The sequence below is a fragment of the Ramlibacter sp. P4_H7 genome (assembly GCF_056400765.1).
The window spans coordinates 220,974-438,344 of sequence record NZ_JBFUKP010000001.1; the positions used below are offsets into that span (position 1 = coordinate 220,974).

The following is a 217,371-nucleotide window of genomic DNA, read 5'->3' on the forward strand; positions in this document are numbered from 1 at the left end:
GACCGCAGCCCACCTGGGCGTGGCGCTCAAGCGCTGGTGCCGCCACCATGGCCTGCTGACCGATGACGTGCAGCTCTCCGTGGAGGTGAGCGGCGCGGTCGCCGAGATCCGGCTGGAGGAGCGCAGTCCCCTGCCGGCCGAGATCCGCGAGCTGAGCCTGGCCTTCGTGCTGCGCAACATCCACGGGCTGGCCTGCTGGTACATCGACTCGCGCATCCCGCTGCAGGGCGCGGCCTTCCCGTTCCCGGCGCCGCCGCACGCCGACGCCTATGCGCACATGTTCCCGGGCCCGCTGCAGTTCGACGCGCCGCGCGCCGCCATCCGCTTCGATGCGCAGTACCTGAAGCTGCCGCTGCGGCGCGACGAGAAGGCGCTGGCGCAGATGCTGCAGCGGGCGCTGTCGATCACCGTGCTGCAGTACCGGCGCGATCGACTGCTGGTGCCGCAGGTGCGCCAGGTGCTGGCCGCGCATCCGGAGCGCAGCCACAGCGCGGACGCGCTGGCGGGAGTGCTGCACGTGTCGCCGCGCACGCTGCACCGGCAGCTCAAGGAAGAAGGCGCGAGCCTGCAGCAGCTGAAGGACGAGGTGCGGCTGGAGCGCGCCAAGGACCTGCTCTACCGCACCGACAAGCCGGTCAAGCAGGTGGCCGCCGCCGTGGGCTTCCGCAACGAGAAGAGCTTCGGCCGCGCGTTCAAGGAGTGGGTCGGCGTGACGCCGGCGGCGTTCCGCGACGCGGGCTAGGCGTCCCCCGCCAGCTTTCTGTACAGCGTGTTGCGGCTGATCCCCAGCCGGCGCGCCGCCTCCGACATGTTGCCCTCGACTTCCTGCACGCAGCGCTGGATCGCGCGCAGCGACAGGCTGCGCAGGTCTTCCGGCGGCTCCGCCTCCGCCGCAGGCGCGGCGGCGCCGCGCAGTTCCTGCGCGAAGTCGTCGCACAGGTGCTGCCAGCCGATCTGCGCTTCATGCGGCTCCAGCAGCGCGCAGGCGGTGCGCAGCACGCTGGACAGCTGCCGCAGGTTGCCCGGCCAGGCGTGGGCGCGCAGGGCCGCCAGCAGATCCGGGGCGATGCCGATCTCGCGCTGCGGCAGCAGGCGGCGCAGGTCCTGCTGCAGCAACTCCGGCAGGTCGCTGCGCGCGCGCAGCGCCGGCACCTTGAGCGTGAAGCCGTTCAGGCGGTAGAACAGGTCTTCGCGGAACTGCCCGGCCTCGATCTGCGCGCGCAGGTCGCGGTGGGTCGCGCAGATCAGCCAGAAGTCCACCGGCACCGGCTTGCCGCCGCCCAGCGGGCTCACCTGCCGGTCCTGCAGCACGCGCAGCAGCCGCGTCTGCATCGCCAGCGGCATGTCGCCGATCTCGTCGAGGAACAGCGTGCCGCCCTGCGCCTCGCGGATGCGGCCCAGCGCGCCCTCGCGAGCCGCGCCGGTGAAGGCGCCGCGCTCGTAGCCGAACAGCTCGGCCTCGATCAGCGCTTCGGGCAGCGCCGCGCAGTTGACGGCGACGAAGGCCTGGCCCCGGCGCGGGCTGCTCTCGTGCATGGCGCGCGCCAGCACTTCCTTGCCGGCGCCCGACTCGCCCTGCACCAGCAAGGGAATGCCGCTGCCGGCCAGCTTGCGTGCCCGCGCCAGCGTTGCGCGCATCGCCGCATCGCCGGTGTCCAGCGCCGCCAGCGCATCCTGCGGCAATACTTCGCTGACCGCTTCCGGCGATCGCGGGCGGTGCGCCTGCAGCGGCCTTGCCGTCTCGATGCGCGCCCAGAAGGCCTGGCCGTCACGCCCATGCACGCTGCGTGGCGCCGAAGGCGCGCGCACGAAGCAGTCGAGCAGCAGCGATAGCGGCTCCTCGATCACGTCCGCCAGCGCGGTGCGTACGAGGGCGTTCCAGGGCAGGCCGAGCATCTGCAGCGCCGTGCGGTTGGCGCCGGCCAGGCTGCCGTCCTCCCGCACCGCCAGCAGTCCTTCGGTGAGCGTGCCGATGCCCTCCGGCTGCGCGTGCAGCCGCAGCACCACGCCGGGCCAGTGGCGCGGGTCGTGCCGCGTCTCGAACAGGCGGTGCTCGATCATGCGGGCGGCCGAGCGCACCAGGCCGATGGTGTGGCGGTGGTAGCCGCGGTGATCGCCCGACACGTCCAGCACGCCCAGCACGGTGCCGGAGGGCGCGACGATGGGGGCGGCGGCGCAGGTGAGGAAGCCGTTGCGTTCCAGGTAGTGCTCGTCGCCGTGCACCACCACCGGCTGGCCGTCGGCCAGCGCGGTGCCGATCGCGTTGGTGCCGCGGTGCTGTTCGCACCAGGTGGCGCCGGGGCGCAGCGCCACGCGCTCCGCGCGGCTGAGGAAATGCAGGTCACCCAGCGCCTGCAGCACCAGGCCGTCGGCGCCGGCCAGGATGACCATGCTCTCGGTGCCTTCGGTGTGCTCGGCCAGGAACTCCATGGCGGGGCGCGCGTGCGCCACCAGTTCGCGCTGCAGTTCCATCGCGCGCGCCAGCTGGGCGCCGGAGGCATGCGGCGCGCCGGGCATGCGGCCGCTGGGCAGCAGGCCGGCCTGCCAGCTGCGCAGCCAGGACGGCGCCAGCTCCGGGCCCACCAGTTCGCGCGCCAGCTCGCCGCGCTCCATCAGCTGGCGGCGCGCGAGCCGCAGCCCGCGCGCGGCGGGACGCTCCTGCATGGCGGTGGTCCGCGTCATGGCTTGTCTCCTGTGGCGGAATATGCGGCACCGGTGTGTCCCGGTTCAGCCGGAAAAAGGGGCGACCTGTCCCGTTCTGGCACAACCGTGGCAGCCACCTGCGCCACGCCTGCACTGCAGCCACCGTAAGGCCGCTTCCTTTCTGCAGGCTTGCAGCCATTTCGCGGCCGAACCCGGCGCTGGCACCGGCCGTGCAATGCAGGAGACGGAAGCGCCCTTTGGCTGCTCCTTCGCCCATCCACTTTCCGGAGACAAGACATGCTCTATGCCAAGCCAGGCGCCGCCGGCGCCCCCGTCGCCTTCAAGAGCCGCTACGACAACTTCATCGGCGGCAAGTTCGTGCCGCCGGTGCGCGGCCAGTACTTCGACGTGATCAGCCCCATCAACGGCATGCCCTTCACGCAGGCCGCGCGGTCGACGGCCGAGGACATCGAGCGCGCGCTGGACGCCGCGCACGAGGCCGCGCCCAAGTGGGGTCGCGTGCCGGCCGGCGAGCGTGCCAACGTCCTGCTGAAGATCGCCGACCGCATCGACGCCAACCTGGAGAAGCTGGCGTACGCGGAGACCGTGGACAACGGCAAGGCGATCCGCGAGACGCTCAACGCCGACATTCCGCTGAGCTCCGACCACTTCCGCTACTTCGCCGGCTGCCTGCGCGCGCAGGAAGGCAGCCTGAGCGAGATCGACCACGACACCGTGGCCTACCACTACCACGAGCCGCTGGGCGTCGTCGGCCAGATCATTCCCTGGAACTTCCCGATCCTGATGGCGGCGTGGAAGCTGGCGCCCGCGCTGGCCGCCGGCAACTGCGTGATCCTGAAACCCGCGGAATCCACCCCCGTCTCCATCCTCGTGCTGGTGGAACTGATCGCCGACCTGCTGCCGCCCGGCGTGCTGAACGTGGTCAACGGCTACGGCAAGGAAGCGGGCATGCCGCTGGCCAGCAGCAAGCGCATCGCCAAGATCGCTTTCACCGGCTCCACCGCCACCGGCAAGGTGATCGCGCAGGCGGCGGCGGCCAACCTGATCCCGGCGACGCTGGAGCTGGGCGGCAAGTCGCCCAACATCTTCTTCGACGACGTGGTGGCGCAGGACGACGAATTCCTCGACAAGGCGATCGAGGGCCTGGTGCTGTTCGCGTTCAACCAGGGCGAGGTCTGCACCTGCCCGTCGCGCGCGCTGATCCAGGAGTCGGTGTACGAGCGCTTCATGGAGCGCGCCTTGAAGCGCGTGCAGGCGATCAAGCAGGGCAGCCCGCTGGACACCGAGTCGATGATGGGTGCGCAGGCCTCGCTGGACCAGATGAACAAGATCCAGTCCTACCTGAAGCTCGGGCGCGAGGAAGGCGCCCAGGTGCTGGCCGGCGGCGAGCGCGCCAGGCTGCCAGGCGACCTGGCCGAGGGGTACTACATCCAGCCGACGCTGTTCAAGGGCCACAACAAGATGCGGATCTTCCAGGAGGAGATCTTCGGCCCCGTGCTGGCGGTCACCACCTTCAAGGACGAGGCCGACGCGCTGCAGATCGCCAACGACACGCCATACGGCCTGGGCGCCGGCGTTTGGACGCGCGACGGCAGCCGCGCCTACCGCATGGGCCGCGCCATCCAGGCGGGACGCGTGTGGACCAACTGCTACCACGCCTACCCGGCGCACGCGGCCTTCGGCGGCTACAAGGAATCGGGCATCGGCCGCGAGACCCACAAGGTGATGCTGGACCACTACCAGCAGACCAAGAACCTGCTCGTGAGCTACAGCCCGAAGGCGCTCGGCTTCTTCTGACGCGGCCCGCGGCTCCAGCGCGGAGCGCGGGAGGACAGGCTGGTGTTAACCCCCGTCCGCGGCGGGGGCGAAGCTCCTATCCTGCACTCCCGCCACCCGCTCCCGGAGCCGTCCCATGCTGCGTCGCTCTTGTGCCTTCACCCTCGCCAGCCTCGCGGCGGCACCGTTGCTGTGGTCGGGCAACGCGCTCGCGCAGAACGAACCGCTGCGCGTCGGCTTCCTCACGGTACGCACCGGCCCGCTGGCCGCCGGCGGCCGGCAGATGGAGGAAGGCATCCAGCTGCTGCTGAAGGAACGCGGCGGCATGCTCGCCGGCCGCAAGGTGGACCTGGTCATTGCCGACACCGGCGGCAATCCGGCCGGCGCGCGCACCAAGACGCAGGAGCTGGTGGAAAAGGAGAAGGTGGCCGTCATCATCGGCCCGCTCGCCACCTTCGAGGCGCTGGCGATCGACGACTACATCCTGCAGGCCAAGGTGCCGCTGATCACGCCGACCTCCGCGGCGCAGAACGACCTGGCGCAGCAGAAGAAGAACGACTACGTGATCCACGCGGTGGGCACCGCGGCCCAGCCCACGCACGTGCTGGGCCAGTACGCGGCGAAGAAGCTGGGCATGAAGCGCGTGGCGCTGATCGCCGACGACTTCGCCTACGGCCACGAGGGCGCGGCCGGCTTCTTCAAGTCCTTCGAAGACAACGGCGGCAAGGGCGTGCAGCGCCTGTGGCCGCCCTTGAACGCCGCCGACTACGGCAACTACATCGCGCAGCTCAAGCAGAACGTCGACGGCGTGTACGCGGGCTTCGCCGGCACCAACGGCGTGCGCTTCCTGAAGCAGTACAAGGAATACCAGCTCAAACCCATCGTGCTGGGCAACCCCACGGCGGTCGACGAGGGCATTCTCAAGCTGATGGGCGACGAGGCGCTGGGCGTGTACTCGGCCAGCTGGTATTCGGCCGGCATCGCGACGCCCGACAACGAGCGCTTCGTGAAAGCGATCCAGACCGAATACAAGGCGACCCCCGGCTTCTACACCGCCGGCACTTACACCGCGGGCCTGTGGCTGGAAGCGGCACTGAAATCCATCAACGGCAAGTTCGAGGACAAGCCCGCCTTCGTGCGCGCCCTGCACACTGCGAAGCTGACCAGCGGGCCCATGGGACCGATCCGCCTCGATGAATATTCGAAGCCGGTGATGAACATCTACATCCGCAAGGTGGAGCGCAAGGACGGCCAGCTGGTGAACACCATCGTGGAGACCATCCCGGACGTGTCGCAGTTCTGGACCTACGAGCCGAAGGCCTTCCTGGCCATGCCGGCGTATTCGCGCGAGAGTCCGGCGGCGAAGAACCTGGAGTAACGCCCCGAGGCGCTACTGGCATTCGGGGCGGCAAAGCTGCGCGTGGGTGGTCCGCGGGCCCGTTGCTTTGGCGTTCGGGGCGGCAAAGCTGCGCGTGGGTGGTCCGCGGGCCCGTTGCTTTGGCGTTCAGGGCGGCAAAGCTGCGCGTGGGCGGGCTGCGGCGCGATGGCTACGGCGTTCGGCGCGCCGCTGCGCGGCACTACCGAATGCCCTGCGCTGGGCGACCCCGCGACCCCGTCAAGCCATGACTGCATCGCGGCCGTCGTGGGTCGCGGGATCACCCACCGCAGGCGCCTGTGCTTTATTCGCGCCGCAGCCCGCCCACGCGCAGCTTTGCGTCAGAGCACTGGCGCATCACCGATGGCACACCACGACCGTTCCCACAACGTCGCGCACGGCCGGGTCACGGGGCGAATAAAGCACAGGCGCCCGCGGTGGATGGTTTTGCGGCCCACACAGGCACCGATGCCACTCCGTGTTGCCCGGGCCGCAAGACCTTCCAGCGCGGGGGATTCGGTAGCGCCGCGCAGCGGCGAGCCGAACGCCGTAGCCATCGCCCCGTGACCCGGCCGTGCGCGACGTTGCACCCCCGGGCGTCGTGCGCAAGGATTTGCGCTCCCTCAAAAAAGCGGCCTGCCCCCGCGAAGGGGCAGGCCTTACACAGTGGCGGACCGCCGTCCGCCACGGGGGTGATCAAGCTCCGGCTTCGACCGTGTCGGCCGCTTGCACGCGCGTGCGGGCGGCGCGCTTCTCGCGTGTCTGCAGGAAGAACACCAGCAGCTGCCAGGCGATGAACACGCCGATCAGGCCCATCAGCGTGCCGGCGATGGGGCGCGTGAAGAAGGTGCCGAAGCTGCCGCGCGACAGCAGCAGGGCGCGGCGGAAGTTCTCCTCCAGCATCGGGCCGAGGATGAAGCCGAGCATCAGCGGGGCCGCGTCCAGTTCCAGCCGCATCATCAGGTAGCCCATCAGGCCGAAGGCGGCGGTGATGAAGATGTCGTCGACGTTGTTGTTGACGCTGTACGTGCCGATGCAGCAGAAGAACAGGATGCAGGGGAACAGCACGTTGTACGGCACCTTGAACACCGACAGCCAGTAGCGCACCAGCGGCACGTTCAGCACCAGCAGGAACACGTTGCCGACCCACATGGAGGCGACCAAGCCCCAGAACAGCTCGGGGTGGCCGGCGATCATGTTGGGGCCGGGCTGGATGCCCTTGATGATGAAGGCGGCCATCATCAGCGCCATCACCGCGTTCTCCGGGATGCCGATGGACATCAGCGGGATGAAGCTGGTGCGGGCGGCGGCCTCGTCGGCTGCGGCCTGGCCGGCCACGCCTTCGATGCAGCCGGTGCCGATCTCGTGCTTGTACTTGCTGACCTTCTTGTCGATGGCGTAGGCCGCGAACTGCGCGATGGTGGGGCCGCCGCCGGGCAGGATGCCCAGGAAGGAGCCCACCACGCTGCCGCGCAGCGCACTCGGCCAAATCCGCTTGAACTCCGCCCAGGTGGGCATCAGCTTGATCTTGCCGTTGAAGGGCGATCGCTCCTCGCCCGAGTCGATGTTCTTGGTGATCTCGGCGATGCCGAAGCAGCCCAGCGCGATGCTCACGATGCCGATGCCGTCCGCGAGGAAGGGCAGGTCCATCGTGAAGCGCTGCGTGCCGCTGTTGACGTCGGTGCCGATCTGTCCGAGCAGCACGCCGATCAGGCACATGGCCATGCCGTTGAGGAGGCTGCCGGTGGTCACGAAGCTCACGCAGACGAAGCCGACCATCATCAGCGCGCAGTAGTCGGCCGGGCCGAACAGGAACGCGACTTCGCCCAGCACAGGTGCGAGCCAAGCCAGCACGAGGATGGCGACGGTGCCGCCGATGAAGCTGGAGAAGCCCGCGGTGAACAGCGCCAGGCCGGTCTGGCCCTTGAGCGTCATCGCGTAGCCGTCGATGCAGGCCACGATGGAACTCGCGTGCGGGATCTTCATCGTGATCGCCGACACGCTGTCGCCGTACTGCGCCCCGTAGTAGATGCCGGCCAGCATGATCAGCGCGCCGGTGGTGGGGATCGAGTACGTCAGCGGCAGCAGGATCGAGATCGTCGCCAGCGGGCCCAGGCCGGGCAGCAGGCCGACGAGCGTGCCCACCGTGCAGCCGATGGCGCAGTACATCAGGTTGTGGAGCGTCAGGGCGTGCGAGAAGCCGAACGCGAGGTTGTGCAGGACGTCCATGTCAGTACAGGGGCAGGTTCATGCCGAGGAGTTTTGCGAACACCAGCGCCATGAGCACCAGCCCGATCGAGATCTTCACGTTTCGCTTCCACGAGTAGTTGGAGCCGGCCAGGGTGGCCACGAACACCATGAAGACGATGGCCACCGTCATGTTGACGAGCAAGGTCACCACCGCGAAGCCGATCAGGCTGGCCAGGATGATCCCGATGTTGCGCGGGTTCAGGCTCAGGACCTGCTTTTCCACGTAACGCGAGCGCACCACGGTGGCGACGCCGATCAGGAACAGCATGGAGCTGATCAGCACAGGGAAGAGGCCGGGGCCGGCGCGCCCGAAGTCCCCGATCGGGTACTTCAGCGCCGTCAGCCCGAAGGCCAGCGAGATGGCCATGAGGAACAGTCCTCGGGCCAGGTTACGGTCGTTCAACATGGTTCATCCGGTTGCGGCGCGCGCGGATGCGCGGCGACTCTGGATGGTCGGCGGGGGCCGCTGACCGGAAACTGACCGCGCCCCGGTGGCTTCTACTTAGGGGAAGACCACATGGGCCCGCCACCGGGCTGCGGAATGGCCGGAAACGCGATCTCGCAGACCCAGCCGCGGCCGCCCTCGCCGCTGCGCAGCGCCATGCGCGCGTTCATGAGGCGCGCGTACTGCGCGACCAGCGCCAGCCCCAGGCCGACGCCCTTGCCCAGCAACTGGCCTGCCTCGCCCTGCGTGCCGCGCGCGGCCAGCGCCACCTGCTGCTCCTGCGGCATGCCCGGCCCGTTGTCCTGCACGGACAGCAGCACCTGCCCGCCGGACTGCTCCACCGCCACGGTGATCGACGGCGAGGGGCCGGCCGCGCCGTAGCGCAGTGCGTTGTCGATCAGGTTGTTCAGGATGCCTTCCAGCAGCGTGGGCTCCGCCGCCACCCACACCGGCGCGTCGATGCCGCGCGCGCCCAGGTCCACCCCCGCCGCGTCCGCGCGGCGCAGGAAGCGCAGCACGGCCTCGCGCACCGCGGCGTCCAGCGCGATGGGCTCCAGCAGCAGCCGGCTTTCCGCCTCGGCGGCCAGCGCCACCGCCAGCAGCCGGTCGATCAGCGACGTCGCGCGGATCTCGCTCGCGGCGATGGAGGCGAGCTGCGCGCGCCACACCGCCGGGTCGTCGTGCCGCAGCCCATAGTCCGCCAGCGCGCGGATGCCCGCCAGCGGCGTGCGCATCTCGTGCGCCACGTTGCCGGCGAATTCCTTCTGCGCGCGGATGCTGCGTTCCAGCCGCTGCAGCAGCCCGTTGATGGCGGTCGCGAGCGACTGCACGTCCAGTGTCGAGGCCTCCGCCGGCAGCGGCGCCAGGTCGTGCGAGCCGCGGTCCTCCAGTGCACTGCGCAGCGTGGCGAGCGGTTGCACGTCGCGCCGGATCGAGCGGTGCAGCCAGGCCGCCAGCAGCGCCAGCAGCACGATCTGCGGCAGCAGCGAATACAGCAGCAGCTGCCGCAGCTCGGCATCGCGCGAACTGGTGGTCTCGGCCACCGTCACCTCGAAGCGCGCGGGCGTGTCGCTGCGCAGGGCCACCGCGCGCAGCAGGCGGCCCGCGAAGCCGACGTGCTCGAAGTGGAACGCGCGGTCCGCCGGGGGCGCCGGCACGCGCAGGTCCTGCTCGCCGGCGAGCAGCACGCCGTCCGGTCCGCGCACGCTGAAGTACAGGGTCTCGGCCTGGTCGAACAGCACGCGCTTGACTTCGTCCGGCGTCAGGTCCAGCTGCAGCCGGCCGCCCACCTCGTGCACGTGCGCCGCCAGCAGGTAGGCGTCGTCCAGCAGCGAGCGGTCGAAGGCGCGCTGCGCGAAGTACTGCGCCACCGCCAGCGACACCACCGTGCCGGCCAGCCAGGTGAGCGCCAGCGGCAGCAGCACCGTTCGCAGCAGGCGCCGGCCCAGGGTGGGCGGCACGGGCAGGCTCACTCCTGCGGCTCCACCAGGTAGCCGAGCCCGCGCAGCGTGCGGATCTGCGCGCCGGAGCCGGCCAGCTTCTTGCGCAGGCGCGAGATGAAGGCCTCCAGCGCGTTGTCGGGCAAGAGCTCGTCCAGGTCGGACAGCTTGGCCGACAGCTCGCGCTTGCTGCACACGCGCCCGGGCGGCGTCATCAGCTCCCACAGCACCTCGAACTCGCGCGCGGGCAGCTCCAGCAGCTGGCCCTGCAGCTCGAACTTGCGCGCCGCGCGGTCCAGCGCGAGGTGGCCGACGGCGACCCGGTCGCTGCTGCCCGCGGCCCGCCGCACCAGGGCGCGCAGCCGCGCCTCGACCTCGTCCAGGTCGAAGGGCTTGCCCAGGTAATCGTCGGCGCCGGCGTTCAAGCCGGCGATGCGCTCGTCGGTGCGGTTGCGCGCGGTGAGCACCAGCACCGGCGTGCGGTCGCCGCGCGAGCGGGCGGCGCGCAGCAGGGTCAGCCCGCTGCCCAGCCCGGCGTGCGCGCGGTCGCTGAGCGGCAGGTTCAGGTCCAGCAGCACCACGTCGAAGGCCTGCACCCGCCACAGGTGGTCGGCAAGCTCCAGCGTGGCGGCTTCGTCCACGCGGTGGCCCTCCTCGCGCAGGCGCCGCAGCATCACGTCACGCAGGACCGCATCGTCTTCGACCAGCAGGATTCGCATGGCGCGATGGTAGCGGCCCGACCTGACCGCAAGCACGCACAATGCGCTGCGTGAGCTTCCAACGCATCTACCTGGCCGGACCCGACGTGTTCCGGCCCGACGCCGCCGAGCACGGCCGCCGCGTCGTGGCGCTGTGCGCCCAACACGGCTTCGAGGCCGTGTTCCCCCTCGAAAGCGCACTGCCCACGGGGCTGCCCCCGCAGGCGCTGGCCCGCCACATCTACCAGGCCAACATCGCGCACATCGCCGCCTGCGACGCGGTGCTGGCCAACCTGGAATTCTTCCGCGGCCCGGAGCCGGACAGCGGCACCTGCTTCGAAGTGGGCTACGCGATCGCGCTGGGCAAGCCGGTGGTCGGCTACGTGCCCGAGTCCGGCAGCTTCGCCGAGCGCATCCGGCAGCGGCATCCGCACGCGGTGGGCGACGGCCTGGTCGATGCGGCGGGCTGGCAGCTGGAGGAATTCGGCCTGCCCCTGAACCTGATGCTGGGCGTGCCGTGCCGCATCGTGGTGGGCGGCCTGGGCGAGGCGCTGCAGGCCCTGCGTGCGTTAAGCTGAAAAAAGGAAGCCCCTCCCCCAACACGACGCCGACCCACGATGCAAGCCCGCCCCTCCCCGCGCTCTCCCGCCCGCAGGCAGGCCCTGCTCGCAGCGGCAGGCTGCGCGCTGGGTTTCGCGCTGCCGGCCCGCGCCCAGGCCTATCCCACGCGCCCGATCCGCATCGTGGTGCCCTTCACGCCCGGCGGCTCCAGCGACGTGCTGGCCCGCGCCATCGGCGTCGAACTCTCGCGCATGCTGCACCAGCCGGTGCTGATCGACAACGTGCCCGGCGCCGGCGGTTCGCTGGGCGCCGAGAAGGCCGCGAAGTCGGTCCCGGACGGGTACACATTGCTGATGGGACACACCGGCACGCTGGCGATCAATCCGGCCGTGTACCCCAAGCTCGGGTACGACCCGCTGCGCGAGTTCACGCCGGTGGCCTGGGTGGCGCGCGTGCCCAACGTGCTGGTGGTCAATGCGTCGGTGCACGCCCGCAACCTGCATGAACTGGTGGCGCTGGGCAAGACCAAGCCGGGCAGCCTGGCCTACGGCTCGGGCGGCAACGGCAGCGCGGCGCACACCACCATGGAGTACTTCAAGATGCAGACGGGCACGTCCTTCCTGCACATCCCTTACCGCGGCACGGCGCCCTCGGTGTCCGACCTGCTGGCCGGCCAGGTGCAGGTGCTGTTCACCGGCGTGCCGGCGCTGCTGCCGCACATCAGGGCCGGCAAGATCCGCGCGCTGGCGGTGTCCAGCGCGAAGCGACTCGCGGTGCTGCCCGACGTGCCGACCGTGGCCGAGAGCGGCCTGCCCGGCACCGCCGGTTTCGAGGCGGACCAGTGGTACGGCCTGGTCGCGCCGGCCGGCACGCCCGCCGACATCGTGGCGCTGCTGAACCAGCACGTGAACAAGGCGCTGGCTTCCGAGGAGGTGCGCGCGCGGCTCGCCGCCGAGGGCGCGGAGCCGACGCCGGCCACGCCGCAGGCCTTCGGCGCGCTGATCGCGCGCGAGATCCCGCGCTGGGACAAGGTGGTGCGCAACGCGCGCATCACCGTCGACTGACCGCCACCAGGAGAACGACGAATGAGGACACTCGCCCATGGGCTGCTGGCCGGCCTCCTGGCCCTGCTGCATGTCGCCGTCAGCGCGCAGGCGCCGGCCGGCAAGACCGAGGTGCTGTGGCTCGGGCAATCGGCCTTCCGCATCACGACGCCCGGCGGCAAGGTGATCGTGACCGATCCCTGGCTGCGGCTGAACCCGCTGACGCCGCCCGAATACAAGAACCTGGAAGCCCTGGGCAAGATCGACGTGCTGCTGGTGACGCACGGGCACTTCGACCACTTCGCCGACGCGCCTGCGCTGGCCGTGATGCACCAGGTGCCCATGCACGCGCCCGGCGACATGAACCAGACCGTCGGCCTGCTGGGCATCCTGCCCGCCAACCTGGTGCCGCGCTTCAACAAGGGCGGCACCATCACGCCCGCGCCGGGCATCAAGGTGACCGCGGTGCACGCGGAACACTCGTCCATCCTCGTGTGGAAGAACCCGGCGACCGGCAAGGACGAAGTGCATCCGGGCGGCGAGCCCGTGGGCTTCATCATCGAACTGGAGAACGGTTTCCGCATCTGGCACATGGGCGACACGGGCCTGTTCGGCGACATGCGCTTCATCGCCGAGTACTACAAGCCGGACCTGGTGCTGATGCCCATCGGCGGCCACTTCACCATGGCGCCACCGGATGCGGCGCATGCCACGCGCGAATGGATCAAGCCGCGCTTCGTGATCCCCATGCACTACGGCGCCAACCCGCTGGGCAGGGGCACGCCGGAGGAGTTCGTGCGGGCGCTGGGCGAGACACCCACCCGCGTGCTGCCACTCAAGCCCGGGGAGAAGGCGAGCTTCTGAAGAATCGACTCGCCGCGCCCATGCAGGACCTGCGCAGCCTCTCCGCGGAATTCCCCTTCGCCGGCCGCCTCGAAGCGATCTTCCTGCGCCCTGCGCGCGGCGTTCCGGCCCAGGCCGTGCAGGAAGTGCAAGCACTGGAAGGACTCGGCCTGGAAGGCGACCGCAAGGTGAGCGGCCGGCGCGGCGGCAAGCGCCAGGTGACGCTGCTGCAGGCCGAGCACCTGCCGGTGATTGCGACCCTGCTGCAACGAAACGCGATCGACGCCGCGGACCTGCGGCGCAACCTGGTGGTGTCCGGACTCAACCTGCTGGCCGCGCGCACGCTGTTCGCCGACCGGCCGCTGCACCTGCGCATCGGCGACCAGGTGGTGCTGGAAATCTCGGGCCCCTGCGAGCCCTGCTCCAAGATGGAAGAGCGCCTGGGCGCGGGCGCGTACAACGCGTTGCGCGGTCACGGCGGCGTGACGGCACGCGTGCTGCAAGGCGGCAGGCTGGCGGTGGGGGATGGGGTGCGGTGCGGGGTGGGGGTGTAGCGAGGGCGGCCGACTGCGTGGCGAAGGTGCGGCCGAAAACATTTCCTGGCGAGAACACTGGGCAGCCTGAAGCGCGAGCTCGGCAGCCTGGAGCGCATCGCTTGGTGGACGAGGGTGTCCGGCAGGAGCTCATCCTCGACGTGTTCGGCCCTCGGCGCGGCGCTCACGCGCGCAGTGCAGTGGGCATGGCCGAGCTTCCCGTCGAGATTCCCGTGGAGATCGAGAGTGAAGTCGAGCTTCTGCCGCACGCAGGAAGACTATGCTGGTGCCGCCCTCTCGCCGCTGGCCCGTGCGGGCGTTGGCCCCGCCGTCGAACCGATGGCTGTCCCTGCGGTCGAGGTGGCGCGTCCAGTCACCAAGGCACAAGGAGTCCCCATGGCAAGCTACAAAGTCGGATACCTGGTCGGAAGCCTGTCTTCCACGTCGATCAACCGCCTGCTGGCCAAGGCGCTGTCCAAGCTGGCACCGCCGGATCTGCAACTGGTCGAGATTCCGATCCGCGACCTGCCGCTCTACAGCCAGGACTACGACGCCGACTACCCGCCGGTGGCGCGCGCCTTCAAGAAGGCGATCGCCGACTGCGACGCGGTCCTGTTCGTCACGCCCGAATACAACCGCTCGATCCCCGGCGGCCTGAAGAACGCGATCGACTGGGCCAGCCGGCCCTGGGGCCAGAACTCGTTCGCGCGCAAACCTTCGGGGGTGATCGGCACCTCGCCCGGCTCCATCGGCACCGCGGTCGCACAGAGCCAGTTGCGCGGCGTGCTGTGCTTCTGCAATTCGCCGCTGATGAACAACGTCGAGGCCTACATCCACTTCAAGCCGGGCCTGATCAGCGCCGAGGGCGAGGTGTCCGACGAGGGCACGGCGGAATTCCTGCGCAACTACATGACCGAGCTGCAGTCCTTCATCGAGCGCGTGCTCACGGTGCTACCGCGCAAGCCGGCCTGAGCCCCCGCACCGGAGAAGAGCCATGATCGACAGCCAGCTTGCCCCTTACGCCGCCCTGCTGCTGCGGCTGTGCCTCGCCGCGCTCTTCTTCGCGCACGCCATGCTCAAGGTGCGCGTGTTCACCATCCCCGGCACCGTGAAGTACTTCGAGTCGCTCGGCCTGCCGGGCTGGTTCGCCTACCTCACCATCGCGGCGGAACTCGGGGGCGCGGCCTGCCTGCTGCTGGGGATCTGGCCCCGCGTGGTGGCCCTGCTGCTGGTGCCGCTGATGCTGGGGACGATCGTGACGGTGCACGGCAGGAAGGGCTGGCTGTTCAGCAACACGGACGGCGGCTGGGAGTTTCCCGCTTTCTGGGCGGCGGCGCTGTTCGTGCTGTTCCTCCTGGGGGACGGCGCCGCCGTGCTCCTGCACTCGCCCTGGCCAAGGGAAGCCTGACGCGGCGATGCCAGGTCGCCTGTCACCTGGGGTGCGCACGCGACACCTGGAAGGCGCGGTCAACCTCCTGCGCCCATACCTGGTGCAGGAAGCGCCGGATGCCGTCTAACATCCACCCACCTGGTCCGACTGCCATGCGCATCCAAGGCTCCTGTCACTGCGGCAACATCAAGTTCCGGCTCGACTGGCAGCCGGAGCCGAACGAAGTGCCGGCGCGCGCTTGCGGCTGCACGTTCTGCCAGAAGCATGGAGGGGTCTGGACTTCGTGTCCGACCGGAAGCCTTGCCGTCGAGGTGGGCGATCCTTCGCGCGTGAGCCACTACGCCTTCGGAACGAAGACCGCCACGTTCCACATCTGCGCCGTGTGCGGCGCCGTCCCCGTCGTCACCAGCGAGATCGGTGGGAAGACCTACGCCGTGGTCAACGTGAACACCTTCGAGGGCCTGGATCCTGCGCTGCTGCGGCGCGCCACTGCGAATTTCGACGGCGAAGACGAAGCCGCGCGCCTGGCGCGCCGGGCGCGCGGCTGGATCCCCAGCGTTCGGTTCGTTCAGCGCGGTGACGCCACCCCGCTTCCGGCCGATGCGGCCCCAACCTGAGATCCGCGGAACCTGCATGCCACTGGCGCCCATGCCGCACCTCGGATCTCGCCAGGCCGCAAGATTTCCTGAGCGCCTGCCGGGCGTGCTCCATTGCTTGGCAGAATCCTGCAAAGTCCGGCGGCCCGCCACGCAAACACCAGCCCTCAGAGTCCAGTTGTGCGCTTCATCGAAACGAAAATCCCCGCACCCGTCATCGCCGCCGCAGCAGGCGCAACCATGAAGTTCTATGCGACGGCATCGGGCGTGGCCATCGACGCCACGGCGCTGCGCATGGTCCTGGGGCTGGGCATCGCGCAGACAAGCGCCGTGGTGGCGGTGGCCGCCGTGACCTCGATGCTGCTCGCACGCACCACCATGAATCCGCTCGACCCCACCAAGGCCCGCAACCTGGTCACGGGAGGCGTGTTCCGGCTGTCCCGCAATCCGATGTACCTGAGCCTGCTTCTCCTGCTGGTGGCCTACGCGGTCAGGCTCGATTCGCCGGCCGTGTGGCTCGGCCCGCTGGTCTTCATCGCGTACGTCACCCGCTTCCAGATCCACCCGGAGGAAAGGGCGCTCACGGCCAAGTTCGGAGAGACCTACCTCCGGTACCGGATGCGCACGCGCCGCTGGCTCTGAGGCCTGCCGCCACGTGCACGGGGCTCCCCGCGATGCCGCCGCGTACACTGCCTCGTCATGGACAGGAACCCCAGCGTTCGGTTCTTCGACGAACAGTTCCGCCGCCAGGTTGCAGCCGGCGACCACGCGTTGAATCCTTTCGAGGCCGCCGCCCTCCCCCATCTGCACGGCGCGGTGCTGGACTACGGCTGCGGGCTGGGCAACCTGGCTGTGGAGGCCGCCCGGCGCGGCTGCAAGGTGCTCGCCCTGGATGCCAGTGCAACGGCGATCGACCATCTCCGCGAGGTCGCGGCACGCGAAGGCCTGCCCCTTCGCGCCGCCGTCGCGGACTTGCGCACGCATGCCCTCACGGAACACTTCGACGCGGTGGCGTGCATCGGCCTGCTCATGTTCTTCGACTGTCCCACCGCCCTGGCGCAGCTCTCGCACCTGCAGGCCCATGTCCGCCCCGGCGGGGTGGCGATCGTGAATGTCCTGGTGGAAGGGACGACCTTCATGGACATGTTTTCACCTGATGACTACTGTCTGTTCAAGCGGGATCAGGTGAGCGATCGGTTTGCCGGCTGGCAGCTGATCTCGGGCGAACGGCAGGAATTCGCCGCGCCGGGCGGCACGCGCAAGGTCTTCGAGACGGTGGTCGCCCGCAAACCCGATGAGGAGCGCCCCGAACGGCGCGTGACACGCAATGCAAACCCTTCCCGTCCTTGAATCGACGTTGACATGCCCTTACTGCGGCTTCGTGTCGGTCGAGGTGATGCCGACCGACGCCTGCGTGTACTTCCACCAATGCGCCGGGTGCCAGGCCATGCTGCGCCCGAAGGCCGGCGACTGTTGCGTCTTCTGCTCGTACGGGTCGGTGAAATGCCCGCCGGTGCAAGGGACAGGGTCGTCTTGCTGTCGCAAGGAGGCAGAGTGAAACTCCCGACATGAAGACCCAGTACTACACGGCGACCAGCCTCGATGGCTTCATCGCCACCGAAGACGATTCGCTGGAGTGGCTGTTTCCCCTCGGAGACATCGCCGACACCAGCTACCCCGCGTTCATCGCCCAGGTGGGCGCATTGGCCATGGGGTCGTCCACCTACGAGTGGATGCTGCGCCATGCCGCGAAGGTCGCCGCGCAGACCGGCTCCCGGTGGCCCTACACGCAGCCCGCCTGGGTGTTCACGCACCGCAAGCTGGCCGCCATCGACGGCGCCGATGTTCGCTTCGTCCAGGGTGACGTCCGGCCCGTGCATGCCGACATGGCTCAAGCCGCCGGCACCAGGAACATCTGGATCGTCGGGGGCGGCGACCTGGCCGGGCAGTTCTTCGATGCAGGCCTTCTCGATGAGGCGATCGTCCAGGTCGCGTCGGTCACGCTCGGGAAAGGCAAGCCGCTCTTTCCTCGCCGCGTCACCAGCCCGCCCTGGAAGCTGACGTCCGTGCGGCAAGTCGGCACCGGCTTTGCGGAACTGCGCTACCAGTTGCCTACGCCTGGTGCCGAAGGTGCCGCGTCATGAAGACCGCTGTTCTCGTGATCGATGTCCAGCAGGGACTCTGCGTTGGCGCACAAGCCGCACATGACTGCGCGGGGACCATCGATCGCATCAACTCGGTCACGCGTCGCGCGCGGGCGTCGGGTGTCCCGGTGGTCTTCATTCAACACGAGTCACGCAGCGGATACCTGGAGCACGGCTCTGCTGACTGGCAACTGGCAACACGCGTGCAGGCGGAGCCAACCGACTTGCGCGTCCGGAAGACGACGCCCGACGCCTTTCTGGGAACGGACCTCCTTGCGCTGCTGCAGGCGCGCGGCGTCCAGGAGCTGGTGGTCTGCGGTATGCACAGCGAATTCTGCGTGGACACGACGACGCGCAAGGCGCTCGCGCTCGGCTATCCGGTCGTGCTCATCGCCGACGGCCACACGTCGGCGGGCAACGAGGCGATTTCACCCCTGCAGGTCATCGCGCACCACAACGCCACGCTGACGAACATCTCGAGCTTCGGGCCGCGGGTGAGGACCGTGCTTGCGGACGAATTTCAGGTTGCAGCGACGTGAGGCTTCATGGAGCCGAGGCAGGGTGGGGATGTCGAATCTTCGCCGCCGTTGAAGAGCAGGAGAATCGGACTACGCGCGGAAATGTCGTGCTATAAGGCGGGCGCCGGAAGTCACGGTCCACATCATTCCCTGAAAGGGGTACGCGATGAGAACATGGAATCTCCGTCGTGTGGTGCTGCTGTCCGCCTGCCTGCTCGCGGCACCACTTGCACTGGGTCAGGGCGGAAGTGTCGAGCAACAGATCTCGGCGCTCTCCGACCAGATGATCCAGGCGAATCTCAAGGACGACACCGCCTTCTACGAGAAGTACTACGCCGAAGATGCCACGATCGTCCACGGCAACGGCAAGGTGTTCACCAAGGAACAGGAGCTCGCGGACCTCAGGTCCGGCGCCCTGAAGTACGAGTCCATCGACGTCCGCGAAAGAAAGATCCGTGTGTACGGCGACACGGTGGTCGTCAGCTTCCTGATCACGTTCAAGGGATCGCTCAGCGGACAGGCGTTTCCGCCGACCGACCTGCGCAGGACGGTGGTCTGGATCAGGCAGAACGGCAATTGGAAGGTCATCGCCTGGCAGGTGACGCGGGCGACCTAGCGACAGGCATGCTGGCGACGGCCAGCGGAGTGCGGAGGCGGACACCATGACGATCCAGTTCTTCGACGAGAGCAACGTCGCCACCCAGGCACTGCCACGCTCCGTCGCCACGCGTGCCGGTGACTTCGTCTTCGTTTCCGGCCAGGTCGCCCGGGACGACAATGGCGTCCTCGTCGAGGGCGGGATCGAAGCGCACACCCGGCAGGCGATGAAGAATGTCGCCCATGCCCTGGCATTGGCCGGATGCACGCTTGCCGACGTGGCGAAGGTCACCGTCTGGCTGCACGACGCGCGCGACTTCGGCGACTTCAATCGCGTCTACGCCGAGTTCTTTCCCGGCCCACGGCCCGCCCGTTCCACGATCCAGGCGACCAACATGGTCGGCACCAGGATCGAAATCGAAGTCATCGCGTTCAAGCCAGAGGAGAGCGATCCGGGCGTCCGGCATTCCTGGCTGTGAGCCATTGCGTGGTCGCACGGGCAGAGCCTCGGCGAACGCCGTTCAGCGCTCCGCGATGTAATGCTGCGTGGTGACGGCCTCGCCCTCACGCAGGAATTCGCGCACGCGCGCCTCCACCTCCTCGTCGGCCAGGGTCGCCCGCGCGCGCTGGTGCAGGTAGTCGGCCCACGAAGCGACGATGAAGCGCTCCACGTAGCGGGACGGATCGCCCAGGTCGCGGTACACCCGCCACAGCGTGGCGCCGTCGCGCCGCCGCGTGGCGCGCAGCTGGCCCACGGCATGCAGGAACTCCTCGGCCTCGCCGGGGCGGATGCGATAGGCCACCTCCACCGACACCGGGCCGTCCTCGGGCAGTGGCTGGTCGTGGATGGACAGGTCTTCCCACAGCGCCACCGGCGTGATCTCCTGCGCGTCGCCCATGCGCAGCGGGAACCAGCGCGCGAGCACGATGCCCGCGACGAGCACCAGCGCCGCGAGGCTGAGCGCCAGCGCCAGCCCGGCGGCCGCCGACACCGCGCCCCAGAAAGCCGAGCCGATGGCGAACGAACCGAGCGCGCTGAGCGTGTGCAGCGCCACCGCGCGCGAGCGCACCCAGGGCGGCGCGCTCGACTGCGTGGCCGTGTTGAAGGTGGCCATCACCGCCATCCAGGCCGCGCCGCCGATGGCCAGCGCCACGAACACCACGGCGGGAATGCGCACGAAGGCCGCGATCAGCATCACCGCGCCGAACACCAGGCAGCCGATGGCCACCAGCCGCTCCATGCCCAGGCGCGCGCGCAGCCTGCCCAGCACCAGCCCCGCGGCGACCGCGCCGGTGCCCAGGCAACCCATGAGGAAGCCGAAGCCGGTGGCGCCCAGCTTGAGCTGCTGCGCCGCGATGGCGGGCAGCAGCGCCCACAGGGCCGACCCCGCGCCGCTGTAGGCGACGGTGCGCAGCAACTGCGCCAGGATCACCGGCGAATGGCGCGCATAGCGCAGCCCGGCGACGGTGCCGCTCCACAGGCGCTCGGGCGGCAGCGGCGACTTCTTGTGCGCGGCGGGCGGCCAGCGCCGCACCGCCTGCATCATCACGAGCGCGCTGGCCACCGCGATGGCGAACACCCAGCCCGCGCCGAACCCGGCGAACACGAAGCCGGCGATCGAAGGGCCCAGCGCCCGCGCGCTGTTCCAAGCGATCGACATCGCGGTGATGGCCTGCGGCATGTCCTCGCGCGGCACCGTGTCCGCCACGCTGGTGTTCCAGGCCGGCGACAGCAGCGCCGTGCAGCAGCCGGCGGCGAACGTGAACAGCAGCAGGGTCGCCGGACCGGCCCACCCGAGCAGGGCGAGCAGCGACAGCACGATCACGATGCCCGACTGCACCCCCAGCGCCGTCACGATGAGCCGCCGCCGGTCCGTGGTGTCGGCCAGCACGCCCGCGGGCAGCGCGAGCAGGAACATCGGGAAGAACACCGCCGTCTGCACCAGGGCCGCCAGGAAGGACGAGCCCGTGAGTTCCACCATCAGCCACGAAGCCGCCATGACCTGCATGGCGTTGCCGGTGAAGTAGATGGCGCTGCCGGCCCACAGGCCGCGGAAGGCGGGCTGGCGCAGGGCCGACCAGAGGGAGTGGGATGCAGGTGCGGATGCGGAAGCCATCCAGGGGGATGGTGCCGGATTTTGGGGTCGCCGGGTGGCGGCCATGTCGCGCGGATGATTCATTCGCGGCGCCCGGGCCTGCCCCAGGGCTCGCTCAGTGCACGGGCGAGGGTTGCGCGGGCGAGGGTTGCACCGGTTCGCCGGGCACCGGCGCCGATTGGACGGTCTTCGGCGGCGCCTGGACGTTGGCCGGACGCTCGCCTGCCAGCTCCGCGTCGCTGACGATGTTGAAGATCCTCACCACCTTCTGCACGCCGGGGATCCTGCGTGCGAGATCGGTGGCGCGCGCCGCTTCGCGTTCCGTGACACGACCCATCAGGTACGCCGTGCTTCGATCGACGACGACCTTGAAGGCATTGACCTGCAGGTCCTTGGCATCGACGTAGGTCGCCTTGATCTTGCCGACCAGCATGAGATCGTTGAGGCGGTTGGACACCGCCGATGCCGGCATCACGGCGAGTTGATTGACGGTCGAACGCACCCCTTCCACCCGCGCCACGGCCTGCTCGACGGCGGCGCGATCGGCCTCGAGGGGAACTTCGCCGGTGATCAGGACGACGCGGTTGTAGCTGGTGACGGTGACACGGCCACGGTCACCGAGGGTGTCGTGCACACGGCTGGACGCCTTGAACTCGACGGTCTGGTCCTCGACCTGCATGCCTGAAGTGCGGCGATCGGTGTACATCGCCGTGGCGCCCATCGTCGCGCCGCTGATGAGCATCTGGGCGCAGGCCGAGAGCAGCAAGCCGGCAGCCAGGGCGACGACGAGGGTCGCACCGCGCAGGGCCAAGGGCGCGGAAGTCATGCGCTTTCCTGTTCTGGGGTGGACCGGTGAGGCTGCTATGTCGAACCCTCGGCCGCCGGCTCGAACAGCTCCACGAGATTGCCCGACGGATCTTCCAGCAGGATCTGCCGGCCGCCCGGACCCCCCACGATGTCGTTGCGAAACTTGACGTCGGCTTTGCTGAGCGCCTCGACTTCGGCTTCCAGCCCGTTGCTGCGAATGACCAGGCGATTCCATCCACCCGGCTCGGGTCGGCTGCCGCCGGGCGTCGGTTGCGACCCGCCACCCGGGCCCTTCGGCGGACTCAGCACGAGCTGCAGGTTTTCCCGCTCGAGAAGCGCGAAATAAGGGCCCGATTGCGCTGCGACATGAAAGCCAAGGTGCCTGGTGTAGAACGCGACCGCTGCGTCGACGTCATGCACAATGTATCGAACCATGAATGCATTCAGCTTCATCGATGACTCCTGTGCCGGAACACTTCGGCACGCTTTCAGTTGGAGCCGTCGGTGAAGTCGGGAGTTTCAGGCTGAGGTGGCCGCTGTGACTCATGCCGCCCGTCAGTTGCGGTCTACGTTAGGCATCAATCCTCATCCCGCGCCACTGTCCATCTGCAATGCCTACAGCGTCACGTCAATGCACTCGCGCAGTCATCCTGGCTGCCGGTGTCGCAATGGTCGCCGTCGCAATCCAGTACAAGACCGGAGGCTGGTTCTTCGTCCTTTCAGGCATGGTGTTGGCTGCGCCCATTTTGGCGATCGTTCACGTAGGGGTCCATGCCTGGTCATGCCGCGCCATCAACATGGCCGGAGCGCGAGCAGGTCGGGCGATTTCGAACCTCTTGTACGTCATAGGCTCATTGGCTCTGGTCGATGCCGACGACCACTGCAGCTACTATTCCGTCGTTGCTTTGCTTGCACCGCGAAACGCATGCATGGGGCCGCACACGACTGAACTGTTGGGTCGATACCATAATTTCCTTGTACTCGCGCTGTTGCTCGGGAGTTGGCTATTGCTTCTAGCTTTGCCCAAGCGGAGCAATGAGGCCTGACACCTCCATCGAATGGCCGACCGGAGAATCGACCTTGGACTTCAAGCTAGTGACCATGTCGTCCGTCGCCGGCCTGTTCCTCGGCATGCTGCTCTTCGCCGAGATCGGGCGGCGCATCGGCATGGCCAGGCTCAGTCGCGACCCTGAAGGCCTCGCGAAAGGGGCCTCCGCGGCGGAGGCGGCGGTGTTCGGCTTGCTGGGCCTGCTGATCGCGCTCACCTTCTCGGGAGCCGCCTCGCGCTTCGAAGACCGCCGGCACCTGATCACCTCGGAAGCCAACGCGATCGGGACCGCGTACCTTCGCCTGGACCTGCTGCCAGCCGATGCGCAGCCGGAACTCAAGAACCTGATGCGGCAGTACGTGGACGTGCGCGCCGCCACCTACCGCAACCTCGAAGACGAAGCCGCCACCGCGGCCAGCCTCGCCGAAGGCGCGGCCCTGCAGGGCCGGATCTGGGCCCAGGCCGTGGCGGCGTGCCGCAGGCCGGACGCGCCGTCGCAGGCCTTCATGCTGCTCGTGCCCGCGCTGAACGACATGATCGACATCACGACCACCCGGGTGATGGCGACGCGCAACCATCCGCCGCTGGTCATCTTCCTGCTGCTCGGCGGCCTGAGCCTGGTCGGCGCCATGCTGGTGGGATACGGCATCTCCCCCAACAAGCAGCGGACCTGGTTCCACACGGTGGTGTTCTCGATTTTCCTGGCGCTCACGGTGTACGTGATCGTCGACCTGGAGTTCCCGCGCATGGGCCTGATCCGCGTCGACGCGCACGACGCGGTGCTGACCGACCTGAGCAAGAGCATGCAGTAGGCGGAACACGCAGCCGACGCGCCACCACCGTCGCGCAAGCTGACTTCCACGCTGGTCGCCTGCGCTCGAAAATGCAGGCGGATCGGCGCAGAATTCCGAGCCCCGACGGCTCGATGCGAGCCCTCGTTGGCCCAGGAGACCGCCATGCCCAACACCTACGACCTCGCCGGCAAGCGCGCCCTCGTCACCGGCGCCGCCAAGGGCATCGGCCGTGCGATCGCCGAGCTGCTCCTGGCCAATGGCTGCGACGTCCTCATCTGGGACGCCAGTGCGGCGGACGTGCCGGGCGCGACCTCCATGCGGGTCGACATCACGCAGGCCGACCAGGTTGCGCAGGCCATCGCGAGCCTGCCGGCGGACCAACGCATCGACATCCTGGTCAACGACGCGGCCTACCTGGGACGAACGACCTCATTCATGGCGCATGCCGCGCCCGACTGGCGGCGCATCGTCGAGGTGAACCTGGTGGGAACGATGCAGGTCACGCAGGCCGTGCTGCCGGTCATGGTGCGCCAGGGCGGCGGCCGGATCGTCAACTTCGGCTCGCTCGCGGGCAAGGAAGGGCTGGCCGGCATCACGGCCTATTCCGCCGCAAGCGCGGGGATCATCGCGTTCACCAAGGCCCTCAGCCGCGAAGTGGCGCAGCACCAGATCTTCGCGAATTGCGTGGCGCCGGGCCCGATCGACACCGACATGATCCGCGACCTCGGTCCGGAGGCCGTCGCCCAGATGATCAAGGACAGTCCCGTGGGCCGCCTCGGGCAGGCGAGCGAGGTGGCGCACCTGGTCGCCTGGCTGTGCACCGAGGCGAGCCGGTTCAACACCGGCGCCGTGTTCGACATGTCGGGTGGCCGCGCGCGGTACTGAGCGCGCCTACAGGCGCGCGCCCGTCCGCGCCATCTCGCACACCGCGTCGTAGGTCCAGCCCAGCTCCTCGCCCTGCACGGGCAGCAGCGGCCCCGGCACGCTGGACATCAGGATGGGCGTGCCCGCTGCATCGTAGGCATGCGTCGCCAACGTGCGCAAGGTGCGCTGCGCGCAATCGAATTCCGCCAGCAGCACGCTGCGGCTGGCGCGCGGCGGCCGCGGGACCTGCGGCTGCAGTGCGACCACGGCCACCGGCCAACCCCACCAGCGCACCCACACCCTCACGCGCGCCTGCTCCTGGTGCAGCGAGCCCAGGTCCACTGCAATCTCGGGCGCGCCGGGCACCGGCGACCAGGACGCCGCCGTCGCCTGTCCGGCCAGCAGGCCGCAGGCGGCCACGCAGGGAAGCAGGAGCAGGTGGGACTTCATCGTCGCTGCACGCAGGTCGGACAGCTCCATGCTAGCGACAAACGCGCCCGCGCGGCCTTGCGCTGCAGCATGCTTGTCGAACGCCCGGTGCGCACCCGGCCCGCCAATGTGCACCAGAACAGTGGCTAGACTGCAGCCGTCGCCCGCCCCGGGCCGCAGGAGCCTCGCCATGCCCATCAAGCTGTTCACCAGCGGCCGCATCCGCAAGGCGGATTACGACCCCTCCACGCAGCAGCTCGACCTGCACTGGGACAACCAGTCCGTGCTCGCCTACAAGCACGTGCCGGCGGAAGTGTTCCGGCGGCTGTGCAGCGCGCCCAACCCGACGACTTACTGGGAAGACCGCATCGCGGAGGAATACCCCAAGGGCACGCCGCGCAGCACCGGCAAGACCGGCGGCGGCAAGAGCCTGGGTGACCTGTTCGGCGAGAGCGAGCCCGACTGACTCAGGGCAGCATGTCGGGCGCGTCCGGCACGGCCATGTAGCAGATCGCCCCGTCCGGATCGCACCCCAGCGGATAGACCACCTTGGGCGTCTCCGGCAGCGCGAAGTCCGGCTGCGAAGCGAAGATGCGCGAGAACAGCGCCTTCGCCTTCCCCTTCACGCCCTTGACGAAGTAGCCGTGGCCGCCGAAGTTGTTGGCCGCGTTCGAGAAGCTGATGTAGCGCACGCCGTCCCAGTGCACGAGGTCCAGGCCCGGGTCGGTGCCCAGCTTGGTCTGCAGGCCGTCGGCCACGGCCGCGCCGAACAGCACGTTGTCGCCCTTGTTGTAGGTGACGTAGGTGCGGCCCTTGGGCCGGAAGCGCGTGAGCCACTCCGAATGCGCCGCCGCCCGCACGCAGGGACACAGCAGCGCGATGTTGTGGGCCGTGCCCGCCGACTCCGTGGCGCCGTCCACCTGCAAGGCGTACTGGAACAGGTGCGCGCCCAGCGAATGGATCGCCAGCGAGAACGGCTGCGTGTTGGCGTGCAGGCGCGCCGTGCCCAGCAGCCGCAGCAGGCGGGCCAGCGCGTCCACCGAGTCCTTGGCGTTGGTCTGCGCCTGGTGGTAGCAACGGATGATGTCCTGCCCGCTGTCGCGGCGGTTGGCCGGCGTGACGCCCGCCAGCCCGCCCTCGTCCGGGCCGGACGGCAGCGTCACGCCCGGCAGGGGCGAGCCGTCCGACAGCAGGCCTTCGGAGGGCCACGAGAAGCCGATGACCTCGACGCCGGGATAGAGCTTGCGCAGGTCGTCCAGGCGCTGGAAGCAGTGGGCCGGCGGATTGGCGTTGCCGTGCACGTAGACCAGCAGCGGCTTGCCGGCGATGAACAGCGGCAGCAGCAGGTTCAGCGCGTCGACTTCGGAGACGTCGTCGTCCTGGTTCGAGAGCCTCCAGCCGGCGCCGTCGCGCGCGACCTCCGCGACCGCGATCTGCTCGCCGGCCGGCGTGAACGCGCCGCCGAAAGCGGATGCGTCGCTGCCCGGGCCCAGGATGCGATTGGTGAAGACCAGCATGGAGGACCTCCGCGGTGCTGTCCTTGCGCGCCGCCTGCCCCGCAGGCCGCTTGAGGGCGGATTGTCGGCGCGCGTGCGGCGCCGTCAATGCCGGCGCGCGGCACATCCCCTTTCAATGCGATGCGGCGCCATCGGTCAGCGCATCCAGCAGCGTCTTCTCCAGCCAGGACTGGTAACGGTCCGGCGTCCAGCCGGACTCCAGCACCAGCTTGTGGTAGATCTCGCGCGCCGTGTACAGCCACAGCAGGGTGGCGGCCACCTCCCGGGTGAGCCCCCTGCGCGCGCGGCCGGCCTTGAAGAGGGCCTGGATGCGTTCCTGCTGCATCTCGCGCCGCAGGCTCTCGAAGGCCTGCTGCACCTTGCGCAGTTCCGGCGAGAAGGCCGAGGACTTCACCAGCACGCCCAGTTCGGTGCTTTCCCCCTCGTAGACGGCGCGTGCCACCTGCGCCGTGAGCGCGATGCGCTCGACGGGATCCGTCACGCCCTCCAGCTTCTTCTGCGCGTCCTTGAAGCGCGGCCCGAACATGGCGTCCTGCAGCAGCGCGTGCAGCAGCCCCGACTTCGACTTCACGGTGGCATACACCGTGGCCTCCGACACGCCGGCCCGCTCGGCGATCTGGGCGATGGTGGTCGCGTCGATGCCCTTGCGGGTGAACAGGAACCGACCCGCATCCAGCACCCGGCCGCGCGTGCGCAAGGCCGCGTCCGAACGGCTGTCCGACTGGTAGGGTCTTTTGCCAGGGTTCGCCATATTCAATAGAGTTCGCTATATTCAATATCACGGAGGTGCCGATGAGCTTTGAAGCGTACATCACCAACATCCGGGCGAAGACCGGGAAGGAACCCCGGGACTTCTTCGACCAGGCGGTCCGCGAGGGCGTGCTGCATCCGCAGACGCGCACCATGGAATTCGTGGCCTGGCTGAAGGCCAGCTCCGGCCTCGGTCACGGCCATGCGATGGCGGTCTGGGAATTCTTCCGCCGCAACGGCTGGGTTCCTCTGGCGAGCAGCGCGGCCGCGCCCAGCCGTCCGACCGCGCGCAAGACGGCGGCGAAGAGGAGTGCCCCATGAGCGCGGGCGACCGCTCTCCGGTCTGGCGCCGCAGGATGGGGATCGCTCTGTCCGTGCTGGCGACGGCCTTCTTCCTGCTCGATGCCGTGGGCAAGCTCCTGCGCGTCGAGCCGGTGCTGCGGGGAACGCAGGAACTCGGCTGGCCGCCCACGGCCGTGGTGCCGCTGGGCATCCTGCTGCTGGTGGGCGCCCTGCTCTACGCCGTTCCCAGGACGTCGGTGATCGGCGCGATCTACCTCACCGGCTTTCTCGGCGGCGCCATCGCCACGCACTACCGCATCGGGTCGCCGCTGGCCACCCATGTGCTGTTCGGCGTCTACGTGGCGATCGTGATGTGGGCCGGGCTGGTGCTGCGCGACCCGGCGCTGTTGGCCGCGCTGCGCGGGACGCCCCGTCGCAGCGGACAGGCAAGCTGAGCACGCGCCGCGGCCGGGTAGGCCGGCGACTACAGCAAGGGCCTCCGCTCGCGCGATGCGGACCGGGCACAAGGGCGCTAGCTTGCTCGATCATCGCCCTGGAGAACCCCCATGGTCCGCACGCCAGCTGGTCCGCCCGACCGACGCGCATCCGTCATGAAGCAGGAAGCAGCAGCCTGGACGCAGGCCCTGCGCGAAGGCGCGGTGACCGGCACCTTCGCCAGCCTGCTGTCCACGCTGGCGCTGCTCGCGCTGGGCCGGCAGCAGGACGGCAGCGCGGTGGCGCCGCTCAACGCAGTGAGCCACTGGCTGTGGAACGAGGAAGCCCTGCACGCGGACCGGGCGAGCTGGCGGCACACGCTGGTGGGCTACCTCACGCAGCATGCCGCCTCGGTGCTGTGGGCCACGCTCTACGCGCGCGTCGTCGGCCAGCGAGCAGAGGCCAAGCGCCTGCCCAACGCCGTTGCCGGTGGCATCGCCCTCAGCGCAGTGGCTTATGTCGTCGACTACACCGTCACGCCGAAACGCTTGACGCCCGGGTACGAGCACCGGCTCGATGGCCGCGGCATGTTCGCGGTGTATGCGGCACTGGCGGCGGGCTTCGCGCTGGGCGCGGTGGCCCTGCAACGCGGGCGCTGATCACCGCGGCACGGGTTCGGCGGAATCGGTGCGGCGCCTCAGGCGGCCCGCAGGGTGAAGCGATCGAACTGCGCGGCGAAGGCTGCGCACTGCCCTGGTGGCATGGGCGCGCACGGTGCGCACCCACGCGCCAGCTGCAAGGCCCAGTCCCGGACGCCCAGGCTGGCGAGTTCGCCGGCCATCAACTGCAGTTCCTCCAGAGCGAACAGGCCGGGATGCCAGGTCGTGCGGCATTCGTAGCGCACGCCGCTGTGCATCACGCGCATCAGCGAAGCCTTCACGCGGCCTGCGCTGCCCCGCCCGCCGGTCACCGCATCCAGCCGATGCCACGGCGCCTTGATGTCCAGCCCCACCCAATCCAGGCGGTGCAGGACTTCCGCCAGCCGCTCCGGGTACATGCCCCCGGTGTGCAGCGCGGTCTGGAATCCCATCGCGCGCACCTCGTCCAGCGCCGCGCCCAGCGCCGGCTGCAGCGTCGGCTCGCCGCCCGAGAACACCACGCCATCGAGCAGGCCACGGCGCGTTTCGAGGAAGCGGCGGACCTCGGACCAGGACAGCGGCGTTTCCGCGTTCGGGTCCAGCAAGCCGGTGTTGTGGCAGTAGCTGCAGCGCCAGGGGCAGCCCTGCAGGAACACCACCGCCGCGAGCCGGCCGGGAAAGTCGATGCTGGTCCAGCGGGTCAGCCCGCCGATGCGCAGCCGCTCAGGGCCGTTCGGCAAAGAACTGGCGCTCGTTGTGCTCGCCCTTCTTGCCCACGTTGAAGCTGGCCACGGGGCGGTGGTAGCCCATGACGCGGGTCCAGACCTCGCAAGGCTGCCGCTCGGCGTCGGTCAGGGTGAGTGCCACCGGTTCGGCGGCGGCCAGCGCTTGGGCGGCGGCGGGGGTGCAGGCATTCATCGTGTTCTCCTCGTCGTGATGGGGATCAGGCGGCCAGCTTCATCGCCGCGCGCTTCTTCGCGAGCCGCTCCTCGTCGCACTTGGGGCAGAACGCGTGCTCGCCGTCCAGGTAGCCGTGCGTGGGGCAGATCGAGAAGGTCGGCGTGATGGTGATGTAGGGCAGGCGGAAGTTGGTCAGCGCGCGCTGCACCAGCGTGCGGCAGGCCTCGCCGCTGGACAGGCGCTCGCCCATGTACAGGTGCAGCACGGTGCCGCCGGTGTACTTCGATTGCAGCGGCTCCTGCCGCGCCATCGCCTCGAACGGATCGTCGGTGAAGCCCACCGGCAGCTGCGACGAGTTCGTGTAGTAGGGCTGCGCGTCGGTGCCGGCCTGCAGGATCTCGGGCCAGCGCTTGCGGTCCTCGCGCGCAAAGCGGTAGGTGGTGCCCTCGGCCGGCGTCGCCTCCAGGTTGTACAGGTGGCCGGTCTCCTCCTGGAAGGCGACGATGCGCTCGCGCACGTGGTCCAGCAGGCGCAGCGCGAAGGCCTCGCCCCAGGCGCTGGTGATGTCGTGCTCGCCGCCGCTGAAGTTGCGCACCATCTCGTTGATGCCGTTCACGCCCAGCGTGGAGAAGTGGTTGCGCAGCGTGCCGAGGTAGCGCTTGGTGTAGGGGAACAGGCCCTGGTCCATCAGGCGCTGGATCAGCTTGCGCTTGGTCTCCAGGCTCTGCTTGCCTAGCTCCAGCAGGCGGTCCAGCGCGGCGAACAGGCTTGGTTCTTCGCCGCGGTACAGGAAGCCCAGCCGCGCGCAGTTGACCGTCACCACGCCCAGGCTGCCGGTCTGCTCGGCGCTGCCGAACAGGCCGTTGCCGCGCTTGAGCAGCTCGCGCACGTCCAGCTGCAGCCGGCAGCACATGGAGCGCACCATGTTCGGCTCCAGCTCCGAGTTGATGAAGTTCTGGAAGTACGGCAGCCCGTACTTGGCGGTCATCTCGAACAGGCGCATCGCGTTCTCCGACTCCCAGGGGAAGTCGGGCGTGATGTTGTAGGTCGGGATCGGGAAGGTGAACACGCGGCCCTTGGCATCGCCTTCGGTCATCACCTCGATGAAGGCGCGGTTGATCATGTCCATCTCCGCGGACAGGTCACCGTAGCTGAAGGGCATCTCCTCGCCCGCGATCACCGGCACCTGCTCCTTCAGGTCGTCCGGGCAGGTCCAGTCGAAGGTGAGGTTGGTGAACGGCGTCTGCGTGCCCCAGCGCGAGGGCACGTTCAGGTTGTGCACCAGCTCCTGGATGCACTGGCGCACCTGCGGGTAGGTCATGCCGTCCTTGCGGATGAAGGGTGCCATGTAGGTGTCGAAGGAGGAGAAGGCCTGCGCCCCCGCCCACTCGTTCTGCAGCGTGCCCAGGAAGTTCACCACCTGGCCCACCGCGGAGGACATGTGCTTGGCCGGTCCCGCCTCCACCTTGCCCGGCACGCCGTTCAGGCCCTCGTGCAGCAGCGTGCGCAGCGACCAGCCGGCGCAGTAGCCCGACAGCATGTCCAGGTCGTGGATGTGCAGGTCGCCGCTGCGGTGCGCCTCGCCGATCTCCGGCGTGTACACGTGCGACAGCCAGTAGTTGGCGGTGACCTTGCCGGCGACGTTGAGGATCAGCCCGCCCAGCGAGTAGCCCTGGTTGGCGTTGGCGTTGACGCGCCAGTCCGAGCGCGACAGGTACTCGCTGACGGAGGCGTTCACGTCCACCAGCGTCTGCCGGTCGCGACGCAAGGTGGCGTGCTTTTCGCGGTAGACGATGTAGGCCCGCGCGGTCTGCAGGTGGTTGGCGGCGACCAGCGTCTGCTCCACCACGTCCTGGATCTGCTCGATCTGCGGCGCCTGGCCGTGGAAGCGGAACATCAGCACCTTGCGCACCTGAGCGGACAGCAGGGCGCCCTCGTCCGCATCGAACTCGCCGGTGGCGGCGCCGGCGCGCTGCAGCGCGCTCTCGATCTTCTTCGCATCGAAGGGCGCGCGTTCGCCGCTGCGCTTGATGACCTCGCGCGGCGCCAAGTGCGGGGACGTGTTCATGGGGCCTCCTCTTTTCGCTTCAACACACTAGATGTAGGGCCCGAAGTATCGGGACACCCCATATCTAGTGTTTGACCGCCGTCAAGCTTCGGCGCGCGCGGCCACGCGATCCGGGTTTTCACCGGACCCGGCGACGGCCGCTACACTGGCGCGGCCGTCCCATCCCGCAGTCCCTTGAAACTTTTCTACGGCTGGCGCATTTCCTTTGCCGGCGCCGCGCTCCAGTTCCTCCATTCGGCCCTGCTGGTGCAGGCCTTCGGCGCCTACGTGGCGCTGCTGTCGGAGGAAAAGGGCTGGAGCAAGACGGCGCTGTCGGGCGCGGCGGCCCTGCAATCGATCGAAGGCGCGCTGCTCGGCCCGATCCTGGGCTGGCTGGTGGACCGCTTCGGCCCGCGCGCGATGGTGCAGGCCGGCGTGGTGCTGCTGTCCATCGGCTACTTCGCGCTCGGCAACGTCAGCACCCTCGGCGACTTCTACGGCGCCATCCTGATCCTCGCGGTGGCCACCAGCCTGTGCGGCTACTTCCCGTTTTCCGTCGCGCTGGTGCACTGGTTCGAGCGGCGCCGCGCGCGCGCCCTGTCGCTCATGAGCCTGGGCCTCGCGGCCGGCGGCCTGGCCGCACCGCTGGTGGGCTGGGTGATGCAGAACCACGGCTGGCAGCGCATGGCCCTGCTGTCCGGCGCGATCCTGCTGTGCGCCGGCCTGCCGCTGGCGCGCATCGTCCGGCGCAATCCGGCCGAGATGGGCGAGACCATGGACGGCCTGCCGCCCGCGCCGCCGCCGGAGCCGACGCTGGGCGGAACGATGCCCGCGCCCGCGCGCTCCTTCACGCCGGCGCAGGCGCTGCGCACGCGCGCGTTCTGGCTGCTGGGACTGGGCCACGCGTTCGCGCTGCTGGTGGTGACGGCCGTCAACGTGCACGCCATCTCGCACATGAAGGAAGGCCTGGGCTACACGCTGCCGCAGGCCTCCTTCGTCATCACGCTGATGACGATCTCGCAGGGCTGCGGCGTGCTGCTGGGCGCGGCGATGGGCGACCGCTGGAACAAGCGATACGTGGCGGCGGTCTGCATGCTCGCACACTCGCTGGGCCTGCTGATGCTGACCTGGGCGACGGACCCGCTGATGCTGGGCGCCTTTGCCGTGCTGCACGGCGTGGCCTGGGGATTGCGCGGGCCGTTCATGCAGGCCCTGCGCGCCGACTATTTCGGGCTGGCGGCGATCGGCATGATCCTGGGCCTGTCGGCCATCATCATCTCGCTCGGGCAGGTGGCCGGCCCGCTGATCGCCGGCGCCTTCGCCGATGCGACGGGCAACTACCGCACCGGCTTCACGCTGCTGGCACTGGTCGCCGCCTCGGGCTCGGTGCTGTTCCTGCTGGCGCGCAAGCCGGCCTGAAGCTTTTCGCGCTCGCTGGGGTTCGCCTTCGGGCTCACCGCCAGCCTACGGAGCGCCGCTCACCACCAGCGGCATCCGTCGTTTGGCGAGGGGACGCGGACTCACCGGCCGCAGCGCAGCGGCGGCTTGTCGCGCAGCACCGGCAGCACTTCGCGCTCGACGCAGGCCAGCACCAGCGGCGCCGGCGTCACGCGGCGGTCGGCCTGCACCACCGCCTGCACGCGGCGGCGTCCGCTTTCCGCGGTGACCCAGTAGCGCAGCGGCGCATCGGTGAGATCGGGATTCGGCTGCGACAGCGTGACCCGCGCCTGCGGATGCTCGCCCAGCCAGTCGCGCACACGGGCGTCGCTCGTCACGAAGCCGGTGATGCGCGCTTCCTCCACCACGCGGGCTTGCTGCTGGCGCTCCCAGGTCATGCCGCTGGCATAGAGCAGCGCCGCCATCGGCACCACGATCAGCAGGATCTTGTGCTGCCGCCAGGGGTCGTGCCGGTGCTCGCGCGCGACCATGACGGCCTCGGCGAACATCAACGTCATGAAGCAGGCCGGCACCGCGCCGACCGACCACCACAGCAGCGCCGCTTGCGCCTCCGCGCCGGCGTGCGGCTGGGCCAGCACGGCATAGGCGATCAGCCCCCACAGGGGCAGCAAGCCGAGACCGCCGTACAGGAGCAAGCCCATGCGCAAAGTGTAGCCAGCGCCGGCGGCCCATGCACGCAAAGGTCCTACAGCCGGCGCGGCCCGCCCGGCCCATGCTCGGGCTGAAAACCCCAAGGGAGCTTCACATGAACACATCCAGGAAGACGCTGGTGGCGGGGCTGCTGGCCGTGATGGCCGTGGCGCCCGCTTTCGCGGACAAGGGCGGCCACGGCAAGGGCCACGACGACGACCGGGACCGCGTGGTGCGCGTCGAGCGCGACGATCACCATCGCGCCGGCGACTACGATCGCCGCGACGAGCGCGTGGTCCAGGTCGAACCCTCCCGCGCCCAGGGCTGCCCGCCCGGACTCGCGAAGAAGCACAACGGCTGCATGCCCCCGGGACAGGCCAAGAAGTACGACCGCGTGATCGTGGGCGAACGGCTGCCGGCGGGGGCGATCTACACGATCCCGCGGCCGGTGCTGTCGACGCTGCCGCCGCCCCCGCACGGCTACCGCTATGCCGTGGTGAACAACCAGGTGGTGCTGGTGTCCCGCGGCGACATCGTGGTGGACATCCTGCTCAACTTGGCCGGCTGAGCGCGCTCACCACCGCAGCAGGCGAGGCCCGGCGAGGGCGCCCAGCCCCGCCGGGATGAGCATGCCCGCGACGTACCAGGCGCCCAGGAAGGGCGCCTCCAGCTCGGGGCAGTGGAAGGCATAGGCGAACGCGCCGGCGCCGGCCGCGAACAGGCCCGCCGCCGCACCGGCCAGCGCGAGGCGCGTGGGCGCCAGCCCGCGCAGCGCCGACAGCGCGAGCGCCAGCGCCGGCAAGGCCAGCAGCGGGATCGCCAGCAAGCACTGCTTCCAAGTCTGGCCGAACAGCATGCCGGGCCGGTCGGCGGGCGCCGCATTCCACAGCACCAGCAAGCCGACGAGCGTCAGCATCGGCAGCGGCCCGAACGCGGCCAGCAGGCTGCGGCTCGTCGCCACGCCCGGGTGCCCGAGCCGCGACACCAGCAGCCAGGACGCGGCCGCGATGAAAGCCGGCACACCGGCCTTCACCCAGAACATGGGCAGGCGCATCGCCTCGGCCAGGTCGGGCCGCGGCCCCAGCGCCAGCAGCATCAGCACCAGCGCGATGGCCGGCCCCCACAGCAGCCGGTCGCGAAAGCGCCGCTGCACCGCGGCGGCATCCACCGGCCGGACATCCGCGGCCAGGGCCTCGACCAGATCGTCGGTGTTCATGTGCCGCTCCTGAATCGCTGCGCCAGCGCCTTCAGGCCGCGGTGCACCGTGACCTTCACGTTGGCTTCCGACATCCCCGTCTCGCGCGCCGTCTCGGCCACCGAGGCCCCGGCCAGCTTCATCAGGACCAGCGCGCGCCGCTGCCGCTCGGGCAGCACCTCCAGCATCTGCGCGAGGTCGCGCCGCGCTTCCGTCGCCTCGTGGTCGGAGCGGGCGAAGATGTCCAGCTCCTCGTCCAGCGGCTCGTTGAGCGCTTCGGTGCGCGAGCGTGCCCGCAGGTGGTCGATCAGCTTGTAGCGGGCAATGGTGTGCACCCAGGCGGTGAGAGGCTGGTCCGTCTGGTAGGTGTGCCGGTTGTTGTGGATCGCCAGCAGCGTCTCCTGCACCAGGTCCTCCACGTCGTCCGGCAAGGCCGTCATGCGCCGCCGCAGGAAGGCGCGCAGGTGCGCACCGAGCGCCGCCAGGAACTGCCGGTAGCAGTCGGCGTCACCGGCCAGCGCCGCCATGAACTGGCTGCGCAGGCGTTCCTCGGTGGCATTGTTGCGGGCGTGGGCATCCATGCGAAAGCGGCGGCCGGCGACCGCCACGGCAACGGGGCTGCCCATTGTGCCCGGGTGCATCAGCGCATCCAAGCCGCCCCCCGGCGCGCCAGCCAGTGATCCAGCGACACGACGCCTCCCCCGCGCGCGGCCAGCAGCAGCAGCAGGGCCGCCCAGGTGCCATGCGTCGCATAGGCGCCCGGGTAGACCAGCAGCTGGATCACCAGCGTCATCGCCAGCAGCCCCAGCGCAGCGAAGCGTGTGCCCAGGCCGAGCAGCAGCAGCACGGGCAGCGCGTGCTCGGCGGTGGCGGCCAGCACCGCGCCCAGCTCCGGCGCGATCAGCGGCAGCCGGTACTCCTCGCGGAACAGCGTCACCGCGCTGTCCGACAGCATCGGCCACCCGAGATGGAAGACGCCGCTGACGATGTCGAGCGAAAAGCCCTGCACCTTGGTCTGCCCCGAGAGCCAGAAGACCGCAGCGATGGAGAAGCGCGCCAGCAAGGCGATCGCGCTGTAGGGAATGCATTCCAGCGCTTCGCTGGCCCGCTGCAGCAGGCGGGCGATGCGCTCGCCGGCACTGCGGTGCGTGGTCGGCACGACCGGGGTGGTGGCGGTGGTCATGTGGGGTTCTCCTCGGGAAACGAGAGGGCCGACAGCGCGCCGTGCGCCAGCAGCAGGGCCAGGGTCGCGGACAGGAAGAAGCCGGGGTGCGCGGCGCCGGCGGCGGTGCAGTCGGCGAGGTCGCCGCCCGCGTGCGCCCGCTCGACGAAGGCCAGCGTGCCCGCATCGCAGCGCAGCACCCCCACGTCGAGCGCGGGCCGCACGACCAGCGCGCACTCGGGCTGCACGAGGTCGATGTCCTCCAGCGCGCCCTCGCCCTGGTGCGCGGCCCACAGCGACACCGCGGGATGCGCGGAGCGCAGCCAGCGCAGCGCCGGATGCAGCACCGGCCGCAGCGCGACCAGGTCGATCCCGGAGTGCAGCACGGCGCCCGCGCCTTGCGCCGACAGCGGCAGCGCGTCGGCGGCATGGCAGGCCTGCACGCGGGCGAATTCCAGCCGCGCAACGTCGGCCAGGTAGGGCAGCGAGCGCGCGGGCGCGAAGCCGTCGATGAAGGCCGGCAGCTCGCCGCCGTAGCGGTGCATCAGCGGCGAGCGCGGCGGCTGCGCGCGCACGAACACGGCGGCCATCGCGCGGAAGAACTCCGATCCCACCAGCGCGTGCACGACGGGGAAGGTGTCCGCCAGCGCGTCGACCAGCGAGCCGACGACGTTGTTGCGGTGGACCGAAAAGCGGCGCGTGGCGTCCGCGCCGTTCCAGGCGCGCAGGAAGGCGGGACAGGGCAGCTCCGGGTCCAGCAGCGCCGCGGCGAAAGCGGTGTTCATGTGCAGGTCTCCTCTTCGGCCGGCTGGCGGTGCGCCAGCAGCCGCTGTGCCTTCAGGACCTCGTCGCGCAGCACGGGCCAGTCGGGCACCTGGTTGTCCCATTCCAGCAGCGTTGCCACCGGGCCGGTGCGGGCGAGCACGTGCCGGTACAGCGCCCACACGGCGGCATCGACGGCGCTGCCGTGGTCGTCGATCAGCAGGGTCGCGCCGGCGCCGTCGGTGTCGCGCGCGAAGCCCGCCAGGTGGATCTCGCCGACGGGCTGCAGCGGCAGCGCATCGACGAAGGCCCGCGCATCGCCGCCGCGGTTGCTGCAGGCGACGTGCGCGTTGTTCACGTCCAGCAGCAGGCCGCAACCGGTGCGCGCCACCACTTCGGTGAGGAACTGCGCCTCGGCGATGGGAGAGCCGTCGAACTCGCAATAGCTGGCCGGGTTCTCCAGCAGCAGCCGGCAGCGCAGGTGCTCCTGCGCCTGCTGCACGTGGGCGCACACTCGTGCCAGCGTCGCGCTGTCGTAGGGCAGCGGCAGCAGGTCGTTGAAGAAGGTGCCGCCATGGCTGGACCACGCGAGGTGCTCCGAGAAGGCGGCCGGCTGGAAGCGATCGATCAATGCGGCGAGGCGGGCCAGGTGCGCGCGGTCCAGCGGCTCTTCGCCGCCGATGCCCAGCGCGACGCCGTGCAGCGACAGCGGGTACTCCGCGCGGATGCGTTCCAGGTGCTGCGGGAAGGGACCGCCGGCCACCATGTAGTTCTCCGCATGCACTTCGAAGAAGCCCAGGCGCCGGGCGTCGCGCAGCACGTGCTCGACGTGCTGCGGCTTCAGCCCCGCGCCCGCGGCCGCAGGCAGGCCCGCCGCGCGCATGTCAGCCCTTCTTCGCCATGAATTCCTTCATCTGCCCGTAACCGGTGGGCGAGGTGGAGGACATGGTCTTCTCGCAGGTGCCGCGGGGGACGTAGACCCAGGCGTTGGCCTGGTGGTCCACCTTGGACGTGCCCGCGCACGTGGTGCCGGCGCCGGCGGCGCAGTCGTTCTTGCCCTTCATCGCGACGCCGAAGCACTTGTCCTTGTCGGGCTGGGGCGCGACCGGCTGGGCGGCGGCTGACAGCGCGGTGAAGGCGGTGGCGAGGGCGAGGGCGATGGCCGCAGCGGGCCGCGCGTGGGTGGATTGGCTCATGGATGCTCCTGGTAGGGTGGTTTGGAGCAGGCCCGCTTCGGGCCCGCACCCTGCCATTCGCCGGGCCGGCGCGGAAGGTGACAGTCGCCGACGAACGGCTTCAGCGCCGGCGCCGATCAGGCGGGCGCAGCGCCGCGCGTACCCGAGTGCAGCGCCCGCGCCTTCGCGAGCAGCGTGGCGGCCCACGCGGCCAGCGCCAGCCAGAAGAAAGCGGTCGCGAGGGCGTGCAGCAAGGGCAGGTCCACCACGTTCACCAGGTGGAAGGTAGCCGCCGAGTACATGCCCAACGGGAACACCGCGCTCCAGTCGAGCGATTCGCCGCCCAGGCGATCGCGCCGCAGCAGGTAGCGCCACAGCGTCAGGGCGACCAGCAGCGGCAGCCACCAGGTGCCCGTGGCCCAGTACAGGATGGTGAAGCCCTTGAGGAAGGGCAGCAGCTCGTGCAGCAGCGGGGCCTGCGGCGCGTTGGCCACCAGCTGCGCGCCGGCGAGCGTCGAGATGGCCATCGCGCCCATGTTGATCCAGTAGGGCGGCGCCAGGTCCGACGGCGCGAAGCGGAAGAACAGCGCGCGGTAGAAGATCAGCCCGATCACCCACGTGTACAGCATGCCGGCGAACAGCCAGCTGCACAGCGCCAGGAAGTTCGCCTGCACCCGCCAGGGCTGCGCCAGGTGCCCCGACACCAGCGCCGCCACCACCGCGACCGACTGGCAGGCCACGACCGCGAGCAGCCAGGCGCCGCCCATGCCGCGCTCCAGCGGCGGCTTGTCCTCGCTGGTGATCACGGCGCCGAACACCGCGTAGGTCAGCACGAACCAGAGCGCCAGGGCCAGCAGCCCGAGCACGATCGCCGGCCACAGTGCGAGGTCCAGTGCGAGGAAGCCGCCGGCCAGCACGCCCGTTCCGGCCACGGCGGTGAAGAAGGCCGGCGCCCGCTGGTGGCTGCGCAAGTCCTCCAGCACGCGCGCGTGCTGCGCCGCGAGCCGCCACAGCGACAGCAGCGACAACGCGAGCCAGGCAAGGCCCGCGAACTCGAACAGTGCCAGGCCCAGGCGCGGCCAGCCCTGCTGGCGAGCGGCGACCGCCAGGATGCCGGTGGCCATGACGATCGCGAACGAGGGTGGAGGCAGGCGGGCGAGCGTGTGCCGCATGGCGTTCAGGCAATGCCGAAGGCGTCGCGCAGGGCCGCGCAGAAGGCCGGCGTGCCCGTCAGCGTGAGGCTCAGCGTCACGCGCGGCACGCCCGGCCCGGCGTCGTGCAGGCTGAGCCCGCCCGAGCCGTACTGCACCTGCAGCGGCACGCTCGTTTCGCGCGTGCCCTGCAGTTCGTAGTCCCAGTCGCCGCCCTCTTCCAGCGCCGCCGCGGGGCCGAAGGCACGCTCGGCCCAGTCGAGCACGCGCGCCACTTCTGCTTGCAGCGCGTGCAGCTGGGCGGGCGCGACCGAGGCCATGGCGTCGAAGCTGCCGTGCTCGTGGTCGTCGCCGCTGAAATCGAAGTCGAGGTAGTCCAGGCTCATCGGTGCGTGCTCGCTTGCGGGCGCTACGTTACACCACGCGACAGCGGCCTTCGCCCGCGCGGAATTGCTGGTACTTTGACCATGGCGGTGCGTGAGGCGCCGCACGACCGAAACATTGGGGAGCACTCATTCATGGACACCAACCTGCTCGTCACCCTGGGCATTCTGCTGCTATTGGCGATCGCCGCGGCAGCGCTGCTGATGCGCCGCAAGCGCAGCGACCACCTGGCCGACCGCTTCGGGCCCGAATACGAGCGCACCGTCGAACGCATGGGCAGCCGCGGCAAGGCCGAGGCCGACCTGGCCGCGCGCGAGAAGCGCGTGCACAAGCTGGAGATCGTTCCGCTGGCGGCGCAGGAGGCGCAGCGCTTCCGCGCGGAGTGGCAGACCCTGCAATCGCGCTTCGTCGACAGCCCGCGCACCGCGATGACCGAGGCGGACCTGCTGGTGCGCGACCTGATGACGCGGCGCGGCTACCCCGTGGCCGATTTCGAGACGCGCGCGGCCGACATCTCGGTGGACCATCCGCACGTGGTGGAGCACTACCGCGCGGCGCACGAGGTCTCGCTGCTGCACCAGCGCGGCCAGGCGGACACCGAGGCGATGCGGCAGGCGCTGGTGCACTACCGCGCGCTGTTCTCCGAGCTGCTGGAAGTGCAGCCGGAGCCGGCGCCCCGCACCGTCGTCGAAGAACGCCGCGAAACCGAACCGCGTTCGGTCAGCTTCCTGCGTCCGGAGCGCGCGATGGCGCGCGACGAAGCGCAGGACCGCGAGCGCGAGATCCAGCGCGATCGCCAGCGGCAGGGCGACATGGAACGCGACCGCCAGCGGGATCTCGAACGCGACAGGCGCGAGCGCGACCGCTGAACGCTCAGCGCGAGGGAGACTCCCGGATCGAGCAGGGGCGTGACCACGCCGCCCCTGCATCGGCAACAACTTCCCGCGGGAAACGGCCCATGGAATGAGCGAGCGGCCAGCGCGCTGCCGACGCTCTCAGTTGGGGCAGGACTCGCCTGCGCGCTCCTGGATGTACTGCGCGAGTTGCCGGCTGTCCGTCTTGTGGAACACGGCATCCGCGCCCAGCGACAGGCAATACCGGCGGATCACGTCGGTGACGAAGGCACTGAACACCACGACGACGCCGCACTGCGGTCGCAGCTTCAGTTGTCGCACGATGTTGAAGCCGTCGCCCTCCTCCAGCGTGAGGTCCACGACGGCGAGGTCCCACAGTCCAGCGTTCGACGTCGCCCACTCGATGGCTTGTGTCTCGGAACCCACGACCCCCGCGATCTCCGCATCCGCGACGGCGCAGATCAGGTCGCTCAAGGCCACCTGCATGTTGACGGCGTCCTCCACGATGAAGACCTTCATCTTGCTGGCCGCCCCACTCTTTACCGTGTTCATCGTACCGAGGTTCATATTCGATCCTGAGCCCCTCCGCAGGCTCGTGGCGAGGCCGGGTGGACTGAAGAGATTGCCTCGCATTCCCGCACGACAGCAGGCGCGATCAGGTAGGAACACGCCTACGCACGCGTCAGCCGAGGGGAAGGCGCGGGAGCAATTCACGCGGGCGGGGCCCTGCGGTGGCCCACATGCCGGTCATGCAGTACTTACCGCTTAAGGCATTCGCCGCATGGCTCTGCGCGCGACCCCGCCTCGATGCGTCCGTGGCTAGCCGGCCACCCGCTCGCTGATCAGCCTCGCCAGCTGCTGCATGTCCAGCGGCTTGACCATGTGGTGGTCGAAGCCCGCGGACTGCGCGCGCTGCAGGTCCTGCGGTTGGCCGAAGCCGGTAACCGCGACCAGGGTGCGGCCGGCGCCGCCATCCTGCGCGCGGATGCGCTGGCAGGTCTCGTAGCCGTTCAAGCCTGGCATCCCGATGTCCAGGAGCACGAGCTGCGGATCGAACTGCGCCACCGCCTCGACCGCCGAAGCGCCGTCGTTCACGCGGCGCACTTCGTGCCCCATGACCTCCAGCAGCATGGCCAGCGTTTCCGCCGCGTCGACGTTGTCGTCGGCCACCAGGATGCGCAGCGCACCGGGCGCCGCGGCAACCGGCTCCTGCACCGGCGACGGCGTGTCGCCCTGCGCCTCCACGGCGGCCACCGGCAGGCGCACCACGAACTGGGTGCCCTTGCCGGGGCCGTCGCTGGCCGCGGCGACCGTGCCGCCGTGCATCTGCACCAGCTTGCGCGTGAGCGCCAGGCCGATGCCCAGGCCGCCGCGGGCGCGGGACAGCGCGGGCTCTTCCTGCGAGAACATCTCGAACACGCTCTCCAGTCGCCCAGGGTCGATGCCGATGCCGTTGTCGCGGATCGTCACCAGCGCCATGCCGCCTTCGACCACCGCGCGCACCTCGATCTGGCCGCCGGGATCGGTGTACTTGGCCGCGTTGCTCAGCAGGTTCATGAAGGCCTGCGCCAGCCGCGGCGGATCGGCCTCCAGCATCAACCGGCCGGGCGGCTGCAGTAGCGTGAGCTTGTGGCCCGCGCCGTCGATCTGCGGCTGGATCGTCTCCACCGCTTCGGCCAGCACGGCATCGAGCGCGACCCGCTGCCTGCGCAGCTCGATGCGCCCCTGGTTGATGCGGCTGATGTCCATCAGGTCGTCGATCAGCCGGCCCATGCCCCGCACCTGGCGGTCGATCACGTCCGAGGCCCAGGTCACGTCCTGCGTGCCGGGGCCGCGCAGCTTGAGGAAGTGGATCGCGTTGCGCATGGGCGCGAGCGGGTTGCGCAGCTCGTGCGCCAGCGTCGCGAGGAATTCGTCCTTGCGGCGGGCCGCCTCCATCAGCCGCTGCTGGCTGGCGGCAAGTTCCGCGGTGCGCTCGCTGACGCGCTGGTCGAGCGAGGCGGCCAGCTCCGACAGCCGCGCCTCGGCGCGCCGCCGCTCCGCCACTTCCGCCAGCAGCAGGCGGTTGGCGCGCTCCAGCTCGCGCCCCTTCTTGTGCAGCTCGGCGAACACCGCCACCTTGGAGCGCAGCACCGCGGGGTTCACCGGCTTGTGCAGGTAGTCCACGGCGCCGCTGCCGTAGCCCGCCATCACGTGCTGGTCCTCGTTGTAGTACGCGGTCAGGAAGATGATCGGGATGCGCGCGGTCTTGCGCCGCTCCTTGACCAGCTGCGCCAGCTCGAAGCCGTTCATGCCCGGCATCTGCACGTCCAGCACCAGCAGCGCGAACTCGTCGGCCACCAGCGCCAGCAGCGCATCGTTGGCCGTGGTGGCGCGCACCAGCCGGTAGCAGGGATCGTCGAGGATGGATTCCAGGACCGAGAGGTTCCTGGGCTCGTCGTCGACGATCAGGATGTTGACGGTGTCGGGCATGGTCATGGACGGCTCAGCGGAACAGCCACACGCGCATCAGCGACAGCAGCTGGTCGGTGTTGACGGGCTTGGAGATGTAGTCGCTCGCGCCGGCCTCCAGGCACTTCTCGCGGTCGCCCTTCATCGCCTTGGCGGTCAGGGCCAGGATCGGCAAGGTGCGGAAGGCGGCGTCCTTACGGATCTCGCGCATCGTCTCGTAGCCGTCCATCTCCGGCATCATGATGTCCATCAGGACCATGTCCATGTCCGGCGAGTTCTTCAGCAGGGCGATGGCCTGGCGGCCGTTGGTGGCGCTGATGACCTCCACCTCGTGGTTCTCCAGCACGGACGTGAGCGCGAAGATGTTGCGCGCGTCGTCGTCCACCACCAGCACCTTGCGCCCGCTCAGCACCTCCGAGGAGTTGTGCAGCCGGTCCAGCATCGCCTGCTTCTCCGCAGGCAGCTGCGTCACCACCCGGTGCAGGAACAGCGCCGTCTCGTCCAGCAGCCGCTCGGGCGACTGCACGTCCTTCAGCACGATGCTCTTGGCCATGGTGTTCAGGCGGCCCTGCTCGTCGGCGCTGAGCTCCTTGCCCGTGAACACCACCACCGGCACGCGCGACAGCTGCTGCTCGCCGCGCATTTCCTCCAGCAGCTCGAAGCCGCTCATGTCCGGCAGCCGCAGGTCCAGCACCACGCAGTCGAAGGGCTGCTTCTTCATGGCGCTGAGCGCCGCCTCGCCGCTGCCCGCGGTGGCGATGTCGATGTCGTCGTAGCCCAGGAGCTCGACCACGGCATCGCGCTCGATCTCGTTGTCCTCCACCACCAGCAGGCGCTTGGTGCGCGGCTGGGTGAACTCCTTGAGCCGGTCGAACGCCGCTTCCAGGCCGGCGGTGGTGGGCTCCTTCATCAGGTAGTTGAAGGCGCCGTGCGACAGCCCATGCTGGCGCTCTTCCTCCAGCGTGACGATCTGCACCGGGATGTGGCGCAGCGCGGGGTCCATCTTCAGCTGGTTCAGCACGGTCCAGCCCAGCATGTCGGGCAGGAAGATGTCGAGCGAGACGGCCGAGGGCTGGTACTGGCGCGCCAGCGACAGGCCGATCGCGCCCTTGGTGGCGACCAGGCCCTTGAAGCCCTTGTCGCGCGCCAGCCCCAGCAGGATGCGCGCGTAGTGCGGATCGTCCTCGATCACCAGCAGCACGGGGTCGCCCGGCTGGATGGTTTCGCGGTCGTCCGCGATGTGCTCCTCGCGTGCCACCGGCAGCGTGATGACGGTGGTCTCGGCCGACTTGGCCTTGCGCGACGACACCGTGCCCAGGTCCGGGCCCGAGTAGTGCAGCGGCAGGTACAGCGTGAAGGTGCTGCCCTGGCCCGGCGTGCTGTGCAGCTTGATCTCGCCGCCCAGCAGGAAGGCGAGTTCTCGGCTGATCGCCAGGCCCAGGCCGGTGCCGCCGTACTTGCGCGAGGTGCCGGCGTCGGCCTGCTGGAAGGCCTCGAAGATCAGGCGCTGCTTGTCGGCCGGCACGCCAATGCCGGTGTCCTCCACCGCGAAGGCCACCACGTGCTGCGCCTGCGACAGCACCGGATGGTCCGCGCTCCAGCCGCCCTTGGCCAGGCCGACGCGCACCTCCACGTGGCCGTGGGCGGTGAACTTGACCGCGTTGGACAGCAGGTTCTTCAGGATCTGCTGCAGCCGCTTGGGATCGCTGTCCATCGTGCGCGGCAGGTCCTCGGTGAACTTGAGGTACAGCGGCAGGCTCTTCTGCTCCGCCACGTGGCGGAAGTTGCGGTCCAGGCTCTCGCGCAGGCCGTAGAAGGTGATCTCCTCGATGTCGACCGTCACCGTGCCGGACTCGATCTTCGACAGGTCCAGGATGTCGTTGATCAGGTTCAGCAGGTCGGAGCCGGAGGAGTTGATGTTGCGCGAGAACTCCACCTGCTTCGGGCTCAGGTTGCCCGCGCTGTTCTCGGCCAGCTGCTGCGACAGGATCAGGATGGAGTTGAGCGGCGTGCGCAGCTCGTGCGACATGTTGGCCAGGAACTCGGACTTGTACTTGGAGGTGAGCGCCAGTTCCGACGCCTTTTCCTCCAGCGCGCGCCGCGCCTGTTCCACTTCCGAGTTCTTGCGCTCCACCTCGGCGTTCTGTTCGGCCAGCAGGCGGGCCTTGGTGCCCAGTTCCTCGTTGGTCTGCTGCAGTTCGATCTGGCGCGACTGCAATTCGGCCGTGAGCTGCTGCGACTGCTTGAGCAGGCCCTCAGTGCGCATGGTCGCCTCGATGGTGTTGAACACCGCGCCGAGGCCCAGCGCCAGCTGGTCCAGGAAGTTCAGGTTGACCGCGCTGAAGGGCTGCAGCGATGCCAGCTCGATCACCGCCTTGGCCTGGTTCTCGTACAGCACCGGCAGCACGATCACGCTCAGCTTGCCGGCCTCGCCCAGGCTGGAAGCGACGCTGACGTAGTCGGCCGGCACGTCGGTCAGCAGCACGCGCCGGTTCTGCACCGCGCATTCGCCGACCAGGCCCTCGCCCAGCCGGATGGTCGGCGTCAGTTGCGTGCGCGCGCTCTGCGCATAGGTCGCCAGCACCACCAGTTCACCGTCGCTGCCGTCGGCCAGGTTGTTGTGGTAGATGCTGCCCTGGTGCGCGTTCACCAGCGGCGCCAGCTCGGACAGCAGCATCTTGCCCACGGTGTTCAGGTCGCGCTGCCCCTGCAGCATGCCGGTGAAGCGCGCCAGGTTGGTCTTGAGCCAGTCCTGCTCGCGGTTCGATTCCGTGGTCTCCCGCAGGTTGGAGATCATGGTGTTGATGTTGTCCTTGAGCTCGGACACCTCGCCCTTGGCATCCACCTGGATCGAACGCGTCAGGTCGCCCTTGGTCACCGCCGTCGCCACCTCGGCGATCGCGCGCACCTGCGTCGTGAGGTTGGCCGCCAGCAGGTTCACGTTGCCGGTCAGGTCCTTCCAGGTGCCGGCCGCGCCGGGCACGTTGGCCTGGCCGCCCAGCCGCCCGTCCACGCCCACTTCGCGCGCGACGTTGGTCACCTGGTCGGCGAAGGTTGCGAGCGTGTCGGTCATGTTGTTGATGGTGTCGGCCAGCGCCGCCACCTCGCCCTTGGCCTGCACCGTCAGGCGCTGGGTCAGGTTGCCGTTGGCCACGGCGGTCACGACCTTGACGATGCCGCGCACCTGCTCGGTGAGGTTGGACGCCATGAAGTTCACGTTGTCGGTCAGGTCCTTCCAGGTGCCGCCCACGCCGGTCACCTGCGCCTGGCCACCGAGCTTGCCTTCGGTGCCCACCTCGCGCGCGACGCGCGTCACCTCGTTGGCGAAGGAGTTGAGCTGGTCGACCATCGTGTTGATGGTGTTCTTCAGCTCCAGGATCTCGCCCTTCACGTCCACCGTGATCTTGCGGTTCAGGTCGCCCCGCGCCACGGCCGTCGTCACCTCCGCGATGTTGCGCACCTGCGAGGTCAGGTTGGCGCCCATGGTGTTCACCGAGTCGGTCAGGTCCTTCCAGGTGCCGGCCACGCCGGGCACCACGGCCTGCACGCCCAGCCGACCTTCCGTGCCGACCTCGCGCGCCACCCGCGTCACTTCCGAAGCGAAGGAGCGCAGCTGTTCCACCATCGTGTTGATGGTTTCCTTCAGCTGAAGAATTTCGCCGCGCACGTCCACCGTGATCTTCTTGGACAGGTCGCCGTTGGCCACGGCGATCGTCACTTCGGCGATGTTGCGTACCTGGTTGGTCAGGTTGGATGCCATCGAGTTGACGTTGTCGGTCAGGTCCTTCCAGGTGCCGGCGACGCCCGGCACCTGCGCCTGGCCGCCGAGCTTGCCTTCGGAGCCCACCTCGCGCGCCACCCGCGTCACTTCGGAGGCGAAGGCGGACAGCTGGTCGACCATCGTGTTGATGGTTTCCTTCAGCTGCAGGATCTCGCCCTTGACGTCCACCGTGATCTTGCGGCCCAGGTCGCCGCGCGCGATCGCCGTGGCCACGTCGGCGATGTTGCGCACCTGGCCGGTCAGGTTGTTGGCCATGGAGTTGACGTTGTCCGTCAGGTCCTTCCACGTGCCCGCCACGCCCGGCACCTGCGCCTGGCCGCCCAGCTTGCCCTCGGTGCCCACCTCGCGCGCCACCCGCGACACCTCGGCCGCGAAGGCGTTGAGCTGGTCCACCATGGTGTTGATGGTTTCCTTCAGCTCCAGGATTTCGCCGCGCACGTCGACCGTGATCTTCTTGGACAGGTCGCCGTTGGCCACCGCGATGGTCACCTCGGCGATGTTGCGCACCTGGTTGGTCAGGTTGGACGCCATCGAGTTGACGTTGTCCGTGAGGTCCTTCCAGGTGCCCGCCACGCCTTCCACCGCGGCCTGGCCGCCGAGCTTGCCCTCGGTGCCCACCTCCCGCGCCACCCGCGAGACCTCGCCGGCGAAGGAGTTCAGCTGGTCCACCATGGTGTTGATGGTTTCCTTCAGCTGCAGGATCTCGCCGCGCACGTCCACCGTGATCTTCTTGGACAGGTCGCCGCGCGCGATGGCCGTGGCCACGTCGGCGATGTTGCGCACCTGCGCCGTGAGGTTGGACGCCATGAAGTTCACGGAGTCGGTCAGGTCCTTCCAGGTGCCCGCCACGCCCGGCACCTGCGCCTGGCCGCCSAGCTTGCCTTCGGTGCCCACCTCGCGCGCCACCCGCGTCACTTCCGAGGCGAAGCCGTTCAACTGGTCCACCATGGTGTTGATGGTGTTCTTCAGCTCCAGGATCTCGCCCTTCACSTCCACGGTGATCTTGCGCGAGAGGTCGCCGCGCGCCACGGCCGTCGTCACTTCCGCGATGTTGCGCACCTGGCCCGTCAGGTTGTTGGCCATCGAGTTGACGTTGTCCGTGAGGTCCTTCCAGGTGCCGGCCACGCCACGCACCTGCGCCTGCCCGCCCAGCTTGCCCTCGGTGCCCACCTCGCGCGCGACCCGCGTCACCTCCGATGCGAAGCCGTTGAGCTGGTCCACCATGGTGTTCAGGGTGTTCTTCAGCTCCAGGATCTCGCCCTTCACGTCCACCGTGATCTTCTTGGACAGGTCGCCGTTGGCCACGGCCGTCGCCACGTCSGCGATGTTGCGGACCTGSSCGGTCAGGTTGTMGGCCATCGAGTTSACGTTGTCGGTGAGGTCCTTCCAGGTGCCCGCGACACCGGGCACCTGCGCCTGGCCACCGAGCTTGCCTTCGGTGCCCACCTCGCGCGCCACCCGCGACACCTCGCCGGCGAATCCGTTCAACTGGTCCACCATCGTGTTGATGGTGTTCTTCAGTTCCAGGATCTCGCCGCGCACGTCCACGGTGATCTTCTTGGACAGGTCGCCGCGCGCCACGGCCGTCGTCACTTCCGCGATGTTGCGCACCTGGTCGGTCAGGTTGGACGCCATCGAGTTCACGTTGTCCGTGAGGTCCTTCCAGGTRCCCGCCACGCCGGGCACCTGCGCCTGGCCACCGAGCTTGCCTTCGGTGCCGACCTCRCGCGCCACCCGCGTCACTTCCGAGGCGAAGCCGTTGAGCTGGTCSACCATGGTGTTGATGGTGTTCTTCAGTTCCAGCACCTCGCCGCGCACGTCCACCGTGATCTTGCGCGAGAGGTCGCCCTTGGCCACGGCGGTCGTCACTTCCGCGATGTTGCGCACCTGGCCGGTGAGGTTGGACGCCATGAAGTTCACGTTGTCCGTCAGGTCCTTCCAGGTGCCCGCCACGCCGGGCACCTGCGCCTGGCCACCGAGTTTGCCTTCGGTGCCCACCTCGCGCGCCACCCGCGTCACCTCGGAAGCGAAGCCGTTCAACTGGTCCACCATCGTGTTGATGGTTTCCTTCAGCGCCAGGATCTCGCCCTTCACCTCCACGGTGATCTTGGAGGACAGGTCGCCCTTGGCGATGGCGGTCGCCACGCCGGCGATGTTGCGCACCTGCGCCGTGAGGTTGGACGCCATGGAGTTGACGGAATCCGTCAGGTCCTTCCAGGTGCCCGCGATGCCCGGCACCTGCGCCTGGCCGCCCAGCTTGCCTTCGGTGCCCACCTCCTTGGCCACCCGCGTCACTTCCGACGAGAAGCCGTTGAGCTGGTCCACCATGGTGTTGATGGTCTCCTTCAGCTGCAGGATCTCGCCGCGCACGTCCACCGTGATCTTCTTGGACAGGTCGCCGCGCGCGATGGCCGTGGCCACGTCGGCGATGTTGCGCACCTGCGCCGTGAGGTTGGACGCCATGAAGTTCACGGAGTCGGTCAGGTCCTTCCAGGTGCCCGCCACGCCCGGCACCACCGCCTGGCCGCCCAGGCGGCCGTCGGTGCCCACCTCGCGCGCCACCCGCGTCACTTCCGACGCGAACGAACGCAGCTGGTCCACCATGGTGTTGGTGGCTTCCTTCAGCTGAAGAATTTCACCGCGCACGTCCACTGTGATCTTCTTGGACAGGTCGCCGTTGGCCACGGCGATCGTCACGTCGGCGATGTTGCGCACCTGCGCCGTGAGGTTGCCCGCCATCTGGTTGACGGAATCGGTCAGGTCCTTCCACACGCCCGACACGCCCTTCACCTTGGCCTGGCCCCCCAGCTTGCCCTCGGTGCCGACCTCGCGCGCCACCCGCGTCACCTCGGAGGTGAACACCGAGAGCTGCTCGATCATGGTGTTCACCAGCTTGGCCGAACGCAGGAACTCGCCCTTGAGCGGCCGGCCGTCCACCTGCAGGTCCATCGGCAGGCCCAGGTCACCCTTGGCGACGGCGCCGATGGTGCGGGCGATGTCGGTCGTGGGCCGCACCAGGTCGTCGATCAGCGTGTTGAACGAATCCACCTGCTCGGCCCAGCTGCCCACGGCCCCGGGCGCGGAGATGCGCTGCGACAGGCGCCCTTCCTTGCCCACCGTGTTGGACAGGCGCGCCGCTTCCTTGGTGATGCGGCCCGCGTTGGAGATGCTCTGGTTGAAAGCCTCGGCGATCCGCGCGTCGGTGCCCGACCACTCGGCCGGCAGGCGCACGCTGAAGTCACCCGCGGCGAACGCCATCAGCGCGGCCAGCACCTGGCGCGACCGCGCCTCGGCGGCCTCGGGCGGCAAGGTCTGGATGGGCGGGATGGTGACGTGCGGCGACGCCGTCTGCGGTACCCCTTTCTTCGCCATGCCGGCAGCCGCGCGGGCAGCGGGCTTGGTGGACTTCTTCTTCTGGGCGGGGATCACGACCTGGTCCATGGAGGCTCCGTAAGAAGAAGGTCCTCACGCCGGCGCGGACGTCCTCCTGCCCCACGGCAGCAGCGGTACGCCGGACTGAAAGGGGCGCGTGCGGGAAGACCTTCGATGCAGCGCGGCAAGTGTCTTCGTGAATGTCCGAACCCGTCGTAGGACGAAGCCGACAAGCCCGATCGCCTCCTGCCCGCAGTGATTAATTTCGCAACAGGGGCAGGCGGACCGTAAACGTGCTGCCCGCGCCGGGCCCCGCGCTGTGCGCATCGATGCGCCCGTGGTGCAGCGTCACCAGCCGCTTGACCAGCCACAGGCCGATGCCCAGCCCGCCCCGGCCCGCCTGCGTGACGTCCGTGCCCTGGGCGAACAGCTCGAACACCTGGGGCAGGACCTCCGCCGAGATGCCGCTGCCGTTGTCGCTGACGTCCACCACCACGGTGTCGCCATCGGCCTGTGCCCGCACCGCGATGCGGCCGGGCGCGGGCGTGTACTTGATCGCGTTGTGCACGAGGTTGCTGAACACCTGGGCCAGGCGCGTCAGGTCGCCCTGCACTTGCAGCTCCTCGGGCGGCAGCTCGAGCGCCAGCGTGTGGCCCGCCGCGGCCAGTGCGGGCTGGCAGGTCTCCAGCGCCTCCGAGAGCACCCGCGCGACCGTGAGCGGCTGCGGCCGCAGTTCCAGCTTGCCGCGGCTCACGCGCGACACGTCGAGCAGGTCGTCCACCAGCCGCACCATGTGCGTCAGCTGGCGGTCCATCATGTCGCGCGTGCGCGCCGCCACCGGCGGCAGCTCGCCCACCCGGCGCAGGATCTCCAGCCCCGTGCGGATCGGCGCCAGCGGGTTGCGCAGCTCGTGCGCGAGCGTGGCGATGAATTCGTCCTTGCGCCGGTCGGCCTGCACCACGTCCGTGATCTCGGTCGAGACTCCGCACACGGCGTAGATCTGCCCCGTCTCGTCGTACAGCGGGAACTTGCTGGTCCGGAACACGGCCGGCTGGCCCTGCAGCTCGCCGTGCTCCTGCACCGCGATCAGCTGCCCGGACGCGATCACCTGGCGGTCGTTGGCGCGCAGCCGCGCCGCGGCCTCGGCGCCGAACAGCTGCTCGTCGGTGATGAAGTGCGCCTGCTCCGGCGTCAGGCCGTGCAGGCGCCGCCAGGCTTCGTTGGACAGGATGTAGCGCCCCTGCAGGTCCTTGGCGTACACCAGCGCGCCCGCACCTTCGATCACCGACGTCGTGAGCTGCTGCGCGGCGCGCAACTGGCGCCCCGCGATCATTTCGCCCGTCACGTCGCGCGCGGCGCAGATGCCGCGCTCGGGCTGCAGCCGGCCGTCGATCAGGGAGAACACGATCTGCAGGCGGATGTGCAGCCAGCGCACGGTGCCGCTGGGCAGCTGCGCGCGCACGTCGATGGCGAGATGGCCGCTGCCCTGCGGGTCCAGCGCCTTGGCGATGCCCTGCAGGTAGCGCTCGCGGTCCTCGGGATGGATGCGGTCGAAGATCGCCTGGCGCGGCACCGTCATCGGGCCGTCGCCCAGCTCCAGCAGGCGCGCCAGTTCGGCCGAGATGTGGTTGAGGTTGGTGCGGTAGTCGATGTCCGCCATCACCAGGCCCGCCGCCTGGATGCCCATCTCCAGCTTCAGCTGCGTCGCCGCGCGCTGCGCGTCGGTGCGCTTGCGGTGCGTGATGTCGCGCGCGATGCCCAGCAGCCCGACGATCGTGCCGCTGGCGCCGCGCAAGGGCATCTTGCGGGTGAGCCAGTGCTTGACCGTGCCGTCGGGCAGCGGCACCGTCTCGTCGGTCTCGGTGGGCAGCCCCGTGTCCAGCACCTGGCGGTCGCTTGCCATGCGACGGCGCGCGGCGGCAGGATCGGCATCGAATTCGAGGTCCGTGCGTCCCAGCACTTCCTCCGCCGTGCGGCCGACCGCGGCCAGCGTGGCCGGGTTGGCGAAGCGGTAGCGGCCCTCCAGGTCCTTGGCGAAGATGACGTCGTCCGTCGCCTCGGCAATGGCCTTGGCCAGCAGGCCGGGATGGTCGAACAGGCTGGCGGCGGTCATGCAAGGCGGATTCTGCTGCACGGGTTCGCTGTCGAGATGGCTGGATTACCCGAAGCAAGCGCGGCCGTGTGAAGCGCCATGCGTTCATCACCGGTTCATCGAGCGCGGCGCAGACTGCCTGCAGACCCTTTGAAAGGACGTCGAGATGAAAACCAACTTCCGCACCCATGCCGCCGCCGCCGCGATGCTGCTGCTGCCGCTGGGCTCCGCTTTCGTTGCCCTGCCTGCCGCGGCGCAACATGCTGTGGCCGCCCAACCCGCGCTGCAGGCGCTGCGCGTGCAGTCCAGCGCCGGCCTCGCTCCGGGCGCCGTTCTGCGCCTGCAGCTTGTCGGCACGCCGGGCGCACGCCACGCGCACGCCGTCCTGGGCGACAGCGGCGTGCGTGTCGCGCTGCGCGAGCACGCGCCGGGTCATTACGCCGGCGCGTACACGGTGCGGCGCGGCGACCGCATCGACCCGCGGCAGGCGATCACCGCGCGCGCGAACTTCGGCGACCGCAGGCTGGCGCGCGACTTCCGCTATCCCGCCGCGATCGAGGCGCTCGCGCGGGCGCCGCGCGACGACCGCGCGCCGCAGGTGACCCAGCTCGCGCCGGCCAACGGCCAGCGCCTGGAGGAGCCGGGCCGCACCTTCATCCACGCGCGGCTGGACGACGCCGGCAGCGGCGTCGATCCCCGCTCGGTGCGGCTGGTGGTCGACGGGCTCGACGTGACGGCCGATGCCCACGTCAGCGACGACGCGATCGCCTACCGCGAACGGCTGGGCCGCGGCGAGCATCGGGCGATGCTGGTGGTGCGCGACCGCAGCGGCAACGTGAACCGCACGGCGTGGAGCTTCCGCGTGGTGTAAGCGCGCCGGCGCGGTGAACGCGCAACGGCCGCAGGGGCGCCCGGCCGACGCGGGCCCGAGGCGCGCGGGGCGGGCGCCGCGCACCCTACACTCTGCGAATGTCCGTCCCGCGCAGAGCCGCCGCTTTGCTGTTCCTGCTGTTCGCCCTGCTCGGCGCCGTGTTCCTCGTGGGACAAACGGGCAATCCCCGGGCGTCCCGGGCGGTCGCCGGCGTGCTGGAGTGGCCCGGCGCCAGCACCGAGCCGATGGCGCTGGGCGGCCAGTGGGGCTTCGCCTGGGCCCAGTTCCTGGATCCCCGCTGGGACCAGCTGCCCGCGAGCAGCTTCGCGCCGGTGCCTTCCAGCTGGAACGACCTGCCGGGCAAGCCGCGCGGGGAAAACGGCTGGGGCACCTACGTCCTGCAGGTGAACTGCCCCGCGGGCCGGTCGCTCGCGGTGGAGGCCGTGGGCCAGCGGACCGCCTCCCGCCTGTTCGTCAACGGCGTGGAGGTGGCCGCGCACGGACAACCGGGTCCCAGCCCGCAGGCCAGCCTGGCGGCCGTCCACAGCCGCATTCCCATCACCCGCGAATTCCCGTGCCCGCTGCGGCTCACGCTGCACGTGTCCAACTTCGATCACCGCGGCGGCGGCATGGTGCGGCCGATGGTGGCGGGAAGCCGCGAGGAGCTGGAGGAACGCCGCGAAGCCCAGGTGATGCAGGGAGCCGCGCTGCTCACGGCCTACCTGGTCACGGGCGGCGTCGCGCTGCTGTTCTATGTGGCGCGCCGGCGCGAGCGCGTGCCGCTGCTGTTCGGCCTGTTCTGCATCGCGATGGCGGTGTACTCGGACATGATCGGCCAGCGGCTGCTGCTGCGGCCCATCGGCGCGCAGGTGTCCTGGTTCGCCTACATGCGGGTGGAATACCTGTCGTGGATCGTGGCGATGGCGCTGTTCTTCCTCACGCTGCGCCGCCTGTTCCCGGTGGAGATCCATCGCCGCATGCTCCATGCGGTGCTGGCGGCGCTGGGCCTGGGCGTGGTGGCCACGTTGGCGCTCGCACCCGGGCAGTACTCGTACGTCGCCCTGCCCGGGCAGGCGATCGCCGTCGCCGTGGTGGCCTACATCGCGGTGGCGATGGTGCGTGCGGTGCGGCGCACCGGCGGCGATGCGCAGGTGCTGCTGGCCGGCATGGTGGCGGTGCTGGTGACGCAGGCGATGGACCTGCTGCTGATCGATGCGCCGCGCGCCGACACCAAGTTCGCGCCGATCGGCTTCGCGCTGTTCCTGCTGTCACCCGCGGTGGTGATCGCCCGTCGCATGAGCGCCGCCCTGAACGCCGAGGAACGCAGCCGCACGCTGGAGGAGAACGCGCGGCTGCGCGAGGACGTCGAGCGCATCTCCCGGCACGACATGAAGACGCCGCTGAACAGCATCCTGGGCGCGACGCGGCTGCTGGGCGAAGACCGCGGCTTTTCCAGCGACCAGCGCGAGCTGGTGGGCGTGCTGCAGCGTGCCGGCCTGCGGCTGCTGGAGATGGTCAACCTGTCGCTGGGGCTCTACAAGATGGAGACCGGCAGCTACGAATTCCGGCCGCAGGCGGTGGACCTGCGCGAGCTGGTGTCGCGCGTCCTGGTGGACCTGCACTCGCAGGCCGAGGCGCAGCAGGTGACGCTGCACTGGCCCGGCTCGTCCGGCGCCGGTCCCGTGCTGGTGCGCGCCGAGGAGCTGCTGTGCTACTCGATCATCGCCAACGTGGTGAAGAACGCGATCGAGGCCGCGGGTGCCGGCCACCAGGTGTCCGTCACGCTGTCCGCGGGCGACCCCGTGGCGCTCGCCGTGCACAACCCCGGCCAGGTGCCGCCGGAAGTCGCCGGCCGCTTCTTCGACAAGTACGTCACCGGCCGCAAGAGCGGCGGCACCGGCCTGGGCACCTACTCGGCGCGGCTGATGGCCAAGGCGCAGCTTGGCGACCTGCGCATGCACACGGGCGAGGCCGGCACGCTGGTGACGCTGACGCTGCCCGCGTTCCGCGAGGCGCTGCCGGCGCCGCGCCGCGCAGCGCCTCGCGAGGATCCGCAGTCCTGGCTGCAGGAGCTGCCGCTGCGCGACCTGCTGCTGGTGGACGACGACGAGTTCAGCCGCCTGGTCACGCGTCGCCTGTTGCCCAGCCCGCCCTTCCACGTCGAGACGGCCGCCAACGGACAGGCCGCGATCGACGCCATGCGCCGGCGCTGGCCCGACTACCTGCTGACCGACATGGAGATGCCCCTGATGGGCGGCGTGGAGACGGTGCGCTGGGTGCGGGAACACGAAATCGCTTCCGGCCGACCGCGCTGCCGCATCGTGATGATGTCGGGCAACGACGATGACAAGTCCGCGGCCAGCGCGCTGGGCGCCGGCGCCGATCGCTTCCTGGTCAAGCCCGTGACGCGGGAGCGGCTGCTGACGGCTCTGCGCGAGCTCGAACAGGAGCCCCGCGCACCGGAGATGGACAGCGCCGGCAACGAGCCGCTCGCCGCCCGCGAGCCGGTACCGGGCGGCGACCAGGTGGTCGTCAACGCCGAATGGCGCGCCGTGTTCCCGGGCTTCTTCCAGTTGCAGCAGCAGGCCGCGGAGAACATGGACCGCGCGCTCGCCGCCGGGCAGCGCGAGGAGCTGCAGTTCGTCGCGCACCGGGCCTATGGCGCCCTGGCCGCCATGGGACTGGAGTGGGCGTCGGCGCAAAGCCGCGCCGTGGAACTGAACGCGCTGGAGGGCGCGCCCGGCGAGATCGCTTCGCACATCGCGGCGCTGCGCGACCACCTGGCGCGCGTGCGGATCACCTACCGGTAGGCGAACGCGCCACTGCGGCGACCCCAGCGCCGTGGTCGCGCGGACGGCGCCGCGCAGCTGCCGGCCCGTCCTAGTTGGCCTTGCTCACCATGAAGTCGACCGCCGCCTTGACGTCGGCGTCGGGCAGCGCGGTGTTGCCCCCCTTGGGCGGCATGGCGCCCTTCTTGCCCGTGAAGCCGGCGATGGCGTGCTGGTACAGCGTGTCCTTGCCTTGCGCGACGCGCGGGCCCCAGTCCGCCTTGTCGCCCAGCTTGGGCGCGCCGGCGACGCCGGCGGCGTGGCAGACCTGGCAGGTCTGGTTGTAGACGGCCTCGCCGGAGGCACCGGCGCCCATGGCCGACGTGCTCCCTGCGCTGCCCGATGTCGACGGCGTGCTGCTGCCGGCCGCCACGGTGGTGTCGGTCGACGGCGCAGGCGACGTCGAACCCGTGGAGGCGGTGGACGGTGCCGTGGACGGCGCGGCGGACGGGGCCGGCGACGTGCTGCGGTAGGAAGACGGGCTGCTGGTCGACGACGGTGTGGTGGATGCGGTCGACCCGGTGTCGTTGGCCTTGCCGCACGCAGCCAGCGCAGCGGTGATGGCAAGCACCAGTGCAAGCTTTCTCATGGAGTTCTCTCCGCGGACGATGGGCTTGCATTCTGGATGTCTCATCCACGCGCGCTGCGTGAGACATCCCCCCGCGCCGAGGTGCGGCGGCGTCCCACGTGGAGCTGGACGTGCTCAGCGGCGCAAGGCGGCGGCGACGGCCTGCTGCACCGTGACCGCGGGCCGGCCGATCAGGCGTTCGAAGTCGGGCTGGCCGAGCTGCCCGGTGGCACCCGTGACGGCGATCATGCGTGGCTGCCGGGCAGCAGCAGGCAGATGCTGCCGCGGGCATCGACGGCGGGGTCCACGCCCATCGCGAGCGTCGAGAAGGCCGCGAGGGCGAGCAGTGAAACGACGAGATAGCGTGCCATGGTCCTGTCTTCCGCAACAACGTGGACCGGTCGTCCACCCAGGCACTGTAGGCAGTGGCGGCGGCGGGCGATGTGCGTTTGCGCACAGGACGCGGCACGCCAAAGGACAAGGCGCCGCGGATGCGGCGCCTTGTCCGGGTCCCCTCCTCAGGCCGGGGTGGCTGGTGCGTTCACTCGCGCGCGGGCGCGGCCGCGAGGTGCGTGCCGCCCTTGACGGGCTGCTCACGGCGGGCCAGGTAGACGGAGCCGCTGTCCTCGCCATTCAGCGCGCCGATGGACTCGCGCGACAGCATGAACTCGGCGACCACCTGCTGGCGGCTCAGGCCGCTGCGGAACTGCGCGAGCTGGTTGTAGTCGTCGGCCCAGGGATTGACGCCGGCCTGCCGGTACTGCTGCAGTTCCTGCATCACTTGCGCGCGCGTCAGGGTGGAGCTGAAGGGCACCGGGTCCATCGTGATGTCGTCGGCGCAGGCGACGGCACCGGTGAAGGCCAGGACGAGGGCGAGAGCGATCTTGCGGTTCATGGTGATTTCCTCTGGTCAGGTCAACTGCCCGGAGGGCGGCGCGGGACGCGCCATCCGCCGGTGATCCGCCGGGGGCGGGCCGTTCCCGCGCCACCGACGGGCGAACAATAGGCGCACCTGGCCTGGGAAAGATCTACCGTTTGGGGAGGGATGGCGCCGCGGCGCCATCCCCCGCGCGCGCATGCGATGCGCGCTTCATGTGCGAACACGCACACAGGGAAGACGGGCTTCAGGCTTCCTTGTCATGCTTGCCACTGCGGTGCAGCGCCGCGTCGGCACGGTGCAGCGCATGGCGCGTGGCCGCGGCGACCTTGTGCATCGCGTCCTTGACGTCGGCGGCGAGCTGGTGCGTCGCACTGCGCGCGCTGCTGCCTTCGGGTTCGTGCGCCGGGTGGGCGGTTGCCGCGAACGCGGGGGCGGCGGCAGCGAGCGCGGTGACGAGAGCCCATGCCTTGATGCTGTGCTTCATGCTCATTTTTCCTTCGGGATGTTCCTTCCCATCCAACGCGCCCGGCCGCGCGCGCAGTGTCGGACGCGGCCGATGGCGCATGCGCGAACGCGCGCAGCAGGAGGAACGCCATGGTCGAGCCCCGCGCCCCGACTGCGCAAGGAAGCATCGGCACCCAGGAAAATGCTGGCTCGCCGAGGCCGCGTTGCGCCTATGCTGGTTGCATGAGTCTCAGCTTCGACGTCGAACACAGGGAGGCCTATTCCGTGGTGCGCCTCCACGGCGCGCCCACGCTCGGCCAGATGCTGTCGATGATCCACCTGCTGGGGGTGGAGACGTCCGGCTGGCCCGTCAAGCGTGTGCTGTTCGATCTGCGCGGCATCCGCACGCTCACCAGCTTCACCGACCATTACGCGGTCGGCGAGGAGACCGCGCGCAAGCTGAGGCACCTGAACCGCATCGCCTCCGTGGTCGACAGCGACATGATCACGCACGCCAGCGAGAAGACCGCCCAGCGCTCGGGCGTGAACCTCATCGTCTTCACGGACGAAGACGAAGCGGTGCGCTGGCTGGCGGCCTGATCAGGCGAGCGCGGCGCGCTGCAGGCGATCCCAGGTGAACGGCATCTCGCGCAGGCGGACGCCGGTGGCGCGGGCCAGCGCATTGGCGATGGCCGCGGCGAGCGGCCCATGCGTGGGTTCGCCGGCCCCCAGCGACGGCTCCTGCGGCCGATCGAGCAGCGCGATGTCCACCGGCGGCACTTCGGAAAAGCGCAGGATCGGGTAGGCGCCCCAGTGGTCGCTGAGCACCCGCGTGCGGTCGAACTGCACGGCCTCCTTCAGGCACCAGCTGAGCGTCTGGATCGCGCCGCCCTCCAGCTGGTTGCGCACGCCGTCGGGCTGGACCACGCGTCCCACGTCCACGGCCAGCCAGACCCGGCGCACGCGGATGTCGCGCACGGCCTCGACCTGCGCGACTGCCGCGCACCACGCGCCGTTGTTCTTGTAGCGCGCGAACCCCAGGCCCAGCGCTTCGCCCTCGCGCGGGGTCCAGGTACGCCAGCCGGACATTTCCGCCACCTGCTCCAGCACCGCGCGGCTGCGCGCATCGCCCAGGTGGCGCAGCCGGAAGTCCAGCGGATCCGCGTCCAGCCCGGCGGCGATCTCGTCCAGCATCGACTCGGCGGCGAACACGTTGCAGTGCGCGCCCAGGGAACGCAGCGACGACGTGCGCAGCGGCATCGCCAGCAGCCGGTGGTTGACGATCTTCTGCTGCGGGAAGTCGTAGCAGGGCACGGCATTGCGCTCGGCGCCCGCGCCGGTCGCCACCGGCACGTTGATCGCGACCTGGCGCTGGAACCCGCGCGCCAGCAGCGGCGCCGCATGGAACACCGGCACCGCCATGCGGCCCGGGCGCAGGCTGTGCCCGTTGGACCAGAGGGTGTGCTGCCAGCCGCAGATGAGGCCGTCCGCGTCCACCTCCGCGCGAATTTCCACCGCCATCGCCGCGCCGAACGGCGCGCAGCGCAGTTCGTCCTCGCGCGTCCACAGCACCCGCACCGGCGCGCCGGGCAGCGCCTGGGCGATCACCGCGGCATCCGCGGCGGCATCGTCGGCGCCGTTGTGCCCATAGCAGCCCGGACCCGGGACGTGCGTCACGCTGATGTTCGACGCGGCCAGGCCCAGCATCAGCGCGAGATCCTTCTGCAGCGGATACACGCCCTGCGCATGCGTCCACACGTCCAGCCGCTCGCCGTCGAAGCGCGCCACGCCGCAGGACGGGCCGATGGACGCGTGCGCCAGGTAGGGACGCGCGTAGCGGGCGGCGAAGCTGCGCACGGCAGCGGATGCGGTCGCTGCCTTCTTCTCGTGGACCACGCTCGTTTCTTCCGGCTGCGCGCGCAGGAAGGCGGACAGGTCGTCCGCATCCGGCAGCGTTTCCGCTTCGTCCCAGCGCGCAGCGGACTGCAGCTTGCGCAAGGCCCGGGTCGCCTCGTGCTCCGTGCGCGCGACCACCGCGAGGAAGCTGCCGTCGCGCACGACCCGCAGCACGCCGGGCAGCGGCTCGACGGCCGCGACATCGACCTCGCGCAGGGTCGCCGCCGGCGAGGGAGGATGGGCCACCCGCGCATGCACCATGCCGGGAAGTTCCAGGTCGTGCAGGAAGGACGGCTGCCCCAGCAGCTTGCCGGGCAGGTCGATGCGGGGCACTTCCGCCTGCTCGCGCGCACGCGGCGCCTTCGGTGCGGCACGGCCGCTGGCGGCGCACTGCAGCAGTGCCTCCTGCGCCAGTTCCCAGTAGCTGGTGCGCACCGCCGGCACGCCGCGCACCCGGATTTCGCCATCTTCCACCGTGAGGTCCTGCACCGCCACCTCGAGGCGGCGGGCCGCGGCGTGCAGGTAGATGTCGCGCGCCTCGGCGCAGACCTGCCGCAGCGCGTTGCCGGAGTCCTGCACCGACAGGCTGCCGGAAGTGAAGCCTTCGTTGGGCGAGCCCTGTGTGCTCGCGGGAACCATCGCGACGCGCGCCGGCGCGACGTCGAGTTCGTCGGCGACGATCTGTGCCAGGGCCGTGGTGATGCCCTGCCCGAGCTCCACCTTGCCGCTGCGCACCTCGACGCGGCCTTCGGACCGGATCGACAGCCATTGCCCCAGCAGCGGGTTGGCCTTCAGGCTGGTGGGCAGGTCCGTCACGCCGGTGCTCCCGATGTCGCCGCGCGCAGCACGGCACGCACGATGCGGTTGTGCGCGCCGCAGCGGCACAGGTGCGCGTCGAGCGCCGCGCGCACCTGCGCTTCGCTCGGCTGCGGCGTGCGCGCCAGCAGTGCGGTGGCGCTGGCCAGGACGCCCGAGAGACAGTAGCCGCACTGGCCCGCCTGCTCCGCCAGGAAGGCCTGCTGCAGCGCGCCCATCACCCCGTCCGGCGCCAGTCCTTCCACGGTGACGATGGCCCGGTGCTGCACGGTGCCGACCGGCGTGTCGCAGGCCGGCACCGACACGCCATCCAGCAGCACGTGGCAGGCTCCGCATTCGCCGGACCCGCAACCGAAGCGCGTGCCCTTCAAGCCGCAGTCGTTGCGCAGGACGTCCAGCAACGGCGTGTTCTCGTCCGCCTGCACGGTGCGCTCGCTGCCGTTGATGCGCAAACGAAGGTTCGCGATGGCCATGAAGAAATTCCCCCGCGCGCGAAAGCCCGCAGGGGAATCATCACCGATGCCGGCGGGCGCCGGTCCGGTGCGCGCCCTTATTGACAGCTGAAGCTGTCGGCCGATTCGAGGCTGCCGCTGCCCCTGTAGGTCGCGACCTTCGGGAAGGGGCACAGGGGCCGCGTGCGGTTGGCCGCCCAGCTGGACGGCACGTCCGCGTTGACGCCGCCGGCATTGCCCGCGCCGCGGGCGCTGGCAACGATCTGCTGCGGCGCCGCCCCGCGCTCGACCCAGTTCACCAGTGGCGTGAGCATGTCGAACTGGTCGGTGGCCGGGCCGCCCGAGCAATGGTTCATGCCGGGCACGGGGTAGTAGCGGGCGAAGCGCGAGGCGTCGCCGCGGTGGAAGCTGTCCAGCGCGTTGTACCAGGCGGCCGTGTCGTCGCTGGAGAAGATCGGGTCGCTGGTGCCGTGGTACGCGAGGATCTTGCCGCCCCGGTTCTTCACGGTGGACAGGTCCGAGGGCTTCGGCGGCGTCATGAAGGACAGCGCGCTTTCCGTGTAGGTGGAGTTGGTGGCCTGGATCTTGGCGAACATGGCGTCCACGTTGCCGGTCAGCGCGAAGTTCGCGCCGTTGAAGGTCGCGGGATCTTCCGGCGGCACCTGCCAGATGAGGCCCACGGCGCCGGAATCGAGCGCGATGGGGGCCGTGAACTTCCAGAACGCCCAGTTGGGCGCGCCGATGCCGCTGTCGAACGGGAAGCTCGTATAGATCGTTTCGCCACGGCTCGTCTTCGCGCCCGCGAAGAGCTGAGCGATGGCCGACTTCTGGGCCGTGGTGAGGCAGGTACCGTCGCGCGCCCCGGTGCAGGTGGGCACGTCGTTCTGCAGGTTGAAGGCGAGCTGGCATGCCGCCTGGTTCTGCACCAGGCCGTCGCTGGCGCCGTCCAGCGCATCGCACTTGGCGAGCACCGCGTTCGACACGGTGGCGCGTTCCGCCGGCGTGAACCCGGTGGAGATGTCGGCGGGATTGCTGGCCAGACGTGCATAGGCCTGCGCGCCCGCGATGTTGGCGGTGGCCGCCAGGGGCAGCCGGTAGCCCGGGTCGCCGACCAGGAAGCCGTCGTACTGGTCGCCCAGGCGCGCGGCGGCCACCATCGTATGGCGGCCGCCGTTGGAGCAGCCGCCGAAGTAGGACCGGTCCGGCCCCTTGCCATAGGCGGCCTGGATCACGCTCTTGGCCATCGGCGTGAGCTTGGCCGCGGCCTGGTAGCCGTAGTCCAGCCGCGCCTGCGGATCGATGCCGAAGAAGGGGCCCATCGAGGCCGCGTGCCCGGCATCGGAGCTGATGACGGCGAAGCCCATGCCCAGCGCGCTGTTCAGCGGGCCGCCGCCGCCGACGGGGCCGGTGGCGGTGACGACGCTGCCGTCGATGCCGCCGTTGGCCTGGTAGAAGAAGCGGCCGTTCCAGCTGAGCGGGAGCCGGATCTCGAACCCGATCGCGTAGTTCTTGCCGTCCACCGGGCTGACGCGCGGGAACATGCTGCCCTGCACCTGGCAGTGGGCCGGCACATCGGCGCCGGCCACCTTGACCGTTCCGGCCGCGACGGCGTTCACCGCGGTGATGGTCGTGTTGGGGAACGCCACGCGCGCCGCGAGGTCGGCGCAGCCGCCCGACAGCGCGGCGCCGGTGGCGGCGGACAGTTGCGGCACCGGCGGCAGCGGTTCGCCATCGCCGCCGCCGCATCCGGCCAGGGCCAGCAGGGTCGCCGCGGCAACCGCGGCGAGGTGGGGTCGGTTCGTCATCCTGTCTCCGTTGGGGTGGTTCCGTCGCGCTGGACTATCGTTAAGTTACTTAACTATTTCAATGGCAAGCATGCGGACATACCCTATGCGCATTCTTTCCAATGGACGAGAAAAGATGTGGTAGCTGAACTAAATCGACCCATGCGGCCGATGGGCACAATCGACCCATGACGCACAAACGCAGCGCGCGCCTCGACCTCACGCCGGCCGGGCGCATGGAGGAGGCCAGTCTCCAGAAGGTGCTGGGCTACCAGCTCGCGCAGGCCGCGATCGTCACGGACGCCATCTTCTTCGAGCAGGCCGGCAAGCCCTTCAACCTGCGTCCCGTGGAGTACACGGTGTTGACCCTGATCGCCGAGAACCCGGGCGGCTCGCTGGTCCGGCTGGCGCGCGCCCTGTGCGTGACCGCGCCCAACATCTCCACGATGGTGGACAAGCTCGAGGCCAAGGGACTGATCGCGCGGCAGGCCAGCGAAGAGGACCGGCGCGCCCAGGTGCTGCACGTCACCGCCAAGGGGGCGGACCTGGTGCGCAAGGCGACGCGCAAGATCGTCGAAGCGGAGAGCGCCTTGCTGCCGCTGAGCCCGGGCGAACAGGCGATCCTCGCCGAACTGCTGCACAAGGTGGCGCTGGCGCGCACGCGCTCCGTCACTTCCGCCTGAGCCAGCGCGTCAGCGCGGCGACAGGCGCGCCGCTATACTTTGCATTCGCTCCGGGGTGCGAACGGCAGGTGCCGTGTCGCTGAGATGGATCCACCCAAACCCGTGAACTTGAACCGGTTCGTACCGGCGTAAGGAGAGCTGCATGCATCCACCCTCCCCCTTCTTCCTGCCCACGGGCCGCCCGCGATGAAGATCGCCATCGCCGGCGCCGGCCTGCTCGGGCGGCTGCTCGCCTTCCAGCTTTCGCGCGCGGGCCACGAAGTCCACGTGTTCGATCCCGCACCGCATGCCGAGGCGCGCGGCGCCGCGGGTTTCACGGCGGCCGGGATGCTGAGCCCCGTGGCCGAGCTGGAGTGCGCCGACGCGCACGTGTTCCGCCTGGGCCTGCGCAGCATGGAGCTGTGGCCGCAGCTGCTGGCGCAACTGGCGGTGCCGGTGGAGTGCCGCTTCGACGGCAGCCTGCTGCTGGCGCACCGCGGGGACGAGGGCGCGGCGCGGCGGGTGATCGATCTGCTGGAGAGCAAACTGTCGGCCGCGCAGGCCGATGGCGAAGGGCGATCTGGCGACGCCGCAAGCGCTGGGGTTCGGCTTCGCGCTCACCGCCAGCCTGCGGACCTCCACTCGCTCAGCGGAGAGCAACCCTCGGCGCCCGGCAGGGAACAGCTTCAATGGCTCAGCGGGGAACAGCTGCGGGAACTGGAGCCGTCGGTTCGGGGGCCCGCGCACGCCTGGTGCATCCCCAACGAAGGCCGCATACACACCGTGCAGGCGATGCAGGCGCTGGCCGTCTCCGCGCCGCGCGTGCTCTGGCACTGGGGCCAGGCCGTGGAGAGCGCCGACCCGGGCGGCGTGCGCGCGGGCGCCGGGACGCAGCGCTTCGACTGGGTGTTCGACGTGCGCGGCACCGGTGCGCGCCCCCAGCTGCCGGTGCGCGGCGTGCGCGGCGAGATCTTCTGGCTGCAGGCGCCGGGCCTGCAGCTCACGCGGCCGTTGCGACTGCTGCACCCGCGCCACCGCGTGTACCTGGTGCCGCGCGCGCCGGACCTGGTGGTGGTGGGCGCCAGCGAGATCGAGAGCGAGGACCGCTCGCCGGTCTCGGTGCGCAGCACGGTCGAACTGCTGGCCGCCGCGCACAGCGTGGTGCCCGAACTGGCCGAGGCGCGCATCGTCCACAGCGAAAGCAACCTGCGCCCCGCGCTGCCCGACAACCTGCCGCGGCTCGCGACCGAGCCCGGCCTGACACGCATCAACGGCCTGTTCCGCCATGGGTGGCTGATCGCCCCCGCGCTGGTGGAGCAGGCCCTGCGAGGGTTCCAGCCATGAGCACTTGCCAGATCACCCTCAACGGCGAACCGCGCGCCATCGAGCCGGCGCAGTCGCTGGCCGACCTCGTCGCCGCGCTCGGCGAACCGCCGCAGTCGCTCGCCACGGCCGTCAACGGCGAATTCGTGCCCCGCTCGGCGCGCGCGGGCGTGCAACTGCGCGATGGCGACGCCGTCTTCACTTTCCAGCCCATCACAGGAGGATGAACACCATGGGACTTCGCATCGGCGACGTCGAACTCGCGAGCCGTTTTTTCCAGGGAACCGCCGGCTATCCCTCGCCCCAGGTGCTGCAGGACGCGATCGCGGCGTCCGGCACCGAGGTCGTGACGGTGAGCCTGAAGCGCCAGCTGGCCGCGGCCGGCACGCCCAATGATTTCTACGGAATCATCCGAAAGGCGGGCGCGCGCATGCTGCCCAACACCGCGGGCTGCAAGACGGCCAAGGAAGCCGTGACGCTGGCCCACATGGCGCGCGAGCTGTTCGACACCCACTGGATCAAGCTGGAAGTGATCGGCGACGACCACACGCTGCAGCCCGATCCCTTCGAAACGGTGGAAGCGGCGCGCACGCTGGTGAAGGACGGCTTCGAGGTCTTCCCCTACTGCACCGACGACCTGGTGAGCTGCCGGCGCCTGCTCGATGCGGGCTGCCGCATCCTGATGCCCTGGGGCGCACCGATCGGCTCGGGCCAGGGCCTGCTGAACCCGACCGCGCTGCGCACGCTGCGCGCGCGCCTTCCGGATGCGCTGCTGGTGGTCGACGCCGGCATCGGTTCACCCAAGGATGCAGTGCAGGCGATGGAGCTCGGCTACGACGCGGTGCTGGTCAACACGGCGGTGTCGCACGCGCACGATCCGGTCAAGATGGCGCGCGCCTTCCGGCTCGCGGTCGAGGCGGGACGGCTGGGCTACGAAGCCGGCATCATGGCCAAACAGGACATGGCCGTGCCCAGCACGCCGGTGACGGGACAGCCCTTCGTGCTGTAAGTTCGGTGGCGATGAAGATCGCCACCTTCAACGTCAACGGGGTGAAGGGCCGGCTGCCTCGCCTGCTCGAGTGGCTGGAGGAAACCCGACCGGACGTCGCCTGCCTGCAGGAGATCAAGACCGGCGACGCGACCTTTCCGGCCCGGGCCATCGAGGACGCGGGCTACGGCGCCATCTGGCACGGCCAGCGCTCGCACCACGGCGTGGCGATCCTGGCGCGCGGCGCCGCGCCGGTGGAAGTGCGGCGCGGCCTGCCCGGCAACGACGGCGACGCCGCGTCGCGCTGGCTGGAAGCCGACATCCACGGCCTGCGCATCGTGTCGGTCTACCTGCCCAACGGCAATCCGGTGCCCAGCCCGAACTTCGACTACAAGCTGCGCTGGATGCAGCGGTTGCAGGCGCACGCGCAAACGCTGAGGGACTCCGGCCGCGACGTGATCCTGGCGGGCGACTTCAACGTGGTGCCGACCAATTTCGACATCTACAACGCCGGCAGCTGGCGCTTCGACGCCGTGCTGCAGCCGCAGACGCGCGAGCACTGGGCGCGCGTGATGGCGCAGGGATGGATCGACGCGACGCGCCAGCTGCATCCCGACGAGCGCGTCTACACCTTCTGGGTGAACGAGGCGGCATTCCGGCGCAATGCCGGCTTCCGCATGGACTTCCTGCTGCTGACGCCCTCGCTGCTGCCGCGGCTCGAAGCCACCGGCGTGGACGCGGAGCATCGCGGGCGCGAGAAGCCCAGCGACCACGCGCCGGCGTGGATCCGCCTGCGAGAAACAACGGTCGAGCGGAAAGTTCCCGCGGGAGGCAACGGGCTTTAGCGCCTCAGGGTTTTTCCGGGCATGCCGCCTGTGCGTCAGCGGGAGGATGCGCTCCCTATCGCAGCAGTCCAAGGAGGAGGGCATCATGACCCAGGCCGCCACCCCATCGCGCAACACCTCCGCGCGCAAGCGAAGAAGGCTGCTGACGGCCGCGCTGCTCGCCCTCGCCGGCGGCGTGTGCGCCACCAACTACAGCCTCTGGATCCACGGCCGCAATGGCGGCGGCGTGGTCGGCAACGATCTCGACTTCACCTACTGGGGACCCGACAGCGTCAACGCCGGGGTGAACAAGCGTTCGATCAACTGGGACGGCTACAACCGCATCTCGGTGAGCAACGGACGCATCCGCGACGCGCTGGATTGCTACTGCACAGGCAGCAATTGGTGCTACCTCGCGGCCCACAGCGCGGGCGACAACCAGATCGGCTATGCGCTGGCGCTCTACGGTGGCACGGTGCGAGAGATCAAGAATGCGTCGCCCAACTCGGCCGGGACCTGCTCCGGCAGCGGCGGCACGCAGACCGGCTGGAACATCAAGTGGGTGGGCGTGGCAGGCGGCTCCGGCGGCGGCACCGAGCTGGCGAACTACGGCGCCTGGGCCGTTTCCGATCCGCTCACCTCGGACCTGAAGACGACGACCGCGCGCGCCATGTACGACCACAACCAGACGCGCGCCAAGTGGTTCTACATGTATGCCGGCGCACGTGGCACGTCCTATTCCGCGTTGCTGCCGGGCCAGGACGACGAAGTGGTGGCCTACCATTCCGCGGGCGGAGTCGCCGGCAGCAGCGGTGGCAGCTACTGCAACCCGGCCGACTGGTTCTGCAACTACCTGTCGCTCGGCGCCGGGCCCAACGAGGGCGGCAGCACCAAGTGGAGCTACCACCACGTGAGCTTCCGCGACGACGGCGAGGCCTACGATCACCACACGCGCGGCAGCTGGGCCGGCGTGGTGTCGCGGCTGCGCGCGGACATGGAAGCGTACGCCCAGTAGCGCGCTCGCCAATCCGACGGCGAAAGACGCGCGATGCGCAAGCCTGGTTCCTGGCAGTCGCGCGTGGTTGCGGCGGCAGCGGTCCTCGCTGCCGGCATTGGCGGCTGGCACTGGCTGCTGTCGGATGCGGCCGAGCCGGCGCCGGCCGCGGCCGCACCCGCTGCTGCAGCACCGGCGCCCGCGTCGCAGGTCGCGGGCTCGGCCCCTGGCCCCTACAGTGCCGCCGGCCTGGTGGCACGCGAACAGCAACTGCGCCTGTGGTCCCAGCGCCAGGAACGCGCGGAGCAGGTCTACCGTGCCTACTACGAGGCGACCCGTTACCCGCCGACCGCGCGGCCGATCGCGGAGCATCCGGACCAGGTGCAGCCCTTCGCGCCCGTGCAGGAAGATCTGCCGATGCGCGATGCCGACGGCCGCCCGGTGCCCGGATTGCGCCTGCGCAGCACGCAGGACCGCGTGTTCGTCGCCAGCTCGGAATCCGTGCGCATGACGCTGCAGGCCTTCGACGGCAGCGGCACCGTGGTCCCGCTGCAGGTGCGCAGCGCCGCGGCCCAGACGCTGCCGGACGGCAAGGCCCTGGTGCAACTGGTGCGCGCCGACGTGCCCTTCACGGACGACGGCGCGGGCGCGGACGAGGTGGCGGGCGACGAGGTCCATTCCGGGCGGCTGACGCCGGCGACCCAGGGCTTCGCGGGCCAGGGCGGCAGCATCCGCGTGCGGGTCGACCTCCAGGCCAATGGGCAGGCCGGGACCGTGGGCTTCGACGTCATCTACGTGCCGGACGCTGCGGGCCGCTGGGCCGGCGTTCGCGAGGCGCTGGTGGATGGCGACCTGCACTTCTACCTGAAGGCGGAGGTGCCGGTGGCGGGCCGCTATGTGGCCAGTGCGCGCGTGCGCGATGCCAGCGGCGTTCCGTTCGCGCTGCTGCAGTTCAACGAGATGCTGCCAGCCGGGTCCGTGGAGTTCGACCTGGTGCTGCCCGGCCTGCTGGTGCACGACCGCCAGCCGGCTTTCCCGCTGCAGCTGGTCGACGTGGATGGGTTCCTGCTCAAGCCCGACGCCTTCCCCGACCGGGTGCCGCTGCCGCGCTTGCCGGGCGTGGTGCACCTCAGCCAGCGTTACGGTATCGATGCGTTTTCGTCGCGGCAGTGGCAGAGCGAGGAGCGAGACCGCTACCTGGCCGAATATGCGCGCGACGTGGTTCGCGCCGAAGGCGAGATCGCGCGGCTGCGGCGCTGATCAGGCCGCTGCAGCCGGCGCCGGCGGGGCTTCGCGTCCGGTCGCGTAGACCGCAACGACCTGTCCGCGCGTCCTTCAGCAGCGCGAAGCTGAAGTCCACGTAGAGCTTGCCGCCGCTCTTGTGGACGGCGCGCGTGCGCATCACGCGGCCACCGACGCGCAGTTCGCCGGTGGCGACGGCACGGGCGAATCCGGCGTCGTGCGCCGGCTTGAACCGCTCGGGCAGGATCAGGTCGAGACTGGCCCCAACGGCCTCCTCGCGCGAGTGGCCGAACAGCCGCGCCGCGGCGGCGTTCCAGCCGCGGATGACGCCGCCGGTGTCGGCGACGACAAGGGCTTCGGGCAGGCCTTCGAGCAGGCCACGCAACAGGTCGGGATCATCGAACAGGCGCATCGCCGCAGTCTCGCACAGGCCGCGTGGCGGCCCTTGGGGCGACCGCGTCCGACACACGCCGGGCAGGGTCTGCTCTAGCATCGGCGGCAGGCAAGGCACAACGCCCAGAAAGAACGCGCATGGAAGACGAGATCGCGGCCCTCCGCAGGGAGGTGCAGCACCTGATCGCGATGCACACGGCATCGTACGTGACGATCACCTCGCTGATCGCCACGCACCCGAATCCCGAGCACTTCCAGCTGCACTTGATCACGGCGCTGGAAAGCGTGCTGGGATCGGAGCGGCTCGCGAAGTGGACGGAGGAGCAGAAGCAGATCGTGCGCCGCGTGGTGGAGACTTTCCAGAACGTCCGGCCGGCGCCACCGATCGACCCGCTGAAGGCCGCGATGGGCGATCGCGATCCGCGGCAGCACTGAGGACGCAATGAAGAAGGGACCGCGCCGCGGTCCCTTTGCGCGAGCGGCGCGCGTCAGCTGGCTAGAAAAAGGGATTGCAGGTCCGTAAGAAAGTCGAAGCCGCGCTCCGTCGGTTGCACGCGCACCAGGTCGCGCCGCACCAGCCCCTTCGCTTGCGCCTCCTGCAGCGGCTTCTCGATCGCGGACAGCGGCAGGCCGGTACGGTCGCTGAAGTCCTGCAACAAGAAGCCGTCCTTCAGGCGCAGGGCATTGAGCATGAACTCGAACGGCAGCTCGCTGCGGGGAACCTCTTCGTCCTGCGCGATCGCGTTGCCGGCCAGCGCGTGCTCCATGTAGAGCTTGGGTTCGCGGTTGCGCACCTGGCGCATCACGCGGTGCGGGAAGCTGATCTTGCTGTGCGCGCCGGCGCCGATGCCCAGGTAGTCGCCGAAGCTCCAGTAGTTGAAGTTGTGCCAGCAGCGATGGCCCGGCTTCGCATAGGCCGAGACCTCGTAGCGTTCCAGGCCGGTGGCCACCGTCATCTCCGTGATGCGGTCCAGCATGGCGTACGCCAGGTCCTCCGGTGGCGTGACCGGCGGGAACTTGGCGAAGTAGGTGTTGGGTTCGATCGTCAGGTGGTAGATCGACAGGTGCGGCGGCATCAGCGCCAGCGCCTGCGTCACGTCCGCCTCCAGCTGTTCCAGCGTCTGTCCCGGCAGCGCGTACATCAGGTCGAGGTTGAAGGTTTCGAAGTTCGCCGCCGCCTCTTCCACCGCGGCGATCGCCTGCCGGCTGTCATGGACGCGGCCGAGCGCTTTCAGGTGCGCGTCGCTGAAGCTCTGCACGCCGACCGACAGGCGCGTGACGCCGGCCTGGCGGAAGGCCTTGAAGCGGTCCTTCTCGAAGGTGCCCGGGTTGGCTTCCAGCGTGATTTCGGCGTCCGCCGCCAGCTTCACGCGAGCGCGCACGTCCGACAGCAGCCGGTCGATGCCCTCCGGCGAGAACAGGCTGGGCGTGCCGCCGCCGATGAAGACGCTGTGCACTTCGCGTCCCCAGATCAGGGGCAGTGCGGCTTCGAGGTCGGCGCGCAGCGCGTCGAGGTACCGTACTTCAGGCAGCGCCGACGCCTGCCATCCGGCGCCGGGCCGCCCGCCACCGGAGGCCACCCGTTGCAGCACCGATTCCGCCGGCGGCTGGGGCGCCAGTTCGTGCGAATTGAAGTCGCAGTACGGGCACTTCTTCAGGCACCACGGCAGGTGCACGTACAGCGACAAGGGCGGCAGCGCCGGCAGTTGCAGCGTTCCGGGCCGCAGGTAGCGCTGGATCTCGTTCACAGCCAGCGCTCCCGGATCAGCTGCACCATCTGCCGGGCCGCCTGGCCGCGGTGGCTGTGGGCGTTCTTCACCTCCGACGGCAGCTCGGCGAAGGTCTTGCCGAAGGCCGGGATGAACATCACCGGATCGAAGCCGAAGCCCTGGCTGCCCTGCGGCGCCCGTGCGATCTCGCCGACCGCACGGCCGACCGCGATCAGGGGTTCGGGATCGTTCGGGCTGCGCACCGCCACCAGGGTGCTTACCAGGGCGGCGCGGCGATCCTCGATATCACGCATCTGCTCCAGCAGGGCCTTCACGTTGTGGTCGTCGCCCTTGGGATAGCCGAACTGCGTCGCGTAGAACGCGGTGTCCACGCCCGGCAGCCCATCGAAGGCATCGACGCAAAGGCCGGCGTCGTCGGCGATCGCCGGCAGCCCGGTGTGCTGGGCCGCATTGCGCGCCTTGGCCAGCGCGTTCTCCACGAAGGTGCGGTGCGGCTCCTCCGCTTCCGGCACGCCGAGCTCGCCCTGGCGCACCAGCGCGATGCCCAGCGGCGCGAACATGGCCTGCAGCTCGGCGAGCTTGCCCTTGTTGTTGGACGCCAGGACGATCCGGTCGATCACGCCTGCAGCGCCTTCTCTTGCAGGGCGACCAGTTCCGCGATGCCTTTTTCGGCCAGGCGCAGCAGCTCGTCCATTTCCTTGCGGGTGAAAGCCACGCCCTCGGCGGTGCCCTGCACCTCCACGTAGTGGCCGGCGCCGGTCATCACCACGTTCATGTCGGTGTCGCAGGCGACGTCCTCGACGTACTCCAGGTCGAGCAATTCGGTGCCCTCGACGATGCCCACCGAGATGGCGGCGACATGGCTGGTGATGGGCGATTCCCGCAGCTTGCCGTCGCGCAGCAGCTTGGCCACGGCATCCTGCGCCGCGACGAACGCGCCGGTGATGGCGGCGGTGCGGGTGCCGCCATCGGCCTGCAGGACGTCGCAGTCCAGGGTGATGGTGCGCTCGCCGAGCTTCTTCAGGTCGAACACGGCGCGCAGGCTGCGGCCGATCAACCGCTGGATCTCCTGGGTGCGGCCGCTCTGCTTGCCGCGCGCGGCCTCGCGGTCGCCGCGCGTGTGGGTGGCGCGCGGCAGCATGCCGTATTCGGCGGTCACCCAGCCCTCGCCGCTGCCGCGCTTGTGCGGCGGCACTTTTTCCTCGACGGAGGCGGTGCACAGCACGCGGGTGTCGCCGAACTCGATGAGCACGGAGCCCTCGGCATGCACGGTGAAGCCGCGGGTGATGCGCACGGGACGCAGCTGGTCGGCGGCACGCTGGCCGCTTCGGATGAATGAGGTCATGGGGGAATGATAGGCAAGCCGGCCAGGCCGGCGTGGATCCCGGGTCGAGCCCGGGACGGCAGGGAATCCGGGAAGCTTAAGCCTTCTTGGCGGCGGAGCGCCGGATGGCTTCGTTGATCTCGGCGATGGAGCGCTCGATGGCGGCATCGTCGAGGTCGTCCACCAGGGTGTCCAGCACGCCGGCCTGGATGGTGGAGGCGAACACGCCGTCGGAGATGCTGTCGGTGGAGATGCCGCGGGTGGACTCGAAGGTGTCCGGCGTCTCCCATTCCATCGCGATCACGGTCACGTTGTCGGAGTGCTCGCCGCCATTGCGCAGCGCACTTTCGACCAGGTCCGGCACCGCTTCGGCGACCGGCTTGGAGGCCATCTCGCGCACGATGTCCTCGTCGCCCAGGCTGCCCCACAGGCCGTCGGAGCACAGCAGGATCTTGTCGCCCTGCTGCAGCTGGATCGGTCCGGTGACGTCGAACACCGGCTTGGTGGGCGAGCCCAGGCAGGTGAACAGGATGTTGCGGTTGATCCGGTCCATCCGGATCACGCCCGCGTTCTGCTGCTCCAGGTAGGAATGGTCGCGGGTGCGCGTGAGCATCTCGTTGCCGCGCACGACGTACAGCCGCGAGTCGCCGCAGTGCACCCAGGTCGCGTGCGTGCCCTGCACGATGGCCGCCACCAGCGTGGTACGGGGCGTGTCCAGCATGCCCTTCTCGCTTGCGTAGCGGATGATCTGGTGGTGCGCCGCCATCAGGGAGACCGAGAGGAACTCGGTCACGTCCTTGACGATGGGGCGCGCTTCCTTCTGGTACAGCGCGGAGATGGTCTGCAGCGCCAGCTGCGCGGCGACTTCGCCTTCCGGATGGCCGCCCATGCCGTCCGCCAGCAGGAACAGGCCGGACTCGCGGGTGTAGCAATAGCCCATCCGGTCTTCGTTCTTCTCGCGACCGCCCTTGCGGCTGATCTGGAAGACGGAGAACTTCAAGTCAGCCTCCGCCGAGCCGCGTCAAGGAGGCTGAAGCCCCCTCGGGGGGCAGCGACCGCACGCAGTGCCGGAGCGTGGGGCCTCATTTCGCCTTGGCTCCGAAGCCGGTCTTCTTCATGCTCTTCTTGGTGTCGCTCACCATGTTGTCGAACTGCAGGCGCATCTTCTCGCCCACCGACAGCTTGGTGTAGCGGCGTTCACCTTCGCGGCTCAGCTCCTTCTGGAGCGCGAACACCGATTGCGGACGGGACAGCGGATCGAGCGACATGCACCATTCGACCACCTCGATCAGGTTGTCGGAGTACACCCCGCGCAGGCGGGAGAGCGCGAGCGACAGGCGGTCCTTCTCCAGTCGCTGCGGCGCATCGTTGGGAGGGTAGCCCTGCATGCAGGCATAGATGCAGGCGCCGATGGCATAGATGTCGGTCCAGGGCCCCATGGAGGAGTCGCGCCGGTACATCTCGGGTGCGGCGAATCCCGGCGTGTACATGGGGCGGATGAAGTTGCCCTCCTTGGACAGCACTTCGCGGGCGGCGCCGAAATCGATCATCACGGCGCGGTTGTCGTCGGTGATGAAGATGTTGGCCGGCTTGATGTCCAGGTGCAGCATCTTGTGCTGGTGCACGATGCGCAGGCCGCGCAGGATCTCGTCGAACAGCGAGCGGATGGTCGACTCGCGGAACACCTTCTGCTTCTTGAGTTCGCGCGCGGTGATGATGAAGTCCTGCAGGGTCGCGCCCTCCAGGTAGTTCATCACCATGTAGACGGTCTCGTTCTCGCGGAAGAAATTCAGCACGCTCACCACGGAGCTGTGCGAGATCTGGGCGAGCGAGCGGCCTTCCTCGAAGAAGCTTTTCAGGCCGAGGCGGTACAGGGACAGCTTTTCGGGCGCGACCTGCGGCAGCAGTTCACCCGGGGGGCGCGTGGCGAGCGACGAGGGCAGGTATTCCTTGATGGCGACCTGCTGGCCCTCGTTGTCGACCGCGAGATAGACGACGCCAAAGCCCCCGGAGGACAGCTTGCGCACCACACGGTAGCCACCGATCACGGTATCCGGCGGTAAGGGGGCCGGTTTGAGCTTTGACATAATTCGAAGATAGTGGGGCGCTGACGCGCCCTTCGCGCTCTCGCACTTCCCGCAACGACTTCAAACACTCCTCTGCATGCCAGTCTACAGCATGACCGGTTACGCCTCGGCACAACTGAGCCCTGGAAACGTGCCCACCGGCCACGAAGGCGGCAAGTCCGCAACACCCATGCGGCTCGGGCTCGAAATCCGGTCCGTCAACAGCCGGTTTCTTGACCTGTCCTTCCGGCTCGGGGAGGAACTGCGCTCCCATGAACCCGCGCTGCGCGAGCTGATTGCCTCGCGCATCAAGCGCGGCAAGGTGGAAGTGCGGGCCGGCGTGGAAGGCGCCGCGGGCGAGGCCGCGCGCGAGCCGACGATGGCCACGCTGCAGCGCCTCGCGGCGGTGCAGGACACGGTGAAGACCTGGATGCCCACGGCGGCCGCGCTCTCCGTGGCGGAGGTCCTGCGCCTGTCCTCGGCCGAAGGCGACAGTTCGGTGGACTGGGGCGACTCGCTGCAGGAGCTGGCGGCCAAGGTGCTCGCCGACCTGGTCTCCGCCCGCGAGCGGGAAGGCGCGCGCCTGGCCAAGATGCTGCTCGGGCACCTGGCGCAGTTGCGCGCGCTGGCCGACCAGGCCAAGCCGATGGTGCCCCAGCTGGTGGAGCAGCAGCGCCAGCGTTTCCTGGACCGGTGGAAGGAAGCCATGGCGCTGGGCGAAGGCGGCGCGACCCCGGAGGCGGCCCAGGACCGGGCGCTGACCGAGGCCACGGCGTTTGCCATCCGCATCGACGTGGCCGAGGAACTCACGCGGCTGGCCGCGCACGTCGACGAGATCGAACGCCTGATCAAGAAGGGCGGGGAGATCGGCAAGCGCCTGGACTTCCTGATCCAGGAACTGCACCGCGAGGCGAACACGCTGGGGTCCAAGTCCGCGGCGCTGGAGCTGACCAAGATCTCCGTCGACATGAAGGTCCTGATCGAGCAGATGCGCGAACAGGTCCAGAACCTGGAGTGAGCCAGGGGCCCGCGCTTGCCGGCGTGCCCTTCGGCAACGGACCGCGAAGGGCTTGAGCCCCCGGGGACGACCCGTCGCAGGCCGCGGCTTCATTACAATCCGGCATGGATTACCCCGGCAACCTCTTTGTCGTCGCCGCCCCCAGCGGCGCCGGCAAGTCCAGCCTGGTGAAGGCCTTGCTGGAGCTCGATTCCCACGTCCAGCCTTCCGTTTCGCACACCACCCGCCAGCCCCGCGGCCAGGAAAAGCACGGGCGCGAATACTTCTTCGTCTCCGAAAGCGAGTTCGACCAGATGGTGCTGGCCGACGTTTTCGTGGAATGGGCCCACGTGCACGGCCGGCGCTACGGCACCTCCAAGAAGGCGATCGAGGACCGCATCCTGCACGGCGCCGACGTGATCCTGGAGATCGACTGGCAAGGCGCGCTGCAGATCAAGCGCATCTTCACCAATGCCGTCCTGATCTTCATCCTGCCCCCCAGCTGGGAGGAACTGCGCTCGCGGCTGGAGCGGCGCGGCGAGGACGCGCCCGAAGTGATCGAAACCCGACTGCAGAATGCGGCTTCCGAACTGACCCAGGCGAAGGAATTCGACTTCGTTATAATCAACGAGTTATTTGAGCGCGCGCTTTTTGACCTCAAAGCGATCGTGCACTCCCAGCGCCTGAAGTACGTGTCCCAGCGCCGCGCCCGCGCCGACACCTTCCAGGCGCTCGGCATCTAAGCCCCCGCACCGGAGAGTTCCATGGCCCGTATCACCGTCGAAGACTGCCTCGCAAAGATCCCCAACCGCTTCCAGCTGGTGCTCGCCGCGACCTACCGCGCCCGCATGCTGAGCCAGGGCCACGCCCCCAAGATCGAGAGCAAGAACAAGCCGGGCGTCACCGCCCTGCGCGAGATCGCCGAAGGCAAGATCGGCCTGGAGATGCTCAAGAAAGTCCCGGGCTGAAGCTCGGCCGACGCTGAAAAAACGCTCCCGATGGGAGCGTTTTTCATTGGCTGCGTCCCTCGCGGGTGGGCGCGCGCTACATTAAGGGCATGAGCGCGGTGCTCCCACCGATTTCGGGCAGCGGCAAACGGCCCAGCAGCCCGATCCTCCCCTCCCCTGCCGCGGCCAACGCCGCAGCGGCCAGCTTTGCCGCGCTGACCGCCCGCCTCGACTATCTCGACCCGGCCGAAGTGGACCTCGTCCGCAAGGCCTACCGATTCGCCGACGAGTCGCACCTGGGGCAGATGCGCGCAAGCGGCGAGCCTTACATCACCCACCCGATCGCCGTGGCGGCGCAATGCGCCGAGTGGAAGCTCGACGCCCAGGCCCTGATGGCCGCCTTGCTGCACGATGCGATCGAGGATTGCGGCGTCACCAAGCCCCAGCTGATCGAGCGCTTCGGCGCGCCGGTGGCCGAACTGGTCGACGGACTCACCAAGCTCGACAAGCTGCAGTTCAATACGCGTGAGGAGAACCAGGCCGAGAGCTTCCGCAAGATGCTGCTGGCCATGGCGCGCGACGTGCGCGTGATCCTGGTGAAGCTGGCCGACCGCTCGCACAACATGCGGACGCTGGAAGACGTGCCGCGCGAGAAGTGGAACCGCATCGCCGGCGAGACGCTGGACATCTATGCGCCGATCGCCCACCGGCTGGGCCTGAACACCACCTACCGCGAACTGCAGGAGCTGTCGTTCCGCTACCTGCGGCCCTGGCGCCACGCGGTCCTGTCCAAGGCGGTGTCGCGCGCCCGCAGCCGCCGCCGCGACCTGATCCAGAAGGTGCAGCGCGACGTGGAGAACGCGTTCGACAGCGCCGGCATCCAGGTGCGCATCGCCGGGCGCGAGAAGACCCTGTACTCCATCTACCGCAAGATGGACGAGAAACACCTGTCGTTCGCGCAGGTCACGGACATCTATGGCTTCCGCGTGATCGTGCCCTCGGTCACCGAGTGCTACACCTCGCTGGGCATCCTGCACCAGCTGTACAAGCCGGTCCCGGGCAAGTTCAAGGACCACATTGCGATCCCGAAGATCAACGGCTACCAGTCGCTGCACACCACGCTGGTCGGGCCGTCCGGGGTGAACGTGGAGTTCCAGTTGCGCACCGAGGCCATGCACCTGGTCGCCGAATCGGGCGTCGCCGCGCACTGGCTGTACAAGGCGGCCGGTCCGCAGGAAGAGAGCACGGAACGCCTGGGCACCAAGTGGCTGCAGTCCCTGCTGGACATCCAGAACGAGACGCGCGACGCGGCGGAGTTCTGGGACCACGTCAAGATCGACCTGTTCCCGGACGCCGTCTACGTGTTCACGCCCAAGAGCCAGATCCTGGCGCTGCCCCGGGGCGCGACCGTGGTCGACTTCGCCTACGCCATCCACTCGGACGTGGGCGACCACACGGTGGCCGCGCGCATCAACGGCGCCCAGGTGCCGCTGCGCACGGAACTGAAGAACGGCGACGTGGTGGAAGTGGTCACGGCGCCGGTGTCCACGCCCAATCCGGCCTGGCTCGGCTTCGTTCGCACCGGCCGCGCGCGCTCGAAGATCCGTCACCATTTGAAGACCCTGGCCCATGCCGAGTCGCAGCAGCTGGGTGAAAAGCTGCTGGCGCAGGCCCTGCGCGCGGAAGGCATGGACAAGCTGCCGCCCGAGGAAGGTGCGTACCAGCAGCTGTGGGAAAAGCTGCTGCGCTTCACCGGCAACCGCAGCCGCTCCGAACTGCTGACGGACCTGGGCCTGGGCCGGCGCATCGCCGGCATCGTCGCCAAGCGCCTGATGACCCTGCTGGCCGAACAGGGCGAGAAGCCGGACGCCCTGCTGATCAGCCGCGAGCGCTTCACCGCGCACGAGAACGTGTCGCAGGGCGGCCTGACCCTGGACGGCAGCGAGAACGCTTCCGTGCAGTTCGCCACCTGCTGCCGGCCCGTGCCGGGCGATGCCATCCTGGGCTACCTGGGGCGCGGCGAGGGCCTGGTCGTGCACACCGCCGATTGCAGCGTGGCCAAGCGGCTGCAGCACAAGGATGCCGAGCGTTTCATCGGCGTGGAGTGGGCGGACGAGCCGGTGCGGTCCTTCGAGACCGGGGTGCTGGTCACGGTCGCCAATGGCAAGGGCGCGCTGGCGCGGGTGGCTGCGGCGCTGGCCAACGGCGAGGCCGACATCACGCACGTGGACATGGACGACGAACGCGCGCAGGATGCAACCGACCTGCGCTTCGTCGTTTCGGTGCGGGACCGCGCGCACCTCGAATCGGTGCTGCGCAACCTCAAGCGCACCCCCAGCGTGATGAGCGCGGTGCGGATCCGGCCCGGCAGCTAGGCCGTCGCGGGCGCCGGGTAGTCCACCTTCAGGATCTCGATGTCCTTGGGGCCGGCCGGCGTCACCAGCTTCACGACGTCCCCTTCCCGCGCTTTCAGCAGTGCCCGTGCGATCGGCGAAATCCAGCTCACCTGCCCCTGCGCGCTGTCTGCTTCGTCGATGCCGAGGATGGTGACCGTGCGTTCCACGCCGGTGTCCTCCTCCGCGTAGGTCACGGTGGCGCCGAAGAACACCTGGTCATGCCCGTGGTGCAGCGTCGGATCGGTGACCTCGGCGATCTCCAGCCGCTTGGTCAGGAAGCGGATGCGGCGGTCGATCTCGCGCAGCCGCTTCTTGCCATAGAGGTAGTCGCCGTTCTCGGAGCGGTCGCCGTTGCTGGCGGCCCAGTGCACCACTTCCACCACCTTGGGACGCTCGTCGTCGATCAGTTGCAGCAGTTCCGCGCGCAGGCGGCCATAGCCTTGCGGGGTGATGTAGTTCTTGCCGCCGGCCGGAAGCGGAGGCAGGCCGGCACCGCCGTCCTCGTCGTCCTCGGTGTCGGTTTCGCGGGTGAACGCCTTGCTCATGCGAGCAAGCATAGCGACTGGAAGCGGCGCCGTGCAGCGCCGCCGTCCTACAGGGACAAGGGTGGCCCGCCCTACCGTCGAGGCGGGTCGCACGCCGCACGATGGCCTCACCTCGAGGAAGCCGCATGCGCACCCCATCCGCCGCCCTGCCCCTGATCAACCCGACCGCCGAAGAGGCCTACTGGCGCGATGCCTTCCGGCGCGAGCCGTACTACCGCAGCGAGTTCACCTACGAGGACTACGGCCCGGCGTACCGGGTCGGCTACACCGGTCCCGTGCGCCGCAACGGCGAGTTCGAGCAGTTGGAAAGCGACCTCAAGGACGACTTCAATCGGGTGCGCGGTCGGTCCCGCCTGCGGTGGGAAGAGGCGCGGGAAGCGGCCCGCGCCGCGTGGCACCGCGCAAGCCGGAACGAACATCCGCACTGAGCACTGGATCACCGTTTATTCCGGCATTTCCCCCCTCTTTGGGGGAGACCGGCGCAGGCGCGCTGCCTAGAATGGGCCGCACCATGGGTTCGCGCCAGGCTGTCCAAGTGAACGCATTCGACCGGGCCGATCCGGCCTCGCCACGGAATCTCACCCCCCTGGTGGGGCGGCCCCTCGTGGCCTTGCTCCCCTTCATTCCATGCGGGCGCGATCCCGCGCTGCGCATGCTCGGCAACGACATCGCGGACCGGCTGCGGAACCGGCTGGCCGCCGACCCCGCCATCGGCGCCATCCTGATCAGTTCGGAATTCCTGTCCAATGCGCCGCCCCATGCGGTCGAGCTGATCTGTCGCGAACTGCGCGTGGGCCACCTGATCTCCGGCAAGTGCCACGCCACGGGCAACGAGCCGTCGCTGTACGTCGAACTGACGGACACCCGCGACTGGCACGTTCGCTGGGCCGAGTTCTACCGCTTCGGTGCCGGCGCCATGCTGGCGGAAGACGGCCAGGCCGTCGCCGCGCTGGTACGGCAACTGCGCGACGCGCTGGCCGAACGACCCTGGCGCTGAGGCTGGCGCCTCCGGGCGCTGTGCGGCGGCGGCGTCCTGTGGCAAGCGTAGCCCCTGTCCGACGCCAGGCAGTTCGGGACCCGGTCCACACTGCGGCGGTGCAGATCTGTCCTGGCCTTTCCCTGTGGACCGATGTCGCGCCGGCCAGCGCATGCGCGTGCGCGCACGCGCCGCTGGCCTGCCTGCGGCGGACATGAAGGAAGCCGAAACGCTCGCTGCGACGCCGATCGACCCGCGGGAGGCGGCCGAGTCCGCGGGCCTGGTCTACGTGAGCGACGAGGATCGCGGCCTGCGCCGCGAGCGTGCCGGTGACGACTTCCGCTACTACAAGCCGTCGGGCGACCCCCTCGAAGACGCGGCCACGCTGGAGCGCGTGCGCAAGCTGGCGATCCCGCCGGCCTGGAGCGACGTGTGGATCTGCCCCAAGGCCAATGGCCACCTGCAAGCCACGGGTCGCGATGCGCGGGGGCGCAAGCAGTACCGCTACCACCCGCAGTTCCGAGAGGTGCGCGACAGCACGAAGTACGAGCACATGCTGGAGTTCGCGCGCGCGCTGCCCGCGATCCGGGAGCGCCTGGCCGGGCACATGACGCTGCGCGGGCTGCCGCGCGAGAAGGTGCTGGCCACGGTGGTGCACCTGCTGGAGACCACGCTGATCCGCGTGGGCAACGACGATTACGCCAGGGCCAACAAGAGCTACGGACTCACCACCCTGCGCAACCCGCACGTGAAGGTGGAAGGATCGGAGCTGCGCTTCCAGTTCAAGGGCAAGAGCGGCAAGCAGTGGCGCCTGCAGGTGAAGGACCGGCGCATCGCCAAGATCATCCGCGCCTGCCAGGACCTGCCCGGCCAGCGCCTGTTCCAGTACCGGGACGAGGCCGGCGAGGTGCGCGAGGTGACCTCCGCCGACGTCAATGCCTACCTGAAGGAGATCACGGGCCGTGACATCACCGCCAAGGACTTCCGGACCTGGGCAGGCACCGTCATGGCGGCGATGGCGTTGCGCGAATTCGAGGAGTTCGACACCAAGGCGACGCAGAAGAAGAACCTCAAGGCCGCCATCGAACGCGTCGCCTCGCGCCTCGGCAACACGCCCACCATCTGCCGCAAGTGCTACATCCACCCCGAGGTGCTTAGCGCCTACGCGGAAGGACCGCTGCTGCTGCAGATGAAGGAGAGCGTGGAAGACGCGCTGCGCGACGACCTCGCGCAGCTGAAGCCGGAGGAGGCCGCCGTGCTGGCGTTGCTGGAGGCCCGGCTGAAGAGGACGCTGGCGGATGCGCTGACGGACAGCCTGGCCGCGGTGAAGCGCAAGGAGAAGGGCCGCCGCAAGGCTTGAGGCGTGGCCCCCGGATTCCCGGGCTTGACACCGCGGCCGGCGCGGGCGCAACGTGCGTGCCGTGTCGGGAAAGGAGCGCAGCATGCCTTCATCCGGTTCTGCCCTGCTCGCGCGCTGGCTGCGCGTCTTGCTCATCGGTGCCAGCCTGCTCGCCGGCTCCGCCTTCGCGCAATACCCGAACAAACCGATCCGCCTGGTGGTGCCGTTCCCGCCGGGGGGCAGCGCGGACGTGGTCGCCCGCTCGGTGGCGCAGGCGCTGGGCCAGGGCCTGGGGCAACCGGTGGTGGTGGAGAACAAGGGTGGCGCCGACGGGATGATCGCCGGGGAAGCGGTGATGGCGGCGCCCCCGGATGGCTACACCCTGCTGCTGGCCACCAACACGGCCTTCAATGCCGCGCCCGTCCTGCACAAGGTCGTTCCCTACAACCCGGTCGCCGACTTCACGCCGGTGGGCAAGGTCGGCAATTTCGGCTTCTTCGTGTTCGTGAACGACGCGACGCCGGCGCGCACGCTCGCCCAGCTGCTGGACTACGCCCGGGCGAACCCCGGCAAGCTCGCCTACGGGTCGGGCAACAGCACCAGCATCGTCGCCACCGCCCGGCTCGCGCAGCAGGCCAAGGTGGAACTGGTGCACGTGCCCTACAAGGGCGACGCGCCGCTGGCGCTGGACCTGCTGGCCGGGCGGGTGCAGATGGCGATCGCCACCGGCACGCTGCTGCCGCACGTCAAGGAGGGCAAGCTGCGCGTGCTGGCGACCCTGCTGCCCGAGCGCGCCGCACTGGTGCCCGAGGTGCCGACGCTGCCGGAAGCGGGGGCCGCTGCCATTCCGATGACACCGTGGGCAGGGATCTTCGGACCGGCCCGCATGCCCAGGGAAGTCGTGGACCGCCTGGCCCGCGCGCTGGTGCGCGCGCTGGCGCAGCCGGAGGTGCGCGACCAGCTGGAACGGGTCGCCTTCCAGCCGCAGTCCTCTTCGCCGGACGAGCTGGCGCAGCTGCTGCGCGAGCAGCTGGAGATCTGGGCCAGGGCGGCGAAGGAGGCGGGGCTCAACCCGCAGTAGCCGCTAGTAGGCCGCGCCAGGCCGCGCGACGGCCGGGCCGCGCTCGAATTCCGCCGCCAGCTTGCGCGCGGAGTTGGCGTACAGCAGCACGTCCACCCCGGTCGCGACGAAGGTGGCGCCCAGCTCCAGGTAGCGGCGCGCCAACGCGTGATCGGAGGTGAGGATGCCGGCGGACTTGCCGCACTGGACGATGCGGGTGATTGCGTCCTCGATGGCGCGCTGCACTTCCGGGTGCCCCGGCTTGCCGCGGTGGCCGAGCGAGGCCGACAGGTCGGCGGGCCCGATGAAGACACCGTCGACGCCATCCACCGCGCAGATCGCCTCCAGGTTCTGCAGCGACGTGACGGTCTCCGCCTGCACCAGCAGGCAGACCTCGTCGTCGGCGACGTCGAGGTAGTCGCCGCGCTGGCTCCAGCGCGAGGCGCGGCCCACCGCGCTGCCGACGCCCCGGATGCCACCGGGCGGATAGCGTGTGGCCGAGACCAGCCGGCGTGCCTGCTCCGGCGTATCCACCATCGGGATCAGCAGGTTCTGCGCGCCGATGTCCAGCAACTGCTTGACCAACGCGACCTCGCCGGCCACCGCGCGCACCACCGGCTGCGAGCGGTACGGGGCGATCGCCTGCAGTGCCGACAACGTGCTGCGCAGGTCGTTGGGCGCGTGCTCGCCATCCACCAGCAGCCAGTCGAAGCCGGCGGTAGCACTGACCTCGGCCAGGTAGGGATCCGCCATGGACAGCCACAGGCCCACCTGGGGCTGCCTTGCCGCGAGCGCCTTCTTGAACGGATTGCCGGGATTCAACGCAGGCCTCCTTGGCACAGGTATTTCACATGCAGGTAATCGTCCAGGCCCTGGCGCGAACCTTCGCGGCCATAGCCCGATTCCTTGACACCGCCGAAAGGCGCGGCCTCCGCCGCCAGCGCACCTTCGTTGATGCCGACGATGCCGGTCTCCAGCCGCTCGGCCACGCGCCAGATGCGCGCCGCGTCGCGCGTGTAGAAGTACGCGGCCAGCCCGAAGGGCGTGTCGTTGGCCAGGCGCAGCGCTTCCTCCTCGCTCGCGAAACGGAACACCGGCACCACCGGGCCGAAGGTCTCCTCCTGCGCGAGCTCCATCGCGGGCGTCGCGCCCACCAGCACCGTCGGCGCGTAGTAGTGGCCGGCGCCGATGCCGGCGACGGGGTAGCCGCCGGTGACGAGCTTCGCGCCCCTGGCGATGGCGTCCTTCACATGGCGGTCGATCTTCTCGACGGCGCGGGCGTTGATCATGGGGCCGATCTGCGACGCGGGATCGGTGGCAGGCCCCACGCGCAGCGCGCCGACGCGCGCGGCCAGCTTGTCCACGAATGCGGCATGCACTTTCTCGTGCACGAACACCCGGTTGGGGCAGACGCAGGTCTGGCCGCCGTTGCGGAACTTGGAGACCATCAGGCCTTCGACCGCCGCATCCAGCTCCGCGTCCTCGAACACGAGGAAGGGCGCGTTGCCGCCCAGCTCCAGCGACAGCTTCTTGAGCGTGTCCGCCGAGGCGCGCGCCAGGTGCTTGCCCACCGGGGTCGAGCCGGTGAAGGTGATCTTGCGCACGCGCGCATCGGCCAGCCAGACGTCGACGACCTCGGGCGTGCGCTCGCGCGAAGCGCTCACGATGTTGATGGTGCCGGCGGGAAAGCCCGCCTCTTCCGCCAGCGCCACCAGCGCCAGGGCCGTGAGCGGCGTGTCTTCCGCAGGCTTGGCGACCACGGTGCAGCCGGCGGCCAGCGCGGGCGCCAGCTTGCGCGCGATCATCGCCAGCGGAAAGTTCCACGGCGTGATGGCCGCGACCACGCCGACCGGCTCCTTCACCGCCATCAGCTTCTTGCCGCGCACGGGCTCGGGGATCAGGTCGCCATGCGTGCGCGTCGCTTCCTCCGCGAACCACTCGACGTACGAGGCGCCGTACAGCACCTCGCCCCGCGCCTCGGCCAGCGGCTTGCCCTGCTCCGCGGAAATGATCTTCGCCAGGTCCTCCTGGTGCGCGACGATCAGGTCGTTCCATTTCTTCAGCAGCTGCGCACGCTCGCGGCCGGTGCGTTCGCGCCAGGCCGGAAAGGCGGCGTGCGCGGCCTCGAGCGCCGCGCGCGCATCGGCGGCACCGCTGTCAGGGACATGGGCGAGGGTTTCCAGCGTCGCGGGATCGGCGACGGGGAACTCCCGTGCGTCCTGCGCGGCAAGCCATCGGCCGCCGATGAAGTTTCGGGTGAAGAGGGTCATGGGCTGGTTTGGCTTGGCTTGGCTGGCATCAACTCACGATGCCCAGGTGCCAGGGGACGAATTCGTTGTCGCCCAGTCCCAGCACTTCGCTCTTGGTCTGCTCGCCCGAGGCGTGGCGCAGGATGGCGTCGAAGATGCGCTGACCCATTCCGTCCACGTCCACCTCGCCGTCGAGGATGGCGCCGCAGTTGATGTCCATGTCGTTCTCCAGCTTGTGGAACATGGGACTGTTGGTCGCCAGCTTGATCGTCGGCGCGGGCTTGGAGCCGAACATCGAACCGCGGCCGGTGGTGAAGCAGATCAGGTTGGCGCCGCTCGCGATCTGTCCGGTGACCGCCACCGGGTCGTAGCCGGGCGAGTCCATGAACACGAAGCCGTTCTGCTCGATGGGCTCGGCGTATTCGTACACCGCCTGCAGCGGCGTGGTGCCGCCCTTCATGGCCGAGCCCAGCGACTTCTCGAAGATGTTCGCCAGTCCGCCGGCCTGGTTGCCGGGGCCCACCACGCCATTGAACTGCCCGTTGTGGCCGCGCGTGTACTGCTCCCACCAGGCCAGGCGGTCCAGCAGCTTCTGGCCGACTTCCGGAGTGACGGCGCGCCGCGTGAGCATGTACTCGACGCCATGGATCTCCGGCGTCTCCGACAGGATGGCGGTGCCGCCGTGCCGCACCAGCAGGTCCATGGCCGCGCCCAGCGCGGGATTGGCCGTGATGCCGGAGAAGCCATCGGAGCCGCCGCACTCCAGGCCGATCTTGATGTGGCTTGCGCTCACCCGCTGGCGGCGGCAGGCGTTGGCGATGGGCAGCATGGCTTCCACCGCGCGGATGCCCGCCTCGATGGTTTCCTGCGTGCCGCCCACTTCCTGCATCACCATCGTGCGCAGCAGGCGGCCCTGCTGCAGGCCCTGGGAGCCCACCAGGTCGGCGACCTGGTTGCGCTCGCAACCCAGACCGACGATCAGCACGCCCGCCATGTTCGGATGGCGCGCATAGCCGGCCAGCGTGCGGCGCAGCAGGTCGAAGTGAGGGCTGGGCGAGGACATGCCGCAGCCGGTGGTCTGCGGAAAGGCCGCGACGCCGTCGACGTTCGGATAGTCCTTCAGCCGATCGGGCGTGAAATGTGCGGCGATGCGGCTGATCACGGTCGCCGAGCAGTTCACCGAGGAGAGCAGGCCGATGAAGTTGCGCGTGCCGACGCGGCCGTCCTCGCGCACGTAGCCCATGAAGGTGGCGCGTTCGGCTTCCGGGACATAGTCCACCGGCTTCACGTCGAGGCCGAAGCCCGGATCGCGGTCGAAGTCCACCAGCTTGAGGTTGTGCGAATGCACGTAGTCCCCGGCCTCGATGGTGCGCGCCGCGACGCCGATCACGGCGTTGTACTTGCGCACGGGCTCGCCTTCGGCGATGCGGCGCGCGGCGATCTTGTGCCCCGCGGGCACCTGCGCGCGCACCTTCACGTCGAACTCCGGCAGCGCCTGGCCCAGCGCCAACGGCACCTTGGCCACCAGCACGTTGTCGTCGGCGTGCAGCCGGATCAGGGGACTCGTGTTCATGAACCCTCCCCCAGGCTTGCCCGCACAGCGGGCTGCGCATCCCCCCTCCGCAAGCGGAGGGGGCGAGCGCCTTCGGGCGGCCGTGCGGCGCTCATCGCTCAACCCTTTTCCAGCAGTTCCTTGAGCTTGAGCCGCTGGATCAGCTGCGTCTCGCGCTCGTACACCTGCGCCACGTACTTCTTGTAGTCGGGGCCATCGAGGTACATCAGCGGCGCGTCGATCCTGGCGGCCACCGCCTTGAATTCGTCGCTGTTGACGGCGAAGCGGAAGGCTTCGCGCAGCTTCTTCTCCACGTCGGCCGGCAGGCCGGCAGGGGCGCCGATGCCGTTGGGCGCATCGACCACCACCTTGAAGCCCAGCTCCTTGAGCGTGGGCGTGTCCTTGAAGCGCGGCGTGCGCTCCTCGCCCCAGGTCGCCAGCAGGCGCAGCTTGCCCGCTTCCACGTGCGGCGCCCACGAGCTGGAGTCGGCCAGCATGTCCACCTGCCCGCCCAGCGTGTCGTTCAGCGCGGCGGCGCCGCCCTTGTAGGCAATGGCGTTGAGCTGGATGCCCGCGGCCAGGGCGAACTCTTCCATGCCCACGTGCGTGGCGCCGCCGACGCCGGCGTGCGCGTAGGTCACCTTGCCCGGGTTGGCCTTGGCGTAGGCCACCATGTCCTTGAGCGACTTGAAAGTGGAGTCCGGCCGCACCGCGATGCCGAAGGTCTGGCCCGAAGTGCGGGCCAGGTAAGTGAAGTCCTTGCGCGGGTCCGCCTGCAACGTGCCCAGCTGGGAAAAGCGGGTCACCGAGATCGGGATCTGGCCGATGGTGTAGCCGTCCGGCTTGGCCGCGGCGATCGCCTTCGCGCCGATCATGCCGGCGGCACCGGCGCGGTTGTCCACCGTGACGGGCTGCTTCAGCACGCGCCCGGCCACCGTGCAGATCGCGCGCATCGAGGCGTCGGCGGTGCCGCCGGCCGGCCACGGGCAGATGAAGCTGATGGGGCGGGAAGGAAATTCGTCGGCGCGCGCCCAGGCAGGCAGCAGCAGGCCGGCGGCACCGGCGGCGGAGCCCAGCAGCACGCTGCGGCGGCGGGCCTGGAAGGAAACGGTCATTGTCGTCCTCGTGGAATCGGTGGATGAAGGCGGGTCCTTCTGCGTGAGGACCTCAGGAGGGCGATGTTCCCGCCAAGGCGCATAACCGTCCAATCGATTTCCGGAATCGCTTCATGAGCCGGTGGTTATCATTCACTCTGAAAATTCGCTGAAACGAATGAGCAGGGTGGTTTTTTGGCCCAGATCGATCGCGTCCTGCGCTCCAACATCAAGCTGCGCCACCTGCAACTGGTGGTGGCGCTCGACGAGTTCCGCCACCTGGGGCGCACGGCGGAATTCCTCTCGGTGACGCAGCCGGCCGTCTCCAAGATGCTCAGCGAAGTGGAGAACATGCTGGGCCTCGTGCTGTTCGAGCGGTCCACCCGCGGCAGCGTGCCCACCGCCAGCGGGCGCGCCATCGTGCGCTTCGCGCGTTCGGTGCTGGCGGAGTACGAGCGCACCCGCGAGGAGATCGCCTCGGTGGAGAGCGGCGCAGCCGGCCGCACGCGTGTGGGCTCCATGGTGGTGGCGCTGCCCACACTGCTCGGCCGCGCGGTGGAACACCTCAAGCAGCGCTCGGCCCAGGCCACGGTGCTGGTGGAAGAAGGCGACCTCACGCGGCTGCTGCCGAAGCTGCGTCTGGGTGAACTCGACGTGTTCGTCGGCCGGCTGGAGCCGGGCTATGCCGCGCCCGACCTCGTCACCGAGCCCCTGTTCAACGAGCCGATGGTGGCGGTGGTGGCGGCGGGCCATGCACTGGCCGACAAGGCGCGTCCCACCTGGGACGATCTCGCGCGGCTGCCTTGCGTGCTGCCGCCGCCCTGGGCCTCGCTGCGCGTGAAGCTGGAGCAGCAGTTCCACCGGCACGGCCTGCAGCCGCCCACGGACTTGGTGGAAACGGCGTCCTACCTGGCGCTCGCCACCTTCGTGCAAGGGCGTGGCGGCGCGGGGTTCCTCGCGCGTTCGGTGGCGCGCCATTTCGAGGACCAAGGCACCCTGCGCATCCTCAAGCTCGCGGTGCCGGTGGAGCTGCCGCCTGTGGGTCTGATCACGGTGCGCGGCCGGCCGCTGACCACCACCACCGAGCAGCTGATGGAATGCCTGCGCCAGTCGGCGCGCGAGGTGGAAGGCGTCAGTGCATCGCGTGCCGGCACTTCACCAGGATCCGCAGCACCTCGGCGACGCTCCACGCCTGCGCGACGCAGCCGCGGGGCGTGAACGGCTCCTGCGCGTCGAAGATCTCGCTGATCGAGCCGACGCAGGCCTCGCCCAGGTGGGCGGCGAATCCCTCGATCAGGTGTTCGACGCCGGCCTTGTCGTCCGGATTGACCTTCAGCCACGCGTCCGCGAACGGTCCCGCCAGCCAGCCCCACACCGTCCCCTGGTGGTACGCGGCGTCGCGCGCGCGCAGGTCGCCGTCGTAGGTCGGCTTGTAGTCGGGGTGGCCCGGCGCCAGCGAGCGCAGGCCCACGGGCGTGACCAGCAGCCGTTGCGCGACGTCCAGCACGCTGCGCCAGCGCTGGGGGTCCAGCACGGCGTGAGGCAGCGAGATCGAGAACACCATGTTCGGCCGGATCGCCGGATCGTCCCCGGCCTCGCCATCGACCACGTCGAACAGGCAGCCCGTCCTGGGATTCCAGAAACGCCGGTTGAAGTTCTCGTAGACACGCTGCGCGTGCTGCGCCATCTCGCCGGCCTTCTGCTGGTCGCCTTCCTCGCGCAGCCAGCGTTCCAGGAGGCGCAGCGCGTTGTAGAACAGGGCGTTGAGCTCCACCGCCTTGCCGCGCCGGGGCGTCACCACCCAGCCTTCCACCTTGGCGTCCATCCAGGTGAGCTGGTAACCGTCCGCCCCCTGTTTCAGCAGGCCGTCGCGCGGGTCCACGCCGATGTTGAAGCGCGTTCCGCGCAGATGGTGCTCGATGATGTCGGTGAGGACGGGGATGGCATGGCGCAGCGTCAGCCGGTCCCCCGTCGCCTGCACGTAGCGGTCCATCGCATGGAACAGCCAGAGCGTCGCATCGGCGGTGTGGTACAGGCCCTCGTTCTTGCCCTCGGGGAACATGTTGGGGATCAGCCCGTCCTTCACGTAGTGCAGGAAGGTGCGCAGGATGTACCCCGCCTCGGCGTGGCGCCCCGTCGTCAGCGTGAGCCCTTCGAGACTGATCATGGTGTCCCGGCCCCAGTCGGTGAACCAGTGGTAGCCGGCGATCACGGTGCGCGCCTGGTCCCCTTCGGCGAGCGCACGGGCCGAGTCCGCCTGCCGGCTGAAGGGCGCGATGATGAACTGGTCGGCGGCCAGCACCAGCTCCGCGGCGCGGCCGGTGCGCGCCACGGGGTCCGCCTGTTCGAGCAGCCGTTCGCGCCGGGCGTGCTCGGCCTGCAACGCCTGCTGCGGCGTGAGCGCATGGATGGTGTCCCAGCTCTCGGTCGACGCGACCAGCGTGCACTCTTCGCCGGGACGCAGCTCGGCGCGAAAGCGGCCGGGCGTCCAAACGCGCCCGCGCGCGGGGTAGCCGCGCGCTGCCTCGACGCGGTAGAAGAATTCCTCGAAGTTGCCGCCTTCCAGCACCAGCTGGGCATCGCGGCCGAGCAGCATCATGCGCAGGGGTGGCAGCTGCGCGTTGCTTTCGGAATGCACCTCGTACCGGCGCTCCATCACGTGCAGCCGGCAGGGCTCGCCGTAGTCCGCTTCGACCGGAAGCTCGTGGCCTCGGAAGTGCAGGTGCGGCCGCAGGATCAGGCGCACCCCATGGTCGCCGCCGGTGAGGCGGTAGTTGAGGTGCACCGTGTTCTGGCCGTAGGGCAGCACGATGCGCTTTTCGATCACCGCGTCCCCGACGTGGTAGGTCCACACGGGCAAGCCCATCTCCAGGCGGAATTCGGTGAGCACCTCCGGCAGTTCCAGCGCACGCCCGGGCCTTTCCTCTCCGGCCAGGCGGATCAGGTGGCGGTCGGGCAGGCGCACCCATTCCCCGAGATGGCTCAGCATCACGGTGCGCCCGATCGGGGTGGGCAGCGCCGCGATCAACAGGCCGTGGTAGCGGCGCGTGGCCACGCCGGCGATGGAGCCGGAGGCATAGCCGCCCAGTCCATTGGTCACCAGCCATTCGCGGGCGAGCAGGCGCTCCGGTTTTTCGTCGCGGCCCTTCCAGGGCAAGGTGTTCAGGATGGCTTCAGCCATCGGCGTCCTCCATGGGAGACGGAACGAGCACGGCCAGTGCATGCGCGGGCAGGCGCCAGCTGTGTTCTCCGTCGGGTTCGATCATTCCATCGCCGCCGTAGCGGGGGTTCTCGCTGTGCCACAGCAGCTTCCACCGGGTTCCGCTCGGCGGAGCCAACAAGGGTTCCGACATCGGCACCAGCGAGAGCGAGGCGCCCAGGTTCACGACCAGCAGGCGGTCGTCGCCGCCCTTGCCCAGGAAGCGCAGGAGGAAAGCCTCCGCGCCCAGGACCGCGCCATGCATGCGCTCGCGGTCCTGCGCGGCGAAGACCGGGTCCTCGCGCCGCAACGTGAGCAGGTCCTTGTGCAGGCGCACGACATGCGCATGGCGTTCGCGATCCCCGTGGTCCAGCTTGCATCGGCGGTAGGTTTCTTCATCGGCGGGCGAAGCGAGAAGCTTGCCACCTTCTTCGCTCGCGATGTTGGGGAACTGGGACATGAATGTGTGCCGACCCTTGCGGATCAGGCGGTCCAGCTCTTCCTCGTGGCGCGCGAAATAGAGGAAGGGCGCGCTCGCCGCGAACTCCTGGCCCTGGAACAGCAGCGGCGTGCCAGGCGTCAGCAACAGCAGCGCCGTGAGCGCGCGCAGCCGCCCGGACGTGGTCAGCTCATGCAGCCGCAAGCCGCGCGCGCTGTTGGCGACCTGGTCGTGGTTCTGCAGGAACTGGATGAACCGGTCCGCCGGCAGGTCCAACGCCGGCTGGCCGCGCCGCTTCTTCTGCCAGGCGTAGTACTGGCCCTGGTACAGGAAGCCCCATTTCAGTGCGGAGATCAGCTCCTGCGGCGTGCCGCGCGTCTCGCTGTAATAGGCCTCGGACTGGCCCGTGGCCGCGACCATCGCGCTGTGGTGGAAATCGTCGTTCCACAGTGCGTCGAGGCCCTGTCCGCCCTGCCCGGGCGGCCGCACCAGGTCCGCACGCTGCGGCTCGTTCTCGGCGATGAGGTAGATGCTGCGCGGCCCCGCCGCGGCGCGCGCGCGCTGCGCCAGTTCCGCCACGATGTGCACCGGGCTGGCGTCGAACAGGGACTGGGTCGCGTCCAGGCGCAGGCCGTCGAAATGGAATTCGTCGATCCAGTACGCGGCATTGCAGGCGAAGAACTCGCGCACCGGGCCGCTGTGCTCGCCGTCGAAATTGATCGCCTCGCCCCATTCGTTCTCGTAGCGCGTGCTGACGTAGCAGGGCGAGAAGCGGGAGAGGTAGTTCCCGCTGGGGCCGAAGTGGTTGTAGACGACGTCGAGGATCACGGCCAGCCCCACGGCATGCGCTGCGTCGACGAAATGGCGCAGCTCGTCCGGTGTGCCATAGAGATGCGTGGGCGCGTACAGGTTGACGCCGTCGTAACCCCAGCCGAACGGTCCGTCGAATTCATGCAGCGGCATCAGCTCCAGGACGGTGATGCCCAGGTCCTTCAGGAACACGAGGTGCTGCTCCGCGGCGGCGTAGGTGCCTTCTGGCGTGAAGGTCCCGATGTGCATCTCGTACAGCACCTGCCCACGTGGGCCCACGCCGCGCCAGTCCGTATCGGCCCACGGATAGGCGTCGGGCGCGACGACCTCGGAGGGTCCGTGCGGCCCTTCCGGCTGCCAGCGCGAGGCCGGGTCTGGAATCGCGTCGCCGCCGTCGAGCCGGAAGCGATAGCGCGTGCCCGGCCCGGCTTGGGGCACGAGCCCGGAGAAATAGCCCTGCTCTTCGGTTCGCAATGCAACCGTGTCGGGCGCGTCCGCACCTTCGAGCAGCACCTCCACGGCGGCGGCCGCCGGCGCCCACACGCGGAAGTGCGTCCCCTGCCCCGCCCGGTACTCCGCCCCGATGGGCAATCGCCTCGTCGTCGTGTTGTGCATCGCGCCAGTCCTGCCTCAGGTGCAGGACGATTCTGCAATGCGGCAGCGCGGCCATGGGGAGCGCGGGTGTCCGCGTACGCACGCAATGCATGCAGGACGGTTCGCGCAAGCACCATGCGCGGGAAATCACGCGCCTTGGCTGCTCACCACGCGCGGCATCATGGCGCACCGCAAGACAGGAGACCCGCTTGAAAGCTTCCCTTGGGCGATGCCGCCGGCGCGCCGTCGTCGCGCTGGCCTGTGCCCTCGCGTGGCCGCTCGCCGGCGCGCAGGGCTACCCCAACCGACCGATCCGCCTGCTGGTGGGCTATGCCGCCGGCGGCGGCGTCGACGCGATGGCACGCATGCTCGCGCAGCGCCTGCCCGCGGTGCTGGGGCAGCAGGTGGTGGTGGAAAACCGGGCGGGGGCATCGGGCCTGATCGCGGCCGACGGCGTGGCGCGTTCCGCGCCGGATGGCTACACGCTTCTGATGGGCGAAAGCGGCATGCTGATCACCGCCCAACTGCAGCCGCGCGCGAACTTCGATCCGCTGAAGGCCTTCACGCCGGTGGCGGGCACCTTCATCGCGCCGCTGATGATCGTGGTGAACAACAACCTGCCGGCCGCCGACCCGAAGCAACTGGTGGCGCTGCTGAAGGCGAACCCGGGCAAGTACGCGTACGCCACGTCCGGCGTCGGCACAGTGCACCACCTGGGCTTCGAGATGCTCAAGGCGCGCACCGGTGCCTTCGTCGTCCACATTCCCTACCGGGGTGCGGCGCAGATCCTGCCGGACGTGATCAGCGGGCAGGTGCCGATCGGGGTCGTCAGCGCGGCGGCGGGACTCGCGCAGGCGCGCGCGGGCAAGGTCCGGCCGATCGCGATGATGAGCACCGGCAAACTGGCCGGCGCCGAGAACGTGCCCGCCATGGCCGATGCCCTGCCCGGGTTCGACGTCGCGCCCCGGTTGATGCTGATGGCACCCGGGGGGACACCGCCGGCGGTGATCGAACGTCTCAACGAAGCCGTGCGCGGCGTGCTGGAGAGTCCCGATCTCGTGCAGGCGGCGGCGCAGCAAGGGGCGATCCCCTCTTATGTATCCGCGATTCAGCTTGCCGGAACCCTCGCCCAGGAGTCGACCGGCTGGGGACGGCTGATCACGGCGCAGAAGATCAACGCCGATTGAGTCCCGGAGGCTGGCGGCGCCAGGTCGACGCCACGGCGCTCAGTGGGACGCTTCGGGCCAGGGAGACGGGGCGGGAACGGAACTCTCTGCGGCACGCCGCTCGCGGCCGACGTCGCGCAGTGACGTGAAGAGGAACGTCCCCTGGTGCAGATCGACCCCTGCGTACCACTGGCAGTAGGCGGTGTCGCGGCTCGTCGCCCGCACCACCATCGGCGGACCACCGGCCCTCAGGCGGACCACGTCGCCTGCTTCGAATTGCTGGACTCTCACCAAAGCCATTATCGGGACGGTCGCCGACGGCGCGAACGCGTGCATTGCCACAGGGGAGGTAGGACGACGCCCACAGGGCGGGGTGCGCACGAAAGAAAGGGGCCATGCCTTTCGGCATGGCCCCTCGAGAGTGGTGCGGCTGGCAGGATTCGAACCCACGACCCCTTGGTTCGTAGCCAAGTACTCTATCCAACTGAGCTACAGCCGCGAAGCCGCGAATTATAGCAGCACTTGCGAGGGCCTTCCGGCACCCGGCTGCATGGGCCGGGGAGGTGCCGGCCAAGAAGACCCGGAGCTGCGGGTCGCGTCAGGCGAACTGGGCTTCCGCCTGCATGGTGAGCCAGCCTTCGTGGTCCTGCGCCCAGAGTTGCGCCCCACGGCCGTCCGCGGAGGGAACTCCGTTGAGCCGGAACGGGTGCAGGTCGAAGGTGGGCCGCACGGCACGGAAGCTGAAGCTGCGCAGTGCCGGGTCCGGACGCTGGCGTCGCGCCAGGTCGACCAGCAGCGTGGCAATGAGCGGCCCGTGCACGATGAGTCCCGGATAGCCTTCGACCTCGGTCACGTAGCGGCGGTCGTAGTGGATGCGGTGACCGTTGAAGGTGAGCGCGGAATAACGGAACAGCAGCACGTCGTCCGGCACGATCTCGCGCGACCACACGGCATCTGCCGGCGCGGCTTGCGGCGGCGGCGCCGGATCGCCCGGCTGGGCGGCCGCCCGGTACACGATGTCGTGCTCTTCGCTGAGCGCCATCCCTTCGGCGTTGCCCACCTCGTGGCGCACCAACACGAACACCAGATCGCCCGAGCGTCCCGACTTGTGCGACACCGACACGATGCGCGAGACGCGCTGGACCGGTTCGCCCACGCGCAGCGGCGCATGCCACTGCAGCCGCCCTCCGGCCCACATGCGACGCGGCAACGGCACCGGCGGCAGGAACCCGCCGCGCCTGGGATGGCCGTCTGGACCGATCTCGCTTTGTCGTGCGCTCGGGAGGAAGTACAGCCAGTGCCACAGGGGGGGCAGCTCGGTGCCCGCGGCCGGCGCCGGATCGTCCCGGTCCAGCGTGGCGGACATGTTGCGCACCGGCGCCGCGGTGATGGTGTCGTGCAGCGTCTCGCTGCGGCCCTCCCAGCCACGCAATTGCGCCAGGAGTTCGGGGGTGAGGGGGGTCGATGGCTCCATGCGGCGATTAGACCAGCCCCCGGCGGCGAGCGGCGCTTGCATATGATGCGCGCATGGCTGCGCGCTGGTACTTCGGCTGGAACATCGTGGCGGCGGCGGCCGTGCTCACCCTGCTTTCATCGGGCTTGCGGCTCAGCTTCGGGCCGTTCTTCCTGCCGATGGCGCAAGACCTGGGCTTCAGCCGCAGCCTGCTGTCGACGATCGTCGCGGTGGGCATGCTGGTCTATGGGCTGGCAATGCCGCTGGCCGGCCACCTGATCGCTCGCCTCGGCACCCGCTTCGTGCTGCTGGTCGGCACGGCCCTCGTCGTGGCGTCGGTGGCATGGACGGTGACCACGGCCAACGCAGTGGCCTTCCTGCTTTCCTTCGGCGCCCTGCTGTCGGTCGGCCTGGCGTTCACCAGCCCGGTGGCACTGACGCCGGTGATCAGCCAGTGGTTCACGCAGCGGCGCGGCATGGCGCTGTTCTTCCTGTCGACGGGATCGATGGCCGGGATCGCGGTGATGACCCCGGTCCTGACCTTTTCGATCGAGACCTTCGGCTGGCGCCCGACGCTGGTGGGCTTCGCCGTGGCCTTCCTGCTGTTCGCGCTGCCCGCCGCCCTGTTCGTGATGCGCGAAGACGCGCCGGAGCACACGGACCAGAGCCCCGAGGACTTTGCGGCGCTGCGCGCGCGCAGCGGCCCCGTGCCGCAAAGCCTGAGCTTGCGGGAGGCGATGCGCACCGCGCCGTTCTGGAAGATCTTCTTCGGCTTGTTCTGCTGCGGCTTCAGCATGAACCTGCTGGGCACCCACGGCATGCCGATGCTGATGGACCACGGATTCGACGCCTTCACCAGTTCCATGGGCATCGGCGTGATCGGCTTCGTGGCGATCGGCGGCACGCTGGTGCTGGGACGCTGGTCCGACCGCCTGCCGCGCCGGAACATCCTGGCGGCCATCTATTTCATCCGGGGGCTGGGCTTCTTCGCGCTGGTCGCGGTGGGCACGCACTGGGAGCTGTATGCGGCGGCCACGATCGGCGGGCTGGTGTGGGCCGGCAGCATCGCGCTGTCATCGGCCATCCTCGCCGATGTCTATGGCGTTCGCCTGGTCGGCGTGCTCTACGGAACGGCCTACGTCGGTCACCAGGTCGGCGGCATGCTCAGCTCCTGGCTGGGCGGCTGGGGCTACGAGCGTTTCGGGACCCATTGGCTCGCCTTCGGCATGGCCGGCGGGCTGCTGATCACCGCCGGCATCGTGGCGCTGCAGTTGCCGCGCAAGGGCTTCACGCTGATGGCAAAGGCAGGTTCGTGAAGCGCGCCATCGCCGCCGTCCTGCTGCTGGCCGCGACCGCTGCGCACGCGCAGGCAGGAGAGGAAGTGCCCTTCATCACTTCCCCCGACAACGTCACGCTGGAAATGCTGCGATTGGCGAAGGTCGGCCCCGGAGACCACGTGATCGACCTCGGCTCCGGCGACGGCCGCATCGTCATCCTGGCCGCCAAGCGCTTCGGCGCGACCGGACTGGGCGTCGACATCGATCCGCGGCTGGTCGAGGAGAGTCGGCGCCACGCGCGCGACGCAGGCGTGGCCGAGCGGGTGGAGTTCCGGGAACAGGACCTGTTCGAGACCGACCTGGGCAAGGCCACCGTGATCACCATGTACCTGCTGCCCGAGGTCAACCTTCAGCTGCGCCCGAAGCTGCAGGCGCTCAAGCCCGGCACGCGCATCGTGTCGCACGACTGGGATCTGGGTGACTGGAAACCCGACCAGACCAGCCTCGTGCCGGTGCCCGACAAGCAGGTGGGGCTGGAGAAGTCCAGCCGCGTGCATCTTTGGGTGGTGCCGCAGAGCGCCTGCGCCGGGAGCGTTGCCGAAGTGTCGGTGGACGCGAACCCCGCGGCCGGCACTGCGTGCAGGTGAGCGGCCAGCAACGCGGGGCAAACATGGAAGACGCAATTGCCGCGAAATACGTGCTGAAAAGGAATTCGTTGGTAGGCCGTGCTGGGCTCGAACCAGCGACCAAGGGATTATGAGTCCCCTGCTCTGACCAACTGAGCTAACGGCCCGCTTGCGGGCATTCTAGATCGGCGAGGTGTCGGCGCCCGATCGAGCGCGAGCCCTCTCGGTGCTCAGAAGAACTTTCCCAACCGCTTCAATCTGTTCTTCGTGTGGCGGGCCTCGTAGAGGCCATAAGCCCGGTTCTTCACGTTTCGCAACAGCGAGCTGCTCTTCAAAGCCGGAAACCTTCCCGCAAGGTTGGTGATCAGCCTGCGCACCCTGCCCATGGCCGTCCCCTGATGCCGAAAATCTTCCGCAGCAGAGGAGATGCCCCCGTTGGACGTCGGCACGCTGTCGAAACATTTCTCCCGGTCGATCTTCAAGCTGACGATGGACTCGAAGAACGTGATCGAATGGACGCTCTGCTTATACGGAAGGTCCGAGACCTTGACGGCGGGGAAGCGCGAGTTGATGTTGTCGATCAACTTCTTGGTCCACTCGATGAACGAGTATTTCGTCGGGTAGCCAAAGTCCCTGAAGTAACTCGTGTGCGTATCTTCAATGACCATCCGGCCACCGTCATTGATGTGGGGAATGCAGCAATGCACCGTGATGATCTGCTGCTCGAACGTGTGCCCGCCGTCATCCAGCACCAGATCGACAGGGCCCACGGCGTCGAAAAACGCGCTCCAGAAACCGGGTTCGCTCTGGTTGCCGATATGGATTTCAAAACCTTCCTTCTCCCACTTCTTGGCGAGCGGGTTGAAGTCCACGCCGATGATTCGAGCCCCGGGGCCGAAATAATCTCGCCACATGAACAGCGAGCCGCCGTTCAGCACCCCCACCTCCACGAACGTGATGGCGCGCCCCTTGTACCCGGCAAACAGTTCGGAATAGGCGTGGAAGTAGGAGGAGTGCTTGATCGACAGGTAGGGTGATCGCTTGTAGCTCTCATAAACGTCCACGCCGCCAAGCTTCTGTTCTTGAAGGGCGGCTTGTGGAGCTGCACCGTCGTTTGACATCTCGTTTTGCCTTTTCTTGTCGCTCGTCACGTGCACAAAATCGCAATCGAAGAGGCTGGGCGGACTCAGTGACCAACGTTTCCGACGCTCGCTGCCTGGCGGCCTTCCGCCGCCTTCTTCATTCCTCGCCAGGCAGCGCGTTGCGCGGCCCCCCGAGCGCGGCCTGGCCGCCGCTCACTTGTGGCTCAACGCGTTGGTGACGAGGCGGGAAGTGATGTCCACGATCTGGATCATGCGGTCATAGGCCATGCGGGTCGGACCGATGACGCCCAAGGTTCCGACCACCTGGCCATCCACTTCGTAGGGCGCGCTCACGACCGACAGCTCTTCGAAGGGCACGGTGTGGCTCTCGCCGCCGATGAAGATGCGCACGCCTTCGGCCTGGCTGGAGACGTCCAGCAGGCGCATCAGCTGGGTCTTCTGCTCGAACAGCTCGAAGGCATGCCGCAGGTGGGTCATGTCGCTGGCGAAATCGCTCACCGCCAGCAGGTTGCGCTCGCCGGAGATCACCACCTCCTCCTGGTCCTGCTCGAGCGCCTCGGAACTCGCCTCCACGGCCGTCTGCATCAGCGTGACGATCTCGCCGCGCAGCTGCTCCACCTCGCCCTTCAGGCGCTCGCGAACCTGCTCGATGGCCATGCCCGCATAATTGGCGTTGAGGTAGTTCGCGGCTTCGGCCAGTTGCGACTGCGTGTAGTCCGCCGCCGTGTGCACCACCCGGTTCTGCACGTCGCCCTCCGGCGAGACGATGATGACCAGGAAGCGGCGCTCCGACAACCTCAGGAATTCGATGTGGCGGAACACGGAGCTGCGCCGCGGTGCGACCACGACCCCCACGAACTGGGACATGTTGGACAGCATCTGCGCCGCGTGGGCGATCACCTTCTGCGGCTGGTCGGGCGGCAGCGACACCGGCGGGCCCAGCTCGTCGCGCCGCACCGTCAGCATGGTGTCCACGAACAGGCGATAGCCGCGCGCCGTCGGGATGCGGCCGGCCGAGGTATGGGGACTGGCGACCAGGCCGAGTTCCTCCAGGTCCGACATGACGTTGCGGATCGTCGCGGGCGAAAGCTCCAGCCCCGAGGCGCGCGACAAGGTGCGCGACCCCACGGGTTGCCCCTCGGCGATGTAGCGCTCGATCAGGGCTTTCAGCAACACCTTCGCGCGGTCGTCGAGCTTCATGGGGAGGAGGTGGAGTGCCGCAGCAATTTTAATGATGTAATTTGCCGATGAAATCGATCTTCCGGCAGGTCGCCCTGATCGGCAAGTACCACGCCGCGGTTGCACCCGCGCTGGCTGCCTCGATGCGGGTCGCGCTGGAGGACATTGCCCAATTCCTCACGTCCCAGGGCTGCGAGGTGGTGGTCGAGCGCGACACAGCCGTCATGACCGGACTTGCAGGGTATCCCACCTTGGACGTTGCGGGCATTGGCGGGACGTGCGACCTGGGCCTGGTCGTGGGCGGCGACGGCACCATGCTCGGAATCGGGCGCCAGCTGGCGAAGTTCGGGGTTCCCCTGATCGGCATCAACCAGGGGCGGCTGGGCTTCATCACCGACATCCCGCTGGACAAGTACCGCACCGTGCTGCCGCCCATGCTGGCCGGCGAACACGAGGAAGACCGCCGTACGCTGATGCACGCGAAGGTCACCCGGGATGGGCACACGGTCTTCGACGCGCTGGCCATGAACGACGTCGTGGTCAATCGCGGCGCCACCTCGGGCATGGTCGAACTGAAGGTGGAGATCGACGGCCACTTCGTGGCCAACCAGCGCGCGGATGGCCTGATCGTTGCATCCCCCACCGGCTCCACGGCGTACGCACTGTCCGCGGGCGGGCCGCTGCTGCACCCCTCGATTCCCGGCTGGGTGCTGGTGCCGATCGCGCCGCACACCCTGTCCAACCGGCCCATCGTGCTGCCCGACGCCGTGGAGATCGCGATCGAGCTGGTTTCGGGGCGCGATGCCAGCGCCAATTTCGACATGCAGTCACTGGCATCACTGCTGCATGGTGACCGGATCACCGTTCGCCGCTCGGAGCACAGCGTACGATTCCTGCACCCCCGCGGGTGGACCTACTTCGACACCCTGCGGAAAAAGCTCCACTGGAACGAAGGCAACGTGTAGCCATGAGCCTCAAACGGATGGCCCTGCGCGATTTCGTCATCGTGCGCGAGCTCGAGCTCGAGCTCGCCGATGGTTTTTCCGTCCTCACCGGCGAGACCGGTGCGGGCAAGTCCATCCTGGTCGATGCCCTGCAGCTGGCGCTGGGCGCGCGCGCCGAGGCCACGGTGGTGCGCGAAGGCGCGGCCCGCGCCGAGATCAGTGCCGAATTCGAGTCGCCGGCCGCGCTGGTGCCCTGGCTCGAGGAGGCGGGCTTCGAACCCGGCGACGCGCTGCTGCTGCGCCGGACTGTCGACAACCAGGGCAAGAGCCGCGCCTGGATCAATGGCAGCGCCGCCACGGCGACGCAATTGCGCGAACTGGGCGACCACCTGGTCGACATCCACGGCCAGCACGCCTGGCAGAGCCTCACGCGGCCAGCCTCTGTGCGGTCCCTTCTCGATGGCTATGCCGGGATCGGGACGGACAAGCTGCAGCAGCTGTGGAATGGATGGCGCGCGGCACAGAAGGCGTTGGCCGACGCCCGCAGCGCGCAAGACACATTGCAGCGCGAACGCGAGCGCCTGGCCTGGCAGATCGGCGAGCTCGACAAGCTTGCGCCCGGCGCGGACGAGTGGGAGGGACTCAACGCCAGCCACACCCGCCTGTCCCACGCGCAAGCGCTGCTCGATGCCGCCAACACCGCGCAGCAGCTGCTGGACGGGGAAGAAGGTGGCGCGCGGCAAGGGCTTGCACAGGCTGTCGATGCGCTGCGGAACCAGGCACACCTGGAGCCCCAGTTCCGTGAGATCGGCGAAGTGCTGGCCTCCAGCCTCGCGCAGATGGAGGACGCCGCGCATTCGCTGCAGGCCTACCTGCGCAAGACCGACCTCGATCCCCGGCGCCTGGGCGAACTGGACGTACGCATGTCGTCCTGGCTGTCGCTGGCCCGCCGCTACAAGCGCCAGCCTGCGGAGCTGCCGATCCTGCTCGCATCCTGGAAAGAGGAGTTGCACAAGCTGGATGCCGCCGCAGACCTGGCCTCCCTCGAAGCCGCGGAGAAGAAGGAGCTCGATGGCTTTCTCGCGGAGGCGCGCGCCGTTTCGAAGGCCCGCGGCAAGGCCGCTCCCCAGTTGTCCAAGGCCGTGACGCAGGCGATGCAGGGCCTGGGCATGCAGGGCGGCCGTTTCGAGGTCGCGCTGGAGAAGATGGAGCAGCCCTCGGCCTCCGGACTCGAGGAAGTGGCCTTCCTGGTCGCTGGCCACGCGGGCAGCACGCCCCGGCCGGTCGGCAAGGTCGCGTCGGGCGGCGAGCTCTCTCGCATCGCCCTGGCCATCGCGGTCACCACCAGCCGGCTGGGGGAGGCGCAGACGCTGATCTTCGACGAAGTGGATGCCGGTGTCGGCGGCGCCGTGGCCGAGACCGTGGGCCGCCTCATGAAGCAGCTGGGCCGTGACCGGCAGGTGCTCGCGGTGACGCACCTGCCGCAGGTGGCAGCGTGCGCCGACCATCATTTGGTGGTCGCCAAGCAGGCCCGTGCAGGCGGCGTGGCAAGCAGCGTGGCTCCGGTGGAAGGCGAACAGCGCGTGGCGGAAGTCGCGCGCATGCTGGGCGGCGAACGCCTCTCGGGCACCACGCTGGCCCACGCCAAGGAAATGCTCGGCGACGCCGCCGCGGCGCGGAGCTAGGGACGCCATGTCGCTCGAGCTCGTCCTCATCACCGGGATGTCCGGCTCGGGCAAGTCGGTGGCGCTGCGCGCGCTGGAGGATGCAGGCTACTTCTGCGTCGACAACCTTCCGCCCGAACTGCTGCTGCAATTCGTGGAGCTGGAGGAGCGGAACATGCACCGGCGGGTGGCGATCGCCATGGACGTGCGCGCGGCCGCGTCCCTGCCGCAGGTTCCGGCGCACCTCCAGGAACTCGTCCAGCTCGGCCACGCGGTACGCCCCTTGTTCCTCGACGCAAGCACCGACACGCTGGTGCGGCGGTTCTCGGAGACGCGCCGCCGCCATCCGCTGTCAAAGGCCGCGATGGCGGTGGACGGCGACCAGCATCGGGCGGTGGTGGAGGCGATCGAGCTGGAGCGCGAACTGCTCGCGGAGTTGCGGGAACACGCGCACGTAGTGGACACGAGCGTGCTGCGCGCGGCGCAGCTGCAGGAATACGTCAAGTCCCTGCTGTCGGCGCCGCTGGCACAGCTGACCCTCGTGTTCCAGTCCTTCTCGTACAAGCGCGGCATCCCGGTCGACGCCGACTACGTGTTCGACGTGCGCATGCTGCCCAATCCGCACTACGAGCCGGAACTGCGTGCGCTCACGGGCCTGGATGCGCCGGTGGTCGAGTATCTGAGCCAGAGCGAGGAAGTCGAGGACATGTACGCGGACATCTGCGCGTTCCTCGACCACTGGCTCGAGGCGCTCGCACGCAACCAGCGCAGCTACGTGACCGTGGCGATCGGCTGCACCGGCGGTCAGCATCGCTCGGTCTACCTGGTGGAACGGCTTGCCGAGGAATTCGGCCAGCGCTGGGCGACGCTCAAGCGCCACCGCGAGATCGACGCCGCCTAGGCGCTCTCCAGCAGCTTGCGCACCGGCGCGGGCAGCCCCAACGCGGGCCATTCGCGAGCGCCGAACCATCCCCCGTCGCCGGCCCGCCAGCCTGCGGGCAGCACGGCTTCGATGGGGTGCAGGTGCAGGTCCTTGTGCGTGAGCACATGGACGAATGGCTCGACCTCGCGCAGCTCAGGCAATGCCGACTTCGGGAGCGCATCCTCCAGCGCGTCGCGGCTGGCGAACATCGGCAGGCAATAAAGTCCCGCCCACACTCCCGGCGTCGGCCGCTTCTGCAGCCATACGGCGCCATCGCCGCCTTGCGCATGAAGCAGCCACAGCGACTCCGAGGTGCGCTTGAGCTTGCGGGTCTTCACCGGGTAGTCCTCGGGCCGTCCTGCCTTCGCGGCGGCACACTGAGCCCGCACCGGGCACAGCAGGCAGCTGGGATTGCGGGGCAGGCAGACCGTGGCCCCCAGGTCCATCAGGCCCTGCGTGTAGCGCGGCATGATCTCCTGCGGATCCTGGACGGGCAGCAGGGCGCGGGCATGCGCCCACAGCGCCTTCTCGTTCCTGGCCAGGCTCAGGTCTTCGCCATATCCGAGCACACGCGTGAGCACCCTCTTGACGTTGCCGTCCAGGATCGCGGCCCGTTCCCCAAAGCAGAAGGAAGAGATCGCCGCGGCTGTCGAGGGGCCGATGCCCGGCAGCGTCGCCAGCACGACTGCCGTGCGCGGAAAGTCCCCTCCGTGCAGGTTCACGACGTCCTGCGCGCACAGGTGCAGGTTGCGCGCGCGGCTGTAGTAGCCGAGGCCGCTCCACAGCGCCAGCACGTCGTCCAGCGAGGCCTGCGCGAGGCGACGGACATCTGGGAAGCGGGAGAGAAAGCGCTCGTAGTAGCCCAGCACGGCCGCGACCTGCGTCTGTTGCAGCATGATTTCCGACAGCCAGACCCGGTAGGGATCGCGCGTGTTCTGCCAGGGAAGCGTGTGGCGGCCGTGGCTGCGCTGCCAGTGCACGACGTTCGCCGCAAAGCCGTCCGGCAGCGGGATAAACGAAGAAGTATCGGGGGAGACCGTCTGGCGCCCGCCCTGGAGGCGGCGCCCTTTCACGCAGTCTTGAGCTCGGGCTCGTGGGCGGCGACCTTGCCGGCCGGCATCTGCGCGTTGGTGAGCCGCCCGGTCAGTTCGGCGAGCTTGGCGTCCAGCACGTCCAGCGCGGTCTCCTGAGCACTGATCTCGGCGATCCGGTCGTCCAGCCCAGAGGCGGCTTGCTGGATGCGTTCGATGGCCTCCAGCCTGCGGCCGAAGTTGCGGCGGCGTTCGCGCAGTTGGGCGTCCAGTTGCGCGGCGGCCGACTTGTTCCACAGTTCCACTTCGCCCAATGCCGATTCGTAGATCACGCGCAGGCGGGTGGCCAGCGCACGCACCAGCCGGTCGGCGAATTCGGGCTGGGCGAGCTTGAGTGCGTTGCTCACGCCCAGGTACTGGTTGTGGCTGCGCTCCACCAGGTCCAGGTCGCGCTCGTAGCGGGCCAGGTCGGGCTCGCGCGGCGCCTGCAGCGAGAAGCCGTACTCGGCGTTGAGTTGCCGAAAGGTCCCCGTCAACATGGTCTGGATCTCGCCGCTGATCTTCTCGGCTTGGCGCAGGCCTTCGCGCAGACGGTCGAAGGTGCGCCCGTAGGCCTTGCGCACGCCGAGCTTCAAGCCGGGAGTGCGCAGCGCCGTCGTGAGCTGCGCCATTTCCTTCTTGAGGGTCGCGGTGCCCAGCAGGTCGAACACGTCGCGCAACAGCTTGAGGTGGACGGATCGCACGGCATGGATCTTGGCGCCGCTGGCATCGAAGTCCGCCTGCTCCTGCTCGATGCGCGCGCGCATGTGCTTGATCACGGACGTATTCTTGCCGCGCAGGCCCTTGAGCTCCACCATCTGCTCGGCGAGGTCCCGCCGGCGGAGGCCGAGCGCGCGCAACACTTCGGTCCGCAGTTCGCTGATGTTGGAGGCCACCGAGCCGCGCAGGATCTTCTGGCGCTGGCCCATGACGCCTTCTGCCAGTGCCTGCTCCAGCGCAGGCAGGTTGCTCACCGTGAGCAGTTCCGCGTTGTTGCTGACCTTGGCGACCAGGCCCTTCTGGCCAGACACCGGGATCACCTGGTGTTCGTCGATGCCCAGGACTTCGGCAGTGGTGCGGCGTTGGCGATCGATCTGCGCCTGCACCTGGTAGGGCGTGCTGAGCGCGTCCCACATCGTGTCGATCTTGTTCAGGACGACCAGCCGCGAACCGGTTTCGGAGTCCTCGGCGATCAGGTGTTCGCGCCAGATCGCGAGGTCGGACTTGGTCACGCCGGTGTCGGCGGCCAGGATGAACACCACGGCGTGCGCCTGCGGGATCAGGTTGACCGTCAGTTCGGGTTCGGCGCCGATCGCGTTCAAGCCAGGCGTGTCCAGGATCACCAGGCCCTGCTTCAGCAGCGGGTGGGCGATGTTGATCAGCGCATGGCGCCAGCGCGGCACTTCGACCAGGCCGTCGGCGTGCACCATGGGGTTGTCTTCCGGCGCGTCCTCGTGCCAGAAGCCGAGGGCCTTGGCTTCCTCCACGGGAACGCGGCGGATCTCCGAGACCTTTTCGAAGGCCTGCGCAAGTTGCTCCGGATCGTTGACGTCGAGGTCCACCCGGTGCCACTTCTCCGGCGCCATCCGCCACTCCATCAACGGCTGCATCTGCAAGCGCGTTTCGATGGGCAGCAGGCGCAGGCAAGGCGGCACCTCGGGGTCGTATCCCAGTTCGGTGGGGCACATCGTCGTGCGCCCCGCGCTGGCCGGCATGATCCGGCGCTTGTAGCCGGCGAAGAAGATCGCGTTGATCAGCTCCGACTTGCCGCGCGAGAACTCGGCGACGAAGGCCACCATGACTTTGTCCGAGCGCATCTGGTTTTCCAGACGGCGCAGTCGCTCCTCCACCGCGCTGTCCGCGAGGTCGTGGTCCTTCAGCCATTCGGCCAGCAACTTGACGCGCAGGGCGAACTCTCGCCGCCATGCGCCGTGCTGGTCGAACCGGTCATTGAAAGAGGTGGCCACTGAGTCCCCGAAGTCCAATTTGAATATAGCATCGGACCCCTTTTTCACTCAGGACTTCTGGCACACCGTGCAGAAATACGTTGCGCGCGCGCCCTGCCGGACCATCCGTATGGGAGAGCCGCACACGCGGCAAGACTCGCCGGCGCGGTCATACACCATGGCCTCCAGCTGGAAGTAGCCCGACTCGCCCTGGGCATTGGAGAAATCGCGCAGCGTGCTGCCTCCCTTGGCGACCGCCCGGGCCAGCACGTCCCGGATCGCCTCCTGCAAGCGGGCGGCGCGCGGCCGTGAAATCCGGTTCGCCGCACGCGTGGGACGGATGCCCGCAAGGAACAGCGCCTCGGAAGCATAGATATTTCCAACGCCCACGACGACGTCACCCAAGAGCAGCACCTGCTTGATCGCGGCGCTGCGCTTCTTCAATGCGGCGTGGAAGGCATCCAGGTCGAAGTCATCGCCCAAGGGCTCCACGCCGAGTCCGCCCAGGAGCTTCCTCGCTTCGGGCGCATCCTCGCCCTGCGCAAAGACCACCGCACCAAAGCGGCGCGGATCGTTCAGGCGCAGAACTCCATGGGTGGTCACGAGGTCAAAGTGATCGTGCAACGCCGCCTGCGGCATGACGCTGTCGAAGCGCAGGCTGCCGGACATGCCCAGGTGCAACAGCAGCAGCCCCCGGTCCAGGTCCAGCAGCAGGTACTTGCCGCGCCGCCGGACAGACGTCACCCTACGGCCGACGAGCGATCGGGGCTCGCAGCCGAGAGGCCAGCGCAGGGGCTTGCCGATACGCACTTCGAGGATGCGCGCGCCGGCGATGCGGCCGGCAAAACTCTGGCGCGTGACCTCGACTTCAGGGAGTTCGGGCATGGGTGCGAAGGCTTCGGATTATGATGGTTTGATGATGCGATTCCGTCTGGTGGCGCTGGCCGCCCTGCTCGCGGCGTGCGCCGTGGGCACCCCTTCATGGGCACAGGGGCCACGCACTGCCGCGGCGCTCGATTCGGCGAACAGCGGACTGGATGCCGAACTCTTCTACCAGCTTCTGCTCGGTGAGCTCAATGTGCGCAGCGAAGAGCCGGCTGCAGGTTTCGCGCTGATCCTGGATGCCGCGCGCAAGACGGGCGATGCCACCCTGTACCAACGCGCCGTCGAACTGGCCTTCCAGGGCCGCAACGGCGACGCTGCGCTGCAGGCAGCGCGCGCGTGGAAGCAGGCCTTTCCGCAGTCACGCGAGGCCAACCGCTATGTGCTACAGATCCTGGTCACCCTCAACCGCATCCCGGAAAGCGCGGAGCCGCTGAAGACCGAGATCTCCCTAGCCGATCCCAAGGAGCGGGCCGCCGTCATTGGCGCGGTCGCCCGCAGTTATTCCCGCGTCACGGACAAAAAGCAGGCGGCGACGGTCGTCGAGCAGGCCCTGGCCGATTACTTGAACGCACCCGACACGGGTGCGGCGGCGTGGGGCGCCGTGGGCCGCCTGCGCCTCGCCGCGGGTGACACGGCCGGCGCGATGGACGCCGCCCGCCGGGGCCAGGCGATCAGCCCGGCCTCCGAAGGTCCGGTGCTGCTCGCGCTGGAACTGATGGACCCCAAGCTGCCGGAGGCCGAGGCGCTGGTGCGCACCTATCTGCAGGTCAAGCCGCTGGCCGAGATGCGGATGGCTTATGCGCGCGCACTGCTCGACGGGCAGCGGCAGTCCGAAGCCCTTGCCCAGCTGCAGATGGTCACGCGCGAACGGCCGGACCTGGCCGAGGCGTGGCTTGCGCAGGGCACGCTGCTCGCGCAGGACAACCAGCTGCCGGCCGCCGAGGCCGCCGTCCGCAAGTACCTCGAGCTGGCGCAGGCGCAGCCAACGAACGAGGAGAGCGGTCGGGGCCTGGCCCAGGCCTACCTGACGATGGCGCAAATCTTCGAACGCCGTCGCGACTTCACCGCGGCCAACGCCTGGCTGGACCGCATCGAGAACTCGCAGGACTTGCTGCAGGCACAGAATCGCCGCGCCTCGATCCTCGCGCGGCAGGGCAAGATGGACGAGGCGCGCAAGGTGATCCGCGCACTTCCTGAGCGCACGCCGGCCGATGCGCGCATGAAGACGATGGCCGAGATCCAGCTGCTGCGCGACAACAAGATGTACCAGCAGGCCTATGAGCTGCTGGCGAAGGCGATCGCAGAGGATCCGTCGGACACCGACCTGCTCTACGACCAGGCGATGCTGGCCGAAAAGATGGGCCGCTTCGACGACATGGAAAAGCTGCTGCGCGAGCTGATGGTGAAGAAGCCCGATTACCACCATGCCTACAACGCGCTGGGCTTCTCCCTGGCCGAGCGCAACCAGCGCCTGCCCGAAGCCAAGCAGCTGATCCAGAAGGCCCTGGAATTCGCGCCCGGCGACCCGTTCATCAGCGACAGCCTGGCCTGGGTGGAGTTCCGCATGGGCAACCAGGCCGAGGCGCTGCGCATCCTGCAGGCTGCCTACAAGGAGCGGCCGGACGCGGAGATTGCCGCGCACCTGGGTGAGGTGCTGTGGACCCTGGGCCAGCGCGACCAGGCGCAGTCGGTGTTTCGCGAGGGGGTCCTGATCAACGCCGAGAACGAGACGTTGGTGGAAACCATGAAGCGCCTCAAGGTCAGGCCGTGACCCTGCGGCGTGCGCCCGCCTGGGTGGGGGCGTTACTGTGCGCCGCGCTGCTCGCGGGCTGTGCGGTGCCACCACGCACGCCGGCCGCCACGGGCGTGCAAGTCTGGACCGGTCGGCTGGCCCTGACCGTCGAGGGCCAGGCGAGCCAATCCTTCTCTGCCGGGTTCGAACTCAAGGGTGCTCCCGACGCCGGTGAGCTGAGCCTGTTCAATCCCCTCGGCGGCACCATTGCCGTGCTGGGCTGGACTCCCGGCACCGCAGTGTTGCGCTCCAATGGCAAGACCCGCGAGTTCCCGTCGCTGGACGCGCTGGCGCAGGAAGCCACGGGCGCCCAGCTTCCGGTGGCGGCGCTGTTCGACTGGCTGGCGGGCCGGGCCACGCCGATCCCGGGCTGGGAGCCGGACGTGAGCCAGGTGGCGGAAGGCCGCCTGCGGGCGCGCCGGACCGATCCGACGCCGCCTGCGGACCTGCGGGTGTTGTTCGAACGCTGACGGCTGCGATGCGAGCCCTGTTCGACGTCGCCGCGCCCGCAAAACTCAACCTGTTCCTGCACGTCACGGGCCGGCGGGCCGACGGTTACCACCTGCTGCAGTCGGTCTTCATGCTGCTGGACTGGCACGACACGCTGCATTTCGAGTTGCGGCCGGCGGGCAAGCTCAGCCGCGAAGACCTCGGGGCGTCCTTGCCCGCGGACGACCTGGTGCTGCGCGCCGCCCGGGCGCTCCAGCAAGCGTCGGGGACGTCCCATGGCGCGCACATCCAGGTGGACAAGCGCCTGCCCGCGCAAGCGGGCATGGGCGGGGGCTCCTCGGACGCTGCCAGCTGCCTGCTGGCGCTCAACCAGCTCTGGCGGCTCGGCCTGGGACTGTCGGCGCTCGAGAAGATCGGCTTGGCGCTGGGCGCCGACGTGCCTTTCTTCCTGCGCGGACGGAATGCCTGGGTCGAGGGCGTGGGCGAGCGCATCACGCCGGTCACGCTGCCGGCTGCCCGCTTTGCCGTTGTCAAGCCAGCGCGCGGGCTGGCCACCCAGGACATCTTCGGTCACCCCGCGCTGAAACGGGACAGCGACAGTGCTACAATCTCGGGCTTTGCTGCAGATCCCTGGGGTTTCGGTCACAACGACCTGGAGCCCGTGGCCCGGCTGCTTTGCCCCGAGGTGGGCGAAGCGATCGAATGGCTGGGTTCGCAGGGTTTGCGGGCCCGCATGACGGGTTCGGGCAGCGCGGTCTTCGCGCTGCTGCCGCCAGGACAGAGCCTGGCGCAGGCCCCCGAGCATTGGGCCCAGGCTGGCTGGGTGGTGCGGGAATGCGGCAATATGGAGGTTCATCCCCTGGTGGGATGGGCACCCAGCGACGATTCGGTCGGCGGCTGATTTTCAGCGGTCGACCCGTGTAGGGGAGTCGCCAAGTTGGTTAAGGCACCGGATTTTGATTCCGGCATGCGAGGGTTCGAGTCCTTCCTCCCCTGCCAAACCGTTCGTTGAGTTGGATCTGAAATCACTTTCCACATGCAGGTCGCTCCTCCCACTCCCGATTTCATGGTGTTCGCCGGCAATGCCAATCCGGCATTGGCCGAAGAGATCGCCGGGCACCTGGGCATCTCGCTCGGGGCAGCGACCGTCGGCCGCTTCTCCGACGGCGAGATCACCGTGGAAGTCAACACCAACGTGCGGGCGCGGGACGTGTTCGTGGTGCAGTCCACCTGCGCCCCGACCAACGAAAACCTGATGGAACTGCTGATCATGGTCGACGCCCTCAAGCGTGCGTCGGCCGAGCGGATCAGCGCGGTGATTCCGTACTTCGGGTACGCCCGCCAGGATCGCCGTCCGCGCTCGAGCCGGGTGCCGATCTCGGCGAAGGTGGTAGCCAACCTGCTGGAAACTGTGGGAGTGGCGCGCGTCCTGACCATGGACCTGCACGCCGACCAGATCCAGGGCTTCTTCGACATCCCCGTCGACAACATCTACGCCTCGCCGGTGCTGCTGCGCGACCTGCGCCAGAAGAACTACGAGGACCTGATCGTGGTGTCGCCGGACGTCGGCGGCGTGGTGCGCGCCCGTGCGCTCGCCAAGCAGCTGGGCACCGACCTCGCCATCATCGACAAGCGCCGCCCCAAGGCGAACGTGTCCGAAGTGATGCACGTCATCGGCGACATCGAGGGCCGCAACTGCGTGATCATGGACGACATGATCGACACCGCCGGCACGCTGGTAAAGGCGGCCGAGGTGCTCAAGGAGCGCGGCGCCAAGCACGTGTATGCGTACTGCACGCACCCGATCTTTTCGGGTCCCGCCATCGACCGCATCGCCAAGGGCGCGGCGCTCGATGAAGTCGTGGTGACCAACACCATCCCGCTGTCGGACGCCGCGCGGGGCTGCAGCAAGATCCGCCAGCTCACGGTGGCGCCGCTGATCGCCGAAACGATCCAGCGCATCGCCACCGGCGAGTCGGTGATGAGCCTGTTCTCGGACCAGGTCAACCTGTTCTGAGGCTTTCGTGGCCCCCATGAAGGGGGCCTTTTTTGAACCGGCAGCACTGGTCGCGGTGCCTGTCCGAATTGGAGAACGTTATGAAATTCGTCGCTTTCGAGCGCGCCAAGCAGGGTACGGGTGCGAGCCGCCGTCTCCGCAACGTGGGCAAGACGCCCGGCATCGTGTACGGCGGCGAGGGCCAGCCCCAGCTGATCGAACTCGATCACAACGCCCTGTGGCACGCCCTCAAGAAGGAGGCCTTCCACTCGTCCATCCTCGAGATGGACCTGGCCGGCAAGTCCGCCAAGGTGCTGCTGCGTGACGTGCAGTACCACCCGTACCGCCAGCAGGTCCAGCACGTGGACTTCCAGCGCGTGGACGCCAACACCCGCCTGCACATGAAGGTGCCGCTGCACTTCAAGGGCGCGGAAGAGTCCCAGGCCGTCAAGCTGGAGCACTGCCTGGTGAACCCGGTCGTGAACGACCTGGACATCTCCTGCCTGCCCGCGGACCTGCCCGAGTTCATCGAGGTAGACCTGTCCGGCCTGAAGAAGGGCATGTCCCTGCACCTGAACGACCTGGCCTTGCCCAAGGGCGTGAAGGCCGTGACGCACGGCAAGCCGAACCCGGTGATCGTGTCGGTGGTGACCTCTGCGGCCGAAGAGTCCGCCGAGACCGCCGCTGCCGGCGCCGAAGGTGCCGTCGCTGCTCCCGCAGCCGAAGCCAAGGCCGCTCCGGCCAAGGCCGCAGGCAAGGAAGCGGCCGCCAAGCCCGCCGCGAAGGCCCCCGCCAAGAAGTGACCGGCGCCGCGGCGATCCCGCGGACAGCCTCCTGCCCCGGCAGGAACCCGAAGGCCCGCATTCGCGGGCCTTTTCCGTTCCGGCTGGCGACAATAGTTCCCTTCGACGCACCAGCGTCCTCGACTACCTTTCGGGCACATCATGATCAAGCTGTTCGTCGGCCTGGGCAATCCCGGCCCCGAGTACGAAGCCACCCGCCACAATGCCGGTTTCTGGTGGGTGGACGAACTCGCCCGCGACCTGAAGGTGAACCTGGTTGCCGAGCGCGGCTACCACGGACTGGTGGCGCGGGCCAACGTGCATGGGCAGACCGTGTGGCTGCTGGAGCCCCAGACCTTCATGAACCTGTCGGGCAAGTCGGTGGCGGCGCTCGCGCGCTTCTACAAGATCGAACCCGAGGAAATCCTGGTGGTGCATGACGAGCTCGACGTCGTGCCCGGCCAGGCCAAGCTCAAGTTCGGCGGCAGCCATGCGGGCCACAACGGCCTGCGCGACATCCATGGGCAGCTGGGGACGGGCGATTACTGGCGCCTGCGCATCGGCATCGGCCACCCCGGCGTCAAATCCGAGGTCATCAACTGGGTGCTCAAGAAGCCGGCCCCGGAGCAGCGCACCGCGATGGAAGAGTGCATCTCGCGCACCCTCAAGGCGGTGCCCGCCCTGCTGGCCGGCGAAATGGACAAGGCCACGCTGATCGTGCACACCCACACGGCGCCGCGGCCCAAACCGCCGCGCCCCGCAGAACCCTGACCCACCGCAAGGAGGAGACCGTGCGCCTGCAAGACACCATCCTGGCCGCTGCCCTGGCCCTGAGCGCTCCCTGGGTCCAGTCCCAGACGGTCTACCGCTGCGGCAACAGCTACAGCCAGCAGCCCTGCCCCGGCGGCGCGCCGGTCACGGCCGCCGACCCGCGCACTCCGGCGGAGGCCGCCCGCTCCGGCAGCGTCGCAGCCGCCGACGCAAGGCGCGCGGATGCGATGGAAAAGGCTCGGCTGGCCCAGGAGAAGAACGCGCCCAAGGCGGTCGTGATCGCGCCGACCGCTCCCGTTTCCCAGCCTCCCGCGCCACCGCGCGATGGCGCCCGCGCCAAGGCCGGAAAGCTCGATCCATTCACCGCACAGTCGCCGCGCCCGCCTGGCGAAAGCAAGAAGAAAGACGGGAAGGACAAGGCCGCGAAGAAGGCCAAGGACAAGCCCGACGCCTAGGCGGCGGGAGTCTCGCCGGCCGGCGGCAGGCCGCCGGCATCGCTCTTTGCCCGTGCCGTCAGTCGCTGGTACTTCTGGAACAGCGTCTCGCGGCTTTCCACCCGCTGCGGGTTCAGCGGGATGCAGGCCACCGGGCAGACCTGCACGCACTGCGGTTCGTCGAAGTGGCCCACGCACTCGGTGCACTTGTCGGGATCGATCTGGTAGATCTCCGGCCCGAGGAAGATGGCCTCGTTCGGGCACTCCGGCTCGCAGACATCGCAGTTGATGCACTCGTCGGTAATCATCAATGCCATGGCGGCCGGGGTCTCCTGGTACGGTTCTGGCATTATCCCCGCCGGCATGAGTCTGTTCTTCTTCAAGCGCCTCATCACCCTGATTGCGACACTGGTAGGCACGTCCGTGGTGGTGTTCCTGGTGCTGGAAATCCTGCCCGGAAACGCGGCGCAGATCCTGATGGGCCCGGATGCCTCGCCGGAGGCCGTCGCCGCCCTGGCACAGAAACTGGGCCTGGACCGGCCGGGTGCGGCCCGCTACTGGGAATGGATCACCGGCATGCTGCACGGCGACCTGGGGATGAGCTACGCCTACAGCACGCCGGTAGGCGAACTGGTGCTGCAACGCCTGACCCTGACCGTGCCGTTGGCTTTGCTGGCGATGGCGCTCACCACGGTGCTGGCCCTGGCGGCCGGCCTCTACGCGGCTTCGCGCCACAACAAGCTGGGCGACGTCGGCATCATGGGGCTCACGCAGGTCGGCATCGCCATCCCGAACTTCTGGTTCGCGATCCTGCTGATCCTGCTGTTCTCCGTTCAGCTGAGGTGGTTCTCGGCCGGCGGCTTCCCGGGCTGGGAGGAAGGCTTGCTGCCTGGCCTCAAGGCGCTCATGCTGCCGGCGCTCTCCCTGGCGGTGGTGCAGTCGGCGATCCTGGCGCGCATCACCCGCTCCTCGGTGCTGGAGGTGCTGCGCGAGGACTTCGTGCGGACCGCCCGGGCCAAGGGCGTGTCGCAGCGCGCCACGCTGTGGGGCCACGTGCTGCGCAATGCGCTGATCCCGGTCATCACCGTCATGGGCCTGCAGTTCGCGGAGCTGCTGGCGGGAACTATCGTCGTCGAAAGCGTCTTCTACCTGCCCGGGCTCGGCCGGCTGATCTTCCAGTCGATCGCCAACCGGGACCTCATCGTGGTGCGCAACTGCGTGATGCTGCTGGCGGCGATGGTCGTCATCGTCAATTTCGTGGTGGACGTGCTCTATGCGGTGATCGATCCGCGGGTGAAGGCGAGCGACATATGAGTGCCGTGCTGGACACGGCATCGGTCGTCGCCGCCGCAGGGCCGGGCTTCTGGCGACGCGCGCGGCGCAGCCCGAGCTTCATGATCGGCCTGGTGCTCACCGCGCTGCTGGTGCTGGCGGCGGCGCTGTCCTTCGCGTGGACGCCGCACAACCCCTACGACATCGACATGGGGCTCAAGCTGCGGGCGCCGGACCGCACCTACTGGCTGGGCACCGACCCCTATGGCCGCGACGTAGTCTCGCTGCTGCTGGTGGGCGCGCGCGCGTCGATCGCGGTCGGCCTCATCGCGGTGGGCATCGGTCTGGTCATCGGCACGGCGCTGGGACTGTTCGCTTCGGCCAAGCGAGGATGGATGGAGGAAGCGATCATGCGCCTCGCCGACTTCGGCTTTGCCTTTCCGGCCATCCTGTCGGCCATCATGCTCACCGCGGTCTTCGGGCCGGGGATGGTGAACGCCATCATCGCCATCGGCATCTACAACATCCCCACGTTCGCCCGCATCACCCGCGCCTCGGCCAACACGGTGTGGGCACGCGAGTTCGTGCTCGCCGCGCGCGCCTGCGGCAAGGGCAGCTTCGCCATCACGGTGGAACATGTGCTGCCCAACATCGCGTCCGTGCTGATCGTGCAGGCGACCATCCGCTTCGCCATCGCGATCCTGGCCGAAGCGGCACTCTCTTACCTGGGTCTCGGCACGCAGCCGCCGCAGCCCTCGTGGGGCCGCATGCTCAGCGAGGCGCAGACGCTGCTGTTCCAGGCGCCGCTGCTGGCGGTGTTTCCCGGGCTGGCCATCGCGTTCGCGGTGCTGGGGTTGAACCTGCTCGGTGACGGCCTGCGCGACCTGTTCGATCCGCGGCTGGCGCGCAAACGATGAGACCGCACGTGCCGCACGCCGCGTCGACGCCAAAGAGCGAAGGGGCCCAGGCTGTCCCCGGAGCAGACGGTGGCGCATCTTCGGCGCGGGTGCCGCTGCTCGAAGTGCGCGACCTCTCCGTTGAACTGCAGACCCACCGCGGCCCCGCCTTCGCCGTGCGCAACGTGAGCTTCTCGCTGGAGCCCGGCGAAACGCTGGGCCTGATCGGGGAGTCCGGCAGCGGCAAGTCCCTCACCGCCATGGCCTTGATGGGGCTGCTGCCGGAACAGGCCCGCGTGAGCGGCAGCATCGTGTTCGAGGGCCAGCAACTGGTGGGCCGGCCGGAGCGGGAGATGTGCGCGCTGCGCGGAGACCGCATCGGCATGATCTTCCAGGAACCCATGACCGCGTTGAACCCGGTGCACCCCGTCGGCGACCAGGTGGCCGAGCCGCTGCGGCTGCACCGCGGCATGTCGGCGGCGGTCGCCCGCAAGGAAGCCGTTGCGCTGCTCGACCGCGTGGGCATTCCCGATGCCGCGCGCCGCATCGATGCCTATCCGCACCAGTTCTCGGGCGGCCAGCGCCAGCGCATCACGATCGCGATGGCGCTGGCCTGCGGCCCCGACCTGCTGATCGCCGACGAGCCGACGACCGCGCTGGACGTCACCATCCAGCGGCAGATCCTCGACCTGCTGCGCGAGCTGGTGGCCGAACGGCGCATGGCGCTGATGCTCATCTCGCACGACCTCGGCGTGATCGCGCAGAACGTGCAGCGCATGCTGGTGATGTACGGCGGCAGCGTGGTCGAAAGCGGCCCGACGGCGGCGGTGTTCGCCCATCGCCGGCATCCCTACACGCTCGGCCTGTTCGCCGCGCGCCCCGGCCTGCACAGGGCCAAGGGCCAGCGGCTGGTCACCATCCCCGGCACGGTCCCGGAACTGGTGGACCTGCCGCAGGGCTGCCCGTTCGCGGGGCGCTGTCGCTTCGCCATCCCCGAGTGCGATGCCAAGCTGCCGCCGCCGTTCGAGGTGGAGCCCGGGCACCGCGCCCGCTGCATCCGCCTGGATGCCGTGGCGGCGGAACTGCGCGCCGGAGCCCCCGCATGAGCGCACCGTTGCTCCAGGTGGAAAACCTCACCAAGGACTACGTGCTGCCACGGGAGAAGCTGCTGCAGCCGCCGGGGAAAGTGCACGCGCTCAAGGGCGTGAGCTTCACCATCGAGGCCGGACGCAGCCTGGGCATCGTGGGCGAATCCGGATCCGGAAAATCGACGCTGGCGCGGCTGGTGATGGCGCTGGACCAGCCCACCTCCGGCACGGTGCGCATGCTCGGGCGCGACCTGCACGCCCTGCCGCGCGAGGAACTGCGCAGCGCGCGGCGTGATTTCCAGATGGTGTTCCAGGACCCGTACGGCTCGCTCGACCCGCGCCAGACGGTGGAGCGCATCGTCGCCGAACCGCTCAGCGCGCAAGGCGGCATGACGCGCGACGAGCAGCACCAGCGCGCCAGCGAAGCCCTGCAGGCGGTGGGCCTGCGCGCCAGCGACCTGCGCAAGTACCCGCACGAGTTCTCCGGCGGCCAGCGGCAGCGCATCGCGATCGCCCGGGCGCTGATCACGCGGCCCCGCCTGATCGTCGCCGACGAGCCCGTGAGCGCGCTGGACGTGTCGGTGCAGGCGCAGGTCCTCAACCTGATGCTGGACCTGCAGGCGGAATTCGGCATCACCTACATGCTGATCAGCCACGACCTGGCCGTGGTGCACCACCTGTGCGACGACGTGGCCGTTCTCTGGCAGGGCCGCATCGTCGAACAGGGTCCGCCCGGGCAGCTGTTCACCGCGGCGCAGCACCCCTACACCCGGACCTTGCTCGCCGCCGTGCCCGAGGCGGAGCCCAAGGTCGCCCCTCTTGCTTCCGCCGCGCAATCTGGCCGATGATTCCCACCGACGGCCCGGCAGTGGCCCTTCTTCCGTTTTTCATCGCTCCCTGGAGTTCCTCACCATGATCCAACGCCGCAGCGTGCTCACGCGCACCGCTTCCCTGGCCGCCCTCGCCACCCTGCCCGCGGGGGGCGTGCTGGCCCAGAACCGCAAGGACTCGATCGTGATGGCCATGGCGCTGGAGCCCAGCCCCGGCCTGGATCCCACGGGCGGTGCGGCTTCTTCCATCGGCGAAGTCACGCTCTACAACATCTACGAGACGCTGACCAAGATCAATGCGGACGGGTCGGTCACGCCGCTGCTGGCCGAGAGCTGGGAAGTCTCGCCCGACCTCACCACCTACACCTTCAAGCTGCGCAAGGGCGTGAAGTTCCACAACGGCGAGCCCTTCAATGCTCAGACGGTCAAGTTCGCCTTCGACCGCGCGGGTGCGGAGAAGAGCACCAACAAGGACAAGCGCACCTTCGCCAACCTCACGACCCGGGCGGTGGACGACCAGACGGTGGTGATCCTCACCAAGGAGATCGACCCCGACTTCCCCTTCCTGCTCGGCCAGGCCACCGCGGTCATCGTGGAGCCCAAGAGCGCCGACACCAACATGACCAAGCCGGTGGGCACCGGTCCCTTCGTGCTGGACAACTGGGTCAAGGGCTCCTCCATCTTGCTGAAGAAGTGGCCCGAGTACCGCAACGCCGCCGCCATCAAGGTCAACCGCGCGACCTTCCGCTTCATTTCCGATCCGGCGGCGCAGGTCGCCGCGCTGCTGGCCGGTGACGTCGACGCCTTCCCGCGCGTGACACCGCGCAGCGTGGAGCAGTTCAAGGGCAACCCGAAGTTCCAGGTGGTCGTGTCCGGCTCCCGCGCCAAGACCATCCTCGCCATCAACAACAAGAAGAAGCCGTTCGACGACGTGCGCGTGCGCCGCGCGGTCGCGATGGCGATCGACCGCAAAGCCGTGATCCAGGGAGCCGGTGACGGCTACGGTGCGCCCATCGGCAGCCACTATCCGCCCAGCGCGCCTGGCTACGTCGACATGACGGGCGTGAATGCCTACAACCCGGACAAGGCCAGGGCCTTGCTGAAGGAAGCGGGCGTCAACGGGCCGCTGGAAGTCACCATCACGCTGCCCCCGCCGCCTTATGCGCGCCAGGGCGGGGAAGTGATCGCCTCGCAGCTGGCCAAGGTGGGCATCACCGCCAAGCTGCAGAACGTGGAATGGGCGCAATGGCTGTCCAACGTCTACGGCAACAAGAACTACGACATGACGATCATCTCGCACGTCGAGCCTTTCGACCTGGGCAACTTCGCCAAGCCCGACTACTACTGGAATTACCAGTCCGCGAAGTTCAACGACCTGTACGCCAAGTACAAGACCACGGCCAACGCCAAGGACCGCCTGAAGCTGCAGGCCGACCTGCAGCGCGTGCTGGCCGACGATTCGGTGCATGCCTTCCTGTACCAGCCGCAATGGGTGACCGTCGCCAACAAGAACGTGCGTGGCCTTTGGAAGGACATGCCCATCTTCGTCAACGACCTCTCTTCCATCAGCTGGGCCTGAGCCGTGCCGGAGGCCTTGCACGAACTGTCGGCGCCTGAGCTCGTCTCCCGGTACCGCCGGCGCGAACTCTCGCCGGTGGAAGTGGCGCGCAGCGTTCTGGGGCACGTCGAACGCTGGGAACACGCGTTGCAGGCGCTGTACCTGCTGCGGCCGGAGCAAGTGCTGGAACAGGCGCGGGCCAGCGAAGCACGCTGGCGCGCCGGCCAGCCGCTGGGCCTGATCGACGGCGTTCCGGTCACCATCAAGGACAACATCGCGACGCGGGGGGATCCGACCCCGCTCGGCACGGCGGCCATGGAACTGGTGGCGGCGCCGGCCGACGCCCCGCCGGCAGCGCGCGTGCGCGAGCATGGGGGCATCCTGCTCGCCAAGACCACCATGCCCGACTACGGCATGCTGTCTTCCGGCCTTTCGAGCTTCCACAAGCTGGCGCGCAATCCCTGGGACCGTTCCCGCACGCCGGGCGGCTCCAGCGCGGGCGCGGCTGCGGCCGCCGCGGCTGGCTACGGTCCGCTGCACATCGGCACCGACATCGGCGGCTCGCTGCGTCTGCCCGCGGGCTGGTGCGGCATCTTCACGCTGAAGCCGAGCCTGGGTCGCATCCCCATCGATCCTCCCTACATGGGCCGCGCGGCCGGGCCTATGACGCGCACCGTCGCGGACGCGGCCCTGTTCATGGACGTCCTCGCGCGGCCGGACGACCGCGACAGCATGAACCTGCCGCCGCAGGACATCGCCTGGGACCGTTTCGAGGCCGGCGCGGACCGCCTGCACGGGCTGCGCATCGGCTTGTTGCTGGATGCCGGTTGCGGCCTTGCCGTGGAGCCCGAGGTGCGCGCGGCGGTGCAACGTGCCGCGCAGCAGTTCGAGCGCGCCGGCGCCGTGGTGGCGCCCATGAAGCCCTTCATGACCCAGGCCATGCTCGACGGCATGGACCACTTCTGGCGCATGCGCTCGCACGTGGACATGCGTGCGCTGCACCCCGACGTCAAGGCGCGCGTGCTGTCCTACATCCAGCACTGGGCCGACAGCGCGGCGGGGATGACCGGCGAAGCAGTGTTCCGCGCTTTCCACCAGTTCCATCTCACGCGCGTCGCGACGGTCAACGCCTGTCGGCCCTTCGACTACGTGCTCTCCCCGGTGTCGCCGGTGCCCGCCTTCCGCGCGGAGCTGCCTTCGCCCACCAACGATCCGTTGCGGCCCCTGGAGCACATCGGCTTCACCGTGCCCTTCAACATGTCGGAGCAGCCGGCGGCCTCGATCAATTGCGGCTACACGGCCGACGGTTTGCCCATCGGCCTGCAGATCGCGGGCAAGCGTTTCGACGACCTGGGCGTGCTGCAGGTGGCGCGCGCCTTCGAGCAGATCCGGGAACCGCAGCGGCCGTGGCCGCAGCCGCCCTCGGAAGCCGTGCACCATGTGGACTGATGCGCTCGGCAATCCCGTCACGCTCGCCAGCGAGGCCAGCCTCCCCGCGCTGAACGATTTCGTCGAGGGCTTCATCGCCAGCGAGGCCCGCGCGGCCGACATCCTGCGTGCCGAGGGGGACGACAGCCCGATCATCCAGGCCTGCTGCGCCGCGCTGCACATGTTCGCCGAGTCGCGGGAGGCCCCGGCGAATGCACGGCCCTTCATCGAGCGCGCCCGCGCGGGCGAGATGCGGGCGAACCAGCGGGAGCAGCGCTTCATCGCCGCGGTGTCTGCCTGGGTCGAAGGCGACGTGACGCGCGCGATCGCGCTGCACGAGGAACAGGCGCTCGCCCACCCGCGCGACATGGTCTCCCTCAAGCTCGGCCAGTACCACCTGTTCAATCGGGGCGACTCGCCGGGCATGCTGCGCCTGGCGCTGACGGCCCTGCCGGCGGCCAGAGATGTCGCCTACCTGCACGGCATGCTGGCCTTCGCCTGGGAGCAGTGCCACTTCCTGGAGGAGGCCGAGGCCAGCGCGCGCCAGGCGATCGCCCTGCGGCGCAAGGAGCCTTGGGCGCATCACGCGCTGGCGCACGTGATGCTCACGCGCGGCCGCCTGAATGAAGGCCATGCGTTCCTGCAGGACGTGAGTGCCACCTGGACCGGACTCAACTCCTTCATGGTGACGCACAACTGGTGGCACCAGGCATTGTTCGCGCTGGAGTTGGACCTCGCGGACGAAGTGCTGGCGATCCACGACCGGCACGTTTGGGGCGAGGCGAAGGACTACAGCCAGGACCAGATCAATGCGATCTCCCTGCTGGCGCGCGCCGAACTCGCCGGGATCGACGTCGGCACGCGCTGGCAGGACGTGGCGCTGCACCTTGGGCATCGGTCGTACGACCACGTGCTGCCTTTCCTCGACCTGCAGTACCTCTACGGCCTCGCCCGCGCGGGCCGGATCGAGGAGGCGCATGGCTGGATGGCGAGCATCGAGCTGCACGCCCAGCAGCGTCGCGGCGACGATGCGCAGGTGTGGCAGCGTGTGTGCGTGCCCGCAGGGCGCGGCGTGCTGGCGCACGCCACCGGCGAGTGGAAAACGGCGGTCGATGCGCTGGGTTTCGCCCTGCCCCAACTCGTGGAGATCGGCGGCAGCCATGCGCAGCGCGACCTGTTCGCGCAGATGCACCTCGACGCATTGATCCGCAGCGGCCGTCTCGCCGGTGCGCAGAACCTGCTGCAGCCGCAGCTTCGCGCGCAACCCGAGTCGAAACGCCTGAAGCGCCAGGCCGCGAAGCTCTATGCCGCGCTGGGTTTGTCCGGCCTGGCGACCAGCTTCTTCTGATCGTAGACCGGCTGCGGCGGCAGGTCCGCCAGGTGCCGCGTGTCCGCCCAGGCCAGGATTTCCATCGCGCCCTCGCGCACGCGGATGCGATTGAGGCCGGCGTTGGGGATGTCGCTCTGCCGCGGACCGTTCAGGCCTAGCGAGCGCGCGGTGCGGTAGATCATGTCCAGCACGCCCCCGTGCGTGACCACCACCACCGTCTGCTGCGGGTGCGCCGCGACCACGCGCTGCACTGCCTCCATCACGCGCCCGTGGAAGCTGCGCGTGGACTCGCCCTGCGGCATCGCGAAGTCCTCGTCGAAGCGCAGCCAGCCGGCCCAGGCATCCGGGTGGTCCCGCTGGATGTCTTCGACGCGCATGCCGTCGACGCGGCCGAAGTGCTGCTCGCGCAGGCCCTTTTCGAAGACCGGTTTCATTGAAAGTTGCCCGGAGATGGGATCGGCGGTCTGGCGCGCGCGCAGCAGGTCGCTGACGTAGAACGCATCGGCCTTCTCGCCCGCCATGCGCGCCGCCACCCGCCGGGCCTGCTCGTGGCCGATGGAATTGAGGCCGACGTTGACCTGGCCCTGGAAGCGCAGCTCCCGGTTCATGTCCGTCTCGCCGTGCCGGATCAGCAGCAGTTCCGTCATGCGCCCCACTCCCTTGTCGCTCGATTATCCCGGCCCGGGAGCGCAGGCAGAATGCGCTTTACCCGCGAAGCCCTGCTTTTTCATCCTCATGGCAACACTGGTTTTCCTGCCGGGCCTGGCCGGCGACCGCGCGATGTGGCGCGACCAGCTCGCCGCGCTCGCGCGCTGGCAACCGGTGGTCACCGACGTGCACACGCACGAAGACAGCATCCCGGCCATGGCGGCGGCGCTGCTGCGCCGGCACGCCGGGCCCCTGATCCTGTGCGGCGCCTCCATGGGCGGGATGATCGCCATGGAGGCCGCGCGGCAGGCGCCCGACCAGGTGCGCGGACTCGCGCTCCTTGGCACCGACGCCCGCCCCGACAGCCCGGAAATGACCGCACTGCGCGAATCGGCGATCGAACTCTTCGCACAGGGTCGCGCCCGCGAGGTGATCGCCCCCAACATCGCCATGGCGTTCCATCCGGACCATGCGCAGGCACTGGGCGCCACCTACCTGGACTTCGTGCTCGCGGCCGGCGCCGACCAGTTGATCCGGCAAAACCGCGCCGTCATCGCACGCCCCGATGCTCGCCCCCACTTGCCGCGGCTGCGGTGCCCCGTGCTGGTCCTGTGCGGGGAGGCCGACCGATTGACGCCGCCGGAACGGTCGCGGGAAATCGCGCAACTGGTGACGACGGCGCAGCTGATGATGGTGCCCCGCTGCGGGCACATGCTGACCATGGAGCAGCCCGCCCTGGTGAATGCGGCGCTGGCGACCTGGTTGGACGGCCTGCCGGGCTAGCAGCCTGCTAGCCGTCGCGGCCGAGGCTGCGCACCTTTTCCACCAGCCGCTGCTGCACGGAGGGCGACACGAACTGGTGCACCTCCCCGCCCAGCACGGCGATCTCGCGCACGAAGGTGCTGCTGATGAACTGGTACTTGTCGCTGGGCGTGAGGAACACCGTCTCGACGTCCGGCATCAGGTGCCGGTTCATGCCGGCCAGCTGGAATTCGTAGTCGAAGTCGGTCACCGCGCGCACGCCGCGCACCATGGCCTTGCCGCCCCGCGCGACGACGAAATCCCGCACCAGCCCGCTGAAGCCTTCCACGGTCACCGTCGGGTAGGCACGCAGCGCTTCCCGGGCCATGTCGATGCGCTCCTGCATGGTGAAGAGCGACTTCTTGTGGTGCCCCGCGGCCACCGCGACGATGAGGCGCCCGAACAGCTGGCACGCGCGGCGCACCACGTCCTCGTGGCCCAGGGTCATCGGATCGAAGGTGCCGGGATAGACGGCGATGACGTCTTGGGCCATGGGGTCTCCTCGTCGCCAGCGCAGGCGGGCAGGTTTGCTGCGCCGGATTATGCAGCCGGGCGAAGCAGGTGCCCGTGGACGGCCCCGGCCTTCATGTGGCGCACCCGTTCCAGCCGGTGGCGGGCCAGCGCCTCGCCGCTCCATTCGGCCGGTGCCTCCAGGTAGAGGAAGCCCTCCGCGCTGAGGGCAGGCCGCGCCGCGGCCAGCGCCTTGTCGAACAGGTCGGCCTCGAAGGGGGGATCCAGGAACACCAGGTCCGTGCCAGCCGCCGGCAGGCCGGCGAGAGCGCGCAGTCCATCGCCCCGCTGCACGCGCACGTTGCGGGCATCGAGCCGTTGCACGACGGCCCGCAGCTGGTCCACCAGCGCTCCTTCCGCTTCCACCAGGAGCACGTCCGCCGCCCCGCGGGAGGCTGCCTCGAGGCCGAGGGCGCCAGTGCCGGCGAAGGCGTCCACGCAGCGCCAGCCGGTGAGGTCCTGGCCCAGCCAGTTGAAGAGGGTTTCGCGCACCCGGTCCGGCGTGGGACGCAGCCCGGGCCGGTCGGCCACCGGCAGCGGGGTGCGTTTCCACAGGCCGCCGATGATGCGGACCTGGTTCGGAAGGCCGCGGCGGGCCGGGGATGCGGGGCGGGGCATGCCGGGAGCTTACCCGGGCACCGCACAAAAAAAGGGGCATGGCGCCCGGCCATGCCCCACGCTCTCCCTGTGCAGACTCTCCCTGGCTCGCGCCAGACGCGTGACAGCGCGAAGCCATTGTTCAGGCCGACCGGGGCGCGCGCACGGCCACCCCTGTCAAAGTTGACAGGGGTCGGCCTTCAGGGAATCGCTTACTGCCCGTTGGCGGCGGCGGCGGCACCGCCGACCACCACGGTGACCATCCGGTCCGGCTGCACCTTGCGGGCGAAGGCGGCTTTCACTTCGGCGGCAGTGACCTTCTCCACCTGCCGCGTCCAGGTGTCCAGGTAGTCCAGGGGCAGGTCGTACCAGGCGATGTTGGAGAGGTTCTCCAGCAGCTTGCGGTTGCTGTCGATGCGCAGGGCGAAGCCGCCGACCATGAAGTCCTTGGCGGCCTTCATCTCCGTTTCGGTGGGTCCTTCGGCGACGAAACGCCGCAGCACGTCGCGCGACACCTGGACGGCCTGCGCCGCCTGGTCGGGCCGGGTCTGCAGGCCCAGCGTGAAGGCGCCCGCATGCAGGCCGGGCGCGAAGTAGCTGTAGACGCTGTAGCTCAGCCCGCGCTTTTGCCGCACCTCCTCGGCCAGGCGCGACACGAAGCCGCCGCCGCCCAGGATGTAGTTGCCCACCAGCAGCGGGAAGTAGTCGGGGTCGGCCCGCTTGTAGCCAGGCTGCCCGATGAACACGTGCGCCTGGGCGGAGGCGAAGGGCACATTGCGCTCCACCGCGGCGGTGAGCGGCGCCACCTCGCCCACCGCTGGCAGCGGCTGGCAGGCACCGGCGGGCAGCCGCGACAACAACGTCGTGACGATCTGGTCGGCCTGCGCCCGGCTCACGGCGCCCACCACGCTGACCTTGGCGCGGCAGGGCTGCACCACCCGGTAGAACTCGCGCATGTCCTGCACGCTGATGCGCGCCAGCGATTCTTCGCTTGTGTCGTAGCCGTAGGGGTGGGAGCCGAACACCGCCTGGTTGAAGGTGCGCGCCGCGATGGTCGCCGGACGCGTGTTCGCCTCGCGCAGGGACGCCACCATGCGTTGGCGGTCGCGCTGCCACACGTTGTCCGGGAATGACGGCTCGCCCAGCTGGCGGGCGCCCAGCGCCACCGCCTTTTGCAGCAGGTCCGGGTAGGTGAGCGTGCGCAGGGTGAAGTTCATGCGGTCCTGGCCGGCGCCGGCGCCGAAGCCGGCGCCCAGGTCCGCCCAGGCTTCACCGAGCTGGTTCTCGTCGAGCGCCGGCTCGCCATTGCGCGCCAGGAGGCCTTTGGAGGTCATGCTGGCGGTAACGCCCGCGAGCCCGGCCTTGTCGGCGGGATCGCGGCGTTCACCGGCATCGAAATCGATTTCGACGTCGAGGATGGGCAGGCTGGCGCTCTCCACCAGCCACACCTGGGCGCCGCTGGGCTGCTGCCATTTCTGGATGGGCAGGGCAGCCAGCGCGGGAACCGAACAACTCAGGGCCAGCGCGGCGACCGCGGCGCCGCGCGCAAGGAATGAGGAGAAAAACATGCGGTGTTCTTTCAATGGCGCACCGGCACGGCCGGTTGGCGGGGCTTGCGGTTGGGATCGACCGGCAGCGGCCGCAGGATGCCCACGGTGAGCTGCTCGTCGCCGAAATAGCGCGCGGCGACCGACTTCACCTGTTCGGCGGTCACTTCGCGCAGCCGCGCCATCAGGCGATCGTCGGCGTCGATCGGCAGGCCGATCACCCAGCCGCTGCCCAGTTCGCGCGCCTGGCCCATCACGGAATCCAGCTTGTAGATCTCGCCGGCGATCCAGCGTGTCTTCACCCGCTGCAGTTCGCTGTCGGTCACGCCTTCGCGGGCGACGCGGGCCACCTGCTCGCGCAGCGCCGCCTCCACCTGCTCGGGCGTCTTGCCGGCGGCCGGCACGCCGCTCAGCGTGAACACCTGGGGACCCCGTCCCCACAGGCCGTTGCCTGCGTCGACGCTGTCCGCGACGCGGTCGGCGCCCTGGGTGAGTGCCCGGTCCAGGCGGGCGCCCTCATAGCCATCGAGCACCGCGGCCAGCACGGTGAGCGCCAGCGCGTCGTCGTTCTCCGGCGTGCGGTCGAACGAGCGCAGCTGCGGGGCCTTGAAGGCGAGCGTCACGTAGGACTGGTCGGCCGGGGCCTTGAACTCGAGACGCCGGATACCGTTTTGCGCCGGTTCCTCGCGCGGCTTGCGTGGCGGCACGGCGCGCGCCGGGATGCTGCCGTAGTACTTGTCGACCAGCCGCTTGACCTGCACCGGATCCACGTCGCCCGCAATGACGACCGCCGCATTGGCCGGCACGTACCAGCGACGGTAGAAGTCGCGTGCGTCCTGCGGCGTCATCGCGTCCAGGTCGCTCATCCAGCCAACCACGGGGCGGCGGTACGGCGAGGCCTGGTAGGCGACCGCGCTGAGCTGCTCGTACAGCTGCGAGCGCGGGTTGTCGTCGGTGCGCAGGCGCCGTTCCTCCTTGACCACCTCGAGCTCGCGCTTGAATTCGTCGTCCGGCCACTGGTTGTGCGCGAAGCGGTCGGATTCGAGCTTGATGACGTCCTCCAGCTTGCCCGCCGGGATCTGCTGGAAGTAGCCCGTGTTGTCCCGCGTGGTGAAAGCGTTCTCGCGCCCACCCAGCGCCGCCACCCGGCGGGAGAATTCGCCCGGCTTGGTGGTGGGCGTTCCCTTGAACAGCATGTGTTCGAGCACGTGGGCCACGCCCGTCGTGCCGTCCACTTCGTCCATGGCCCCTACCCGCACGTACAGCATGTGCACCGCGGTCGGCGCCCGCCGATCCGGCTTCACGATGACGGTCAGGCCGTTGGGCAGCGTGTACTGCAGCGGCTTTTCCTGGTTGGGTGCGGGGCCCGCTATCTGCGCATTGGCGGGCGGCAGGAGGTGCAGCGCCAGTGCGGAAATGAGGAGGAAAGGGAGGAAGCGCGTGCGCACGTGACGTTTCATAGAATCGTGTGATTCTAGAAACCTCCCTGATGTTCAGCTTCTTTCGGAAAAAACCGCCGCCGACCCCCGCTCCTGCGCCCGCCGCGACACCGGCGCCCATCCCCGGCAGCAGTGCGGCCGTGCCGCCCCGGACCCAGGTGCCTGCCGCCACGGCGGCACCCGCACAGACCCCCTCCCCAGCGCCGGCGCCGGCGCCGGCCGGCGGCGGATTGATCGGGAGCGCGCTGGTCGCACCGATGGAGATTCCCACCGTAGCTGCGGTGGAGCCCGAGCGGCAAAACTGGATGGATCGCCTGTCCGCCGGCCTGCGCAAGACCGGTTCCAGCATCTCCCAGGTGTTCACCGGCGCGCAGATCGACGATGCGCTCTATGAAGAGCTGGAAACCGCCCTGCTGATGGCCGACACGGGGGTGGGTGCGACCGAGTTCCTGCTGAACGCCGTGAAGCAGAAGGTGGCCGCGACCGGTGCGACCCGTCCCGTGCAGGCCAAGAACATCCTGGTGGACGCCCTCACGCAGCTGCTGCGCCCGCTGGAAAAGCCGCTCACCATCGGCGAACACCAGCCGACCGTGATCATGGTCGCGGGCGTCAACGGCGCCGGCAAGACCACCTCCATCGGCAAGCTCACCAAGCACCTGGCCGATGCCGGCGAGACCGTGCTGCTGGCCGCGGCGGACACGTTCCGCGCGGCCGCCAAGGAGCAGCTGGCCATCTGGGCCGACCGCAACAAGGTGGAAATCGTCAGCCAGGCGGGCGGCGATCCGGCGGCCGTGAGCTTCGATGCGGTCAGCGCCGGCAAGGCGCGGGGCAAGAACGTGGTCATCGTGGACACTGCGGGCCGCCTGCCCACGCAGCAGCACCTGATGGAGGAACTGCGCAAGATCAAGCGCGTGGTGACGAAGGCGGACGCCACCGCTCCGCACGAAGTTCTGCTGGTGATCGACGGCAACACGGGGCAGAACGCCTTGCAGCAGGTGAAGGCCTTCGACGCCGTCCTGCAGCTCACGGGCCTGGTCGTCACCAAGCTCGATGGCACCGCCAAGGGCGGCGTGCTGGCCGCCATCGCGCAGGAGAAACCCTTGCCGGTCTATTTCATCGGCGTGGGCGAAAAACTGGAGGACCTCGAAACCTTCAAGGCCCGCGAGTTCGCCCTGGCGCTGCTGTCGTGAGTCAGACCGGGTCGAGCTCACCGCCGATCTGCAGCTGCACCTCCGAGCGGGCCCATTCGGCATAGGCGGGACTCGCCCGCATGCCGACTGCGAGGAACTGAGGAACCTCGTACGGGTGCGCCTCGCGGAACAGGGCCTGCAGGGCCTCCGCGCACCCTGGCAGGGTCTTGATCGTCAGGCGCACCTCCGCGTCCTCGCAGTCCTGGCCCTGCCAGCGGTAAAGCGAGGTCAGCCCTTCCTCGACCTGGACGCAGGCGGCAAGCCGGCGTTCCAGGATCGCATGGCAGAGCCCCAGCGCATCGGCGCGGGAGCCGACGGTGGTGGTGACGCTCAGAATGTCCAGATCTTTACAGTCTTGCATGGCGCGCGACTCCCAGAATCCGCGAATTGTCCGCCGCCGGGAGCCTTCCATGTCGACCCTGACCGAGCCCACCGCCGCGCCTTCGCCGCGCAAGATCGACCAGCTGCTGGCCCACTACGGGGAAAGCCACCGCGATCCACGCAACGAAAAGATTCACTTCGTCGCGATCCCGCTGATCATGGTCAGCCTGGTCGGGCTGCTGTTCTCGCTGCACCCCTGGGTCGCCTATGGGTTCCTGCTGGCCAGCCTGGTCTACTACGCCCGGCTGTCCCTGGTGTGGCTGGTGACGATGGCTTTGGCCTCCATCCTCATGCTGGCCGCTGTATACGCGATGGGTGAGCGCGCACTCATGATTTCCATGGCGATCTTCGTCGCGGCCTGGATCGCCCAGTTCGTCGGGCACAAGATGGAGGGCAAGAAGCCTTCGTTTTTCGAAGACTTGCAATACCTCTGGATCGGACCCATCTTCGTGCTGAGCAAGCTGTTCCTGAAGCTCGGCATTCGCTGGTAAGCGAGCTTCCCCGGGGCAGCGACGCTCCTCACGGCAAGCCCGCGCCGACGACGAGTCGGCCCCCCTGCCTACGGAACCCTTTGCTTAGCACTCCCTCTAACAGAGTGCTAATATTTCACGAGAAAAGGAGATTCCGGTATGTCCTCAACCATTGGAACCACGGGTACCACGGCGTTGGCAGTTGCCAATCCATGGGCTGTCGTTCCGTCGCTGGGCAACCTGGACGCGTACATCTCGGCGGTCAACCGCCTGCCGATGCTGACGCCGGAGGAAGAACACGAATTCGCGAAGAAGTTCAGGGACGAAAACGACCTGGAAGCCGCCGGGAAGCTGGTGCTGTCCCACCTGCGGCTGGTGGTGTCCGTCTCGCGCAAGTACCTGGGCTACGGCCTGCCCCACGGCGACCTGATCCAGGAAGGCAACATCGGCCTGATGAAGGCCGTCAAGCGCTTCGACCCCAACCAGGGCGTGCGACTGGTCAGCTACGCCCTGCACTGGATCCGTGCCGAGATCCATGAGTACATCCTGAAGAACTGGCGCATGGTCAAGGTCGCCACGACCAAGGCCCAGCGCAAGCTGTTCTTCAACCTGCGCTCCATGAAGCAGGGGTTCAAGGACGACGCCGATGCCGAAACGCACCGCGACACGCTGACCGACGCCCAGATCGAGGTGATGGCGCGCGAGCTGAACGTCAAGCGCGAGGAAGTCATCGAGATGGAGACCCGCATGTCGGGCGGTGACGTGGTGCTCGATCCGGGCCCGGCCGATGACGGCGAGGAAGGCTTCGGCCCGATCGCCTACCTGGCCGATGCCACGCACGAACCGACCGCCGAACTGGAAAACCGGCAGCGCGACACCATGGCCAGCCAGGGCATCGCCGATGCGCTGGAGCAGCTGGATCCCCGCAGTCGCCGCATCGTGGAAGAGCGCTGGCTCAAGGTGAACGACGACGGCTCCGGCGGCATGACGCTGCACGAACTGGCCGCCGAGTACGGGGTGTCAGCGGAGCGCATCCGGCAGATCGAAGTGGCGGCGATGAAGAAAATGAAGAAGGCGCTGGCCTCGTACGCCTGACCCTTCTCGCGCATCCCACATGACAAGCCCGGCATTGCCGGGCTTTTTTCATGTGTTGTATCGGCACCGTTCGAGGGACTTTCACGGTCCGGAAAGGTGCATGCTCATCCATTGCCCTGCAACAATGAGGGCCATGTGGAGGAGAGTCCTGCGCGCCGCCGGCGCCATCCTGCTGTTGATCGCCTCCGCTGTGGGGGCGGAACACGCCGTGGCCGACGAACCGGCCGAAGCGGACCAGCCTCCCGTGCTGCAGCTGGGACTGCAGGGCTCCGTCAATCTCAACCGGAACTCGGTGTACTGGCTTGACCTGCGGGGCGAACGCTCCATCGACCAGGTGGAAGCCGAGATCGACGCCCTTCCGTGGCGCACGCGCCGGCGCGATTCGCAGGGACCGGTGCACGACGGCGCGCTCTGGATCCGCTTCGATGCCTCGGTGCCTGTCGGCCAACGCTGGTACCTCGAGGTCGCCGCCCCCTTCCACGACAAGGTGCAGATGTTCCACCGTGACGCCGCAGGCGCATGGGTGATGCAGAACGCGGGCACCAGCAGCGCCGTTTCCGACTGGGCCGTCCCCGGCCGCCTGCCCACTTTCCGCCTCGTGAACGACAGCGCGCGGCCCGTGCGCTACTGGCTGCGGGTGGAAGACGATCGCTCGGACTTCGTGGCCCCGTTGACGCTGATGCGCGAGGACGTCCTGCGCCGCTCCCGCGAGGGGGCGCAGTTCGCCTTCGGCGCGTACTTCGGGTTGACCGGGCTGGTCGGTCTCGCGGCCCTGGCCAACGGGCTGGTGTTCCGCGACAAGGCCTTCCTCGCCTTCGCGCTGTACATCGGCATGCTCGGCGCCGGCCAGCTGGGACGCGCGGGCATCGGCGCGCAGCACCTGTGGCCTGAATTCCAGGTGTTGAACAGCACGCTGCTGTCGCTGTGGCCCGGCGCCGCGACCGCCGCGGCCCTCTGGTTCGTGAAAGTGGTGACGGACCCGGCCCGCATCTCCCGCGCCCTGGACCTCGGCGTCTGGGCACTGATCGCCGCCCTGCTGGGCGCGACCGCGGTGCACGTGGTCCTGAGCAGCTGGAGTTCGATGACGCTGGTGCTGTCCTTCACCGGGCTGTCGCTGATCGCGATCGCCAGCATGCTGGTGTGGGGCTGGCTGGAGGGGCGCGACCGCCATCTCGCCCTGGTGGCACTGGCTTTCGCCCCGGTGCTGCTGCTGGCGCTGCTGCCGCTCGCGCGCAGCTTTGGCTTGCTGCCCACCAATGCCTTCACCCGCTTCGGCCTGTTCCTGGGCGTGGCGCTGGAACTGCCCATCCTGTACTACGCGCTCAACCTGCGCCTGATGGCCCGGCGCGAGGCCGACCTGCGCGCCAGCGCGTTGTCGCGCACGGACGCGCTCACCGGGCTGCCGCACCGGCAGGCGTTCGTCGAGCGCCTCGACTCCAGCCTCGCGCATGCGCGCGGCCAGAAGCAGCACTGCGCGCTGCTGGGCGTGCGCATTGCCAACTTCGAGGCGATCGCGCAGGAGTTCGGCCAGGAAGCGGCGGAGAAATCGCTGGTGGTCGCCGCCTCGCACCTGCGCCGCACCATCGTCGACTTCGACATGGCCGCGCGCGTCGGCGAGCGCGAGTTCGCCGTGCTGCTGGAGGCGCCGGTGCTGCCGCCGGCCGTGACCTCGCGGGCACAGCAGCTCGTCGCCAACGGACTGCGGCAGATCGAGTCGCTCCCCTCCGCCCTGACCTTGAAGTTCCACGTCACCGCCGCGATGTTGCCGGTCCCCGACCTCGACGGCGAAGGCAGCCTGCGCTGGGCCCTGGACGGCCTGGACCAGATGAACCACGGTGAGCGGAAACTGATCCGCCCGCTGAACTTCTAGCCGGCCGCGAAGCTGCGCTGCGCGCGTCGCACGATGTACTGCGTGGCAGGCGCGACGCGTCCCCGGCTCCAGCGCGCGCACACCTCCTGCACCCAGTCCGGCCGCGTCTTCGCGGCGTCGTTCAGCCAGTTGGCCACCGAGTTCTGCACGTAGCGGCTGTCGTCGGCGCGCAGCGGCTCCAGCAAGGGCAGGCCGCGCCAGGGCTCGCCCTTGAGCGTCTCGATCTGCGCGCACCACACGCCGCGCGGACGCGTCGCCTCGCTCGCGAAGCGGCGGATGTTGGGGTTGGGATCCGTCACCCAGGGCTGCAGCAGCTGCACGGCGCCATCGACGTCGCCCGCGATCTCGTCGCGCACCGCCATCCATGCCATCTCGCGCACGCCGAAGTGCGGGTCGGCCGCGAAGCGCGACACCGAGGCGAGCTTGTCCGCGAGGGGAAGGCGCGCGAAGGCGATCCACTGCGCCGCCCAGGAACGCGCGACGTCGCTCGGATGGGTGGCCAGCGCGTGGGCGACGTCGTCGCGGTCCGCGCGCACTTCGGCCAGGTCGTACAGCGCGCGGGCGACATGCAGGTGGCGCTTGACCGGTGCAAAGGCAGGCAGCATCGCCAGCGTGTCGTGCAGGCGCTCTGCGGCGGCATCGAGCCCGATGTCCTGCGCCACCCGCGTGGTCAGCAGGTGCAGGTCGAGCGCCAGGAACTCGTTCAGGTTGACCGTGGGAATGCGCCCGGCGTTGAGCGCTGCGAGAACCTCCTGCGGAATCAGGGCGATGCGCGCCGCACCCTTGCGTCCGAGCAGGTGGTCCATCGCATCAGCCCTTGAGCAGCAGCTTCAGGTCGTCAGCCAGCGCCTGCGCGCCGCCACCGTAGCGCGCGTACAGGCGCAGCCGGCCCTGCGGGTCGTACACGTAGCTGGACGCGGTGTGCTCCATGAAGTAGCTGCCCGGCGCCTTGCCCTCGACGCGGCGGTAGAACACCTTGAAGTCCTTGGCGATCGCCGCCGTCTGCTCGGCCGACCCGCGCAGCGCGATGAAATCCGGGCCGAAGTTGGCCACGTAGGCCTTCAGCAGTTCGGGCTTGTCGCGCTCCGGGTCCACCGTCACCAGGATGCCCTGGACGCGCGCGCCGTCCGGGCCGAGCAGGCGCTTGGCCTCGGCGATCTCGGTCAGGGTGGTGGGGCAGACGTCGGGGCACTGCGTGTAGCCGAAGAAAACCACGACCGCCTTGCCCTGGAAGTCGCGGATGCTGCGCATCTTTCCCTCGGTGTCGGGCAGCGCGAAGTCCTTCGCGTAGTCGGCGCCGGTGATGTCCACCGCCTTGAACTGCGGCTTGCCTTCGGGTGCGCAGCCGGCCGCCACTGCTGCGGTCGCGGCCAGGGTGAGGAGTGCGGTGCGTCGCTGCATGGTGCTCACAGGAGGTAGTGGTCCACCAGGAGTGCCGCGAACAGCGCGCTGAGGTGGATCAGGGAAAAGCGGAAGGTCTTGCGCGCCAGCGCGTCGGAGTACTCGCGCCACAGCTGGAACCCGTACCAGGTGAAGCCCGCACTGAGGACCAGGGCCGCGGCCAGGTACAGCCAGGAACTCATGCCGTAGGCGAACGGCATCAGGCAGGCGGCGAACAGCACGATCGTGTACAGCAGGATCTGCAGCCGCGTGAATTCGTTGCCGTGCGTCACCGGCAGCATGGGCAGGCCCGACTTGCGGTAGTCCTCCACGCGGTACAGCGCCAGCGCCCAGAAGTGCGGCGGCGTCCACAGGAAGATGATGAGGAACAGGATCAGCGCCTCGGGGCCGACGTCGCCGCGCAGGGCGGCCCAGCCCAGCACCGGCGGCATCGCGCCGGACGCACCGCCGATCACGATGTTCTGCGGCGTCAGCGGCTTGAGGATCACGGTGTAGATCACCGCATAGCCGATGAAGGTGGCCAGCGTCAGCCACATCGTGAGCGGGTTGACCCACGCGTACAGGACCCAGGAACCGAGCGCGCACAGCGAAGCGGAGAACAGCATCGTCTGCCAGTCGCTCAGCTCCCCCTTGGCCGTGGGCCGCCACGCGGTGCGGCGCATCTTGGCGTCGATGCCCTTTTCCACCAGGCAGTTGAACGCGGCCGCGGCGCCGGCGACCAGCCAGATGCCGATGCAGGCGATCAGCGCGATGCGCACCTCGTTCCAGGTCGGAAGCCCCGGAACCGCCAGCACCATGCCGATCAGCGCGCAGAAGACGATCAGCTGGATCACGCGCGGCTTCATCAGCGCATAGAACTGGCGCACGACGCTCGCGTTCATGCCGACACCTTGCGCGTGGAAAGCGACAGGCCGTCGCGCGCCGCCTGGGGGCGGCTCTCGCGCAGCGCCCAGGTCAGCGCGACCACCAGGGCCGCCGCGCCGCCGGTGTGGGCGACCGCGGCCACCAGCGGCCAACCGAGCACCACGTTCGACAGGCCGCTGGCGAACTGCCAGAGGGCGAGGCCCGCGAGCACGCGGCTCATGGCGTGCAGCGGGCCGCCGCGCAGGCGCCACGCCAGCACGCCCAGCGCCACGAACAGCGCGTAGGCCGCGAGCCGGTGGGTGTAGTGGATCGCCGTGAGCGCCTCGAACGCGATGTGCTCGCCCGCGCCCGTCTTGCCCAGGTCACGCCACAACTCGAAGCCCTGGCGGAAGTCCATCAGCGGCCACCAGCTGCCCTGGCAGGTGGGGAATTCACTGCACGCGAGGACCGCGTAATTGGTGCTCACCCAGCCGCCCAGCGCCGCCTGCAGCCACAGCAGCACGGAGGCGCCCACAAGCCAGTGGCGGACACCCGACGGGATCGGCATGGGGCCGGTGCCGCGCTGAGCCTGCCGGTAGGCGACGGCCTGCATCGCCAGCAAGGCCAGCAGCACCAGGCCACCGAGCAGGTGCAGGGTCACGATCGCGGGAAACAGCTTCATCGTCACGGTGAGCGCTCCGAATGCGCCCTGCAGGCACACCCACGCCAGCGTGAAGGCCGGCCAGCGCGGCTGGACCGGCACGCCGCGCTTGCGTTGCAGCCAGGTCGCGAGCGCCAGCGTCGCGATCAGCACGCCGACGCCCGTGGCGAGGTAGCGGTGGACCATCTCCACCCACGCCTTGCCGTGCGTCACCGGTCCCGTGGGCAGGCGTGCTTCCTCCGCGCGAATCTCGTGGACCGCGCCGACCGGGCTGGCGTTGCCGTAGCAGCCCGGCCAGTCGGGACAGCCGAGGCCGGAGTCGGTGAGCCGCGTGAACGCGCCGAACAGCACCAGGTCGAAGGTGAGGAACAGCGTCAGCAGCGTGAGCGCGGCCAGGCGCTGCGCCGGCGCGGCCTGCCGGTTGCGCAGCCAGACCCAGGCCAGCGGACCCGACGCCACCACGATGCCCAGCAGGGCCACGCGCAGCGCCGGCGCCAGGTCGTACAGCGCTGCATCCGTCATCGCGGCACGCCCTCGCGTCCGGGCCGGTCCCAGCCTGCCGAGGCGCGCATCAGCCGCTCCAGGTCCTTGCGCACCTTGGCCGCGCCGGCAGCATCGTCCGTCGGCGGGAAGCGCATCATCCAGTGGCCCATCGGGTCGACGACATACAGGTGGTCGGCGAGCTGGCGGCCGCTGGCGGGCGACAGCCACTGGGCGAGCTGCGCGGCGTCCACGCGCAGCACGATGGCCTGCTGCAGCGCCGGCTTCAGGCTGTCGCGGACCGGCACCTCGTCGGGCACCAGCCAGACCCAGTCCAGCCGATCCTTGTCCTTGCCCAGGCCTTCGCGCAGCTGGCGCTGCAGGTACAGGTTGCGTTCGCACTCCGCATCGCAGGCGCCGCCGGCCACGCTCACCAGCAGCCACTGGCCCTGCAGCGTGGGCAGGCTCACGGGCCGGCCCGCGAGGTCCTTGCCGGTGATCGATGGAATGGGGCGCTGAGGCTCGATCAGTTCGCCGTGGCTGCGCCGGGCTTCCGGCCGCACCACGTAGTAGGCGAAATAGGATGCGATCACCGGCGCCGCGCACACGGCGGCCACGACCAGCATCTTCCAGCGGCCCTGGCGCGTGCGCTGCTCGTCCGCCATGGCGGCCTCCTGCGGCTGCGGCAGCGAATGCACCGTGAGCCCCAGGGGCTGCTCAAGAAGGCCGGGGAGCTTGCCTGCGGCGGGGGAGGACGATTTGGAACCAGACATAGAGGATGGCGATCAGCGCGGCGAGGGCCCACCACTGGAAGGCATAACCGAAGTTCTTCTCCGCGCCGCTGCCGGCCTGCGGCCACTGCCGCAGCAATCCTTCGGATGGCGCACCGGCCTGCTGCAGGGAGAGCGGCAGCAGGTCCAGGCCGGTTTCCGCGCGGAAACGGGCCAAGTCGAGATTTTGCCGGATCGGCCCCTTCTCTTCCGTGGCGAAGGCATATAGCTTGGCGGGGGGCGGGGCCAAGCGGCCGCGGACCTCCACCGTGCCGGCGGGCGTCGGCACCGGCGGCAGTTCCTCGCGCCGGTCGAAGTGGCGCTGCACCCATCCGCGCTGCACCAGCACCACGCCGCGCGCGCCCTCCAGCCGCAGGGGCGTCACCACGTAGAAGCCGGGCACCCCGTTCATCTGCCGGTTGTCCAGGAAGACCGTGCGTGCCGGCACCCATTCGCCGCGCAGCACGACGGGACGGTGCAGCAGACGCTGTGGATCGGCACCGGGCGCAAGCAGATCGGCCGCGGAGACGGGGGCGGTCGCAGCCCGCGCTTCGATGGCCGCGTGCAGCGCGTCGCGCTGCCGACCGCGATCCCACTGCCAGAAGCCGAGGCTCACGGTCGCCGCCACGCCAAGCAGTGCAGCGACGGCGATCACCACGCGCTTCAGCACGGCCGCGACCCGCCACGGATAATCGGCGGCATGAAATACCTCGTGGTCGCCGGCTTCTTGGCCATCATCGCCAGCCTCGGCTCGGCGCTGTACTTCATGATGAAGGACGGGCAGGACGGCAAGGCCAAGACCAGCAACATGGCGCGCGCGCTGGCGTTCCGCGTGGGCTTCTCCATCCTGCTGTTCGTGTGCATCCTGCTCGCCTGGAAGTTCGGCTACATCCGCCCGACCGGCATTCCCCTGAAGTAGTGCTGCAAAGACAAGGGCCGCTTGCGCGGCCCCTGCATCCTTCGTCCCTGCGGTCGCTCAGAGCCAGTACACCAGCGTGTACAGGAACAGCCAGACCACGTCCACGAAGTGCCAGTACCAGGCCGCGCCCTCGAAACCGAAGTGGCGATCCGGCGTGAAGTGGCCCTTCATCAAGCGGATGGTGATGAAGAACAGCATCAGCATGCCCACGATCACGTGGAAGCCGTGGAAGCCGGTGAGCATGAAGAAGGTGGAACCGTAGGCGCCCGAGCTGAGCTTCAGGTTCATCTCGTGGTACGCGTGGAAGTACTCGTAGCCCTGCACGCACACGAAGGTGAAGCCCAGGATCACGGTGAGCCACATCCACAGCACGGTGGTGCCGCGATGGCCCGCGCGCAAGGCGTGGTGCGCGATGGTCAGCGTGACGCCGGAGGTGAGCAGCAGCGCCGTGTTGATCGTCGGCAGCCAGAACGGCGTCATGACCTCGAAGGGCTCGATGATGCCGCCCGGGGAGGCGGTGGTGCCGGGGGCGACGCTGGGCCACACGGCCTTGAAGTCGGGCCACAGCAGGCTGTTGTCCAGGCCGCCCAGCGCCGGCACCGAGTGCGCGCGCATCCACCACAGGGCCGTGAAGAAGGCGCCGAAGAACATCACCTCCGAGAAGATGAACCAGCTCATGCTCCAGCGGAAGGACAGGTCGATCTTTCGGCCGTACACCCCGCCCTCGCTCTCGCGCGCGGCGTCGCGGAACCACTGGAACAGCACCCAGAACAGCCACAGCAGGCCAAAGGTCAGGGAGTACTTGCCCCAGTCGACGCCGTTGATCCAGTTGGCCGCGCCGAAGATGATGAAGAACAGTCCGAAGGCCGCGAACGCCGGGTGGCGCGACGGCTGGGGCACGTAGTAATGGGACGTTGTTCCCGGTGCGCTAGAGCTCATGTCGACTCCTGATACCTATTCCTAATTCTTGACGACCCAGTTGACCAGGGTGATCAGCCCCACCACGAACAGCCCCACGGCGACCAGCGCCACGGCGATGATGTGGAAGGGGTTGGCCTTGCCCAGGTCCTCCTCGTACTCGCTCTTCTTGCGGATGCCGACGAACGACCACAGCACGGTCTTCACCGTGCGCAACACGCTCATCCCGGAACTCCCGTCGAGGGCTTGGCGGACGCCGACGGCGCCGCGGGCGTCTTCCCGCCCACCTCGAAGAAGGTATAGGACAGCGTGATGGTCTTCACGTCCTTCGGCAACCGCGGGTCGATGACGAACGCCACCGGCCATTGTTTCTTTTCACCCGGCTCCAGCGTGTACTGGTTGAAGCAGAAGCACTCCAGCTTGTTGAAATGCGCCGAGGCCTGCCGCGGCGCATAGCTGGGGATGGCCTGCGCGGCCATCCTGTGGTCCTGCACGTTCTGGAACTCGTACATCACGGTGGCGAGCTCGCCCGGGTGCACCTGGATCGACGCCTGCGCCGGCTTGAACATCCAGGGGCCGCGCGCGTTGGCGTCGAACTCCACGGTGATCGTCCGGGTGCGGTCCACCTGGGTGTTGGCCGAGGCGGTCGATCCGCCGGGCACCTGCTTTTCGCCCAGGGCGAGGATGTTGATGCCGGTGAGTTCGCAGATGTGCTTGTAGATGGGGATCAGCGCATAGCCGAAGGCGAACATGCCGGCCGCGATCACGGCCAGCTTGCCCACCATCTTCCGGTTTTCCGCGCCGATGGCCATCGCTTACCTGCCCAGCAGCACCATCTTGGCCATGAAGCCGACAAAGAACACCAGGGCCACCGACGCCAGGATCAGCGCCAGTCGCAGGTTGCTCTTCTTGCGGTCGTCGCCGCGCATCTCTGCGGTCTGCATCAATGCACGCCCGCCGGGTTTTCCGGCTGCACGCGCGCATCCAGCACGCGGGTCGCGGTCGGGTCCAGGCGCGGGGGCGTCTCGAAGGTGTGGAAGGGCGCCGGCGACGGCACTTCCCACTCCAGGCCTTCGGCGCCCTTGCCGTCCGGGTCGTTCCACGGGCGCTGGCCGGCGGGCTTGCCCTGGCCGCGCATGCACGGCAGCACGATGAAGAAGAAGAAGTACACCTGCGCGAAGCCGAAGAAGAACGCGCCCACCGAAGCCCACATGTTGAAGTCGGCGAACTGCATCGGGTAGTCGGCGTAGCGGCGGGGCATGCCGGCCAGGCCCAGGAAGTGCATCGGGAAGAAGGTGACGTTGAAGGAGATCAGCGACCACCAGAAGTGGATCTTGCCGCGCGACTCGTTGTACATCACGCCGGTCCACTTGGGCATCCAGTAGTAGGCGCCGGAGAACATGGCGAACAGCGACCCGGCCACCAGCACGTAGTGGAAGTGCGCCACCACGTAGTAGGTGTCCTGCAGCAGCAGGTCGATCGGGGCCATGGCCAGGATCAGGCCGGTGAAGCCGCCGATGGTGAACACGAAGATGAAGCCCACCGCGAACAGCATCGGCGTCTCGAAGGTCATCGAGCCCTGCCACATGGTCGCGATCCAGTTGAAGATCTTCACGGCCGTCGGCACCGCGATCAGCATGGTCGCGTACATGAAGAACAGCTGGCCGGTCACCGGCATGCCGGTGGTGAACATGTGGTGCGCCCACACGATGAACGACAGGATGGCGATCGAGCTGGTCGCGTACACCATGGAGGCGTAGCCGAACAGGCGCTTGCGCGCGAAGGCCGGCACGACCTGGCTGATGATGCCGAAGGCCGGCAGGATCATGATGTAGACCTCGGGGTGGCCGAAGAACCAGAAGATGTGCTGGTACATCACCGGGTCGCCGCCGCCCGCGGGGTTGAAGAAGGTCGTGCCGAAGTGGCGGTCGGTCAGCGTCATTGTGATCGCGCCGGCCAGCACGGGCATCACGGCGATCAGCAGGTAGGCGGTGATCAGCCAGGTCCAGCAGAACATCGGCATCTTCATCAGCGTCATGCCGGGGGCGCGCATGTTGAGGATGGTCACGATGATGTTGATGGAGCCCATGATCGAGGAGGCGCCCAGGATGTGCATCGCGAAGATGCCGGCGTCCATCGACGGGCCCATCTGCAGGGTCAGCGGCGCGTACAGCGTCCAGCCGGCGGCGGGCGCGCCGCCGGGCATGAAGAACGAGCCGGCCAGCATGATGCCGGCGGGAACCATCAGCCAGAAGCTGAAGTTGTTCATGCGGGCGAAGGCCATGTCGGGCGCGCCGATCTGCAGCGGCACCATCCAGTTCGCGAAGCCCACGAAGGCCGGCATGATCGCGCCGAACACCATGATCAGGCCGTGCATGGTGGTCAGCTGGTTGAACAGCTCGGGGTTGACCAGCTGCAGGCCGGGCTGGAACAGCTCGGTGCGGATCAACAGGGCCAGCACGCCGCCGAACATCAGCATGAAGAAGGCGAACAGCAGGTACAGGGTCCCGATGTCCTTGTGGTTGGTCGCATAGACCCAGCGCCGCCAGCCGGCGGGCGCGTGGTCGTGGTGGTCGTCGTGTCCGGCAGCGTGGCCGTGGGGGTCGAGAACTGCGCTCATCTGGTGTTCCTCTTGATTCCTCTGCCCTCGATCACTTGCCGCGCTGCGCCAGCACTTCGGCGGGCTGCACGACCTGGCCGGTCTTGTTGCTCCAGTGGTTCTTGGTGTAGCTGATCACGGCGGCGAGGTCCGTGTCGCTCAGCTGCTTCCAGGCCGGCATCGCGTTGCGGCCGTTGAGCACCACGTGGATCTGCTTGTTCTTGTCGGCGTCGGTGACGATGGGAGAGCCGTCCAGCGGCAGGATCGGGCCGGCACCCTTGCCGTTGGCCTGGTGGCAGGCCGCGCAGTTGGCGGCGTACACCTTCTCGCCGCGGGCGACGATGTCCCCGAGCTGCCAGACCTTGGCGGGGTCGTCGGCCTTGGCGGCTATCAGCTTCTTCTGGTCGCCGGTCCACTTGACGAAGTCTTCCTGGCTCACCACCTTCACGTGGATGGGCATGTAGGCGTGCTCCTTGCCGCACAGCTCGTAGCACTGGCCGTAGAAGTCGCCGATCTTCTCGCTGCGGAACCAGGTGTCACGCACGAAGCCGGGAATCGCGTCCTGCTTGACGCCGAAGGCGGGCACGCCCCAGGCGTGGATCACGTCGTTGGCGGTGGTGATGATGCGGATCTTGCGGTTGACCGGCACCACCAGCGGGTTGTCGACCTTCAGCAGGTAGTCGTTGGGCATGTCGGCGGCGCGGGCGCCGTCGTTCGACATTTCGCGATGGGTGCTGTCCAGGGTGGAGACGAAGCTGACGCCCTGCGCGTCGCCGCTGAGGTAGTCGTAGCCCCACTTCCACTGGTAGCCGGTGGCCTTGATGGTCAGGTCGGCGTTGGAGGTGTCCTTGGATGCGACCAGCACCTTGGTGGCCGGCAGCGCCATCCCGATCACGATCAGGAAGGGGATGATGGTCCAGATGACTTCCACGGTCACCGACTCGTGGAAGTTGGCCGGCTTGTGGCCGACCGACTTGCGGTGCTTCCAGATGGAATAGAACATCACGGAGAACACCGCGATGAAGATCACGATGCAGGTGATCAGCATGAACCAGTGCAGCCACGAGATTTCGACCGCGATGCGCGTGGCCGCGGCGTGCAGGTTGAGCTGGCGCACGCCGGGGCCGCCGGGGAGGTCCTGCACCGCGGCGTGCGCCGTGGCCAGCCCGCCCGCCAACGAGAGCAGTGCCGCGATCTTCGAATTACTCTTCATCGTTTTCAGCCTCAAGCCTTCTAAAAACCCGTCCCGCGTCGTCCGCGGCCTATGCCTCGCGCAGCGCCCTGCGGATCTCGCGCGCCAGCTGCGGCCGCAGTTCCGGCCGCAGGTAGCGCCCGACGATCACCCGCCGGCCCTGCCCCGATACCTCGATCAGGGAGAGGTCGTCCACCGCCGGCTCCACCCGGACCCAGTCGCGGTTGAATTCCGCCCGCTGCAGCCGCCCGGCATGCTCCAGTTCCACCACGAGCCTCCGCCCCGAAAGGAGGATGTGCTCGCGGTCCGCCGCATGCCGCGCGTAGACCACGAAGGCGGCACCCACGGCCGCCAGTTCGAGCCAAGCGAACGGGAGGATCAACACCGCACCCTGGAACCAGAAGAAGGTCCCGATTCCCAGCGTCACCACGCACAGCGAGGCATACAGCCAGCCCAGCTGGGCCGGCGTCACCGAGCAGTTGCGTCCGAGGAACCAGTGGATGGCCTGGCCCTGGACGGTGGCGAAGCGGAAGATCAGGTCCGACACGGTCATCGCACGTAAATCAACCGCGCATTGTAGCGGCCTTGGATATGCCACTTTCCGGTGAAACCTGCCTTGATGCCGCGCAAGGTGGGCGGCCATTGCGCCTTGATGCGGCGCAAGCGCGCCGGAGCTATTCCCGACCGCGGCGCTCGGACTGCAGCATGGCGCGCATGTCGTCCATCGACACCGCGGTCTGCTCGCCCATGCGGGCGCGCGGCACCGGCTTGAGCGCATGACCGTAGATGATCTCGAACGTGAGCGTGAGCTTCCCGTCGGGGCCGCGCAGCTGCGTGTCCAGCACCTCGTGCAGGCGGGCCCGCCAGGCCTTTCCGCGCAGCGCGGGAAAGCGCGCGGGATGCAGGTTGGCGCCCAGTTCGCGCAGCTCCGAGAGCAGCCGTTCGGGCGAGTCAAAGGCCAGCGTGATGCGCTCCATGTCCATCACCGGCTCGGCGAAGCCGGTGTGCACGAGCATGTCGCCCCAGTCGTGCATGTCGGTGAATTCGTGCGCCGGCGGCGGCCAGCCCGCCGCGCTGTAGGCTGCGCGCAACTGCTGCAGCGTGTCCGGACCCAGGCAGGAGAACATCAGGAAGCCATCGACCGCCAGCGCCGCATGCCACTCGCGCATCAGCGCCTGCGGATCCGCGCTCATGTGCAGCAGCATGTTGGACCAGAGCATCTGCACGCTGCCCGCGGGCACGGCACCGGTCTCCACGCTGCCGCCCGCCAGCCGCTTCCACCACGGCCTGGCCAGCCGCTCGCGCGCCACCACGGCGCGCGCCGCCACTGGCTCCGTCACGTGCACCCGCGACTGCGGATAGCGCTGCGCGACCAGCGCGTGGGCGTCCAGCCCGCCGCGCACCGGCTCCCAGTCGGCCCAGGCCGGCGGCGCGCGCTTGATCCACTGCAGGCGTTCCTCCATGCGCCGCCCCACCTCCTCGTGCAGCCAGGGGCTGGGCGCAGGCGCCGCGCGCTGCCAGCGGGCGGCGGCAAGGGGATCGATGGTGGGGGGACGTTCGGATGCCATGGACGGGGCAGGCAAGTATATTGAGCCGATGCGCACCGCCTGGCTGCAGCGCTGGGTTCCCCATCCCCCGAGCCGCTGCGCCGTCTGCGGCGCGTGGCCTGCGCGTCCGCTGTGCGATGCCTGCGTGAGCCGCTTCGCGCAGCCGCAGCACCGCTGCGCCACCTGCGCCCTCCCGCTGCCGGCCGGCACCTCCGTGTGTGGCGCCTGCCTGCGCACGCCGCCGCCCCTGGATGCCTGCTTCGCCGCGGTCGGCTATGCCTATCCCTGGTCCGGCCTCGTCGCGCGCTTCAAGTTCAGCGGCGAGCCGTGGTGGGCCCAGGCCCTGGCGGAACGGATGGCCGGCATCGCCGGCCTGCGGCAGGAACTGGACGCCGCCGACCTGCTGCTGCCGATGCCGCTCGCGGCGCGGCGGCTGGCCGAGCGCGGCTTCAACCAGGCGCTGCTGCTGGCGCGCCGGCTCGATCCCCGCAAGGTCGAGGCGAAGCTGCTGCTGCGCCTGCGCGAGACCGGGTCGCAGGTGGCGCTGGACCGGCGCGCCCGCCAGGCCAACGTGGGCAACGCCTTCGGCGTCGATCCGCTGCGCGTGGACGAAGTGCGCGGCCGCTGCGTGCTGCTGGTGGACGACGTGATGACCAGCGGCGCCTCGCTGCACGCTGCCGCCCAGGCGCTGCGCCAGGCCGGCGCGCGGCGCGTGGGCGCGGTGGTGCTGGCCCGCACCGACGAGCCCGACGACTGAAGCGGGTGGCCGACAATCCGGCCATGTTCCACATCGTCCTGGTCGCGCCCGAGATCCCGCCGAACACCGGCAACGTGATCCGGCTGGCCGCGAACACGGGCTGCACGCTGCACCTGGTCGAGCCGCTGGGTTTTTCCATGGAGGACCGCCTGATGCGGCGTGCCGGCCTCGATTACCACGAGTACGCCGAGGTCCGGAAGCACGCCGACTGGCCTGCCCTGCTCACCAGCGAACGGCCGGACGCCGCGCGCATGTTCGCCCTCAGCACGCGCGGCACGCGACCGGTCCACGAGGTGGCGTTCTCGCCGGGGGACTGGCTGGTGTTCGGATCGGAGACGGCCGGCCTGCCGGCGACCGTCCTGGAGAGCTTCGCGCCGGACCAGCGGCTGAGGCTGCCGATGCGCGCCGGGCAACGCAGCCTCAACCTGTCCAATGCGGTCGCGGTAACGGTGTTCGAAGCATGGCGCCAGCAGGGTTTCGCCGGCGCTGGCTGAGCACTGTGCGATCGGCCACAGAAGCCATACTCTGTTGCACGCGGCTGTGTTTGAAAGCGTACGGCGAGTCCCGCATGTGGGTCCTAACCGGCCCCGAAAGGGCAGGCCAGGCAACCCAGACTCCTTTCTTCCAGGCCCGCTTCGGCGGGCTTCTTTTTGCCCGGCGTAACGGCAGGTACGTTCAGGCGTAGCGGCGGCTGATCGACTCGGCGATGCACACCGGCTTGTCGCTGCCTTCGCGTTCGATGCTCACGCCCCAGGTCATCTGGTAGCCGTTGCCGGTGATCTCGGCGCAGTCGATGAGCTGCAGCCGCGCCCGCAGCCGGCTGCCCACCGGCACCGGCGAGGTGAAGCGCACGCGGTTCAACCCGTAGTTCACGCCCATCTTGGTGTCCTGCACTTCCATCGCGTTGTCGAAGAAGGTCGGGATCAGCGACAGGGTCAGGAAGCCGTGGGCGATGGTGGTGCCGAACGGGCCTTGCTTGGCGCGCTCGGGGTCCACGTGGATCCACTGGTGGTCGCCCGTCGCCTGCGCAAACAGGTCGACCTGCTGCTGGGTGATGGTGATCCAGCCGCTGACGGCGACTTCCTGGCCGACCAGCGCGGGCAGCTCGGTGAGCGATTGGAAGATCTTCATCGGCGCAATGTAGCAATGCCGGCGCCGCGCCGGGCGTCGCCTACGCGTCCAGCCAGCGCTGGATGCCTTGCCACTGCTCCAGGTCGCGCTCCACCTTGGAAGGGGCGACGTCGAACAGCGTCAGGCCGCGCGCGGCCAGGTGCACGTAGTTCTGCGTGGGCCGCAGGAAGCCCAGCACCGGCAGGCCTAGCGCGTCCACGAACTCCTGCAGCTTGTCTGCGGCGATGGTGCGCGCGTCCACCCGCATGCCGACGATGCCCACCTGCATCCTGCCCGCCTTGCGATGGTGCGCGAGCTCATCGAGGAAGGCGCGGGTGGCATAGATGTCGAAGATGCTGGGCTGCAGCGGCACGACCACCTTGTCGGCCGAGCGCAGCGTGTCTTCCATCCACTTGCCGTGCATGCCGGCCGGGGTGTCCAGCACCACGTGGGTGGTGCCCTTGGGCGGCTTGGCGATCTGCCCTTCCCCCACTTCCCAGCTGGCGATCGGTCGGGCCTCCGGCGGCCGCAGGCGCAGCCATAATCTGGAGGACTGCTGGCGGTCCGCATCGCCCAGCATCACCTGGCGGCCTTGCCTGGCGAAGTAGCCGGCAATGTTGGTGGCGACGGTGGTCTTGCCCACCCCGCCTTTCGGATTGGCAACAACGACAACCGGCATCGACGGGCTCCTCTGTGCGCGGCCCGGGGAGCCGCATAAGCTATGTTACAGGGCATGGATGAGTTCGCAAACCGGCGTGCGGGTGTCTATGTCCTGGCGGCGCACCCCAGCTGGCGCGAATCGCGGGTGACGCGACAGCTGTTCGACGAGGCCCGTTCGGTGCCCGGCGTGCAGGTCCGCGACCTGTATGGCAGCTACCCGGACTACGACATCGACGTCGCCGCGGAACAGGCCAGCGCCGAAGCGGCCACCCTGCTGGTCCTGTTGCACCCGATCCAGTGGTACTCGATGCCGGCGCTGATGAAGCTCTGGCTGGACGAGGTGCTGCGTTACGGCTGGGCCTATGGGCGTGCGGGCACCGCGCTGCGCGGCAAGGACCTCTGGCTGGTGGCCAGCACCGGCGGGCCAGAAGGCTCCTACCACCCGCAGGGCTACAACCGCTACTTCTTCGACGCCTTCCTGCCGCCCTATGAGCAGACCGCGGCCCTGTGCCGCATGCGCTTCCTGCCGCCCTTGCTGCTGCACGGCGCCCATCGCGTGGGCGAACGCGAAGTGCAGGCGCACGCCGACGTGTTCCGCCAGCGCCTGGCAAGCTATCCGGACTGGCCCGAGCTGGAGGGCCTGGGCGAGTGCCCCATCACCGACGTGCCCGTGGCCGACCGGCCGGTGCCGGCCTCGGAAACCGACTGATGGAACACGCCCCGGCCTGGCTGGTCAACAGCCTGATCTACCTGTCCGCCGCCGTCATCGCGGTGCCCCTGTCCAAGGCGATCGGCCTCGGCTCCATCCTGGGCTACCTCGCCGCCGGCATCGTCATCGGGCCCTGGGGCTTCGGGCTGGTGCGCAACGTGGAGGACATCCTGCATTTCGCCGAGTTCGGCGTGGTGCTGATGCTGTTCCTGATCGGCCTGGAGCTGGAGCCGCGCCGGCTGTGGAGCCTGCGCCGGCCGATCTTCGGCTGGGGCAGCGCGCAGGTGCTGGGCTGCGCGGCGCTGCTGTTCGCGGCGGGCGTGCTGTTCGGCGCGCCCTGGCGCACGTCGCTGGTCGCGGCGCTGGGCCTGGCGCTCTCGTCGACCGCGATCGCGCTGCAGGTCATGGGCGAGCGCAACCTGCTGCCCACCAGCAGCGGCCAGGCCGGTTTTTCCATCCTGCTGTTCCAGGACGTCGCCGCGATCCCGATCCTCGCGCTGCTGCCCCTGCTCGGCACGGTGGCGGACACCAGGCCGGACGATGGCCACACGCTCTGGGAGGCGGTGCGCATCGTGCTGGTGATCGGCGGGATCATCCTCGGTGGTCGGCTGCTGCTGCGGCCGCTGCTGCGCCTGATCGCCAAGAGCCGGACGCCGGAGATCTTCACCGCGGCGGCGCTGCTGCTGGTGGTGGCGATCGCCGCGTTGATGCAGCTGGTGGGCCTGTCGATGGCGCTGGGCGCCTTTCTCGCCGGCGTGCTGCTGGCGGAAAGCGAATACAAGCGCGAGCTCGAGACCGACATCGAGCCGTTCAAGGGCCTGCTGCTGGGCCTGTTCTTCATCGCCGTGGGCATGAGCATCGACTTCGGCGTGCTGGCCCGCCAGCCCGGCGTGATGGCGCTGATCGTCGCGGGCCTGATGCTGCTCAAGTGCGCGGTGATCTGGGCCATCGCCAGGCCGATGGGCATCCCCCTGGCCGAGCGCCCCGTGTTCACGCTGCTGCTGGCGCAGGGCGGCGAGTTCGCCTTCGTGGTGTTCCAGGCGGCGGCCGGGGCGCGCGTGTTCTCGACGGAAACCGCGTCGCTGCTGATCGGGGCGGTCGCCGTCTCGATGCTGCTCACGCCGCTGCTGCTGGTGGCGGTGGACCGCTTCCTGCTGCCGCGCTGGGACGCGCGCAACCGCCAGCTCGACGAACTGAGCGAGCCGCAGGACGCGCCTGTGATCATCGCGGGCTTCGGCCGCTACGGCCAGATCATCGGCCGGCTGCTGAATGCGCAGGGCATCGGTGCGACAGTCCTCGATCACGACGCCGACATGGTGGAGGCCGCGCGCTCCTTTGGCTACAAGGTGCACTACGGTGACGCGACCCGTCTCGACCTGCTGCGCACGGCGGGCGCCGGCAGCGCGCGGGTGCTGGTGGTGGCGGTGGACGACGAGGAACAGTCGCTGCAGATCGTGGACCTCGCGCACGAGCATTTCCCGCACCTGGAGCTGGTCGCCCGCGCCCGCGACGTGACGCACTGGAACCGGCTGCGCGACCGCGGGGTGACGCGCGTGGAACGCGAGGTCTTCGAATCCAGCCTGCGCAGCGGCCGCACGGTGCTGGAGGTGCTGGGGCAGACGCCGCACGAGGCGCGGCAGCAGGCCGTGCGCTTTCGCCGCCACAACATGGAACTGTTCGAGAAGATGCACCCGCACTACCAGGACCGCAAGCGCCTGATCGCCGTGGTCAAGGCCGGCCGGCAGCAGCTGGAGGAACAGATGGCCAACGAGCGGGCCGAGGCCGAGGCGCGGCGCAAGCGGGGCGCCGAGCGCCTGCCCGGCTGGGACAGCGACCGCGGCTAGGGCAGACGGCCAGAAGAAAGGCGTCCCACACCGTTTCGTAGGCTGGGGTGAGCCCGCAGGCGAACCCCGGCAATGTGCGCAGCGCTGGGGTTCGCTCCGCTCACCGCCAGCCTACAGGAAGGCATCCCACACCAGCTTCAGGCCGGTGAGCAGCATGCCCGCGTACAGCAGGCGGTAGAACAGGCGCGGTTCGATCCGGTGCGCCAGCCGCACGCCCGCGATCACGCCGATCGGCGCAAACGGCATCAGTGCCAGCGACGTCGCCATGTTGCGCAGGTCCAGCAGCCCCAGCCAGCCGTAGGGCACCCACTTGCTCAGGTTGATCACGAAGAAGAACACGCTCATGGTCGCTGCAAAGGCCACCGGCGGCAGCCGCAGCGGCAGCACGTACGCGCTCACCGGCGGTCCGCCCGCGTGGGCCACGAAGCTGGTGAAGCCGGAGGTGGCGGTGAGCAGCCCGCCCAGCCATTTCGGCGGCGGCGGACTGTCCGCGCGCGGCGGGAACAGCAGGCGCTGCGCCAGGAACACCAGCGTGAACACGCCCACGATGCCCGCCACCAGGCGCGCATCGAGCAGGCGGAAGGACAGCGTGCCGATCACCGTGCCCAGCAGCCCGAAGGGGATCAGGAAGCGCAGCAGCGTGGCGTCCCATTTGCCCCGGTACGCCGCCAGCCCCATGATGTCCATCACGAACAGGATGGGCATCAGGATCGCCGCGGCCTGCGGCACCGTGACGGCCAGCGCCATGATGGGCACGGCGAGCGAGCCGAAGCCCGCGCCGAAGCCGCTCTTGCTGAGGCCCAGCAGCAGGACGGCGGGGATGGCGGCCGCGTAGAACTGCCAGTCGGTGATCAGGGGAAGGTTCAAGCCTGCATTGTCCCGCGCCGGCGCCCCGCTCCCGCCGGCAGGAAGCTCACCCCACCCGCTTCTTCAGGTTCTGCAGCGACACCAGCAGGTCGCCGACGAACTTCGCCGTGGCCTCGTCGGTCAGCTCGCCCTGCGCGTTGAACTTGTTCTGCGCGAAGGAGATGAACACCTCGGGCTTGTTCACGGTGAAGCTGTTCATGAACACCAGCACCTTGCGCAGGTCGTACTGCATGCGCGCCGTGCCCACCGGGCCCGGGCTCGCGCCCATGATCGCCACCACCTTGCCGTCGAAGGGCGGCTCGGGCGGACGCGACATCCAGTCCAGCGTGTTCTTCAGCACGCCGGGAATCGAGAAGTTGTATTCCGGGGTGACGATCAGGACGGCGTCGGCCGCGCGCAGCTGCGCCTTGAGCGCGCTCACTTCGGCCGGCTCGCCGGCGGCGCGCACGTCGTCGTTGTACATCGGGATGCGGCTGATGTCCGCGACCGTGATCTCCATGCCCGCCGGCGCGAGCTTCTGCGCGGCGCGCAGTGCCATCGCGTTGTAGGAGCCCTGGCGCAGGCTGCCGCAGATGCCGAGAACTTTCATTGTGTCTTGCTCGTTGTCGTAAGGGGATTCATTCCGCGCGGATGCCCAGCGTCTTCACCAGCCTGGACCAGTGCTCCACGTCGCGCTTGACCACCGCGCGCGCATCATCGCCGATCAGGGCCATGGGCTTGCCGCCGGTCTTCAGCAGCGTCTCCTGCACGTCGGGCATCGCCGCCATCCGGGCGAAATCGGCGCGCAGTTTCTGCAGCACCTCCGGCGGCGTCTTCGCGGGCGCGAACAGGCCGAACCAGGATTCCAGCTCCAGGGGCGCCGCGCCGCTTTCCAGCACGGTAGGCACCTGCGGATGCATGGGATTGCGCGCCGCGCCGGAGACGGCGAGCGCCTTGGCATTGCCCGCGTCCACCTGCACCCGCGCCGTGGGCGACAAGTCGAAGAACAGGTCCACGCGGCCGCCCAGCAGGTCCTGGTAGGCCGGCTGCGCGCCGCGGTAGGGCACGTGGGCCACGTCCACCTTCGCCAGGTGCCACAGCGCCGCGGCCAGCACGTGCTGGCCCGAGCCGACCCCCGCCGATGCGTAGGTCAGCTTGCCAGGATTCGCCTTCGCGTACGCGAGCAATTCCTGCAGGTTGTTGTACGGCAGGTCCTTGCGGCCCACCAGCGTGTAGCTGTAGCTCACGAGCAGGCCGACGGGCTCGAAGTCCTTCAGGCTGTCGTAGGGGAGGTTCGGGTACAGGCCGGGGTTGAGCGCGAGGTTGGAGACCGAACCCACCAGCAAGGTGTAGCCGTCCGGCGCCGCCTTGGCCGCGGCATCGGTGCCCACCAGCGTGCCGGAGCCGGTGCGGTTTTCCACCACGAACCCCTGGCCGGTAAGCTTGCCCATGCGGTCCGCCATCAGCCGACCCACCGTGTCGAAGCCGCCGCCCGGAGGCTGCGGCACGATGATGCGCACCGGCTTGTTGGGATAGCCTTGAGACAACGCCGCCGTGAATGGCAGCGAAGCCATCAGCGCAAGAAGCCCCCTCCTCGCGATCCGGCTCCATCCAGCGGCCACCGCGGAACCGGCTTCGCCGGGCCGCCGGTGGCGCCCCCTCGAGGGGGAGGCAGCCGCAGGCTGCTTCGGGGGGGAGCCCATTACCGCTCCAGCGGGCCGCCGGCCAGCCAGCGCTCGCCGCGCCGGTACAGCTCCTGCACCACGGGGCCCTTGAGCATCGGCATGTCCATCTTGACCTGGTAGCCGATGCGCGTCTGGATGTAGGCAAGGTGGCGATAGCCCTCCGGCATGCTGGCCAGCAGCGCCTGGTCCAGCTTCAGCTGCGCGGTGGAATCGACCGGATCGATGCGGTCCTTTTCGTAGATCGGCTGGCGATGCAGCACCTTCCACTGGCCGTCATGCCTGGTGATGAAGTCGTGGAAGCGCCCCGTGCACACCACGTCGCACAGCACCGGCCCGTCGGCGCCTTCCACCATGCCGCGCTGCGAGATCGTCATCTTGGTCTGCGCGATCGCGCGGTCGCCCGCCACTTCGATGGCGGAGCCGCCCAGGAAGTGCAGGATGCTCACGCCCTTGTCCCAGCCCTCCTGCGTGACGCGGATGAAGTCACGAAAGGGCCCCTGGAACCAGGTGGCCATCATCACGCCCTCGGGGTGCCATACGGTGGCGAAGCGCTCCCAGTCGCCGGCATCACGCCAGACCGCCCAGCGTTCCACCAGCTCGCGGATCAGCAGCTTGTCGGTCATCGTGTCGTCCATGTCTTGTCTCCTGCTTCGAACCGAGCGACTGTAGGGGCCGCGCGGCCTTTGCGGAAGCGGGCCGCCGGCAAATGACTTTTCCGCCGGTTGAAAGACTGTGGCCCGCTCAGTGGGTCTCGATGCCGAGGTAGGCCTTCTGGATCTCCGGCCGGCCCAGCAGGTCGCGCGCCAGTCCGTCGGCGACGATGCGGCCCTCTTCCATCACGTAGGCGCGACGCGCGATCTCCATGGCCATGGCCACGTTCTGTTCCACCAGCAGCACCGAGGTGCCGCCCGCGTTGATCTCGCGGATCGCCTTGAACATGTCCAGCACCACCGCCGGCGCCAGCCCGAGCGAGGGCTCGTCCAGCAGCAGCAGTTGCGGCCGGCTCATGAGCGCGCGGCCGATCGCCACCATCTGCTGCTGGCCGCCGGACAGCGAGCCCGCCGCGCTGGGCAGCTTCTGCTTCAGCGCGGGGAACAGCGCCAGCACCTGCTCCATGGACGCGGCGCGGTGCGCCTTGGCCTGCGGCAGGAAGCTGCCCAGCTCCAGGTTGTCGCGCACGCTCATGCCGGTGAACAGGCGCCGGCCCTCCGGCACGATGGCAATGCCGGTCGCGCAGAAGCGGTGGCTGGCCAGTTGCGTGATGTCCTGTCCGTCGAAGCTCAGGCGCCCGCCGCGCGCGCGGTGCAGGCCGGCGATCACGTTGATCAGCGTGCTCTTGCCGGCGCCGTTGGGCCCGACCACGCACACCAGCTCGCCGCGCTGGACGTTGATCGACACGTCCCAGATCGCGGGTGCGGCGCCGTAGGCCACCTGCAGGTTGACCACCTCAAGCATAGGCCGGCTTTCCGAGATAGGCGCTCACGACTTCGGCGTCCTGCATCACTTCGTTGGCGCTGCCCTGCGCGATCAGCTTGCCGTGGTTGAGCACGATGATGCGGTCGGTCAGCGCCATCACCGCGCGCATCACGTGCTCCACGAACACGATGGTGGACCCCTGGTCGCGGATGCGTCGGATCAGCTCGATCGCCTCGTTGATCTCGCCGGGCGTGAGGCCCGACAGCACTTCGTCCAGCAGCACCAGCCGCGGCCGCGCGGCCAGCGCGCGCGCCAGTTCCAGGAACTTGCGCTGGTGCAGGTTCAGGTCTTCCGGCAGCGCCTGCGCCTTGGCCTGCAGGCCAGTGAACTCCAGCCACTTCCAGGCTTCGCGCTCGGCCTCCTTCTCCCGTAGCGCGGCGCAGCCGAACATCGCCACCATCGCGACGTTCTGCAGCACCGTCATGTGCGCGAAGGGGCGCGGGATCTGGTAGGTGCGGGCAATGCCCGCGTGCGCCATGCGATGCGCCGGCGCGCCCGTGAGGTCCTGGCCGTCGAACACGATGCGGCCCGCCGACAGCGGGTAATGGCCGCTCACCACGTTGATGAAGGTGGACTTGCCGGATCCGTTGGGGCCCAGCAGGCCGAGGATCTCGCCCTGGCGCACCTGCAGGGTGACGGTGTCGAGCGCCTGCACGCCCTTGAACGCCTTCGACAGGCCGCGCACTTCGAGCAGCGGCGCGCCGATGACGTGCTGCGTGCGGGCGATCGGCGCGGCGGCCTGCGTCGCCACGGCATGCACCGCTGCGGCAGGGTCCGCCCTCGGTGCCGGCATCGCATCGGCCGCCGCCCGCGGCTTGCGCCGGAAGAAGTGCCCCAGGATGCCGTCGGGCATGAACAGGATCACCAGCACCAGGACCACGCCCACCGACGCGCGCCCCAGCACCGCGTGGTCGCCGGCCGTGAAGAAGTACAGCAAGCCGGTGATCGCGGCCGCGCCCACGGCCGGCCCGGCCCAGTGGCGCGTGCCGCCCAGCACGCTCATGAGCACCACCGTCAGCGGCACCGTGATGTTGAAGGTCTCGCCCGCGGTCACGTACGACACGAACAGCGCGTGGATTCCGCCCGCCAGGCCGGCCAGCGCGCACGAGAGCGCGAAGGCCAGCAGCTTGTAGCGGAAGGTGGGCACGCCCATCACCTCGGCCACGTCCTCGTCGTCGTGGATCGCGAACAGGCCGATGCCCAGCTTGGACACCTGCACGCGGTACGCGACCAGCAGGGTCAACGCCGCGGCGAACAGGATCATCAGGTAGATCGACGACGACGGCGTCGGTGCCAGCCGCGGCACCTGCACCGCATTGAGGTACACGCCCGGGCCGCCGTCGATGGGCGTGTTGAGGATGATGGTCGCGATCACGAAGGTCACGGCCAGCGTGAGCAGCGCGAACAGCTCGCCCCGCACCGCCTTCACGCGGAACACCACGAAGCCGATGAACAGGCCCAGCAGCGCCGGCAGCAGCGCGGCCAGCGGCAGCGTCGCCAGGAACGGCCAGTTGAGCTTGCCGGCGAGCACCGCCGTCGTGTACATGCCCGCGCCGAAGAAGGCGCCGTGCCCGAAGGAGAAGTAACCCGAGTAGCCGGACAGGATGTTCCACGACACCGCCAGCACCACCCAGTGCAGCACCAGGTAGAGGATCGATTCGTAGAAGGAAGGCAGCCCGAGCCAGGGCACCGTCGCCAGCACGGCTCCCGCGCCGGCGATGGCCAGCAGTGTCTTGTTCATCGTCCTAGGTCTTTCCCGGCCGGAACAGCAGCATCACGATCAGCAGCGAGAACGACACGATCGGCGCCCAGGATGGGGAGGCCACGGCCATGGTCACGGCTTCGCTCACGCCGATCACCACGCCCGCCACCAGCGGTCCCAGCGCGCTGCCCAGTCCACCCAGCATCACGGCGGCGAACACCACGCCCACCCAGGCGAAGATCTGCGAGGGCGTCAGCGTGAAGGTCAGCGCGAGGCAGACCCCCGCGACGCCCGCCAGCGCCGCGCAGCCGCCGGCCAGCACCAGCGCCAGCGACTTCGCGTCGATGCCGAAGGCCGCCGCGATCGGCCCGTCCTCGGCCATCGCGCGCAGCGCCTTGCCCAGGTCCGTGTAGCGCATGGCCGCCCAGATGCTCAGCGAGATCGCCAGCGCCAGCACGAAGGTCAGCAGTTCCGGCACCGGCACGTACAGCTTGCCGACGGTGAACTTCATCGCGTTGTAGGGCGACTCCAGCCGGCGGTAGTCCGCCGTCCAGATGCCCTGGATCGCCGACTCGATCACCACCGTGATGCCGAAGGTGACCAGCAGCGAGTTGAAGGGCGTGATCGCGAACCGCGACAGCACCCACTGCATGCCCGCGCCGATGGCGAAGAACAGCGGCGGCACCAGCACCAGCGCCAGCAGCGGGTCCATCTTCCACACGGTGGCCATCTGGTAGCTGAGGTAGCCGCCGAGGAACACCAGGCCGAAGTGCGCCAGGTTGATCTGACGCAGCAGCCCCCAGGTGAGCCCCAGCCCCAGCCCGATCAATCCGTACAGGCCGCCGATGAAGATCCCCGACAGGATGGACTGCAGCAGCAGGTTGAGGCTGGGCCAGGTCATCGTGCTCCCGCGCTCAGCGCATCTGCAGCGTGGCGCCGGGCGCGGCGAAGGACGTCGGCCAGATCACCTTCCAGCTGCCGCCCTGCACCTGCTTGATCTTCATGAGGTCGTCGCCGTAGTTGCCGGGACCGTCGAAGCGCAGCCGGCCCTGGATGGTGTCGATCTTGTTCTTGCGCAGGAACTCCGCGATCTTCTTGTCGTCCAGGCTGTTGGCGCCGCGCACGCCCGCTTCCAGGATCTGCCAGGCCGAATAGGACGCGGCGGCCTGCACCTCGACGTGCGTGTCCGGCAGGTTGGCGGCGGCGGCGCGCTCGTTGAAGGTCTTCACGAACTCCGCGGCGACGCCCTGGTTGATGAAGGGCGGATGCTCCTCGAAGATGGTCACGGCCAGCGCCTTGTCGCCTTCGGGCGACTTGGTCATCGGCCCCGGTGCCGGGTACAGGTGGAAGTGCAGCGGCGGCGTGTAGTCGATCTTCTTCATCGCGTCGAGCAGCATGTTGCCCTCCAGGCCGATGTCGCCGATCCACACGAGGTCGGGGTTGGCATCCTTCACGCGCGCGGCGATCGGGCCGAAGTCGCGGTTGCCGAAGTCCCATTCGAGGAACAGCACCTCCTTGAGTCCGCGCTTCTTGGCCACTTCGCGGCCGCCCAGCGACATGAAGTGGATCGAGGGAAACTTGCTGGTGACGATGGCGATGGTCTTGGGCGGCTTCTTCGATTGCGCCAGCATGTCGAACAGCGAGTTGGACACCGTGTTCTGCGGGTCCGGCCCCAGCGACCAGGCCGGGAACTGCATGTCGTACTTGGCCAGCGAGGGGATGCCGAAGGTGTGGTGCACCAGCACCTTGTTGTAGCGCTGGGCCACGCCCATCGCGGAGAGGATGGCACCGGTGGCGTACGGGCCCATCAGCAGGTCGACCTTGTCGCTGGTCACCAGCTGCTCGTACAGCGTGCGCGCCAGGTCCGGCTTGGACTGGTCGTCCTTGACGATCCATTGCACCTGGCGGCCCAGCAGACCGCCGCGCTTGTTCAGCTGCTCGACGTAGATTTCGCCGACCAGCTTGTGCGTGAGCGCCGTGGCCGACAGCGGCCCCGTCAGCGCCAGCGTGCTGCCGATGCGGATCGGCGCGGCGGCCGGCGCCTGCGCCAGTGCGGGGAGCGCCAGCGCTGCACCGGCAGCGGTGAGGATGTCGCGGCGAGAGAGGGTCATGGCTTGTCTCCTGTCGTTGGTCTTGGGAACACTCAATCCACTTGCGCGCCCGAGCGCTTCACCAGCTCGGACCACTTCGCGATCTCGGTGCGGTTGAAGGCCGCGAGCTCGTCGGGCCTGAGCTGCGGCACTTCCAGGCCCTGCGCCGCGAGCCTGGCCTTCACCTCGGGATTCGTCACCGCCTGCGCCACCGCATCGCGCAGTCGCGCCAGCACCGGCGCCGGCGTCGAGGCCGGCGCGTACAGCATGAACCAGGCGACCAGGTCGAACTCGCCGAAGCCCTGCTCGGTGATGGTCGGCACGTCGGGTGCGGCAGCCGTGCGCTTCGCGCTGGACACGCCCAGCGCGCGCAGCTTGCCGGCCTTGACCTGCGGCATCACGGCAGCCGGGTGGTAGAACATGAACTGGGTCTGCCCCGCCGTCACGTCGGACAGCGCGAGGCCGCCTTCCTTGTAGGGCACGTGCACCATCTCGCCGCCCAGGCGGGCCTTCAGCAGTTCGCCGGCCAGGTGGCCTGAAGTGCCGTTGCCCGCGGAGGCGAAGCTGATGCCGCCGCTCTTCTTCGCGGCGGCCTGCAGGTCCTTCAGCGACTGGAGCGGCGAGTTCGCCGCCACCACGAGCAGCGTCGGCGTGTAGCCGGCAAAGCCGATCGGCGCGAAGTCCTTCTGCGCGTCGTAGGGCATCTTGCGGTACAGGCCCGGGTTGATCGCGTGCGTGCCCACCGTGCCCATGACGATCGTGTAGCCGTCGGCGGCCGCCTTGGCGACCAGGTCGGAGCCGATGTTCCCGCCGGCGCCCGACTTGTTCTCCACCACGATGGCCTGCCCCAGCGGCTTGGCCATGGCCTCGGCGTAGATGCGGGCGACGATGTCGGTGGTGGTGCCGGGACCGAAGGGCACCACCAGCCTGATCGGCCGGCTGGGATAGTCCTGCGCGCCCGCGGCCAGCGGGGCTGCCATGGCAAGCGCCGCCAATGCGGCGAGGACGGTACGGCGGATCGTCACTTTCGGGTCTCCTTGCGCGACGTCCCGCGCGGCTTCCAGCCGTGGGACAGTTCCTCGTTGTGTTCGCCCAGCACCGGCGGCGCCGTCACTTCCAGCGGCCGCTCGCCGTCGAAGGAGACCGGGGAGCGCACGGTGCGGAAGGTGCCCACCACCGGGTGCTCGGTCTCCACGAACAGCTGCAGGTGCTTCGCCTGGGCATCCTCCGGCACTTCCGCGGTCGTGTACATGGGGGAATACGGCACGTCCTGCGCTTCCAGGCGACGGCACCACTCGATGCGCTCGTGCTGGCGGAAGATGGGCCGTAGCACGTCGATGAGGTCTTCCTGGTGGTCGATGCGGCCTTGGCGGCTGGCGAAGCGCGGGTCCTGGAAGATGTCCGGCTTCTCCATCGCGGTGGCCAGGCCTTGCCAGAACTTCTCCGGGCTGGACATGTGCAGCGCGATCCACTTGCCGTCCTGGCACTCCAGCACATAGGACTGCGACACGCTGGGCCGGCTGAAGGGTCCCATCACCTCGTTGGCCGAGAACAGGTGCTGGAAGGCGTCGAGGTTGAAGTGCGTCATCGCCTCGAACATCGACAGCTCCACCTTGCGCGCCGTGCCGTGCTTCTCGCGGTCGTACAGCGCGCCGAGGATGCCGTAGGCGGCGTAGAAGCCGGTGACCAGGTCGGCGATCGCCGGCCCCACGACGCGCGGGTTGGCCGGGTTCACCAGCAAGCGCAGGTAGCCGCTGGCAGCCTGCGCCACGCTGTCGTAGGTGGGCCGGTGCGCGGCCGGACCGGTGGCGCCGAAGCCGCTGATCGCGCAATAGATCAGCCGGTCGTTGATCGTGCGCAGCCGCTCGAAGCCGGCGCCGATCTGCTCGGCGAAGCCGGGGCGGAAGTTCTGGATGTAGACGTCGGCGTCCTTCACCAGCGCATCGAACTTCTCCAGGTCCGCCGGCTGCTTGGTGTTGAGCGTGACGCTGCGCTTGTTGCGGTTGACCGTCTGGTAGTGCGGCGAATAGAGGCCGCCCTTGAAGGCGCGGAAGGGATCGCCGGTGCCGGGAAGTTCGACCTTGACGACATCGGCGCCCAGGTCCGCCAGCAGCATCGAGGCGGCCGGGCCGGTGATGAAGGTGCCGTGCTCCAGGACGCGCACGCCCTCCAGCACCTTGATCACTTGCCGCCCTCCTGCGGCATCGCGCCCGTGTACTCGAATTCCCGCGTGGCCTGGTAGGAGAGCGCGAAGCCGATCGGGTCGCTCATCTCCTCGTTCAGGTGGGCGATCAGGCTGGCGGTGCGCGCGAGGATGGGCACGCCCTTGAGCGCGCCCACTGGGAAGCCCACGCCCAGCAGCACCGCGGGAATCGCGGCCGAGACGTTCAGCCGCAAGTCCTTGCCGACGATGCCGGGCACCAGCTCCTCGACGAGCTGGGCGATCTCGACGAAATGCTGGCCGCCGCCCGCCTGCCGCGAGACCGCGAACAGCGCGTCGACGCGCCGGTCGCGCTCCTTGTGCTCGGGATGGCCGTAGCCGGGGATCGCCTGCTTGCGGTCGCGCCGGCCCGTGACGACGGCGCGCGCCGCCTCGCGCAGGTCGCCGCCGCGCCGCTTCGCCTCCTCGTCGATCTCGACGAACATGCGGCCCGCTGTTTCCGAAGCGCCCAGGATCACCGAGCCGCAGCCGAGGATGCCTGCGGCGACCGCGCCCTGCAGCGCCTCGGGGGCGGCGGCATAGGTCATCCGCGCCGCCTGCACGCTGGGCACCAGCCCGTGGTCGGCGATCGCCACCAGCGTGGCGTTGAGCACCGCGCTGGCCGCGGCGTCGGGCTTGCGGCCGGTGAGCAGGAAGTGGAAATAGTCGGCGAAATTCACCTGGCCGATGAGGTCGCGCGAGAGGTCCTGGCCGCGCACGACGATGGTCTGCGCATTGGACGTGGTGATGGCCGAGCGTGGCACCGTGGCCTTGCCGATTTTCAAAGTGTTCTCCCGAAAATGAATACGCTGAGCGCGTAGGCTGGCGTGACTTCGTAGGCTGGCGGTGAGCCCGCAGGCGAACCCCAGCGCTCCCAGGCTCAGCGCGCCGAAGGCACCAGCCTGAAGTCGTACTTCGCCGTGTAGTACGGCTTCTTCATCTCGCGCCCGTCCGGCGCCTTGCCCGGCGGCTGCTTGGGAAAGTCGACGACCAGGCTGTTGCGCACGCCGAAGACCGCGTCCGAATCGAGGAACGGACTGTCCTTGACGAAGATGTGCGTCACCAGCCGCTCGTGGCCCGGCGCGTTGAGCATCATGTGCATGTGGCCGGGGCGGTTCAGGTGCCGGCCCATCTTGTCCAGCATCTTCCCGACGGGCCCGTCGCCCGGCACCGGATAGAACGTGGGCTTGATCGACCAGAAGCGGTAGTTGCCGTCCGGGTCGGTGCGGAACTGCGCGCGCAGCTGCATCTCGTCGCCCTTCTGCATGTCGTACAGGCCGCCTTCGTCACCCGACCAGACGTCCACCTCGCAATTCGCGATCGGTTTGCCGAAGGTGTCGGTGACCCGCCCGTGGTACAGAGTGGGTTCGCCGTGGCCCTCGCCGATGTCGGCGCCCAGTTCCAGCTTGGGCGCGCCCGGCCAGAAGAAAGGCCCCTGCACCGTCGCCTCGGTCGGCTGCTCGCCCGGCCGGTCCGCCAGCGCCTTGGCGCCGCGCGCCTGCTCCAGGGCCACCACCAGCATGGACAGGCCAAGCGTGTCCGACAGCAGGATGAACTCCTGCCGCTTCTCGTCGCACTTCTGGCCGGTGGCGGTGAGGAACTGGATGCCCGCCATCCACTCGTCCGGGGTCAGGTCCACCTCGCGCATGAAGGCGTGCGCGTGCTTCACCAGCGAGGTCATGATCTGCTTGAACCGCGCGTCCTTGCAGTCCCCCATGCGGTCGATCACTGCCTGCGCGAAGTCGCTCACTTCCAGTTGGGCCATGGCTCGTCTCCTGTGATGGGCGCGAGTCTAGGCAGGGATCGTCGGCCCGAAAAGTGATGAATTTCGACCGTTATGATCGATGCCATCGATCGCAATCCGGGCGGACCCTAGGGACTCGACAGACATGGAACTGCGGCACCTTCGCTACTTCGACGCGGTGGCGGAAACCCTCCACTTCACTCGCGCGGCCGAGCGGCTGCACGTGACGCAGTCGACCCTGTCGCACCAGATCAAGCAGCTGGAGGACGAGCTGGGCACACCCCTGTTCGACCGCAGCGGCAAGCAGGTGCGGCTGACGGAGGCCGGCGAGGTGCTGCGCAGCCACATGACGCCGGCGCTGGAGCAGATCGACCTGGGCCTGCAGGCGCTGCGCGCGCCGGGCGAAGCCATCACCGGCAGCATCCGGCTGGGCACCACGCCCAGCTTCAACACGCGCATGGTGCCGCTGTGCGCGGCCACGCTGCTGAACGCCTATCCCGGCATCGAGGTGATCGTCGAGGAACTGGCGGCCGGGCAGATCCTCAAGCGCCTGCGCTCCGGCCACCTCGACCTGGCGGTCTCCTATCCGCCGGGCGAAGGCAGCGACCTCTGGTTCGAGCCGCTCTACAAGGAAGAGCTGCGGCTGGTGGTGGGCGTGGGCCACCCGCTCGCGCGGCGCCGCCGGGTGCGCATGGTGGAGCTGCACAACGTGCGCATGGTGCTGCTGCCCGCGCAGTTCCTCACCCGCAAGCTGCTGGACGAATGTTTCGAACAGGCCGGGGCGCAGCCGCTGGTGGTGGCGCAGATGAATTCGGTGGCGCCGATGATCGAGCTGATCCGCCAGACCGACCTGGCGGGGATCATCACCGAGACCGCGGTGGCGCAGACCGCCGACCTGCGCGTGATCCCGCTGGAGGACCCGACGCCGGTGCGCACGCCGGGCCTGCTGTGGCCCAAGGGCGCCGCACGCTCGCCGGTGTTGAAGCACTTCACGGAGATCATCCGGCGGGCGACGGGGACGGCGGCGTAGCGCGCGGCCAAGGCCGGCAGGCCCCTGGAGCGCGGCGGGGATACACGCCGGCAACAAGACGCCAGCGAATCCGGGACCGGGGGATTACATGCGGGGCCAAGACTCGGGCCTTCCACCCAAGGAGCTCCGCCATGTCCTACCTGACCGCCTTGTCCCCGCTCGCCGCCATTGCCTTGCTGCTCGCGACCGCCAGCTGCGTGGTGGACCACATGGACAGCGTGCCGGTCGCCACGCCCATGCGCGCGACGGCGTCCCTGTCGGTCACCGGGCACGAACCGCTCGACATGCACCGCATCTTCGACGAGGCCAAGCGTGGCGCGACCCACAGCGAGCTGCCCGCGCAGTTCTGATCCTCACGCGAGGTCATCAAGACCTCGCGATGGCAATCCGGACCCCTGAGCGCTAGCGAACTTCCACCGTCACCCGCAGGAAGGTCGCCGGAATCACCGCGGTGTGCGGGTACTGGCTCTGGTTCTGGCTTTCGAACAGCGTCACCAGCTCCCGGCGCAGGTCGTCGCTTCGGCCCTGCTGCTCCGCGGCGGCGAAGGCGTTCATGGTCGGCCCGTAGAACTGCCGGAAGGTGTCGACGAACTCCGACGGGGTGCCCATGAACTCGAACACGTAGGTGTCGCGCTCGCAGGTGATCGCCTCCACCGGGATCCCCGCCTGGCCGAAGCGCTCGTGCACGTGGCTTTCCACGCCCCAGGTCATCGGGCTGACGAAGCCCTCGGGCGGCGGCGGCGAATAGGCCGCGCTGGTCTTCAGGATCTGCGCGACCAGCGTCGGGTCGTTGGGGATCCAGTTGCCCATCACGATGCGGCCGCCCGGCCTGGTCACGCGCACCATCTCGCGCGCCACGTCGAAGGGCCGGGGCGCGAACATGGCGCCGAAGACGCTGAGCACGCGGTCGAAGCTGCCGTCTTCGATGCCCACGAGCTCGCCTGCATCGCCCTGCAGGAAGCGGCAGCGTTGCGCCAATCCCGCCTGCTGCGCCCGCTGGTTGCCGGCTGCGACCAGGTTGGATGCGATGTCCACGCCCAGCACGTCCGCGCCCAGCTGGGCGGCGGGAAGTGCCGTGGTGCCGTCGCCGCAGCCCAGGTCCAGCACCCGCATGCCGGAGTCGATGCCGAGCTTGCGCACCAGCGCCTCGCCGCTGCCGCGCATGGAGGCGGCGATTCGGGTGAAGTCGCCCTTTTCCCAGAGAGCCTGGTTCGGATTCATGGTGTGGGTTCCTTTCGCTGTGTTCAGACGCGGATGACCTGGCCCTTGAGCGAGTAGAGGATGGCGCTGACCTCGCCGCGCGTTCCGGGGTCGACGGCATTCTTCTCCATCGCCGCCAGGATGTCATCCATGGCCGCCATGTACTCCTGCTCGCTCACGTTCATGCCCTTGTGGGCGACCAGCAGGTCGCGTCCCGTGTAGGGCTCCGGGCCGCCGCAGCCGGCGCAGAAGAACTCCACGGCCATCTTCTTGGCGTGGTCCAGGTCCTGGCTGGCCTGGAAGCGGGGCGCGATCACCGGGTTGGCCAGGTGGGCGTCCATCACGTCGTGCACGATGCGCGTGATGCCGTCGAAACGGCCGAGCCGCTCGTACAGCGTTGTGGTCTGCGCGGGGTTCATGGCAATCCTCCTGGAGGGTGGGGTGGAAACCGATGCCGAAGGCGGCAAGCCAGGGCATGCTGCACGTCGCGTGTTCCCGAAACGTTCCCGGGTTCCGCACGCCGAGGAGGAAAGCGCCATGCCGGTCTTGCCGGAGTCCCCGCAACAGTCCGCTGCCGCCGTGTCCATCCGGCTGCTCGGTGGGTTCAGCCTGCGGCTGGGGGGCGATGCGCAGGCGGCAGACGGCCCGCCCACCCGGCGCGCCGGCGAGCTGCTGCAACTGCTGAGCCTGCAGCCGCAGCGCAGCCTGCTCAACGAGCAGGTGGTGGAGGCGCTGTGGCCCCACCTGGAGCCGGACGCCGGCAGCGCCAACCTGCGAAAGGCCGCCCACCACGCCCGCCAGTTCGTCGGCGGGACCGATGCGCTGGTGCTGCGCGGTGGCCGCGTCTTCCTGCTGCCCGGCCGCCAGGTGGACTGCGATGCGGAGCGCTTCGAGCGCGCCGCCGATGCCGCGCTGGACACCGGGGACGCCGCGGCCTGCCGGGCGGCTGCCGGCCTCTACGGCGGCGACCTGCTCCCCGGGGCCCGTTACGAAGCGTGGACCGAGGCGCCGCGCCGGCGCCTGCGGGACAAGTACCTGGGCCTGCTGCGGCAGGCGGACGACTTCGAGCGGCTGGTCCAGGAAGAGCCCAGCGACGAGGCCGCGCACCTGGCGCTGATGCGCGCCGAACTCGCGGCCGGCCGCCGCTCGGCCGCCCTGCGCTGGTACGGCCACCTGCGCGACCACCTGCAGCAGTCGCTGGGCATCCAGCCCGGACCGCAGGCGAAGGCGCTGCATGCGGAGTGCGTCGCCGGTTTGCAGGGGGATGCGCCGGCCTTCGTGGGCCGCGCGCTGGAGCTGGTGCGTGTCCTTTCGCTGCTGCGCAGCGCCGCGGAAGCCAAGCCGGCGGCGGTGATGCTGCGCGCGGGGGCCGGGCTGGGCAAGACGGCCTTCTGCCGCCGGCTCGCGCAGGAAGCGCGCGCCCTCGGCTGGCAGGTGCGCATGGTGCAGGCGGGCGACTGGACCCGCCCCTACGGCCTCGTGACCGACCTGGTCGAGCCTTTGCTGCAGGAAGGCGGCGATGCGGCCCGGCAAGCCATCGGTCCCCATGCGCAGGCGGTGCTGGCGGCGCTGACGCCCGTCGCTGGAGACGCCGTGCCGCTGGCGCTGCCCATGGGGCGGCACCAGGTCGCGGGCGCCGTGCGCCGGCTGCTGCTGGCCACGGCCGGCGACCAGCCCGTCCTGCTGGTGGTGGACGATGCGCACGCAGCGGACGACGCCAGCGCCGAGCTGCTGGCGCAGCTGGCCGCGAGCGGTCCGCGCCTGTTCGTGCTGCTCGCTTGCCGGCCGGCACTGCCGGAGGTGCTGGGAGGCCACGTCGCTCGCATGCTGCGCGCCGGCACGCTGGCGACGGTGGACCTCGGGCCGCTGGGTGACGACGAAGCCGCGCTGCTGGCGGCGCGCGCCGCGCCGGATCCGCTGTCCGCGGACACGGTCGCGGGGATCGCGCGGAGGGCCGAGGGCATTCCCTTCGCGCTGGTCGAGCTCGCGCGTGCGGCGGTGGCGTCGCGCGACGGGCACGGGGCCCGCGTGCCGCGCGACGTGTCGGCCGCCATTGCGGAGCGCCTGGCTGACGTGGAACCGGCAGCGATGGACGCGCTGCGCCGGCTCGCCCTGGCCGCCGAGGACTTCGACGTGGGCACGGCCCTGGCCCTCGCCACGGACGCGGGCGCGGACGCGTCCGAGCGGCTGGACCGGGCGCTGGCCAGCGGCGTGCTGGGGGTGGACGACGGCCGCTACCGCTTCCGGCATGGGCTGCTGCGGCAGTCGCTGCTGGACGGCATTCCGCCCCACCGGCGGCTCGCGCTGCACCGCGAGGTTGCGGCGCGCCTGCAACAGGCCGGTGCCGCGCCCGGCCTGGTGGGACAGCACTGGCTGGCCTGCGGCGACGTGGAGCAGGCGATCCCCGCCTCGCTCGCCGCTGCGCGCGAAGCCTTCCGGCTCGGCGCCCACATGGACGTGCTGCGCCACGTGGACCCGCTGCTGGCGCATAGGCCGCAGCTGGCCGAAGCGCTGGCCTTGCGCGCCGAGTCGATGGATGCGCTCGGCCGCCCCGGTGCGCTGGCGGCCTATGACGCGGCCGCGGCGCTCGCCTTGCCGGAATTCGCCGAAGAGCTGAAGGCCAAGCGGGCGCTCGCGACGGTCAAGACAGGCGATCCGCCCGGCGCGCTGGACTACCTCAAGCAAGTCCGCCCGACCACCGTCGCCGGTCGCCTCGCCGCGGCGCTGGCCTACAGCGGCGCGGCCGCCCTCGGATTCGGCGACCCGTCCGAGGGAGCGCGCCGGTCGGCCGAAGTACGCCGCCTCGCGCTGGAGACCGGGGACCAGGGCACGCTGGTGATCGCGTCGTGGTCCAACGCCGCCGCCGCCCACGCGCGAGGCGACCTGCAGGCCAGCGTGTGGGCCGACCTGCGCGATACCAGCCAGCTGCCCCACCTGGCGGTGCGCGTGTTCGACGGCCACCTGTGCATGACCCAGCGCTTCCTGTATGGATCGCGCCCGTACGCCGAGGTGATCGCTTTCGCGGATGCGCTGGCGGCGGAGGCCCGGCGGCTGGGCGCCGACCGCGGCTACGCGTTCGCCGTCACCTTGCGCGGCGAGGCCGAACTGCTCAACGGCCAGCTCGACGCCGCCGAGCAGGACCTCGTCGCTGGTGGCCGCCTGAACCACGCCATGGGCGGCGCCACCGGCGAAGCCCTGACGCTGCAGCGCCGCGCGGAGCTCGCCATGTACCGCGGCCGGCTCGACGAGGCCCGCGCGCTGCTGGACGACGCGCTCGACGTCGCACGCGCCTCCGATGTCGGCTTCCACCTGCTGGACCGCATCTACGGCACGCGCATCGCGATCACGCCCGACCCCGACAAGGCCCTGGGCGTCGTCGAGGAAGCCGAAGCCGCCGTGCGTGGACCGCTGGAGACCTGTCCGGGCTGCCGCATCACCTTCGCGATCCCGGCCACGATCGCTTCGGCGCGCGCACGCGAAACCGAACTGGCGTCCGGCCACCTGCGCCAGTCCGAGTACCTCGCCAACGTGGTGATGCGGCTGCCCGCCTGGCATGCCGCGCTGCACGAGGCCCGCGGCCATGTCGCGCTGGCCGCCGGCGACACGCAGGCGGCGCAGCAGGCCTTTGCCAACGCGGCGCAGGGCTTCCACGCCGCCGGCCATCCGCTGGACGAGGCGCGCTGCAGCACGACCGCGCGGCAGGGGCCCCGCAGCTCCTGACTCCGCCGGGAACGTTCCGGGAACGCCCCGGGGGGAGGATGCGTCGCAGCAGGTGCAACGGGCACCTGACAACGCGCCCCGCGGGGCGCATCCAGGAGCGGCCATGCAAGTCCAGTCCCGATTCGAACCAGCCCCGCACGTGCACGCCATGGCGGGGGAATGCCCGGAGCCCCTGTCGCTGGAAACGATCGCGGTGATCCAGCAGGTGCTGGGCGAAGTGCTGCACGGCTTGCGCCAGCGCGTCACCGCCCAGGCCGCCCGCGAGGCCGGGGCGATCGAATACACGTCCTGGCTGCAACGGCTGCATTGAGCCGATCGTCGGCCGCCGCCGACCCGCCATCCGCACCGTGCGCAACTTCGTTGTGCGCAGCGCAAAGCGCTTGCGCGGCAGCAATGCGTTTTCGCCGCTCGCTCCCGATAATCCGGCGCTACAACAGGGAGGGAAATCGCGATGGTGAAACGTTTGTTCTACGTGCTGTGTGCGGTGCTGCTGGCGTCGTGCGCGAGCGGCAGTCGGGTGACGGACTTCAACGACCGCTCGCTCGGCTACGGCTGGCTGAACATCAAGGAAGTGGATGCCAACAGGCTGTACGCGGTGGACATCTACCAGTACCGCCCGCAGACCGCGGAGCCCTATTACCCCGCGGCGGTGAAACCGTTCAAGGACGGCTTCCTCTACTACACGATGGCGCTGCCCGCCGGCGCGCACAAGACGCAGTCCGCGCGCGGCCAGGCCTGCCTGGGCATCCTGTGCGGCAACACCGACTACCGCTATTCCTTCGGCAAGCAGGGCGACGAGGTCGGCGCGATCGTGATCAAGAGTCCCGGCGTGTACCACATGGGTTCGTACAAGCTGAAGTCGGTCAAGACCGGCTTCTTCGAGCCGGGCAAGTTCGAGGTGCTGCCCGCCACCGACGCGCCGTCGCGGCGCGAGATGCTGGAAGAGATCCTGAAGGATGCGAAGGACGTGCCGGTGATCGCCGAGCGCATCCAGCGCGAACTGGCGCAGCTGCGATGAGCCGGCTGCTGCCACTGCTGCTGGCCGTGCTGCTGCAGGCCTGCGCCACGCCGCAGATGCTGCCCGCCGCCGCCGACCTGAAGGCCGGGGATGCCGAGGTGGTGGTGATCGGCAAGATCGAACTGGTGCCGCCGCTGAGCCCGCTGGAGCAGAAGTCGCACTGGAACGTGGTGGGCGAAAAGCGCATGCTGGGCCACGTCTTCCTCGCCACCGGCGACAGCTTCCGGCCGGCGAGGTCCGGCACGCCGGATGCCGCGGATTTCCAGGCTACGCTCGATGCGGAGTGGGGCATGCCCTTCATGGTGAAGATGCCGCGCCAGGGCACCTGGGTGAACGGCGGCTTCGCGCACCTCGACGTGCTGAACCAGGAACGGCTGTATTTCCCCGGCGGGCTGTACTTCGAAGTGCCGCAGGGGGCTCGTGCCGTCTACATCGGCACGCTGCGCTACCACCGCAACGACTTCAACTCCATCACCAGGGTGGAGATCGTCGAGGAGCGCAAGGACATCCCGCTGGTGCTGAAGGCCGGCGCGCCGGCCGAGGTCCGCACCTCGCTGCTCAAGCGCCTGCGTTAAGCGGGCGCTCCCCGCACCAGTTCCAGCACCGCATCCGCGAACACCCGCGGCGCCTCCTGCGGGAGGTTGTGCCCGACACCGGGCACGATGCGGTGCGAGCGCGGTCCGGAAAAGAAACGTGCGTGCGCGGCGGCCGGTGAAGGATCGCGCACGCCGTCATCGGCGCCGTCGAAGGTGATGGTCGGAACGGAGATCACCGGCTGCTTCGCCAGCTGGCGCTCGATGTCCGCATAGGCGGGATCGCCCGCCGCCAGTCCGTAGCGCTGCCGGTAGGAGTGGATCACCACCTCGACGAAGTCCTCGTTGTCGAAGGCCGCCGCCGTGCGCTCGAAGGTCGCATCGTCGAACTTCCAGCTGGGCGACCACAGCTCCCACAGCAAGCGCGTGAGCGCGCGGCGGTCCTTCGCCAGGCCGGCCCGGCCGCGTTCGCAGTGAAAGTAATACTGGTACCAGTAGCGTCGCTCGTTCACCGGCGTGTCCGGCTCCATCGCGCGCGCCACGTCGTGGATGTTGTAGTTGTTGTACGAGACCAGGCCGGCGCAGCGCTCCGGCCACAGCGCCGCGATGACGCAGGCGGCACGCCCGCCCCAGTCGTAACCGGCCAGCACCGCGCGCGGGATCTTCAGCGCATCCATCAGCGCCAGCAGGTCCGCGCCCAGCGCCGCCTGCTCGCCGGAACGCGGCGTCTCCTTGTGCAGGAAGCGCGTGGCGCCGTAGCCGCGCAGGTAAGGCACGATCACGCGGCAACCGGCATCGCCCAGCATCGGCGCGACGTCGACATAGGAATGGATGTCGTACGGGAAGCCGTGCATCAGGAACACCGGCGGGCCGTCCGTCGGTCCACAGCCGTACCAGGCCATGTCGAGCACGCCGGCGGTGGTGGTGTGCAGGGGTTGCAGCGTCTTCATGCGCGCCAGCTTGCCACAGACGCCCAGGCCGTATCAGCCCCGCCGAAGCTTCGCCAGGTAGGCCTCGAGCTTCTTCCACATGCCGGCGAAGCCCTGCTCCATGCCTGCGCGGGCGGCGTCGAAGGTGGCCACGCCGGCCTCGTCCGACTGGTACGGCTCCCACGCGACGGTGACGCGCGTGCGGTCGGGCCCGGCGTCCTCGAAGGTGGTGGTCGCCAGCATCTGAAGCGGCCAGGTCGCCGCCATCGGATGCCGCGCCAGCCCGCCGTCCTGGTCGGAGAAAGACTGGATATGGACGATGCGCTGCTGCGGCTCGACCTCGCGGAACACCTGCTTGCCCCACATCTGCAGGCCGCCGGGACCTTCCATGCCGTAGTGGTGGCTGCCGCCGGCGCGCAGGTCCATCGCCGAGTGGATGCCGCGAAATCCCTCCGCGCCCATCCACTGCTCCAGGTGCGCGGGCTGCGTGTGCACCTCGTAGACCAGCGCGCGCGGCGCATCGAGTTCGCGGGAGGTGATGAAGGGCGGGACGGTGGCGGTCATGGTGCTCTCGAGTCTAGTCTTCCAGGACCCGCACCTTCACGCCCTTGCCCTTGATGCGCGCGGCACCGAGCCGCTGGCACACGTCCTTGGCGATGGCCCGCTCGACGGCGACATAGGTGGAGAACTCGTTGACGTCGATCTTGCCCACCTGCTCCTTCGTGCAGCCAAGGTCCTTCGTCAGCGCGCCCAGCACGTCGCCGGGGCGGATCTTCTCCTTGCGGCCGCCCTGGATGTGCAGCGTCGCCATGGGGGGCTTCAGGGCCGGCCCGCCGGCGGGCGCAAGCTCCGCCAGCGGATGCCACTGCGAGGGCCGGCCCTGCAGCTGCTCGATGCGGCCGACCGAGCCCATCTCGTCCAGGCTCGCCAGGCACAGCGCCAGCCCGGTTTCGCCGGCACGGCCGGTGCGGCCGATGCGGTGGATGTGCACCTCGGAATCGGGCGAGACATCGACGCTGATGACCGCCGCCAGGCTGGCAATGTCGAGACCACGTGCGGCGACATCGGTGGCCACCAGCACCGAGCAGCTGCGGTTGGCGAAGCGCACCAGCACCTGGTCGCGGTCGCGCTGCTCCAGGTCGCCGTGCAGCGCCAGCGCGCTGAAGCCGCGCGCGTGCAGCAGCTCCACGAGCTCGCGGCAGCGCACCTTGGTGTTGCAGAAAGCGAGCGTGCTCGCGGGCCGGAAGTGGTCGAGCAGCTTGCCCACGGCCGGCAACCGCTGCGCCTCGGTCACTTCGTACCAGCGCTGGTCGATCTGGCCGGCGGCATGCTGCGCCTCGACCCGGATCGTGAGCGGGTCGCGCATGAACTGCGCCGCCAGCCGGTCGATCTCCTCGGGGTAGGTGGCCGAGAACAGCAGGGTCTGGCGCTGCAGCGGGCACAGGCGCACGACGTTCGCGATCTCCTCGAAGAAGCCCATGTCCAGCATGCGGTCCGCTTCGTCGAGCACCAGCGTGTTGACGGCGTCCAGCAACAGGCTGCCGCGCTCCAGGTGGTCCAGCACGCGGCCGGGCGTGCCCACCACCACGTGCGCGCCGTGCTCCAGGGTGGCGAGCTGGCCGCGCAGCGGCACGCCGCCCACCAGCGTGACGACCTTGATGTTGTCCTCGGCACGCGCCAGCCGACGGATTTCCGTGGTCACCTGGTCGGCCAGCTCGCGCGTGGGGCACAGCACCAGTGACTGCACGGCGAAGCGGCGCGCATTGAGGTTGGCCAGCAGGGTCAGGGCGAAGGCGGCGGTCTTGCCGCTGCCGGTCTTGGCCTGGGCGATCAGGTCCTTGCCCAGCAGCGCGGGCGGCAGGCTGGCTGCCTGGATCGCGGTCATCTCCAGGTAGCCGAGACGCTGCAGGTTGGCCTGGGTGGCAGGGGAAAGCGGTAGGGTGGAGAAGCTGGTGGAGGCGGACATGGAGGTAGCGATTAGGCCATGGCGGCGGCCGCACCCACTGTCGAGCAGGCGCGCTGCGCCGGCTAGGGTTTCCTCCACTCCGCCGGGCCGGCGTCGCTCCTACCCTCCACTCCGCCTTGCCACAAAGGAGTGGACATGCCCCGCATCATCCCCGCGCTCGCCCTGGCGCTTGCGTCCGCAGCGGGCGCACCGGCCGCCCTCGCGCAGTCCCCCCAGGTGGAACTGACCTGGATGTCGATCGCCAACTGGGACATGAAGATCAACGACAAGCGGCTGATGATGGACGCCTACATCAGCCGACTGCCGCAGGCGAGCTTCTTCCCGCCGCCCAACATCCCCAACGACCTGTACGCGTACACCAAGGGGCCGCAGGGCGTGGACCTGGACTCCATCCGCAAGGTGAAGGATGCGGAGCTGGCCAGCGACAAGCTGGACGTGATGCTGGTCGGCCACAGCCATTGGGACCACAGCTGGGACTCACCGGCCTGGGCGCGGCTGACCGGGGCGCAGATGATCGGCGGGGCGTCCTCCTGCCTGCAGGCGCAGGCGCAGGGCGTGCCCGCGGCGCAGTGCCGCCCGGTGTCCGGCGGCGAGAAGATCGTGCTCGGCGACGGCATCACCATCCGCGTGGTGCGCTTCAACCACAGCGGTGACGAGAGCAACCCGATCCAGCACTTCGCGCGCGAGCTGTACACCGCGCCGACACCGGACCCGGCCACCGGCGGCCTGCGCGCCGGCGTGGGCGAGGACTATCCCAACGGCGGCGGCAACCGCGCGTTCCTGTTCACCGTGGACCGCGGCGGCGAGCAGCTCTCGTTCTTCGTGAACAACTCGGCCAGCGCCTTCGACCTCGACAAGGACATCGTGGTGGATGGCCGCAATTACGGCTCGCCGCTGAACAACCTGCGCGCCGCCCTGCGCGATGCCGGCCTGACGCAGGTGGACGCCTGGGTGGGAACGGGCGGCAAGCCGGTGGCGGAGATGATCGTGCCGATCCTTCGGCCGAAGCACTACATCCCGAACCACTGGGACGGCCTGTTCAACTCCTTCTGGAAAGGCATGCCCTACCCGTTCAAGGACGACAACCTGTCGGCGTACCTGCAGGCGCAGAACGTCAGGCTGCTGCCGCAGAAGCAGTACTTCGACAAGTACATCCTCACCAAGGCCGGCGTGCAGACGGACGCCAACCTGGAGGTCAAGCGCAAGCTGGGATTCGCGCCCGAGCAGAAGTTCAGCCGCGCACTGACCGACGCGGTGGCGCGCGTGTCCTCCACCAGCGTGGGTGACGATTGCGGCGAGGGTTTCGCGCCGCCCTCGCCCTGGGCCAACGCCTTCGCGCAGATCCAGTCGGCAGGCGAGCGCAAGGACTGAAGGGTTTCGTCAGCGTGTGCAGGGTATGCTGGTCCCAAGCCAGCACCCTGCCCCATGGACGATTCCAACCAACTCGAAGTCCCGCCTTCGTTCACTGCGCTGTTCTCGGCGCCCTCCGGGCACCGCCTGACCGAGCCGATCGCCATCGTGCGTGCACGGTACGAAATCTGCGAGGACATGGCGCAGATGCTCACCGGGCACGCATCGACCGCCTTGGCGCAGTCGAACGACAGCGAGCGCCAGGTGCTGGTGCGGATGCAGCAGGCGCTGTCCGCGGACGGTTCGCCGGTGCAGCCCGCTGAAGCGGTCTGGGTCATTCGTCGGCTGGCGGAGCTGCTCGGGTGGGAGGCGCCCGCGATCAGCTAGTTGCGTGCGCCCGCGTCCTGCACGCCCTGTCGGACGGCTACGTAAGCCGCCTTGATGAGCACGGCCCTTCGATACAGTTTGGAACGACTGCTTGCCTGTACGGCAGCAGCCGAAGAAGTGTTCCGCTGATTCAAAAACAAGTCGATTGGGTGTCCCCATGCAGTTCCACTCTTGCCCGTCCAGCCGCAGTCTCGTGAGCCTCCTCGCCGTTCCGCTCACCGTCGGCCTGACCCTGTGCACGCCGGTGCACGCGACCGAACAGATCCGCACCGCGCCGGTCGGCAGCCTGCCCGCCGGCGCCCAGCGCGTGCTCGCGCCCGAGATCCAGCAGCTCGTCGCGAACAAGGTGGTCGCGATCCACACCCCCTTCAACGAGGGCTGGGAAGTCCACCTGCGCGGCAAGTACGCCTTCACCAGCTGCTGCGGCGGCCAGACCGGAAGCGGCACCTGGGACGTGGAGGGCAACGACCGCAACGTGCTGTGCTTCCGGTTCCGCAATGCCGAGCCCTCGTGCCGAGGCATGGCGCGCACCGCCAACGGCTTGCTGGTCTACGGGCGCGATGTGGCCGGCGGCCAGTCGGAGTGGTGGCCGATCGACCTCCGCTGAGCCGTCGCGGGCGCCGGTCGCGCCCGCGGTCCTCGTCGCTGCGGCAACGCCAGCCGCGTCGCCCTTCAGGCGGCGAGGCCCATCGCCCGCGTGATCTTCTCGCCCGAAGCGCGCAGCTTCTGCAGGTCCGTAACCAGCGAGCCGGCCAGCAGCTTGCCGGCTCGCTTCTTCCACTGGCCCGCGACCATCACGCTGTCGATGTTGGCCAGCGAGGTCTGGAACACCACGCTGCTCACGGCGTCGTGCACCGGCTGCATGTTGAGGTCGCTGGCGCGGATCACCACCAGGTCCGCCTGCTTGCCCGGCGCCAGCGAGCCGATGCGGTCCTGCTGCTGCAGCATGCGCGCGCCCTCGATCGTCACCCACGACAGCGCCTCGCGCGTGGTGATGGTGGACGTCGGCGGGATCGTGCCGTGCTGCGCGCGGTAGGCCACGTTGTCCAGGCTGCGCTGGATGCCCAGCGCCACCCGCGCCTGCGTGAGCATGTCGCCGGACAGCACGCTCTCCAGGTCCACGCCCAGCGAGGGCGCGCGGCCGAACTGCCGCAGCCGGCCCGTGAGCGGATGGCCGTGGCCCTGCGACATCTCGCTTTCCGCGGCGGCGCTGAAGCTCATGCCCAGCGCGCAGAAGCGTTCGAGCTGCTCGTCGCTCAGCGCGTGGCCGTGCACGATGTTGATGTTCGGCCCGAGCAGGCCCTCCGCTTCCAGCCGCTCCCAGCCATCCGGCGTGCGCGCCGCGCCGCCACCCTGGTGCAGGCTGGCGATCAGGCCCAGCTCGCGGGCCATGCGGAAGTCGTGCAGCGCCACGTCCAGCGTCGAATAGTGCGGGCCGAGCACGGCCGCCTGGATCGACAGCAGCTCCCGGCCCTGGTGGGCCTTCAGCAGGCGCTCGACCTCGGCGCGCGGATGCGGCACCTCCCAGAAGGGCACCTGCCCCGGCTTCGGGTCGGGCTTGGGCGTGCCGTGGAAGAAGGCGGCCCGGATGCCGGTGGACAGCAGGCCCTCGATGGCGGCGTCGTTGTGCTCCGGCGTCGGGTTGTTGTGGCACCAGTCGGCCAGCGTCGTGGTTCCGCAATTGAGCTGGTTCAACGCGCCCATGCGCGTGGCGATGAACAGGTCCGCCGGCTGGAAGGCCGTGGCCAGGCCGGCGTGCATCTTCTGGAAGTACTCCAGCAGCGTCCAGTTGGCGGCGACGCCGCGCAGGGCCGTCTGCCAGGTGTGCATGTGGGCATTGACCAGGCCGGGGATGACGATGCAGCCGGCCGCGTCGACCACTTCCGCATCGGCGGCGGTGATGTGCGGCGCGATGGCGGCGATGCGCTCGTCCTGCACCAGCAGGTCGCCCTCCGGCAGGTCGCCCTGCGCATCCATGGTGAGGATGGTGGCGCCGCGGATCAGGGTATTGCTCATGGGTAGTCGTACTCGCTGCCGTCGCCGCGCGCCCCGCGCACGACGGCGTAGTCCACCTGGTGCCGGTGGGTGCGCAGGTCGCCCAGCTCCTGCTTGACGCGCAGGTGCTCGGGGTGCGTGGCGTACGCGTCCAGCGCGGCCTGCGATTCGAACTCGCTGACCAGGACGACGTCGCACGCGTAGTCCACGCGGCTGCAGTCCACCCCGATCTCCAGGTGCAGCAGGCCGGGGATGCGGCCGCGCAGGCTTTCGAAGCTGCGCTGCAGCCGCGCGATGTTGGCGGCCTTCTCCTCGCGCGTGTCGCCACGCACGTTCCACAGGACGATGTGGCGGATCAACGCGCGTCCTTGTGCGCCGGCGCGAGCACGAAGTCGTAGTCGACCAGGTACTTGCCGTCCGGCTGCCGCACCCAGTCGGCGATCAGCGACTGGCGCACGCCGAACACCGCGTCGGAATCCAGGTAGGGATCGCCGTTGCGGAACACGTGGGTGATCAGCGTCTCGTAGCCGGGCGCCTTGATCATGAAGTGCAGGTGCGCCGGCCGCCACGGGTGCCGCTTGGTGGCCTTGAGCATGTCGCCCACCGGCCCGTCGTCGGGGATGGGATAGGCCTCGGCCAGGATGGAGCGGAAGTGGTACTGGCCCTTGCCGTTGGCGTGCAGCACGCCGCGCGCCTGGTGGCCGTGCAGGCCGTCGCGCTGCACGTCGTACTTGCCCTCGGCGTCGGCCTGCCACACGTGGATCTCGGCGTCAGGCACGGCCTCGCCGTCGAGGCCGCGAACCGTCCCGCGCACCGTGCACGGGACGCCGGGCGCGCCGTTGGCGACGTCTTCGCCCAGGTCGAAGGTGGGCGCACCCTCCACGTAGAAGGGCCCGAACACGGTGGCCTCGGTGCAGCCGGCGGGCTTGTCGTTGTTCATGGCGACGGTCAGCATCGACAGGCCCAGCGTGTCGGACAGAAGGATGAACTCCTGGCGCTGGTCGTCGGTGATGTGGCCCACGCGCGTGAGGAAGTCGATGCCGCGGAACCATTCCTCTTCGGTCAGCTTCACCTCCCGCGCGAAGGAGTGCAGGTGCTGCACCAGGCTGGTCATGATTTCCTTCAGGCGCGGGTCCGGCGTGTCGGCCAGGCGGGCGATGACGGCCTGGGTGATGTTGTCCTGGGTCAGGTTGCGCATGGCGGGGATCTCCTGGATGGCACTCTAGGGCCGCGCCGTGCTTTGGCAAAGCGCGCGCCGGCAAATGAGTTTTCCGCGACGCGAAACAAAGCCGAGCGACAATGCCGGCCGTGGATCGCTGGACCGAAATGGCGTTGTTCGTGCAGGTGGCCGAGACCGGCAGCCTGAGCCGCGCCGCCGAGGAACTGGGGCTGTCGAACGCCGCGGCCAGCCGGCACCTGTCGGCGCTGGAGGAGCGGCTGGGTGCGCGGCTGGTGGAGCGCAACACGCGCCGCCTGTACCTGACCGAGCCGGGGCAGGAGTTCCTGCGCCGCAGCAAGGCGATCCTGGCCGAGCTGCACGACGCGGAATCCGCCGTCAACGCCTCCACGCTCAACCCCACGGGCACGCTGCGGATCACGGCCTCGGTGTCCTTCTCCATGCACCACATCGCGCCGCTGCTGCCGGAGTACACGCGGCGCTATCCCAACGTGACGGTGCACGTGGAGGCGGCCAACCGCTACCTCGACCTGATCGACAACAACATCGACGTGGCCATCCGCACGCGCGAGTTCGAGCCCGACTCCAACATCACCATCCGCCGGCTGGCCGAAACGCGGCGGATCCTGGCCGCCACGCCGGGCTACCTCAGTCGGGCCGGCACGCCGCGCCACCTGGGCGACCTGGGCCAGCACGCGCTGCTGGTCTACACCTACGCCAACAACCCGCACGAACTGCGTTTCACCCGCGACGGCGAGACCACGCCGGTGGCGATCCGCGGCGTGCTGGAGTCCAACGACGGCCAGGTGCTGCGCGCCGCCGCGCTGGAAGGCCTGGGCATCCTGGTGCAACCCACCTACATCCTCTACGACGACATCGTGGCCGGTCGCCTGGTGCCGGTGCTCGATGCATGGGACCTGCCGCGGCTGACCGTGAACCTGGCGTATCCGAGCCGCAAGCACCTGGGCGCCAAGGTGCGCACCTTCATCGACTTCATCGCCGAGCACTTCGACCGCATGGAGTACGAGCGCAAGTGGACGACGCGCTTCGGGTACTGAACACCGACAGCCGTCCACCGCATCCAACCCCAGGCCGACGTTCTGCTCGTGCTGGGGCGTGACGCGCCCGATACGCGACCGTGAGCAGACGCTGCGCTCAGCTTGGCACTGGAACGGAAGGTGGTGCATCATCCGCAGCTTGCGTTGCGCGCCCCGTCCGAGGCCCCGCCGGCCCTGATCCGGCCGGAGCCGGTCGTCGCGTGGCGCGGCCACCATGCCGGCGGTGCCGCGCGCATCCTGCGCGCTGCCCCCGGCCACCCGGAGGAGATCCCAACATGAGCAAGGTGAGGGTGCAGGCCTTCTCCGTTTCGATCGACGGTTTCGGCGCGGGGCCGCGGCAGAGCCTCAACGATCCGCTGGGCATCGGCGGCACCACGCTGCACCGCTGGTTCTTTCCCACCCGGACCTTCCAGCAGATGGTGATGGGCGGCGAAGACGGCAGCACCGGCGTGGACGACGAGTTCGCGCGGCGCAGCTTCGACAATGTGGGCGCCTGGATCCTGGGCCGCAACATGTTCAGCCCCAGCCGCGGGCCCTGGCCGGACGACGGCTGGAAAGGCTGGTGGGGCGACAACCCGCCCTACCACGTGCCCGTGTTCGTGCTGACGCACCACCCGCGCGCGTCCATCCCCATGCAGGGCGGCACCACCTTCCACTTCGTCACCGGTGGCATCCAGGAAGCCCTGGAGCGCGCGCGCGAGGCGGCGGGCAAGCAGGACGTGCGCATCGGCGGCGGCGTGTCCACCGTGCGCCAGTTCCTGCAGGCCGGCCTGGTCGACGAGATGCACCTGGCCATCTCGCCCACGCTGCTGGGCACCGGCGAATCGCTGCTGGCCGGGATCGACCTCGTGCAGCTGGGTTTTCGCTGCACCCGGCACGTGGGCACCGACCACGCGTTGCACTCGGTGCTCACGCGCGGCTGAAGCGCTGGGGGGTATCGCCGGGGTTCGCCTGGGGGCTCACCGCCAGCCTGCGAATCCGTGAAGGACGCGGTCCTTGGGGTTTCGGCTCGAAGCGCCGCCTCAACGGTCGCGCAGCATGCGGCCGAGCGCCATGAAGGCGGGCAGCGTGATGGGGTCGTTGGCGGCACTGGCCGCGACGGGATGGGAGGCGAAGCGCGCCACCACCATGTCGGCCTCGGGCGCCACGTAGAGACGCTGGCCGTGGATGCCGCGCGCCTCGAACGCGGCGAGTTCGTTGTGCGTGACCCACCACATGGTGCGGTACGAGTAGCCCGGCAACAGCGTGTAGCCGGCCTTGGCGAACTTGGCGGGATCGCCGCCGCGGCGCACGTCGATCACCACTGCTTCCGGCACCAGCTGCCGGCCCTTCCAGTCGCCGTCGCGCCGCATCAGCTCGCCGAAGCGCGCCAGGTCGCGCAGGCTGGCGGACAGGCCACCGCCGCCCATGGGCACGCCGATCGGATCCACCGTGAGGTAGGCGTCCTGCTCGCAACCGAGCGGCTGCCACAGGCGCTCGCTGAGCATCTGCGCGAACGGAACGCCGGTAGCGCGCTTCATCACCCAGCACATGAGCTCGGTGTTCACGGTCTTGTACGCGAAGGCCTCGCCGTGCCGGCCTTCCGGCTTCAGGGTCTGCAGGTACTCGTAGAAGTTGCCGGGCCCGCTGTAGCCCTCGGGCCGCGGACGCAGGCCGCCCGCGCGCGAGTAGGCCCAGATGTCGGCGCTCGGGTCCGCGTAGGCCTCGGAGTAGGCGACGCCGATCTGCATGTCCATCAGCTGGCGCAGCGTGGCGTCCTCGTAGGCCGTGCCCTTCATCTCCGGCAGCCAATGCGGGATCCGCTGGGTCTCGTCGAGCGCGCCCTCCTGCACCAGCGACGCGCACAGGGTGGCCGCGTAGGACTTGGTGATGGAGAAGCAGCAGTGCGGCACCGGCGCTTCCAGCGCGCCGGAGTAGCGCTCGTAGATGCGCCGGCCGCGGTACAGCACCACGATGCCGTCGGTGTAGGTGTCGTGCAGCGACTCGTCCCAGCGGCGGGCGCGCCCGTTCATGTCCTTGAAGGCGAGCGTGTCGATGTCCGCTTCGGCGATGCCGCCGCTGTCGTGGAACAGCGTGGCGGGGCCGGAGCCGCGCCACACGTTGACGGTGGGCACCAGCTCGCGCATGTGCGAGAGGCTCCAGCGGATCTGCGGGAATTCGAGGAAGGCATCGTCGGCGAAACGCACCTGCTTGTCCGGCGGAGGCGGCGTTCCTTCCATCCAGGCGAGCTGGCTGGGATCGGAGGCGTAGCCATCCGGGTAGGAGACGCCGTCGAATTCGAGAGTGCCTTCCATGGCATGCCTCCGTGTACGCTGGTCCGGACCCAGCCTAACCGAAGACCTCAGTCGGCGGAAGGCCGCCTGCCCTGCCATGCATCCTCCAGCAGCTGGCGCAGGGCGGCACGCTCGAGCGGCCGCGGGTTCGGATACTGGTTCTGCAGGGCGATGTCGCAGGCGCGGTCCAGGTCGGCCGCCTGCAGGCCGAGGTCGCGCAGGGCCACCGGCGCGCCGTTGTCCTTCGCCAGGTCGAACACCGCCTGCGGCGCGCTCTGCCCTGCCAGCGCGCGCGCGGTGCGCCGCATCGCCTCGGGCGCCGCCTTGGCGTTGTAGGCCAGCGCGTGCGGCAGCACGATGGTGTGCGTCTCGGCATGCGGCAGGTTGAAGCTGCCCCCCAGCGTATGGCACAGCTTGTGGTGCAGCGCCATGCCCACGTTGCCCAGGACGATGCCGCAGAGCCAGGCGCCGTACAGCGCATCGCCGCGCGCCTCGATGTCCTGCGCATCGGCGCGGATGGCAGGGAGCGCGCGACCGAGCGCACGGATGCCTTCCTCCGCCATCAGGTCCATCACGGGATTGCCGTCGACTGCGTACAGCCCTTCGGCCGCATGCGCGATCGCGTTGATGCCGCTGGTGATGCTCAGTCCCACCGGCAGCGTCAGCGTCAACTCCGGGTCGTAGATCACCGTGCGCGGCAGCACCTTGGCGTCCTTGCCCGTCTTCTTGAGGCCGCCTTCGGTGATGCCGTAGATCGGCGTCATCTCGCTGCCGGCATAGGTGGTGGGAATGGCGAGGATGGGCAGGCCGGAGTCGAGCGCGATGGCCTTGCCCAGGCCGGTGGTGGACCCTCCGCCCACCGCGACGGCACAGTCGGCATCGAGTTGACGCGCGAGCTCCCGCGCCTCGCGCGCGGTTTCGATCGGCACGTGCATCACCGCGCGGTCGAAGATGCCGGCGGCGCGCGCCCCCAGCATGGCGGCCACCTTCTCCGCAGATGCGCGCTGCTCCGGCGTGGACAGCACCAGCGCACGGCGCGCGCCCAGGGCCTCGATCTCCTTGCCCAGCTGCAACAGCGAACCGGCACCGAACACCACGCGGCCCGGCTGGCCGTTGTAGGTGAAGCTTCTCATGTCAATCCTCCAGTCCCGCGGCGCGCTCCACGCAACGGATGATGGCCGCGTAGTCCTGCCCGCCCAGGCCCTGCGCCGAAGCGGACTGCATCAGCTGCAGCGTGGCGGCGGCCTGCGGCAGGGGCACGTTCGCGTGCGCGGCGGCGTCGAGGATCAGGCCCAGGTCCTTGCGCATCTGTTCGACGGTGAAGGTCGGCGTGAAGTCGCGCGCCGCCAGCTGCACCGCCTTCGCCTTCAGGATGGGCGACGCGACCGCGCTGGCGCTGAGCACGGCGAACATGTCGCGCCAGTCCAGGCCGCCCTTGCGCCCGAGCGTGAGCGCCTCGGCCAGCATCGCGCTGGTCTGCGCGATCATCAGGTTCACCACCAGCTTCATCAGGCGCGCCTGTTCGTCCTCGCCGAGCCAGAACTGCGACGGCCCGAGCAGGCGCAACAGGGGCAGCATCGCGTCGTAGCTCGCGCGCGGGCCCGACGCCATCACCGTGAGCTGCGCCGCCTCGGCCATGTGGTTGTTGCCGGACACCGTCGCGCGCAGGTGCCGCACGCCGGCCTCGGCACAGGCTTTCGCCGCTTGCGCCGAAGCGGTGGGCGACACGGTGCTGGTGTCGATCCAGGTCGTGCCGCGCCGCGCGTGCCGGGCCAATTGATCCGCCACGGCGAGCAGCGCGGCGTCGTCCGGCAGCGAGGACAGGACCACGTCGGCCTCGGCAATGCCGGCGGCCGCATCGCACACGGTGAGCTGCGCCTCGCGCGCGAGGCGCTGGCGTTCGCCGTCCGGATCGGAAACGCTCAGGGCGTGCCCGCCCTCGCGCAGGTGGCGGGCCATGGGAAGGCCCATCCGGCCCGCGCCGAGGACGTGCACCCGCATGTCACTGCGCCTTCAGGTTGGCGGTGCGCGCGATCTGCGCGGCCGATTCGACCTCGGCCTTGATGTAGCTGTTGAATGCCGCGGGCTCCATCGGGAAGGCGTCGGCGCCCAGCATGGCCAGCCGCGCCTTCACCTCGGGCGTGTTCAGCGCCTTGATCGCTTCCTCGTGCAGGCGCTTGACGATGGGCGCCGGCGTCGCCGAGGGCACGATCATGCCGACCCACAGCGTGTAGTCGGAGTTGGGCACGCCGGCTTCGATGGTGGTCGGCACGTCCGGGAGCGAAGGCGAGCGCTGCGCGGAGCTGACCGCCAGCGCCTGCAGCTTGCCGTCCTTGATCAGCGGCAGCGCGGGCGACAGCGGCGCGAAGAACCAGTCGTCGCGGCCGCCGATCACGTCGGTCATCGCTTCCGGCGTGCCCTTGAACGGAACGTGCTGCGCATCGATGCCGGCGCGCAGCTTGAACTTCTCGGCGTTCATGTGGGTCGCGCTGCCGGTGCCCGCGGACGCGTAGTTCAGCGCGCCCGGCTTGGCCTTGGCGGCGGCGATCACGTCGGCCACGCTCTTCCAGCCGCGCGTGGGCGACACCACCAGCACGTTGGGCACGGCTGCCAGCGGCGTCACGCCGGTGAGGTCCTTCAGCGTGTCGTAGGGCAGGTTGGGATAGATCGCCGGGTTGAGCGCATGGCCGGAGGAATGGATCAGGATCGTGTAGCCGTCCGGATCGCTCTTGGCCACCTGCGCGGCGCCGATGGTGCCACCGGCTCCCGGCTTGTTCTCGATCAGCACGGGCTGGCCCAGGCTCTTGCTCATGCTCTCGGCGACGGTGCGGCCGATGATGTCGGTGACGCTGCCGGCGGTGAAGGGCACGATCATGCGGAGCGGCTTGCCGGGCCAGTTCGCCTGCGACGAGGCAGCCGTGGCGATCACGGTGGCGGCCAGCAGGGTGAGGATGCGTTTCATGTCTTGTCTCCTTGTTGGAATGCCTGCGAATCGGGATGGGGCACGACGCTCAGGACTCGAGCCCGTCGCTCATCGGCACGTTCTCCGGCTTCAGCTCCAGACCGGCGTCGCGCGCGGTCTCCTGCAGCAGCACGGCGAAGTCGATGTGGTCGTAGCCTCGGCCCACCATGCGCGCCACCGATTCGCGCGTGGCGGCGGCGGCCGGCATCGCGACGCCGTGCGCCTTGGCCGCGCCCATGCCCAGGTCCATGTCCTTGAGCAGCAGCTTGGGCGTGAAGGTCACCTGGTCGAACGTGAGGTTGGTGAGCATGGGCGTCTTGTAGCGCGTGTACATGGAGCCCAGCACCGAGTCGTTGATGCTCTCCAGGAACACGCGGCGCGGGATGCCGGCCTTTTCCGCCAGCACCGTGATCTCGCACAGGTTCTGGATGATCACGCCGAACATGGTGTTGTGCGCGATCTTCCAGATGCGCGCCAGTTCGCCCTCGCCCACCCACATCGCCTTGCGGCCCATGGCGGCGAGGTAGGGCTGCGCCTTGTCGTACAGCGCCTTCGGCCCGGACGCGACGATCAGCAGCTTGCCCGCCTTCGCCACCTTCGCGTTGCCGGAGACCGGCGCGCACAGGTAGGCCACGCCCAGGCCCTCCAGCTGCGCGCGGATCTCGGCGGAGCCCTCCTGCGAAATCGAGGAGCTGTCGACCACCACCTGCGGCTTGCGTGCGCCCGTCACCAGCCCGCCCGCGCCGAACAGGACTTCCTTGAGGTCGTCGGTGGTGGACACCATGGTGAACACCACGTCGCAGGCCGCCAGGTCCGTCTTGTCGCGCACGATCTCGGCGCCGTACTCCGCCAGCGGTTCGGCCTTGCTGCGCGTGCGGTTCCATACGCTGGCCGTGAAGCCCGCCTTGAGCAGGCGCTTGACCATCGCCTCGCCCATGCGGCCCAGCCCGATCCATCCCACTTGGTTCGCCATTCCTCTGCATCCTTTGGTTGAAGGTCTGGCGGCAGTGTCTTGCGCGTGCGCGGCGCTGGCAAGCGGGGACTCCGGAATTCAGTTTTCCGGCGCCCGAAAGACAAGGGGGCGGCCCGCGGCCGCCCCCTGCATCCTGGTGAACCCGCAGCCGCTCAGTCGACGCTGGCGCCGGAGTCCTTGACCACCTTGCTCCACTTCGCCGCCTCCTTGCGGATGAACTCGGCGAACTGTTCCGGCTTCTCGCTGTAGGGCTCGGCGCCCTGCTCCGCCAGCTTCTTCTTCACGTCCGGATCGGCCAGCACCTTGGCCAGCGCACCGTTGAGCTTGGCGACGACGGGCGCGGGCGTGGCGGCCGGCGCGAACATGCCGAACCAGGAGGTGGCTTCGTAGCCGGGAACGCCGGCCTCGGCCACCGTCGGCACGTCGGGCAGTTCCGGCGAGCGCTTGGCCGTGGTCACGGCCAGCGGCCGCAGGCGGCCGTTGCGCACGTGCTGGATGGCCGAGGGCATGTTGTCGAACATGACGTCGATCTGGCCGCCCAGCAGGTCGGTCACGGCCGGCGCGCTGCCCTTGTAGGGCACGTGCACCATGTCCACCTTGGCCATGGCCTTGAACAGTTCACCGGACAGGTGGATCGAGCTGCCGCTGCCGGAGGAACCGAAGTTCACCTTGCCCGGATTCGCCTTGGCATAGGCGATCAGCTCCTTCACGGTCTTGAACGGCTTGGCGGGGTTGGCCACCAGCAGGTTGGGGACCATGGCCACGCGCGTGAGCGGCGCGAAGTCCTTGACCGGGTCGAACGGCAGCTTCTTGTACAGGCTCTGGTTGATGGCGTGCGTGCCCACCGTGCCCATGAACAGCGTGTAGCCGTCGGCCGGTGCCTTGGCCGCGAACTGCGCGCCGATGTTGCCGCCCGCGCCGGCGCGGTTGTCGACGATCACGCTCTGGCCCAGCTCCTTGGTGAGCGCCTGGCCGATCACGCGGGCCAGGATGTCGGTGGTGCCGCCGGCCGCGAAGGGCACGACGATGGTGACGGGCTTGGCGGGGTAGGCCTGGGCGAACGCGCCCAGGGGTGCGGCCGCCGCGGCGGCGGCCAGCGCCAGGCCGCCGATCAGGCGGCGACGGGATGCTTGCATGGCTTTCACTTTCGATTCGCTTTCACTTCGGGAGACAGGGACGGGCCGCGCGCGCGAGCGCGCACCCGCTACACGGGCGCGAGGCCCAGGGTGGTGCCGCCACAGACGTAGAGCACCTGGCCGGTCACGAACCCGTTGTCCGGCGACAGGAAGAACAGCGCCGCGCGCGCGACATCCTGGGGGGTGCCCATGCGCTTGACGACGATGCTGTCCAGGATGCGCTGCGTGCGCGGCGCACCCTCGGGATTGCTTTGGCGGAACAGTTCGGTGGCGATCGGCCCGGGCGCGATCGCGTTGACCGTGATGCCGTCGCCGCCGAGTTCCATGGCCAGCGTTCGCGTCATGCCCACCAGGCCCGCCTTGGCGGCGGAATAGGCGACGCGCTCGGTCTTGCCGAGCGCCGCGCGCGAGGCCATGTTGACGATGCGCCCGCGGCCGCAGGCGCGCAAGGTGGGCAGGCAGGCCTGCGTCACCAGCATGGTGGCCTGCAGTGTCAGCGCCATGACGTACTCGAGGTCGTCCACGGTCTGCGTATCGATGGTGCCGGGCCGCGTGGCCCCGGCGTTGTTCACCAGCGCGGTGACGTCGAATTCGCGCGCCACCTGCTCGCCCACGTCGCGGGTGGTCGCCGCCTGCGTCAGGTCGGCCTGGAAGGAATGCAGCTGCGGGTGCGACCAGTCGGGCAGCCGATAGTCGATGTTGACGACGCGGCGGCCCTGCGCCAGCAGCATGTCGGCGATGGCGCGGCCGATGCCGGTGCTCGCGCCGGTGACGAGAGTGGCTTCCTGCTTGCTCACCTAGACACGCTCCAGGATCACCGCGATGCCCTGGCCGACGCCGATGCACATCGTGCACAGCGCGTAGCGGCCGCCGGTGGCGTGCAGCTGGTTCACCGCGGTGGTGGCCAGGCGCGCACCGGAAGCACCGAGCGGATGGCCCAGCGCGATCGCGCCGCCGTTGGCGTTGACGCGCGCGTCGTCATCCTTCAGCCCCAGCATGCGCAGCACGGCGAGGCCCTGCGCTGCGAAGGCTTCGTTCAGCTCGATCACGTCGATCTGCTCCAGCTTCAGGCCGGTCAGCGCCAGCACCTTCTGCGTGGCCGGCGCGGGGCCGATGCCCATCAGGCGCGGCGGCACGCCGGCGGTGGCCATGCCCACCACGCGGGCGCGCGGCGTCAGGCCGTTCTTCGCCGCCGTCGCTTCGTCGGCCAGCAGCAGCGCGCAGGAGCCGTCGTTGACGCCACTGGCGTTGCCGGCGGTGACGGTGCCATCCGGGCGCACCACGCCCTTGAGCTTGGCCAGCGCTTCCAGCGAAGTCTCGCGCGGATGCTCGTCCTGCTTCACCACGACCGCCTCGCCCTTCTTCTGCGGGATCGTGACCGGAACGATCTCGGCGTCGAAGAAGCCGCGCTTCTGCGCCGCCACGGCCTTCAGCTGCGACGCGAGCGCCATGCGGTCCTGCGCTTCACGCTCGATCTTGTGGTCGGTCGCCACGTTCTCCGCCGTCTCCGGCATGGAGTCGACGCCGTACAGCTCCTTCATCCGCTTGTTGACGAAGCGCCAGCCGATGGTGGTGTCGTAAACGGCGTTGGCGCGCGAGAACGCGCTTTCCGCCTTGGGCATCACGAAGGGCGCGCGGCTCATGCTCTCGACGCCACCGGCGATCATCAGCGCGGCCTCGCCCGACTTGATGGCGCGCGCCGCGGTGCCCAGCGCATCGAGGCCCGAGCCGCACAGGCGGTTGATCGTCGCGCCGGGCACCTCGACCGGCAGTCCCGCCAGCAGCGAGGCCATGTGCGCGACGTTGCGGTTGTCCTCGCCGGCCTGGTTGGCGCAGCCGTACAGCACGTCGGTGAGCTGCTGCCAGTCGACCCTGGCGTTGCGCTCCATCAGCGCCTTCAGGGGAATGGCGCCCAGGTCGTCGGTGCGCACCGAGGACAGCGCGCCGCCGTAGCGGCCGAAGGGCGTGCGGATCGCGTCGCAGATGAAGGCTTGTCGGGTCATGGTGAAGGTCTCCAGTTCAGGCCGCGATCGGCAGGTTGATGATGCGTTCGAGTTCCGCCTGCGTGAGGCCGTCGACGAGGTCGACCAGCTTCAGGCCCTGCGGCGTGCACTCCAGCGTGCACAGTTCGGTGTAGATGCGCTTGACGCAGGCGATGCCGGTGAGCGGGTAGGTGCAGCGCTCGACGATCTTGCTCTCGCCCTTCTTGGTGAGCAAATCCATCATCACCCAGGTCTGCTTGGCGCCGATGGCCAGGTCCATCGCGCCGCCGACGGCGGGGATGGCGCCGGGCTCGCCCGTGCTCCAGTTGGCGAGGTCGCCCGTGGCCGACACCTGGAAGGCGCCCAGCACGCAGATGTCCAGGTGGCCGCCGCGCATCATCGCGAACGAGTCGGCATGGTGGAAGTACGCGCCGCCCGGCAGCAGCGACACCGGCTGCTTGCCGGCGTTGATGAGGTCGTAGTCCTCCTGGCCTGCGGCGGGCGCGGGGCCCATGCCGAGGATGCCGTTCTCGCTTTGCAGGATCACCTCGCGACCGGCGGGAATGTGGTTGGCCACGGCGGTCGGCTGGCCGATGCCCAGGTTGACGTAGGCGCCGTCGTAGATGTCCTGCGCCACGCGGGCGGCGAGCTGGTCCTTGGTCCGTTTCTGGTATGCCATGCTCAATTCCCCTCACCCCAGCCCTCTCCCGCACGCGGGAGAGGGTGAGAAATGCGCTGTGCGTTCTTCATCATGCTGCCTTCTTGAATCCGCCGGCCTGGGTGGCCACGCGCGGGATCTGCACGATCTTGCTCACGTAGATGCCGGGGGTGGCAACCGCTTCGGGGTCGAGCTCGCCCAGTTCCTTGATGTCGTACACGGTGGCGATCGTGTGCTTCGCCGCGGTCGCCATCACCGGGCCGAAGTTGCGCGCGGCCTTGCGGTACACGAGGTTGCCCCAGCGGTCGCCCGCCTCCGCCTTGATCAGCGCCACGTCGCCGTGGATCGGGTACTCCAGCACGTACTGCTTGCCGTCGATCTCGCGCGTCTCCTTGCCCTTGGCGAGGTCGGTGCCGTAGGCGGTGGGACAGAAGAAGGCGCCGATGCCCGCTCCCGCCGCGCGCATGCGCTCGGCAAGGTTGCCCTGCGGCACCAGTTCCAGTTCCAGCTTGCCGCTGCGGTAGAGCTCGTCGAACACCCAGCTGTCCACCTGGCGCGGAAAGCTGCAGACGATCTTGCGCACCCGGCCGGCCTTGAGCAGGGCGGCCAACCCGTAGTCCGCATTGCCGGCGTTGTTGTTGACGACGGTGAGGTCCTTCGCGCCCTGCGCGATCAGGCCGTCGATCAGCTCACCGGGAATGCCGGACGTGCCGAAGCCGCCGATCAGGACGGTCGACCCGTCCTTCACGTCCGCGAGGGCCTCCGCGATGGAGGCCGCGATCTTGTTGATCATGGGAAATCCTTGAAAGGGAGCTCCGAGCATTGTTCGCATATCGAACAAGTGTTCGTATAATGAATTCTACATGCCCAGCCGCCCCATTCCCGCCCATACCCCTACGGCCGAGGTGCGCCCCGGCGATGCCTACGTGCAGTCCTTCGCCCGCGGGCTGGAGGTGATCCGCTCCTTCAGCGCGAGCGCGCCGCGGCAGACGCTCACCGAGGTCGCCGGCCGCACCGGCCTCACCCGCGCGGGCGCGCGCCGCATCCTGCTGACGCTGCAGACCCTGGGCTACGTGGAAAGCGACGGCAGGCTGTTCGCCCTGACGCCGCGCATCCTGGACCTGGGCTTCGCCTACCTGTCGTCGATGCCGATCTGGAACGTGGCGGAGCCGGTGATGGAAGCGCTGGTCGAACAGGTGAAGGAGTCGTGCTCCGCCGGCGTGCTGGAGGGCACGGACATCATGTACGTGCTGCGCGTGTCCACCCGCAAGATCATGCGCAACAGCCTGGGCGTGGGTTCGCGCCTGCCCGCCTATTGCACGTCGCTGGGGCGCATGCTGCTCGCGGACCTGCCCGACGACGAGGTGCTGCGGCTGCTGAAGGCGAGCGAACTGGAAGCACGCACCAAGCACACGATCACCGACGTGGACGCGCTGCTGGCCAAGGTGCAGCAGGCGCGCAAGCAGGGCTGGTGCATGATCAACCAGGAACTGGAGGAAGGCCTGGTGTCGCTGGCCGCGCCCATCGTCAACCGCGCGGGCCGCACGGTGGCCGCACTCAACATCAGCGGCCAGGTGAACCGCACCACGCCGCGGCAGATGCAGGAGGGCATGCTGCCCGCGCTGCGCGAGGCGGCGCGCGAAGTGTCGCAGCGGCTGGCGATCGCCTGAGCGCGCGCGCCGCGCGGCCTACAGCAGCTCGTGCTGGCGGGTCTCGATGCAGAAGGCGACGATCAGCGCGATGGCCGCCAGGGTCGTGACCCCCGTCACCATGGCCGCCGAGCCCAGCGCCGGCACCATCCCGAGCAGCGTGAGTCCCTGCGACAGCGGACCGCCCAGCTTGGTGCAGGCCGCGATCCAGCCGACCGCGCGCCCGCGCGTGGCCGCCGGGTAACTCTCCGCCGCATAGGGCAGCAGCATGGCGAGGATCGCGTTGCTGCCGACGATCAGCAGCGTGACACTGACCAGCCAGCCCGTCGGCCCCGCATCGCCCGCGACGTGGATCACGCCGCCCAGGCCGACGGCCGACAGCGCGAGCGCCGCGAGGATCGCGCGCTTGCTGCTCCAGTGCCCGTACAGCCAGGCGGCGACCAGCACCGTCGGCAGCGCCATGGAAGCAGAGGCCGCCAGCAGGCCGCTGGACCAGGACAGGCTGTGCCCCAGCGACACCATGTGCGCCGGCAGCCACAGCAGCACGCCGAAATTGATCAGCCCCGAAGCCAGGCCGCACACGCTCAGCGCGATGGTCATGGGCCACAGGGCGCGCGGCACGGGAGCGGGCCGCAGGGTCGCGGCGGTGTCGGCAGCGGCTTCATGCAGCTCGGCGCCGAAGCGCGCCAGCGTGGCCCGCGCCTCGTCGCGCCGGCCCAGGCGCAGCAGGAAGCGCGGCGACTCGGGGATGAGGACGCTCAACGCGATCAGCGCCATGCCGGTGGGCAGGTTGAGGAACCACAGCGCGCGCCAGCTGAAGGACGGCTCCAGCCAGGCCGCCGCCAGGCTGGCGACCAGGTAGCCGCCCACGGATCCCAGCCCGCCCACCAGCACCAGCACCCAGCCGCGGTGGCGCGCCGGCATGGTTTCGGCCAGCAGCGCATAGGTCACCGGCAGCATTCCGCCGGCGGCCGCGCCCATCAGGAAGCACATGGCGACGTTCCAGGCGTACGACGGCATGGCGCCGCAGATCGAGGTGCCGACGAACAGCACCGAGGACAGCAGGATGGACGAGCGCCGCCCGAACACGTCCGCCAGCACGCCCCAGACGATGGAGCCCAGCACCGTGCCGCACAGCGCGGCGAACGGCAGCCACGCGACACTCAGCGCATCGAGCCCGTATTCCGCCCGCAATCCGGGCAGCACGAAGCCCAGGCTGGCCGGCTTCATCACGTCGATCACCAGCGCGGTCGTGAGCACCACCATCAGCATGTAGTGCGCGCGGGCGAGCCGGGGATGGTCGGGGACGGCGACGTCGACCCGCGTGGCCTTCCAGTGCCCGGCCGGCAGCAGGCCCCAGGCCGCGAGCAGCGAGCCCGCGAGGATGGCGGCCATGCCCCAGAGCATGCCGGCGTCCATGGGCATCTCGGCCAGGCGGAAGCCGTCGCCGCGTCCCATCCAGTACATGGGCAGGTGCAGCAGCACGCCGGCGGTGACCGCCATGCAACCCAGGATGAAAGCGGCCCGGTGGCGCCGCTCCCTCAGCGCGGGAAAGGCGATCCCGACGCCGGTCGGTCGATGCGGTGCAGTCTGCAAGCGGCCCTGTGCCAACGAAGAACTCCCCCGAACAAAACGCGCGATCTTGGCACAGGCCGCCGCGCAAGACGGCCCAGGCTGGGAGTTACCGCAGTTCGCGCAGGCGTTGTTCCTGGCGCCGCACCAGGAAGTCGATGTCGTCGATGTCCTGCTTCGACAGCTTGGGGCCCGGCTTGCGGATGAAGGCGGAGGCAATCACCCCGCGCTGCTGGAACAGGTGCTTGCGCACCGCCAGGCCGACGCCCGCCTGCTGCTCGTACCGGGCGAGCGGCAGGTAGGCATCGAACAGGTCGTGCGCGCGCTCACGCTCGCCGCGGGCATGCGCCGCGACCACGTCCACCATCATCTCGGGGTAGGCGAAGCCGGTCATGGCGCCATCGGCGCCGCGCGTGAGTTCCTCCGGCAGGAACAGGCCGCCGCCGTTGCCGGTCAGGATGGACACGCGCTGGACCTCGCCCTTGTCGCTGGCGGCACGGATCGCGGACAGCTTGGCCAGGCCGGGCCAGTCCTCGTGCTTGAGCATCACGCAGGTCGGCGAGTTCTTCAGGATGCGCAGGATGACCTGCGTCGACATCTGCACCGTGGTGGACACCGGATGGTCCTGCAGTACCCACGGCACCCGGGGGCCCAGCGTCTCGTCGACCATCTGGAAATAGGCGACGATCTGGTCGTCGGTGCGCACGCTCGGCGGCGGCGCCACCATCACCCCGGAAGCGCCGAGGTCCATCACCGAATCGGTGAGCTCCTTCATGGCCGCGAAGCCGGGCGCGGAGGCGCCCACCACCACCGGCACTTTGCCGTTCACGCGCGCGAGCACCTGCCGCACGAAGTTGCGCGACTCCTCGATGGTGAGCTTGGTCGCCTCGCCCATGATGCCCAGCACGGTGAGGCCGGTGACCCCCTTGTCCAGGCAGAAGTCCACCATGCGGTCGGTGCTGGCCAGGTCCAGCGCGCCGCCGTCGGTGAACGGGGTGACGGTGATGAGGTAGACGCCCTTGGCGGACGCGTCGAGTTGCTTCACGTTGAATGCTCCAGAGGGACGCGACGCGGGCCCGGGCCCGCATCGCGCAGCCCCGGGCTCAGGCCCGGGACGACAGTTCGGTGGCCGCGTGCGGCCGCAGGTACTGTACCGCCAGCACCGCGACCACGAGCGCGATGCCGACCAGGTCGCCCATCCACGTCGGGTAGGCGAGCGCGAAGCCGGCGATGACCAGCAGCACGCGCTCGATGCGCGTCGTCTTGCGCAGCGCCCAGCCCTGGAAGCCAGCGGCCAGCGCGGCGATGCCGATCGCCGCCGTGATGGTGACCTCGGCGATGCTCCACCAGTTGGCGGTGGCGAGCGCCTTGGTCGATCCCATCAGCAGCAGGCCCTGCCCGCTGGGATCCAGCACGAACATGAACGGCAGCAGGAAGGCCGGCACCGTGTACTTCCAGCACTGCAGCGTCGTCTTGTAAGGATCGCCGCCGGTGATGGCCGCGGCCGCGAAGGGCGACAGCGCGGTCGGCGGCGACACCTCGGACAGCACCGCGTAGTAGAAGATGAACATGTGGGCCGCGTACTCGGGCACGCCCAGCTTGATCAGCGCCGGCGCCGCGATCACCGCGCAGATGATGTACGAGGCGGTCACGGGAACTGCCAGGCCGATGATCCACACCACCAGCGAGGTGAAGATCGCGGTCAGGATCAGGTTGCCGCCCGCGTAGTCGATGACGATGGAGCTGAACTTCAGCCCCAGTCCGGTGAGGGTCACGACGCCGACGATGAGGCCGGCACCGGCGCAGGTGGCCGCGACGTTCAGCACGCCGATCGAGCCGCCCTCCAGCGCCTTCACCAGGGGCGAGGTCCAGAGCTTGCGGCCGACCTGGCCGCCGCGGAACAGGTCGCGCGGCAGCAGGGTCGTGTCGCTGCGCAGCAGGCTGGTGAGCAGCGACACGATGGTCGCCCAGAACACCGACAGCACGGGCGAGAAGCCCCACAGCATGAAGAAGACGATCGAGACCAGCGACAGGAAGTGGAACCAGTACTTGCGCGTCAGGCCCCACACCGAGTCGACCTTCTCGAACACCGTCTCGTGCATGCCGTACTTGCGCGCGTCGATCTCCACCATCAGGAACAGCGCGAAGTAGAAGAGGATGGTCGGGATCACCGCCATCAGCAGCACGTCGAGGTAGGAGATCTTGAGGAACTCGGCGATCAGGAAGGCCGCGGCGCCCAGCACCGGCGGCGAGATGATAGCGCCGAGTCCGCCGGCGGCCAGCAGGCCGCCCGCCGCGTTCTTCTCGTAGCCCACCTTCTGCAGCATCGGGTAAGCGACCGAACCGAGCGTCACCGTGGTGGCGACGCCGGAGCCGGAGGGGCCGCCCAGCAGGAACGACGCCAGCACCACGGTGCGGCCCGCGCCCGTGGGCTTGCCGCCCATCGCGGAAAAGGAGAAGTCCAGGTAGAACTTGCCGGCGCCCGAGTACTGCAGGAAGGCGCCGAAGATGGTGAACAGGATGATCAGCGAGGACGAGACGTCGACGGCGCTGCCGAAGATGCCCTCCAGCGTCATGTACATCACGCCGACCAGGCGGCCGACCTCGTAGCCCTTGTGGGTCCACGGTGCCGGCAGGTAGGGGCCGAACAGCGCGTAGGCGAGGAAGGCCAGGCAGATCGCCGGCATGATCCAGCCGGCGGTGCGCCGCATGGCCTCGAGGATCAGCCCGATCAGCGCGATCCCGAAGAAGATGTCCCAGGGCAGCGGCGATGTGTTGCGGTCGGTGAAATCGTCGCCGCCCTGGATGGCGTAGACGACGACCGCGACGGCCAGCAGCGCCGCGATCCAGTCCCACCACATGACGCGGTGGCGGAAGCGCGGCGCGAGCGGGAACACCAGCATGCAGAGGAACAGCACGAAGGCCACGTGCACCAGCCGCAGCGTCTGCGTGGGCACGATCGCATAGGCCGTGTACAGGTGGAACACCGACATGACGACGGCGGTCAGCGTGACGAACACGGCGAGCCCGCCCTTGAGCTTGTTCGACGCGCCCTCCTCCTGCTCGATGTACTCCTCGGCCTTCTGCAGCGCAGCGGCGTCGATGTCGGCGCTCAGCTGCGCGCGCTCTGCCTGGTGGTCCGTCATGTCAGGGCGTCAATTGAGCTTGATGCCCTTTTCCGCGAAGTACTTGACCGCGCCCGGATGCCAGGGCACCGGCGTCGCGTCCTTCTTCTGGTTCTCCAGCTTGAAGTTCTCGGCTTCCTTGTGCACGGCGACGATGTCGGCCTTGTGGTCGAAGATGGCCTTGACGATGTTGTAGGCCGTCTTCTCGTCCATGCTCTCGGCGGCGACCAGGATGTTCTGCACCGTGGCCTGCTGGTTGTCCACCTCCATGCCCTTGTATGTGGCCTTGGGGATGGCGTCCTGCACGTACAGGTTGCCGTACTTCTTGTTCATGGCGGGCACCAGGTCGGCGTGATCCACCATCTTGATCTTGTTGCCGGGCGTGTTGGCCAGGTCGGACACGGCGGCGGTGGGCAGTCCGCCCACCCAGAAGAAGGCGTCGATCTTGCCGTCCTTGATGGCGTTGACCGATTCGGCCGCGCCCAGGCGTTCGCGCTTCAGGTCCTTGTCCTTGTCCATGCCGGCGGCCTCGATCAGGCGGAAGGCCATCACCTCGGTGGCGCTGCCGGGCGAACCGGTGGAAACGCGCTTGCCCTTGAGGTCGGCGAACTTGGCGATGCCCTTGCCTTCGACGGTCACCAGGTGCATGCGGTTGGGGTACAGCACCATCAGCGTGCGCACCGGCACCTTGTTGCCCTTGAACTTGTCCTCGCCCTTGAGCGCGTCCTGCGCCGCATCGCTCATGCTGAAGCCGACGTAGGGCTTGCCGCTGGCGATCAGCTTGAGGTTGTCGACCGAGCCGCCGGTGACCTCGGCGGTGGCCTGCATGCCGGGGACGTACTTGGACAGCACGGCCGCGAGGCCGCCGCCCATGGGGTAGTACACCCCGCCGGTGCCGCCCGTGGCGATCGAAATGTTCTGCGCCTGGACTGCGACCGCCAGGCCGAGGCCGGCCAGCAGCCCGAGAAAAACGGTCCTGATGAACTTCATGGGTTGTGTCTCCGAAGAAGAAAGCTATCACCCGCCTCAGCGCGCGGGACCGGGCCATTCTGTCAGCGGCAGACCCCCCGGTCTCTACAGACTTTCCAGCACTGGCGCGGCCCTGCAGAGTTGGCGTGCTAACCTTTCGGTCATGTTCTCCCCGTCCCAGGAAGACGTGCGCCGCTTCTTCTGCGGCGTGCATGCGAAGGCCCGCTCCGGCGAGCTGCTGGATGCGCTGGAAACGCTGGCGAGCGGGTGGCTGAAGGAACACCCGGAGTACGAGCCCGACGTGGCGAATGCCGACGCCGCGGTCGCCCGCGTCTACGACGGCGGCAGCGGCCAGGCCAATCCCTTCCTGCACCTGTCCATGCACCTGTCGATCAGCGAGCAGTGCTCCATCGACCAGCCGCGCGGGATCCGGCAGGCGGTGGAACTGCTGGCCAGCAAGCGCAATTCGCTGCACGACGCGCACCACGAGGCCATGGAGTGCCTGGGCCGCATGCTGTGGGAAAGCCAGCGCGCCGGCCGCCCGCCCGACGGGCAGGCCTATGTGGAATGCGTGCAGCGGCGCGCCACGAGCTAGGCAACAAAAAAGGGCCCGCGGGCCCTTTATCTTCAGCGAGGAACCAAGCCCCCACGGGGCCTCGCGGCCTCTTCAGTGAGCGCCCTTGTGGAAGCGCGACTCCGGCACGGTCTGGACCTCGCCGTCCAGCGAGCCCACGTAGTTCGCCAGCGCCTTCAGTTCGGCATTGGAGAACTGCTTGGCGATCGCGCCCATCACGCCGTTGGTACGGCCGACGTTCGGATTGTCCTGCGTCTTGTAGGCCTTGAGGGCGACGAACAGGTAGTCGTTGTTCTGGCCGGCGATCTTGGGATAGCTCGGGTCGATCGGCTTGGACAGGTTCGCGCCATGGCAGGAGGCGCAGGCCGCCTTCTGCACCAGGCCCGCGACCTGGCCGTCGGGCTCGCGGTTCGGCTTGTCGGCCAGCGGCTTGCGGTCATCGGCGCCGAGCTTCTCGTAGTACGCGGAGACGTCGACGATGTCCTGCTCGGTCAGGCTCTCGGCGATGCTGCGCATGGTGGGGTGCTTGCGCTCGCCGGTCTTGTAGGCGTTCAGCGCGGCGGCGATGTACTTGGCGCCCTGCCCGGCGATCTTGGGCACGCGGTAGACCTCGGGGAAGCTGGCCTTGTAGCCCACGATGCCGTGGCAGCCCACGCACATCGCCACCTTGGCTTCCAGCGATTTCGGGCTGGCCGGGGCGGCCGTCTTCGCGGGTGCGGCGGCCGGCGCGGCGGGGGCCGACTGGGCCTGGGCCAGGCTGGTCGCGCAAGCGACAGAGAGGGCCAAGAGCGTGGTCAACAACTGGTTCATTTTGCGAGCACAATCCCTGACGAAGGTCAGTTTCTTTCGATCAACCGGCGATTATATGGGGGCTGCCCCAACCGCCCCTCCCCACCCAGACCATGAAGTTCCAAGGCTCCCAGAACTACGTCGCCACCCAGGACCTGATGCTGGCGGTCAATGCGTCCATCACCCTGCAGCGCCCGCTGCTCGTGAAGGGCGAGCCCGGCACCGGCAAGACCATGCTGGCCGAGGAGGTGGCGCAGGCGCTGGACATGCCGCTGCTGCAGTGGCACATCAAGTCGACCACCAAGGCGCAGCAGGGCCTGTACGAGTACGACGCGGTCAGCCGGCTGCGCGATTCGCAGCTGGGCGACCAGCGCGTCAAGGACATCCACAACTACATCGTCAAGGGCGTGCTGTGGCAGGCCTTCACGGCCGACCAGCCGGTGGCGCTGCTGATCGACGAGATCGACAAGGCCGACATCGAATTCCCGAACGACCTGCTGCGCGAGATCGACCGCATGGAGTTCTACGTCTACGAGACGCGCGAGCTGGTCAGGGCGAAGCACCGGCCGCTGGTGTTCATCACCTCGAACAATGAGAAGGAATTGCCCGACGCCTTCCTGCGCCGCTGCTTCTTCCACTACATCAAGTTCCCGGACGCGGAGACGATGAAGCAGATCATCGACGTGCACTTCCCCGGCTTGAAGAAGGAACTGCTGGCCGCCGCGCTCAAGACCTTCTACGACGTGCGCAACCTGCCGGGCCTGAAGAAGAAGCCCAGCACCTCCGAGCTGCTGGACTGGCTGAAGCTGCTGGTGGCCGAGGACCTCCCGGCCGAAGCGCTGCAGAGCAAGGACGAGAAGGTCGCCGTGCCGCCGCTGGTGGGCGCGCTGCTGAAGAACGAACAGGACGTCACCCTGTTCGAGAAACTGGTGTTCATGCAGCGGCACAACCGCTGAGGATCTCCTCGCCATGAAGAAGCCGGAGCCCGCCACGCTCGCGTCCGCCACCGTGCGGCTGGAACCGATGACGGCCGACCACGTCGCGGCGCTGGAAGCGGCGGCCAAGGACGGCGAGCTCTGGAACCTGCGCGTCACGTCGGTGCCGGCGCCCGGGGAGGCCGCCGGCTACGTCGCCGCCGCGCTCCAGGGCCGCGAGGACGGGCACATGCTGCCCTTCGTGGTGGTCGACGCCGCCAGCGGCCGCGTCATCGGCAGCACGCGCTACCACGACATCGTGCCGGCGGTGGAGCGGCTGGAGATCGGCTACACCTGGTACGGCAAGAGCTGGCAACGTACCCACGTCAACACCAGCTGCAAGCTGCTGCTGATGACGCATGCCTTCGAGACGCTGGGCGCGCAGCTGGTGGGCTGGCGCACGGACAACTACAACTTCGCCTCGCAGCGCGCGATCGAGCGGCTGGGGGCGCGCAAGGACGGCGTGCTGCGCCACCACGCGCTGCGCCGCGACGGCACCGTGCGCGACACGGTCATGTACAGCCTGGCTGCGGGCGAATGGCCCGAGGTGAAGGCCCACCTGCAGTACCAGCTCGCTCGCCCCCGGGAGGCCTGGGCATGTTGATCGACTTCTTCTACACCTTGCGCAGCGCCAAGCTGCCGGTCTCCGTCAAGGAGTACCTCATCCTGCTGGAGGCCTTGCAGCAGGGCGTGGTCGGTCCGGAGAGCGACGGCAACTACAGCCTCGACGATTTCTACTACCTCTCGCGCACCGCGCTGGTGAAGGACGAGAAGCACTACGACAAGTTCGACCGCGCCTTCGCGGCCTACTTCAAGGGCGTGGAGCTGCTGGCCGACTTCACCAAGGACATCCCGCTGGAGTGGCTGCGCAAGAACCTGGAGCTCGAGCTCTCGCCGGAGGAGAAGGCGAAGATCGAGAAGATGGGCTGGGACGAGCTGATGGAGACGCTCAAGAAGCGCTTCGAGGAGCAGAAGGAAAGGCACGAGGGCGGCAGCAAGATGATCGGCACCGGCGGCACCTCGCCGTTCGGGGCCTACGGCGTCAACCCGCAGGGCATCCGCATCGGCCAGGACAAGAGCCGCAACAGGAGCGCGGTGAAGGTGTGGGACCAGCGCGCCTACAAGGACTACGACGACAGCCAGGAACTGGGCACGCGCAACATCAAGATCGCGCTGCGGCGCCTGCGCAAGTTCGCGCGCGAGGGCGCGGCGGACGAACTGGACCTGGACGACACCATCCGCTCGACCGCCGCCAACGCCGGCTGGCTGGACATCAAGATGGTGCCGGAGCGGCACAACAACGTGAAGGTGCTGCTGCTGATGGACGTGGGCGGCACCATGGACGAACACATCCACCGCGTCGAGGAGATGTTCTCCGCGGCCAAGGCGGAGTTCAAGCACCTGGAGTTCTACTACTTCCACAACTGCGTCTACGACTTCATGTGGAAGAACAACCGCCGGCGCTTCAGCGAGAAATTCCCGACCTGGGACATCATCCGCAAGTACAACAAGGACTACAAACTGGTGTTCGTCGGTGACGCCACCATGAGTCCCTACGAGATCCTGCAGCCCGGCGGCAGCGTCGAGTACAACAACGAGGAGGCGGGCGCGGAATGGATCCAGCGCCTGACCAGCGCCTTCCCCAAGTTCGTGTGGATCAACCCGGAGCCGCAGGGTGTCTGGCAGTACCGCCAGAGCATCTCGGTGATCCAGCAGCTGATGAACCAGCGGATGTTCCCGTTGACCATCAAGGGGCTGGAGGAGGCGATGCGTCTGCTCACCAAGTGACCCCGGCGTTCGCAGCTCGTTACAGCTGCGCTTGACTTGCCGGGCGTCGTGCGCAGCATGTGCGCATGGCATCTCCCGAGTCCCTCGAACTGCGCCTCGACCCCGCGGACGTCCGCATCGCGCTGCCGCGCGCCCCCCGCCTGCTGCCCATCGTCGCCGGCGGCGTGCTGGGCCTGGCCGCCGTGTACGGCTGGGTCTGGTGGTCGCAGCAACCCGTGCAGGTGGCCAGGACCGCCGCGCTGACCAGGCCCGCGCCGGACGCACCACCATCGACCGCACCCGCGGACCCGGCCTCGCAGTTCCCGCCGCCCGTGGTGGAGGGCGCAGCCCCGCTGAAGGAGCAGGAGATCCCCGGCGCACTGGCGCAACTGCTGGGACGCCCCGGCTTCGTCGCGCACGTGCAGGCCGACGATTTCCCGCGCCGCTTCGTGGCCACGCTCGACAACCTGGCGCGGGCGCACGCGCCGCCGTCGGTGTGGCCGGTGCTGCCCATGCCGGGGCGCTTCACCGTCGTCGACGGCCCGGACGGCAACCAGCTGGTCGCCGCGTCGAACGCGCAGCGCTACGCGCCCTTCGTCGCCTTCGTTGCGTCGGTCGACAGCGCCGCGGCGGTGCGGCTGTACGCACGCATGTATCCGCTGCTGCAGCAGGCGTACCGGCAACTGGGCAACGGCGATCCGCATTTGAACTACCGGCTGGTGAAGGTCATCGACCACCTGCTCGCCACCCCCGAGCCGCGGGATCCCCTGCAGGTGCACCTGACGGAAGTGAAGGGGCCGATCGAGTCGATGCGGCCCTGGGTGCGCTACGAATACGTCGATCCCGCGCTGGAGAACCTGTCGGCGGGGCAGAAGATGCTGCTGCGAGTGGGCCCGGCGAACGAGCGCAAGCTGAAGCAGAAGCTGGCCGAATTGCGCGGCGAGCTGGTGGGCTCGCAGCCCGCGGCGGCCGCCCGCTGAGACTGGCGCCCCCGGCGGGAATCGAACCCACATCTAGCGCTTAGGAGGCGCTCGTTCTATCCATTGAACTACGGCGGCGAGGGGCGCCATTGTAGGCGCTGCGGCGCGCCCGCGCAGAAACGGCGCAGGCCGCGGCGCCCTGCCTCAGGCGGCAATGAACGCCTCGATGGCGCCCAGGAACTGGCGCGGCGCCTGCAGCTGCGGGACGTGCGCGCAGCCGGCCAGCAGCACGAAGCGGGCGCTGGGGATCAGTTCCGCGGCCTCGCGCGCCATGGCCGGCGGCGTGGCCTCGTCCTGCTCGCCCACCAGCACCAGCACGGGCAGCCGCACGGCGGCGCATTGCGCGCGCAGGTCCAGGGTGGCCAGCGCGGCGCAGGCGGCGTGGAAGGTCTCCGGCGCCAGCGCCACGAAGCGGGCGCGGCGCTGCTCCACGAGGTCGGCGTTGGCGGCCTGGAAGTCCGGCGCGAACAGCCGGCGCATGGCCACTTCGGAGATGGCGGCCAGGCCCTTGGCGCCCGCAGCGGCGGACATGTTGCGGAAAGCCTGCCGGCCCGGCTCGTCGAAGGCCGCGCCGCAGTCCGCGAGCACCAGGCGTTCGGCCAGTTGCGGATGGCGCATCACCGTGAGCAGCGCGACGAAGCCGCCGTAGCCGTTGCCCAGCAGGATGGGCTTTTGCGGCAGCTGCAGCGCGGCGATCGCAGCGGCCGTGCGATCGGCCACCGCGTCCAGTCCGCCGGGCGCGGCGTGCGAATCGCCGAAGCCGGGGAGGTCCAGCAGGATCACCCGGTGCGTGGCGGCCAGCAGGGTGGCCAGCGGATCGAAGCTGGTGCTGTCCGCCAGCAGCGAATGCAGCAGGACAATGGGACGGCCCTGCCCCAGCGCGCGGGCGGTGACCACCGCGTCGCCCACGCGCAGGTGCATGGATTCGGGCCGTGGGTTGTTCTGCATCGGGGACCTTTCGTGCGAGGAAGGGGGATCAGCGGGCGTTCTGCTCCAGCCAGTCGAGCAGCAGGCGGTTGAAGCGTTCCGGCTGTTCCATCAGGAAGAAGTGCGAGGCGTCCTCGAACAGTTCCGTGGTGGCGTGGGGCAGCCCGTCGGACAGCACGCGCGTCGCCGTCGGCGAGCAAATCGGATCGACCGTGCCCGCCATCACGAGCGACGGCTGCCGGATGCGCCAGAGCTCGGCGACGGTGTCGTGTTGCTGGCAGGCCTCGTTCTGGCGGAGGTAGCAGGCGGGCAGGCGGGTCTCGCCGCCGATCAGCTGTTCGATCGCGGCCACTTTCTCGGGCTGGCCGATGAAGAAACCGGCCGACACGAAGTTCTGCACCGAGTGCCGGGCGTGGTCGGCCCAGCTGCCGCGCCATTCCAGCGCCTCGCGCATGTTGGACAGCACGCGGCGGCCCAGCGGATCGAGCCGCGCGAACGACGCGCACAGCACCAGGGAATCGACCCACTGCGGCGCCGTCAGCGCCATGTGCTGGGCGATGGCCCCGCCCATCGAACGGCCCACGACCTGCGCGTGCGCGATGCCCAGGAAATCCATCAGGGCCAGCGTGTCGCCCGCCAGGTCCCAGGTGCTGACCGGTTCGTCCACCTGCGTGCTGCCGCCGGCGCCGCGGTTGTCGAAGGCGATCACGCGGAAGTGCGGACGCAGCAGTTCGATCTGCGCGTCCCAGGCCGTCAGGTCGCCGGCAAGTCCGTGGACCAGCACCACGGCGGGGCCGCTGCCCTCGTCCACGTAGCGCAGGCGGTAGCGGCCGACGGTGGCCTCTTTGGTGGCGTAGTCCATGCGGCCTTGCTCCTCAGGAAACGCCCAGGTGGCGCTGCAGTTCGGGCTGCCGTGCTTCGAATTCCTCGCGCGTGCCGGCGAACACCACCCGGCCCGTGTTGAGCAGCACGATGTCGTCGGCCAGCTTCATCGCCAGGCCCAGGTTCTGTTCCACCATCAGGATGGAGATGTCCTTCTTGAGCGCGGCGAGCACGTTGCCCAGCTCGCGCACGATCTGCGGCGCCAGTCCCTCCGAGGGCTCGTCGAGCAGCAGCACCTGCGGGCTCGTCATCAGCGCGCGACCGACCGCGAGCATCTGCTGCTCGCCCCCGGACAGGCTGCCGGCCAGCTGCCTTTCGCGCTCCTTCAGCCGCGGGAAGATCGCCTGCACGTCCTCGCGCGACCAGCGCTTGCCGCCGCCGCTGGTGCGCCGCGCCGCCACGTCGAGGTTCTCGCGCACGCTGAGCGTAGGGAAGATGCGCCGCCCCTGCGGCACGAAGCCGATGCCCAGGCGGCAGATTGCCTCCGGCGCGCTGCCCTGCACCTCGCGGTCGGCCACGCGGATGCGGCCGGAACGCGGCGGCAGGAAGCCGACGATGGAATGCATGCAGGTGCTCTTGCCCGCGCCGTTGCGCCCGAGCAGGGCCAGCAGCCGGCCCGGCGCGACCCGCAGCGACACGTCGTGCAGCACGTGGCTGTCGCCGTAGAAGGCGTTGATGCGGTCCAGCGACAGCAGCTCAGTGGCCAAGGTAGATCTCTCGCGTGCGGGGATCGTCCACCACCTGCGTGCGGGTGCCCGCAGTGATGACCTCTCCGTAGTGCAGCAGCGTGATGCGGTCAGCGAAGGCCAGCGCCACGTCCATGTCGTGCTCGATCATCACCACGGTGATGTCGCGCGAGACCGTGTCCAGCAGCGCGTGCACGGTCGCGCGTTCCTCGGCAGACAGGCCGGCGAACGGCTCGTCGAGCAGCAGCAGCACCGGGTCCTGGGCCAGCGCCATCGCGATCTCGAGGCGACGCTTCTCGCCGTAGGAGGTCTGCTCCAGCGGCAGGTCGGCCTTGGCGCGCAGGCCGACCGCTTCGAGCGTGGCCAGGGCCCGATCGCGCAGCGCCTGCTGGCGCGTGAACGCGCCCCAGGGCTGCCAGCGCAGCGGCGTCTTGCCCATGAGGGCCAGCATCACGTTGTGCAGCAGCGTGTCCCGGCCGAACAGCGTGATGATCTGGAAGGTGCGGGCGATGCCCTGGCGGGCCCGCGCCGCCGTCGGCGTGCGCGTCACGTCCTCGCCCTTCAGCCGGATGGTGCCGCCGTCGGCGTTCAGGTCGCCCGCGATCAGGTTGAACAGCGTCGTCTTGCCCGCACCGTTGGGACCGATGATCAGGTGGCGCTCGCCCTGCTCCACCCGCAGGTCCACGTTGCGCGTGACCTTCAGGCCGCCGAAGGTCTTGGTGAGGCGCTGCACTTCCAGCACCGCGGTCATTCCACAACCTCCGCCCTGCGAGGCGTCAGCGGGTCGGCCGCCGGCAGCACGGGCACGGGAACCGGCACGGATTCGCGGCGCGGGCCGCGTGGGCGCAGGCGCTTGGCCAGCCGCGCCAGCCCGGGCACGATGCCTCCCGGGACGAACATCACGATCAGCACGAACACGATGCCCAGCAGCATGATCCAGCGGTCCACGTAGGCACTCGCCACGTTCTTCAGCAGCACGACGAGGGCGGCGCCCGCGACCGGACCGAACAGGGTGCCGGGGCCGCCCGCGATCACCATCAGCAGCATCTCGGCCGAACTGGCGAGGGAGAGGCTGTGCGGGCTGATGAACTGCTGGTAGTACACGTACATCAGGCCCGCCACGCCGCCCAGGAAACCGCTCGCGGTGAAGGTGAGCCAGCGGATGCGCCAGACGTCGTAGCCCAGCGTGGCCATGCGCCGCGGCTGGTCGCGCGTGCCGCGCACGCTGGCGCCGAAGGGCGAGCGGACCAGCACCACCACCACCGCGACGACCAGCGCGGACACCAGCAGCGTGAAGTAATAGAAGGACGTGGCGTGGTTCAGGTCGATGCCGAAGGGCGCCGGCCGCGTCAGGCCCGACAGCCCGTTGTCGCCGCCGGTCACGCCCGCCCAGCGATAGGCCAGGCCCCACAGCACCTGGCCCAGGGCCAGCGTGATCATGAGGAAGCTCAGGCCCGAGGCGCGCAATGCCACCAGGCCGAACACCGCGGCCATCGCGCCACTGACGCCGAGCGCGGCGAGCGCTGCAGCCAGGTGGCCCCACTTCAGGTTCAGCATGATCCACGCGCTGGTGTACGCCGAGATCCCGAGGTAGCCCGCATGCCCCAGCGAGGTGAGGCCCGCGTAGCCCACCAGCAGGTTCAGGCTCAGCGCGAACAGCGCGGCGATCAGCACCTGGCTGGCGAGGTTGATGTAGTAGTCGCCGCCCAGCCACCAGGGCGCGGCCAGCAGCACCAGCACGAGGGCGCCCCAGGCGATCGGCCGCGCGGCGGCATCGCTCATGCCGTGATCCTTCCGAACAGGCCGCGCGGACGCACGGCCAGGATCACCACCATGGGCAGGAACAGGATGATGTAGGCGAGGTCGGGGAGCAGCACCTGCCCGAAGGTGTAGATGAAGCCCACCAGGAAGCTGCCGACGAAGGCGCCGAACAGGCTGCCGAGTCCGCCCAGGATCACGACCACCAGCGCCAGCGGCAGCGTGTCGGCTTCCATGCCGGGATAGACCGAGAGGATCGGTGCGGCCACCACGCCGCCCATGCCGGCCAGCGCCGTACCCAGCGAGAACACCAGCACGAACAGCCAGGAGGCCGGGATGCCGACGGCGCGCGCCATCTGCATGTCGTCGACGCTGGCCCGGATCATCATGCCGATGCGGGTCTTCTCCAGCAGCAGCCACAGCGCGATCGCCACCGCGATCGAGAACAGCAGCACCGCCAGCCGGTACAGGGGGAAGGCCAGGCCGAACACGCGCACCGCACCGGCGAGCAGCGCCGGCGGCGACACCGGCCGCGGGTCCCCGCCCCAGAACCACAGGCAGAAGTCCGCGATGATGAAGGCGATGCCCAGCGTGGCCAGCACCTGCCCGAGCGGATTGCCGGCCAGGCGCCGCAGCACCAGCCGCTCGACGACGGCACCGAGCACGCCGACCGCGGCGGCCGCACCCAGCATCGCCACCAGGAAGGGGGCGCCGCGCTGCAGCAGGCTCAGTCCCACGTAGGCGCCCAGCATGAAGTAGGCGCCGTGGGAGAGGTTGGCGATCCGCATGAGGCCGAAGATCAGCGAGAAGCCCGCCGCCAGGATGAACAGCACCCCGCCCAGCGCGAGGCTGTTCAGGCTCTGGATCAGCCACAGGTTCATGCGGGCTCCTGGCGCTGGCGCTGGCGCCGGCTCACTTCTCGAGGTTCTTCGCCGGCGGATAGTCGCGCGAATAGACCGGGCTGGCCAGGAATTCCTTCTGGTCGTACTTCCAGAACTGGCTGACCGCGGGATAGGTCTTCACCACCGAGTTCACCAGCTTGCCGTCCTTGCGCTCCACCTTTCGGATGTACACGTCCATCAGCGGGTTGCCCAGGGCGTCCAGCTTCAGCGTGCCGCGCGGATCGTTGGTGAGTTCCACCTTGCGCAGCGCGGCCATCAGCGCGTCCTTGTCCTCCACCTTGCCGTTGATGGCCTTCACGGCCTGCTCCAGCATCAGCGCGGCGCCGTAGGCACCGATGGAGTAGTAGCCCGGGTCTTCCTTGTACTCGCGCTGCATGGCTTCCACGAAACGCTTGTTGTTGGCATTGCCGATGGCCGCGGTGTACCAGCCCGCGGAGACGACGTTGAGCGCCTCGTCGCCCATCAGCTTCAGGATGCCTTCGTCGACCGTGGTCATGGCGCCCAGCACCGGTACCTTGCCCTTCATGCCGTACTCGTTGTATTGCTTCAGGAACTTCACGCCGTTGCCGCCGGCGAAGGCGGCGAACACGGCGTCGACGTTGGGATTGATCTGGCTGATGTAGCTGCCATAGTCGGCCACGTTCAGGGGCGACCACAGCTTCTGCACCACCTTGCCGCCGTTCTCCTCGAAGGTGCGCTGGAAACCGGCGGCGATCTCGTGGCCGAAGGCGAAGTCGTCGGCGATGATCGCGATGCGCTTGTACTTCAGGTCCTTGGCGGCGTACTCACCCAGCGGATGCGCAGGTTGCGCGGAGGTGCCCACGGCGCGCACGAACCAGGGGTTGGGCTTGCGCTGCGTCATGTCCTCGGCGGCGGCCGAGGGCGAGATCACCGGCACCTGCGCCTTGCGGATGTAGTCGTCCACGGCCAGCGCCTCGAAGGCGGCCAGCGGACCGATGATCGCGTGCACCTTGTTCTTCTCGACCAGCTCCTGCGCCTTGGTCTTGGTGATGGCGGGCTGGCCGCCGGTGTCGGCGGTGAACAGTTCGACCGGGCGGCCGGCGATGGTGTTGTTGCGCTCCTTGAGGAACAGCTTCAGCGCGTCCTCCATCTGCTTGCCGCCAGCCGCCAGCGCGCCCGACTTGATGGTCAGGAAGCCCAGCCGGATCGGCTCGCCCTGGGCGTGCACGGGAAGGGTGAAGGAAGCCGCCACCAGCGTGGCCGCGGATGCGATCGAAAGCCATTTGCGCAACATGCGTGTGTCTCCTGAGGATGCGAGGCCGCCCTTTTCTGAGATATCAGGCGTGCAGGTTCGCGACGATACGAGCCGCCCAGTTTTCGTCAAATGAGGGAATACCACGACGGGAAAACCCGCAGTCCCCCCAGTGGACAGGGTCGCGGCCTGAGATATCATGCGCCGCAGTCCTGATATCTCAGGAACAAACCAATCGTTGGAATCCGTGACGTCCGTGCTCGCCCTCGTCCCCCCTTCCGAAAGCGCCGGCCGCCTGCTGCGCGAGCAGATCTACGAGCAGCTGCGGGCGGACATCATCGGCTGCCGGCTGGCGCCCGGCGCCGAAATCCGCGAGGGCGAACTGGCCCTGCGCTTCGGCGTGAGCAAGTCGCCGGTGCGCGATGCGCTGATGCACCTGCAGCGCGAGGGCCTGGTGATCGCCCTGCCGCGGCAGGGCTACCGGGTGGCGTCGATCTCGCTCGCCGACGTCGAGGACATGTTCCACCTGCGCACGGCGCTGGAGCGGGCGTGCATGGAGCGCATCGTGCGCCACGCCAGCGACGAGCAGCTGGCGACGCTGGACCGCTTCCGCAGCTTCGCGCCCTCCGACTGGGAGGGCGGCTTCGTCGCCTACAACCGCGCCTTCCACCGCAGCCTCGCCGAGCTCGCGCGCAACGCGCGCATGCGCGACCACCTCACCGACCTGATCGACCAGATGGAGCGGGTGGTGCTGGTGAGCGTGGCCAACGTCAAGAAGGGCGATCCGCAGTCCGTGGTGCGCGAGCACTGCGAGCTGATCGACGCGCTGCAGGCGCGCCAGACCCGCAAGGCCGAGCGCCTGGCCGAACGCCACATCGCCGCGGCCGGCAAGCGCGTGAGCGCCGCGATCTCGCGCATGGTCGTCCCCGGCTAGCCGCATCCTCGAACGCACAGAGAAAGGTTCCCCATGTCCGCAGACACCCCGCGCGTGCGCGTCCACGGCCTCTTCATCGACGGCAAGGACGTGCCCGCCTCCAGCGACGATCAGCTGGACGTGCTCAACCCCGCGACCGGCGAGCTGCTGGCGCGCATCGGCCACGCGACCACCGAGGACGTGGACCGCGCCGTGCGCAGCGCCCGCACGGCCTTCGAATCGACCGAGTGGGCGAGCATGTCCAACCGGACGCGCGCGAAACTGATCAACAAGCTCGCCGACAAGTTCGAGGCGCACCTGGAAGAGATGTTCACGCTGGAGACCGCGAACAACGGCCGCTCGCTGAACGAGACCCGCGCGCAGATCTCGCGGCTGCCGGACTTCTTCCGCTACAACGCGGGCCTCGCCATCGCCCGGCGCGACGCGGTGATCCCGGTCGACGGCAACTATTTGAACTACACGATCCGCACCCCGGTCGGCGTGGTCGGCAACTCCACGCCCTTCAACCATCCGCTGATGATCATGGTCAAGAGCCTGGCGCCGACGCTGGCCTCGGGCTGCACCACGGTGGTCAAGCCTTCGGAGTACACGCCGCTCACGACCCTGCGCCTGGCGGAACTGTTCGTGGAAGCGGGCTTGCCGCCCGGCGTGTTCAACGTGGTCACCGGCCTGGGCCCGACCACGGGCAAGGCGCTGGCCGAGCACCGCGGCATCGCCAAGTGGGTGCTGACCGGCGGGACCGAGGCCGGCCGCATCACGGGCGCGCTGGCCGGCAGCAACTTCGCGCACCAGACCCTGGAACTCGGCGGCAAGACGCCGGTGCTGGTGTTCGACGATTTCGACGTCGACCAGGCGGTGAACTACGCGGCCTTCGGCGCCTTCATCGGCGCCGGGCAGACCTGCATCTGCGGCAGCCGGCAGATCGTGCATGCGCGCATCTACGACGAGTTCGTGGAGAAGCTCGCGGCCAAGGCGAAAACCATTCGCATCGGCAACCCGGTGGACCCGACCGTTCAGCTGGGTCCGGTGGTGTCCGCGCGCCAGCAGCAGCGCGTGCTCAAGTACATCGAGATCGGCCTGAAGGAAGACCGCGCACGGCTGGTCGCCGGCGGCAAGGTGCCCGCGGACCCGTCGCTGCGGAACGGCTTCTTCGTGGAGCCAACGGTGTTCGCCGACGTCACGCCGCAGATGCGCATCTTCCAGGAAGAGGTGTTCGGCCCCTTCGTGTCGGTGAGCAAGTTCTCCACCGAGGAAGAAGCGATCGCGATGGCCAACGACTCCGACTTCGGCCTGGCCGGCGCGATCCGCACCAGCAACGTCACGCGTGCGCACCGCGTCGCCGCGCGCCTGAAGTGCGGCATCGTCTGGGTCAACGACCACCACCGGCTCGACCCCGCCTCGCCCTGGGGCGGCGTGAAGGACTCCGGCATCGGGCGCGAATGCGGGACGGAATCCTTCGACCAGCATTTCGAGACCAAGAGCGTGATGGTGCGGCTCGATGACGCGCCGTTCGACTGGTACAAGGACACCGCGAACCAGCCCCGCTTGAACTGAAGGCGGCGGCCGGACGGAATTCACTTAGCGTCCCGTCGAAGTTGTCCTACAGACGTCGCGGCGGCTTCGATGAAGCTGTTGCGACGCACCATTGCGAAGCGTTACAGGATCGCCTGCGTTCTTGCAATGCACCGTCTTCGCAGCGTCACAAAGCACGCCTAGCATGGGGCAAACAAGCAGAGGAAGTTGCCACCACCGGCCATGCTGGAGACGTTAGCAGGAGAGGTTCAACGATGACATCCGCGGACTACCGGATCGAGAGCAGTCAACCCATCGCCGGCCGTTTCTGGCCCGCCAAGGGCTCACGCCAGCTGGCCGTGAGCGATCGTTCGCTGGCCGTCAGCCTGGCCGCGAAGAGCTTTACGCGCAACAGCGAAATCCGCGTGATCCACGTTCCCACCGGGGAAGTGGTGTTCCGCAAACCCGCGCAACGCGCCCAGTGGAGCGCGGAGGACTTCTGAGATTCAGCCTCCGGCCGGCGCGCGCAGCGTCCGGCTGAGGAGGATCACCGGCACCAGCCCCACGAGCACCAGCGCCAGCGACGGCAGGGCCGCTTCGCCCAGCCGCTCGTCCCGCGCAAGCTGGTAGGCGACCACCGCCAGCGTGTCGCTGTTGAAAGGGCGCAGCACCAGCGTCGCCGGCAGTTCCTTCATCACGTCCACGAAGACCAGCAGGGCGGCGGCCGCGGCCGAACGCTTGAGCAGCGGCCAGTGCACGCGTGCGAGCAAGGCCGCGCCTCCCGTGCCGAGCATGCGCGCCGAGTCGTCCAGGCTGGCGGGGATGCGCGCATAGCCGCTCTGCATGGACTGCAGGGCGACCGAGACGAAGCGCACCAGGTAGGCCCAGACGATGCCGAGGATGGTGGCGGTCATCCAGTAGCCGACGCCGCTTTGCGGCCAGGCCTGCTGCAGCCAGCCCACCGGCAGCAGCAGGCCGACCACCAGCACCGCGCCCGGCACGGCGTAGCCCAGGCCGGCCAGCTGCACCACGCCCCGCGTCAGGCCGCCGGGCGAGCGGCGCAGGCGGTACGCGAGCAGCAGGGCGACCCCCACCGCCAGGACCGCGCTGATGCCGCCCAGGCGCAGGCTGTTGAAGGACCATTCCAGGAAACGGTCCCAGGGCAGCACCGACCAGTCGGCAGCCAGTGGCCGCAGCATGAACGCGAGCGGCAGGACAAAGCCGAGCAGGATCGGCAGCACGCACACCAGCCACGCCGTCGCGCGCGCCATGCCTTGCAACCGGACCGGCTGCGCCTCGGCGCCACCACGAGCGCGGCCGCCAGTGAAGCGCTGGCGCCGCTGCGCGCGCGCCTCCATGCCCAGCAGCAGCGCGACCACGACCAGCAGCACGGTGGCCAGCTGCGCCGCGGCGATGCGGTTGTCCATCGCCAGCCAGGCCTTGTAGATGCCGGTGCTGAAGGTCTGGATGCCGAAGTAGCTGGCGACACCGAAATCGGCCAGGGTTTCCATCAGCGCGAGCGCGACGCCCGCGGCAATGGCGGGGCGTGCCAGCGGCAGCGCCACCGTGCGGATGCGGCGCGCCAGTGGTGCCCCCAGCAGGCGTGCGGCCTCCATCAGCTGGGCCGCGCGCTCCGACAGCGCCGTGCGCACCAGCAGGTAGACATAGGGATAGAGCGAGAAGACGAACACGAGGATCGCGCCCGGCAGGTTGCGCACCTCGGGAAACACCCGGCCGTCGAGTCCGAAGCTGCCGCGCATCCAGTTCTGCAACGGCCCGCCGAACTGCAGGAAATCCGTGTACGCGTAGGCCACCACGTAGGCCGGCATGGCCAGCGGCAGCAGCAGCGCCCATTCGAAAGTGCGGCGGCCGGGAAAGTCGAACAGCGTGACGGCAGCAGCACCGGCCGTGCCCACCAGGGCCGCTCCGGCGCCGACCGCCAGGCACAGGAGCAGGCTGGTGAGCGCGTAGTCGGGCAGCACGGTGGCGCCCATCTCCCGCAGGATCTGGCCGCTCGCGGCGTTCCAGGACATCCAGGAACCGAGCACGGCGAGCACCGGCAGCAGCAGCAGGCCGGCGAGCAGGAGCAACGGCAGGTCGCGCAGCCGGCGCAGGTTCATCAGGATGAGCTTAGGGGCCCGGCGTGCGCGGGCGCTTGTTTTTGGTCAAGTGAATGAGAATTGTATGCATCTAGAATCGTCCTCATGCATATCGAGCTGCGCCGGCTGAGCGTGCACTATCCGGGCCGGGCGAAACCCGCCGTCGAGGACGTATCGCTGGGCCTGCGCGCCGGCGACATCGGGGTGCTGATCGGGCCTTCGGGCTGCGGCAAGACCACCTTGTTGCGGGCGGTCGCCGGCCTGGAGCCGGCCAGCGCGGGCGAGATCTTCATTTCCCGGGAACGGGTCGAAGGCGCGGGAGTGCACGTGCCGCCGGAGCGCCGCAAGATCGGCATGGTGTTCCAGGACTACGCGCTCTTCCCGCACCTCGACGTGGAGCGCAACGTGGCTTTCGGACTGGACCGCGCGCTGTCGCGCGCCCAGCGCCGCGAACGCGTGGCCGAGGTGCTGGCGCTGGTCGGGCTGGCCGGCAGCGAGAAGCGCATGCCGCACGAACTGTCCGGCGGCCAGCAGCAACGCGTGGCCCTCGCCCGCGCGCTGGCGCCCCGGCCGCAGCTGCTGCTGCTCGACGAACCGTTCTCCAACCTGGACGTGGACTTGCGCGAGCGGCTCGCGCACGAGGTCCGCGGCATCCTGAAGGCAGCGCAGGCCACGGCCCTGTTCGTCACGCACGACCAGCTGGAGGCCTTCGCCATCGGCGACGTCATCGGCGTGATGCACGAGGGCCACCTCCACCAGTGGGACGACGCGTACACGCTGTACCACCGGCCGGCGACCCGCTTCGTCGCGGATTTCATCGGCCATGGCGTGTTCGCGCCGGCGACGCTCAAGCGAGTGGGCAGCCAGGTGGTGGTGCACACGGCACTGGGTGCGCTCACCGATGGCGCCGAATGTCCGTTACCGGCGGCCTTCGGCTACGGGCAGTGCGAGGTGCTGCTGCGCGCGGACGACATCGTGCACGACGACGACGCGCCGGTGAAGGCGGAGATCGTGCGCAAGGCGTTCCGAGGCTCGGAGTTCCTGTACACGCTGCGCCTGGCGACCGGCGAGACCGTGCTGGCCCACGTGCCCAGCCACCACGACCACCGCGTCGGCGAGTGGATCGGCATCCGCGCGCAGGTGGACCACGTCGTCACCTTCCAGCGCGAAGGCGGCGCCGCCGCGCCGCCGATGGCGTCGTTCCCGGTCTAGGGCCGGCGCAAGTCTTCGATCGCCTCGCGCAGGTCGTGCGTCCATTGCCGGCGGTCGCGGCCTCCGGGATCCTGCGGTGTGCCGAAGCGCACGTGCGCGACGAAGGGACGTCCCGCCAGCGTGCGCCACAGCGATTTCAGGAGCGAGTCATCGCCCAGGTAGAGCGGTCCTTCGCTGTTCCTGCCGGTGGCGCGGTCCGCGAAGCGAAGCCCCACCGGCTGCACCGGTGCGTTGGCCGAGATCGCCGCCTGGATCAGGTTGCCATGGAAGGGCAGCAGCGTTTCGCCGTCGCCCGTGGTGCCCTCCGGAAACACCGCGACGATGTCGCCGGCCTTCAGGCTCTCCGCCATGTGATGCACGACGCGCATCGCGTCACGCCGCTTCTCGCGTTCGATGTAGAGGGTGCCGCCGCCGGTGGAGAGCGTGCCGATCAGCGGCCAATGCTTCACGTCCGACTTCGACACGAAACGGCAGTGCCGGGCGGCGTGCATCACCAGGATGTCCAGCCAGGAGATGTGGTTGGACACCAGCAGCAAGGGGCCGCGCGCCGGCGCCTTGCCCTGCACGTGCAGCGGGATGCCCAGGATGCGCAGCATGCGCTGCGACCAGGCCTGCACCGTGGCTTCGCGCCGCTGCTGCGACCAGCGCGGAAACAGCAAGGTGATGGTGAGCCAGCCCGCGACGGCGTGCAGCAGGGCGCGCAGCAGCCGCCAGATCGCGCGCAGCGGATTCACTCGCCTTTGTGCTCGAAGGCGACCTGGCCGCCGACGATGGTGTAGCGCACCTGTCCGGGCAGCTCGTGCCCCGTGAAGGGAGTGTGGCGCCCTTGGCTGCGCAACCTTTCCGCGGAGACGGTCCAGGGAGCGAGCGGATCGAAGATGCAGACGTCGGCCACCCCGCCTTCCACCAGCTGGCCCACGCTCGCCTGCAGCGTCCCGAGCGAGGGACCGAGCACGCGCGCCGGCTCGCTGGTGAGCACCGCGAGGGCGCGCGTCAGGCCGATGCCATCTTCCTGGCCCCACTTGAGCGCGAGTCCCAGCAGGAGCTCGAGTCCGGTGGCGCCGGGCTCGGCCTCGGCGAAGGGCAGTGTCTTGGCATCCTCGTCCACCGGCGTGTGGTCCGAGACCAGCGCGTCGATGGTGCCGTCGGCCAGCCCTTCGCGCAGCGCGTCGCGGTCGCGCTGCTGGCGCAGCGGCGGTGCCAGCCGCATGCGGCTGTCGAAGTAGCCGATGTCCACGTCGGTGAGGTGCAGCGAATTGATGCTGACGTCGCAGGTGACGTTCAGTCCTTCCAGCTTGGCCTGGCGCACCAGTTCGACGCCCTTGGCGCTGCTGATGCGGCACAGGTGCACGCGGGCGCCGGTGCTGCGCATCAGTTCGAAGATGGTGTGCAGCGCGATCGTCTCCGCCGCCACCGGCACGCCGGAGAGGCCCAGGCGCGTGGCCAGCGGCCCGCTGGCGGCCACGCCCTTGCCCAGGTGGATTTCCTGGGGACGCAGCCAGACGGCGTAGCCGAAGGTGGAGGCGTACTGCATCGCGCGCTGCAGCACCTGCGTGTTCTGTAGCGGCACCTCGGCCTGGCTGAAGCCGACGCAGCCGGACTCCGTGAGCTCCGCCATCTCGGTGAGCACCTCGCCGCCGAGGTTGCGCGTGAGCGCGCCCAGCGGGAACACGCGCGCCTGGTGCAGCTTTTCGGCGCGGAACTTGAGCATGTCGACCAGGCCGGGCTCGTCGAGCACCGGGTCGGTGTCCGGCGGGCACACCAGGCTGGTCACGCCGCCTGCGACTGCCGCGGCCATCTCGCTTTCCAGCATGCCTTCGTGCTCGTGGCCGGGTTCGCGCAGGCGCGCGGACAGGTCCACCAGGCCGGGTGCGACGATGCAGCCGCCCGCATCGAGGGTGCGGTTGGGGCTGAAGCCTTCCGGCACGCTGCCCAGGCCGATGATCCGGCCCGCCGCCAACGCAACGTCGCAGATCTCGTCGAAGTTGCGGCCCGGGTCGATGACGCGGCCCTTGCGGATCAAGATTTTCATCGGGAAACCTCCCCCAGGATTGCCCGCTGCGCGGGCTGCTCCTCCCCCCTCCGCAAGCGCAGGGGGCGAGCGCCTTCGGGCGGCCGGGCGGCGCTCATGCCGCCTCCCGCACGTTGCCGGCCACGATCCCCATCACGGCCATGCGGACCGCGATGCCGAAGGTCACCTGCGGCAGGATCACGCTCTGCTTGCCGTCCACCACCGCGGAGTCGATCTCCACGCCGCGGTTGATGGGGCCCGGGTGCATCACGATCGCATCGGGCTTGGCCAGCGTGAGCCGCTCGGGCGTGAGGCCATAGCGCTTGAAGAACTCCTGCGAGGACGGCAGCAGCGCGCCGCTCATGCGCTCGTTCTGCAGGCGCAGCATGATGATCACGTCGCAGCCGCGGATGCCCTCGTCCAGCGAATGGAACACCCGCACGCCCATCTGCGCCATGTCGGCGGGCACCAGGGTCTGCGGGCCGACCACGCGCACTTCGGCGCAGCCGAGCGTGGTGAGCGCGTGGATGTCGGAGCGGGCCACGCGCGAGTGAAGCACGTCGCCGACGATCGCCACCGTGAGGTTGCTGAAGTCCTTCTTGTAGTGGCGGATGGTGTACATGTCCAGCAGGCCCTGCGTGGGGTGCGCATGGCGACCGTCGCCGGCGTTGACCACGTGCACGTGCGGGGCGACATGCTGCGCGATCAGGTAGGGCGCGCCCGACTCGCTGTGCCGCACGACGAAGATGTCGGCGGCCATGGCGGACAGGTTGGCGATGGTGTCCAGCAGCGACTCGCCCTTGGAAGCGGAGGAGCGCGCGATGTCCAGGTTGATCACGTCGGCCGACAGGCGCGTGGCGGCGATCTCGAAGGTGGTGCGGGTGCGCGTGCTGTTCTCGAAGAACAGGTTGAACACGCTCTTGCCGCGCAGCAGCGGGACCTTCTTGACCTCGCGGTCGCTCACGCTCACGAAATTGGAGGCCGTGTCCAGGATCTGGGTGAGGATCTCCCTGGGCAGTCCCTCGGTGGAGAGCAGGTGGATCAGCTCCCCGTTCTTGTTCAGTTGCGGATTTCTTTTGTAGAGCATGGTGTCAGTGCGCGCGCTCGACCTCGAAGCTGAAGCGGCCCTTGGCGTCGCGGGCGAGCGCCAGCGCCTGGTCCGGCGGCAGCGCCACCCGCGCCGCCGCGTAGTCCGCTTGCACCGGCAGTTCGCGGCCGCCGCGGTCCACCAGCACCGCCAGCGCGACCGCGGCCGGCCGGCCGTAATCGAACAGTTCGTTGAGCACCGCGCGGATGGTTCGCCCGGTGTAGAGCACGTCGTCCAGGATCAGGATGCGGGCGCCGTTCACGTCGAAGTCGAGCCGGGTCTGGGCGGTAGCGGACAGGCCGCGCCGCGCGAAATCGTCGCGGTGCATGGCCGAGGAGATCACGCCCGGCTCTCCGGGCAGCTTCAGGTCCTTCTGCAGGCGTTCGGCCAGCCAGGCCCCACCGGAAGTCACCCCCACCAGCCGGGTGTCGGCCTGGCACAGTTGCTGGACGCCGCGCAGCAGCTCGCGGTACAGCGCCTCGGCGTCGAGTGTCAGTGCGCCGGGGGAATGGGCGGGATTCAAGGCAGGCTCCTCAGGAACTGTTCCAGGATGATGCAGGCGCTGGCCGCGTCGGCATCGCGCGCACCCGAGGCCAGGGCCTCGGTGGTGCTGTAGCGCTCGTCCACCTCGTAGACGGGTTTGCCGCAGCGGCCGCGCAACTGCCGCGCGAACTTGCGCGCGCGGGCCGTATTGTCGTGGCTCGCGCCATCCGGGTGAAAGGGAACGCCGACCACGAGGGCATCGGGCTGCCATTCCCGCACCCGGGCCTCGGCCTCGGCCAGCCGCGCGTCGCCTTCGGCGCGAATGGTGGGCTGCGGCGTCGCCGTGCGCAGCATGCGGTTGCCCACGGCCACACCGGTGCGCTTGAGGCCGAAATCGAAAGCGAGGAAAGTCTGGAACTGCGCGGGGACGTCGGGCGCGGGGGCCGCGCTCATGCGTGACCGGCTCCAGGTGAGAGCATCCACGACTGCAGGCCCAGCAGCGACAGGGCCTTTTCGTAGCGTTCCTCGATCGGTGTGTCGAAGATGACCGCGGGATCGGCGTCCACGGTGAGCCAGCTGTTTTCCGCCAGTTCCGACTCCAGCTGACCCTCGCCCCAGGCGGAATAGCCCAGCGTGACCAGCAGCTTGCGCGGTCCCGAGCCGCTGGCGATGGCCTCCAGCACGTCCTTGGAGGTGGTCATCTCCAGGCCGCCGGGAATCGTCATGGTCGATGCGTACACGGACTCGCCGGCGTCCTGCCCCTCGGCGTGCACAGCCTCGTGCAGCACGAAACCCCGCTCGGTCTGCACCGGCCCGCCCTGCAGCACCGGCGTGCGTGCGAGCTCGTCGCGGCCCAGCGGCAGGTCCACCTTCTCGAACAGGTTCCGCAGGTTGATGTCAGTCGGCTTGTTGATCACGAGGCCCAGCGCGCCGCGCGGGCTGTGCTCGCACAGGTAGACCACGGAGCGCGCGAACGACGCGTCCTGCAAGCCGGGCATGGCGATCAGGAAGTGGTGCGTCAGGTTCATCGAATCGTCTGCGGTCGCCATGGGGTAGATTTTAGAGGGTGGACACGATCTATGCCTCGGCGCTGATGTGGTTCCGGCGGGACCTGCGCGCCGTGGACAATGCCGCCCTGGCGCAGGCCCTGCGGGCGGCGGCCGCCGTCCACTGCGTCTTCGTGTTCGACCGCGCGATCCTCGACGGGCTGCCGCGATCCGACCGGCGGCTCGAATTCATCCGGGAATCCGCCGCGGCGCTGGATGCCGACCTGCGATCGCTGGGCAGTGCCGAGCGCGGGCTCCTCACGGTGCACGGCACCGCCAGCGGGGAAATCCCGGCACTGGCAGCCCGGCTGGGCGTGCAGGCTGTGTTCGCCAACCACGATGAAGACCCGGCCGCCGTCGAGCGCGACCAGCAGGTGCGCGCGGCCCTGGCGACGAACGGCATCGCGCTGCATACCTTCAAGGACCATGTGGTCTTCGAAGGCAGGGAGGTGCTCACGCAGGCGGGCACGCCCTATTCCGTCTTCACCCCGTACTGCCGCGCGTGGCTGGCACGGCTGGACGACGCCGACCTGCAGGCGCATGCGGTGGACCTGTTGCCGGACCGGCTGGCACCAAGGCCGGCGGCATTCCGGCAAGCAGTGCCGAGCCTCGCTCAGCTGGGATTCCAGGCCACCAATCTGCGCGAACTGCATCTTCCGCCGGGCAGCGCCGGCGCAGCCGAATTGCTGCACTCCTTTGTCGACCGCATCGGCCGCTACGACGTCCAGCGCGACCTGCCGGCCGTGAAGGGGCCCAGCTACCTGGGCGTGCACCTGCGCTTCGGAACGGTGTCCGTCCGACACCTCCTGCGCGAGGCCCGCCGGCATGACAACGCCGGCGCGACGACCTGGCTCAAGGAACTGGTGTGGCGCGAGTTCTACTTCCAGGTGCTGGCCAACTTCCCGCAGGTGGGGCGCGGCGAGAGTTTCCGGCCTGAATACGACCGCATCCGGTGGGAGGAAGGGCCGCTGGCGGAGGAGCGCTTTGTCGCCTGGTGCCAAGGTCGCACGGGCTATCCGCTGGTGGATGCAGCGATGGCGCAGATCCGTCGCACCGGCTACATGCACAACCGCCTGCGCATGGTGGTTGCGAGCTTCCTGTGCAAGGACCTGGGGATCGACTGGCGGCGGGGCGAACGCTACTTCGCCGAGCATCTCAACGACTTCGAACTGGCATCCAACAACGGCGGCTGGCAATGGGCCAGCTCTTCGGGCTGCGATGCGCAACCCTATTTCCGCATCTTCAATCCGGTGAGCCAGAGCGAGCGCTTCGACCCCGACGGGAAGTTCATCCTGCGCTACCTGCCGCAGTTGGCCAGGCTGCCCAAGGCGGCATTGCATGCCCCCTGGACGGCACGGCCGGTGGACCTCGCCGCCGCAGACATTGTTCTGGGCCGCGACTATCCGTGGCCCATCGTCGATCACGCGCAGGCGCGCGAGGCGACTTTGCGCCGCTACGCCGTGGTCAAGCGCGGCTGACTGCCGAGGGCTGCACGCGACGCACGAACTGCAGCGAGGTGGCGGCCACTTCCCGCCAGCCGCTGTCCACGGTGAGTGCATGGCCGCGGTTGGCCATTTCCACGATCTCCGTGAGGTTTCCGTTGCGGCTCTGGCGGTGGTAGGAGGCGTTGGCGATCGCCCAGGGCACCGTGTTGTCCATCTCGCCGGAGATGATCAGCAGCGGGCCGCGCTCGGGATTGTCGGTGTCCACGCGCGCTTCCGTCCAGGGATTCAGATTGGCCGCGGCTGCCTGGAAGATCGGCGCCCCGGCCGCGGGAACGGCGAAGGTTTCATAGAGCTCCCGCGCTTCCTCTTCGCTCACCGCGTTGGCGAACGCGAATCGGAATTGCTCGTAGGTGAGCGATACCGCGCGATGGCGATTGGCGGGATTGGCGAGCACCGGCCAGGCCGAGCGCAGTGCGGACAAGGGCAAGGGCAGCACGCCGCGGAAGGGCGCGGGATCGATGGCTACCGACGCCGCTGCCAGCGAGCGCCCGGCCAGGATCTGCACCAGCAGCCCGCCGAAGGAATGGCCGACGATGATCGGCTTGCGCTCGAGCTGGCGGATGATCGCTTCGAAGTG

Annotated in this window: 226 protein-coding genes, 4 tRNA genes and 1 riboswitch (2 of these 231 running past the window's edge); of the genes, 100 read left to right on the plus strand and 130 right to left on the minus strand. The window is 69.2% G+C overall.

The features are described from left to right. Positions 1-742, plus strand: partial view of an AraC family transcriptional regulator gene (locus AC1DSA_RS01095; protein ID WP_477885178.1) — the 3' portion only. Its footprint begins 284 nt before the window's first position; only the last 742 of its 1,026 coding nucleotides appear in the window; its start codon lies beyond the left edge, outside the window; its stop codon occupies positions 740-742. On the opposite strand, the gene AC1DSA_RS01100 is transcribed toward AC1DSA_RS01095, so the two are convergent. Next, on the minus strand, positions 739-2,682 hold the full coding sequence (locus AC1DSA_RS01100; protein WP_477885180.1) for a sigma-54-dependent Fis family transcriptional regulator: 1,944 nt from the start codon (positions 2,680-2,682) through the stop codon (positions 739-741). The two genes, AC1DSA_RS01095 and AC1DSA_RS01100, sit on opposite strands and share 4 nt — an antisense overlap. A gap of 258 nt (positions 2,683-2,940) precedes the next feature. On the opposite strand from AC1DSA_RS01100, the gene exaC reads away from it, so the two are divergent. Together exaC and AC1DSA_RS01110 are read left to right on the plus strand one after the other, a co-directional pair. Beyond that, positions 2,941-4,461 (plus strand): acetaldehyde dehydrogenase ExaC, encoded by a 1,521-nt coding sequence (exaC, locus tag AC1DSA_RS01105; protein WP_477885182.1) that lies wholly within the window; start codon positions 2,941-2,943, stop codon positions 4,459-4,461. A gap of 115 nt (positions 4,462-4,576) precedes the next feature. Beyond that, positions 4,577-5,818, plus strand: coding sequence for an ABC transporter substrate-binding protein (locus AC1DSA_RS01110; protein WP_477885184.1), 1,242 nt, complete (start codon positions 4,577-4,579; stop codon positions 5,816-5,818). Positions 5,819-6,511: 693 nt separating this feature from the next. Here AC1DSA_RS01110 and AC1DSA_RS01115 read toward each other — a convergent pair. The 4 genes from AC1DSA_RS01115 to AC1DSA_RS01130 form a co-directional block, all read right to left on the minus strand. After that, positions 6,512-8,044 (minus strand): tripartite tricarboxylate transporter permease, encoded by a 1,533-nt coding sequence (locus AC1DSA_RS01115; RefSeq protein ID WP_477885186.1) that lies wholly within the window; start codon positions 8,042-8,044, stop codon positions 6,512-6,514. A gap of 1 nt (position 8,045) precedes the next feature. Further along, a complete protein-coding gene (locus AC1DSA_RS01120; protein ID WP_477885188.1) occupies positions 8,046-8,471 on the minus strand; it encodes a tripartite tricarboxylate transporter TctB family protein in 426 nt (141 codons plus the stop codon). Positions 8,472-8,563: 92 nt separating this feature from the next. Next, complete coding sequence (locus tag AC1DSA_RS01125; RefSeq protein WP_477885190.1) at positions 8,564-9,982, minus strand: sensor histidine kinase; 1,419 nt, start codon at positions 9,980-9,982, stop codon at positions 8,564-8,566. Then, the gene (locus AC1DSA_RS01130; protein ID WP_477885192.1) at positions 9,979-10,668 is read right to left on the minus strand and encodes a response regulator transcription factor; all 690 of its coding nucleotides are present in this window, start codon (positions 10,666-10,668) and stop codon (positions 9,979-9,981) included. Before AC1DSA_RS01130 ends, AC1DSA_RS01125 begins: the two co-directional genes overlap by 4 nt. Before the next feature lie 50 nt (positions 10,669-10,718). Here AC1DSA_RS01130 and AC1DSA_RS01135 point away from each other — a divergent pair, with 50 nt between their 5' ends. From AC1DSA_RS01135 to AC1DSA_RS01200, 14 genes are all read left to right on the plus strand, one after another. Then, positions 10,719-11,225 (plus strand): nucleoside 2-deoxyribosyltransferase, encoded by a 507-nt coding sequence (locus AC1DSA_RS01135; protein WP_477885194.1) that lies wholly within the window; start codon positions 10,719-10,721, stop codon positions 11,223-11,225. 39 nt (positions 11,226-11,264) lie between these two features. Continuing rightward, the gene (locus tag AC1DSA_RS01140; protein ID WP_477885195.1) at positions 11,265-12,272 is read left to right on the plus strand and encodes a Bug family tripartite tricarboxylate transporter substrate binding protein; all 1,008 of its coding nucleotides are present in this window, start codon (positions 11,265-11,267) and stop codon (positions 12,270-12,272) included. Between the two features lie 21 nt (positions 12,273-12,293). Beyond that, complete coding sequence (locus tag AC1DSA_RS01145) at positions 12,294-13,115, plus strand: metal-dependent hydrolase (RefSeq protein WP_477885197.1); 822 nt, start codon at positions 12,294-12,296, stop codon at positions 13,113-13,115. Positions 13,116-13,135: 20 nt separating this feature from the next. Continuing rightward, positions 13,136-13,648: an MOSC domain-containing protein gene (locus AC1DSA_RS01150; RefSeq protein WP_477885199.1), complete on the plus strand. Its 513-nt coding sequence runs from the start codon at positions 13,136-13,138 to the stop codon at positions 13,646-13,648. Positions 13,649-14,023: 375 nt separating this feature from the next. Beyond that, a complete protein-coding gene (locus AC1DSA_RS01155) occupies positions 14,024-14,599 on the plus strand; it encodes an NADPH-dependent FMN reductase (protein ID WP_477885201.1) in 576 nt (191 codons plus the stop codon). 22 nt (positions 14,600-14,621) lie between these two features. Beyond that, the gene (locus tag AC1DSA_RS01160; RefSeq protein ID WP_477885203.1) at positions 14,622-15,035 is read left to right on the plus strand and encodes a DoxX family protein; all 414 of its coding nucleotides are present in this window, start codon (positions 14,622-14,624) and stop codon (positions 15,033-15,035) included. 134 nt (positions 15,036-15,169) lie between these two features. Further along, positions 15,170-15,634: a GFA family protein gene (locus tag AC1DSA_RS01165; protein ID WP_477885205.1), complete on the plus strand. Its 465-nt coding sequence runs from the start codon at positions 15,170-15,172 to the stop codon at positions 15,632-15,634. A gap of 219 nt (positions 15,635-15,853) precedes the next feature. Further along, the gene (locus tag AC1DSA_RS01170) at positions 15,854-16,255 is read left to right on the plus strand and encodes a methyltransferase family protein (RefSeq protein ID WP_477885207.1); all 402 of its coding nucleotides are present in this window, start codon (positions 15,854-15,856) and stop codon (positions 16,253-16,255) included. A 57-nt stretch (positions 16,256-16,312) separates the two neighbouring features. Beyond that, positions 16,313-16,963, plus strand: coding sequence for an SAM-dependent methyltransferase (locus tag AC1DSA_RS01175; RefSeq protein ID WP_477885208.1), 651 nt, complete (start codon positions 16,313-16,315; stop codon positions 16,961-16,963). Continuing rightward, complete coding sequence (locus AC1DSA_RS01180; RefSeq protein ID WP_477885210.1) at positions 16,941-17,171, plus strand: GDCCVxC domain-containing (seleno)protein; 231 nt, start codon at positions 16,941-16,943, stop codon at positions 17,169-17,171. The genes AC1DSA_RS01175 and AC1DSA_RS01180 overlap by 23 nt, the downstream gene beginning before the upstream one ends. A gap of 10 nt (positions 17,172-17,181) precedes the next feature. Next, positions 17,182-17,757 carry a dihydrofolate reductase family protein gene (locus tag AC1DSA_RS01185; RefSeq protein ID WP_477885212.1) on the plus strand — a complete coding sequence of 192 codons (576 nt, stop codon included), beginning with the start codon at positions 17,182-17,184 and terminating at the stop codon, positions 17,755-17,757. After that, complete coding sequence (locus AC1DSA_RS01190; RefSeq protein ID WP_477885214.1) at positions 17,754-18,296, plus strand: cysteine hydrolase family protein; 543 nt, start codon at positions 17,754-17,756, stop codon at positions 18,294-18,296. The genes AC1DSA_RS01185 and AC1DSA_RS01190 overlap by 4 nt, the downstream gene beginning before the upstream one ends. Positions 18,297-18,441: 145 nt before the next feature. After that, complete coding sequence (locus AC1DSA_RS01195; RefSeq protein WP_477885216.1) at positions 18,442-18,891, plus strand: nuclear transport factor 2 family protein; 450 nt, start codon at positions 18,442-18,444, stop codon at positions 18,889-18,891. A 46-nt stretch (positions 18,892-18,937) separates the two neighbouring features. After that, positions 18,938-19,351, plus strand: a complete 414-nt coding sequence (locus tag AC1DSA_RS01200; protein ID WP_477885218.1) for a RidA family protein — start codon at positions 18,938-18,940, stop codon at positions 19,349-19,351. Between the two features lie 42 nt (positions 19,352-19,393). On the opposite strand, the gene AC1DSA_RS01205 is transcribed toward AC1DSA_RS01200, so the two are convergent. From AC1DSA_RS01205 to AC1DSA_RS01215, 3 genes are all read right to left on the minus strand, one after another. Continuing rightward, a complete protein-coding gene (locus AC1DSA_RS01205) occupies positions 19,394-20,989 on the minus strand; it encodes an MFS transporter (RefSeq protein WP_477885220.1) in 1,596 nt (531 codons plus the stop codon). A 94-nt stretch (positions 20,990-21,083) separates the two neighbouring features. Next, positions 21,084-21,794 (minus strand): BON domain-containing protein, encoded by a 711-nt coding sequence (locus AC1DSA_RS01210; protein WP_477885222.1) that lies wholly within the window; start codon positions 21,792-21,794, stop codon positions 21,084-21,086. 35 nt (positions 21,795-21,829) lie between these two features. Further along, positions 21,830-22,228: a VOC family protein gene (locus AC1DSA_RS01215; protein ID WP_477885224.1), complete on the minus strand. Its 399-nt coding sequence runs from the start codon at positions 22,226-22,228 to the stop codon at positions 21,830-21,832. Positions 22,229-22,443: 215 nt separating this feature from the next. Here AC1DSA_RS01215 and AC1DSA_RS01220 point away from each other — a divergent pair, with 215 nt between their 5' ends. The 3 genes from AC1DSA_RS01220 to AC1DSA_RS01230 all read left to right on the plus strand — a co-directional run bounded on the left by AC1DSA_RS01220 (position 22,444) and on the right by AC1DSA_RS01230 (position 24,502). Continuing rightward, complete coding sequence (locus AC1DSA_RS01220; RefSeq protein WP_477885226.1) at positions 22,444-22,821, plus strand: hypothetical protein; 378 nt, start codon at positions 22,444-22,446, stop codon at positions 22,819-22,821. A 34-nt stretch (positions 22,822-22,855) separates the two neighbouring features. Further along, positions 22,856-23,635: a bestrophin-like domain gene (locus AC1DSA_RS01225; RefSeq protein ID WP_477885228.1), complete on the plus strand. Its 780-nt coding sequence runs from the start codon at positions 22,856-22,858 to the stop codon at positions 23,633-23,635. A gap of 144 nt (positions 23,636-23,779) precedes the next feature. Beyond that, positions 23,780-24,502, plus strand: coding sequence for an SDR family oxidoreductase (locus AC1DSA_RS01230; protein WP_477885230.1), 723 nt, complete (start codon positions 23,780-23,782; stop codon positions 24,500-24,502). Positions 24,503-24,508: 6 nt separating this feature from the next. Here AC1DSA_RS01230 and AC1DSA_RS01235 read toward each other — a convergent pair whose 3' ends face one another. Then, a complete protein-coding gene (locus tag AC1DSA_RS01235; protein ID WP_477885232.1) occupies positions 24,509-24,931 on the minus strand; it encodes a surface-adhesin E family protein in 423 nt (140 codons plus the stop codon). A gap of 169 nt (positions 24,932-25,100) precedes the next feature. Here AC1DSA_RS01235 and AC1DSA_RS01240 point away from each other — a divergent pair, with 169 nt between their 5' ends. After that, on the plus strand, positions 25,101-25,376 hold the full coding sequence (locus AC1DSA_RS01240) for a KTSC domain-containing protein (protein WP_477885234.1): 276 nt from the start codon (positions 25,101-25,103) through the stop codon (positions 25,374-25,376). A gap of 1 nt (position 25,377) precedes the next feature. Here the strand turns inward: AC1DSA_RS01240 and AC1DSA_RS01245 are convergent, their stop codons facing one another. Then, entirely contained in the window at positions 25,378-26,427 is a 1,050-nt protein-coding gene (locus tag AC1DSA_RS01245; protein WP_477885236.1) for an alpha/beta hydrolase, read from the minus strand. A 112-nt stretch (positions 26,428-26,539) separates the two neighbouring features. Beyond that, positions 26,540-27,124 (minus strand): TetR/AcrR family transcriptional regulator, encoded by a 585-nt coding sequence (locus tag AC1DSA_RS01250; protein WP_477885238.1) that lies wholly within the window; start codon positions 27,122-27,124, stop codon positions 26,540-26,542. 95 nt (positions 27,125-27,219) lie between these two features. On the opposite strand from AC1DSA_RS01250, the gene AC1DSA_RS01255 reads away from it, so the two are divergent. From AC1DSA_RS01255 to AC1DSA_RS01265, 3 genes are all read left to right on the plus strand, one after another. Next, complete coding sequence (locus AC1DSA_RS01255; RefSeq protein ID WP_477885240.1) at positions 27,220-27,498, plus strand: DUF4287 domain-containing protein; 279 nt, start codon at positions 27,220-27,222, stop codon at positions 27,496-27,498. After that, positions 27,495-27,914 (plus strand): DoxX family protein, encoded by a 420-nt coding sequence (locus AC1DSA_RS01260; protein WP_477885242.1) that lies wholly within the window; start codon positions 27,495-27,497, stop codon positions 27,912-27,914. The genes AC1DSA_RS01255 and AC1DSA_RS01260 overlap by 4 nt, the downstream gene beginning before the upstream one ends. A gap of 156 nt (positions 27,915-28,070) precedes the next feature. Then, positions 28,071-28,553, plus strand: coding sequence for a hypothetical protein (locus AC1DSA_RS01265; protein WP_477885244.1), 483 nt, complete (start codon positions 28,071-28,073; stop codon positions 28,551-28,553). A 38-nt stretch (positions 28,554-28,591) separates the two neighbouring features. Here AC1DSA_RS01265 and AC1DSA_RS01270 read toward each other — a convergent pair whose 3' ends face one another. From AC1DSA_RS01270 to AC1DSA_RS01280, 3 genes are read right to left on the minus strand one after another with little or no spacing between them, the layout of a single operon-like run. Next, complete coding sequence (locus AC1DSA_RS01270) at positions 28,592-29,272, minus strand: anaerobic ribonucleoside-triphosphate reductase activating protein (protein ID WP_477885246.1); 681 nt, start codon at positions 29,270-29,272, stop codon at positions 28,592-28,594. Then, entirely contained in the window at positions 29,256-29,450 is a 195-nt protein-coding gene (nrdD, locus tag AC1DSA_RS01275) for an anaerobic ribonucleoside-triphosphate reductase (protein WP_477885248.1), read from the minus strand. Before nrdD ends, AC1DSA_RS01270 begins: the two co-directional genes overlap by 17 nt. 25 nt (positions 29,451-29,475) lie before the next feature. Continuing rightward, entirely contained in the window at positions 29,476-31,500 is a 2,025-nt protein-coding gene (locus AC1DSA_RS01280) for a ribonucleoside triphosphate reductase (protein WP_477885250.1), read from the minus strand. 174 nt (positions 31,501-31,674) lie between these two features. On the opposite strand from AC1DSA_RS01280, the gene AC1DSA_RS01285 reads away from it, so the two are divergent. Next, positions 31,675-32,898, plus strand: coding sequence for an MFS transporter (locus tag AC1DSA_RS01285; protein WP_477885252.1), 1,224 nt, complete (start codon positions 31,675-31,677; stop codon positions 32,896-32,898). A gap of 101 nt (positions 32,899-32,999) precedes the next feature. On the opposite strand, the gene AC1DSA_RS01290 is transcribed toward AC1DSA_RS01285, so the two are convergent. Then, entirely contained in the window at positions 33,000-33,578 is a 579-nt protein-coding gene (locus AC1DSA_RS01290) for a hypothetical protein (RefSeq protein WP_477885253.1), read from the minus strand. 104 nt (positions 33,579-33,682) lie between these two features. Here AC1DSA_RS01290 and AC1DSA_RS01295 point away from each other — a divergent pair, with 104 nt between their 5' ends. Continuing rightward, positions 33,683-34,135, plus strand: a complete 453-nt coding sequence (locus tag AC1DSA_RS01295; protein ID WP_477885255.1) for a hypothetical protein — start codon at positions 33,683-33,685, stop codon at positions 34,133-34,135. Positions 34,136-34,141: 6 nt separating this feature from the next. Here AC1DSA_RS01295 and AC1DSA_RS01300 read toward each other — a convergent pair whose 3' ends face one another. The 8 genes from AC1DSA_RS01300 to AC1DSA_RS01335 all read right to left on the minus strand — a co-directional run bounded on the left by AC1DSA_RS01300 (position 34,142) and on the right by AC1DSA_RS01335 (position 39,398). Continuing rightward, positions 34,142-34,783, minus strand: coding sequence for an NrsF family protein (locus AC1DSA_RS01300; RefSeq protein WP_477885257.1), 642 nt, complete (start codon positions 34,781-34,783; stop codon positions 34,142-34,144). Continuing rightward, the gene (locus tag AC1DSA_RS01305) at positions 34,780-35,343 is read right to left on the minus strand and encodes a sigma-70 family RNA polymerase sigma factor (protein WP_477885950.1); all 564 of its coding nucleotides are present in this window, start codon (positions 35,341-35,343) and stop codon (positions 34,780-34,782) included. Before AC1DSA_RS01305 ends, AC1DSA_RS01300 begins: the two co-directional genes overlap by 4 nt. A 59-nt stretch (positions 35,344-35,402) precedes the next feature. Next, entirely contained in the window at positions 35,403-35,945 is a 543-nt protein-coding gene (locus AC1DSA_RS01310; protein WP_477885259.1) for a DoxX family protein, read from the minus strand. After that, positions 35,942-36,709: an HvfC/BufC N-terminal domain-containing protein gene (locus tag AC1DSA_RS01315; protein WP_477885261.1), complete on the minus strand. Its 768-nt coding sequence runs from the start codon at positions 36,707-36,709 to the stop codon at positions 35,942-35,944. The genes AC1DSA_RS01310 and AC1DSA_RS01315 overlap by 4 nt, the downstream gene beginning before the upstream one ends. Then, entirely contained in the window at positions 36,706-37,569 is an 864-nt protein-coding gene (bufB, locus tag AC1DSA_RS01320; protein ID WP_477885263.1) for an MNIO family bufferin maturase, read from the minus strand. Before bufB ends, AC1DSA_RS01315 begins: the two co-directional genes overlap by 4 nt. A 1-nt stretch (position 37,570) precedes the next feature. Then, on the minus strand, positions 37,571-37,882 hold the full coding sequence (locus AC1DSA_RS01325; RefSeq protein ID WP_477885265.1) for a BufA1 family periplasmic bufferin-type metallophore: 312 nt from the start codon (positions 37,880-37,882) through the stop codon (positions 37,571-37,573). Positions 37,883-37,998: 116 nt separating this feature from the next. Beyond that, positions 37,999-39,033 (minus strand): tellurite resistance/C4-dicarboxylate transporter family protein, encoded by a 1,035-nt coding sequence (locus AC1DSA_RS01330; protein WP_477885267.1) that lies wholly within the window; start codon positions 39,031-39,033, stop codon positions 37,999-38,001. Between the two features lie 5 nt (positions 39,034-39,038). Continuing rightward, entirely contained in the window at positions 39,039-39,398 is a 360-nt protein-coding gene (locus AC1DSA_RS01335) for a hypothetical protein (protein WP_477885269.1), read from the minus strand. 132 nt (positions 39,399-39,530) lie between these two features. Between AC1DSA_RS01335 and AC1DSA_RS01340 the strand changes: the two genes are divergently transcribed. Continuing rightward, complete coding sequence (locus AC1DSA_RS01340; protein WP_477885271.1) at positions 39,531-40,265, plus strand: hypothetical protein; 735 nt, start codon at positions 39,531-39,533, stop codon at positions 40,263-40,265. 126 nt (positions 40,266-40,391) lie between these two features. Here the strand turns inward: AC1DSA_RS01340 and AC1DSA_RS01345 are convergent, their stop codons facing one another. The 4 genes from AC1DSA_RS01345 to AC1DSA_RS01360 form a co-directional block, all read right to left on the minus strand. Continuing rightward, positions 40,392-40,802, minus strand: coding sequence for a response regulator (locus AC1DSA_RS01345; RefSeq protein WP_477885273.1), 411 nt, complete (start codon positions 40,800-40,802; stop codon positions 40,392-40,394). A gap of 267 nt (positions 40,803-41,069) precedes the next feature. After that, positions 41,070-42,728 (minus strand): response regulator, encoded by a 1,659-nt coding sequence (locus AC1DSA_RS01350; protein ID WP_477885275.1) that lies wholly within the window; start codon positions 42,726-42,728, stop codon positions 41,070-41,072. Positions 42,729-42,735: 7 nt separating this feature from the next. Continuing rightward, a complete protein-coding gene (locus AC1DSA_RS01355; protein ID WP_477885277.1) occupies positions 42,736-49,923 on the minus strand; it encodes a HAMP domain-containing protein in 7,188 nt (2,395 codons plus the stop codon). A gap of 190 nt (positions 49,924-50,113) precedes the next feature. Further along, positions 50,114-51,967, minus strand: coding sequence for a PAS domain-containing sensor histidine kinase (locus AC1DSA_RS01360; RefSeq protein ID WP_477885279.1), 1,854 nt, complete (start codon positions 51,965-51,967; stop codon positions 50,114-50,116). Between the two features lie 145 nt (positions 51,968-52,112). On the opposite strand from AC1DSA_RS01360, the gene AC1DSA_RS01365 reads away from it, so the two are divergent. Together AC1DSA_RS01365 and AC1DSA_RS01370 are read left to right on the plus strand one after the other, a co-directional pair. After that, the gene (locus AC1DSA_RS01365; RefSeq protein WP_477885281.1) at positions 52,113-52,817 is read left to right on the plus strand and encodes a hypothetical protein; all 705 of its coding nucleotides are present in this window, start codon (positions 52,113-52,115) and stop codon (positions 52,815-52,817) included. A 98-nt stretch (positions 52,818-52,915) separates the two neighbouring features. Next, the gene (locus AC1DSA_RS01370) at positions 52,916-55,627 is read left to right on the plus strand and encodes a response regulator (protein ID WP_477885283.1); all 2,712 of its coding nucleotides are present in this window, start codon (positions 52,916-52,918) and stop codon (positions 55,625-55,627) included. Positions 55,628-55,697: 70 nt separating this feature from the next. Here AC1DSA_RS01370 and AC1DSA_RS01375 read toward each other — a convergent pair whose 3' ends face one another. Next, a complete protein-coding gene (locus AC1DSA_RS01375) occupies positions 55,698-55,961 on the minus strand; it encodes a c-type cytochrome (RefSeq protein WP_477885285.1) in 264 nt (87 codons plus the stop codon). A 7-nt stretch (positions 55,962-55,968) separates the two neighbouring features. Between AC1DSA_RS01375 and AC1DSA_RS01380 the strand changes: the two genes are divergently transcribed. Further along, positions 55,969-56,118 (plus strand): hypothetical protein, encoded by a 150-nt coding sequence (locus AC1DSA_RS01380; RefSeq protein WP_477885287.1) that lies wholly within the window; start codon positions 55,969-55,971, stop codon positions 56,116-56,118. 340 nt (positions 56,119-56,458) lie between these two features. On the opposite strand, the gene AC1DSA_RS01385 is transcribed toward AC1DSA_RS01380, so the two are convergent. From AC1DSA_RS01385 to AC1DSA_RS01395, 3 genes are all read right to left on the minus strand, one after another. Next, positions 56,459-56,584, minus strand: a complete 126-nt coding sequence (locus AC1DSA_RS01385) for a hypothetical protein (RefSeq protein ID WP_477885289.1) — start codon at positions 56,582-56,584, stop codon at positions 56,459-56,461. Between the two features lie 170 nt (positions 56,585-56,754). Further along, positions 56,755-57,108 (minus strand): DUF4148 domain-containing protein, encoded by a 354-nt coding sequence (locus AC1DSA_RS01390; RefSeq protein WP_477885291.1) that lies wholly within the window; start codon positions 57,106-57,108, stop codon positions 56,755-56,757. Between the two features lie 229 nt (positions 57,109-57,337). Continuing rightward, entirely contained in the window at positions 57,338-57,577 is a 240-nt protein-coding gene (locus AC1DSA_RS01395; RefSeq protein WP_477885293.1) for a hypothetical protein, read from the minus strand. 203 nt (positions 57,578-57,780) lie between these two features. On the opposite strand from AC1DSA_RS01395, the gene AC1DSA_RS01400 reads away from it, so the two are divergent. Then, positions 57,781-58,137, plus strand: a complete 357-nt coding sequence (locus AC1DSA_RS01400; RefSeq protein WP_477885295.1) for an STAS/SEC14 domain-containing protein — start codon at positions 57,781-57,783, stop codon at positions 58,135-58,137. On the opposite strand, the gene AC1DSA_RS01405 is transcribed toward AC1DSA_RS01400, so the two are convergent. The 3 genes from AC1DSA_RS01405 to AC1DSA_RS01415 all read right to left on the minus strand — a co-directional run bounded on the left by AC1DSA_RS01405 (position 58,138) and on the right by AC1DSA_RS01415 (position 62,506). Then, positions 58,138-60,249, minus strand: a complete 2,112-nt coding sequence (locus AC1DSA_RS01405; protein WP_477885296.1) for a xanthine dehydrogenase family protein molybdopterin-binding subunit — start codon at positions 60,247-60,249, stop codon at positions 58,138-58,140. Continuing rightward, positions 60,246-60,722: a (2Fe-2S)-binding protein gene (locus tag AC1DSA_RS01410; RefSeq protein ID WP_477885298.1), complete on the minus strand. Its 477-nt coding sequence runs from the start codon at positions 60,720-60,722 to the stop codon at positions 60,246-60,248. Before AC1DSA_RS01410 ends, AC1DSA_RS01405 begins: the two co-directional genes overlap by 4 nt. A 77-nt stretch (positions 60,723-60,799) precedes the next feature. After that, entirely contained in the window at positions 60,800-62,506 is a 1,707-nt protein-coding gene (locus tag AC1DSA_RS01415; RefSeq protein WP_477885300.1) for a tannase/feruloyl esterase family alpha/beta hydrolase, read from the minus strand. Positions 62,507-62,673: 167 nt separating this feature from the next. Here AC1DSA_RS01415 and AC1DSA_RS01420 point away from each other — a divergent pair, with 167 nt between their 5' ends. The 6 genes from AC1DSA_RS01420 to AC1DSA_RS01445 all read left to right on the plus strand — a co-directional run bounded on the left by AC1DSA_RS01420 (position 62,674) and on the right by AC1DSA_RS01445 (position 67,297). Then, positions 62,674-63,168 carry a MarR family winged helix-turn-helix transcriptional regulator gene (locus tag AC1DSA_RS01420; RefSeq protein WP_477885302.1) on the plus strand — a complete coding sequence of 165 codons (495 nt, stop codon included), beginning with the start codon at positions 62,674-62,676 and terminating at the stop codon, positions 63,166-63,168. A 41-nt stretch (positions 63,169-63,209) separates the two neighbouring features. After that, a riboswitch (TPP riboswitch) is annotated at positions 63,210-63,320 on the plus strand. Positions 63,321-63,354: 34 nt separating this feature from the next. Next, entirely contained in the window at positions 63,355-64,491 is a 1,137-nt protein-coding gene (locus tag AC1DSA_RS01425) for an FAD-dependent oxidoreductase (RefSeq protein ID WP_477885304.1), read from the plus strand. Beyond that, complete coding sequence (thiS, locus tag AC1DSA_RS01430) at positions 64,488-64,697, plus strand: sulfur carrier protein ThiS (protein ID WP_477885306.1); 210 nt, start codon at positions 64,488-64,490, stop codon at positions 64,695-64,697. The genes AC1DSA_RS01425 and thiS overlap by 4 nt, the downstream gene beginning before the upstream one ends. A 5-nt stretch (positions 64,698-64,702) precedes the next feature. Continuing rightward, a complete protein-coding gene (locus AC1DSA_RS01435; RefSeq protein WP_477885308.1) occupies positions 64,703-65,479 on the plus strand; it encodes a thiazole synthase in 777 nt (258 codons plus the stop codon). An 11-nt stretch (positions 65,480-65,490) separates the two neighbouring features. Next, positions 65,491-66,303 (plus strand): exodeoxyribonuclease III, encoded by an 813-nt coding sequence (gene xth, locus AC1DSA_RS01440; RefSeq protein ID WP_477885310.1) that lies wholly within the window; start codon positions 65,491-65,493, stop codon positions 66,301-66,303. A gap of 85 nt (positions 66,304-66,388) precedes the next feature. After that, positions 66,389-67,297, plus strand: a complete 909-nt coding sequence (locus AC1DSA_RS01445) for a hypothetical protein (protein ID WP_477885311.1) — start codon at positions 66,389-66,391, stop codon at positions 67,295-67,297. 1,108 nt (positions 67,298-68,405) lie between these two features. On the opposite strand, the gene AC1DSA_RS01450 is transcribed toward AC1DSA_RS01445, so the two are convergent. Beyond that, positions 68,406-68,930 carry a PAS domain S-box protein gene (locus tag AC1DSA_RS01450; protein ID WP_477885313.1) on the minus strand — a complete coding sequence of 175 codons (525 nt, stop codon included), beginning with the start codon at positions 68,928-68,930 and terminating at the stop codon, positions 68,406-68,408. A gap of 119 nt (positions 68,931-69,049) precedes the next feature. On the opposite strand from AC1DSA_RS01450, the gene AC1DSA_RS01455 reads away from it, so the two are divergent. Continuing rightward, positions 69,050-69,346: a hypothetical protein gene (locus AC1DSA_RS01455; RefSeq protein WP_477885315.1), complete on the plus strand. Its 297-nt coding sequence runs from the start codon at positions 69,050-69,052 to the stop codon at positions 69,344-69,346. Between the two features lie 53 nt (positions 69,347-69,399). On the opposite strand, the gene hemW is transcribed toward AC1DSA_RS01455, so the two are convergent. The 5 genes from hemW to AC1DSA_RS01480 form a co-directional block, all read right to left on the minus strand. Then, a complete protein-coding gene (gene hemW / locus AC1DSA_RS01460) occupies positions 69,400-70,659 on the minus strand; it encodes a radical SAM family heme chaperone HemW (protein WP_477885317.1) in 1,260 nt (419 codons plus the stop codon). Beyond that, positions 70,656-71,201, minus strand: a complete 546-nt coding sequence (locus AC1DSA_RS01465; protein ID WP_477885952.1) for a non-canonical purine NTP pyrophosphatase — start codon at positions 71,199-71,201, stop codon at positions 70,656-70,658. Before AC1DSA_RS01465 ends, hemW begins: the two co-directional genes overlap by 4 nt. Positions 71,202-71,257: 56 nt before the next feature. Then, positions 71,258-71,986: a ribonuclease PH gene (gene rph, locus AC1DSA_RS01470; protein WP_477885319.1), complete on the minus strand. Its 729-nt coding sequence runs from the start codon at positions 71,984-71,986 to the stop codon at positions 71,258-71,260. A gap of 76 nt (positions 71,987-72,062) precedes the next feature. Continuing rightward, positions 72,063-72,965, minus strand: a complete 903-nt coding sequence (locus tag AC1DSA_RS01475) for a PP2C family protein-serine/threonine phosphatase (RefSeq protein WP_477885321.1) — start codon at positions 72,963-72,965, stop codon at positions 72,063-72,065. A gap of 82 nt (positions 72,966-73,047) precedes the next feature. Beyond that, positions 73,048-74,052, minus strand: a complete 1,005-nt coding sequence (locus AC1DSA_RS01480; protein ID WP_477885323.1) for a serine/threonine protein kinase — start codon at positions 74,050-74,052, stop codon at positions 73,048-73,050. Positions 74,053-74,128: 76 nt separating this feature from the next. Between AC1DSA_RS01480 and AC1DSA_RS01485 the strand changes: the two genes are divergently transcribed. From AC1DSA_RS01485 to AC1DSA_RS01500, 4 genes are all read left to right on the plus strand, one after another. After that, entirely contained in the window at positions 74,129-75,049 is a 921-nt protein-coding gene (locus tag AC1DSA_RS01485; protein ID WP_477885325.1) for a YicC/YloC family endoribonuclease, read from the plus strand. A gap of 104 nt (positions 75,050-75,153) precedes the next feature. Then, a complete protein-coding gene (gene gmk, locus AC1DSA_RS01490; protein WP_477885327.1) occupies positions 75,154-75,771 on the plus strand; it encodes a guanylate kinase in 618 nt (205 codons plus the stop codon). A gap of 21 nt (positions 75,772-75,792) precedes the next feature. Continuing rightward, positions 75,793-75,996, plus strand: a complete 204-nt coding sequence (gene rpoZ, locus AC1DSA_RS01495; RefSeq protein ID WP_193675122.1) for a DNA-directed RNA polymerase subunit omega — start codon at positions 75,793-75,795, stop codon at positions 75,994-75,996. Between the two features lie 89 nt (positions 75,997-76,085). Beyond that, positions 76,086-78,350, plus strand: a complete 2,265-nt coding sequence (locus AC1DSA_RS01500; RefSeq protein WP_477885330.1) for a RelA/SpoT family protein — start codon at positions 76,086-76,088, stop codon at positions 78,348-78,350. Here the strand turns inward: AC1DSA_RS01500 and greB are convergent. Next, the gene (greB, locus tag AC1DSA_RS01505) at positions 78,347-78,916 is read right to left on the minus strand and encodes a transcription elongation factor GreB (protein WP_477885332.1); all 570 of its coding nucleotides are present in this window, start codon (positions 78,914-78,916) and stop codon (positions 78,347-78,349) included. The genes AC1DSA_RS01500 and greB overlap by 4 nt on opposite strands. A 125-nt stretch (positions 78,917-79,041) precedes the next feature. Here greB and AC1DSA_RS01510 point away from each other — a divergent pair, with 125 nt between their 5' ends. From AC1DSA_RS01510 to AC1DSA_RS01525, 4 genes are all read left to right on the plus strand, one after another. Next, positions 79,042-79,344 carry a hypothetical protein gene (locus AC1DSA_RS01510; RefSeq protein WP_477885334.1) on the plus strand — a complete coding sequence of 101 codons (303 nt, stop codon included), beginning with the start codon at positions 79,042-79,044 and terminating at the stop codon, positions 79,342-79,344. 107 nt (positions 79,345-79,451) lie between these two features. Beyond that, a complete protein-coding gene (locus AC1DSA_RS01515; RefSeq protein ID WP_477885336.1) occupies positions 79,452-79,913 on the plus strand; it encodes a hypothetical protein in 462 nt (153 codons plus the stop codon). A 193-nt stretch (positions 79,914-80,106) separates the two neighbouring features. Then, a complete protein-coding gene (locus AC1DSA_RS01520; RefSeq protein WP_477885338.1) occupies positions 80,107-81,252 on the plus strand; it encodes a DNA topoisomerase IB in 1,146 nt (381 codons plus the stop codon). An 82-nt stretch (positions 81,253-81,334) separates the two neighbouring features. Then, entirely contained in the window at positions 81,335-82,312 is a 978-nt protein-coding gene (locus AC1DSA_RS01525; RefSeq protein ID WP_477885339.1) for a Bug family tripartite tricarboxylate transporter substrate binding protein, read from the plus strand. A gap of 3 nt (positions 82,313-82,315) precedes the next feature. Here AC1DSA_RS01525 and hpaI read toward each other — a convergent pair whose 3' ends face one another. The 4 genes from hpaI to AC1DSA_RS01545 form a co-directional block, all read right to left on the minus strand. Beyond that, positions 82,316-83,113, minus strand: coding sequence for a 4-hydroxy-2-oxoheptanedioate aldolase (gene hpaI / locus AC1DSA_RS01530; RefSeq protein WP_477885341.1), 798 nt, complete (start codon positions 83,111-83,113; stop codon positions 82,316-82,318). Further along, positions 83,110-84,561, minus strand: a complete 1,452-nt coding sequence (locus AC1DSA_RS01535) for an NAD-dependent succinate-semialdehyde dehydrogenase (protein WP_477885343.1) — start codon at positions 84,559-84,561, stop codon at positions 83,110-83,112. Before AC1DSA_RS01535 ends, hpaI begins: the two co-directional genes overlap by 4 nt. A gap of 28 nt (positions 84,562-84,589) precedes the next feature. After that, on the minus strand, positions 84,590-86,113 hold the full coding sequence (locus AC1DSA_RS01540; RefSeq protein ID WP_477885345.1) for a UxaA family hydrolase: 1,524 nt from the start codon (positions 86,111-86,113) through the stop codon (positions 84,590-84,592). A gap of 98 nt (positions 86,114-86,211) precedes the next feature. Beyond that, on the minus strand, positions 86,212-87,207 hold the full coding sequence (locus AC1DSA_RS01545; RefSeq protein WP_477885347.1) for a Bug family tripartite tricarboxylate transporter substrate binding protein: 996 nt from the start codon (positions 87,205-87,207) through the stop codon (positions 86,212-86,214). Between the two features lie 174 nt (positions 87,208-87,381). Between AC1DSA_RS01545 and AC1DSA_RS01550 the strand changes: the two genes are divergently transcribed. Continuing rightward, positions 87,382-88,404, plus strand: coding sequence for a LysR substrate-binding domain-containing protein (locus AC1DSA_RS01550; protein WP_477885349.1), 1,023 nt, complete (start codon positions 87,382-87,384; stop codon positions 88,402-88,404). On the opposite strand, the gene AC1DSA_RS01555 is transcribed toward AC1DSA_RS01550, so the two are convergent. Both AC1DSA_RS01555 and treZ read right to left on the minus strand, forming a co-directional pair. Next, positions 88,319-90,367, minus strand: a complete 2,049-nt coding sequence (locus AC1DSA_RS01555; RefSeq protein ID WP_477885351.1) for an amylo-alpha-1,6-glucosidase — start codon at positions 90,365-90,367, stop codon at positions 88,319-88,321. The two genes, AC1DSA_RS01550 and AC1DSA_RS01555, sit on opposite strands and share 86 nt — an antisense overlap. After that, on the minus strand, positions 90,360-92,249 hold the full coding sequence (gene treZ, locus AC1DSA_RS01560; protein ID WP_477885353.1) for a malto-oligosyltrehalose trehalohydrolase: 1,890 nt from the start codon (positions 92,247-92,249) through the stop codon (positions 90,360-90,362). Before treZ ends, AC1DSA_RS01555 begins: the two co-directional genes overlap by 8 nt. A gap of 188 nt (positions 92,250-92,437) precedes the next feature. Between treZ and AC1DSA_RS01565 the strand changes: the two genes are divergently transcribed. Next, entirely contained in the window at positions 92,438-93,415 is a 978-nt protein-coding gene (locus AC1DSA_RS01565) for a Bug family tripartite tricarboxylate transporter substrate binding protein (RefSeq protein ID WP_477885355.1), read from the plus strand. A gap of 39 nt (positions 93,416-93,454) precedes the next feature. Here the strand turns inward: AC1DSA_RS01565 and AC1DSA_RS01570 are convergent, their stop codons facing one another. The 3 genes from AC1DSA_RS01570 to AC1DSA_RS01580 all read right to left on the minus strand — a co-directional run bounded on the left by AC1DSA_RS01570 (position 93,455) and on the right by AC1DSA_RS01580 (position 94,868). Then, a complete protein-coding gene (locus AC1DSA_RS01570; RefSeq protein WP_477885357.1) occupies positions 93,455-93,685 on the minus strand; it encodes a YodC family protein in 231 nt (76 codons plus the stop codon). 131 nt (positions 93,686-93,816) lie between these two features. After that, a tRNA-Arg gene (locus AC1DSA_RS01575) sits at positions 93,817-93,893 on the minus strand. Positions 93,894-93,992: 99 nt separating this feature from the next. After that, positions 93,993-94,868 (minus strand): HTD2 family dehydratase, encoded by an 876-nt coding sequence (locus AC1DSA_RS01580; protein ID WP_477885359.1) that lies wholly within the window; start codon positions 94,866-94,868, stop codon positions 93,993-93,995. Between the two features lie 53 nt (positions 94,869-94,921). Between AC1DSA_RS01580 and AC1DSA_RS01585 the strand changes: the two genes are divergently transcribed. Continuing rightward, positions 94,922-96,163: an MFS transporter gene (locus AC1DSA_RS01585; RefSeq protein WP_477885361.1), complete on the plus strand. Its 1,242-nt coding sequence runs from the start codon at positions 94,922-94,924 to the stop codon at positions 96,161-96,163. Continuing rightward, on the plus strand, positions 96,160-96,771 hold the full coding sequence (locus tag AC1DSA_RS01590; protein ID WP_477885363.1) for an SAM-dependent methyltransferase: 612 nt from the start codon (positions 96,160-96,162) through the stop codon (positions 96,769-96,771). Before AC1DSA_RS01585 ends, AC1DSA_RS01590 begins: the two co-directional genes overlap by 4 nt. 69 nt (positions 96,772-96,840) lie before the next feature. Here AC1DSA_RS01590 and AC1DSA_RS01595 read toward each other — a convergent pair. From AC1DSA_RS01595 to hrcA, 3 genes are all read right to left on the minus strand, one after another. Continuing rightward, positions 96,841-96,917, minus strand: a tRNA-Ile gene (locus tag AC1DSA_RS01595). A gap of 63 nt (positions 96,918-96,980) precedes the next feature. After that, positions 96,981-97,901 (minus strand): class I SAM-dependent methyltransferase, encoded by a 921-nt coding sequence (locus AC1DSA_RS01600; protein WP_477885365.1) that lies wholly within the window; start codon positions 97,899-97,901, stop codon positions 96,981-96,983. 144 nt (positions 97,902-98,045) lie between these two features. Continuing rightward, positions 98,046-99,053, minus strand: coding sequence for a heat-inducible transcriptional repressor HrcA (gene hrcA, locus AC1DSA_RS01605; RefSeq protein ID WP_477885367.1), 1,008 nt, complete (start codon positions 99,051-99,053; stop codon positions 98,046-98,048). A 47-nt stretch (positions 99,054-99,100) separates the two neighbouring features. Between hrcA and AC1DSA_RS01610 the strand changes: the two genes are divergently transcribed. From AC1DSA_RS01610 to rapZ, 3 genes are read left to right on the plus strand one after another with little or no spacing between them, the layout of a single operon-like run. Then, on the plus strand, positions 99,101-99,997 hold the full coding sequence (locus AC1DSA_RS01610; RefSeq protein WP_477885369.1) for an NAD kinase: 897 nt from the start codon (positions 99,101-99,103) through the stop codon (positions 99,995-99,997). A 2-nt stretch (positions 99,998-99,999) separates the two neighbouring features. Continuing rightward, a complete protein-coding gene (recN, locus tag AC1DSA_RS01615; RefSeq protein ID WP_477885371.1) occupies positions 100,000-101,661 on the plus strand; it encodes a DNA repair protein RecN in 1,662 nt (553 codons plus the stop codon). Positions 101,662-101,668: 7 nt separating this feature from the next. Next, entirely contained in the window at positions 101,669-102,541 is an 873-nt protein-coding gene (gene rapZ / locus AC1DSA_RS01620; RefSeq protein WP_477885373.1) for an RNase adapter RapZ, read from the plus strand. On the opposite strand, the gene mutY is transcribed toward rapZ, so the two are convergent. The 3 genes from mutY to mutM all read right to left on the minus strand — a co-directional run bounded on the left by mutY (position 102,538) and on the right by mutM (position 106,463). Beyond that, positions 102,538-103,569: an A/G-specific adenine glycosylase gene (gene mutY, locus AC1DSA_RS01625; protein ID WP_477885954.1), complete on the minus strand. Its 1,032-nt coding sequence runs from the start codon at positions 103,567-103,569 to the stop codon at positions 102,538-102,540. The genes rapZ and mutY overlap by 4 nt on opposite strands. Positions 103,570-103,631: 62 nt before the next feature. Then, a complete protein-coding gene (locus AC1DSA_RS01630) occupies positions 103,632-105,599 on the minus strand; it encodes a dynamin family protein (RefSeq protein WP_477885375.1) in 1,968 nt (655 codons plus the stop codon). 48 nt (positions 105,600-105,647) lie between these two features. Then, a complete protein-coding gene (mutM, locus tag AC1DSA_RS01635) occupies positions 105,648-106,463 on the minus strand; it encodes a bifunctional DNA-formamidopyrimidine glycosylase/DNA-(apurinic or apyrimidinic site) lyase (RefSeq protein WP_477885377.1) in 816 nt (271 codons plus the stop codon). A 31-nt stretch (positions 106,464-106,494) separates the two neighbouring features. On the opposite strand from mutM, the gene AC1DSA_RS01640 reads away from it, so the two are divergent. From AC1DSA_RS01640 to AC1DSA_RS01675, 8 genes are all read left to right on the plus strand, one after another. Beyond that, positions 106,495-108,234 (plus strand): tetratricopeptide repeat protein, encoded by a 1,740-nt coding sequence (locus AC1DSA_RS01640; protein WP_477885379.1) that lies wholly within the window; start codon positions 106,495-106,497, stop codon positions 108,232-108,234. Continuing rightward, positions 108,231-108,725: a lipoprotein insertase outer membrane protein LolB gene (locus AC1DSA_RS01645; RefSeq protein ID WP_477885381.1), complete on the plus strand. Its 495-nt coding sequence runs from the start codon at positions 108,231-108,233 to the stop codon at positions 108,723-108,725. The genes AC1DSA_RS01640 and AC1DSA_RS01645 overlap by 4 nt, the downstream gene beginning before the upstream one ends. A gap of 8 nt (positions 108,726-108,733) precedes the next feature. Then, entirely contained in the window at positions 108,734-109,606 is an 873-nt protein-coding gene (gene ispE, locus AC1DSA_RS01650) for a 4-(cytidine 5'-diphospho)-2-C-methyl-D-erythritol kinase (protein ID WP_477885383.1), read from the plus strand. Between the two features lie 21 nt (positions 109,607-109,627). Beyond that, positions 109,628-109,704 (plus strand) — tRNA-Gln (locus AC1DSA_RS01655). A gap of 37 nt (positions 109,705-109,741) precedes the next feature. Beyond that, positions 109,742-110,722, plus strand: coding sequence for a ribose-phosphate pyrophosphokinase (locus tag AC1DSA_RS01660; protein WP_477885385.1), 981 nt, complete (start codon positions 109,742-109,744; stop codon positions 110,720-110,722). Between the two features lie 80 nt (positions 110,723-110,802). After that, positions 110,803-111,504 carry a 50S ribosomal protein L25/general stress protein Ctc gene (locus tag AC1DSA_RS01665; protein ID WP_477885387.1) on the plus strand — a complete coding sequence of 234 codons (702 nt, stop codon included), beginning with the start codon at positions 110,803-110,805 and terminating at the stop codon, positions 111,502-111,504. 141 nt (positions 111,505-111,645) lie between these two features. Continuing rightward, positions 111,646-112,254 (plus strand): aminoacyl-tRNA hydrolase, encoded by a 609-nt coding sequence (gene pth / locus AC1DSA_RS01670; protein ID WP_477885389.1) that lies wholly within the window; start codon positions 111,646-111,648, stop codon positions 112,252-112,254. A 20-nt stretch (positions 112,255-112,274) separates the two neighbouring features. Next, on the plus strand, positions 112,275-112,709 hold the full coding sequence (locus tag AC1DSA_RS01675) for a hypothetical protein (protein ID WP_477885391.1): 435 nt from the start codon (positions 112,275-112,277) through the stop codon (positions 112,707-112,709). Here AC1DSA_RS01675 and AC1DSA_RS01680 read toward each other — a convergent pair. Continuing rightward, positions 112,706-113,005 carry a YfhL family 4Fe-4S dicluster ferredoxin gene (locus tag AC1DSA_RS01680; RefSeq protein WP_477885393.1) on the minus strand — a complete coding sequence of 100 codons (300 nt, stop codon included), beginning with the start codon at positions 113,003-113,005 and terminating at the stop codon, positions 112,706-112,708. The genes AC1DSA_RS01675 and AC1DSA_RS01680 overlap by 4 nt on opposite strands. Positions 113,006-113,051: 46 nt before the next feature. Here AC1DSA_RS01680 and AC1DSA_RS01685 point away from each other — a divergent pair, with 46 nt between their 5' ends. The 7 genes from AC1DSA_RS01685 to AC1DSA_RS01715 all read left to right on the plus strand — a co-directional run bounded on the left by AC1DSA_RS01685 (position 113,052) and on the right by AC1DSA_RS01715 (position 121,108). Beyond that, positions 113,052-114,002: an ABC transporter permease gene (locus AC1DSA_RS01685; RefSeq protein WP_477885395.1), complete on the plus strand. Its 951-nt coding sequence runs from the start codon at positions 113,052-113,054 to the stop codon at positions 114,000-114,002. After that, positions 113,999-114,877: an ABC transporter permease gene (locus AC1DSA_RS01690; protein WP_477885397.1), complete on the plus strand. Its 879-nt coding sequence runs from the start codon at positions 113,999-114,001 to the stop codon at positions 114,875-114,877. Before AC1DSA_RS01685 ends, AC1DSA_RS01690 begins: the two co-directional genes overlap by 4 nt. 89 nt (positions 114,878-114,966) lie before the next feature. Then, positions 114,967-115,962: an ABC transporter ATP-binding protein gene (locus tag AC1DSA_RS01695; RefSeq protein ID WP_477885399.1), complete on the plus strand. Its 996-nt coding sequence runs from the start codon at positions 114,967-114,969 to the stop codon at positions 115,960-115,962. After that, complete coding sequence (locus AC1DSA_RS01700; RefSeq protein WP_477885401.1) at positions 115,959-116,792, plus strand: ATP-binding cassette domain-containing protein; 834 nt, start codon at positions 115,959-115,961, stop codon at positions 116,790-116,792. Before AC1DSA_RS01695 ends, AC1DSA_RS01700 begins: the two co-directional genes overlap by 4 nt. A 64-nt stretch (positions 116,793-116,856) precedes the next feature. Beyond that, on the plus strand, positions 116,857-118,353 hold the full coding sequence (locus tag AC1DSA_RS01705) for an ABC transporter substrate-binding protein (protein ID WP_477885403.1): 1,497 nt from the start codon (positions 116,857-116,859) through the stop codon (positions 118,351-118,353). 15 nt (positions 118,354-118,368) lie between these two features. Beyond that, entirely contained in the window at positions 118,369-119,781 is a 1,413-nt protein-coding gene (locus AC1DSA_RS01710; RefSeq protein ID WP_477885405.1) for an amidase, read from the plus strand. Then, positions 119,771-121,108, plus strand: a complete 1,338-nt coding sequence (locus AC1DSA_RS01715) for a tetratricopeptide repeat protein (RefSeq protein WP_477885407.1) — start codon at positions 119,771-119,773, stop codon at positions 121,106-121,108. The genes AC1DSA_RS01710 and AC1DSA_RS01715 overlap by 11 nt, the downstream gene beginning before the upstream one ends. Here AC1DSA_RS01715 and AC1DSA_RS01720 read toward each other — a convergent pair. Next, positions 121,063-121,737 carry a histidine phosphatase family protein gene (locus AC1DSA_RS01720; protein WP_477885409.1) on the minus strand — a complete coding sequence of 225 codons (675 nt, stop codon included), beginning with the start codon at positions 121,735-121,737 and terminating at the stop codon, positions 121,063-121,065. The genes AC1DSA_RS01715 and AC1DSA_RS01720 overlap by 46 nt on opposite strands. An 88-nt stretch (positions 121,738-121,825) precedes the next feature. Here AC1DSA_RS01720 and AC1DSA_RS01725 point away from each other — a divergent pair, with 88 nt between their 5' ends. After that, entirely contained in the window at positions 121,826-122,521 is a 696-nt protein-coding gene (locus tag AC1DSA_RS01725) for an alpha/beta fold hydrolase (RefSeq protein WP_477885956.1), read from the plus strand. Positions 122,522-122,528: 7 nt separating this feature from the next. On the opposite strand, the gene coaD is transcribed toward AC1DSA_RS01725, so the two are convergent. The 4 genes from coaD to AC1DSA_RS01745 all read right to left on the minus strand — a co-directional run bounded on the left by coaD (position 122,529) and on the right by AC1DSA_RS01745 (position 126,653). Then, positions 122,529-123,032 carry a pantetheine-phosphate adenylyltransferase gene (coaD, locus tag AC1DSA_RS01730; protein WP_477885411.1) on the minus strand — a complete coding sequence of 168 codons (504 nt, stop codon included), beginning with the start codon at positions 123,030-123,032 and terminating at the stop codon, positions 122,529-122,531. Between the two features lie 47 nt (positions 123,033-123,079). Further along, positions 123,080-123,667, minus strand: a complete 588-nt coding sequence (rsmD, locus tag AC1DSA_RS01735; protein ID WP_477885413.1) for a 16S rRNA (guanine(966)-N(2))-methyltransferase RsmD — start codon at positions 123,665-123,667, stop codon at positions 123,080-123,082. A gap of 191 nt (positions 123,668-123,858) precedes the next feature. Next, a complete protein-coding gene (locus tag AC1DSA_RS01740) occupies positions 123,859-125,214 on the minus strand; it encodes a M16 family metallopeptidase (protein ID WP_477885415.1) in 1,356 nt (451 codons plus the stop codon). An 11-nt stretch (positions 125,215-125,225) separates the two neighbouring features. Beyond that, positions 125,226-126,653, minus strand: a complete 1,428-nt coding sequence (locus tag AC1DSA_RS01745; protein WP_477885417.1) for a M16 family metallopeptidase — start codon at positions 126,651-126,653, stop codon at positions 125,226-125,228. A gap of 29 nt (positions 126,654-126,682) precedes the next feature. On the opposite strand from AC1DSA_RS01745, the gene ftsY reads away from it, so the two are divergent. Beyond that, positions 126,683-127,822, plus strand: a complete 1,140-nt coding sequence (gene ftsY, locus AC1DSA_RS01750; RefSeq protein WP_477885419.1) for a signal recognition particle-docking protein FtsY — start codon at positions 126,683-126,685, stop codon at positions 127,820-127,822. 1 nt (position 127,823) lies between these two features. On the opposite strand, the gene cutA is transcribed toward ftsY, so the two are convergent. Continuing rightward, a complete protein-coding gene (gene cutA, locus AC1DSA_RS01755) occupies positions 127,824-128,183 on the minus strand; it encodes a divalent-cation tolerance protein CutA (RefSeq protein ID WP_477885421.1) in 360 nt (119 codons plus the stop codon). 49 nt (positions 128,184-128,232) lie between these two features. Here cutA and AC1DSA_RS01760 point away from each other — a divergent pair, with 49 nt between their 5' ends. The 3 genes from AC1DSA_RS01760 (at position 128,233) to AC1DSA_RS01770 (ending at position 131,638) form a co-directional block, all read left to right on the plus strand. Then, on the plus strand, positions 128,233-128,694 hold the full coding sequence (locus AC1DSA_RS01760; protein WP_477885423.1) for an Mpo1 family 2-hydroxy fatty acid dioxygenase: 462 nt from the start codon (positions 128,233-128,235) through the stop codon (positions 128,692-128,694). Positions 128,695-128,832: 138 nt separating this feature from the next. Continuing rightward, positions 128,833-129,768, plus strand: a complete 936-nt coding sequence (rpoH, locus tag AC1DSA_RS01765; protein WP_477885425.1) for an RNA polymerase sigma factor RpoH — start codon at positions 128,833-128,835, stop codon at positions 129,766-129,768. Positions 129,769-129,901: 133 nt separating this feature from the next. Beyond that, entirely contained in the window at positions 129,902-131,638 is a 1,737-nt protein-coding gene (locus AC1DSA_RS01770; RefSeq protein ID WP_477885427.1) for a sensor domain-containing diguanylate cyclase, read from the plus strand. On the opposite strand, the gene AC1DSA_RS01775 is transcribed toward AC1DSA_RS01770, so the two are convergent. From AC1DSA_RS01775 to AC1DSA_RS01800, 6 genes are read right to left on the minus strand one after another with little or no spacing between them, the layout of a single operon-like run. After that, on the minus strand, positions 131,635-132,444 hold the full coding sequence (locus AC1DSA_RS01775; RefSeq protein ID WP_477885428.1) for a DNA alkylation repair protein: 810 nt from the start codon (positions 132,442-132,444) through the stop codon (positions 131,635-131,637). The two genes, AC1DSA_RS01770 and AC1DSA_RS01775, sit on opposite strands and share 4 nt — an antisense overlap. 4 nt (positions 132,445-132,448) lie before the next feature. Then, the gene (locus AC1DSA_RS01780) at positions 132,449-133,039 is read right to left on the minus strand and encodes an SCO family protein (protein ID WP_477885430.1); all 591 of its coding nucleotides are present in this window, start codon (positions 133,037-133,039) and stop codon (positions 132,449-132,451) included. 5 nt (positions 133,040-133,044) lie between these two features. Beyond that, on the minus strand, positions 133,045-133,992 hold the full coding sequence (cyoE, locus tag AC1DSA_RS01785; protein WP_477885958.1) for a heme o synthase: 948 nt from the start codon (positions 133,990-133,992) through the stop codon (positions 133,045-133,047). Continuing rightward, a complete protein-coding gene (locus AC1DSA_RS01790) occupies positions 133,917-135,065 on the minus strand; it encodes a COX15/CtaA family protein (protein ID WP_477885432.1) in 1,149 nt (382 codons plus the stop codon). The genes cyoE and AC1DSA_RS01790 overlap by 76 nt, the downstream gene beginning before the upstream one ends. Then, positions 135,062-135,796: an SCO family protein gene (locus AC1DSA_RS01795; RefSeq protein WP_477885434.1), complete on the minus strand. Its 735-nt coding sequence runs from the start codon at positions 135,794-135,796 to the stop codon at positions 135,062-135,064. The genes AC1DSA_RS01790 and AC1DSA_RS01795 overlap by 4 nt, the downstream gene beginning before the upstream one ends. Beyond that, on the minus strand, positions 135,741-136,463 hold the full coding sequence (locus AC1DSA_RS01800) for an SURF1 family protein (protein ID WP_477885436.1): 723 nt from the start codon (positions 136,461-136,463) through the stop codon (positions 135,741-135,743). The genes AC1DSA_RS01795 and AC1DSA_RS01800 overlap by 56 nt, the downstream gene beginning before the upstream one ends. A gap of 30 nt (positions 136,464-136,493) precedes the next feature. Here AC1DSA_RS01800 and AC1DSA_RS01805 point away from each other — a divergent pair, with 30 nt between their 5' ends. Beyond that, positions 136,494-136,712, plus strand: coding sequence for a twin transmembrane helix small protein (locus tag AC1DSA_RS01805; RefSeq protein ID WP_477885438.1), 219 nt, complete (start codon positions 136,494-136,496; stop codon positions 136,710-136,712). 57 nt (positions 136,713-136,769) lie between these two features. Here the strand turns inward: AC1DSA_RS01805 and AC1DSA_RS01810 are convergent, their stop codons facing one another. The 8 genes from AC1DSA_RS01810 to AC1DSA_RS01845 all read right to left on the minus strand — a co-directional run bounded on the left by AC1DSA_RS01810 (position 136,770) and on the right by AC1DSA_RS01845 (position 142,989). Further along, the gene (locus AC1DSA_RS01810) at positions 136,770-137,651 is read right to left on the minus strand and encodes a cytochrome c oxidase subunit 3 (protein WP_477885440.1); all 882 of its coding nucleotides are present in this window, start codon (positions 137,649-137,651) and stop codon (positions 136,770-136,772) included. 21 nt (positions 137,652-137,672) lie between these two features. Beyond that, positions 137,673-137,855 (minus strand): DUF2970 domain-containing protein, encoded by a 183-nt coding sequence (locus tag AC1DSA_RS01815; RefSeq protein WP_477885442.1) that lies wholly within the window; start codon positions 137,853-137,855, stop codon positions 137,673-137,675. Next, positions 137,852-138,442, minus strand: coding sequence for a cytochrome c oxidase assembly protein (locus AC1DSA_RS01820; RefSeq protein ID WP_477885444.1), 591 nt, complete (start codon positions 138,440-138,442; stop codon positions 137,852-137,854). Before AC1DSA_RS01820 ends, AC1DSA_RS01815 begins: the two co-directional genes overlap by 4 nt. Positions 138,443-138,445: 3 nt before the next feature. Beyond that, positions 138,446-138,574 carry a cytochrome oxidase small assembly protein gene (locus tag AC1DSA_RS01825; RefSeq protein ID WP_477885446.1) on the minus strand — a complete coding sequence of 43 codons (129 nt, stop codon included), beginning with the start codon at positions 138,572-138,574 and terminating at the stop codon, positions 138,446-138,448. Beyond that, entirely contained in the window at positions 138,574-140,250 is a 1,677-nt protein-coding gene (ctaD, locus tag AC1DSA_RS01830; protein WP_477885448.1) for a cytochrome c oxidase subunit I, read from the minus strand. Before ctaD ends, AC1DSA_RS01825 begins: the two co-directional genes overlap by 1 nt. A 31-nt stretch (positions 140,251-140,281) precedes the next feature. Then, positions 140,282-141,442: a cytochrome c oxidase subunit II gene (gene coxB, locus AC1DSA_RS01835; protein WP_477885450.1), complete on the minus strand. Its 1,161-nt coding sequence runs from the start codon at positions 141,440-141,442 to the stop codon at positions 140,282-140,284. A 49-nt stretch (positions 141,443-141,491) separates the two neighbouring features. Continuing rightward, a complete protein-coding gene (locus AC1DSA_RS01840; protein ID WP_477885452.1) occupies positions 141,492-141,974 on the minus strand; it encodes a DUF2244 domain-containing protein in 483 nt (160 codons plus the stop codon). Between the two features lie 121 nt (positions 141,975-142,095). Then, a complete protein-coding gene (locus AC1DSA_RS01845) occupies positions 142,096-142,989 on the minus strand; it encodes a class I SAM-dependent methyltransferase (protein WP_477885454.1) in 894 nt (297 codons plus the stop codon). 28 nt (positions 142,990-143,017) lie between these two features. On the opposite strand from AC1DSA_RS01845, the gene AC1DSA_RS01850 reads away from it, so the two are divergent. Together AC1DSA_RS01850 and trmL are read left to right on the plus strand one after the other, a co-directional pair. Next, positions 143,018-143,725, plus strand: coding sequence for a phosphoribosyltransferase family protein (locus tag AC1DSA_RS01850; protein WP_477885456.1), 708 nt, complete (start codon positions 143,018-143,020; stop codon positions 143,723-143,725). Positions 143,726-143,748: 23 nt separating this feature from the next. Further along, entirely contained in the window at positions 143,749-144,219 is a 471-nt protein-coding gene (trmL, locus tag AC1DSA_RS01855) for a tRNA (uridine(34)/cytosine(34)/5-carboxymethylaminomethyluridine(34)-2'-O)-methyltransferase TrmL (protein WP_477885458.1), read from the plus strand. Between the two features lie 181 nt (positions 144,220-144,400). On the opposite strand, the gene AC1DSA_RS01860 is transcribed toward trmL, so the two are convergent. Both AC1DSA_RS01860 and AC1DSA_RS01865 read right to left on the minus strand, forming a co-directional pair. Continuing rightward, the gene (locus tag AC1DSA_RS01860) at positions 144,401-144,856 is read right to left on the minus strand and encodes a MaoC family dehydratase (protein ID WP_477885460.1); all 456 of its coding nucleotides are present in this window, start codon (positions 144,854-144,856) and stop codon (positions 144,401-144,403) included. Between the two features lie 40 nt (positions 144,857-144,896). Beyond that, positions 144,897-145,514, minus strand: a complete 618-nt coding sequence (locus AC1DSA_RS01865) for a nucleotide-binding protein (protein ID WP_477885462.1) — start codon at positions 145,512-145,514, stop codon at positions 144,897-144,899. A 54-nt stretch (positions 145,515-145,568) separates the two neighbouring features. On the opposite strand from AC1DSA_RS01865, the gene kefF reads away from it, so the two are divergent. Next, a complete protein-coding gene (gene kefF, locus AC1DSA_RS01870) occupies positions 145,569-146,204 on the plus strand; it encodes a glutathione-regulated potassium-efflux system oxidoreductase KefF (RefSeq protein ID WP_477885464.1) in 636 nt (211 codons plus the stop codon). Beyond that, complete coding sequence (kefC, locus tag AC1DSA_RS01875) at positions 146,204-148,048, plus strand: glutathione-regulated potassium-efflux system protein KefC (protein ID WP_477885466.1); 1,845 nt, start codon at positions 146,204-146,206, stop codon at positions 148,046-148,048. The genes kefF and kefC overlap by 1 nt, the downstream gene beginning before the upstream one ends. A gap of 111 nt (positions 148,049-148,159) precedes the next feature. Here kefC and AC1DSA_RS01880 read toward each other — a convergent pair whose 3' ends face one another. The 12 genes from AC1DSA_RS01880 to AC1DSA_RS01935 form a co-directional block, all read right to left on the minus strand. Continuing rightward, on the minus strand, positions 148,160-148,915 hold the full coding sequence (locus AC1DSA_RS01880; protein WP_477885468.1) for a sulfite exporter TauE/SafE family protein: 756 nt from the start codon (positions 148,913-148,915) through the stop codon (positions 148,160-148,162). 46 nt (positions 148,916-148,961) lie between these two features. Further along, on the minus strand, positions 148,962-149,504 hold the full coding sequence (locus AC1DSA_RS01885; RefSeq protein ID WP_477885470.1) for an NADPH-dependent FMN reductase: 543 nt from the start codon (positions 149,502-149,504) through the stop codon (positions 148,962-148,964). Positions 149,505-149,532: 28 nt separating this feature from the next. Continuing rightward, entirely contained in the window at positions 149,533-150,468 is a 936-nt protein-coding gene (locus tag AC1DSA_RS01890) for a Bug family tripartite tricarboxylate transporter substrate binding protein (protein WP_477885472.1), read from the minus strand. Positions 150,469-150,596: 128 nt separating this feature from the next. Continuing rightward, a complete protein-coding gene (locus AC1DSA_RS01895) occupies positions 150,597-151,214 on the minus strand; it encodes a nuclear transport factor 2 family protein (RefSeq protein ID WP_477885473.1) in 618 nt (205 codons plus the stop codon). Positions 151,215-151,320: 106 nt separating this feature from the next. Next, positions 151,321-152,034 (minus strand): ABC transporter ATP-binding protein, encoded by a 714-nt coding sequence (locus AC1DSA_RS01900; protein WP_477885475.1) that lies wholly within the window; start codon positions 152,032-152,034, stop codon positions 151,321-151,323. Further along, positions 152,027-153,796, minus strand: a complete 1,770-nt coding sequence (locus AC1DSA_RS01905; RefSeq protein ID WP_477885477.1) for a branched-chain amino acid ABC transporter ATP-binding protein/permease — start codon at positions 153,794-153,796, stop codon at positions 152,027-152,029. The genes AC1DSA_RS01900 and AC1DSA_RS01905 overlap by 8 nt, the downstream gene beginning before the upstream one ends. A gap of 4 nt (positions 153,797-153,800) precedes the next feature. Beyond that, entirely contained in the window at positions 153,801-154,658 is an 858-nt protein-coding gene (locus AC1DSA_RS01910) for a branched-chain amino acid ABC transporter permease (protein ID WP_477885479.1), read from the minus strand. A gap of 13 nt (positions 154,659-154,671) precedes the next feature. Further along, a complete protein-coding gene (locus AC1DSA_RS01915) occupies positions 154,672-155,868 on the minus strand; it encodes an amino acid ABC transporter substrate-binding protein (RefSeq protein ID WP_477885481.1) in 1,197 nt (398 codons plus the stop codon). A 32-nt stretch (positions 155,869-155,900) separates the two neighbouring features. Then, entirely contained in the window at positions 155,901-156,872 is a 972-nt protein-coding gene (locus AC1DSA_RS01920; RefSeq protein ID WP_477885483.1) for a Bug family tripartite tricarboxylate transporter substrate binding protein, read from the minus strand. After that, positions 156,869-158,032 carry a CaiB/BaiF CoA transferase family protein gene (locus AC1DSA_RS01925; protein ID WP_477885485.1) on the minus strand — a complete coding sequence of 388 codons (1,164 nt, stop codon included), beginning with the start codon at positions 158,030-158,032 and terminating at the stop codon, positions 156,869-156,871. Before AC1DSA_RS01925 ends, AC1DSA_RS01920 begins: the two co-directional genes overlap by 4 nt. Continuing rightward, on the minus strand, positions 158,029-158,832 hold the full coding sequence (locus AC1DSA_RS01930; RefSeq protein WP_477885487.1) for a citryl-CoA lyase: 804 nt from the start codon (positions 158,830-158,832) through the stop codon (positions 158,029-158,031). Before AC1DSA_RS01930 ends, AC1DSA_RS01925 begins: the two co-directional genes overlap by 4 nt. A 95-nt stretch (positions 158,833-158,927) precedes the next feature. Then, positions 158,928-159,812, minus strand: coding sequence for a dioxygenase family protein (locus tag AC1DSA_RS01935; protein WP_477885489.1), 885 nt, complete (start codon positions 159,810-159,812; stop codon positions 158,928-158,930). 124 nt (positions 159,813-159,936) lie between these two features. On the opposite strand from AC1DSA_RS01935, the gene AC1DSA_RS01940 reads away from it, so the two are divergent. Together AC1DSA_RS01940 and AC1DSA_RS01945 are read left to right on the plus strand one after the other, a co-directional pair. Beyond that, positions 159,937-160,821, plus strand: coding sequence for a LysR substrate-binding domain-containing protein (locus AC1DSA_RS01940; protein ID WP_477885491.1), 885 nt, complete (start codon positions 159,937-159,939; stop codon positions 160,819-160,821). A 131-nt stretch (positions 160,822-160,952) separates the two neighbouring features. After that, positions 160,953-161,171: a hypothetical protein gene (locus AC1DSA_RS01945; RefSeq protein ID WP_477885493.1), complete on the plus strand. Its 219-nt coding sequence runs from the start codon at positions 160,953-160,955 to the stop codon at positions 161,169-161,171. Positions 161,172-161,223: 52 nt separating this feature from the next. Here AC1DSA_RS01945 and AC1DSA_RS01950 read toward each other — a convergent pair whose 3' ends face one another. Together AC1DSA_RS01950 and AC1DSA_RS01955 are read right to left on the minus strand one after the other, a co-directional pair. After that, a complete protein-coding gene (locus AC1DSA_RS01950) occupies positions 161,224-162,042 on the minus strand; it encodes a class I SAM-dependent methyltransferase (protein WP_477885495.1) in 819 nt (272 codons plus the stop codon). Between the two features lie 23 nt (positions 162,043-162,065). Beyond that, complete coding sequence (locus AC1DSA_RS01955) at positions 162,066-162,440, minus strand: group I truncated hemoglobin (protein WP_477885497.1); 375 nt, start codon at positions 162,438-162,440, stop codon at positions 162,066-162,068. Positions 162,441-162,558: 118 nt separating this feature from the next. Here AC1DSA_RS01955 and AC1DSA_RS01960 point away from each other — a divergent pair, with 118 nt between their 5' ends. From AC1DSA_RS01960 to AC1DSA_RS01975, 4 genes are all read left to right on the plus strand, one after another. Beyond that, on the plus strand, positions 162,559-165,741 hold the full coding sequence (locus tag AC1DSA_RS01960; protein ID WP_477885499.1) for an ATP-binding protein: 3,183 nt from the start codon (positions 162,559-162,561) through the stop codon (positions 165,739-165,741). A 103-nt stretch (positions 165,742-165,844) separates the two neighbouring features. Next, the gene (locus AC1DSA_RS01965) at positions 165,845-166,051 is read left to right on the plus strand and encodes a hypothetical protein (protein WP_477885501.1); all 207 of its coding nucleotides are present in this window, start codon (positions 165,845-165,847) and stop codon (positions 166,049-166,051) included. A 141-nt stretch (positions 166,052-166,192) separates the two neighbouring features. Then, positions 166,193-166,759, plus strand: a complete 567-nt coding sequence (locus AC1DSA_RS01970; RefSeq protein WP_477885503.1) for a hypothetical protein — start codon at positions 166,193-166,195, stop codon at positions 166,757-166,759. After that, the gene (locus tag AC1DSA_RS01975) at positions 166,756-167,334 is read left to right on the plus strand and encodes a hypothetical protein (protein ID WP_477885505.1); all 579 of its coding nucleotides are present in this window, start codon (positions 166,756-166,758) and stop codon (positions 167,332-167,334) included. The genes AC1DSA_RS01970 and AC1DSA_RS01975 overlap by 4 nt, the downstream gene beginning before the upstream one ends. On the opposite strand, the gene AC1DSA_RS01980 is transcribed toward AC1DSA_RS01975, so the two are convergent. Genes AC1DSA_RS01980 through dbpA form a run of 3 tightly spaced genes read right to left on the minus strand, consistent with a single transcriptional unit; the run spans position 167,331 to position 170,187 of the window. Next, positions 167,331-168,242: an alpha/beta fold hydrolase gene (locus AC1DSA_RS01980; protein WP_477885507.1), complete on the minus strand. Its 912-nt coding sequence runs from the start codon at positions 168,240-168,242 to the stop codon at positions 167,331-167,333. The two genes, AC1DSA_RS01975 and AC1DSA_RS01980, sit on opposite strands and share 4 nt — an antisense overlap. Positions 168,243-168,275: 33 nt before the next feature. Then, on the minus strand, positions 168,276-168,785 hold the full coding sequence (locus AC1DSA_RS01985) for an SRPBCC family protein (protein WP_477885509.1): 510 nt from the start codon (positions 168,783-168,785) through the stop codon (positions 168,276-168,278). Positions 168,786-168,798: 13 nt separating this feature from the next. Continuing rightward, entirely contained in the window at positions 168,799-170,187 is a 1,389-nt protein-coding gene (gene dbpA, locus AC1DSA_RS01990) for an ATP-dependent RNA helicase DbpA (RefSeq protein ID WP_477885511.1), read from the minus strand. Between the two features lie 135 nt (positions 170,188-170,322). Between dbpA and AC1DSA_RS01995 the strand changes: the two genes are divergently transcribed. The 3 genes from AC1DSA_RS01995 to AC1DSA_RS02005 all read left to right on the plus strand — a co-directional run bounded on the left by AC1DSA_RS01995 (position 170,323) and on the right by AC1DSA_RS02005 (position 172,531). Continuing rightward, entirely contained in the window at positions 170,323-171,558 is a 1,236-nt protein-coding gene (locus AC1DSA_RS01995; RefSeq protein ID WP_477885513.1) for an MBL fold metallo-hydrolase, read from the plus strand. A 54-nt stretch (positions 171,559-171,612) separates the two neighbouring features. Next, on the plus strand, positions 171,613-171,924 hold the full coding sequence (locus AC1DSA_RS02000; RefSeq protein ID WP_477885515.1) for a hypothetical protein: 312 nt from the start codon (positions 171,613-171,615) through the stop codon (positions 171,922-171,924). 157 nt (positions 171,925-172,081) lie between these two features. After that, positions 172,082-172,531: a hypothetical protein gene (locus AC1DSA_RS02005; protein WP_477885517.1), complete on the plus strand. Its 450-nt coding sequence runs from the start codon at positions 172,082-172,084 to the stop codon at positions 172,529-172,531. Between the two features lie 65 nt (positions 172,532-172,596). On the opposite strand, the gene AC1DSA_RS02010 is transcribed toward AC1DSA_RS02005, so the two are convergent. The 3 genes from AC1DSA_RS02010 to AC1DSA_RS02020 are packed head-to-tail and all read right to left on the minus strand — an operon-like array spanning position 172,597 to position 175,117. Next, a complete protein-coding gene (locus tag AC1DSA_RS02010; RefSeq protein ID WP_477885519.1) occupies positions 172,597-173,940 on the minus strand; it encodes an amidohydrolase family protein in 1,344 nt (447 codons plus the stop codon). After that, on the minus strand, positions 173,937-174,278 hold the full coding sequence (locus tag AC1DSA_RS02015) for a Dabb family protein (RefSeq protein ID WP_477885521.1): 342 nt from the start codon (positions 174,276-174,278) through the stop codon (positions 173,937-173,939). Before AC1DSA_RS02015 ends, AC1DSA_RS02010 begins: the two co-directional genes overlap by 4 nt. Next, positions 174,275-175,117 (minus strand): intradiol ring-cleavage dioxygenase, encoded by an 843-nt coding sequence (locus tag AC1DSA_RS02020; RefSeq protein WP_477885523.1) that lies wholly within the window; start codon positions 175,115-175,117, stop codon positions 174,275-174,277. Before AC1DSA_RS02020 ends, AC1DSA_RS02015 begins: the two co-directional genes overlap by 4 nt. A 110-nt stretch (positions 175,118-175,227) precedes the next feature. Between AC1DSA_RS02020 and AC1DSA_RS02025 the strand changes: the two genes are divergently transcribed. Beyond that, the gene (locus AC1DSA_RS02025; protein ID WP_477885525.1) at positions 175,228-176,154 is read left to right on the plus strand and encodes a LysR family transcriptional regulator; all 927 of its coding nucleotides are present in this window, start codon (positions 175,228-175,230) and stop codon (positions 176,152-176,154) included. A 275-nt stretch (positions 176,155-176,429) separates the two neighbouring features. Then, positions 176,430-177,077, plus strand: a complete 648-nt coding sequence (locus AC1DSA_RS02030) for a dihydrofolate reductase family protein (protein ID WP_477885527.1) — start codon at positions 176,430-176,432, stop codon at positions 177,075-177,077. Between the two features lie 99 nt (positions 177,078-177,176). Here the strand turns inward: AC1DSA_RS02030 and AC1DSA_RS02035 are convergent, their stop codons facing one another. From AC1DSA_RS02035 to AC1DSA_RS02080, 10 genes are all read right to left on the minus strand, one after another. Then, a complete protein-coding gene (locus AC1DSA_RS02035; protein ID WP_477885529.1) occupies positions 177,177-178,448 on the minus strand; it encodes a serine hydrolase domain-containing protein in 1,272 nt (423 codons plus the stop codon). Positions 178,449-178,495: 47 nt separating this feature from the next. Next, positions 178,496-179,560: a maleylacetate reductase gene (locus AC1DSA_RS02040; RefSeq protein WP_477885531.1), complete on the minus strand. Its 1,065-nt coding sequence runs from the start codon at positions 179,558-179,560 to the stop codon at positions 178,496-178,498. A gap of 1 nt (position 179,561) precedes the next feature. Further along, a complete protein-coding gene (locus tag AC1DSA_RS02045; RefSeq protein ID WP_477885533.1) occupies positions 179,562-180,428 on the minus strand; it encodes an NAD(P)-dependent oxidoreductase in 867 nt (288 codons plus the stop codon). Between the two features lies 1 nt (position 180,429). After that, positions 180,430-181,389 carry a Bug family tripartite tricarboxylate transporter substrate binding protein gene (locus AC1DSA_RS02050; protein ID WP_477885535.1) on the minus strand — a complete coding sequence of 320 codons (960 nt, stop codon included), beginning with the start codon at positions 181,387-181,389 and terminating at the stop codon, positions 180,430-180,432. A gap of 49 nt (positions 181,390-181,438) precedes the next feature. Further along, complete coding sequence (locus AC1DSA_RS02055; RefSeq protein WP_477885960.1) at positions 181,439-182,440, minus strand: NAD(P)-dependent oxidoreductase; 1,002 nt, start codon at positions 182,438-182,440, stop codon at positions 181,439-181,441. A 74-nt stretch (positions 182,441-182,514) separates the two neighbouring features. Next, positions 182,515-183,498: a tripartite tricarboxylate transporter substrate binding protein gene (locus AC1DSA_RS02060; RefSeq protein WP_477885537.1), complete on the minus strand. Its 984-nt coding sequence runs from the start codon at positions 183,496-183,498 to the stop codon at positions 182,515-182,517. 68 nt (positions 183,499-183,566) lie between these two features. Then, a complete protein-coding gene (locus tag AC1DSA_RS02065) occupies positions 183,567-184,295 on the minus strand; it encodes an SDR family NAD(P)-dependent oxidoreductase (protein ID WP_477885539.1) in 729 nt (242 codons plus the stop codon). Next, a complete protein-coding gene (pcaF, locus tag AC1DSA_RS02070; protein WP_477885541.1) occupies positions 184,296-185,501 on the minus strand; it encodes a 3-oxoadipyl-CoA thiolase in 1,206 nt (401 codons plus the stop codon). It lies immediately after the preceding gene. 16 nt (positions 185,502-185,517) lie between these two features. After that, entirely contained in the window at positions 185,518-186,159 is a 642-nt protein-coding gene (locus AC1DSA_RS02075) for a 3-oxoacid CoA-transferase subunit B (RefSeq protein ID WP_477885543.1), read from the minus strand. A 70-nt stretch (positions 186,160-186,229) separates the two neighbouring features. Further along, positions 186,230-186,931 (minus strand): 3-oxoacid CoA-transferase subunit A, encoded by a 702-nt coding sequence (locus AC1DSA_RS02080; protein ID WP_477885545.1) that lies wholly within the window; start codon positions 186,929-186,931, stop codon positions 186,230-186,232. A gap of 70 nt (positions 186,932-187,001) precedes the next feature. Between AC1DSA_RS02080 and AC1DSA_RS02085 the strand changes: the two genes are divergently transcribed. Further along, positions 187,002-187,808, plus strand: coding sequence for an IclR family transcriptional regulator (locus AC1DSA_RS02085; protein WP_477885547.1), 807 nt, complete (start codon positions 187,002-187,004; stop codon positions 187,806-187,808). 18 nt (positions 187,809-187,826) lie between these two features. Here the strand turns inward: AC1DSA_RS02085 and AC1DSA_RS02090 are convergent, their stop codons facing one another. From AC1DSA_RS02090 to AC1DSA_RS02105, 4 genes are all read right to left on the minus strand, one after another. Then, positions 187,827-189,290 (minus strand): MFS transporter, encoded by a 1,464-nt coding sequence (locus tag AC1DSA_RS02090; RefSeq protein WP_477885549.1) that lies wholly within the window; start codon positions 189,288-189,290, stop codon positions 187,827-187,829. A 178-nt stretch (positions 189,291-189,468) separates the two neighbouring features. Further along, the gene (locus AC1DSA_RS02095; protein ID WP_477885551.1) at positions 189,469-190,404 is read right to left on the minus strand and encodes a dihydrodipicolinate synthase family protein; all 936 of its coding nucleotides are present in this window, start codon (positions 190,402-190,404) and stop codon (positions 189,469-189,471) included. Positions 190,405-190,462: 58 nt separating this feature from the next. Continuing rightward, positions 190,463-192,505 (minus strand): TRAP transporter permease, encoded by a 2,043-nt coding sequence (locus AC1DSA_RS02100; RefSeq protein WP_477885553.1) that lies wholly within the window; start codon positions 192,503-192,505, stop codon positions 190,463-190,465. Between the two features lie 9 nt (positions 192,506-192,514). Further along, positions 192,515-193,474: a TAXI family TRAP transporter solute-binding subunit gene (locus AC1DSA_RS02105; RefSeq protein WP_477885555.1), complete on the minus strand. Its 960-nt coding sequence runs from the start codon at positions 193,472-193,474 to the stop codon at positions 192,515-192,517. 142 nt (positions 193,475-193,616) lie between these two features. Between AC1DSA_RS02105 and AC1DSA_RS02110 the strand changes: the two genes are divergently transcribed. Then, positions 193,617-194,048 carry a DUF1841 family protein gene (locus tag AC1DSA_RS02110; RefSeq protein ID WP_477885557.1) on the plus strand — a complete coding sequence of 144 codons (432 nt, stop codon included), beginning with the start codon at positions 193,617-193,619 and terminating at the stop codon, positions 194,046-194,048. A 72-nt stretch (positions 194,049-194,120) separates the two neighbouring features. Here the strand turns inward: AC1DSA_RS02110 and AC1DSA_RS02115 are convergent, their stop codons facing one another. Further along, positions 194,121-194,837 carry a c-type cytochrome gene (locus tag AC1DSA_RS02115; RefSeq protein WP_477885559.1) on the minus strand — a complete coding sequence of 239 codons (717 nt, stop codon included), beginning with the start codon at positions 194,835-194,837 and terminating at the stop codon, positions 194,121-194,123. 92 nt (positions 194,838-194,929) lie between these two features. On the opposite strand from AC1DSA_RS02115, the gene AC1DSA_RS02120 reads away from it, so the two are divergent. The 4 genes from AC1DSA_RS02120 (at position 194,930) to AC1DSA_RS02135 (ending at position 198,537) form a co-directional block, all read left to right on the plus strand. After that, positions 194,930-195,772 (plus strand): AAA family ATPase, encoded by an 843-nt coding sequence (locus tag AC1DSA_RS02120; RefSeq protein ID WP_477885561.1) that lies wholly within the window; start codon positions 194,930-194,932, stop codon positions 195,770-195,772. A 13-nt stretch (positions 195,773-195,785) separates the two neighbouring features. Then, positions 195,786-196,394, plus strand: coding sequence for a GNAT family N-acetyltransferase (locus AC1DSA_RS02125; protein ID WP_477885563.1), 609 nt, complete (start codon positions 195,786-195,788; stop codon positions 196,392-196,394). Next, positions 196,388-197,578: a vWA domain-containing protein gene (locus tag AC1DSA_RS02130; protein ID WP_477885565.1), complete on the plus strand. Its 1,191-nt coding sequence runs from the start codon at positions 196,388-196,390 to the stop codon at positions 197,576-197,578. Before AC1DSA_RS02125 ends, AC1DSA_RS02130 begins: the two co-directional genes overlap by 7 nt. A gap of 65 nt (positions 197,579-197,643) precedes the next feature. Then, positions 197,644-198,537 (plus strand): DUF3014 domain-containing protein, encoded by an 894-nt coding sequence (locus tag AC1DSA_RS02135; RefSeq protein ID WP_477885567.1) that lies wholly within the window; start codon positions 197,644-197,646, stop codon positions 198,535-198,537. Between the two features lie 3 nt (positions 198,538-198,540). Here AC1DSA_RS02135 and AC1DSA_RS02140 read toward each other — a convergent pair. From AC1DSA_RS02140 to AC1DSA_RS02175, 8 genes are all read right to left on the minus strand, one after another. After that, a tRNA-Arg gene (locus AC1DSA_RS02140) sits at positions 198,541-198,615 on the minus strand. A 66-nt stretch (positions 198,616-198,681) separates the two neighbouring features. After that, on the minus strand, positions 198,682-199,485 hold the full coding sequence (locus tag AC1DSA_RS02145) for an alpha/beta fold hydrolase (protein WP_477885569.1): 804 nt from the start codon (positions 199,483-199,485) through the stop codon (positions 198,682-198,684). A gap of 28 nt (positions 199,486-199,513) precedes the next feature. After that, the gene (locus tag AC1DSA_RS02150; RefSeq protein WP_477885571.1) at positions 199,514-200,326 is read right to left on the minus strand and encodes an alpha/beta fold hydrolase; all 813 of its coding nucleotides are present in this window, start codon (positions 200,324-200,326) and stop codon (positions 199,514-199,516) included. A gap of 13 nt (positions 200,327-200,339) precedes the next feature. Then, a complete protein-coding gene (locus AC1DSA_RS02155) occupies positions 200,340-201,053 on the minus strand; it encodes an ABC transporter ATP-binding protein (protein WP_477885573.1) in 714 nt (237 codons plus the stop codon). After that, positions 201,043-201,783 (minus strand): ABC transporter ATP-binding protein, encoded by a 741-nt coding sequence (locus tag AC1DSA_RS02160; protein ID WP_477885575.1) that lies wholly within the window; start codon positions 201,781-201,783, stop codon positions 201,043-201,045. Before AC1DSA_RS02160 ends, AC1DSA_RS02155 begins: the two co-directional genes overlap by 11 nt. Further along, the gene (locus tag AC1DSA_RS02165) at positions 201,780-202,814 is read right to left on the minus strand and encodes a branched-chain amino acid ABC transporter permease (RefSeq protein ID WP_477885577.1); all 1,035 of its coding nucleotides are present in this window, start codon (positions 202,812-202,814) and stop codon (positions 201,780-201,782) included. The genes AC1DSA_RS02160 and AC1DSA_RS02165 overlap by 4 nt, the downstream gene beginning before the upstream one ends. Then, positions 202,811-203,671 carry a branched-chain amino acid ABC transporter permease gene (locus tag AC1DSA_RS02170; RefSeq protein ID WP_477885579.1) on the minus strand — a complete coding sequence of 287 codons (861 nt, stop codon included), beginning with the start codon at positions 203,669-203,671 and terminating at the stop codon, positions 202,811-202,813. The genes AC1DSA_RS02165 and AC1DSA_RS02170 overlap by 4 nt, the downstream gene beginning before the upstream one ends. Before the next feature lie 31 nt (positions 203,672-203,702). Further along, positions 203,703-204,947 (minus strand): ABC transporter substrate-binding protein, encoded by a 1,245-nt coding sequence (locus AC1DSA_RS02175; RefSeq protein WP_477885581.1) that lies wholly within the window; start codon positions 204,945-204,947, stop codon positions 203,703-203,705. Between the two features lie 214 nt (positions 204,948-205,161). Here AC1DSA_RS02175 and AC1DSA_RS02180 point away from each other — a divergent pair, with 214 nt between their 5' ends. From AC1DSA_RS02180 to AC1DSA_RS02190, 3 genes are all read left to right on the plus strand, one after another. Then, complete coding sequence (locus tag AC1DSA_RS02180; RefSeq protein ID WP_477885583.1) at positions 205,162-205,839, plus strand: GntR family transcriptional regulator; 678 nt, start codon at positions 205,162-205,164, stop codon at positions 205,837-205,839. 33 nt (positions 205,840-205,872) lie between these two features. After that, positions 205,873-207,393 carry an aldehyde dehydrogenase gene (locus tag AC1DSA_RS02185; RefSeq protein WP_477885585.1) on the plus strand — a complete coding sequence of 507 codons (1,521 nt, stop codon included), beginning with the start codon at positions 205,873-205,875 and terminating at the stop codon, positions 207,391-207,393. A gap of 233 nt (positions 207,394-207,626) precedes the next feature. Next, positions 207,627-207,854 (plus strand): hypothetical protein, encoded by a 228-nt coding sequence (locus AC1DSA_RS02190; RefSeq protein WP_477885587.1) that lies wholly within the window; start codon positions 207,627-207,629, stop codon positions 207,852-207,854. Positions 207,855-207,857: 3 nt separating this feature from the next. Here the strand turns inward: AC1DSA_RS02190 and AC1DSA_RS02195 are convergent, their stop codons facing one another. Further along, positions 207,858-209,471, minus strand: a complete 1,614-nt coding sequence (locus tag AC1DSA_RS02195) for an ABC transporter permease (protein WP_477885589.1) — start codon at positions 209,469-209,471, stop codon at positions 207,858-207,860. A gap of 84 nt (positions 209,472-209,555) precedes the next feature. On the opposite strand from AC1DSA_RS02195, the gene AC1DSA_RS02200 reads away from it, so the two are divergent. Then, positions 209,556-210,662 carry an ABC transporter ATP-binding protein gene (locus AC1DSA_RS02200; RefSeq protein ID WP_477885591.1) on the plus strand — a complete coding sequence of 369 codons (1,107 nt, stop codon included), beginning with the start codon at positions 209,556-209,558 and terminating at the stop codon, positions 210,660-210,662. Here AC1DSA_RS02200 and AC1DSA_RS02205 read toward each other — a convergent pair. The 6 genes from AC1DSA_RS02205 to AC1DSA_RS02230 form a co-directional block, all read right to left on the minus strand. Further along, positions 210,659-211,396 carry a lysophospholipid acyltransferase family protein gene (locus AC1DSA_RS02205; RefSeq protein WP_477885593.1) on the minus strand — a complete coding sequence of 246 codons (738 nt, stop codon included), beginning with the start codon at positions 211,394-211,396 and terminating at the stop codon, positions 210,659-210,661. The genes AC1DSA_RS02200 and AC1DSA_RS02205 overlap by 4 nt on opposite strands. Continuing rightward, entirely contained in the window at positions 211,393-212,694 is a 1,302-nt protein-coding gene (locus AC1DSA_RS02210) for a dihydroorotase (protein WP_477885595.1), read from the minus strand. The genes AC1DSA_RS02205 and AC1DSA_RS02210 overlap by 4 nt, the downstream gene beginning before the upstream one ends. A gap of 94 nt (positions 212,695-212,788) precedes the next feature. Next, a complete protein-coding gene (locus AC1DSA_RS02215) occupies positions 212,789-213,760 on the minus strand; it encodes an aspartate carbamoyltransferase catalytic subunit (RefSeq protein ID WP_477885597.1) in 972 nt (323 codons plus the stop codon). Between the two features lie 4 nt (positions 213,761-213,764). Next, the gene (gene pyrR / locus AC1DSA_RS02220) at positions 213,765-214,283 is read right to left on the minus strand and encodes a bifunctional pyr operon transcriptional regulator/uracil phosphoribosyltransferase PyrR (RefSeq protein WP_477885599.1); all 519 of its coding nucleotides are present in this window, start codon (positions 214,281-214,283) and stop codon (positions 213,765-213,767) included. Next, complete coding sequence (gene ruvX / locus AC1DSA_RS02225; RefSeq protein ID WP_477885601.1) at positions 214,280-214,696, minus strand: Holliday junction resolvase RuvX; 417 nt, start codon at positions 214,694-214,696, stop codon at positions 214,280-214,282. The genes pyrR and ruvX overlap by 4 nt, the downstream gene beginning before the upstream one ends. Next, positions 214,693-215,292 carry a YqgE/AlgH family protein gene (locus tag AC1DSA_RS02230; RefSeq protein WP_477885603.1) on the minus strand — a complete coding sequence of 200 codons (600 nt, stop codon included), beginning with the start codon at positions 215,290-215,292 and terminating at the stop codon, positions 214,693-214,695. Before AC1DSA_RS02230 ends, ruvX begins: the two co-directional genes overlap by 4 nt. Positions 215,293-215,336: 44 nt before the next feature. On the opposite strand from AC1DSA_RS02230, the gene AC1DSA_RS02235 reads away from it, so the two are divergent. After that, positions 215,337-216,767, plus strand: coding sequence for a cryptochrome/photolyase family protein (locus tag AC1DSA_RS02235; RefSeq protein WP_477885962.1), 1,431 nt, complete (start codon positions 215,337-215,339; stop codon positions 216,765-216,767). Here the strand turns inward: AC1DSA_RS02235 and AC1DSA_RS02240 are convergent. Next, a protein-coding gene (locus AC1DSA_RS02240; RefSeq protein WP_477885605.1) for an alpha/beta fold hydrolase crosses the window boundary here: on the minus strand, positions 216,754-217,371 show its 3' portion. The gene runs 162 nt beyond the window's last position; only the last 618 of its 780 coding nucleotides appear in the window; its start codon lies beyond the right edge, outside the window; it ends in the stop codon at positions 216,754-216,756. The two genes, AC1DSA_RS02235 and AC1DSA_RS02240, sit on opposite strands and share 14 nt — an antisense overlap.

Bases quoted from the DNA above. Each gene is read 5' to 3' on its own strand.
- AC1DSA_RS02075 (WP_477885543.1), bottom strand. From the start codon at position 186,159: ATGGCATACCAGAAACGGACCAAGGACCAGCTCGCCGCCCGCGTGGCG.
- AC1DSA_RS01280 (WP_477885250.1), bottom strand. From the start codon at position 31,500: ATGAACACGTCCCCGCACTTGGCGCCGCGCGAGGTCATCAAGCGCAGC.
- AC1DSA_RS01955 (WP_477885497.1), bottom strand. From the start codon at position 162,440: ATGAACCCCGCGCAGACCACAACGCTGTACGAGCGGCTCGGCCGTTTC.
- AC1DSA_RS02105 (WP_477885555.1), bottom strand. From the start codon at position 193,474: ATGAAGTTCATCAGGACCGTTTTTCTCGGGCTGCTGGCCGGCCTCGGC.
- AC1DSA_RS01425 (WP_477885304.1), top strand. From the start codon at position 63,355: ATGAAGATCGCCATCGCCGGCGCCGGCCTGCTCGGGCGGCTGCTCGCC.
- AC1DSA_RS01185 (WP_477885212.1), top strand. From the start codon at position 17,182: ATGAAGACCCAGTACTACACGGCGACCAGCCTCGATGGCTTCATCGCC.
- AC1DSA_RS01245 (WP_477885236.1), bottom strand. From the start codon at position 26,427: ATGCTGGTCTTCACCAATCGCATCCTGGGCCCGGGCAGCGACGCATCC.
- AC1DSA_RS01290 (WP_477885253.1), bottom strand. From the start codon at position 33,578: ATGGGCTTGCTCCTGTACGGCGGTCTCGGCTTGCTGCCCCTGTGGGGG.
- AC1DSA_RS01810 (WP_477885440.1), bottom strand. From the start codon at position 137,651: ATGAGCTCTAGCGCACCGGGAACAACGTCCCATTACTACGTGCCCCAG.
- AC1DSA_RS01705 (WP_477885403.1), top strand. From the start codon at position 116,857: ATGATCCAACGCCGCAGCGTGCTCACGCGCACCGCTTCCCTGGCCGCC.
- dbpA (WP_477885511.1), bottom strand. From the start codon at position 170,187: ATGTCCGCCTCCACCAGCTTCTCCACCCTACCGCTTTCCCCTGCCACC.
- coaD (WP_477885411.1), bottom strand. From the start codon at position 123,032: ATGGCCCAAGACGTCATCGCCGTCTATCCCGGCACCTTCGATCCGATG.
- AC1DSA_RS01960 (WP_477885499.1), top strand. From the start codon at position 162,559: ATGCCGGTCTTGCCGGAGTCCCCGCAACAGTCCGCTGCCGCCGTGTCC.
- ruvX (WP_477885601.1), bottom strand. From the start codon at position 214,696: ATGAGCGCGGCCCCCGCGCCCGACGTCCCCGCGCAGTTCCAGACTTTC.
- hrcA (WP_477885367.1), bottom strand. From the start codon at position 99,053: ATGAAGCTCGACGACCGCGCGAAGGTGTTGCTGAAAGCCCTGATCGAG.
- AC1DSA_RS01110 (WP_477885184.1), top strand. From the start codon at position 4,577: ATGCTGCGTCGCTCTTGTGCCTTCACCCTCGCCAGCCTCGCGGCGGCA.
- AC1DSA_RS01825 (WP_477885446.1), bottom strand. From the start codon at position 138,574: ATGCAGACCGCAGAGATGCGCGGCGACGACCGCAAGAAGAGCAACCTG.
- AC1DSA_RS01725 (WP_477885956.1), top strand. From the start codon at position 121,826: ATGGCAACACTGGTTTTCCTGCCGGGCCTGGCCGGCGACCGCGCGATG.
- AC1DSA_RS02200 (WP_477885591.1), top strand. From the start codon at position 209,556: ATGCATATCGAGCTGCGCCGGCTGAGCGTGCACTATCCGGGCCGGGCG.
- greB (WP_477885332.1), bottom strand. From the start codon at position 78,916: ATGAGCAAGGCGTTCACCCGCGAAACCGACACCGAGGACGACGAGGAC.
- AC1DSA_RS01540 (WP_477885345.1), bottom strand. From the start codon at position 86,113: ATGAACACGAGTCCCCTGATCCGGCTGCACGCCGACGACAACGTGCTG.
- AC1DSA_RS01740 (WP_477885415.1), bottom strand. From the start codon at position 125,214: ATGTTTTTCTCCTCATTCCTTGCGCGCGGCGCCGCGGTCGCCGCGCTG.
- AC1DSA_RS01720 (WP_477885409.1), bottom strand. From the start codon at position 121,737: ATGACGGAACTGCTGCTGATCCGGCACGGCGAGACGGACATGAACCGG.
- nrdD (WP_477885248.1), bottom strand. From the start codon at position 29,450: ATGAATGCCTGCACCCCCGCCGCCGCCCAAGCGCTGGCCGCCGCCGAA.
- gmk (WP_477885327.1), top strand. From the start codon at position 75,154: ATGGATTACCCCGGCAACCTCTTTGTCGTCGCCGCCCCCAGCGGCGCC.
- AC1DSA_RS01375 (WP_477885285.1), bottom strand. From the start codon at position 55,961: ATGGGCGCCGGTGCCTCCGGCGAGGCCGTCTACAACCAGACCTGCCAG.
- AC1DSA_RS01915 (WP_477885481.1), bottom strand. From the start codon at position 155,868: ATGACCCTCTCTCGCCGCGACATCCTCACCGCTGCCGGTGCAGCGCTG.
- AC1DSA_RS01420 (WP_477885302.1), top strand. From the start codon at position 62,674: ATGACGCACAAACGCAGCGCGCGCCTCGACCTCACGCCGGCCGGGCGC.
- coxB (WP_477885450.1), bottom strand. From the start codon at position 141,442: ATGAAGAGTAATTCGAAGATCGCGGCACTGCTCTCGTTGGCGGGCGGG.
- AC1DSA_RS01510 (WP_477885334.1), top strand. From the start codon at position 79,042: ATGCGCACCCCATCCGCCGCCCTGCCCCTGATCAACCCGACCGCCGAA.
- AC1DSA_RS01295 (WP_477885255.1), top strand. From the start codon at position 33,683: ATGAACACATCCAGGAAGACGCTGGTGGCGGGGCTGCTGGCCGTGATG.
- AC1DSA_RS01415 (WP_477885300.1), bottom strand. From the start codon at position 62,506: ATGACGAACCGACCCCACCTCGCCGCGGTTGCCGCGGCGACCCTGCTG.
- rsmD (WP_477885413.1), bottom strand. From the start codon at position 123,667: ATGCCCCGCCCCGCATCCCCGGCCCGCCGCGGCCTTCCGAACCAGGTC.
- AC1DSA_RS02230 (WP_477885603.1), bottom strand. From the start codon at position 215,292: ATGGCGACCGCAGACGATTCGATGAACCTGACGCACCACTTCCTGATC.
- AC1DSA_RS01315 (WP_477885261.1), bottom strand. From the start codon at position 36,709: ATGAACACCGCTTTCGCCGCGGCGCTGCTGGACCCGGAGCTGCCCTGT.
- AC1DSA_RS01450 (WP_477885313.1), bottom strand. From the start codon at position 68,930: ATGCGCCTGTTCGATGATCCCGACCTGTTGCGTGGCCTGCTCGAAGGC.
- treZ (WP_477885353.1), bottom strand. From the start codon at position 92,249: ATGCACAACACGACGACGAGGCGATTGCCCATCGGGGCGGAGTACCGG.
- AC1DSA_RS01445 (WP_477885311.1), top strand. From the start codon at position 66,389: ATGACCCAGGCCGCCACCCCATCGCGCAACACCTCCGCGCGCAAGCGA.
- AC1DSA_RS02045 (WP_477885533.1), bottom strand. From the start codon at position 180,428: ATGCGGGTGCACGTCCTCGGCGCGGGCCGGATGGGCCTTCCCATGGCC.
- AC1DSA_RS01545 (WP_477885347.1), bottom strand. From the start codon at position 87,207: ATGACCGTTTCCTTCCAGGCCCGCCGCCGCAGCGTGCTGCTGGGCTCC.
- AC1DSA_RS02190 (WP_477885587.1), top strand. From the start codon at position 207,627: ATGACATCCGCGGACTACCGGATCGAGAGCAGTCAACCCATCGCCGGC.
- AC1DSA_RS01130 (WP_477885192.1), bottom strand. From the start codon at position 10,668: ATGCGAATCCTGCTGGTCGAAGACGATGCGGTCCTGCGTGACGTGATG.
- AC1DSA_RS01400 (WP_477885295.1), top strand. From the start codon at position 57,781: ATGAGTCTCAGCTTCGACGTCGAACACAGGGAGGCCTATTCCGTGGTG.
- AC1DSA_RS01770 (WP_477885427.1), top strand. From the start codon at position 129,902: ATGTGGAGGAGAGTCCTGCGCGCCGCCGGCGCCATCCTGCTGTTGATC.
- AC1DSA_RS01885 (WP_477885470.1), bottom strand. From the start codon at position 149,504: ATGAAAGTTCTCGGCATCTGCGGCAGCCTGCGCCAGGGCTCCTACAAC.
- AC1DSA_RS01175 (WP_477885208.1), top strand. From the start codon at position 16,313: ATGGACAGGAACCCCAGCGTTCGGTTCTTCGACGAACAGTTCCGCCGC.
- AC1DSA_RS01205 (WP_477885220.1), bottom strand. From the start codon at position 20,989: ATGGCTTCCGCATCCGCACCTGCATCCCACTCCCTCTGGTCGGCCCTG.
- AC1DSA_RS02005 (WP_477885517.1), top strand. From the start codon at position 172,082: ATGCAGTTCCACTCTTGCCCGTCCAGCCGCAGTCTCGTGAGCCTCCTC.
- AC1DSA_RS02170 (WP_477885579.1), bottom strand. From the start codon at position 203,671: ATGAACCTGTGGCTGATCCAGAGCCTGAACAGCCTCGCGCTGGGCGGG.
- AC1DSA_RS01170 (WP_477885207.1), top strand. From the start codon at position 15,854: ATGAAGTTCTATGCGACGGCATCGGGCGTGGCCATCGACGCCACGGCG.
- AC1DSA_RS01500 (WP_477885330.1), top strand. From the start codon at position 76,086: ATGAGCGCGGTGCTCCCACCGATTTCGGGCAGCGGCAAACGGCCCAGC.
- AC1DSA_RS01745 (WP_477885417.1), bottom strand. From the start codon at position 126,653: ATGAAACGTCACGTGCGCACGCGCTTCCTCCCTTTCCTCCTCATTTCC.
- AC1DSA_RS01845 (WP_477885454.1), bottom strand. From the start codon at position 142,989: ATGGCATCCGAACGTCCCCCCACCATCGATCCCCTTGCCGCCGCCCGC.
- AC1DSA_RS01680 (WP_477885393.1), bottom strand. From the start codon at position 113,005: ATGGCATTGATGATTACCGACGAGTGCATCAACTGCGATGTCTGCGAG.
- thiS (WP_477885306.1), top strand. From the start codon at position 64,488: ATGAGCACTTGCCAGATCACCCTCAACGGCGAACCGCGCGCCATCGAG.
- pcaF (WP_477885541.1), bottom strand. From the start codon at position 185,501: ATGACCCGACAAGCCTTCATCTGCGACGCGATCCGCACGCCCTTCGGC.
- AC1DSA_RS02185 (WP_477885585.1), top strand. From the start codon at position 205,873: ATGTCCGCAGACACCCCGCGCGTGCGCGTCCACGGCCTCTTCATCGAC.
- AC1DSA_RS02050 (WP_477885535.1), bottom strand. From the start codon at position 181,389: ATGAAACGCATCCTCACCCTGCTGGCCGCCACCGTGATCGCCACGGCT.
- AC1DSA_RS01330 (WP_477885267.1), bottom strand. From the start codon at position 39,033: ATGCGGCACACGCTCGCCCGCCTGCCTCCACCCTCGTTCGCGATCGTC.
- AC1DSA_RS01335 (WP_477885269.1), bottom strand. From the start codon at position 39,398: ATGAGCCTGGACTACCTCGACTTCGATTTCAGCGGCGACGACCACGAG.
- AC1DSA_RS01240 (WP_477885234.1), top strand. From the start codon at position 25,101: ATGCCCATCAAGCTGTTCACCAGCGGCCGCATCCGCAAGGCGGATTAC.
- AC1DSA_RS01325 (WP_477885265.1), bottom strand. From the start codon at position 37,882: ATGAGCCAATCCACCCACGCGCGGCCCGCTGCGGCCATCGCCCTCGCC.
- AC1DSA_RS01535 (WP_477885343.1), bottom strand. From the start codon at position 84,561: ATGACCCTCTTCACCCGAAACTTCATCGGCGGCCGATGGCTTGCCGCG.
- AC1DSA_RS01350 (WP_477885275.1), bottom strand. From the start codon at position 42,728: ATGACCATGCCCGACACCGTCAACATCCTGATCGTCGACGACGAGCCC.
- AC1DSA_RS01140 (WP_477885195.1), top strand. From the start codon at position 11,265: ATGCAAGCCCGCCCCTCCCCGCGCTCTCCCGCCCGCAGGCAGGCCCTG.
- AC1DSA_RS02150 (WP_477885571.1), bottom strand. From the start codon at position 200,326: ATGGACTACGCCACCAAAGAGGCCACCGTCGGCCGCTACCGCCTGCGC.
- AC1DSA_RS01300 (WP_477885257.1), bottom strand. From the start codon at position 34,783: ATGAACACCGACGATCTGGTCGAGGCCCTGGCCGCGGATGTCCGGCCG.
- AC1DSA_RS02175 (WP_477885581.1), bottom strand. From the start codon at position 204,947: ATGTTGCGCAAATGGCTTTCGATCGCATCCGCGGCCACGCTGGTGGCG.
- AC1DSA_RS02115 (WP_477885559.1), bottom strand. From the start codon at position 194,837: ATGAACCAGTTGTTGACCACGCTCTTGGCCCTCTCTGTCGCTTGCGCG.
- AC1DSA_RS02100 (WP_477885553.1), bottom strand. From the start codon at position 192,505: ATGACGGACCACCAGGCAGAGCGCGCGCAGCTGAGCGCCGACATCGAC.
- rpoH (WP_477885425.1), top strand. From the start codon at position 128,833: ATGTCCTCAACCATTGGAACCACGGGTACCACGGCGTTGGCAGTTGCC.
- AC1DSA_RS01840 (WP_477885452.1), bottom strand. From the start codon at position 141,974: ATGACCGTGTCGGACCTGATCTTCCGCTTCGCCACCGTCCAGGGCCAG.
- AC1DSA_RS01385 (WP_477885289.1), bottom strand. From the start codon at position 56,584: ATGGCACGCTATCTCGTCGTTTCACTGCTCGCCCTCGCGGCCTTCTCG.
- AC1DSA_RS01200 (WP_477885218.1), top strand. From the start codon at position 18,938: ATGACGATCCAGTTCTTCGACGAGAGCAACGTCGCCACCCAGGCACTG.
- AC1DSA_RS01145 (WP_477885197.1), top strand. From the start codon at position 12,294: ATGAGGACACTCGCCCATGGGCTGCTGGCCGGCCTCCTGGCCCTGCTG.
- AC1DSA_RS01435 (WP_477885308.1), top strand. From the start codon at position 64,703: ATGGGACTTCGCATCGGCGACGTCGAACTCGCGAGCCGTTTTTTCCAG.
- AC1DSA_RS01115 (WP_477885186.1), bottom strand. From the start codon at position 8,044: ATGGACGTCCTGCACAACCTCGCGTTCGGCTTCTCGCACGCCCTGACG.
- kefC (WP_477885466.1), top strand. From the start codon at position 146,204: ATGGAACACGCCCCGGCCTGGCTGGTCAACAGCCTGATCTACCTGTCC.
- AC1DSA_RS01580 (WP_477885359.1), bottom strand. From the start codon at position 94,868: ATGGAGCCATCGACCCCCCTCACCCCCGAACTCCTGGCGCAATTGCGT.
- AC1DSA_RS02020 (WP_477885523.1), bottom strand. From the start codon at position 175,117: ATGCGCAACCTGACCCAGGACAACATCACCCAGGCCGTCATCGCCCGC.
- AC1DSA_RS01235 (WP_477885232.1), bottom strand. From the start codon at position 24,931: ATGAAGTCCCACCTGCTCCTGCTTCCCTGCGTGGCCGCCTGCGGCCTG.
- AC1DSA_RS01970 (WP_477885503.1), top strand. From the start codon at position 166,193: ATGGTGAAACGTTTGTTCTACGTGCTGTGTGCGGTGCTGCTGGCGTCG.
- AC1DSA_RS01255 (WP_477885240.1), top strand. From the start codon at position 27,220: ATGAGCTTTGAAGCGTACATCACCAACATCCGGGCGAAGACCGGGAAG.
- AC1DSA_RS01760 (WP_477885423.1), top strand. From the start codon at position 128,233: ATGTCGACCCTGACCGAGCCCACCGCCGCGCCTTCGCCGCGCAAGATC.
- AC1DSA_RS01410 (WP_477885298.1), bottom strand. From the start codon at position 60,722: ATGGCCATCGCGAACCTTCGTTTGCGCATCAACGGCAGCGAGCGCACC.
- AC1DSA_RS01995 (WP_477885513.1), top strand. From the start codon at position 170,323: ATGCCCCGCATCATCCCCGCGCTCGCCCTGGCGCTTGCGTCCGCAGCG.
- AC1DSA_RS02030 (WP_477885527.1), top strand. From the start codon at position 176,430: ATGAGCAAGGTGAGGGTGCAGGCCTTCTCCGTTTCGATCGACGGTTTC.
- recN (WP_477885371.1), top strand. From the start codon at position 100,000: ATGAGCCTCAAACGGATGGCCCTGCGCGATTTCGTCATCGTGCGCGAG.
- AC1DSA_RS01585 (WP_477885361.1), top strand. From the start codon at position 94,922: ATGGCTGCGCGCTGGTACTTCGGCTGGAACATCGTGGCGGCGGCGGCC.
- AC1DSA_RS01860 (WP_477885460.1), bottom strand. From the start codon at position 144,856: ATGAAGATCTTCCAATCGCTCACCGAGCTGCCCGCGCTGGTCGGCCAG.
- AC1DSA_RS01900 (WP_477885475.1), bottom strand. From the start codon at position 152,034: ATGCTTGAGGTGGTCAACCTGCAGGTGGCCTACGGCGCCGCACCCGCG.
- AC1DSA_RS01265 (WP_477885244.1), top strand. From the start codon at position 28,071: ATGAAGCAGGAAGCAGCAGCCTGGACGCAGGCCCTGCGCGAAGGCGCG.
- kefF (WP_477885464.1), top strand. From the start codon at position 145,569: ATGGATGAGTTCGCAAACCGGCGTGCGGGTGTCTATGTCCTGGCGGCG.
- AC1DSA_RS02125 (WP_477885563.1), top strand. From the start codon at position 195,786: ATGAAGAAGCCGGAGCCCGCCACGCTCGCGTCCGCCACCGTGCGGCTG.
- AC1DSA_RS01715 (WP_477885407.1), top strand. From the start codon at position 119,771: ATGTGGACTGATGCGCTCGGCAATCCCGTCACGCTCGCCAGCGAGGCC.
- AC1DSA_RS01360 (WP_477885279.1), bottom strand. From the start codon at position 51,967: ATGACCGCCGCCAGCCTGTTCGACCATCCCGGCCTGCTGGCCAAGGCC.
- AC1DSA_RS02060 (WP_477885537.1), bottom strand. From the start codon at position 183,498: ATGCAAGCATCCCGTCGCCGCCTGATCGGCGGCCTGGCGCTGGCCGCC.
- AC1DSA_RS01895 (WP_477885473.1), bottom strand. From the start codon at position 151,214: ATGGACGACACGATGACCGACAAGCTGCTGATCCGCGAGCTGGTGGAA.
- AC1DSA_RS02130 (WP_477885565.1), top strand. From the start codon at position 196,388: ATGTTGATCGACTTCTTCTACACCTTGCGCAGCGCCAAGCTGCCGGTC.
- ctaD (WP_477885448.1), bottom strand. From the start codon at position 140,250: ATGAGCGCAGTTCTCGACCCCCACGGCCACGCTGCCGGACACGACGAC.
- AC1DSA_RS02195 (WP_477885589.1), bottom strand. From the start codon at position 209,471: ATGAACCTGCGCCGGCTGCGCGACCTGCCGTTGCTCCTGCTCGCCGGC.
- AC1DSA_RS01660 (WP_477885385.1), top strand. From the start codon at position 109,742: ATGCAGGTCGCTCCTCCCACTCCCGATTTCATGGTGTTCGCCGGCAAT.
- AC1DSA_RS02215 (WP_477885597.1), bottom strand. From the start codon at position 213,760: ATGCTCTACAAAAGAAATCCGCAACTGAACAAGAACGGGGAGCTGATC.
- AC1DSA_RS02110 (WP_477885557.1), top strand. From the start codon at position 193,617: ATGTTCTCCCCGTCCCAGGAAGACGTGCGCCGCTTCTTCTGCGGCGTG.
- AC1DSA_RS01165 (WP_477885205.1), top strand. From the start codon at position 15,170: ATGCGCATCCAAGGCTCCTGTCACTGCGGCAACATCAAGTTCCGGCTC.
- AC1DSA_RS01465 (WP_477885952.1), bottom strand. From the start codon at position 71,201: ATGTTCGCGCCGCTGGGCATCGCGCTGGTGCGCCAGGGCGAGCTCGGC.
- AC1DSA_RS02165 (WP_477885577.1), bottom strand. From the start codon at position 202,814: ATGAGCGATGCCGCCGCGCGGCCGATCGCCTGGGGCGCCCTCGTGCTG.
- AC1DSA_RS02210 (WP_477885595.1), bottom strand. From the start codon at position 212,694: ATGAAAATCTTGATCCGCAAGGGCCGCGTCATCGACCCGGGCCGCAAC.
- AC1DSA_RS01150 (WP_477885199.1), top strand. From the start codon at position 13,136: ATGCAGGACCTGCGCAGCCTCTCCGCGGAATTCCCCTTCGCCGGCCGC.
- AC1DSA_RS01455 (WP_477885315.1), top strand. From the start codon at position 69,050: ATGGAAGACGAGATCGCGGCCCTCCGCAGGGAGGTGCAGCACCTGATC.
- AC1DSA_RS01190 (WP_477885214.1), top strand. From the start codon at position 17,754: ATGAAGACCGCTGTTCTCGTGATCGATGTCCAGCAGGGACTCTGCGTT.
- AC1DSA_RS02035 (WP_477885529.1), bottom strand. From the start codon at position 178,448: ATGGAAGGCACTCTCGAATTCGACGGCGTCTCCTACCCGGATGGCTAC.
- trmL (WP_477885458.1), top strand. From the start codon at position 143,749: ATGTTCCACATCGTCCTGGTCGCGCCCGAGATCCCGCCGAACACCGGC.
- AC1DSA_RS02135 (WP_477885567.1), top strand. From the start codon at position 197,644: ATGGCATCTCCCGAGTCCCTCGAACTGCGCCTCGACCCCGCGGACGTC.
- rapZ (WP_477885373.1), top strand. From the start codon at position 101,669: ATGTCGCTCGAGCTCGTCCTCATCACCGGGATGTCCGGCTCGGGCAAG.
- AC1DSA_RS01100 (WP_477885180.1), bottom strand. From the start codon at position 2,682: ATGACGCGGACCACCGCCATGCAGGAGCGTCCCGCCGCGCGCGGGCTG.
- AC1DSA_RS01195 (WP_477885216.1), top strand. From the start codon at position 18,442: ATGAGAACATGGAATCTCCGTCGTGTGGTGCTGCTGTCCGCCTGCCTG.
- AC1DSA_RS01910 (WP_477885479.1), bottom strand. From the start codon at position 154,658: ATGACCTGGCCCAGCCTCAACCTGCTGCTGCAGTCCATCCTGTCGGGG.
- xth (WP_477885310.1), top strand. From the start codon at position 65,491: ATGAAGATCGCCACCTTCAACGTCAACGGGGTGAAGGGCCGGCTGCCT.
- AC1DSA_RS01850 (WP_477885456.1), top strand. From the start codon at position 143,018: ATGCGCACCGCCTGGCTGCAGCGCTGGGTTCCCCATCCCCCGAGCCGC.
- AC1DSA_RS01310 (WP_477885259.1), bottom strand. From the start codon at position 35,945: ATGACCACCGCCACCACCCCGGTCGTGCCGACCACGCACCGCAGTGCC.
- AC1DSA_RS01525 (WP_477885339.1), top strand. From the start codon at position 81,335: ATGCCTTCATCCGGTTCTGCCCTGCTCGCGCGCTGGCTGCGCGTCTTG.
- AC1DSA_RS01780 (WP_477885430.1), bottom strand. From the start codon at position 133,039: ATGCAGCGACGCACCGCACTCCTCACCCTGGCCGCGACCGCAGCAGTG.
- AC1DSA_RS01965 (WP_477885501.1), top strand. From the start codon at position 165,845: ATGCAAGTCCAGTCCCGATTCGAACCAGCCCCGCACGTGCACGCCATG.
- AC1DSA_RS01220 (WP_477885226.1), top strand. From the start codon at position 22,444: ATGGTCGCCGTCGCAATCCAGTACAAGACCGGAGGCTGGTTCTTCGTC.
- AC1DSA_RS01210 (WP_477885222.1), bottom strand. From the start codon at position 21,794: ATGACTTCCGCGCCCTTGGCCCTGCGCGGTGCGACCCTCGTCGTCGCC.
- AC1DSA_RS01865 (WP_477885462.1), bottom strand. From the start codon at position 145,514: ATGCCGGTTGTCGTTGTTGCCAATCCGAAAGGCGGGGTGGGCAAGACC.
- AC1DSA_RS01790 (WP_477885432.1), bottom strand. From the start codon at position 135,065: ATGACGGATGCAGCGCTGTACGACCTGGCGCCGGCGCTGCGCGTGGCC.
- AC1DSA_RS01340 (WP_477885271.1), top strand. From the start codon at position 39,531: ATGGACACCAACCTGCTCGTCACCCTGGGCATTCTGCTGCTATTGGCG.
- AC1DSA_RS01980 (WP_477885507.1), bottom strand. From the start codon at position 168,242: ATGAAGACGCTGCAACCCCTGCACACCACCACCGCCGGCGTGCTCGAC.
- AC1DSA_RS01700 (WP_477885401.1), top strand. From the start codon at position 115,959: ATGAGCGCACCGTTGCTCCAGGTGGAAAACCTCACCAAGGACTACGTG.
- AC1DSA_RS01260 (WP_477885242.1), top strand. From the start codon at position 27,495: ATGAGCGCGGGCGACCGCTCTCCGGTCTGGCGCCGCAGGATGGGGATC.
- AC1DSA_RS02235 (WP_477885962.1), top strand. From the start codon at position 215,337: ATGTGGTTCCGGCGGGACCTGCGCGCCGTGGACAATGCCGCCCTGGCG.
- AC1DSA_RS01940 (WP_477885491.1), top strand. From the start codon at position 159,937: ATGGAACTGCGGCACCTTCGCTACTTCGACGCGGTGGCGGAAACCCTC.
- AC1DSA_RS02040 (WP_477885531.1), bottom strand. From the start codon at position 179,560: ATGAGAAGCTTCACCTACAACGGCCAGCCGGGCCGCGTGGTGTTCGGT.
- AC1DSA_RS01935 (WP_477885489.1), bottom strand. From the start codon at position 159,812: ATGGCCCAACTGGAAGTGAGCGACTTCGCGCAGGCAGTGATCGACCGC.
- exaC (WP_477885182.1), top strand. From the start codon at position 2,941: ATGCTCTATGCCAAGCCAGGCGCCGCCGGCGCCCCCGTCGCCTTCAAG.
- AC1DSA_RS01890 (WP_477885472.1), bottom strand. From the start codon at position 150,468: ATGGCTTCGCTGCCATTCACGGCGGCGTTGTCTCAAGGCTATCCCAAC.
- AC1DSA_RS01945 (WP_477885493.1), top strand. From the start codon at position 160,953: ATGTCCTACCTGACCGCCTTGTCCCCGCTCGCCGCCATTGCCTTGCTG.
- AC1DSA_RS02145 (WP_477885569.1), bottom strand. From the start codon at position 199,485: ATGCAGAACAACCCACGGCCCGAATCCATGCACCTGCGCGTGGGCGAC.
- AC1DSA_RS01520 (WP_477885338.1), top strand. From the start codon at position 80,107: ATGAAGGAAGCCGAAACGCTCGCTGCGACGCCGATCGACCCGCGGGAG.
- AC1DSA_RS01975 (WP_477885505.1), top strand. From the start codon at position 166,756: ATGAGCCGGCTGCTGCCACTGCTGCTGGCCGTGCTGCTGCAGGCCTGC.
- AC1DSA_RS01950 (WP_477885495.1), bottom strand. From the start codon at position 162,042: ATGAATCCGAACCAGGCTCTCTGGGAAAAGGGCGACTTCACCCGAATC.
- ftsY (WP_477885419.1), top strand. From the start codon at position 126,683: ATGTTCAGCTTCTTTCGGAAAAAACCGCCGCCGACCCCCGCTCCTGCG.
- AC1DSA_RS01985 (WP_477885509.1), bottom strand. From the start codon at position 168,785: ATGACCGCCACCGTCCCGCCCTTCATCACCTCCCGCGAACTCGATGCG.
- AC1DSA_RS01805 (WP_477885438.1), top strand. From the start codon at position 136,494: ATGAAATACCTCGTGGTCGCCGGCTTCTTGGCCATCATCGCCAGCCTC.
- AC1DSA_RS01370 (WP_477885283.1), top strand. From the start codon at position 52,916: ATGTCCGTCCCGCGCAGAGCCGCCGCTTTGCTGTTCCTGCTGTTCGCC.
- AC1DSA_RS01555 (WP_477885351.1), bottom strand. From the start codon at position 90,367: ATGGCTGAAGCCATCCTGAACACCTTGCCCTGGAAGGGCCGCGACGAA.
- AC1DSA_RS01690 (WP_477885397.1), top strand. From the start codon at position 113,999: ATGAGTGCCGTGCTGGACACGGCATCGGTCGTCGCCGCCGCAGGGCCG.
- AC1DSA_RS01640 (WP_477885379.1), top strand. From the start codon at position 106,495: ATGATGCGATTCCGTCTGGTGGCGCTGGCCGCCCTGCTCGCGGCGTGC.
- AC1DSA_RS01485 (WP_477885325.1), top strand. From the start codon at position 74,129: ATGCCAGTCTACAGCATGACCGGTTACGCCTCGGCACAACTGAGCCCT.
- AC1DSA_RS01120 (WP_477885188.1), bottom strand. From the start codon at position 8,471: ATGTTGAACGACCGTAACCTGGCCCGAGGACTGTTCCTCATGGCCATC.
- AC1DSA_RS01215 (WP_477885224.1), bottom strand. From the start codon at position 22,228: ATGAAGCTGAATGCATTCATGGTTCGATACATTGTGCATGACGTCGAC.
- AC1DSA_RS01305 (WP_477885950.1), bottom strand. From the start codon at position 35,343: ATGGATGCCCACGCCCGCAACAATGCCACCGAGGAACGCCTGCGCAGC.
- AC1DSA_RS01685 (WP_477885395.1), top strand. From the start codon at position 113,052: ATGAGTCTGTTCTTCTTCAAGCGCCTCATCACCCTGATTGCGACACTG.
- pth (WP_477885389.1), top strand. From the start codon at position 111,646: ATGATCAAGCTGTTCGTCGGCCTGGGCAATCCCGGCCCCGAGTACGAA.
- AC1DSA_RS02090 (WP_477885549.1), bottom strand. From the start codon at position 189,290: ATGGCGGTCACCGCCGGCGTGCTGCTGCACCTGCCCATGTACTGGATG.
- AC1DSA_RS02120 (WP_477885561.1), top strand. From the start codon at position 194,930: ATGAAGTTCCAAGGCTCCCAGAACTACGTCGCCACCCAGGACCTGATG.
- AC1DSA_RS01610 (WP_477885369.1), top strand. From the start codon at position 99,101: ATGAAATCGATCTTCCGGCAGGTCGCCCTGATCGGCAAGTACCACGCC.
- AC1DSA_RS01180 (WP_477885210.1), top strand. From the start codon at position 16,941: ATGCAAACCCTTCCCGTCCTTGAATCGACGTTGACATGCCCTTACTGC.
- AC1DSA_RS01390 (WP_477885291.1), bottom strand. From the start codon at position 57,108: ATGAACCGCAAGATCGCTCTCGCCCTCGTCCTGGCCTTCACCGGTGCC.
- mutM (WP_477885377.1), bottom strand. From the start codon at position 106,463: ATGCCCGAACTCCCTGAAGTCGAGGTCACGCGCCAGAGTTTTGCCGGC.
- AC1DSA_RS01775 (WP_477885428.1), bottom strand. From the start codon at position 132,444: ATGGACCACCTGCTCGGACGCAAGGGTGCGGCGCGCATCGCCCTGATT.
- cutA (WP_477885421.1), bottom strand. From the start codon at position 128,183: ATGCAAGACTGTAAAGATCTGGACATTCTGAGCGTCACCACCACCGTC.
- bufB (WP_477885263.1), bottom strand. From the start codon at position 37,569: ATGCGCGCGGCGGGCCTGCCTGCGGCCGCGGGCGCGGGGCTGAAGCCG.
- AC1DSA_RS01480 (WP_477885323.1), bottom strand. From the start codon at position 74,052: ATGTCAAAGCTCAAACCGGCCCCCTTACCGCCGGATACCGTGATCGGT.
- AC1DSA_RS01160 (WP_477885203.1), top strand. From the start codon at position 14,622: ATGATCGACAGCCAGCTTGCCCCTTACGCCGCCCTGCTGCTGCGGCTG.
- AC1DSA_RS01365 (WP_477885281.1), top strand. From the start codon at position 52,113: ATGAAAACCAACTTCCGCACCCATGCCGCCGCCGCCGCGATGCTGCTG.
- AC1DSA_RS02080 (WP_477885545.1), bottom strand. From the start codon at position 186,931: ATGATCAACAAGATCGCGGCCTCCATCGCGGAGGCCCTCGCGGACGTG.
- AC1DSA_RS02085 (WP_477885547.1), top strand. From the start codon at position 187,002: ATGCCCAGCCGCCCCATTCCCGCCCATACCCCTACGGCCGAGGTGCGC.
- rph (WP_477885319.1), bottom strand. From the start codon at position 71,986: ATGACCTCATTCATCCGAAGCGGCCAGCGTGCCGCCGACCAGCTGCGT.
- AC1DSA_RS01795 (WP_477885434.1), bottom strand. From the start codon at position 135,796: ATGTCTGGTTCCAAATCGTCCTCCCCCGCCGCAGGCAAGCTCCCCGGC.
- ispE (WP_477885383.1), top strand. From the start codon at position 108,734: ATGCGAGCCCTGTTCGACGTCGCCGCGCCCGCAAAACTCAACCTGTTC.
- AC1DSA_RS02010 (WP_477885519.1), bottom strand. From the start codon at position 173,940: ATGAGCAATACCCTGATCCGCGGCGCCACCATCCTCACCATGGATGCG.
- AC1DSA_RS01345 (WP_477885273.1), bottom strand. From the start codon at position 40,802: ATGAACACGGTAAAGAGTGGGGCGGCCAGCAAGATGAAGGTCTTCATC.
- AC1DSA_RS02160 (WP_477885575.1), bottom strand. From the start codon at position 201,783: ATGACCGCGGTGCTGGAAGTGCAGCGCCTCACCAAGACCTTCGGCGGC.
- AC1DSA_RS01905 (WP_477885477.1), bottom strand. From the start codon at position 153,796: ATGAACAAGACACTGCTGGCCATCGCCGGCGCGGGAGCCGTGCTGGCG.
- AC1DSA_RS01815 (WP_477885442.1), bottom strand. From the start codon at position 137,855: ATGAGCGTGTTGCGCACGGTGAAGACCGTGCTGTGGTCGTTCGTCGGC.
- AC1DSA_RS01665 (WP_477885387.1), top strand. From the start codon at position 110,803: ATGAAATTCGTCGCTTTCGAGCGCGCCAAGCAGGGTACGGGTGCGAGC.
- AC1DSA_RS01230 (WP_477885230.1), top strand. From the start codon at position 23,780: ATGCCCAACACCTACGACCTCGCCGGCAAGCGCGCCCTCGTCACCGGC.
- AC1DSA_RS01820 (WP_477885444.1), bottom strand. From the start codon at position 138,442: ATGGCCATCGGCGCGGAAAACCGGAAGATGGTGGGCAAGCTGGCCGTG.
- AC1DSA_RS01395 (WP_477885293.1), bottom strand. From the start codon at position 57,577: ATGAAGCACAGCATCAAGGCATGGGCTCTCGTCACCGCGCTCGCTGCC.
- AC1DSA_RS01155 (WP_477885201.1), top strand. From the start codon at position 14,024: ATGGCAAGCTACAAAGTCGGATACCTGGTCGGAAGCCTGTCTTCCACG.
- rpoZ (WP_193675122.1), top strand. From the start codon at position 75,793: ATGGCCCGTATCACCGTCGAAGACTGCCTCGCAAAGATCCCCAACCGC.
- AC1DSA_RS02000 (WP_477885515.1), top strand. From the start codon at position 171,613: ATGGACGATTCCAACCAACTCGAAGTCCCGCCTTCGTTCACTGCGCTG.